Annotated in this window: 204 protein-coding genes, 7 tRNA genes, 1 rRNA gene and 1 riboswitch (1 of these 213 cut by a window edge); of the genes, 151 read left to right on the top strand and 61 right to left on the bottom strand. The window is 72.3% G+C overall.

All coding sequences use genetic code 11. The features are described from left to right. From AFM16_RS08210 to AFM16_RS08200, 3 genes are all read left to right on the top strand, one after another. Positions 1–686, top strand: the 3' portion of a protein-coding gene (locus AFM16_RS08210) for a PP2C family protein-serine/threonine phosphatase (protein ID WP_370628027.1). 373 nt of this gene lie to the left of the window's left edge; 686 of the gene's 1,059 nt are visible here — the last part of the coding sequence; the start codon falls outside the window, past its left edge; the stop codon is at positions 684–686. 225 nt (positions 687–911) lie between these two features. Then, entirely contained in the window at positions 912–2,252 is a 1,341-nt protein-coding gene (locus AFM16_RS08205; protein ID WP_030786144.1) for an NsdA family TPR-like regulatory protein, read from the top strand. A 61-nt stretch (positions 2,253–2,313) separates the two neighbouring features. Next, a complete protein-coding gene (locus tag AFM16_RS08200; RefSeq protein WP_078632909.1) occupies positions 2,314–2,850 on the top strand; it encodes an NUDIX hydrolase in 537 nt (178 codons plus the stop codon). Between the two features lie 87 nt (positions 2,851–2,937). Here AFM16_RS08200 and AFM16_RS08195 read toward each other — a convergent pair whose 3' ends face one another. Next, on the bottom strand, positions 2,938–3,810 hold the full coding sequence (locus AFM16_RS08195; RefSeq protein WP_030786140.1) for a 3-hydroxybutyryl-CoA dehydrogenase: 873 nt from the start codon (positions 3,808–3,810) through the stop codon (positions 2,938–2,940). A gap of 183 nt (positions 3,811–3,993) precedes the next feature. Between AFM16_RS08195 and AFM16_RS08190 the strand changes: the two genes are divergently transcribed. Continuing rightward, positions 3,994–5,217, top strand: coding sequence for a glycoside hydrolase family 10-like protein (locus tag AFM16_RS08190; RefSeq protein ID WP_078632908.1), 1,224 nt, complete (start codon positions 3,994–3,996; stop codon positions 5,215–5,217). Between the two features lie 22 nt (positions 5,218–5,239). On the opposite strand, the gene AFM16_RS08185 is transcribed toward AFM16_RS08190, so the two are convergent. Beyond that, positions 5,240–5,443 (bottom strand): DUF1918 domain-containing protein, encoded by a 204-nt coding sequence (locus AFM16_RS08185; RefSeq protein WP_030786134.1) that lies wholly within the window; start codon positions 5,441–5,443, stop codon positions 5,240–5,242. A gap of 43 nt (positions 5,444–5,486) precedes the next feature. Next, complete coding sequence (locus tag AFM16_RS08180; protein WP_030786131.1) at positions 5,487–6,401, bottom strand: DMT family transporter; 915 nt, start codon at positions 6,399–6,401, stop codon at positions 5,487–5,489. On the opposite strand from AFM16_RS08180, the gene AFM16_RS08175 reads away from it, so the two are divergent. Both AFM16_RS08175 and AFM16_RS08170 read left to right on the top strand, forming a co-directional pair. Further along, positions 6,400–7,890, top strand: a complete 1,491-nt coding sequence (locus AFM16_RS08175) for an aminotransferase-like domain-containing protein (protein WP_078632907.1) — start codon at positions 6,400–6,402, stop codon at positions 7,888–7,890. The genes AFM16_RS08180 and AFM16_RS08175 overlap by 2 nt on opposite strands. Before the next feature lie 126 nt (positions 7,891–8,016). Beyond that, the gene (locus AFM16_RS08170; RefSeq protein WP_030786126.1) at positions 8,017–8,610 is read left to right on the top strand and encodes a histidine phosphatase family protein; all 594 of its coding nucleotides are present in this window, start codon (positions 8,017–8,019) and stop codon (positions 8,608–8,610) included. On the opposite strand, the gene AFM16_RS08165 is transcribed toward AFM16_RS08170, so the two are convergent. After that, positions 8,592–9,050: a DUF6314 family protein gene (locus AFM16_RS08165; RefSeq protein ID WP_078632906.1), complete on the bottom strand. Its 459-nt coding sequence runs from the start codon at positions 9,048–9,050 to the stop codon at positions 8,592–8,594. The genes AFM16_RS08170 and AFM16_RS08165 overlap by 19 nt on opposite strands. A 168-nt stretch (positions 9,051–9,218) precedes the next feature. Between AFM16_RS08165 and argC the strand changes: the two genes are divergently transcribed. Genes argC through AFM16_RS08140 form a run of 5 tightly spaced genes read left to right on the top strand, consistent with a single transcriptional unit; the run spans position 9,219 to position 14,049 of the window. After that, positions 9,219–10,247: an N-acetyl-gamma-glutamyl-phosphate reductase gene (gene argC / locus AFM16_RS08160; protein WP_030786120.1), complete on the top strand. Its 1,029-nt coding sequence runs from the start codon at positions 9,219–9,221 to the stop codon at positions 10,245–10,247. Further along, complete coding sequence (gene argJ / locus AFM16_RS08155) at positions 10,244–11,395, top strand: bifunctional glutamate N-acetyltransferase/amino-acid acetyltransferase ArgJ (RefSeq protein WP_030786117.1); 1,152 nt, start codon at positions 10,244–10,246, stop codon at positions 11,393–11,395. The genes argC and argJ overlap by 4 nt, the downstream gene beginning before the upstream one ends. Then, a complete protein-coding gene (argB, locus tag AFM16_RS08150; RefSeq protein ID WP_030786114.1) occupies positions 11,392–12,306 on the top strand; it encodes an acetylglutamate kinase in 915 nt (304 codons plus the stop codon). The genes argJ and argB overlap by 4 nt, the downstream gene beginning before the upstream one ends. Further along, positions 12,303–13,502 carry an acetylornithine transaminase gene (locus AFM16_RS08145; protein WP_078632905.1) on the top strand — a complete coding sequence of 400 codons (1,200 nt, stop codon included), beginning with the start codon at positions 12,303–12,305 and terminating at the stop codon, positions 13,500–13,502. Before argB ends, AFM16_RS08145 begins: the two co-directional genes overlap by 4 nt. 7 nt (positions 13,503–13,509) lie before the next feature. Continuing rightward, on the top strand, positions 13,510–14,049 hold the full coding sequence (locus AFM16_RS08140) for an arginine repressor (protein WP_030786109.1): 540 nt from the start codon (positions 13,510–13,512) through the stop codon (positions 14,047–14,049). An 80-nt stretch (positions 14,050–14,129) separates the two neighbouring features. Here the strand turns inward: AFM16_RS08140 and AFM16_RS08135 are convergent, their stop codons facing one another. The 4 genes from AFM16_RS08135 to AFM16_RS08120 form a co-directional block, all read right to left on the bottom strand. Next, positions 14,130–14,933 (bottom strand): FAD:protein FMN transferase, encoded by an 804-nt coding sequence (locus AFM16_RS08135; RefSeq protein ID WP_245177662.1) that lies wholly within the window; start codon positions 14,931–14,933, stop codon positions 14,130–14,132. Next, complete coding sequence (locus AFM16_RS08130) at positions 14,926–16,059, bottom strand: FMN-binding protein (RefSeq protein WP_078632904.1); 1,134 nt, start codon at positions 16,057–16,059, stop codon at positions 14,926–14,928. Before AFM16_RS08130 ends, AFM16_RS08135 begins: the two co-directional genes overlap by 8 nt. A gap of 66 nt (positions 16,060–16,125) precedes the next feature. Then, the gene (locus tag AFM16_RS08125) at positions 16,126–17,508 is read right to left on the bottom strand and encodes a ferredoxin reductase family protein (protein ID WP_030786103.1); all 1,383 of its coding nucleotides are present in this window, start codon (positions 17,506–17,508) and stop codon (positions 16,126–16,128) included. A gap of 222 nt (positions 17,509–17,730) precedes the next feature. Continuing rightward, positions 17,731–18,576: a hypothetical protein gene (locus AFM16_RS08120; RefSeq protein ID WP_078632903.1), complete on the bottom strand. Its 846-nt coding sequence runs from the start codon at positions 18,574–18,576 to the stop codon at positions 17,731–17,733. Between the two features lie 190 nt (positions 18,577–18,766). Between AFM16_RS08120 and argH the strand changes: the two genes are divergently transcribed. The 4 genes from argH (at position 18,767) to AFM16_RS08100 (ending at position 23,419) form a co-directional block, all read left to right on the top strand. Next, the gene (gene argH, locus AFM16_RS08115) at positions 18,767–20,191 is read left to right on the top strand and encodes an argininosuccinate lyase (RefSeq protein WP_078632902.1); all 1,425 of its coding nucleotides are present in this window, start codon (positions 18,767–18,769) and stop codon (positions 20,189–20,191) included. Positions 20,192–20,297: 106 nt separating this feature from the next. Then, positions 20,298–21,269, top strand: coding sequence for an aldo/keto reductase (locus AFM16_RS08110; protein WP_030786096.1), 972 nt, complete (start codon positions 20,298–20,300; stop codon positions 21,267–21,269). A gap of 81 nt (positions 21,270–21,350) precedes the next feature. Beyond that, entirely contained in the window at positions 21,351–21,902 is a 552-nt protein-coding gene (locus AFM16_RS08105; RefSeq protein WP_030786094.1) for a TetR/AcrR family transcriptional regulator, read from the top strand. Beyond that, entirely contained in the window at positions 21,899–23,419 is a 1,521-nt protein-coding gene (locus AFM16_RS08100; RefSeq protein ID WP_030786091.1) for an MFS transporter, read from the top strand. Before AFM16_RS08105 ends, AFM16_RS08100 begins: the two co-directional genes overlap by 4 nt. 67 nt (positions 23,420–23,486) lie before the next feature. Here AFM16_RS08100 and AFM16_RS08095 read toward each other — a convergent pair whose 3' ends face one another. Then, the gene (locus AFM16_RS08095; RefSeq protein ID WP_078632901.1) at positions 23,487–24,149 is read right to left on the bottom strand and encodes a response regulator transcription factor; all 663 of its coding nucleotides are present in this window, start codon (positions 24,147–24,149) and stop codon (positions 23,487–23,489) included. Continuing rightward, positions 24,146–25,324, bottom strand: coding sequence for a sensor histidine kinase (locus AFM16_RS08090; protein ID WP_078636871.1), 1,179 nt, complete (start codon positions 25,322–25,324; stop codon positions 24,146–24,148). Before AFM16_RS08090 ends, AFM16_RS08095 begins: the two co-directional genes overlap by 4 nt. 129 nt (positions 25,325–25,453) lie before the next feature. Here AFM16_RS08090 and AFM16_RS08085 point away from each other — a divergent pair, with 129 nt between their 5' ends. After that, the gene (locus AFM16_RS08085) at positions 25,454–26,029 is read left to right on the top strand and encodes a DUF308 domain-containing protein (protein WP_030786085.1); all 576 of its coding nucleotides are present in this window, start codon (positions 25,454–25,456) and stop codon (positions 26,027–26,029) included. A gap of 127 nt (positions 26,030–26,156) precedes the next feature. Here the strand turns inward: AFM16_RS08085 and AFM16_RS08080 are convergent, their stop codons facing one another. Further along, positions 26,157–26,909, bottom strand: coding sequence for a lysophospholipid acyltransferase family protein (locus AFM16_RS08080; protein WP_078632900.1), 753 nt, complete (start codon positions 26,907–26,909; stop codon positions 26,157–26,159). Positions 26,910–27,118: 209 nt separating this feature from the next. Here AFM16_RS08080 and AFM16_RS08075 point away from each other — a divergent pair, with 209 nt between their 5' ends. The 3 genes from AFM16_RS08075 to AFM16_RS08065 all read left to right on the top strand — a co-directional run bounded on the left by AFM16_RS08075 (position 27,119) and on the right by AFM16_RS08065 (position 29,408). Then, the gene (locus tag AFM16_RS08075) at positions 27,119–28,291 is read left to right on the top strand and encodes a glycerophosphodiester phosphodiesterase (RefSeq protein WP_078632899.1); all 1,173 of its coding nucleotides are present in this window, start codon (positions 27,119–27,121) and stop codon (positions 28,289–28,291) included. A gap of 67 nt (positions 28,292–28,358) precedes the next feature. Continuing rightward, the gene (locus AFM16_RS08070; RefSeq protein WP_030786077.1) at positions 28,359–28,865 is read left to right on the top strand and encodes a sigma-70 RNA polymerase sigma factor region 4 domain-containing protein; all 507 of its coding nucleotides are present in this window, start codon (positions 28,359–28,361) and stop codon (positions 28,863–28,865) included. Between the two features lie 45 nt (positions 28,866–28,910). Then, positions 28,911–29,408, top strand: a complete 498-nt coding sequence (locus tag AFM16_RS08065) for a GNAT family N-acetyltransferase (protein WP_030786074.1) — start codon at positions 28,911–28,913, stop codon at positions 29,406–29,408. On the opposite strand, the gene AFM16_RS08060 is transcribed toward AFM16_RS08065, so the two are convergent. After that, complete coding sequence (locus tag AFM16_RS08060) at positions 29,398–29,814, bottom strand: hypothetical protein (RefSeq protein WP_030786071.1); 417 nt, start codon at positions 29,812–29,814, stop codon at positions 29,398–29,400. The genes AFM16_RS08065 and AFM16_RS08060 overlap by 11 nt on opposite strands. Before the next feature lies 1 nt (position 29,815). Next, complete coding sequence (locus AFM16_RS08055) at positions 29,816–30,175, bottom strand: hypothetical protein (RefSeq protein ID WP_030786068.1); 360 nt, start codon at positions 30,173–30,175, stop codon at positions 29,816–29,818. Positions 30,176–30,244: 69 nt separating this feature from the next. Between AFM16_RS08055 and AFM16_RS08050 the strand changes: the two genes are divergently transcribed. The 9 genes from AFM16_RS08050 to AFM16_RS08010 all read left to right on the top strand — a co-directional run bounded on the left by AFM16_RS08050 (position 30,245) and on the right by AFM16_RS08010 (position 42,938). Further along, on the top strand, positions 30,245–30,901 hold the full coding sequence (locus tag AFM16_RS08050) for an HAD-IA family hydrolase (protein ID WP_030786065.1): 657 nt from the start codon (positions 30,245–30,247) through the stop codon (positions 30,899–30,901). Between the two features lie 411 nt (positions 30,902–31,312). After that, positions 31,313–32,353, top strand: coding sequence for a methionine ABC transporter ATP-binding protein (locus AFM16_RS08045; protein ID WP_030786062.1), 1,041 nt, complete (start codon positions 31,313–31,315; stop codon positions 32,351–32,353). After that, entirely contained in the window at positions 32,350–33,075 is a 726-nt protein-coding gene (locus tag AFM16_RS08040; protein WP_078632898.1) for a methionine ABC transporter permease, read from the top strand. The genes AFM16_RS08045 and AFM16_RS08040 overlap by 4 nt, the downstream gene beginning before the upstream one ends. A gap of 107 nt (positions 33,076–33,182) precedes the next feature. Continuing rightward, the gene (locus AFM16_RS08035; RefSeq protein WP_030786056.1) at positions 33,183–34,028 is read left to right on the top strand and encodes a MetQ/NlpA family ABC transporter substrate-binding protein; all 846 of its coding nucleotides are present in this window, start codon (positions 33,183–33,185) and stop codon (positions 34,026–34,028) included. 161 nt (positions 34,029–34,189) lie between these two features. Further along, complete coding sequence (locus tag AFM16_RS08030; RefSeq protein ID WP_030786054.1) at positions 34,190–34,828, top strand: GNAT family N-acetyltransferase; 639 nt, start codon at positions 34,190–34,192, stop codon at positions 34,826–34,828. A gap of 94 nt (positions 34,829–34,922) precedes the next feature. Continuing rightward, the gene (gene cbiE, locus AFM16_RS08025) at positions 34,923–36,134 is read left to right on the top strand and encodes a precorrin-6y C5,15-methyltransferase (decarboxylating) subunit CbiE (protein ID WP_030786051.1); all 1,212 of its coding nucleotides are present in this window, start codon (positions 34,923–34,925) and stop codon (positions 36,132–36,134) included. A 365-nt stretch (positions 36,135–36,499) separates the two neighbouring features. Further along, positions 36,500–40,498: a nicotinate-nucleotide--dimethylbenzimidazole phosphoribosyltransferase gene (gene cobT, locus AFM16_RS08020; protein ID WP_078632897.1), complete on the top strand. Its 3,999-nt coding sequence runs from the start codon at positions 36,500–36,502 to the stop codon at positions 40,496–40,498. Between the two features lie 325 nt (positions 40,499–40,823). Further along, complete coding sequence (cobA, locus tag AFM16_RS08015) at positions 40,824–42,056, top strand: uroporphyrinogen-III C-methyltransferase (RefSeq protein ID WP_078632896.1); 1,233 nt, start codon at positions 40,824–40,826, stop codon at positions 42,054–42,056. Between the two features lie 63 nt (positions 42,057–42,119). After that, entirely contained in the window at positions 42,120–42,938 is an 819-nt protein-coding gene (locus tag AFM16_RS08010) for a TrmH family RNA methyltransferase (RefSeq protein ID WP_030786041.1), read from the top strand. Positions 42,939–43,070: 132 nt separating this feature from the next. Here the strand turns inward: AFM16_RS08010 and AFM16_RS08005 are convergent, their stop codons facing one another. Then, the gene (locus AFM16_RS08005) at positions 43,071–44,501 is read right to left on the bottom strand and encodes a serine/threonine-protein kinase (RefSeq protein ID WP_078632895.1); all 1,431 of its coding nucleotides are present in this window, start codon (positions 44,499–44,501) and stop codon (positions 43,071–43,073) included. Between the two features lie 588 nt (positions 44,502–45,089). Between AFM16_RS08005 and AFM16_RS08000 the strand changes: the two genes are divergently transcribed. The 3 genes from AFM16_RS08000 (at position 45,090) to AFM16_RS07990 (ending at position 46,938) form a co-directional block, all read left to right on the top strand. Beyond that, complete coding sequence (locus AFM16_RS08000; RefSeq protein WP_078632894.1) at positions 45,090–45,284, top strand: hypothetical protein; 195 nt, start codon at positions 45,090–45,092, stop codon at positions 45,282–45,284. Positions 45,285–45,597: 313 nt separating this feature from the next. Beyond that, positions 45,598–46,557 (top strand): phosphotransferase family protein, encoded by a 960-nt coding sequence (locus tag AFM16_RS07995; RefSeq protein WP_078632893.1) that lies wholly within the window; start codon positions 45,598–45,600, stop codon positions 46,555–46,557. An 81-nt stretch (positions 46,558–46,638) separates the two neighbouring features. After that, positions 46,639–46,938: a TFIIB-type zinc ribbon-containing protein gene (locus tag AFM16_RS07990; RefSeq protein WP_030786033.1), complete on the top strand. Its 300-nt coding sequence runs from the start codon at positions 46,639–46,641 to the stop codon at positions 46,936–46,938. Positions 46,939–47,006: 68 nt separating this feature from the next. Here AFM16_RS07990 and AFM16_RS07985 read toward each other — a convergent pair. The 5 genes from AFM16_RS07985 to AFM16_RS07965 all read right to left on the bottom strand — a co-directional run bounded on the left by AFM16_RS07985 (position 47,007) and on the right by AFM16_RS07965 (position 47,465). Beyond that, positions 47,007–47,078: transfer RNA gene (locus AFM16_RS07985), tRNA-Val, on the bottom strand. A 34-nt stretch (positions 47,079–47,112) separates the two neighbouring features. Continuing rightward, positions 47,113–47,184 (bottom strand) — tRNA-Val (locus AFM16_RS07980). Between the two features lie 23 nt (positions 47,185–47,207). Further along, positions 47,208–47,279: transfer RNA gene (locus AFM16_RS07975), tRNA-Val, on the bottom strand. Position 47,280: 1 nt separating this feature from the next. Further along, positions 47,281–47,354: transfer RNA gene (locus AFM16_RS07970), tRNA-Cys, on the bottom strand. A 38-nt stretch (positions 47,355–47,392) separates the two neighbouring features. Then, positions 47,393–47,465 (bottom strand) — tRNA-Gly (locus tag AFM16_RS07965). Positions 47,466–47,698: 233 nt separating this feature from the next. Between AFM16_RS07965 and AFM16_RS07960 the strand changes: the two genes are divergently transcribed. From AFM16_RS07960 to AFM16_RS07950, 3 genes are all read left to right on the top strand, one after another. Beyond that, entirely contained in the window at positions 47,699–48,748 is a 1,050-nt protein-coding gene (locus AFM16_RS07960; RefSeq protein WP_078632892.1) for a chorismate-binding protein, read from the top strand. An 11-nt stretch (positions 48,749–48,759) separates the two neighbouring features. Continuing rightward, positions 48,760–49,581 (top strand): aminotransferase class IV, encoded by an 822-nt coding sequence (locus AFM16_RS07955; protein WP_078632891.1) that lies wholly within the window; start codon positions 48,760–48,762, stop codon positions 49,579–49,581. 75 nt (positions 49,582–49,656) lie between these two features. Beyond that, positions 49,657–50,478 carry a GNAT family N-acetyltransferase gene (locus AFM16_RS07950; RefSeq protein ID WP_179123257.1) on the top strand — a complete coding sequence of 274 codons (822 nt, stop codon included), beginning with the start codon at positions 49,657–49,659 and terminating at the stop codon, positions 50,476–50,478. An 18-nt stretch (positions 50,479–50,496) separates the two neighbouring features. Here the strand turns inward: AFM16_RS07950 and AFM16_RS07945 are convergent, their stop codons facing one another. Beyond that, positions 50,497–51,063, bottom strand: coding sequence for a DsbA family protein (locus tag AFM16_RS07945; RefSeq protein ID WP_078632889.1), 567 nt, complete (start codon positions 51,061–51,063; stop codon positions 50,497–50,499). A 166-nt stretch (positions 51,064–51,229) separates the two neighbouring features. Between AFM16_RS07945 and AFM16_RS07940 the strand changes: the two genes are divergently transcribed. Together AFM16_RS07940 and AFM16_RS39300 are read left to right on the top strand one after the other, a co-directional pair. Further along, positions 51,230–51,664: a hypothetical protein gene (locus AFM16_RS07940; RefSeq protein ID WP_030786017.1), complete on the top strand. Its 435-nt coding sequence runs from the start codon at positions 51,230–51,232 to the stop codon at positions 51,662–51,664. 203 nt (positions 51,665–51,867) lie between these two features. Next, on the top strand, positions 51,868–52,020 hold the full coding sequence (locus AFM16_RS39300; protein ID WP_020138043.1) for a hypothetical protein: 153 nt from the start codon (positions 51,868–51,870) through the stop codon (positions 52,018–52,020). 48 nt (positions 52,021–52,068) lie between these two features. On the opposite strand, the gene AFM16_RS07935 is transcribed toward AFM16_RS39300, so the two are convergent. Both AFM16_RS07935 and AFM16_RS07930 read right to left on the bottom strand, forming a co-directional pair. Then, positions 52,069–52,629, bottom strand: coding sequence for a CGNR zinc finger domain-containing protein (locus AFM16_RS07935; RefSeq protein WP_030786014.1), 561 nt, complete (start codon positions 52,627–52,629; stop codon positions 52,069–52,071). Positions 52,630–53,225: 596 nt separating this feature from the next. Then, complete coding sequence (locus tag AFM16_RS07930; protein ID WP_004002642.1) at positions 53,226–53,639, bottom strand: SsgA family sporulation/cell division regulator; 414 nt, start codon at positions 53,637–53,639, stop codon at positions 53,226–53,228. Between the two features lie 191 nt (positions 53,640–53,830). Here AFM16_RS07930 and AFM16_RS07925 point away from each other — a divergent pair, with 191 nt between their 5' ends. From AFM16_RS07925 to AFM16_RS07895, 7 genes are all read left to right on the top strand, one after another. Further along, positions 53,831–54,292 carry a TIGR02611 family protein gene (locus tag AFM16_RS07925; RefSeq protein WP_078632888.1) on the top strand — a complete coding sequence of 154 codons (462 nt, stop codon included), beginning with the start codon at positions 53,831–53,833 and terminating at the stop codon, positions 54,290–54,292. 78 nt (positions 54,293–54,370) lie between these two features. Next, a tRNA-Val gene (locus AFM16_RS07920) sits at positions 54,371–54,442 on the top strand. Positions 54,443–54,703: 261 nt separating this feature from the next. Further along, positions 54,704–55,990: an ABC transporter substrate-binding protein gene (locus AFM16_RS07915; RefSeq protein ID WP_078632887.1), complete on the top strand. Its 1,287-nt coding sequence runs from the start codon at positions 54,704–54,706 to the stop codon at positions 55,988–55,990. Positions 55,991–56,004: 14 nt separating this feature from the next. Further along, the gene (locus AFM16_RS07910; protein ID WP_030786000.1) at positions 56,005–56,964 is read left to right on the top strand and encodes a carbohydrate ABC transporter permease; all 960 of its coding nucleotides are present in this window, start codon (positions 56,005–56,007) and stop codon (positions 56,962–56,964) included. Continuing rightward, on the top strand, positions 56,961–57,839 hold the full coding sequence (locus AFM16_RS07905) for a carbohydrate ABC transporter permease (protein ID WP_078632886.1): 879 nt from the start codon (positions 56,961–56,963) through the stop codon (positions 57,837–57,839). The genes AFM16_RS07910 and AFM16_RS07905 overlap by 4 nt, the downstream gene beginning before the upstream one ends. 49 nt (positions 57,840–57,888) lie before the next feature. After that, on the top strand, positions 57,889–58,467 hold the full coding sequence (locus AFM16_RS07900; RefSeq protein WP_078632885.1) for a hypothetical protein: 579 nt from the start codon (positions 57,889–57,891) through the stop codon (positions 58,465–58,467). An 83-nt stretch (positions 58,468–58,550) separates the two neighbouring features. After that, entirely contained in the window at positions 58,551–61,289 is a 2,739-nt protein-coding gene (locus tag AFM16_RS07895) for an exo-rhamnogalacturonan lyase family protein (RefSeq protein ID WP_078632884.1), read from the top strand. A 36-nt stretch (positions 61,290–61,325) separates the two neighbouring features. On the opposite strand, the gene AFM16_RS07890 is transcribed toward AFM16_RS07895, so the two are convergent. Further along, positions 61,326–63,659, bottom strand: coding sequence for an SCO7613 C-terminal domain-containing membrane protein (locus tag AFM16_RS07890; protein ID WP_078632883.1), 2,334 nt, complete (start codon positions 63,657–63,659; stop codon positions 61,326–61,328). A gap of 101 nt (positions 63,660–63,760) precedes the next feature. Here AFM16_RS07890 and AFM16_RS07885 point away from each other — a divergent pair, with 101 nt between their 5' ends. Continuing rightward, complete coding sequence (locus tag AFM16_RS07885) at positions 63,761–64,207, top strand: SRPBCC family protein (RefSeq protein WP_078632882.1); 447 nt, start codon at positions 63,761–63,763, stop codon at positions 64,205–64,207. A gap of 39 nt (positions 64,208–64,246) precedes the next feature. Next, positions 64,247–64,318 (top strand) — tRNA-Val (locus AFM16_RS07880). A gap of 63 nt (positions 64,319–64,381) precedes the next feature. Here the strand turns inward: AFM16_RS07880 and AFM16_RS07875 are convergent. Then, positions 64,382–65,107, bottom strand: a complete 726-nt coding sequence (locus tag AFM16_RS07875; RefSeq protein WP_030785983.1) for an exonuclease domain-containing protein — start codon at positions 65,105–65,107, stop codon at positions 64,382–64,384. A 202-nt stretch (positions 65,108–65,309) separates the two neighbouring features. On the opposite strand from AFM16_RS07875, the gene AFM16_RS07870 reads away from it, so the two are divergent. The 3 genes from AFM16_RS07870 (at position 65,310) to thrS (ending at position 69,202) form a co-directional block, all read left to right on the top strand. After that, positions 65,310–65,876 (top strand): DUF4365 domain-containing protein, encoded by a 567-nt coding sequence (locus AFM16_RS07870; RefSeq protein ID WP_030785981.1) that lies wholly within the window; start codon positions 65,310–65,312, stop codon positions 65,874–65,876. Continuing rightward, a complete protein-coding gene (locus AFM16_RS07865) occupies positions 65,873–67,108 on the top strand; it encodes a serine/threonine-protein kinase (protein ID WP_078632881.1) in 1,236 nt (411 codons plus the stop codon). The genes AFM16_RS07870 and AFM16_RS07865 overlap by 4 nt, the downstream gene beginning before the upstream one ends. A gap of 117 nt (positions 67,109–67,225) precedes the next feature. Then, complete coding sequence (gene thrS, locus AFM16_RS07860; protein WP_078632880.1) at positions 67,226–69,202, top strand: threonine--tRNA ligase; 1,977 nt, start codon at positions 67,226–67,228, stop codon at positions 69,200–69,202. Between the two features lie 24 nt (positions 69,203–69,226). Here thrS and AFM16_RS07855 read toward each other — a convergent pair whose 3' ends face one another. After that, positions 69,227–69,901, bottom strand: coding sequence for a potassium channel family protein (locus AFM16_RS07855; protein WP_030785975.1), 675 nt, complete (start codon positions 69,899–69,901; stop codon positions 69,227–69,229). Positions 69,902–69,968: 67 nt separating this feature from the next. On the opposite strand from AFM16_RS07855, the gene AFM16_RS07850 reads away from it, so the two are divergent. Next, positions 69,969–70,532, top strand: coding sequence for an HIT family protein (locus AFM16_RS07850; RefSeq protein WP_078632879.1), 564 nt, complete (start codon positions 69,969–69,971; stop codon positions 70,530–70,532). Positions 70,533–70,549: 17 nt separating this feature from the next. Here AFM16_RS07850 and AFM16_RS07845 read toward each other — a convergent pair whose 3' ends face one another. Together AFM16_RS07845 and AFM16_RS07840 are read right to left on the bottom strand one after the other, a co-directional pair. Then, entirely contained in the window at positions 70,550–72,202 is a 1,653-nt protein-coding gene (locus AFM16_RS07845) for an AbeC-like domain-containing protein (RefSeq protein ID WP_078632878.1), read from the bottom strand. 186 nt (positions 72,203–72,388) lie between these two features. Then, positions 72,389–74,584 (bottom strand): elongation factor G-like protein EF-G2, encoded by a 2,196-nt coding sequence (locus tag AFM16_RS07840; protein ID WP_078632877.1) that lies wholly within the window; start codon positions 74,582–74,584, stop codon positions 72,389–72,391. Between the two features lie 298 nt (positions 74,585–74,882). Between AFM16_RS07840 and pgsA the strand changes: the two genes are divergently transcribed. From pgsA to AFM16_RS07765, 15 genes are all read left to right on the top strand, one after another. Next, positions 74,883–75,680 (top strand): phosphatidylinositol phosphate synthase, encoded by a 798-nt coding sequence (pgsA, locus tag AFM16_RS07835; protein WP_078632876.1) that lies wholly within the window; start codon positions 74,883–74,885, stop codon positions 75,678–75,680. Then, positions 75,677–76,585: a phosphatidylinositol mannoside acyltransferase gene (locus tag AFM16_RS07830; RefSeq protein ID WP_078632875.1), complete on the top strand. Its 909-nt coding sequence runs from the start codon at positions 75,677–75,679 to the stop codon at positions 76,583–76,585. Before pgsA ends, AFM16_RS07830 begins: the two co-directional genes overlap by 4 nt. Continuing rightward, on the top strand, positions 76,582–77,748 hold the full coding sequence (locus AFM16_RS07825; RefSeq protein WP_078632874.1) for a glycosyltransferase family 4 protein: 1,167 nt from the start codon (positions 76,582–76,584) through the stop codon (positions 77,746–77,748). Before AFM16_RS07830 ends, AFM16_RS07825 begins: the two co-directional genes overlap by 4 nt. A gap of 129 nt (positions 77,749–77,877) precedes the next feature. After that, entirely contained in the window at positions 77,878–78,420 is a 543-nt protein-coding gene (locus tag AFM16_RS07820) for a LemA family protein (protein ID WP_030785959.1), read from the top strand. Positions 78,421–78,540: 120 nt separating this feature from the next. Next, the gene (pdxS, locus tag AFM16_RS07815; RefSeq protein ID WP_030785956.1) at positions 78,541–79,446 is read left to right on the top strand and encodes a pyridoxal 5'-phosphate synthase lyase subunit PdxS; all 906 of its coding nucleotides are present in this window, start codon (positions 78,541–78,543) and stop codon (positions 79,444–79,446) included. 6 nt (positions 79,447–79,452) lie between these two features. Beyond that, complete coding sequence (gene pdxT, locus AFM16_RS07810; RefSeq protein ID WP_078632873.1) at positions 79,453–80,058, top strand: pyridoxal 5'-phosphate synthase glutaminase subunit PdxT; 606 nt, start codon at positions 79,453–79,455, stop codon at positions 80,056–80,058. Positions 80,059–80,106: 48 nt separating this feature from the next. Continuing rightward, the gene (locus AFM16_RS07805) at positions 80,107–80,859 is read left to right on the top strand and encodes a YebC/PmpR family DNA-binding transcriptional regulator (protein WP_078632872.1); all 753 of its coding nucleotides are present in this window, start codon (positions 80,107–80,109) and stop codon (positions 80,857–80,859) included. Between the two features lie 139 nt (positions 80,860–80,998). Then, on the top strand, positions 80,999–81,547 hold the full coding sequence (ruvC, locus tag AFM16_RS07800; protein WP_078632871.1) for a crossover junction endodeoxyribonuclease RuvC: 549 nt from the start codon (positions 80,999–81,001) through the stop codon (positions 81,545–81,547). Next, on the top strand, positions 81,544–82,149 hold the full coding sequence (ruvA, locus tag AFM16_RS07795; RefSeq protein WP_078632870.1) for a Holliday junction branch migration protein RuvA: 606 nt from the start codon (positions 81,544–81,546) through the stop codon (positions 82,147–82,149). Before ruvC ends, ruvA begins: the two co-directional genes overlap by 4 nt. Before the next feature lie 29 nt (positions 82,150–82,178). Beyond that, positions 82,179–83,249 carry a Holliday junction branch migration DNA helicase RuvB gene (ruvB, locus tag AFM16_RS07790; protein WP_030785941.1) on the top strand — a complete coding sequence of 357 codons (1,071 nt, stop codon included), beginning with the start codon at positions 82,179–82,181 and terminating at the stop codon, positions 83,247–83,249. A 288-nt stretch (positions 83,250–83,537) separates the two neighbouring features. Then, positions 83,538–84,047: a preprotein translocase subunit YajC gene (gene yajC / locus AFM16_RS07785; protein WP_030785939.1), complete on the top strand. Its 510-nt coding sequence runs from the start codon at positions 83,538–83,540 to the stop codon at positions 84,045–84,047. Positions 84,048–84,180: 133 nt separating this feature from the next. Beyond that, entirely contained in the window at positions 84,181–85,965 is a 1,785-nt protein-coding gene (secD, locus tag AFM16_RS07780; protein ID WP_078632869.1) for a protein translocase subunit SecD, read from the top strand. Between the two features lie 3 nt (positions 85,966–85,968). Beyond that, positions 85,969–87,060: a protein translocase subunit SecF gene (gene secF, locus AFM16_RS07775; protein WP_030785935.1), complete on the top strand. Its 1,092-nt coding sequence runs from the start codon at positions 85,969–85,971 to the stop codon at positions 87,058–87,060. Next, the gene (locus AFM16_RS07770) at positions 87,057–87,596 is read left to right on the top strand and encodes an adenine phosphoribosyltransferase (RefSeq protein ID WP_078632868.1); all 540 of its coding nucleotides are present in this window, start codon (positions 87,057–87,059) and stop codon (positions 87,594–87,596) included. The genes secF and AFM16_RS07770 overlap by 4 nt, the downstream gene beginning before the upstream one ends. 184 nt (positions 87,597–87,780) lie before the next feature. After that, positions 87,781–90,306: a RelA/SpoT family protein gene (locus AFM16_RS07765; protein WP_030785930.1), complete on the top strand. Its 2,526-nt coding sequence runs from the start codon at positions 87,781–87,783 to the stop codon at positions 90,304–90,306. A gap of 114 nt (positions 90,307–90,420) precedes the next feature. On the opposite strand, the gene AFM16_RS07760 is transcribed toward AFM16_RS07765, so the two are convergent. After that, positions 90,421–91,650: a DUF349 domain-containing protein gene (locus AFM16_RS07760; protein ID WP_030785927.1), complete on the bottom strand. Its 1,230-nt coding sequence runs from the start codon at positions 91,648–91,650 to the stop codon at positions 90,421–90,423. 143 nt (positions 91,651–91,793) lie between these two features. Further along, entirely contained in the window at positions 91,794–92,612 is an 819-nt protein-coding gene (locus AFM16_RS07755; RefSeq protein ID WP_030785924.1) for a peptidylprolyl isomerase, read from the bottom strand. A 209-nt stretch (positions 92,613–92,821) separates the two neighbouring features. On the opposite strand from AFM16_RS07755, the gene AFM16_RS07750 reads away from it, so the two are divergent. The 18 genes from AFM16_RS07750 to nusB all read left to right on the top strand — a co-directional run bounded on the left by AFM16_RS07750 (position 92,822) and on the right by nusB (position 111,330). Then, positions 92,822–93,538, top strand: coding sequence for an MBL fold metallo-hydrolase (locus tag AFM16_RS07750; RefSeq protein ID WP_078632867.1), 717 nt, complete (start codon positions 92,822–92,824; stop codon positions 93,536–93,538). 13 nt (positions 93,539–93,551) lie between these two features. Beyond that, positions 93,552–94,814, top strand: a complete 1,263-nt coding sequence (gene hisS, locus AFM16_RS07745) for a histidine--tRNA ligase (protein WP_078632866.1) — start codon at positions 93,552–93,554, stop codon at positions 94,812–94,814. A gap of 215 nt (positions 94,815–95,029) precedes the next feature. After that, positions 95,030–95,689, top strand: coding sequence for a vitamin K epoxide reductase family protein (locus AFM16_RS07740; RefSeq protein WP_030785915.1), 660 nt, complete (start codon positions 95,030–95,032; stop codon positions 95,687–95,689). A gap of 43 nt (positions 95,690–95,732) precedes the next feature. Further along, entirely contained in the window at positions 95,733–97,088 is a 1,356-nt protein-coding gene (locus AFM16_RS07735) for a replication-associated recombination protein A (protein ID WP_078632865.1), read from the top strand. A 303-nt stretch (positions 97,089–97,391) separates the two neighbouring features. Then, a complete protein-coding gene (gene rpsD, locus AFM16_RS07730) occupies positions 97,392–98,006 on the top strand; it encodes a 30S ribosomal protein S4 (RefSeq protein ID WP_015661793.1) in 615 nt (204 codons plus the stop codon). Between the two features lie 198 nt (positions 98,007–98,204). Further along, a complete protein-coding gene (locus tag AFM16_RS07725; protein WP_030785906.1) occupies positions 98,205–98,645 on the top strand; it encodes a DUF948 domain-containing protein in 441 nt (146 codons plus the stop codon). A gap of 9 nt (positions 98,646–98,654) precedes the next feature. Next, on the top strand, positions 98,655–98,999 hold the full coding sequence (locus AFM16_RS07720) for a hypothetical protein (protein ID WP_030785903.1): 345 nt from the start codon (positions 98,655–98,657) through the stop codon (positions 98,997–98,999). Beyond that, positions 98,999–101,671 carry an alanine--tRNA ligase gene (gene alaS, locus AFM16_RS07715; RefSeq protein ID WP_078632864.1) on the top strand — a complete coding sequence of 891 codons (2,673 nt, stop codon included), beginning with the start codon at positions 98,999–99,001 and terminating at the stop codon, positions 101,669–101,671. Before AFM16_RS07720 ends, alaS begins: the two co-directional genes overlap by 1 nt. An 8-nt stretch (positions 101,672–101,679) precedes the next feature. Then, entirely contained in the window at positions 101,680–102,144 is a 465-nt protein-coding gene (gene ruvX / locus AFM16_RS07710; protein ID WP_030785898.1) for a Holliday junction resolvase RuvX, read from the top strand. A 124-nt stretch (positions 102,145–102,268) separates the two neighbouring features. Next, a complete protein-coding gene (mltG, locus tag AFM16_RS07705; RefSeq protein ID WP_078632863.1) occupies positions 102,269–104,089 on the top strand; it encodes an endolytic transglycosylase MltG in 1,821 nt (606 codons plus the stop codon). Beyond that, complete coding sequence (locus tag AFM16_RS07700; protein ID WP_030785891.1) at positions 104,070–104,924, top strand: shikimate dehydrogenase; 855 nt, start codon at positions 104,070–104,072, stop codon at positions 104,922–104,924. The genes mltG and AFM16_RS07700 overlap by 20 nt, the downstream gene beginning before the upstream one ends. Positions 104,925–105,121: 197 nt before the next feature. Continuing rightward, positions 105,122–106,306, top strand: coding sequence for a chorismate synthase (aroC, locus tag AFM16_RS07695; RefSeq protein WP_030785888.1), 1,185 nt, complete (start codon positions 105,122–105,124; stop codon positions 106,304–106,306). After that, positions 106,303–106,818 (top strand): shikimate kinase, encoded by a 516-nt coding sequence (locus tag AFM16_RS07690; protein ID WP_030785885.1) that lies wholly within the window; start codon positions 106,303–106,305, stop codon positions 106,816–106,818. The genes aroC and AFM16_RS07690 overlap by 4 nt, the downstream gene beginning before the upstream one ends. After that, entirely contained in the window at positions 106,815–107,909 is a 1,095-nt protein-coding gene (gene aroB, locus AFM16_RS07685) for a 3-dehydroquinate synthase (RefSeq protein WP_030785882.1), read from the top strand. The genes AFM16_RS07690 and aroB overlap by 4 nt, the downstream gene beginning before the upstream one ends. Positions 107,910–108,098: 189 nt before the next feature. Then, a complete protein-coding gene (locus AFM16_RS07680) occupies positions 108,099–109,028 on the top strand; it encodes a Pro-rich N-terminal domain-containing protein (protein ID WP_078632862.1) in 930 nt (309 codons plus the stop codon). Between the two features lie 136 nt (positions 109,029–109,164). After that, complete coding sequence (locus AFM16_RS07675) at positions 109,165–110,274, top strand: aminopeptidase P family protein (RefSeq protein ID WP_030785878.1); 1,110 nt, start codon at positions 109,165–109,167, stop codon at positions 110,272–110,274. A gap of 52 nt (positions 110,275–110,326) precedes the next feature. Further along, positions 110,327–110,893, top strand: coding sequence for an elongation factor P (gene efp / locus AFM16_RS07670; RefSeq protein ID WP_030785876.1), 567 nt, complete (start codon positions 110,327–110,329; stop codon positions 110,891–110,893). Positions 110,894–110,895: 2 nt separating this feature from the next. Continuing rightward, positions 110,896–111,330 (top strand): transcription antitermination factor NusB, encoded by a 435-nt coding sequence (gene nusB / locus AFM16_RS07665; RefSeq protein ID WP_030785874.1) that lies wholly within the window; start codon positions 110,896–110,898, stop codon positions 111,328–111,330. 198 nt (positions 111,331–111,528) lie between these two features. Here the strand turns inward: nusB and bldD are convergent, their stop codons facing one another. Beyond that, on the bottom strand, positions 111,529–112,029 hold the full coding sequence (gene bldD / locus AFM16_RS07660; RefSeq protein WP_030785871.1) for a transcriptional regulator BldD: 501 nt from the start codon (positions 112,027–112,029) through the stop codon (positions 111,529–111,531). Between the two features lie 253 nt (positions 112,030–112,282). Between bldD and pyrR the strand changes: the two genes are divergently transcribed. The 14 genes from pyrR to AFM16_RS07590 all read left to right on the top strand — a co-directional run bounded on the left by pyrR (position 112,283) and on the right by AFM16_RS07590 (position 128,983). Beyond that, positions 112,283–112,846 carry a bifunctional pyr operon transcriptional regulator/uracil phosphoribosyltransferase PyrR gene (gene pyrR / locus AFM16_RS07655; RefSeq protein WP_030785868.1) on the top strand — a complete coding sequence of 188 codons (564 nt, stop codon included), beginning with the start codon at positions 112,283–112,285 and terminating at the stop codon, positions 112,844–112,846. Positions 112,847–112,947: 101 nt separating this feature from the next. Next, on the top strand, positions 112,948–113,928 hold the full coding sequence (locus AFM16_RS07650; RefSeq protein ID WP_030785865.1) for an aspartate carbamoyltransferase catalytic subunit: 981 nt from the start codon (positions 112,948–112,950) through the stop codon (positions 113,926–113,928). 5 nt (positions 113,929–113,933) lie between these two features. Continuing rightward, positions 113,934–115,220 (top strand): dihydroorotase, encoded by a 1,287-nt coding sequence (locus tag AFM16_RS07645; RefSeq protein WP_078632861.1) that lies wholly within the window; start codon positions 113,934–113,936, stop codon positions 115,218–115,220. Next, positions 115,217–115,789, top strand: coding sequence for a PH-like domain-containing protein (locus tag AFM16_RS07640; RefSeq protein ID WP_030785860.1), 573 nt, complete (start codon positions 115,217–115,219; stop codon positions 115,787–115,789). Before AFM16_RS07645 ends, AFM16_RS07640 begins: the two co-directional genes overlap by 4 nt. Next, on the top strand, positions 115,786–116,943 hold the full coding sequence (carA, locus tag AFM16_RS07635) for a glutamine-hydrolyzing carbamoyl-phosphate synthase small subunit (RefSeq protein WP_030785858.1): 1,158 nt from the start codon (positions 115,786–115,788) through the stop codon (positions 116,941–116,943). Before AFM16_RS07640 ends, carA begins: the two co-directional genes overlap by 4 nt. Beyond that, complete coding sequence (gene carB / locus AFM16_RS07630) at positions 116,936–120,244, top strand: carbamoyl-phosphate synthase large subunit (protein WP_030785856.1); 3,309 nt, start codon at positions 116,936–116,938, stop codon at positions 120,242–120,244. The genes carA and carB overlap by 8 nt, the downstream gene beginning before the upstream one ends. A gap of 53 nt (positions 120,245–120,297) precedes the next feature. Further along, entirely contained in the window at positions 120,298–121,404 is a 1,107-nt protein-coding gene (locus AFM16_RS07625; protein WP_078632860.1) for a quinone-dependent dihydroorotate dehydrogenase, read from the top strand. Beyond that, positions 121,401–122,243: an orotidine-5'-phosphate decarboxylase gene (pyrF, locus tag AFM16_RS07620; protein ID WP_030785852.1), complete on the top strand. Its 843-nt coding sequence runs from the start codon at positions 121,401–121,403 to the stop codon at positions 122,241–122,243. The genes AFM16_RS07625 and pyrF overlap by 4 nt, the downstream gene beginning before the upstream one ends. Before the next feature lie 279 nt (positions 122,244–122,522). Continuing rightward, positions 122,523–122,846 (top strand): integration host factor, encoded by a 324-nt coding sequence (locus tag AFM16_RS07615; protein ID WP_026246651.1) that lies wholly within the window; start codon positions 122,523–122,525, stop codon positions 122,844–122,846. Positions 122,847–122,906: 60 nt separating this feature from the next. Further along, on the top strand, positions 122,907–123,500 hold the full coding sequence (gmk, locus tag AFM16_RS07610) for a guanylate kinase (protein WP_030785849.1): 594 nt from the start codon (positions 122,907–122,909) through the stop codon (positions 123,498–123,500). A gap of 65 nt (positions 123,501–123,565) precedes the next feature. Further along, complete coding sequence (gene rpoZ / locus AFM16_RS07605) at positions 123,566–123,835, top strand: DNA-directed RNA polymerase subunit omega (RefSeq protein WP_030785847.1); 270 nt, start codon at positions 123,566–123,568, stop codon at positions 123,833–123,835. Between the two features lie 87 nt (positions 123,836–123,922). Next, positions 123,923–125,125, top strand: coding sequence for a bifunctional phosphopantothenoylcysteine decarboxylase/phosphopantothenate--cysteine ligase CoaBC (coaBC, locus tag AFM16_RS07600; RefSeq protein ID WP_030785845.1), 1,203 nt, complete (start codon positions 123,923–123,925; stop codon positions 125,123–125,125). 241 nt (positions 125,126–125,366) lie between these two features. Continuing rightward, entirely contained in the window at positions 125,367–126,575 is a 1,209-nt protein-coding gene (gene metK, locus AFM16_RS07595) for a methionine adenosyltransferase (RefSeq protein WP_030785842.1), read from the top strand. Between the two features lie 254 nt (positions 126,576–126,829). Further along, entirely contained in the window at positions 126,830–128,983 is a 2,154-nt protein-coding gene (locus AFM16_RS07590) for a primosomal protein N' (RefSeq protein ID WP_078632859.1), read from the top strand. A gap of 113 nt (positions 128,984–129,096) precedes the next feature. On the opposite strand, the gene AFM16_RS07585 is transcribed toward AFM16_RS07590, so the two are convergent. Further along, positions 129,097–129,633, bottom strand: coding sequence for a hypothetical protein (locus AFM16_RS07585; protein WP_030785836.1), 537 nt, complete (start codon positions 129,631–129,633; stop codon positions 129,097–129,099). Between the two features lie 219 nt (positions 129,634–129,852). On the opposite strand from AFM16_RS07585, the gene fmt reads away from it, so the two are divergent. Beyond that, the gene (gene fmt / locus AFM16_RS07580) at positions 129,853–130,785 is read left to right on the top strand and encodes a methionyl-tRNA formyltransferase (protein WP_030785834.1); all 933 of its coding nucleotides are present in this window, start codon (positions 129,853–129,855) and stop codon (positions 130,783–130,785) included. A 127-nt stretch (positions 130,786–130,912) separates the two neighbouring features. Next, the gene (locus AFM16_RS07575; RefSeq protein WP_078632858.1) at positions 130,913–132,340 is read left to right on the top strand and encodes an RsmB/NOP family class I SAM-dependent RNA methyltransferase; all 1,428 of its coding nucleotides are present in this window, start codon (positions 130,913–130,915) and stop codon (positions 132,338–132,340) included. Here AFM16_RS07575 and AFM16_RS07570 read toward each other — a convergent pair. Next, positions 132,321–134,489, bottom strand: a complete 2,169-nt coding sequence (locus tag AFM16_RS07570) for an MMPL family transporter (protein ID WP_078632857.1) — start codon at positions 134,487–134,489, stop codon at positions 132,321–132,323. The two genes, AFM16_RS07575 and AFM16_RS07570, sit on opposite strands and share 20 nt — an antisense overlap. Before the next feature lie 152 nt (positions 134,490–134,641). Between AFM16_RS07570 and rpe the strand changes: the two genes are divergently transcribed. From rpe to AFM16_RS07545, 5 genes are all read left to right on the top strand, one after another. Then, complete coding sequence (rpe, locus tag AFM16_RS07565; protein WP_030785819.1) at positions 134,642–135,328, top strand: ribulose-phosphate 3-epimerase; 687 nt, start codon at positions 134,642–134,644, stop codon at positions 135,326–135,328. Between the two features lie 161 nt (positions 135,329–135,489). Beyond that, the gene (locus tag AFM16_RS07560) at positions 135,490–136,533 is read left to right on the top strand and encodes a sugar-binding transcriptional regulator (RefSeq protein WP_030785816.1); all 1,044 of its coding nucleotides are present in this window, start codon (positions 135,490–135,492) and stop codon (positions 136,531–136,533) included. Positions 136,534–136,766: 233 nt separating this feature from the next. Further along, positions 136,767–138,206, top strand: a complete 1,440-nt coding sequence (locus tag AFM16_RS07555; protein WP_078632856.1) for a GuaB1 family IMP dehydrogenase-related protein — start codon at positions 136,767–136,769, stop codon at positions 138,204–138,206. A 240-nt stretch (positions 138,207–138,446) separates the two neighbouring features. After that, positions 138,447–139,940 carry an amino acid permease gene (locus AFM16_RS07550; protein WP_030785809.1) on the top strand — a complete coding sequence of 498 codons (1,494 nt, stop codon included), beginning with the start codon at positions 138,447–138,449 and terminating at the stop codon, positions 139,938–139,940. Positions 139,941–139,950: 10 nt separating this feature from the next. Beyond that, positions 139,951–140,403, top strand: coding sequence for an Lrp/AsnC family transcriptional regulator (locus AFM16_RS07545; RefSeq protein ID WP_030785806.1), 453 nt, complete (start codon positions 139,951–139,953; stop codon positions 140,401–140,403). 7 nt (positions 140,404–140,410) lie between these two features. On the opposite strand, the gene AFM16_RS07540 is transcribed toward AFM16_RS07545, so the two are convergent. Continuing rightward, positions 140,411–141,151 carry a GntR family transcriptional regulator gene (locus AFM16_RS07540; protein ID WP_030785804.1) on the bottom strand — a complete coding sequence of 247 codons (741 nt, stop codon included), beginning with the start codon at positions 141,149–141,151 and terminating at the stop codon, positions 140,411–140,413. A 211-nt stretch (positions 141,152–141,362) separates the two neighbouring features. Between AFM16_RS07540 and AFM16_RS07535 the strand changes: the two genes are divergently transcribed. The 11 genes from AFM16_RS07535 to AFM16_RS07485 all read left to right on the top strand — a co-directional run bounded on the left by AFM16_RS07535 (position 141,363) and on the right by AFM16_RS07485 (position 154,257). Continuing rightward, positions 141,363–142,505 carry an ABC transporter substrate-binding protein gene (locus AFM16_RS07535; protein WP_078632855.1) on the top strand — a complete coding sequence of 381 codons (1,143 nt, stop codon included), beginning with the start codon at positions 141,363–141,365 and terminating at the stop codon, positions 142,503–142,505. Further along, positions 142,502–143,398: an ABC transporter permease gene (locus AFM16_RS07530; protein ID WP_030785798.1), complete on the top strand. Its 897-nt coding sequence runs from the start codon at positions 142,502–142,504 to the stop codon at positions 143,396–143,398. The genes AFM16_RS07535 and AFM16_RS07530 overlap by 4 nt, the downstream gene beginning before the upstream one ends. Next, entirely contained in the window at positions 143,386–144,198 is an 813-nt protein-coding gene (locus AFM16_RS07525) for an ABC transporter permease (protein WP_030785795.1), read from the top strand. The genes AFM16_RS07530 and AFM16_RS07525 overlap by 13 nt, the downstream gene beginning before the upstream one ends. Positions 144,199–144,204: 6 nt before the next feature. Further along, complete coding sequence (locus AFM16_RS07520; RefSeq protein ID WP_078632854.1) at positions 144,205–145,266, top strand: ABC transporter ATP-binding protein; 1,062 nt, start codon at positions 144,205–144,207, stop codon at positions 145,264–145,266. 42 nt (positions 145,267–145,308) lie between these two features. Next, on the top strand, positions 145,309–146,763 hold the full coding sequence (locus tag AFM16_RS07515) for an HAD-IA family hydrolase (RefSeq protein ID WP_078632853.1): 1,455 nt from the start codon (positions 145,309–145,311) through the stop codon (positions 146,761–146,763). A 102-nt stretch (positions 146,764–146,865) separates the two neighbouring features. Then, positions 146,866–149,460 (top strand): sensor histidine kinase, encoded by a 2,595-nt coding sequence (locus tag AFM16_RS07510; RefSeq protein WP_078632852.1) that lies wholly within the window; start codon positions 146,866–146,868, stop codon positions 149,458–149,460. Then, complete coding sequence (locus AFM16_RS07505; RefSeq protein WP_078632851.1) at positions 149,450–149,896, top strand: roadblock/LC7 domain-containing protein; 447 nt, start codon at positions 149,450–149,452, stop codon at positions 149,894–149,896. The genes AFM16_RS07510 and AFM16_RS07505 overlap by 11 nt, the downstream gene beginning before the upstream one ends. Before the next feature lie 7 nt (positions 149,897–149,903). After that, complete coding sequence (locus AFM16_RS07500; RefSeq protein WP_030785785.1) at positions 149,904–150,281, top strand: DUF742 domain-containing protein; 378 nt, start codon at positions 149,904–149,906, stop codon at positions 150,279–150,281. A gap of 148 nt (positions 150,282–150,429) precedes the next feature. Beyond that, a complete protein-coding gene (locus tag AFM16_RS07495; RefSeq protein WP_078632850.1) occupies positions 150,430–151,539 on the top strand; it encodes an MFS transporter in 1,110 nt (369 codons plus the stop codon). Positions 151,540–151,707: 168 nt separating this feature from the next. After that, a complete protein-coding gene (locus AFM16_RS07490) occupies positions 151,708–152,496 on the top strand; it encodes a carbon-nitrogen hydrolase family protein (protein WP_078632849.1) in 789 nt (262 codons plus the stop codon). A 63-nt stretch (positions 152,497–152,559) separates the two neighbouring features. After that, positions 152,560–154,257: a flavin monoamine oxidase family protein gene (locus AFM16_RS07485; protein ID WP_030785775.1), complete on the top strand. Its 1,698-nt coding sequence runs from the start codon at positions 152,560–152,562 to the stop codon at positions 154,255–154,257. Positions 154,258–154,278: 21 nt separating this feature from the next. Here the strand turns inward: AFM16_RS07485 and AFM16_RS07480 are convergent, their stop codons facing one another. After that, a complete protein-coding gene (locus AFM16_RS07480) occupies positions 154,279–154,983 on the bottom strand; it encodes a DUF5995 family protein (RefSeq protein ID WP_078632848.1) in 705 nt (234 codons plus the stop codon). Positions 154,984–155,125: 142 nt separating this feature from the next. Here AFM16_RS07480 and AFM16_RS07475 point away from each other — a divergent pair, with 142 nt between their 5' ends. Next, positions 155,126–156,238, top strand: coding sequence for a glycoside hydrolase family 6 protein (locus AFM16_RS07475; protein WP_078632847.1), 1,113 nt, complete (start codon positions 155,126–155,128; stop codon positions 156,236–156,238). Here AFM16_RS07475 and AFM16_RS07470 read toward each other — a convergent pair. Beyond that, positions 156,214–157,596 carry a uracil-xanthine permease family protein gene (locus AFM16_RS07470; RefSeq protein WP_078632846.1) on the bottom strand — a complete coding sequence of 461 codons (1,383 nt, stop codon included), beginning with the start codon at positions 157,594–157,596 and terminating at the stop codon, positions 156,214–156,216. The two genes, AFM16_RS07475 and AFM16_RS07470, sit on opposite strands and share 25 nt — an antisense overlap. A 126-nt stretch (positions 157,597–157,722) precedes the next feature. On the opposite strand from AFM16_RS07470, the gene AFM16_RS07465 reads away from it, so the two are divergent. After that, positions 157,723–158,199: an acyl-CoA thioesterase gene (locus AFM16_RS07465; RefSeq protein ID WP_078632845.1), complete on the top strand. Its 477-nt coding sequence runs from the start codon at positions 157,723–157,725 to the stop codon at positions 158,197–158,199. Here AFM16_RS07465 and AFM16_RS07460 read toward each other — a convergent pair. Continuing rightward, complete coding sequence (locus AFM16_RS07460; protein WP_030785761.1) at positions 158,159–159,379, bottom strand: MFS transporter; 1,221 nt, start codon at positions 159,377–159,379, stop codon at positions 158,159–158,161. The genes AFM16_RS07465 and AFM16_RS07460 overlap by 41 nt on opposite strands. A 126-nt stretch (positions 159,380–159,505) precedes the next feature. Between AFM16_RS07460 and AFM16_RS07455 the strand changes: the two genes are divergently transcribed. Then, a complete protein-coding gene (locus AFM16_RS07455; RefSeq protein WP_078632844.1) occupies positions 159,506–160,723 on the top strand; it encodes an ROK family transcriptional regulator in 1,218 nt (405 codons plus the stop codon). 37 nt (positions 160,724–160,760) lie between these two features. On the opposite strand, the gene AFM16_RS07450 is transcribed toward AFM16_RS07455, so the two are convergent. Both AFM16_RS07450 and AFM16_RS07445 read right to left on the bottom strand, forming a co-directional pair. After that, on the bottom strand, positions 160,761–161,507 hold the full coding sequence (locus AFM16_RS07450; RefSeq protein ID WP_078632843.1) for an SDR family oxidoreductase: 747 nt from the start codon (positions 161,505–161,507) through the stop codon (positions 160,761–160,763). Between the two features lie 117 nt (positions 161,508–161,624). After that, on the bottom strand, positions 161,625–162,515 hold the full coding sequence (locus tag AFM16_RS07445) for an RNA polymerase sigma-70 factor (protein WP_078632842.1): 891 nt from the start codon (positions 162,513–162,515) through the stop codon (positions 161,625–161,627). Between the two features lie 302 nt (positions 162,516–162,817). Then, a riboswitch (FMN riboswitch) is annotated at positions 162,818–162,948 on the top strand. Positions 162,949–163,094: 146 nt separating this feature from the next. Between AFM16_RS07445 and AFM16_RS07440 the strand changes: the two genes are divergently transcribed. The 9 genes from AFM16_RS07440 (at position 163,095) to AFM16_RS07400 (ending at position 170,470) form a co-directional block, all read left to right on the top strand. Beyond that, positions 163,095–163,700, top strand: a complete 606-nt coding sequence (locus tag AFM16_RS07440) for a riboflavin synthase (RefSeq protein ID WP_030785749.1) — start codon at positions 163,095–163,097, stop codon at positions 163,698–163,700. After that, entirely contained in the window at positions 163,697–164,338 is a 642-nt protein-coding gene (locus tag AFM16_RS07435) for a nicotinamide mononucleotide transporter family protein (RefSeq protein WP_030785746.1), read from the top strand. The genes AFM16_RS07440 and AFM16_RS07435 overlap by 4 nt, the downstream gene beginning before the upstream one ends. Further along, on the top strand, positions 164,335–165,624 hold the full coding sequence (locus tag AFM16_RS07430) for a bifunctional 3,4-dihydroxy-2-butanone-4-phosphate synthase/GTP cyclohydrolase II (RefSeq protein ID WP_030785743.1): 1,290 nt from the start codon (positions 164,335–164,337) through the stop codon (positions 165,622–165,624). The genes AFM16_RS07435 and AFM16_RS07430 overlap by 4 nt, the downstream gene beginning before the upstream one ends. Positions 165,625–165,651: 27 nt before the next feature. After that, on the top strand, positions 165,652–166,137 hold the full coding sequence (gene ribH / locus AFM16_RS07425; RefSeq protein WP_030785739.1) for a 6,7-dimethyl-8-ribityllumazine synthase: 486 nt from the start codon (positions 165,652–165,654) through the stop codon (positions 166,135–166,137). Positions 166,138–166,171: 34 nt separating this feature from the next. After that, the gene (locus AFM16_RS07420; RefSeq protein WP_030785737.1) at positions 166,172–166,444 is read left to right on the top strand and encodes a phosphoribosyl-ATP diphosphatase; all 273 of its coding nucleotides are present in this window, start codon (positions 166,172–166,174) and stop codon (positions 166,442–166,444) included. Between the two features lie 57 nt (positions 166,445–166,501). Further along, positions 166,502–167,359 (top strand): ATP phosphoribosyltransferase, encoded by an 858-nt coding sequence (hisG, locus tag AFM16_RS07415; RefSeq protein WP_078632841.1) that lies wholly within the window; start codon positions 166,502–166,504, stop codon positions 167,357–167,359. A gap of 13 nt (positions 167,360–167,372) precedes the next feature. Further along, complete coding sequence (locus AFM16_RS07410) at positions 167,373–167,861, top strand: PH domain-containing protein (RefSeq protein WP_030785730.1); 489 nt, start codon at positions 167,373–167,375, stop codon at positions 167,859–167,861. A gap of 201 nt (positions 167,862–168,062) precedes the next feature. Then, positions 168,063–169,388 carry a hemolysin family protein gene (locus AFM16_RS07405; RefSeq protein WP_030785728.1) on the top strand — a complete coding sequence of 442 codons (1,326 nt, stop codon included), beginning with the start codon at positions 168,063–168,065 and terminating at the stop codon, positions 169,386–169,388. Then, positions 169,385–170,470 carry a hemolysin family protein gene (locus tag AFM16_RS07400; protein WP_078632840.1) on the top strand — a complete coding sequence of 362 codons (1,086 nt, stop codon included), beginning with the start codon at positions 169,385–169,387 and terminating at the stop codon, positions 170,468–170,470. Before AFM16_RS07405 ends, AFM16_RS07400 begins: the two co-directional genes overlap by 4 nt. A 93-nt stretch (positions 170,471–170,563) precedes the next feature. Here the strand turns inward: AFM16_RS07400 and AFM16_RS07395 are convergent, their stop codons facing one another. Both AFM16_RS07395 and AFM16_RS07390 read right to left on the bottom strand, forming a co-directional pair. Next, positions 170,564–172,429, bottom strand: coding sequence for an AAA family ATPase (locus tag AFM16_RS07395; RefSeq protein ID WP_030785724.1), 1,866 nt, complete (start codon positions 172,427–172,429; stop codon positions 170,564–170,566). Positions 172,430–172,860: 431 nt separating this feature from the next. After that, positions 172,861–173,481, bottom strand: a complete 621-nt coding sequence (locus AFM16_RS07390) for a uridine kinase family protein (RefSeq protein WP_078636870.1) — start codon at positions 173,479–173,481, stop codon at positions 172,861–172,863. A 203-nt stretch (positions 173,482–173,684) separates the two neighbouring features. On the opposite strand from AFM16_RS07390, the gene AFM16_RS07385 reads away from it, so the two are divergent. From AFM16_RS07385 to AFM16_RS07380, 3 genes are all read left to right on the top strand, one after another. Continuing rightward, on the top strand, positions 173,685–175,043 hold the full coding sequence (locus tag AFM16_RS07385; protein WP_078632839.1) for a C39 family peptidase: 1,359 nt from the start codon (positions 173,685–173,687) through the stop codon (positions 175,041–175,043). Between the two features lie 107 nt (positions 175,044–175,150). Then, positions 175,151–175,291, top strand: a complete 141-nt coding sequence (locus tag AFM16_RS38455; protein WP_107419043.1) for an SCO1431 family membrane protein — start codon at positions 175,151–175,153, stop codon at positions 175,289–175,291. A 107-nt stretch (positions 175,292–175,398) separates the two neighbouring features. Continuing rightward, positions 175,399–176,058 carry a TetR/AcrR family transcriptional regulator gene (locus AFM16_RS07380; RefSeq protein WP_030785717.1) on the top strand — a complete coding sequence of 220 codons (660 nt, stop codon included), beginning with the start codon at positions 175,399–175,401 and terminating at the stop codon, positions 176,056–176,058. 133 nt (positions 176,059–176,191) lie between these two features. Here the strand turns inward: AFM16_RS07380 and AFM16_RS07375 are convergent, their stop codons facing one another. Both AFM16_RS07375 and AFM16_RS07365 read right to left on the bottom strand, forming a co-directional pair. Beyond that, the gene (locus AFM16_RS07375) at positions 176,192–177,433 is read right to left on the bottom strand and encodes a glycoside hydrolase family 18 protein (protein ID WP_078632838.1); all 1,242 of its coding nucleotides are present in this window, start codon (positions 177,431–177,433) and stop codon (positions 176,192–176,194) included. 643 nt (positions 177,434–178,076) lie between these two features. Next, a complete protein-coding gene (locus AFM16_RS07365; RefSeq protein WP_078632836.1) occupies positions 178,077–178,511 on the bottom strand; it encodes a hypothetical protein in 435 nt (144 codons plus the stop codon). Between the two features lie 242 nt (positions 178,512–178,753). On the opposite strand from AFM16_RS07365, the gene AFM16_RS07360 reads away from it, so the two are divergent. The 4 genes from AFM16_RS07360 (at position 178,754) to fxsA (ending at position 182,861) form a co-directional block, all read left to right on the top strand. Then, a complete protein-coding gene (locus tag AFM16_RS07360) occupies positions 178,754–179,194 on the top strand; it encodes an Lrp/AsnC family transcriptional regulator (protein ID WP_030785712.1) in 441 nt (146 codons plus the stop codon). 48 nt (positions 179,195–179,242) lie between these two features. Further along, complete coding sequence (locus AFM16_RS07355) at positions 179,243–180,853, top strand: amidohydrolase (protein WP_078632835.1); 1,611 nt, start codon at positions 179,243–179,245, stop codon at positions 180,851–180,853. Between the two features lie 569 nt (positions 180,854–181,422). Next, on the top strand, positions 181,423–182,238 hold the full coding sequence (locus AFM16_RS07350; RefSeq protein WP_030785708.1) for a polyprenol monophosphomannose synthase: 816 nt from the start codon (positions 181,423–181,425) through the stop codon (positions 182,236–182,238). Positions 182,239–182,312: 74 nt separating this feature from the next. Next, on the top strand, positions 182,313–182,861 hold the full coding sequence (gene fxsA / locus AFM16_RS07345; protein WP_030785707.1) for an FxsA family membrane protein: 549 nt from the start codon (positions 182,313–182,315) through the stop codon (positions 182,859–182,861). Between the two features lie 121 nt (positions 182,862–182,982). Here fxsA and AFM16_RS07340 read toward each other — a convergent pair whose 3' ends face one another. The 4 genes from AFM16_RS07340 to yczE form a co-directional block, all read right to left on the bottom strand. Then, positions 182,983–183,357 (bottom strand): RNA polymerase-binding protein RbpA, encoded by a 375-nt coding sequence (locus tag AFM16_RS07340; protein ID WP_020128921.1) that lies wholly within the window; start codon positions 183,355–183,357, stop codon positions 182,983–182,985. A 278-nt stretch (positions 183,358–183,635) separates the two neighbouring features. After that, on the bottom strand, positions 183,636–185,024 hold the full coding sequence (locus tag AFM16_RS07335; RefSeq protein ID WP_030785698.1) for an MFS transporter: 1,389 nt from the start codon (positions 185,022–185,024) through the stop codon (positions 183,636–183,638). Between the two features lie 53 nt (positions 185,025–185,077). Beyond that, positions 185,078–185,845 carry a glycerophosphodiester phosphodiesterase family protein gene (locus tag AFM16_RS07330; RefSeq protein ID WP_030785695.1) on the bottom strand — a complete coding sequence of 256 codons (768 nt, stop codon included), beginning with the start codon at positions 185,843–185,845 and terminating at the stop codon, positions 185,078–185,080. Next, positions 185,842–186,561, bottom strand: coding sequence for a membrane protein YczE (gene yczE, locus AFM16_RS07325; RefSeq protein WP_370628026.1), 720 nt, complete (start codon positions 186,559–186,561; stop codon positions 185,842–185,844). Before yczE ends, AFM16_RS07330 begins: the two co-directional genes overlap by 4 nt. A 34-nt stretch (positions 186,562–186,595) precedes the next feature. Here yczE and AFM16_RS07320 point away from each other — a divergent pair, with 34 nt between their 5' ends. Next, positions 186,596–188,095: an SCO1417 family PLP biosynthesis transcription factor gene (locus tag AFM16_RS07320; protein WP_030785690.1), complete on the top strand. Its 1,500-nt coding sequence runs from the start codon at positions 186,596–186,598 to the stop codon at positions 188,093–188,095. A 69-nt stretch (positions 188,096–188,164) separates the two neighbouring features. On the opposite strand, the gene AFM16_RS07315 is transcribed toward AFM16_RS07320, so the two are convergent. Then, positions 188,165–189,811, bottom strand: a complete 1,647-nt coding sequence (locus tag AFM16_RS07315) for a hypothetical protein (RefSeq protein ID WP_051780394.1) — start codon at positions 189,809–189,811, stop codon at positions 188,165–188,167. A 64-nt stretch (positions 189,812–189,875) separates the two neighbouring features. Next, positions 189,876–190,070, bottom strand: coding sequence for a hypothetical protein (locus AFM16_RS07310; RefSeq protein WP_030785683.1), 195 nt, complete (start codon positions 190,068–190,070; stop codon positions 189,876–189,878). A gap of 263 nt (positions 190,071–190,333) precedes the next feature. On the opposite strand from AFM16_RS07310, the gene AFM16_RS07305 reads away from it, so the two are divergent. The 5 genes from AFM16_RS07305 (at position 190,334) to AFM16_RS07285 (ending at position 195,977) form a co-directional block, all read left to right on the top strand. Continuing rightward, positions 190,334–190,726 (top strand): ankyrin repeat domain-containing protein, encoded by a 393-nt coding sequence (locus tag AFM16_RS07305; protein WP_030785680.1) that lies wholly within the window; start codon positions 190,334–190,336, stop codon positions 190,724–190,726. A gap of 334 nt (positions 190,727–191,060) precedes the next feature. Then, positions 191,061–192,482, top strand: a complete 1,422-nt coding sequence (locus tag AFM16_RS07300; protein WP_078632833.1) for a hypothetical protein — start codon at positions 191,061–191,063, stop codon at positions 192,480–192,482. A gap of 194 nt (positions 192,483–192,676) precedes the next feature. Continuing rightward, positions 192,677–193,804 carry a glycosyltransferase family 4 protein gene (locus tag AFM16_RS07295; protein ID WP_078632832.1) on the top strand — a complete coding sequence of 376 codons (1,128 nt, stop codon included), beginning with the start codon at positions 192,677–192,679 and terminating at the stop codon, positions 193,802–193,804. Between the two features lie 125 nt (positions 193,805–193,929). Beyond that, complete coding sequence (locus AFM16_RS07290; RefSeq protein WP_107419042.1) at positions 193,930–195,114, top strand: glycosyltransferase; 1,185 nt, start codon at positions 193,930–193,932, stop codon at positions 195,112–195,114. Then, positions 195,111–195,977 carry an SGNH/GDSL hydrolase family protein gene (locus tag AFM16_RS07285; RefSeq protein ID WP_078632831.1) on the top strand — a complete coding sequence of 289 codons (867 nt, stop codon included), beginning with the start codon at positions 195,111–195,113 and terminating at the stop codon, positions 195,975–195,977. The genes AFM16_RS07290 and AFM16_RS07285 overlap by 4 nt, the downstream gene beginning before the upstream one ends. A 70-nt stretch (positions 195,978–196,047) precedes the next feature. Here the strand turns inward: AFM16_RS07285 and AFM16_RS07280 are convergent, their stop codons facing one another. From AFM16_RS07280 to AFM16_RS07260, 5 genes are read right to left on the bottom strand one after another with little or no spacing between them, the layout of a single operon-like run. Further along, positions 196,048–196,917 carry a 5-oxoprolinase subunit C family protein gene (locus AFM16_RS07280; RefSeq protein ID WP_078632830.1) on the bottom strand — a complete coding sequence of 290 codons (870 nt, stop codon included), beginning with the start codon at positions 196,915–196,917 and terminating at the stop codon, positions 196,048–196,050. Further along, positions 196,914–197,567, bottom strand: coding sequence for a 5-oxoprolinase subunit B family protein (locus AFM16_RS07275; protein WP_030785662.1), 654 nt, complete (start codon positions 197,565–197,567; stop codon positions 196,914–196,916). Before AFM16_RS07275 ends, AFM16_RS07280 begins: the two co-directional genes overlap by 4 nt. After that, positions 197,564–198,322 (bottom strand): LamB/YcsF family protein, encoded by a 759-nt coding sequence (locus tag AFM16_RS07270; RefSeq protein WP_030785660.1) that lies wholly within the window; start codon positions 198,320–198,322, stop codon positions 197,564–197,566. The genes AFM16_RS07275 and AFM16_RS07270 overlap by 4 nt, the downstream gene beginning before the upstream one ends. A gap of 20 nt (positions 198,323–198,342) precedes the next feature. After that, a complete protein-coding gene (locus tag AFM16_RS07265; protein ID WP_078632829.1) occupies positions 198,343–199,227 on the bottom strand; it encodes a putative hydro-lyase in 885 nt (294 codons plus the stop codon). Continuing rightward, entirely contained in the window at positions 199,224–200,525 is a 1,302-nt protein-coding gene (locus tag AFM16_RS07260; RefSeq protein WP_078632828.1) for an MFS transporter, read from the bottom strand. The genes AFM16_RS07265 and AFM16_RS07260 overlap by 4 nt, the downstream gene beginning before the upstream one ends. Before the next feature lie 131 nt (positions 200,526–200,656). Here AFM16_RS07260 and AFM16_RS07255 point away from each other — a divergent pair, with 131 nt between their 5' ends. The 4 genes from AFM16_RS07255 (at position 200,657) to AFM16_RS07240 (ending at position 208,751) form a co-directional block, all read left to right on the top strand. Further along, a complete protein-coding gene (locus AFM16_RS07255; protein ID WP_078632827.1) occupies positions 200,657–201,361 on the top strand; it encodes a GntR family transcriptional regulator in 705 nt (234 codons plus the stop codon). Between the two features lie 74 nt (positions 201,362–201,435). Then, positions 201,436–202,965 carry a hypothetical protein gene (locus tag AFM16_RS07250; protein ID WP_030785648.1) on the top strand — a complete coding sequence of 510 codons (1,530 nt, stop codon included), beginning with the start codon at positions 201,436–201,438 and terminating at the stop codon, positions 202,963–202,965. A gap of 199 nt (positions 202,966–203,164) precedes the next feature. Beyond that, the gene (locus tag AFM16_RS07245; RefSeq protein ID WP_078632826.1) at positions 203,165–204,043 is read left to right on the top strand and encodes a hypothetical protein; all 879 of its coding nucleotides are present in this window, start codon (positions 203,165–203,167) and stop codon (positions 204,041–204,043) included. Between the two features lie 82 nt (positions 204,044–204,125). Beyond that, positions 204,126–208,751, top strand: a complete 4,626-nt coding sequence (locus tag AFM16_RS07240) for a hypothetical protein (RefSeq protein ID WP_078632825.1) — start codon at positions 204,126–204,128, stop codon at positions 208,749–208,751. A gap of 22 nt (positions 208,752–208,773) precedes the next feature. Here AFM16_RS07240 and AFM16_RS07235 read toward each other — a convergent pair whose 3' ends face one another. After that, positions 208,774–209,313: a hypothetical protein gene (locus tag AFM16_RS07235; protein ID WP_078632824.1), complete on the bottom strand. Its 540-nt coding sequence runs from the start codon at positions 209,311–209,313 to the stop codon at positions 208,774–208,776. 424 nt (positions 209,314–209,737) lie between these two features. Here AFM16_RS07235 and AFM16_RS07230 point away from each other — a divergent pair, with 424 nt between their 5' ends. From AFM16_RS07230 to AFM16_RS07215, 4 genes are all read left to right on the top strand, one after another. After that, on the top strand, positions 209,738–212,686 hold the full coding sequence (locus AFM16_RS07230; protein WP_078632823.1) for a sensor histidine kinase: 2,949 nt from the start codon (positions 209,738–209,740) through the stop codon (positions 212,684–212,686). Further along, positions 212,683–213,117 carry a roadblock/LC7 domain-containing protein gene (locus AFM16_RS07225; protein ID WP_030785634.1) on the top strand — a complete coding sequence of 145 codons (435 nt, stop codon included), beginning with the start codon at positions 212,683–212,685 and terminating at the stop codon, positions 213,115–213,117. The genes AFM16_RS07230 and AFM16_RS07225 overlap by 4 nt, the downstream gene beginning before the upstream one ends. Positions 213,118–213,126: 9 nt before the next feature. Beyond that, positions 213,127–213,525: a DUF742 domain-containing protein gene (locus AFM16_RS07220; RefSeq protein ID WP_078632822.1), complete on the top strand. Its 399-nt coding sequence runs from the start codon at positions 213,127–213,129 to the stop codon at positions 213,523–213,525. A gap of 130 nt (positions 213,526–213,655) precedes the next feature. After that, entirely contained in the window at positions 213,656–214,261 is a 606-nt protein-coding gene (locus AFM16_RS07215; protein ID WP_078632821.1) for a GTP-binding protein, read from the top strand. Positions 214,262–214,335: 74 nt separating this feature from the next. Here the strand turns inward: AFM16_RS07215 and glpK are convergent, their stop codons facing one another. The 4 genes from glpK to AFM16_RS07195 all read right to left on the bottom strand — a co-directional run bounded on the left by glpK (position 214,336) and on the right by AFM16_RS07195 (position 218,679). Then, complete coding sequence (gene glpK, locus AFM16_RS07210) at positions 214,336–215,865, bottom strand: glycerol kinase GlpK (RefSeq protein WP_078632820.1); 1,530 nt, start codon at positions 215,863–215,865, stop codon at positions 214,336–214,338. Between the two features lie 79 nt (positions 215,866–215,944). Then, positions 215,945–216,694 (bottom strand): MIP/aquaporin family protein, encoded by a 750-nt coding sequence (locus tag AFM16_RS07205; protein ID WP_078632819.1) that lies wholly within the window; start codon positions 216,692–216,694, stop codon positions 215,945–215,947. Between the two features lie 357 nt (positions 216,695–217,051). Further along, the gene (locus tag AFM16_RS07200; protein ID WP_078636868.1) at positions 217,052–218,251 is read right to left on the bottom strand and encodes a lipid-transfer protein; all 1,200 of its coding nucleotides are present in this window, start codon (positions 218,249–218,251) and stop codon (positions 217,052–217,054) included. Beyond that, positions 218,248–218,679 carry a Zn-ribbon domain-containing OB-fold protein gene (locus tag AFM16_RS07195; RefSeq protein ID WP_078632818.1) on the bottom strand — a complete coding sequence of 144 codons (432 nt, stop codon included), beginning with the start codon at positions 218,677–218,679 and terminating at the stop codon, positions 218,248–218,250. The genes AFM16_RS07200 and AFM16_RS07195 overlap by 4 nt, the downstream gene beginning before the upstream one ends. Positions 218,680–218,836: 157 nt before the next feature. Between AFM16_RS07195 and AFM16_RS07190 the strand changes: the two genes are divergently transcribed. Further along, positions 218,837–219,373, top strand: coding sequence for an NUDIX domain-containing protein (locus AFM16_RS07190; protein ID WP_030785620.1), 537 nt, complete (start codon positions 218,837–218,839; stop codon positions 219,371–219,373). Positions 219,374–219,380: 7 nt separating this feature from the next. Here the strand turns inward: AFM16_RS07190 and AFM16_RS07185 are convergent, their stop codons facing one another. Continuing rightward, on the bottom strand, positions 219,381–221,750 hold the full coding sequence (locus AFM16_RS07185; RefSeq protein WP_078632817.1) for a glycoside hydrolase family 31 protein: 2,370 nt from the start codon (positions 221,748–221,750) through the stop codon (positions 219,381–219,383). Between the two features lie 213 nt (positions 221,751–221,963). Between AFM16_RS07185 and AFM16_RS07180 the strand changes: the two genes are divergently transcribed. Both AFM16_RS07180 and AFM16_RS07175 read left to right on the top strand, forming a co-directional pair. Next, positions 221,964–223,931, top strand: coding sequence for an acetoacetate--CoA ligase (locus AFM16_RS07180; protein ID WP_078632816.1), 1,968 nt, complete (start codon positions 221,964–221,966; stop codon positions 223,929–223,931). Positions 223,932–224,077: 146 nt separating this feature from the next. Beyond that, on the top strand, positions 224,078–224,986 hold the full coding sequence (locus AFM16_RS07175; RefSeq protein WP_078632815.1) for a DUF8829 domain-containing protein: 909 nt from the start codon (positions 224,078–224,080) through the stop codon (positions 224,984–224,986). A 90-nt stretch (positions 224,987–225,076) separates the two neighbouring features. Here the strand turns inward: AFM16_RS07175 and ptsP are convergent, their stop codons facing one another. Continuing rightward, positions 225,077–226,747, bottom strand: a complete 1,671-nt coding sequence (gene ptsP / locus AFM16_RS07170) for a phosphoenolpyruvate--protein phosphotransferase (RefSeq protein ID WP_078632814.1) — start codon at positions 226,745–226,747, stop codon at positions 225,077–225,079. 96 nt (positions 226,748–226,843) lie between these two features. Then, on the bottom strand, positions 226,844–227,293 hold the full coding sequence (locus AFM16_RS07165; RefSeq protein WP_030785610.1) for a PTS sugar transporter subunit IIA: 450 nt from the start codon (positions 227,291–227,293) through the stop codon (positions 226,844–226,846). A 572-nt stretch (positions 227,294–227,865) separates the two neighbouring features. Between AFM16_RS07165 and AFM16_RS07155 the strand changes: the two genes are divergently transcribed. After that, positions 227,866–229,391, top strand: a 16S ribosomal RNA gene (locus AFM16_RS07155). The last annotated feature ends 74 nt before the right edge of the window (positions 229,392–229,465 follow it).

Below are 229,465 nucleotides of genomic sequence, written 5' to 3'. Positions count from 1 at the left end.
AGTACGGCGTGCGGGTCGTGATGGGGGACGTGCGCGGGCACGGGCTGTCCGCCCTGAGCACCGTCGCCGCCGTGCTGGGCAGTTTCCGCGAGGCCGCGCACGACGAGGCCGACCTCGGACGCGTCCTGCGCCGCCTGGACCGGGCCCTCGCCCGCCATCTGCGCGAACGCGCCCGCGACACCTCGGAGTCCTCGGGCGTCCCCGACACCCCGGTCGCCGAGGAGTTCGTCACCGTCCTGCTGCTGGAGATCGCCCGGGACGGCGCGGTGCGCGCCCTGAACTGCGGGCACCCCTGGCCCTATCTGCTGCGCGGCCCCCGCGTGGAGCCCCTGGCCAGGGCCGATCCGCTGCCGCCGCTCGGCCCCTTCCCGCTGCCGCCCGACCTGACCGCCACACCCTGCGGTGCGCTGCGGCGCGGCGAGTCCCTGTTCCTCTTCACGGACGGCGCGGCCGAGGCCCGGGACGCGCGCGGCCGCTTCTTCCCGCTGCCGACGGCCCTCTCGGACGCCGTACGCCACCACCCGGTGTCGGCCCGGCATCTGCTGCGCGCGGTCCTGGCCGCCCTGCTGCGCCACACCGCGGGCAGACCGGCGGACGACGTCGCCCTGCTGGTCCTCCAGAACGGCCGGGAACGCGCCGCCCTGGGCGCCCGGGACGGCGACATGACCGGAACCGCCGCGTCATGAACCCCCCGGCGCCCCCCGGCGGGCACCGGGCGCGGTACAACGCCGGGCCGTCGCTTTATGAGGGGGAGCCGACGGCCCGGCGAACCTCTTTCGAGGCATTTCAGTCAACCGGCCGGAAACGCTCAGCGACAGCGCGCGCACCCCGCGGATACGCGCACTCCGTTCACACCCCGTGTGAATCGGCACCCACTAGTCTGGCCGCACCGAGGTACCGGGGGGCACCCAATGCAGCCCAACACTCTGCTCGACGCGATCCTGGACGAGGCGGGCGTCTCGCACGCGGGCCTCGCCGCCCATGTCAACCAGGCCGGAAGGGCCCGGGGCCTCGCCCTGCGCTACGAGCACACCGCGGTCGCCCGGTGGCTGAAGGGCCAGCGGCCGCGCGGCCAGGTGCCCGACCTGATCTGCGAGGTCCTCGCCGGGCGGCTGCACCGGCCGGTCACCCTGGACGACATCGGCCTCGGTGTGCCGGGCGAGCCGTCCGCCCCGCACGGCACCTCCCTGTCCGGCTTCGTGGAGCGGGCCACCGCGCTGTGGCGCTCGGACGAGCAGCAGCGCCCGCACCTCCTGGGCGCGCCCGCCGTGACCGGGACACCGGCGGTGATGCCCGTCTGGGAGTGGGAGAACCCGCCGGAGGACGTGGACGTCTCGCGCGGCGGCCCGCACCGGGTGACCTCCGCCGACATAGAGATGCTGCGCGCCGCCCGCACCCACTACGAGCAGCTCTACCGCAAGGCCGGCGGCATCGCGACCCGCGGCCGGATCGTCGGTTTCCTCAACGCCGAGGCGGCGCCGCTGCTGCGCGGCAGCTACACCGACGAGACGGGGCGTCAACTGCACCGCGCCACCGGCGGGTTGGTGGCGGTCGCGGGCATCTGCGCCTACGACTCGGACGCGCACGGGCTCGCCCAGCGCTACTTCCACCAGGCGCTGCGGCTGGCGAAGGCCAGCGGCGACCGGGGACTTGGCGCGTATGTGATCGCGCTGCTGGTCAACCAGTCGCTGTTCATGCGGGAGTACCGGCAGGCCGTCGCCTTCGCGGAGGCCGCGCTGCGGGCCGCGGGCCGGCACATCACCCCGGCGCTCGCCTCCGATCTGTACGCGATGCAGGCCAAGGCGTACGCCCACCTCGGCGACGGCACCAGCGCGCTGTCCTGCATCCGGCGGGCGGAGACGGCCGCCGAGCGCATCCGGCGCGGGACGGAGCCCGACGAGACCGGCTATGTGCAGCCGGGGCTGGTCAATGTGCAGGTGGCGGAGGCGCTGCTGAGCCTCGGTGAGATCGACGCGGCCGCGGAGCACGCGCTGGCCGCCGTCGACACCCCGGCGCACGACCGGGGCCGGGTGCACCGGCTCGCGATGCTCAGCACCATCGAGCTGCGGCAGGGCGACGCGGACCGGGCGGTGGTCACGGCGGTGCGGATGGCGGAGCAGGCCAGGGGGATGGAGTCCCAGCGGCTGCGCGACCGGCTGCGGGCGGTGCGTGAACACCTCGTCCGCAGCGGCGGCGCGGGCACGGCCGAGGCCGCCGACCTCATCGACGGGGCGCTGCGGGTACCGCTGTAGCACCGCGCGTCCCAGTCCCTGCTGCGATATTGCCCCTGACTCGACGGAAGGTGGCAGAACCGTGCAGTGGACGAAACAGAACGAACAAACTGTGTATGAGAACCGCTGGTTCAGCGTCAACCTGGCCGATGTGGAGCTGCCCGACGGCCGGCATCTCGACCACTTCCTCATACGGCTGCGGCCGGTCGCCGTCGCCACGGTCGTCAACGAGGCGAACGAGGTCCTGCTGCTGTGGCGCCACCGCTTCATCACCGACAGCTGGGGCTGGGAGCTGGCGGCGGGGGTCGTCGAGGACGGCGAGGACGTCGCCCGCGCGGCCGCCCGGGAACTGGAGGAGGAGACCGGCTGGCGGCCGGGGCCCCTGCACCACCTGATGAGCGTGGAACCGTCCAACGGCCTCACCGACGCCGTCCACCACATCTACTGGGCGGAGCACGGCGAGTACGTCGGACACCCCGTGGACGACTTCGAGTCGGACCGCCGCGAATGGGTCCCCCTCAAGCTCGTCCCGGACCTGGTCGCCCGCGGGGAGGTCCCGGCCGCCAACATGGCGGCCGCGTTAATGCTCCTGCACCACCTCAGGCACACCGAGACCTGAGACACACACGGGCCCGGCGCTCCGGGGAGCGCCGGGCCCGTGACCGGTAGGTGTGCCGGGGAATAGCGATCGGTACGTGTACCGGGATCAGTACGTGTAGAAGCCCGAGCCCGTCTTGCGGCCCAGCCGCCCCGCGTCGACCATCCGCTGGAGCAGCGGGGGAGCGGCGTACAGGGGCTCCTTGTACTCGTCGTACATCGACTGGGCGACGGAGGCGACGGTGTCCAGGCCGATCAGGTCGGACAGCTTCAGCGGGCCCATCGGGTGGGCGCAGCCCATCTCCATGCCGTTGTCGATGTCCTCGCGGCTGGCGATGCCCGTCTCGAACATCCGGATCGCGGAGAGCAGGTAGGGGATCAGCAGCGCGTTCACCACGAAGCCGGAGCGGTCCTGGGCGCGGATCGCGTGCTTGCCGAGCACCTTCTCGGCGAAGAGCTGGGCCCGGGAGAGCGTGCCCTCGGAGGTGGTCAGCGCCGGGATCAGCTCGACGAGCTTCTGCACGGGGGCCGGGTTGAAGAAGTGGACGCCGACGACCTGGTCCGGCCGTGAGGTGGCGACCGCCAGCTTCACCAGCGGGATGGAGGAGGTGTTGGAGGCCAGGATCGCGTCGGGGCGGGTCACCACCTGGTCGAGGACCTGGAAGATCTCCGTCTTGACCTGCTCGTTCTCCACGACGGCCTCGATCACCAGATCGCGGTCGGCGAACTCGCCGAGGTCCGTGGTGAAGCTGAGGTTCGCCAGCGTCGCGTCGCGCTCCTCGGCGCTGATCTTGCCGCGCTCGGCGGCCTTGGCCAGGGAGTTGAACAGCCGGGTACGGCCGATCTCCAGGGCCTCGCCGGTGGTCTCGGCGACCTTGACGTCGAGTCCGGCGCGCGCGCAGACCTCGGCGATGCCCGCCCCCATCTGGCCGCAGCCCACCACTCCGACGCGTGCAATGTCTCCGGCCGGGATGTCCGTCACAGTCGTCCCCTTCACTGGCGCTGACGCTCTGATGCCCGGGACAGGCTCTGCCGGGTCCCGGACGGCCTGCTCCGATCGTGCACGTTACTAGCAAGTATCGATGATCGATCACCGGGGTGGGTGCATGCTGTGCGCGGAGACGATCCGTGACCGAGCGGATCCACGCTGTGATGGGGGTGTGTGATGGGGCGACTGACCCGGCGGGCCTTCGCGCTGGCCGCGCTGTCGGCGTTCACCACGACGGGCGCGACGGCCGCTCCCCGGCAGGGCGGGCACAGAGCGTCCGGCGAGATGCGCGGCATGTGGCTGGCGACCGTCGCCAACCGTGACTGGCCCTCGCGCACCGGGCTGTCCGCCGCCGCGCAGCGCGCCGAGCTGATCGCCTGGCTGGACCTGGCGGTGCGCAACAAGCTCAACGCGGTCTTCTTCCAGGTGCGGCCCACGGCCGACGCGCTGTGGCCCTCCTCCTACGAGCCCTGGTCGCAGGTGCTCACCGGCACCCAGGGAAAGGCGCCGGGCTGGGACCCGCTGGGCACCGCCGTCACCGAGGCGCACGCCCGGGGCCTGGAACTGCACGCCTGGTTCAACCCGTACCGGGTCGCCACCCACACCGACCGCACCCGCCTGGTCGCCTCCCACCCGGCGCGCAAGAACCCCGGCTGGGTGGTGGCGTACGGGGGGAAGCTCTACTACAACCCCGGGCTGCCGGCCGTCCGCGCGTTCGTCCAGGACGCGATGATGGACGCGGTGAAGAAGTACCCGGTCGACGCCGTCCACTTCGACGACTACTTCTACCCGTATCCGGTGGCCGGCCAGACCTTCGACGACGAGGCGGCGTACGACACCTACGGCGGCGCCTTCTCGACCCGGGCCGCGTGGCGGCGGGACAACATCGACAAGCTGGTGCTGGAGACGGCCGCCCGGATCAAGTCGGTGCGGCCCGGCACCCAGTTCGGGATCAGCCCCTTCGGGGTGTGGCGCAACGCCTCCAGCGACTCCCGGGGTTCGGACACCCGGGCGCTCCAGTCGTACGACGACATCCACGCCGACACCCGGAAGTGGGTGAAGGAGGGCTGGATCGACTATGTGGTCCCGCAGTTGTACTGGCACATCGGCAACTCCGCCGCCGACTACGCGAAGTTGGTGCCCTGGTGGGCGGAGGTCGCCCAGGGCAGCCGGACCCGTCTCTACCTCGGGGAGGCGCTCTACCGGGCGGGCGACCCGGCGCAGGCCGCGGCCTGGCAGGACGCGGCCGAGCTGAGCCGTCATCTCACCCTCGCCAAGAAGTACCCGCAGGCGCGCGGGCATGTCCTCTTCGCCGCCAAGGACGTCAAGGCGAACCGGATCGGGGCGATGGCACGGGTCGTAGCCGACCACTACAAGCAGCCGGCGAAACCCCCTGCCTGACCCCTGGAGGGCCGGTCCCGTGCTAGCGCGATTCCTCGGTCGTGGTGCGGTGGCGGATCTCGGTGTCGGGGCCGGGGGCGCACAGCCCCTCGTGCCCGTCCTCGAAGCGGACGCGGTACGGCGGGGTGCCGTCCCGGCCCAGTACCTCGACGATCTCGCCGACCTTGTCGTGTTGGCCGACCACCCTGCCGTGCTGGACAAACTGGTCGCCCCTGGTGGCACGCATCTGTGGGGCCTCCTCGCCTGGTGCGGTGATCCGGGATGTCGGCTCAGCCGCGCGCACGCTGTGTGACGGCGATGCAGACCAGCACGGCCGCGGCGGTCAGCGGAGCGGCGGGCGTCAGATGCTCGCCCAGCAGCAGCACCGACCACACCAGTGTGAGCAGCGGCTGGGCCAACTGCAACTGGCTGGCCTTCGGGATGCCGATGGCCGCCATGCCCCGGTACCAGACGACCAGGCCGAGGAACTGCGAGCCCGCCGCCACCCACAGCAGCCCCGCCACCCCGTGCGCGGTCAGCCGTACCGGCTCGTGCGCGAGGGCGAGCGCGGCGGCGGGCACGGTCAGCGGCAGGCACAGCACCAGCGCCCAGCCGATCACCTGCCAGCCCGGCATCACCCGGGCCAGCCGGCCGCCCTCGGTGTAGCCGGCCGCGCACACCAGCAGCGCCCCGAACAGATACAGGTCGGCGGTGGTCAGGGCGCCGCCGCTCTGGAGCACGGTGAACGTCACCACCGCGCCGGCACCGGCCAGGGCCGCCGCCCAGAAGGTGCGCGAGGGCCGGATCCCGGTGCGCAGGGCGGACAGCAGGGCGGTGGTCAGCGGGAGCAGTCCGACCACGACGGCGGCGTGCGCGGTCGTGGACGTCCGCAGTGCCAGCGTGGTGAGCAGCGGGAAACCGACGACGACCCCCGCCGCCACGACAGCGAGCCCCGCCCAGTGCCGCCGGGCGGGCGGCGCGACCCGGAGCGCCAGCAGGGCGCCGCCCGCGAGCAGCGCGGCCAGCACACTGCGCACGGCCACCAGCGACCACGGTCCGAAGCCCTGGAGACCCCAGGCGGTGGCGGGGAACGTGAGGGAGAAGGCGAGCACCCCGAGGACGGCGAGGAGGGTGCCGGTGCGCGCCGGGTGCGAGGCGGTGACCGCTATCGTCGGCCTGGCGGTAGCGCTACTCTGTGTCTTCATGCATGAGCGTAGCAGTGTGGGTGAGCTGGCGGATCACCTGAGACGAGAGCTGGACCGCTACTCGCCCGGTGGAAAGCTGCCGTCCAGCCGGGCCCTGGTCGAACGCTTCCGGGTGAGCCCCGTGACCGTCTCCCGGGCGCTGGCGCAGCTCGCCGCCGAGGGACTGGTCGTGACCCGCCCCGGCGCCGGCGCCTTCCGGGCCCGGCCGCCGCGTCCCAACACCGCCGCGCCCGGGGACACCTCCTGGCAGGAGGTCGCGCTCAGCGCCGACGGCGCCGCCGACCTCGTCCCGCGCTCGGTCGACGCCTCCGGCGTCACGGTCTCGCTGGCCGCGCCGCCGCCCGGCGTCATCGAGTTCAACGGCGGCTATCTGCACCCCTCGCTCCAGCCCGAGCGCGCGATGTCCGCCGCCCTCGCCCGCGCCGGACGGCGGCCGGGTGCCTGGGGCCGGCCGCCGGTGGAGGGCCTGCCGGAACTGCGCGAATGGTTCGCGCGCACCATCGGCGGCGCGGTCACGGCCGCCGAGGTGCTGGTCGCCGCGGGCGGCCAGGCCGCGCTGACCACCGCCCTGCGCGCCCTCGCCCCGCCCGGCGCGCCGGTGCTCGTCGAGTCGCCCACCTACCCCGGCATGCTCGCCATCGCCCGCTCCGCCGGACTGCGGCCGGTCCCGGTGCCCGTCGACCGCGACGGGGTACGGCCCGAACTGCTCGCCGACGCCTTCCGGGCCACCGGCGCCCGGGTCTTCGTCTGCCAGCCGCTGTTCCAGAACCCCACCGGCGCCGTCCTGGCCCCCGACCGCCGGGGCGAGGTGCTGCGCATCGCGCGGGAGGCCGGCGCGTTCGTCGTCGAGGACGACTTCGTACGGCGGCTCGCCCACGAGGACGCCGGACCGCTGCCGCGCCCGCTGGCCGCCGACGACACCGACGGCGTCGTGGTGCACGTCGGCTCGCTCACCAAGGCCACCTCGCCCAGCTTCCGGGTCTGCGCCCTGGCCGCCCGCGGACCCGCGCTGGAGCGGCTGCGCGCCATCCAGGTCGTCGACACGTTCTTCGTGCCCCGCCCGCTCCAGGAGGCCGCCCTCGAACTCGTCGGCTCGCCCGCCTGGCCCCGCCATCTGCGGGCCGTCGCCGCCGCCCTGCGGGCCCGCCGGGACGCGATGACCGCCGCGCTCGCGCTGCGGCTGCCCGGACTCGCCCTCCCGCACATCCCGTCCGGCGGCTACCACCTCTGGCTGCGGCTGCCCGACGGCACCGGCGGCACCGGCCCGGCCTTCGGCGCCGACGGGGAGGCCGCGTTCACCGCCGCCGCCCTGCGGGCCGGTGTCGCCCTCACCCCCGGCCGCCCCTACTTCAGCGCCGAGCCCCCCGCCGCGCACGTCCGGCTGAGCTTCGCGGCGGTCGCCGGCACGGAGGAGATCGCGGAGGGCGTCCGCCGGCTGCGGGCCGCCTGCGACGAGGTGCTTCCCGCGGATCTCCCCGGCCCGGTGTAGGTCCGGTGCGGGCGGGGTTCGTTTTCGCGGGACTTGTCCGGCAGGTCCCGCCGTAAGGGAAAGAATTGGCCTGCCCGCCGGCGGCCAACCCTTGACCTGCGTACTTGCTCGGCACACCATCACCGCATGTCTTTTCGGGTCACATTCGTCGCCGCCGCGCGCAGCTCCCCGCTGCTCGCGGAACGCTTCGAGGACGACCGCCCGCTGGACCAGGCGGGCTGGGAAGAGGTGCAGCGCGCCGCGCCCGAGCTGCTGCCGCTGGCCGCCGCCGAGCTGCGCTACTGCTCACCGACCCCGCGCAGCCGGGCCACCGGCGACGCGCTGGGCTTCGCCCCGCTCGTCCAGCCGGCCCTGCGCGACTGCGACATGGGCCGCTGGCGCGGCTTCACCCTGGGCGAGGCGATGGCCCGCGAGCCGGAGTCCGTGGACGCCTGGCTGGCCGACCCGCACGCCACACCGCACGGCGGGGAGTCGCTGCTGGACTTCATCACGCGCGTCGGCGGCTGGCTGGACACCCGCCCGGTGGAGGACGGCGGCCGGATCGTCGCCGTGGCCGAGCCGAGCGTGATCCGCGCGGCCCTGGTCTACGCGCTCAAGGCGCCGCCGTCGTCGTACTGGAACATCGACGTGCGCCCGCTGTCGACGACCACCGTCACCGGACTGCGCGGCCGCTGGAACCTGCGCTTCGACGGGGTGGCCGGTCAGACCACGCGCGCGTAGTCCGTCGTCAGCAGCAGGTCCTTGGCCGGGCCGCCCACCCGCCACACCGTCCGCCAGTGGTCCGCGTCCCGGACGGTGAACTCGCCGCGGTAGAGATCGGCGGCGCACGGATGGTCGGTCACATGCCGGCCGCCGCTCAGGTCCAGGTCGTGGAAGGGCCGCCCGTCGGCGAAGCGCACGTCGGCGGTACCGGGCGTCGGCCCCGGCAGGAACCGCAGGGTCCGCTCGGCGGGCCGCGTGACGCCCTGCCAGGTGAAGGCGCCGGACTCCTCGTGCAGCAGCCCGCCCCCGTCCAGCGGCCCGAACACGGTGGTCCCCCGGAAGTGCCCCTCGTCCCCACCTGCCAGATCCCGTACGGTCCGCTCCACCCGCCAGGTCCCGGCGAGATACGCCAGCACGTCCGGCACGGGCCACACGCCGTCCTTCGTCCCCTCCGCCATGCCCCGACGATACGCGCCCGGCCACGGTGGCCGGGGTTTGCCCCCGAGCCCGAGGTTAGGTAGACCTAACTTTCCGGGTACGGATCGCTCCGGGGCGGCCCGGTGCCGGAATGGATTGCATAAACGTGCATGGATACGTATAGTCATGCCGTCCAGAAGGAGGAGACCATGGCGGTACGTGCGGCAGTGGCCGGAGCGAGCGGATACGCGGGCGGCGAGGTGCTGCGCCTGCTCCTCGCCCACCCCGAGGTCGAGATCGGCGCCCTCACCGCCAACTCCAACGCCGGCCGCCCGCTCGGCGCGCTCCAGCCGCACCTGTTCCCGCTGGCCGGCCGCGTCCTGGAGGAGACCACCGCCGAGGCCCTCGCCGGGCACGACGTCGTCTTCCTCGCCCTCCCGCACGGCCAGTCCGCCGCCGTCGCCGAACAACTCGGCCCGGACGTCCTCGTCGTCGACATGGGCGCCGACTTCCGGCTGAAGGACCCGGCCGACTGGGAACGGTTCTACGGCTCGCCGCACGCCGGGACCTGGCCCTACGGACTGCCCGAACTGCCGGGCGGCCGCGCCGCGCTGGAGGGGTCCAGGCGCATCGCGGTCCCCGGCTGCTACCCCACCGCCGTCTCCCTCGCCCTCTGGCCGGCCTACGCCGCAGGACTCGCCGGGCCCGAGGCCGTGATCGTCGCCGCCTCCGGCACCTCCGGCGCCGGCAAGAACCCCAAGACCCACCTGCTCGGCAGCGAGGTCATGGGCTCCATGTCGCCGTACGGCGTCGGCGGCGGGCACCGGCACACCCCCGAGATGATCCAGAACCTCAGCGCCGCCGCGGGCGAACCGGTCGCCGTCTCCTTCACCCCGACCCTGGCGCCCATGTCCCGCGGCATCCTCGCCACGTGCAGCGCCGCCGCCACCCCCGGCGTCACGGCCGACGCCCTGCGCGCCGCCTACGAGAAGGCGTACGCCGACGAGCCGTTCGTCCACCTCCTGCCCGAGGGACAGTGGCCCGCCACCGCCGCCGTGCACGGTTCCAACTCCGTTCAGGTGCAGGTCGCGTACGACGCCGCGGTCGGCCGGATCATCGTCATCAGCGCCATCGACAATCTGACCAAGGGCACCGCCGGCGGTGCCGTCCAGAGCATGAACATCGCCCTCGGACTCCCCGAGGAGCTGGGTCTTCCCACGATCGGAGTCGCACCGTGAGCGTCACGGCAGCCAAGGGATTCACGGCGGCGGGCATCGCCGCCGGGATCAAGGAGAACGGCAACCCGGACCTGGCCCTCGTGGTCAACACCGGTCCGCGCCGCGCCGCCGCGGGCGTCTTCACCTCCAACCGCGTCAAGGCCGCGCCCGTCCTGTGGTCCGAACAGGTCCTCAAGGGCGGCCAGGTCTCCGCCGTCGTCCTCAACTCCGGCGGCGCCAACGCCTGTACGGGACCCAAGGGCTTCCAGGACACCCACGCCACCGCCGAGAAGGCGGCCGAGGTCCTCGGCCGGGGCGCCGTCGAGATCGCCGTCTGCTCCACCGGCCTCATCGGCGTCCTGCTCCCGATGGACAAGCTGCTCCCGGGCGTCGAGACCGCCGCGGCCGCCCTCAGCGAGCACGGCGGCGAGAAGGCCGCCATCGCCATCAAGACCACCGACACCGTCCACAAGACCTCCGTCGTCCAGGGCGACGGCTGGACCGTCGGCGGCATGGCCAAGGGCGCCGGCATGCTCGCCCCCGGCCTCGCCACCATGCTCGTCGTCCTCACCACCGACGCCGACCTCGACGACGCGACCCTCGACAAGGCGCTGCGCGCCGCCACCCGGGTCACCTTCGACCGCGTCGACTCCGACGGCTGCATGTCCACCAACGACACCGTGCTGCTGCTCGCCTCCGGCGCCGCCGAAGTCACCCCCGGCTACGAGGAGTTCGCCGCCGCCGTACGCCAGGTCTGCGACGACCTCGGCCAGCAGCTCATCCGCGACGCCGAGGGCGCCAGCAAGGACATCAGGATCGAGGTGGTCAACGCCGCCAGCGAGGACGACGCCGTCGAGGTGGGCCGCACCATCGCCCGCAACAACCTCCTCAAGTGCGCCCTCCACGGCGAGGACCCCAACTGGGGCCGCGTCCTGTCCGCCATCGGCACCACCCGGGCCGCCTTCGAACCCGACCGCCTCAACGTCGCCATCAACGGCGTCTGGGTCTGCAAGAACGGCGGCGTCGGCGAGGACCGCGAGAAGGTCGACATGCGCTACCGCGAGATCCACATCGTCGCCGACCTGGCCGCCGGCACCGAGACGGCCACCATCTGGACCAACGACCTCACCGCCGACTACGTCCACGAGAACAGCGCGTACTCGTCATGAGCAGCACACCCGCGCGGAAGCACACCGCCCTCCCCAAGGCCCAGATCCTCATCGAGGCCCTGCCCTGGCTGGTCCGGCACAACGGCAAGACCGTCGTCATCAAGTTCGGCGGCAACGCCATGATCGACGACGAGCTGAAGGACGCCTTCGCCCAGGACGTCGTCTTCCTGCACCACGCCGGCCTCAAGCCCGTCGTCGTGCACGGCGGCGGACCGCAGATCAGCGCCGCCCTCGACCGGCACGGCATCGTCAGCGAGTTCAAGGCCGGCCTGCGCGTCACCACCGAGGACGCCATGGACGTCGTCCGGATGGTGCTCGCCGGGCAGGTCCAGCGCGAACTGGTCGGACTCCTCAACCAGCACGGACCGCTCGCCGTCGGCCTCACCGGCGAGGACGCGCACACCATCACCGCCACCAGGCACCGGCCCGAGGTCGACGGCGAACGCGTCGACATCGGCCGGGTGGGCGAGATCACCGCGATCGACACCGGCGCCATCGAGGCCCTGCTGGCCGACGGCCGCATCCCGGTCGTCTCCTCGATCGCCCGCTCCGAGGACGACGGACATGTCTACAACGTCAATGCTGATACGGCGGCTGCGGCACTCGCTGCGGCACTGGGCGCCGAGACCCTCATGGTCCTCACCGACGTCGAGGGCCTCTACGAGGACTGGCCGAACTCCGACGAGGTGATCAGCCGTCTCACCGCTTCCCAACTGGAGAAGCTGCTGCCGGAGCTGAGCTCGGGCATGGTGCCGAAGATGGAGGGCTGTCTGCACGCCGTACGCAACGGCGTCACCACCGCCCGGGTCATCGACGGCCGGGTCCAGCACTCGATCCTGCTGGAGATCTTCACGGACGAGGGCATCGGCACGATGGTCGTGCCCGACGAGCAGGAGGGGGACGCCGGATGACCGCCAACGAGGAGCTGACCCAGCGCTGGCAGGGCGCGCTCATGAACAACTACGGCACCCCGAGGATCCCGCTCGTCCGCGGCGAGGGCGCCCGGGTCTGGGACGCCGACGGCACCGAGTACGTCGACTTCGTCGGCGGCATCGCGGTCAACGCGCTCGGCCACGCCCACCCGGCCGTCGTCGAGGCCGTCACCCGGCAGATCGCCTCCCTCGGCCATGTCTCCAACCTGTTCATCGCCGAACCGCCCGTCGCCCTCGCCGAACGGCTCCTGCGCCACTTCGGCCGCGACGGCAAGGTGTTCTTCTGCAACTCCGGCGCCGAGGCCAACGAGAGCGCCTTCAAGATCGGCCGGCTCACCGGGCGCACCCACATGGTGGCCACCGACGGCGGCTTCCACGGCCGCACCATGGGCGCCCTCGCCCTCACCGGGCAGCCCGGCAAGCAGGGACCCTTCCTGCCGCTGCCCGGCGACGTCACCCACGTCCCCTACGGCGACGCCCAGGCGCTGGCGGCCGCGGTCACCGAGGACACCGCCCTCGTGATCATCGAGCCGGTCCAGGGCGAGAACGGCGTCGTCGTGCCCCCGGCCGGCTACCTCAAGGCCGCCCGGGCGATCACCGCCGCCACCGGCTCCCTGCTCGTCCTCGACGAGGTGCAGACCGGCGTCGGGCGGACCGGGCAGTGGTTCGAGTACCAGGCCCACGAGGGCGTCCTGCCCGACGTCGTGACCCTCGCCAAGGGCCTCGGCGGCGGACTGCCGCTCGGCGCCACCGTCGCCTTCGGCCGCGCCGCCGACCTGCTGCGGCCCGGCCAGCACGGCACCACCTTCGGCGGCAACCCGGTCGCCTGCGCCGCCGGGCTCGCCGTACTCGACACCATCGAGAACGAAGGACTCCTCGACAACGTCAAGCGGCAGGGCGAGAAGCTGCGCGACGGAATCGAGGGTCTGGGCCACCCGTTGATCGATTATGTCCGGGGCGCGGGGCTCCTCCTGGGTATCGTGCTCACCGAGCCGCTCGCGTCCCAGGTGCAGCAGGCGGCTCAGGAAGCCGGCTTCCTGGTGAACGCGCCCGCCCCCGACGTCGTACGGCTGATGCCGCCGCTGAACCTCGGCGACGACGAGACGGACGCCCTCCTCCAGGCGCTGCCCGGCATCCTCGACGCAGCGAACGGGGACGGACGGACCGGGGAATGAGACGACGATGAGCCACGCGCAGGAGCACGACCAGACCACGGGACCTGCCGTGCCGCAGACCCGCACCGCCCGGCACCGGCGGATCGTGGACATCCTCAACCGGCAACCGGTGCGCTCACAGAGCCAGTTGGCGAAACTCCTCGCCGACGACGGGCTGAGCGTCACCCAGGCGACGCTCTCCCGGGACCTGGACGAGCTGAACGCGGTCAAGATCCGCAACAACGACGGCGACCTGATCTATGCGGTGCCGAGCGAGGGGGGTTTCCGCACCCCCCGGGCCCCGCTGGGCGAGTCGGCGAAGGAGGAGCGGATGCGGCGGCTCTCCCAGGAGCTGCTGATCTCCGCGGAGGCGTCGGCGAACCTGGTCGTGCTGCGGACGCCGCCGGGGGCCGCGCAGTTCCTCGCCTCGGCGATCGACCAGGCCGAACTGCACGACATCCTCGGGACGATCGCCGGTGACGACACGCTGCTGTTGATCAGTCGGGAGCCTGCGGGTGGGCAGGCTCTCGCGGATCATCTGCTGCGGCTGGCTCAGAACGGTCACTGAGCGCTGCGCGGCTTGGGCGGTTCTGCGGGTGCGGGTGCGCTGTGGCTGGTCGCGCAGTTCCCCGCGCCCCTTCGGGTCGCTCAGCCCAGTCGTCTGGCCAGGCCCCCCGTGCAGCGCACCTCGTCGCCCGCCGTGATCAGCAGGGCCTCCACGTCCGGGAGGGACTCCAGCCAGGCCAGGCCCTCGCGTGAGCCCATCGCGAACGCGGCCGTGGCCCAGCAGTCCGCCCAGGTCAGCCGGGGTGTCACCACGGTCACGGCGACCAGGTCGGTGACCGCGGAGCGGCCGGTGCGCGGGTCGACGATGTGCGCGCCGCGCTCCGCCGTACCCGAGGTCGCGACCGCGAGTTCGTCCGCGCCCGCCGCCGACACCACCGCCGCCAGCCCGCCCGGCCGCAGAGGGTCGGCCACGCCGACCCGCCACGGCCGCTCCGGACCCGGCACCCCCAGCAACTGGACGTCGCCGCCGCCGTTGACGCTGACGCCGCTCACCCCGGCCACGGCGCCGATCAGCCGGGCCGCGCGCTCCGCCGCCCAGCCCTTGACGATGCCGGTCGGATCGACCTGGCCGCCGTAGCGCATGCTGAACCAGCCGTCGCTGGTCCGCTCCGCCTCGGCGCCCAGGTCGAGGACCTCGGCCACCTCGGGATCGCACTGCTCGACGGTCAGCTCGCCGCGCTGCAGGCGCGAGACCTGGCTGTCCTCGCGGTAGGTGCTGAACACCTCGTTGACCCGGTGCAGGGAGGCCACCGCCTCGTCCAGCGCGGCGCGCACCGCCACCGGGTCCCCGCCGCGGACGTCGAAGGAGAACACGGTCCCCATGACCTCCTCCGCGTGCCGCACCGCGGCGGGGGCTGCTGCCGACTCGGCCACGGTCTCAGACACCGGCCTGGTCCAGCGCCGACTGGAGGGATTCCTTGTACCCGCCGCTGGTGTAGGTCGCCCCGGACACCGCGTCGATGTCCGCGCTGCTCGCCGCCACGGCCGCCTGGTTCAGCTTCGGGATCGCGTTGCCGTTGACCTGGTCGCTCTGGCCGCCCTTGGGCTGCTGGACCGCCTCCGCCTTGGTGATCTTGCCGCCCGCGACGGTGATCCGGACCTGCACGGGGCCGTAGTCCGTCTGGACCGTGTCGCCGGTGAAGGTGCCGGACGCCTGCGCGGCGCCGCCGGAGCCCCCGTTGCCGCCCTGCTCGGCCCCCGGGTCCTGTGCCCCGGCCTCCGGGGACTGCGACGCCTGGCCGCCCGCCTCCTGCGCGGCACCGGCGCTGGCGTTCGCCTTGTCGATGGCGGACTGGAGGGACTTCTTGTAGCCCTCGGTGGTGTAGGTGGCGCCGGACACCGTGTCGATCTGCACGCTCTGCTTGGCGACGACGTCCTTGTTCAGCTTCGGGACGGCGTTGCCGGTGATCTGGTCGCTCTGGCCGCCCTTGGGCTGCTGGACCGTCTCCGACTTGGTGATCCGGTTGTCCTTGACGGTGATCCGGACCTGGATCGCGCCGTACTCGGTGTCCGCCGCGTCCCCGGTGAAGACACCGGTGACCGGGGCCGCGTTGCCGCCGCCCTGGGAGGCGCCCGCACCGGCGTTCGCCTTGTCGATGGCGGACTGGAGGGACTTCTTGTAGCCCTCGGTGGTGAAGGTCGCGCCGGACACCGTGTCGATGTTCGCGCTGCCGGCCGCCACGGCCGCCTGGTTCAGTTTGGGGACGGCGTTCGCGGTGATCTGGTCGCTCTGGCCGCCCTTGGGCGCCTGGACCGCGTCCGCCTGGGTGATCTTGCCGGCGGCCAGGGTGACGCGCACCTGGACGGGCCCGTACTGGGTGTCCACCGCGTCACCGGTGTAGGTGCCCGTCGCCGCTGCCGCGGCCCCGGCCTGGGCGGCGCCCTGCTGGGCCGCGCCGGCCGCCTGGGAGTCCGGGTCCGAACCCGGCTTCAGGGTCAGCAGCAGCACGATCCCGGACACCGTCGCGGCCGTGGCGAGCACGACGCGCCGAAGGGGATGACTCTTCCTCATGTTTCCAGAACTCCTGATTCCCGCCGAGGGCTGAGGGCTTGGGGGTTGCCGTGGTGTTCCCGTCGCTCACATCTCGAACGACTCGTGATGGATACGGCGGGCCGGAACCCCGGCGCCGCGCAGTGCCTCGTACACGCCCTGGGCGAAGCCGTTCGGCCCGCACATGAACACGTCGTGGCTGTCGATGTCGGGGATCTTCCGCTGGAGGGACTCCGCCGAGATGTCGGGGCGCTCCCCGTCGGGGCTGTTCACGGCGTACATCAGCCGCGCCCCGCGCTCGTCGGCGATCTTCGCCAGCTCGTCCCAGAGGGCCAGGTCCTGGGTGCTGTTGGCCCGGTACAGCAGGGTGATGTCACCGGCCGAGCCCGGCAGCGTCTCGAACAGCGCGCGCATCGGGGTGATGCCCACACCGCCGGCCACCAGCAGCACCTTGCCGCGGCTGCGCCGGGACGCCGTCATCGCGCCGTACGGGCCCTCGGCCCACACCTTGGTGCCGGGCGTCAGTTCGCGCAGGGCCTCGCTGTGGTCGCCGATCGCCTTGACGGTGATCCGCAGCAGCTCCGGACGGGGCGCCGCCGACAGCGAGTACGGGTGCGAGCTGAACCGCATCCCCGGCGCCAGGAACCGCCACCGGAAGAACTGCCCGGCCTCCGCGCCCATCCGGTGCAGCTTGCGGCCGCCGATCAGCACGGACACGATGCCCGGCGTCTCCTCGATGACCGCCTCGACGTACAGCCGGTGACGCAGGTTCAGCCGGATCGGGGTCAGGACCCGGTACCAGAGCACCAGCGCGGTGACCGCGCCGTACAGCGCGTACCAGAAGGTCTTGGCGGACGGTTCGACCGCGAACTCGTTGCCGGTGGTGATCTGGTGCCAGAACGTCAGGTACACCGCCGCGTACGTCAGCAGATGCACGTGGTACCAGGTGTCGTACGGCATCAGGCGCCGGACCGGGCCGATCGAGACCAGGCCGATGACGACCAGCAGACCGGTGCCGATGGCCGCCTTGCCCATGTCGGGGAGCTGGTTCACCGAGTCGACCGTCTGCTGGACGATGTCCCCGAGCGACTTGCCCGCCTGGAGCGCGTATCCCCACATGATGAGGAAGACGTGCGCGAAGGTCAGACAGAGCGTGTACCGTCCCGACATCGCGTGCCAGCGGGCCACCCGGTCGGAGCCGACCCGGCGTTCCAGGGCGGGCACCCGCGCCATCTGGAGGACCACGAGCGCCATCAGATAACCGGCGAGCAGCCCGGTGATCCGCCCCGCCTGGAGGATCCTGCCGTTGTTGTCCGAGATGGACGGCGTGTTCGCCCACCACAGCCACAGCACGCCCGCCGCGCCCGCCCATACGGCGAGCAACAACGGGACGGCCGGGGATCGGCGCGGGCGGATGCGGCGCATCGTCTGGCGGCGGGCGGCACGTCCGCCTGCGATCGTGGTGGTCACGGTTCCTCCGGGGACTTGACCCTTGGCCCACAGATACGTGGCGCGACCGCAGAGTGTTCAGCCGGTCGCTCAGTCTGCCGGGAAGTCGTGGGAAAGCCCGGCACGCGGGCTGAGCTGGGACGCCGCTCCCGTCGGAACGGGCTGAACGGCGGCGGCGGTTCGGGCGGTTCGCTCCCGCTCGTGGTGATGTGCGCCCGGTCCGCCGCCATCGCTCCTGTCAGGTCACCGGTTCACGGTGCACGCGGCCAGCGATTCCAGACCCTGCGGCTTGGCGGCGGTGCGGCCGATGGAGATCGCGATGCGGTCGATCGTGGAGACGCGCTTGTCCTTCAGCGGGCCGAGGATCGCGTTCTGCACGAAGTTCGGGCCGCCCTGCCCGACCGTGTTCTGCAAGCGCGTGTCGGCCTCGCCGATCTGCGTCTGGAGCAGGGCGAGGTTGCGGTCCACCTCGGCCCGCGCGGAGGCGGGGATCGCGGGGAGACGCGAGGCGACGTCGGGGCAGGAGATGGTGCCCGCGGCGCCACCGCCGGCCTGGTTCGCGGGCGTCTCGGCGGCCCCGGCGCCCGCGCCCGCGCCCGCTCCTGCCCCGGCGCCGGCGCCGGTGTCCTGGCCCGCGTTCCCGCCCGCGTTCAGCGCGCAGGGGGCGAACGCCTCCAGGCCCTCGGGCTTCGCCGCCGCGCGGCCGATGGCGGTCTCGATGCGGTTCAGCGTGGCGACCCGCTTGTCCTTGAGGGGGCCGAGGATCGCGTTCTGCACGAAGTTCGGTCCGCCCTGCCCGACGGTGTCGACCAGCCGCTTGTTCGCCTCGTCGATCTGCGTCTGGAGGAGCGCGAGATTGCGGTCGACCTCGGCCTTCGCGGAGGCGGGGACCGCCGGGAGCTGTCCGGTGACGTCCGGGCAGGCGATCGTGCCGGGACCGGCCAGGGTCTTGGCGTTCGTGGCCCCGCTCTTGGGGGACTCCCCGGCGAGGGCCGTGTTCACGACGACCGCACCGGTCAGGGCCACGGCGGCGACGCCACCGACGAGCGCCACGCGACGCTTGTTGTACTTCGGAAGACCTCTGGACATCGGGATGCCTCACTCGGGTCGGGGGACGGGGGTGTGTGGTGTGCAGCCGTGAGTACGGGAAAGCGGTTGCTGTTGTTCAAGGTCTTTTCGAAAACCCGGGACGACGGCAGTCGGATTGACGAATCATGCATAACTCTGCATACTCATGCATGAACGTGCGATGTGAGTGCAGCGGTGAGGAGCAACGCAAGTGAGCAGCAACAGCGGTGACGTCCGGCTCTGGGGCGGTCGTTTCGCCGACGGTCCCGCCGAGGCCCTGGCCAAGCTGTCCGCGTCCGTCCACTTCGACTGGCGGCTCGCGCCCTACGACATCGCCGGCTCCCGCGCCCACGCGCGCGTGCTGCACAAGGCGGGCCTGCTCACCGAGGACGAGCTGACCCGGATGATCGCCGGGCTCGACCGGCTGGAGGCGGACGTCGCCGACGGCTCCTTCGTGGGCACGATCGCCGACGAGGACGTCCACACCGCCCTGGAGCGGGGCCTGCTGGAGCGTCTCGGCCCCGACCTCGGCGGCAAGCTGCGCGCCGGCCGCTCCCGCAACGACCAGGTCGCGACCCTCTTCCGGATGTATCTGCGCGACCACGCCCGGATCGTCGGCGGCCTGATCGCCGAACTCCAGGACGCCCTGATCGGCCTCGCGGAGGCCCACCCGGACGTGGCGATGCCCGGCCGCACCCACCTCCAGCACGCCCAGCCGGTGCTCTTCGCCCACCATGTCCTCGCGCACGTCCAGTCCCTCTCCCGGGACGCGGAGCGGCTGCGCCAGTGGGACGAGCGGACGGCCGTGTCGCCGTACGGCTCCGGCGCCCTGGCGGGAAGCAGCCTCGGTCTGGACCCGGAGGCGGTCGCGAAGGACCTCGGCTTCGAGCACGGGTCGGTCGGCAACTCCATCGACGGCACGGCCTCGCGCGACTTCGTCGCCGAGTTCGGCTTCGTCACCGCGATGATCGGTGTGAACCTCTCCCGGATCGCCGAGGAGATCATCATCTGGAACACGAAGGAGTTCTCCTTCGTGACCCTGCACGACGCGTTCTCCACCGGCTCGTCGATCATGCCGCAGAAGAAGAACCCGGACATCGCCGAGCTGGCGCGGGGCAAGAGCGGCCGTCTCATCGGCAACCTCACCGGGCTCATGGCCACGCTCAAGGCCCTGCCGCTCGCCTACAACCGCGACCTCCAGGAGGACAAGGAGCCGGTCTTCGACTCCTGCGACCAGTTGGAGGTCCTCCTGCCCGCCTTCACCGGCATGATCGCCACCCTCACCGTGCACCGCGAGCGCATGGAGGAACTGGCCCCGGCCGGCTTCTCCCTCGCCACCGACATCGCCGAGTGGCTGGTCAAGCAGGGCGTGCCGTTCCGTGTCGCGCACGAGGTGGCCGGCGAGTGCGTGAAGGCCGCCGAGGCCGAGGGCAAGGAACTGGACGAGCTGACGGACGAGCAGTTCGCGAAGATCTCCGCCCATCTGACGCCCGAGGTGCGCTCCGTGCTGAACGTGCCCGGCGCCCTGGCCTCCCGCGACGGGCGCGGCGGTACGGCGCCCAGCGCGGTGGCCGTCCAGCTCACCGAGGTGAAGGCGGACGTGGCGGCCCAGCACGCCTGGGCGAAGCGCCTCTAGGGGCGCGCGGGGAACCGCTCGACCGGCCGCGACGCGCCCGCACTCGCCGAACCACCCCACCACCCGTCCCCCTGAGGCGAAGGGCGTCCCGCGCTACGTTGAAGGCATGCCCTTCGCCAGACTCGCCACCGCCACAACCCCCACCTGCCACATCGGCCTTGGCCTCGCCGCGGTCGGCCGCCCCGGCTACATCACCCTCGGTCGTGACCGTGACCTCGGCGCGGACCGCAGTGTCGAGGCCCTGCGCACCCGCACCCACGAACTCCTCGACGCGGCCTACGCCCAGGGCGTCCGCTACTTCGACGCGGCCCGCTCCTACGGCCGCAGCGAGGAGTTCCTGGCGGACTGGCTCGACAGGACCCCCGGCCGGGACGACGTGGTCATCGGCAGCAAGTGGGGCTACACCTACACCGCCGACTGGACCACCGACGCCGAACGGCACGAGGTCAAGGACCACGGCGTCGAGACCTACGAGCGGCAGCGCGCCGAGACGGCCGCGCTGCTCGGCGACCGGCTCGACCTCTACCAGATCCACTCGGTGACCCCGGACAGCCCGGCCCTGACGGACAAGGACCTCCACGGCCGGCTCGCGGAGGCCGCCGCCGGGGGAGTGACCGTCGGCTTCTCCACCAGCGGCCCCGCCCAGGCGGACGCGATCCGGGCCGCCCTCGCCGTCACGGTCGACGGCGCGCCCCTCTTCCGTACCGTCCAGTCGACGTACAACGCCCTGGAGACCTCGGCCGGACCCGCCCTCGCCGAGGCCCACGACGCCGGACTCACGGTGATCGTCAAGGAGGGCATGGCCAACGGCCGCCTCGCCGGCCCGCACGCGCCGGACGCCCTGAACGCGGTGGCCGAGGAGACCGGCCTCGGCGCCGACGCCGTCGCGCTCGCGCTGATCCTGCGGCAGCCCTGGGCCGGCGTGGTCCTCTCCGGGGCGGCGACCACCGCCCAGCTCGCCTCCAATCTGCACGCGGCGGTCGTCGACCTGGACGACGACCGGATGTCCCGCCTGGCCGCGCTGGCGGAGGAGCCGCGGACGTACTGGGAGCGGCGCGGGGCGCTGCCCTGGCACTGAGGGCCACCGGGTCGTAGGCCCTCCTGAGTCACGCATGCCTTGTGTGAGACATCTGTGTCTCACATGGTTTATTCTCGTCTCATGGCTGTCGACCGTGATCACGTCCTGCGCAGTGCCGCCGCGCTGCTGACCCGTAAATCCACCGCGACCATGGACGAGGTCGCCAGGACCGCCGGGATCAGCCGCGCCACGCTGCACCGCCACTTCGCGGGCCGTGACGCGCTGGTCCGGGCGCTCGAATCGCTCGGCATCGAGGAGTGCGAGGCCGCCCTCGACGCCGCCCGGCTGGACGACGGCCCGGCGCGGGACGCCGTACGACGGCTCGTCCGGGCGATCGAACCGGCCGCCGGACTGCTCGCCTTCCTCTACACCGAGAACCAGCTCTTCGAGGGCGAGGAGCAGAACGCGGGCTGGACCCGCATCGACGAACGCGTCGAGAGCCTGTTCCGCCGCGGCCAGTCGGACGGCGAGTTCCGTATCGACCTCGCCCCGGCCTGGCTCACCGAGGCGTTCTACGGCCTGCTGGCCTCCGGCGCCTGGGCCGTCGCCGAGGGCCGGGTGGCCCGCAAGGACTTCACGCACATGATCGCCGAGCTGTTGCTCGGCGGCGCACTCAGAAGAGAGGAATCATGACCAGCACCCTGCCGGCGACCACGTCCGAGGCGGTGAGGCGCCCCGGCCGCTGGCTGGCGCTCGCCGTGCTCGTGCTCGCCGTGCTGCTGGTGGCCGTCGACGCGACCGTCCTCGGCCTGGCGACCCCGTACATCAGCGAGGACCTCGAACCCTCCGGGACCCAGCTCCTGTGGATCGGTGACGTCTACTCGTTCGTGATCGCGGGTCTGCTCGTGTCGATGGGCAGCCTCGGCGACCGCATCGGCCGCAAGCGCATCCTGCTGATCGGCGCCACGGCCTTCGGCCTGGTGTCCGTGCTCAACGCCTACGCCACCACGCCGGAGATGATGATCGCGGCCCGCGCCCTGCTCGGCGTCGCCGGGGCGACCCTCATGCCGGCCACCCTCGCCCTGATCCGCAACATCTTCCACGACCCGCGCGAGCGCAGTCTCGCGGTCGGCATCTGGGGCGCCACGGCCTCCGCGGGCACCGCCGTGGGTCCGATCGTGGGCGGCTTCCTGCTGGAGCACTTCTGGTGGGGCGCGGTCTTCCTCATCAACCTGCCGGTGATGATCGTGCTCGTGGTCGTCGGCCTCAGGACGCTGCCCGAGTCGAAGAACCCGGACCCGGGCCCCTGGGACCTGACGAGCGTGGCGCTGTCACTGGTCGGCATGATCGCCGTCGTGTACGCGGTCAAGGAGACCGCGAGCCACGGCCTGACCTGGGACGCGGCGACGGCCGGGCTGCTCGGCGCCGCCGCGCTGTACGGCTTCGTACGCCGTCAACTCACGCTTCCGAAGCCGCTGTTGGACATGCGCCTGTTCCGCAGGCGCGGGTTCAGCGGCGCGGTGCTGGCGGACATGCTGACCGTCCTCGGCATGTCGGGGCTGGTCTTCTTCCTCTCCCAGTACCTGCAACTCGTGCAGGGCAGGCGGCCGTTGGAGGCGGGTCTCGCCGAACTCCCGGCGGCCGTCGGCGCGGTGGTGGCCGGTCTGCTGGCCGGCCGGGTGGCCCGCCGCTACTCGGTACGGGCCGTGGTCTCCGGCGGCCTCGCCGCGATCGGCCTGGCCCTGGCCGCGCTGACGACGGTCGGCCAGTCCACCGGCTATCCGGTGCTGGGCGCCGCGCTGCTGGCGGTCGGGGTGGGTGCGGGCTTCTCCTTCACCGTGACCTCGGACGTCATCCTGTCCTCCGTCCCCAAGGAGCAGGCGGGAGCGGCGTCCGCGGTCTCCGAGACGGCGTACGAACTCGGCGCGGCCCTCGGCATCGCCGTACTCGGCTCGATCGTGACGGGCGTCTACCGCGGCTTCCCGTCCCCCACGGGCACCCCGGACGGGGCGCACGAGTCACTGGGCGGCGCGGTCGAGGCGGCGGCCCATATGCCGCCCGCCGCGGCCGAGGACATGCTCGCCTCGGCCCGGACGGCCTTCGTGGACGGCCTGACCCTGGCCTCCGGCGTCGGCGCGGCGGTCCTGCTGGCCACGGCGGCGGCGGCCTGGTTCATGCTCCGGGGCCAACGCCTGGAGAACTCCCCGTAGTTCAGGGGTCCCACAGTTCAGGGGTCTCCCACAGTTCAGGGGTTCCACAGTCCAGGGGTCCCAGGGTTCACGGGTAGAGACCGGCGCGGAAGGTGAACGAGACCAGTTGCGCCCGGTCCCGCGCCCCGACCTTGGTCATGGCCCGCACCGCGTGCGTCTTCACGGTGTACGGCGACACGGACATCTGGGACGCGATCTCGTCGTTGCCCAGACCGCTCGCGACGAGGACGACGACGTCCCGCTCCCTCGGGGTCAGCGCGTCGAAGCGCCGTAGCAGCTCCCGGTCGATCACCGGGGGCGGGCTGTCGGTCATATGGCCGATGAGCGCGGCCGTCGCGGCGGCGGACAGCGCACCGCCGCCGCCGACGACCTCGGTGATCCCGGCGACCAGCTCGGCGGGGCTCACGATCTTGCTCAGGAAGCCGTTGGCTCCCGCGCGCAGGGCGGCGAGGACGATGTCGTCCTGGTCGAAGGTGGTCAGCACGATCACCCGCAGCCTCTCGGGCGGGTGCTCCGCGCGGATCCGGCGGGTGGCCTCCACCCCGTCGATACCGGGCATCCGGATGTCCATCAGGACCAGGTCGACGGGGTGTTCGCGGAGGAAGGGCACGACCTGGAGCCCGTCGGAGAGATCGCCCGCGACGACGAGATCCGGGTCGAGCCGCAGCATCGCCTTGATGCCGGCCCTGATCTCGGCCTGGTCGTCGACGATCAGCACGCGCGTGGTCATACGGCGGCTCCCAGCGGGCTGAACTCGGCGTGGACCCGGAAGAGCCCGTCGTCGCTGTCGATGGTCAGCCGCCCGCTGGAGGACTCGACGCGCTCGCGCATGCCCACAAGTCCCAGTCCGCTGCCGGGGCCGCGTGATGACGAGCGGCCGACGCGGTTCTCCACGGTGAGACAGATCCGGCCGTCGCGCTCGCGCACCTCCACCGTCGCCGCCCCGTCCCCGTGCCGGTAGGCGTTCGTCAGCGCTTCCTGGACGACCCGGTAGACGGTCACGCCGACGCTGGGCTCCACGAAACCGGCGGGCAGGTCGAGGGAAGGCCGGACGTCGAGTCCGATGCTCTCGAACGAGGCGATCAGGCTCTCCAGCCCGCTGAGCGCCGGGGTCGGCCGGAGCGCCTCCTCGTCGGGGACATCGCCTTCGAGCCGGAGGAGCGTGAGGATCCGCTGTGTCTCGACGACGACGGTACGGGCGCTGGACCGGGCGGAGACCAGGGCCTGCCGGGAGGACTCGGCGTCCTCGGGCAGCCCGATCTCCGCGGCGCCCAGGTGCAGGCTGAGCATCGCGACCTGGTGGCCGATGACGTCGTGCAGATCACGGGCGATGCGGAGCCGTTCCTCGGTCACGCGCCGGGTGGCCTCGATCTCGCGGGTGGCGATGGCGCTCTCGGCGCGCTCCTCCAGCGTGAGCCAGTGCTCGCGGTGGATGCGCAGCGCGGCCCCCGTCGCACCGCCCGCCACGGCGGAGAAGAGGGCGGCCACCCCCACGAACGCGCCGCCGCGGAACCCTCCCAGCGTCATGAACGCGCCCAGGAAGGACGCCGCCACGATGCCGGTCCCGACCAGCGGCTGCTTTCCCCTGAGGGTGACCGAGAACAGCACGAGCACGGCCATCATCCACACCGACAGGGGGTCCTGGCCCACCGCCGTGACGGCGAAGGACGCCGCGCTCGCCACGACCAGCCCGGCCCACGGCAGCCGCCAGGAGAGGGCGACACCGGCACCGGCGAGCAGCACGGCGAGAACCGTCGGCCCGTCCGAGCCGCGCAGGACGACGGCCACGATCTGTCCGGTGAACACCAGCGCGGCCACCGCGTAGGCGGCGCCGTGCAGCGCCTCGGGGCGACGGACCCACAGGGGTGCCGCGGGCCCGTCCTGACTGTTCCGCGCCGTGACCATGTCCCGATTCTCGTCCACCTGTGCCGCGGACATGTACTTCGTTCGAAGTACGCGGCGGGTCCCGGGGCCGCCCAGACTCCTCACCGAGGCGCCCGCCTCACACCGACACGATCACTCACGGGACACCCGATGACTCAGACGACCACGACGCTCGACACGACGACGACTCTCTCCGGGCTCCGATCACTCCATCTGATCCGGGTCGCGTTCTCCCTGATCTGGGTGGCACTGGTCGGGACGACCTCCGCCTCGCTGGTGTCGACGCAGAAGCCCACGGCGATCGCGGCCGTGCTGCTGGTCGTCTACCCGCTGTGGGACGTCGCCGCCACGCTCCTGGAACGCCGCCTGACCGGCACCACCGACCAGGTCGGCACCGCCAACGTGGCCCTCGGCCTCGCCGCCACCGCGGGGATGACCGCCGCCGTCTTCTCCACCGTCGGCACGGCCCTGCTCGTCTTCGGCGTCTGGGCCCTGCTGTCCGGAGCGCTCCAGCTCGCCGTGGCGATCCGCCGCCGCCGTACGGTCGGCGCCCAGTGGCCCATGATCATCAGCGGCGGCCTGTCCGTCCTGGCGGGCGGATCCTTCGCGGCGATGTCCACGTCACCGTCGAGCGACCTGTCCGGCATAGCGGGCTACTCGGCCTTCGGCGCCTTCTGGTTCCTGATCTCGGCCGTAACTTTGACACTCCGCCGGCGCAGGGGCTAGGGGCGCGGGGAACTGCGCACTACGGTACGCCGAACGCCTTTGACGCATCGCGGACAGTTGAACAACCCACCCAGGGGCGCGGGGAACTGCGCGCCCAGCCCCCACCCACCCGCACCGAAAAGAACCGCTACGCGGCCTTCGCCTTCGTCGCGTACATGTCCACATACTCCTGCCCGGACAGCCGCATCACCTCAGCCATCACAGAATCCGTGACCGCCCGCAGCACATACCGGTCCCGGTCCATCCCCTCGTACCGGGAGAACTCCATCGCCTCACCGAACCGCACCGTCACCCGCCCGGGCCGCGGCATCCCCGCCCCACCCGGCTGCAACTTGTCCGTGCCGATCATCGCGAACGGCACCACCGGCGCCCCCGTCATCAGGGTCAGCCGGGCGATCCCGGTCCGCCCCCGGTACAGCCGGCCGTCGGGCGACCGGGTCCCCTCGGGGTAGATGCCGAAGACCCGGCCGTCCTCCAGGACCCGCCGCCCGGTCATCAGCGCGGCCACACCGCCGCGGCCGCCGTCGCGGTCCACGGGGATCATGCCGACGCCGGTGAAGAACCAGGCCATGAGCCGGCCCTTGAGGGTCTTGCCGGTGACGTACTCGTCCTTGCCGATGAAGAAGACCTGCCGGTCGCACACGAGCGGCAGGATCATCGAGTCGATGAAGGTGAGGTGGTTTCCGGCCAGGATGACGGGTCCGTCGCCGGGGATGTGCTCCGCGCCCTCGACCCGGGGGCGGAACATCAGGCGCATGACCGGTCCGAGCACTGCCTTGATGAGCGCGAAGCGGGACAACGGGCCCTCCGATGCCAAGGGATAACGGTGTGAGTCTGTGCAGGTGAGGACGATACTCGCGGGCCCGCCGCCGACGCACATCGGGTTCACCGATGCCTTACGCACTGTTGACGTACGTTTACCTGTACGGCCGAACCGGACCCGCCCGTCACCTGCGCGGAACGCCCGGGAGCCCACCACGAAACAGCCTCTTCCTCCTTCCCGCGTGTTGGCGTCGCAGTCTCCCGACGGTCATGTCCACGCCCCTACGATCGGCGCGCACGGACGAGCCGACGGCAGGAGACCCCGCGATGGGAACGCAGGACGAGACCACAAAGGCGAGCGCGACGCCGACCGGCACCGCACGCCGGGCCCTGCTGGGCGCGGCCGTTCTCGGCGCCACCACGGGCGCCCTCGCCCTGTCGGGCACGGCGAGCGCCACGCCGGACCGGCACGGCGGTCTGAGGAGCCTCCCCGTCCCGACGGTCATCGGCCACCGCGGCGCCAGCGGTTACCGCCCCGAGCACACCCTCGGTTCGTACCAGCTCGCCCTCGACCTGGGCGCCGACATCGTGGAGGCGGGCGACCTGGTCCCCACCCGGGACGGTCATCTCGTCTGCCGGCACGAGCCGGAGATCGGCGGCACGACGGACGTCGCCGACCACCCCCGGTTCGCCGGGCGCAGGACCACCAAGGTGCTCGACGGCGTCCCCACCACAGGCTGGTTCACCGAGGACTTCACGCTCGCCGAGCTGAAGACCCTGCGCGCCACCGAGCGCATCCCCGCCAACCGCCCGCACAACACGCTCTACGACGGCCGCTGGGAGATCCCCACCTTCGAGGAGGTCCTCAAGTGGCAGGACGAGCAGACCCGTAGGCGCGGCAAGCAGGTCTGGATCTACCCGGAGATCAAGCACCCCACCTACTTCCGCACGCTCGGTCTCGGCCTGGAGGAGCGGGTGGCCAAGCTGCTGCACAAGTACGGCAAGGACCGGAAGACCTCGCCGGTCGTCCTCCAGTCCTTCGAGCCGACCAGCGTCCAGCGGCTGAACAAGCTCGTGGACAACCCGCTCGTGGTGCTGCTGTCCGGCGCCGCGACCCGGCCCTGGGACTTCGTCGAGACGGGCGACCCGCGCACGGTCGCCGACCTGGTCACCCGGGCCGGCCTGCGGGAGATCGCCGGGTACGCGCAGGGCATCGGCCCCACCCTCGACCTCGTCATCCCCAAGGACGCGAACGGCAACCTCACCACCCCGACCACGCTGGTGCGCGACGCCCACGCGGTCGGTCTCCTCCTGCACCCCTACACCCTGCGCAACGAGAACCCCTTCCTGCCCGCGAACTTCCGCAAGGGCACGGACCCGGACGCCTACGGTGACGCCTTCGGCGCCTACCGGGCCTACTTCGCCACCGGCATCGACGGGATCTTCACCGACAACCCGGACACCGGCCTGCTCGCCCGCGCGGAGTTCGTCAACGGCTGACCACCCGTAGGAGTGACAGTCGGCCGGCCGGGCAACCAATGGCCCGGCCGGCCGCATCGTGTGGCACATGACGTACGACCTGCTCACCACGCTGCGCCCGCTGCTCACGGCCGAGGTCTCCGCCGAGGCGCACGCCACCGGCACCGAACCCGGCGATCTCGAACAGGCGGTCTGGCTGCGCCTGCTGGAGCACCTCGCCGCCGACGGCCCGCCGCACGACCCGCCGGTCTGGCTGCGCCGGGCCGTCCGCGCCGAGGTCCGCCGCACCCGCCGTACCAGCCGCCGCGAGGGACCGTACGAGAGCGAGCCCGTCGACGAGCGCGACCACGGCCCGGAACAGACGGCGCTCACCGGCGCCCGGCACCGCGCGCTGCGTGAGGCCGTGCACCGGCTGCCCGGCCGCTGCTCCCGGCTCCTCCAGGCACTTCTGTCGCCGGAGGACCCCACCTACCGGGAAATCGCCGGTGAGTTGGGTATCTCACAGGGCAGTCTCGGACCGGAACGCTCCAGATGTCTGGGTTGTCTCCGTCGTTTGCTGGCACCGGAGGTTGCGGCCCGCCAAGTGCGGGGATAGGAGTGAGGGACCACAGGCGATCAGGTGAGCGGGAGGCGTGCGCACATGGGCATGAGCGTGACCATCTCGGTGGCGACCGAGCAGGATGCCGAGCAGATCTTCAGGCTGCAGTACCTGTGCTTCCAGAGCGAAGCCGCGCTGTACGGCAACTACCGCATCGCCCCGCTGGTCCAGACCCTCGACTCGGTCAAGCAGGAACTCGCCGCCGACTGCGTCTTCGTGGCCCGCCTCGGCGAGGAGGTCGTCGGCTCGGTGCGCGGCACCCTCACCGAGGACGGCGCGGCCGCCATCGGCAAGCTCTGCGTCCACCCCCGCCTCCAGGGCCACGGCATCGGCGCCCGCCTCCTGCGCGCCGCCGAGACGGCCCTGGCCGACGAGCGCGGCGCCACCAAGTTCCGCCTCTTCACCGGCCACCGCAGCGAGGGCAACCTCCGCCTCTACCGCCGAGTCGGCTACCAGACCGTCGGCACCTCCCAGGGCACCGACGGCGTCCCCATGATCGTCCTGGAGAAGCCGGCGGGCGAGTACGCGGCTACGGCTTAGCCGTGCGGGACTTCCGCAGCCAGTACAGCGCCGACAGGGGCAGCAGGACCGGGATGAAGACGTAGCCCATGCCGTAGTCGGACCAGACCGTCGAGTCGTGGAAGGCCGACGGTTCGATCAGGGTCCAGGTGCCGACGATCAGGACGCCCGCGAGTTCGGCGGCGCAGCAGAACTGTGCCGCCCTGCGGGCCGTGTCGCCGCCGCGGACCAGGGAGTACGTGATGAAGCCGTACACGAGCCCGGCCACCGCCGACAGGGTGTACGACAGGGGCGCCCGGTCGAAGTCCGTCGCGATCTGGTACGCCGAGCGCGACACCGCGCCGACCACCATCACGCCGTAGAACCACACCAGCACGATGCCGGGCCCGCCGATCAGCCGGGCCGGCTTGTCCTGAACGGCCGTCAACTCAGCCTCCCCAGATGTCGTAGAGCCGGACCTCGAGGACGGCGAGGACGACCGCGCCGGCCGCGACCGTCACCGAGCCCCACCGCGTCCGCTCGGCCAGCGACATGAACCCCGCCGCCGGGACGCACGCGAACGCGCCCAGCAGATACGCCACGAAGATCGTCGTGCCCTGCTCCGGCTTCTCGCCCCGCGCGAGCTGCACGATCCCGACCACGAGCTGGACCGCGGCCAACAGCGAGACCACGGCCATCCCGATGAAGTGCCAGTCCTTCGTCGGCTGGTCACGGTAGGCCGCCCAGCCGCACCAGGCGGCCAGCAGCAACGCGGCGACGCCGGTCACCAGCGTCAGGGCATCAAGCATGCAGCGACCTTATTACGCCGTAATCGGCGCCCGGCCGCCGGGCCCGGGGCGCCGCGTAGGGTCTAGACCATGACGACGACGATCCACGCGCAGGCCCTTCTCTTCGACAACGACGGCACCCTGGTCTCCACCCTGGCCTCCGTGGAACGCTGCTGGACCCGCTGGGCCCACGAGTACGGCATCACCGCCGAGCAGTTCGCCCGCGTCCCGCTGCACGGCCGTACCGCCGTCGAGATAGTCGGCGATCTGCTGCCCGCCGCCCGGGTCGCCGCGGCCGTCGCCCGCGTCGAGCAGCTTGAGGTGGAGGACGTGCCGAACGGCGGCGTCGCCCTGCTGCCCGGCACCCGGGAGTTCCTCGACGCGCTGCCCGCCGACCGCTGGGCCGTCGTGACCTCCGCCACCCACCGGCTCGCCGAGGCCCGCCTCGCCGCCGTCGGGATCCGGCCGAAGACCCTGGTCACCGCCGACGACGTCAGCCGCGGCAAGCCCGACCCCGAGCCCTACCTCCTCGCCGCCCGCACCCTCGGCGTCGACCCCGCCGCCTGCGTCGTCTTCGAGGACGCCCCCGCCGGACTCGCCGCCGGCCGTGCCGCCGGGATGACCACCGTGGCCTTGGCCACAACCCACCGTGCCGAGGAGCTGGACGCCGACCTGGTGGTCGAGAACCTGTCCGCCTTGTCCGCACTGGTCACCGACGGGGGCGTGACGGTCTCCGCGCGCGGCTGACCGGCACCCGCGAGCACCCCGCGACCGTCCACACCTGTCCACGGCTGTCCACTATCCGGACAGCCGTGTTCTGTCAGCACCATGGGTCTGCTTTACTGATGCCCATGACCACGACGAGCTGCCGCACCCTTGCGACCGAGGCGACCATGACGCCCGGTGCTCGTTGTCTGTGTCGAATGTGCGCCTTCTAGAGGGCCCCCGCACCACCTCCCGAGCCTCGCGCCCCGAAGCGAGACGCCGTGGCACGTCCGTACGCAGGCCCCCGGCCGTGACGGACCGCAGCCGCCCCGCGCACACATGATCTCCCCGCGCCCCACCGCCACCGCGAGAGATGTGTCGCGCCCCTGACAGCCTGCACCCGTGCGCCCGGGCACACCCACGCCCGCGCACTCGACAGTGACGGAAACCCACGTGATCACCACCACGGGCCTGACCAAGGTCTACCGCTCGCGCGGCCGTGAGGTCACCGCCTTGGACGGCGTCGACCTGCACGTCCGCGAAGGAGAGGTGTACGGCGTCATCGGCCAGTCCGGCGCCGGCAAGTCCTCGCTGATCCGCTGCGTCAACCTGCTGGAGCGCCCCACCGCCGGCACGGTCACCGTCGCCGGACAGGACCTCACCGCGCTCGCCGGGAACGGACCGCGCGCCGGCCGCGCCCTGCGCCAGGCCCGCAGCCGGATCGGCATGGTCTTCCAGCACTTCAACCTGCTCTCTTCGCGGACCGTGCAGGACAACGTCGAACTCCCGCTGGAGATCCTCGGCAGCGCCGGAAAGGAACGTTCCCGCAAGGCGCTGGAGCTGCTCGACCTGGTCGGACTCGCCGACAAGGCGAAGGTGTACCCGGCCCAGCTCTCCGGCGGCCAGAAGCAGCGCGTCGGCATCGCCCGCGCCCTCGCCGGCGACCCCAAGGTGCTCCTCTCCGACGAGGCCACCAGCGCCCTCGACCCCGAGACCACCCGCTCCATCCTCCAGTTGCTGCGCGACCTGAACCGGCAGCTCGGCCTCACCGTCCTGCTCATCACCCACGAGATGGACGTCGTGAAGTCGATCTGCGACTCCGCCGCCCTCATGGAACGCGGCCGCATCGTCGAGTCCGGCACCGTCAGCGAACTGCTCGCCACCCCGGGCTCCGAACTCGCCGCCGCGCTCTTCCCGGTCGGCGGCGAGGCCACCGGCCCCGAGCGCACCGTCCTCGACGTCACCTTCCACGGCGAGGCCGCCACCCAGCCCGTGATCTCCCAGCTCTCGCGCACCTACAACATCGACATCTCGATCCTGGGCGCCGCCATCGACACCGTCGGCGGCCTCCAGATCGGCCGGATGCGCATCGAACTCCCCGGCCGCTACGAGGACAACGTCGTGCCGGTCGGCTTCCTGCGCGAACAGGGCCTCCAGATCGACGTCGTGGGCCGGGAGCCCGTCTCCGCGCTGGTGAAGGAAGGTGCCAAGTGACCTGGTCCGAGATGCAGCCCCTGCTGTCCGAGGCGTGTTGGGACACCCTCTACATGGTCGGCTGGTCCACCCTCATAGCCGTCGCCGGCGGCCTTCCGCTCGGCATCCTGCTGGTCCTCACCGACCGCGGCGGACTCCTCCAGAACGTCGTCGCCAACAAGGTCATCGGGCAGGTCGTGAACGTCGCCCGCTCGATGCCGTTCATCATCCTGATCGTCGCGCTCCTGGAGTTCACCCGCGCGATCACCGGCACGACCATCGGCCGGGAGGCCGCCATCGTGCCGCTCGCCGTCGGCGCCATCCCGTTCTTCGCCCGGCTGGTCGAGACGGCCGTCCGCGAGGTGGACCACGGACTCGTCGAGGCCGTCCAGGCGATGGGCGGCAACACCTGGACCGTCGTGCGCAAGGTGCTCGTCCCCGAGTCGCTGCCCTCGCTCATCGCCAGCACCACCACCACGATCGTCGCCCTCATCGGCTACTCCGCGATGGCCGGCACGGTCGGCGCCGGCGGCCTCGGCGACATCGCGATCCGCTACGGCTACCAGCGCTTCGAGACCGAGCTGATGTGGATCACCGTCGCGATCCTCGCCGTCGTCATCTCGCTCATCCAGTTCGCCGGCGACTACGCGGCCCGCTCGCTGCACCGCCGCGGCGGACAGGGCGGCGCCGCGCCCAAGCTGCGGCTGCTCAAGGCGGCCACCGCCACGAGCAAGACCGTCTGAGCCATCCCCCCCCGGGACCTCCCGTCCCCCCGGGACCTCCCGTCCCACCCCAAGAACTCCCCGCACACCCACCGCGGGGCCGCACCACCCAAGGAAAGGCACTTTTCGTGCGTAACACCGCCAAGATCACCACCGCCGTCCTCGCCGCCGGAGCCCTCACCCTCGGACTCAGCGCCTGCGGTTCGGACAAGGACTCCGACAGCGGCAGCGGCGCCGACGCGAACGCCACGCTGACCGTCGCCGCCACCCCCACCCCGCAGGGCGAGATCCTCACCTACATCAAGGACAACCTCGCGGAGAAGGCCGGCCTCAAGCTGGAGGTCAAGGAGTTCACCGACTACGTGACCCCCAACACGGCCGTCCAGCAGGGCGAGGTCGACGCCAACTACTTCCAGCACCAGCCGTACCTCACCGACTTCAACAAGAAGAACGGCACCGACATCGTCGCCGTGCCCGGTGGCACGGTTCACCTGGAGCCGCTCGGCCTGTACTCCCAGGGCGTCAAGAAGCTCGACGACCTGAAGAAGGGCGCCACCATCGCCCTGCCGAACGACACCACCAACGAGGCGCGCGCGCTGAAGCTGCTGGCCGCCAACGGCCTGATCGAGCTGAAGGAAGGCGTCGGCTACGACGCCACGCCCAAGGACGTCACCGGCAACCCGAAGAACCTCAAGTTCAAGGAGCTGGAGGCGGCCCAGCTCCCGCGCTCCCTCGCCGACGTCGACGCCGCGGTGATCAACGGCAACTACGCCCTGGAGGCCGACCTCAGCCCCGCCAAGGACGCCCTGGTCGCCGAGTCCGCCCAGGACAACCCGTACGCCAACTTCCTCGCCGTGAAGAAGGGCAACGAGGACGACCCGCGGGTCGAGAAGCTCGCGAAGCTGCTCACCTCGCCCGAGGTCAAGAAGTTCATCGAGGACAAGTACGACGGCGCGGTCATCGCCGCGTTCTGATCGAGACGCGTCGCACACCCGCACCCACACGGGGTCCACTCCTTCCGGGGTGGACCCCGTGGTGCGTTCCGGTGCTTTCATACTGCATGCTGGGCAGTTCAACGGGCCTGACGGTCCAGCAGATCGGGCCCGGACGGTTTCGAAGGCTACGGAGCGGCTTCATGACGAGCACCTTCCCCACCATCTCCATCAGCACGGAGCGGTTGGTGCTGCGTCCCCTCGACGAGGACGACGTGCCCGCCCTGGCCGCGATGATGAACGACGAGCAGATCACGGCCTGGACGTCCGTCCCGCAGCCCTTCGGCGAGGAGGACGCCCGCCGCTGGATCACCGAGTACGCGCCCGCCGAACGCGCCGCGGGCCACGGACTCGACCTCGCCGTCACCGAGTTCCTCACCCAGCGGCTCGTCGGCGTCATCCAGCTCGGCAGGACCGACTGGCACGTACGGTCCACCGAGTTGTCGTACATCGTCGCCCCCTGGGCGCGCGGCGAGGGCTATGCCTCCGAGGCGGCCCTCGCCACCGCCCAATGGCTGTTCACCGACCAGAAGTTCGAGCGCATCGAGCTGCGCACGGCCGCCGACAACACCGCCTCCCAGCAGGTCGCCCAGAAGATCGGCTGTATCAGCGAGGGCGTGCTGCGCGGCGCCTGCATAGCGCGCGTGCGCACCGACGACGGCGGCTGGAGCGAGGCGCGCACCGACTTCATCGTCTGGAGCCTGCTCCCGGAGGACCTGGAGGGCGCCGGCGAGCAGCTCGCCGAGAGCGGCGGCTACACGTCGTACACCGACTGGAACTGACCCCGCCCGGGCGGCCGCTCCCCGCCCCGTCCCGGCCGACCAGGTACCCTCACGGAGCCTGCTGCCTGCGTGAACCCCGGGGGGACTGACGACGATGGCCGACCGCGTCACGGTGATCGGCTGGGACGGCTCGCCGCTGACCGCCGCGGCCCGCGCCGCGCTGGGCGCCGCCACCCTCGTGGCCGGCGCCGCCCACCATCTGGCGCTGCCCGAGGTGCCGCCCGGGGCCGAGCGCATCCGCCTCGGCAGTGTCGCCCTCGCCGCCCGCCGGATCGCCGGCCACCGCGGCACCGCCGTCGTCCTCGCCGACGGCGACCCCGGCTTCTTCGGCGTCGTACGGACCCTGCGCGCACCGGAGTTCGGCCTGGAGGTCGAGGTCGTCCCGGCCGTCTCCGCCGTCGCCACCGCCTTCGCCCGGGCCGGGATGCCCTGGGACGACGCCGAGGTGGTCGTCGCCCACCGGCGCACCCTGCGCCGCGCCGTCAACGTCTGCCGTGCCCACGCCAAGGTGGCGGTGCTGACCTCGCCCGGCGCCGGCCCCGCCGAACTGGGCCTGCTCCTCGAAGGCGTGCACCGCACCTTCGTGGTCTGCGAGGAACTCGGCACCGAACGCGAGCGGGTCAGCGTCCTCAGCTCCGACAAGGCCGTCGACCACGCCTGGCGCGACCCCAACGTCGTCATCGTCATCGGCGGCCCGGCGGGCGCCGTGGGCGAGGGCGACTGGATCGCCGGGCGCGACCCGGCCGCCGGCCCGCGCGGCTGGGCCCTGCCCGCCGAGGCGTACGGCGACAGACTCGGCGAAGGGGAGACCGAACTGCTGCGGGCCGCGCAGCTCGCCCGGCTCGGACCGCGCGTCGGCGACCTCGTCTGGGACATCGGCTGCGGCAGCGGCGCGTTCGCGGTCGACGCCGCGCGCGCCGGGGCCGCCGTCCTCGCCGTCGACCACGCGCTGGAGGCGTGCGCCCGCACCGACGCCGCCGCGCGCCGCCACGGCGTTCAGCTCCAGATCGTCCGCGGCACCGCCCCGCACGTCCTGGAGAACCTGCCCGAACCGGACGTCGTCCGGATCGGCGGCGGGGGAGCGGCCGTGGTCTCCGCGGTCGCCGACCGCCGCCCGCAGGGCATCGTCACCCACGCGGCGACCCGCGACGACGCCGAACGCATCGGCCGCGACCTGACCGAGCACGGCTACCGCGTCGAGTGCGCCCTCCTGCAGTCCGTCGCCCTCGACACGAAGGCTTGGACGGAGACCGAACGGAGTGTCGCGTTCCTGCTCAGCGGGGTTCTGCCCGACCGCCGCCCGTAGTCGCGAGATCCCTCCCCGTGATCCGGTTGTCGTACCGCGCGCGGTAGGCTGGCCGATTGTTGTACCGCTTCCGTTCGCCCGGCACTTCGTCGTTCAATGTCCGGAAAACGCATCCGTTTTGGGATGGGTGTGGTACGGCAGAACCGGTGGACGCGCAACGTGGCGCAGTCCACAGCGGAGCGTCGCGGATCAAGCTGTCGCGACGCGGCGACGGCCGCGACAATGCCACTGAATGGCTTTGTCGCTATTTCGGGCGGGTCGCACGTGCCGCTGGGCACGGACGCTCGTTCTCACTACGGGGCGGTCGGTGCGCCGTTCCGCGCGAGCTGGTCGTAGGAGCACTAACCGATGGGCGAGGGGTACGCATGACCGACACCGGCCAGATCCCGGGCGAGGGGTCGCCGGAGAACGCAGGCATGGTGGAGCAGCCGGGCGCCTCCGGGCACGGTGCGTACACCTACCTCTCCGAGACCACCGCCGAGGACGAAGACCTGTTGCTGCTGCCGGGCGCCCAGAGCGCCTGGGGCAACGAGGTGGCGCCGCCCGCGCCCGAACCGGTCGTCGAGACGGTGCACGCGCCCGGTCCCCTCGACGCGGGCGCCCCCGATGCGGGAGTCGTCCCGGACGCGGGAGCCCCCGACGCGGCTGCGGCCGCGGCCGCCTCGCACGAGCCCGGTCCGCACGAGACGGCGGGCCGGGACAGCGGCTCCGTCGACCTCAGCGGGGTGCGCCTGCCGGGCCCCGCCACGCCCCCGCCGGCCCCGCGCCGCCCGCTCCACCTCGGCCCGCCGATCCCGGACGCCTCGGCCAGCCCGGTCCGCTCCCTGGCCGACCGCGGCCCCGCGGGCGCGCCCGTACGCCACCCCGGCGCGGCGGCGCCCGGCCCCGAGTACCTCGACATCCCCCAGTTGCGCGAGACGCCGGCCCAGGGCGCCGCGCCCTGGGGTGCGCCGGGGGCGGCCCAGGCGGCCGCCCACACCACTGCCCATCCCGCAGCCCACCCCGCCGCGCCCGCGGCCGCCGCCCAGGTCGTCGCTCCGGCCCAGGAGACGGCGGAGACGGCGACGGAAACGACGCAGACGGCGACGGAAACGGCTGCTCCGGCAGAGACGTCCGCCGCGGCGGCTGCGGCTGCGGTTCCGGCGGCGGCCCCGGTGGCCGAGCCGGTGAGCGCGGCGGAGGCCGTCGTGGCACGTGTCGCCACGGAGGCGCAGGCCGCCGTTCCGGCTCAGGCCGCGCCGGTGACCCTCGACGTCGGTGAGGTGCTCGGCGCCGCCATGCTCGCCGAGCAGGCCGTCGTGGCCGAGGCGGCGGAGGGCGCCGTGGCCCAGGCCGCCGTGGCCCAGCAGGCCGTGGAGGTGCCCCAGGCGGAGGCGCAGCCGGAGCCCGAGCCCGAGCCGGAGCCGGTCGTGGTGTCCGCGCCGGCCCCGGTCGAGAGCGTTCAGGTGCCCGACGCGGCCGTGCCCGCGTCCGAGGAGGCGCCGGTCGCCGAGGTGCCCGAAGCGGTGGTGCCGGTGCAGGAGACGCCCGCTCCGGTGGTCCCGGCCCCGGCCGAGGAGGCGCCCGCCCCGGCGGCGGCACCGGAGGCCCCTGTCGCGGAGACGGCCGCCGAGCCCGCTCCGACCCTCGCCGCCGAGGTCTTCCCGACGGCCCCCGCCGAGCCGGTCGTGGTCGTCCCCGCCGAGCCCGTCCTGACGGTCCCCGCCGCGCCGGAGCCCCAGGAGCAGCAGGCACCGGAGCCGGTCGCCGTCCCCCTCGTGGACCCGGCGCCCCAGGCTCCGGAGGCAGCCGTCGCGCCCGAGCAGGCCGAAACCGAGTCCCAGCAGGCGGCCGTGATCCCGGAGCAGGCCGCCGCCGAACCCGTCGCGGAGCCGCAGGCCGCCGAGGCGCAGGTCGCCGAGCCGGAGATCGCGGAGCCGCGGGCCGCCGAGGCGCCGACCGCCGAGGCACCGGTCGCCGAGCCCGTCGTGGCTCGGCAGCAGGAGGCCCAGCCCCAGGAGGCCACCGCCACCGCCTCCGAGGAGGCCCCGGCACCCGCGTCCGCACCCGCACCCGCCGCTTCCGAACCGGCTCCCGAGCCCGCCCCCGCCCCCGCCCCGCAGGCCGCCGTCGTAGAGCCGACCCCGCAGCCCGCGGCGGCCGCCGAGGCCACCGAAGCCCCCGCGCCCGCCTCCGCCCCCGTCCCCGAACAGCTCGCGGCCCCGCAGGGCCCGCCGCCCGAGCAGTTCCTCGGACAGTTCGTGCCGGTCGAGGGCACGGTGCCCACCACCCCGCACCTGGCCCCCACCCCGCCGCACCCGCTGGTGCTGCCCCCGGACGCCCTCCAGCCCCCGGCCCCCGCCGACGAGGCCCCGAAGGAGCAGCCCCCGGCCGAGGCGGAGACACCCGCACCGGACACCGTCGTCCCGTCCCCGCAGGGCGCCCCGGCGACTCCGGTCCCCGCGGTCACCGTCCCCGGCCCCCGCGCCGCGGACCCCGCTCCCGTCCCGGTGACCCCGGTCGCGGAGCCCGGGAGCGACGCCGACCCGGAGGTCGCCCAGAACCCGGAGGACCTGGAGACCAGGGCGGCCGACCAGGAAGAGAGCCAGGAAGAGAGCAGGGCCGCCATGGAGGAAGTACGCGAGCCCGCCGGCCCCGCCGCGCCCGCCTACGACGACGCCGAGCGCGAGGCCGTCCTGAAGGTCATGCGCGAGCGCCGCGACATCCGCAACGGCTTCCGCGGCGACCCCATCCCGCACGAGGTGCTGCTCCGCGTCCTGGAGGCCGCCCACACCGCGCCCTCCGTCGGCCACTCGCAGCCCTGGGACTTCGTCGTCATCCGCTCCGCCGAGACCCGCAACGCGATGCACGAACTGGCCATGCGCCAGCGCGACGCGTACGCGAAGTCGCTGCCCAAGGGCCGGGCGAAACAGTTCAAGGAACTGAAGATCGAGGCCATCCTCGAAACCCCGGTGAACATCGTGGTCACCGCCGACCCGACCCGCGGCGGCCGCCACACGCTGGGCCGTCACACCCAGCCCCAGATGGCGCCGTACTCCGCCGCGCTCGCCGTGGAGAACCTGTGGCTCGCCGCCCGCGCTGAGGGCCTCGGCGTCGGCTGGGTCAGCTTCTTCGACGAGCGCGAGATGGTCCGCGCCCTCGGCCTGCCCGAGCACCTGGAGGTCATCGCCTACCTGTGCGTCGGCTACGTCGACGAGTTCCCGGCCGAGCCCGAGCTGATGCAGGCCGGCTGGGCCAAGCGGCGCCCCCTGTCGTGGGTCGTCCACGAGGAGACGTACGGCCGTCGCGCGCTGCCCGGCGAGGACCCGCACGACCTGCTCGCCGAGACCGTCGCCGGGATCCGCCCGCTGGACGCGAAGGCGCTCGGCGAGGCGTGGGAGCGGCAGAAGCGCATGACCAAGCCGGCCGGCGCGCTCGGCATGCTGGAGATCATCTCCGCGCAGCTCTCCGGGCTGTCCCGGCAGTGCCCGCCGCCGATCCCGGAGCCCGCGGCCGTCGCGATCTTCGCCGGCGACCACGGGGTGCACGCGCAGGGCGTCACGCCCTGGCCGCAGGAGGTGACGGCCCAGATGGTCGCCAACTTCCTCGGCGGGGGAGCGGTCTGCAACGCCTTCGCCACCCAGGTCGGCGCCGAGGTCTGCATCGTGGACGTCGGTGTCGCCGCCGACCTCCCGGCCACCCCGGGCCTGCTGCCCCGCAAGGTCCGCGCGGGCACCTCCGACATGACGACCGGTCCCGCGATGACCCGCGAGGAGGCCAAGCAGGCCATCGAGGTCGGCATCGAGACGGCCCGCGACCTGGTGGCGGCCGGCAACAAGGCGCTGCTCACCGGTGAGATGGGCATCGCCAACACGACCGCGTCCGCCGCGCTGATCTCCGTCTTCACCGGCGCCGACCCGGCCGAGGTCACCGGCCGCGGCACCGGCATCAACGACGAGACCCTCGCCCGCAAGACCGAGGTCGTCCGCCGTGCCCTGGAACTCCACCAGCCGGACCCGGCCGACCCGCTCGGCGTCCTGGCCGCCATCGGTGGCTTCGAGCACGCGGCGATGGTCGGCCTGCTGCTCGGCGGGGCGTCCCTGCGGACACCGGTGATCCTGGACGGCGTCAGCGCTGGCGCCGCCGCCCTGGTGGCCCGCGCGATCGCTCCCGAGGTCCTCGCGGCCTGCATCGCGGGCCACCGCAGCGCCGAGCCCGGCCATGTCGCCGCCCTGAACAAGCTCGGCCTGCGCCCCCTGGTCGACCTCGACCTGCGCCTCGGCGAGGGCACGGGCGCGCTGCTGGCCCTGCCGCTGGTCCAGAGCACGGCGCGGGCCATGCACGAGGTGGCGACGTTCGACTCGGCGGGCGTGACCGAGAAGTAGGCCCCGACGGCCCTGACAGCCCCGGCCCGGAAGGCACCGAGGCCCACGAGGCGGCATACGGCCGCCCGACGCGCACCCCGCGCGCCGGGCGGCCGTGGCGCACAGCCCTGCGCCGGTGCCGACGGCCGCCCCGCCGCGGTGTCGACACCGTCCCTGCGCCAGTGTCGTCGGCCGCCCTCGCGCCGCCGTCGGCACCGCCCTCGCGCCCGTGTCGCCGGGCCACCGCCGCCCAGCCACCGGACACCCTCTCCGCCGATGTCCGCCGCAGCATAAAATCCGCACGTCACGGCATCGCACCGCCGCCGCACAAGGGAGTCGCACCCTCATGGCCGAACACCCCGCCTACCCCGTAGGTCTCCGCCTCACCGGCCGCCGGGTCGTCGTCCTCGGCGGGGGCCAGGTCGCCCAGCGCCGCCTGCCCGCCCTGATCGCGGCGGGCGCGGACGTCCACCTGGTGTCCCCCGAGGCGACGCCGTCCGTGGAGGCCATGGCGGACGCGGGCGAGATCACCTGGTCGCGGCGCCGCTACACCGAGGGCGACCTGGAGGGCGCCTGGTACGCGCTGATCTCCACCAGCGACCTGGAGGCGAACAACCTGGCGTCGGCCGAGGGGGAGCGCCGCCGCGTCTGGTGCGTCCGCTCCGACGACGCCGACCGGGCCACCGCCTGGACCCCGGCCACCGGTCACAGCGAAGGCGTCACCGTCGCCGTGCTGACCACGGACGCCAAGGGCCGCGACCCCCGCCACACCGCCGCCGTCCGGGACGCGGTGATCGAGGGCCTGCGCGACGGCACCCTGGTCGCCCCGCAGTTCCGCACCCGGGCCCCCGGGGTCGCCCTGGTCGGCGGCGGTCCCGGCGACCCCGACCTGATCACGGTCCGCGGCCGCCGCCTGCTCGCCGGCGCGGACGTCGTCATCGCCGACCGGCTCGGCCCGCGCGACCTGCTGGCCGAACTCCCGCCGCACGTCGAGGTGATCGACGCGGCGAAGATCCCGTACGGCCGGTACATGGCCCAGGAGGCCATCAACAACGCGCTGATCGAGCACGCCAAGCAGGGCAGGTCGGTGGTCCGTCTCAAGGGCGGCGACCCGTACGTCTTCGGCCGCGGCATGGAGGAACTCCAGGCGCTCGCCGAGGCCGGGATCCCCTGCACGGTCGTCCCCGGCATCTCCAGCTCCATCTCGGTCCCGGGCGCGGCCGGCATCCCGGTCACCCACCGCGGGGTCGCCCATGAGTTCACCGTGGTCAGCGGTCATGTGGCGCCCGACGACGAGCGTTCGCTGGTCGACTGGGCCTCCCTCGCGAAGCTCACCGGCACGCTCGTGATCCTGATGGGCGTGGACAAGATCGGGAAGATCGCCGAGGCGCTGATCGCGCACGGCAAGCCGGCCGACACCCCGGTGGCCCTGGTCCAGGAGGGCACGACGGCCACACAGCGCCGAGTGGACGCGACGCTCGCGACCGTCGGCGAGCGGGTCCGTGCCGAGGACGTCCGGCCGCCCGCGGTCATCATCGTCGGCCCGGTCGTGGGCGTGGGCCCGCGCCCCACCGAGTAACCGAGGGTAACCCACCCGTACCGAGCCGTTGGCACCACACCCAGGACAAGGCAGTATCACCCTGTGGCCGATCTCATCAGTGTCGAGAACCCCGACGACCCCCGCCTGAGCGACTACACGGGCCTGACCGACGTCGAACTACGCCGCAGGCGCGAACCGGCCGAGGGCCTGTTCATCGCGGAGGGCGAGAAGGTCATCCGGCGGGCCAAGGACGCCGGATACGAGATGCGTTCCATGCTGCTGTCCGCCAAGTGGGTCGACGTCATGCGGGACGTCATCGACGAACTCCCCGCCCCGGTGTACGCGGTCGGCCCCGAACTGGCCGAACAGGTCACCGGCTACCACGTCCACCGCGGCGCGCTCGCGTCGATGCAGCGCAAGCCGCTGCCGACGGCCGCGGAACTCCTCCAGACCGCGCGCCGCGTCGTCGTCATGGAGTCGGTCAACGACCACACCAACATCGGCGCGATCTTCCGCTCCGCGGCGGCCCTCGGCATGGACGCGGTCCTGCTCTCCCCGGACTGCGCCGACCCCCTGTACCGCCGCAGCGTGAAGGTCTCGATGGGCGCGGTGTTCTCGGTGCCGTACGCCCGCCTCGACTCCTGGCCCAAGGGCCTGGACTCGGTCCGCGAGGCCGGCTTCACCCTGCTCGCCCTCACCCCCGACGAGAAGGCCCGCTCCCTCGACGAGGCCGCCCCGCACACCATGGACCGCCTCGCCCTGATGCTCGGCGCGGAGGGCGACGGCCTCTCCACCCAGGCCCTGATGGCAGCCGACGAATGGGTCCGCATCCCCATGTCCCACGGAGTCGACTCCCTCAACGTGGGCGCGGCAGCGGCGGTGGCGTTCTACGCGGTCACGACGGGCGGCCGGGGCCGGTAGACGGCCCTGGGGTTCCACATGCGGCAGGCGCCGCCACACCTTCGGCCGCGTCCATACCTGAGCTGATCCGTTCCCCCGGTTCACTGTGGGCCGTCATGCCGTCGAGGGGCCCCGACCGGCCTCCGGGTCACGTCACCGCCCGACCGGGCCCCGCCCGCCGACCAGCCACCCCGTATCGACCCGCCCGTACGCCTGTGCCGAGCCCTGCCGTCCGTGGTCGTCGCCGAGGCCGCGAGCCGGGCCCTGGCAGCCCTGGACGACGGCGATGCCGAGGGCCACCAGCAGGGTCACGACCACGAAGACGAACAGACGTTGGCGCAGCAGCCGCGGATTGGCGGGGCGCCGCCCCGTCCCCGTGGAGCGCGGCCCCGGCCGCCCCGTGCCGCTGCGCGGGCCGGGGCGGTTGCCCGGTCGGCTGACGCGGCCGCCGGTCGACGGGCGGCCGCCGGACCGGGACACGGGACCGCCGCCCCCGCGCGAGGCGGGGTTGCCGCGTGCCGCACCGCCGCCCCGAGACGTACTGCCGCCCCGTGAGGCGCCCCCGCGGGAGGGGACCCCGCCCCGGGAGGCGGGAGCCGTGCCGCGTGAGGACGGGACGCCGCCGCGCGGCGGGGGAGTGCCGGGTCCGCCCGGCTGGCGCAGGGTGCGTTCGGGATAGCCGGTGTCGCTGAGCCGCCCGGTGGGCCGGTCCGCCTCGCTCGCGCGGGGCGCGGGCGGGCGCGGATCGGCCATGCCCTGGGCCTCGCGGGCCGCGATCTCCTTGAGCCGCAGCGACAGGTCGAGCGTGCTCGGCCGCTCCTCGGGGTCCTTCGCCAGGCACGCGCGGATCAGCGGCGCGAGCGCGTCGGGCACGCCGTGCAGATGGGGCTCCTCGTGCACCACGCGGTACAGCATCACCTCCGAACTGCCGTGCCCGAAGGGCGAGTCGGCCGTCGAGGCGTACGCCAACGTGGCGCCGAGCGAGAAGACGTCCGTGGCCGGCGTGACCAGCGCCCCGCGCACCTGCTCGGGCGCGAGGAACCCGGGGGAGCCCACCGCCGTACCGACATGCGTCAGCGTCGACGCCCCCGTCGCCCAGGCGATGCCGAAGTCGATGATCCGCGGCCCCTTGGGGGACAGCAGGATGTTGGACGGCTTGAGGTCCCGGTGCACGACCCCGGCCTCGTGGACCGCGACGAGCCCCTCCGACAGCGCGGCCCCGATCGCCGCCAGCTCGGCGGCCCCGAGCGGACCCTCGTCGTTGACCTTGTCGTGCAGGGAGGGACCGGGCACGTACTGCGTGGCGAACCACGGCCGGTCGGCGTCCAGATCCGCCGCCACCAGCCGCGCCGTACAGCCGCCCCGGATCCGCCGGGCGGCCGACACCTCGCGCGCGAACCGCGACCGGAACTCCTGGTCCTCGGCCAGATCGGGCCGGATCACCTTCAGCGCGACCCGCTGGCCCTTCTTGTCGGAGCCCAGGTAGACGACGCCCATCCCGCCCGCGCCGAGCCGTCGGTGAAGCCTGAACGAGCCGACGACGCGCGGGTCCTCGCGCCTCAGGCGCATCATCGCCATGTTCATCCCCGCTGCCCGGTCCGTGTGACGTGGCACAGCTTACGTTTCCACGGCCGTCCGCGCGCAGAGGCCGCGCCCTCTCGACCTGATCGATTGTCGGCTCGGGGCGCCGGATGTGAAGGGTGGTCAGAGCCCTTGGGAACAGACGCCCCTTGGCGAAGAGCCAACCTCAACCCGCCCTCGCAGAAGGGAGATTGAAACACCGTAGGACGACCGGACCGAACCGGCCACGGCCGCGCCCCGAGGCACACGGACCGCCCCGCCGGCACCCGCCCGAGCCGTCCCCGGGGCGGGCCCGACGGCCCCACCGAGGGCACGGGAAGTGAGCGAAGTCACGCCGCGCCCCCTGCTGGACACCCCCTCGCCCACACCCCCTCCGGGAAGACCCTGAGACCGCGCACCCGGTCTCCACCCAGGGGAGTACACCGCAGGTCATGGCTCATCCTCCGGGAGGCCCGTCATTCGGTACGACGGCATGACGCCCGCCGCCCGCCGCGCCCCTAGATTTGAGGTCAAGCGGCGGGTGCAGCACTCGTCCCCCGAGGTCAGGCACTCGCCGCTGCCAACGACAACTGAACGGTCAGGAGAGGGACCATGGCCTACCCGGCACCGCGGACGTACCTCCGCACCCAGGAGCGCACCACGCCCCGCCGCCGCACGGGCCGCCGCCACCCCTTGGTGGCGACGCTGATGGCCCTTCCCCTGGCGGTCCTGCTCCTCGTCGTCTTCGACGGCTGGGAGACAGTGACCACACAGGCGTCGTCCGTGGGCGAGATGCTGGGGCGCTGAGCGGCGACCCCAGGCCCGGAAGAGCGGTCCGGGCGGGGACATCCACCCATGAAACCCCGTGGGGACGGGGGTGCGGCGGACGGCAAAAATGCCGGCGTGGCTGGGGAGCCACGCCGGCATTGCCGTGTCCGGACACAGATCCGGAAGGAGCCCCGGTGCCAGTCCCGAAACCGGTCCCGAATCAGTCGCGGAACCAGCCCTGAAACCAGCCCCGAAACCATCCCCGGAACCAGTTCCGCAGCCACTTCCAGGACCCCGGCCGCCACCCAGTGCGTACCCTCACCGGAGACGATCCGCCGCCCCAGGGAGCCCCGTGACCGCCGTCCCCCTGCTCACCGAGCTGGCCGCCCGGGCCCGCGCCCGTGCGCACCCCGGCGAGGCTCCCGGCACCCGGCCCCGGTCCTGCCCTTGCGGCGCGGCCACGCTCGCCGACCGCCCCGACGCCACCGTCGTACGCCACGCGGACACCGTCGCGAAGGCCCACGCCCCGGACACGGCCCCCGCCGACCTCGCCCGCCGTCTCGCCGTCGCCGTCCGGCTGCCCGACGTCCTCCTGGCGCCGCTGAGCCCGACGCCGGTGGCGTTGCACGGCCGCCCGGTCACGTTCTGGCCGTACGGCACCCCGGTGGACCCGGACGACCCGGACGCCGCCCCCTGGGAGGAGGCGGCCGCTCTGCTCGCCCGTCTGCATCTGACCGCACCGGCCGGACCGCCCCTGCCGCCGATGCGCGGCCCCGCCAAGGCGGCCCGGGCCGTGGCCCGCCTGCGGGCGGCCGCCCCGCACCACGCCGCGACCGCGCCCGTCGTCCGTGCCTGGCACTCCCTGCCCGCCTGGGCCCGCGCCGAGGCCCCCATGCCCGACACCAGCACGCTCTGCCACGGCGACCTCCACCTCGGCCAGCTCGTCCGCCACCCCGCCCCCGAAGGCCCCTGGCGGCTGATCGACGTCGACGACCTGGGGGTGGGCGTCCCGGCCTGGGACCTCGCCCGCCCGGCCGCCTGGTACGCCTGCGGGCTGCTCCCGCCCGAGGAGTGGACCCGCTTCCTGGACGCCTACCGCGCCGCCGGCGGCCCGGCCGTCCCCGCCGACGGCGACCCCTGGCCCGCCCTGGACGTCCCGGCCCGCGCCCTGACCGTGCAGACCGCCGCCCGCTGGACGGCGAAGGCCGTCGCCGAGGACCGCCCCCTGGACGAGGTCGAACGGGCACTGGTGGACGCCTGCGCCCGAATCGGTTCGGTCCCGCCGCAGTTGGCACGAACCTCCACGACGTAGGGTGCAACCGACCGCGGCCGGGCAGAGTCTGTCCTGGCGGTACGCGAAACAGGACCGACCTGCGAGGAGTTGACCCGAACCATGCAGTGCCCGAAGTGTCACGCCCCGATGCACACCTACAACCGCAACGGCGTCCAGATAGAGCAGTGCAGCAACTGCCGGGGGATCTTCCTCGACTACGGCGAGCTGGAGGCGCTGACCCGCCTGGAGTCCCAGTGGTCGCAGCCCGCGCCCCCGGCGCCGCCCGCCCCGCAGGCGTACCCGGCCGCGCCCGCCGCGCCGGCGGCCCCCGCCTGGGGCGCCCCGCACGGCGGCCACCACGGTGGGCACTACGGCCACCACCGTCAGAAGGGCTTCGGCCGCATGCTGTTCTCGAGCTGACGGCGGCCGGGCCGACGGCGCCCACGAGGAAGCCCCCGACCGCGAAGGCGGCCGGGGGCTCCGGTGTGTGGACGATACTGGGATTGAACCAGTGACCTCTTCCGTGTCAGGGAAGCGCTCTCCCGCTGAGCTAATCGTCCTCGGGACCACGACCCGGGGGCCGTGGATGCTGCGTGCGCGATACTGGGATTGAACCAGTGACCTCTTCCGTGTCAGGGAAGCGCTCTCCCGCTGAGCTAATCGCGCGGGTCGAAGCCCTGGGGCTTCAGTGGACGATACTGGGATTGAACCAGTGACCTCTTCCGTGTCAGGGAAGCGCTCTCCCGCTGAGCTAATCGTCCTTGGAGGTGGAGACGGGATTTGAACCCGTGTAGACGGCTTTGCAGGCCGTTGCCTCGCCTCTCGGCCACTCCACCAGGAGTGCGGGGTTCGAGAAGATCCCCAGATTCCTTCGAGCGGACGACGAGGCTCGAACTCGCGACCTCAACCTTGGCAAGGTTGCGCTCTACCAACTGAGCTACGTCCGCTTGTCGTTTCGGTCCGCTCTCGCGTCCCGGCGACGAACTGAACTCTAGCGGATTCCTGGGCCAGCACAAAAACGCGTTTGCGCAGCGTGCTGCCCTGCGCCCCCGCCCGCGGCCGCCCATGAGCCGTCCCCGAGCCGTCCCGGTGCCGTCCCGCGGTCACTGCGGACCTGCTCAGGGCCCCGCGGCGACCGGCCCGGACCGGCGGCGCGGGCACCCGCCCTAGACTCGGCACTGTGCTCCACCTCCCTCCTCTCGCCCGTTTCGGCAGCCGCGCCGCCACCGGTCTCCTCGACGTCACCAGCGATCCCGCGGCCCTCGACTCCACCGGTTTCTGGGCCGTCGCCGCGGACTTCGAGGGCCGTCTGGTCTGCGCCCGCTTCGCCGACGTCCGCGAGGAGCCCGTCCCCACGCCCGCGCCCGGCCGCTGGCGGGGCCCGGCCGCCGGTGACTGGACGTCGTCCCTCGACCGGGCCGCGTACACGGCCGGCGTGCGCCGGATCCGTGAGCACATCGCCGCCGGCGAGGTCTACCAGGCCAACCTCTGCCGCGTCCTGACCGCGCCCGTCGACCCCGGCGCCGACGTGGACGCCCTGACCGCCCTGCTCGCGCGCGGCAACCCGGCACCGTACGCCGGAACGATTCGCCTGCCCGGGCACGGCGTCGAGATCGCCACCGCCTCGCCCGAGCTGTTCCTGCGCCGGGCCGGCCGGATCGTCGAGTCCGGCCCGATCAAGGGCACCGGGCGCACCGAGGCGGACCTCCTCGACAAGGACTACGCCGAGAACGTCATGATCGTGGACCTCGTCCGCAACGACATCGGGCGCGTCTGCGCGACGGGCAGTGTGACCGTCCCCGACCTGTGCGCCGTCGAGAAGCACCCCGGGCTGGTCCACCTCGTGTCGACCGTGCGCGGCGAACTGCGCGACGGCGCCGGCTGGCCCGAGCTGCTCGACGCCGCCTTCCCGCCCGGCTCGGTCACCGGCGCCCCCAAGTCCAGCGCCCTGCGGATCATCGACGCCCTGGAGACCGCGCCGCGCGGCCCCTACTGCGGCGGCATCGGCTGGGTCGACGCCGACCGGGGCACCGGCGAGCTGGCCGTCGGCATCCGCACCTTCTGGATCGACCGCGCCGAGGGCGTCCTGCGCTTCGGCACCGGCGCCGGCATCACCTGGGGCTCCGACCCCGAGGCCGAGTGGGCGGAGACCGAACTGAAGGCCGCCCGGCTGCTCGCGATAGCGTCGGGTACGTACGAGGCGAATGAACAGCCCCCGGGCACGGGGTGAGGGAGTAACCAGTGAAGCTCTGGCTCGACGGCCGGCTCCAGGACGCGGAGTCCGCCCGTGTCTCGGTCTTCGACCACGGACTGACCGTGGGCGACGGCATCTTCGAGACGGTGAAGGCGGTGGGCGGCCGCACGTTCGCGCTCACCCGCCACCTCGACCGCATGGCCCGCTCCGCGCGCGGCCTCGGCCTGCCCGAGCCCGACCTCGACGAGGTCCGCCACGCCTGCGCCGCCGTCGTCGAGGCCAACCCGGTGCCGCTCGGCCGGCTGCGCATCACCTACACCGGCGGCCACGGCCCGCTCGGCTCGGACCGCGGCGACCGCGGCGCCACCCTTGTCGTCGCCCTCGGCGAGTCCACCCGCCGCGCCGACTCCACGGCCGTCGTCACGGTCCCCTGGACCCGCAACGAGCGCGGCGCCCTCACCGGCCTGAAGACCACCTCGTACGCCGAGAACGTCGTCGCCCTGGCCCGCGCCCATGAACACGGCGCCACCGAGGCGCTGTTCCCGAACACGGCCGGACTGCTCTGCGAGGGCACCGGGTCGAACGTCTTCGTCGTCCTGGACGGCGAGATCCACACCCCGCCGCTCGCCTCCGGCTGCCTCGCGGGCATCACCCGGGAACTGACCGTCGAGTGGACCGGCGCCAAGGAGACCGACCTCCCGATCGACGTGCTGGAACACGCCGACGAGATCTTCCTCACCTCCACCCTGCGGGACGTCCAGGCCGTCCATCGCGTCGACACCCGCGAACTGCCCGGCGCCCCCGGCCCGGTGACCGCCAAGGCGATGCGGATCTTCGAGGAGCGCGCGGGCGACGACCTCGACCCGTAGCCCGCGGGACGGGGGAGGCGGCGGTCCGCCGAAAACGGGCTGACTCGGGGGCCCATCGCGGGTAGAAACCCCCTGATGACCACGACTCTGCGGCCCACCGAGCCGCTTCAGCGCGCCACCGGCGGGGCGCTGTCGCGCCCCTACCAGGTGTGCGTGAACAGCCGACCCGTCGGGGCGATACGCCTCTCCACCCACCCCGGCTTCGGACCCGCCGTCGCCCGGATCGACGACCTGCGCATCGACGAACCGGACCGCGGCCGGGGCCGGGGCGCGGTGGCCGCGCTCGCCGCCGAGGAGGTCGCGCGGGGCTGGGGCTGCCGCAGCATCGAGATCCGGGTCCCGGCCGACGCGGCGCACGCCCTGCGCCTGGCCACCGCCCTCGGCTACGTCCACCGCAACCGCGGCCTGGAGAAGGCGCTGGAGACGGCCCCCGAACTGCCCCCGGGCAGCCTGGCCCGGCCCCTCACCGAGGCCGAGTACGGGCCGTGGCGGCGGCACGGACTGGAGGAGTACACGCGGGACTGGAGCAGCCGCGGGGTCCCCGAGGCCGAGGCCCGCACCAAGGCCGAACAGGACACCGACGCGCTCCTGCCGGACGGCCTCGCCACCAAGGACATGCTGATCAGCGTCCTGGAACACGAGGGCGAGCGGGTCGGCATGCTCTGGCTGGGCGTCGCGGGGGAGCGGGCGTACGTCTACGACGTCGAGACCGAGGAACCCCACCGGGGCCGGGGCCACGGCCGGTCCCTGATGCTGCTGGCCGAGGCCCAGGCCGTCGCCGCCGGCAAGCGCGTGATCGGCCTCAACGTCTTCGCCGGCAACACCGCGGCCGAACGGCTCTACGCGTCGCTGGGGTACGTGCCGGTGAGCCACACGATGTACAAACCCCTGCTCTAGATCGCACAGGCCCCTGCTCTAGATCTTGTCGCCCTGTTCGGCCAGCAGCCGGTCGGCGATCTCCTCGACGCGCTCGCGCAGCCCCTCCTGGCTCTTGCCGCCGTCGAGGCGCTCGCCCCCGATGACGTACGTCGGCGTACCGGTGACTCCGATCGCCTTGCCCTCGGCCTGATCGGCGTCCACGATCAGGATGTGCCGGCCGTCGATCAGGGCGGTGTCGAACTCCTCGGCGTCGAGGCCGAGTTCACCGGCGACCTCGACCAGGAAGGGTTCGCCCCTACGGTCCAGCTCCTCGACCCGGCCCAGCACCGCCTCGACGTACGGCCAGCCGTCGCCCTGCTCAAGGGCCTCCTCGGCGGCCTGTGCGGCGGCGAAGGAGTGCTTGTGCTTCTCCAGCGGGAAGTGCCGCAGCCGCAGCTCCAGCCGGTCGCCGTAGCGCTCGCGCAGCGCGCGCAGGTCGTCCAGGGCGTGACGGCAGTCCGGGCACTGGAGCTCGCACCACACCTCAAGAACGACGGGGGGACGGGCGGGGGAGCCGGCCGGGGACGCGGAGGCGGCGGGGGAGGACGGGGAGGACTCACTCATGCCCCCAGTCTCCCAGCCCGCGGGCGCACGCCGTGACCGGCACCTGTGGAGGAGGCGACCCGGAGATGTCCCTGATCTGGGGCCGGAACATGGCCCGAGGGCGGGCCGGGGGTGCAGGATGGAAGGGACGAAGCGCTCGCCCGCATGTGCCTGCCTGGAGGACCGGATGATTGCCGAGACCGTCTGTTCCGCCGTCGCCGTGGCCGGCCTGGGCATCGCGGGGGTCACCGCGTACCGCAAGCGTTTCCTGTCGGCCGCCCGGATCGCGGCCTACTCCCTGCTGCCGCTCGGCCTGGTGATGACCGGGATCGTGGAGTGGCTCGCCGACACGGCCTTCAGCCCCACCGCGTGGGCCGGGTTCGGTGTGCTCGGCGCGGCCTGGGCCCTCTTCGCGACCACGCGCGCGGTGGAGCGCCGCCGTGGCGGCACCCGCAAGGAGCGCAGAGCGGCGGCACGCGCCGAGCGGTCCGACGCCGTGGCCGCGGGCGCCTCGGCGCCCTCGCTGGGCCAGGGCACCCGCCCCGCCGCCGCACCGCGCGCCCAGGGCGGCGCCGACGACTTCAGCGACATCGAGGCCATCCTCAAGAAGCACGGCATATGAAGCGCTGTGTGTGACACGTGTGCGGTGTGTGAAGCGTGTGCGGCGTGTGACACGGTTCGTCGGCTGAAACGACACAGTCGGCCGCGGTCCGCGCGGAAGTGATCACGGCCTGAAACCGACATCAAGGAATTCGGCGAACTCCCGCTCATTCCGGGCGCGCTGATCGCGCCGGGTGCCTGGCCTGCGTCATCATCGCCCGCGAGATGCTGGACACGACACAGAGCGACGCCGCGCCGCCTCAGGACGAGCCGCGCGGGTGCCTCTTCGCCCTTTCCCAGCCACCGCTGATGATCTTCCTTGCGGTGATCGGGTGTCTGCTGCTCATGGCTGCGCTGCACGACCTGCTGCTGCTCTGAGCCGTACCCGCGGTCCCCGGCGTCACCCGCCGGGGCCGCGTCGGCATCTCAGCCCGCGGCCTCCTTGCGACGCGCCCGGTAGGCGGCCACATGGAGACGGTTCCCGCAGGTCCGGCTGTCGCAGTACCGGCGCGAACGGTTGCGGGAGAGATCGACGAAGGCGCGCCGGCAGTCCGGGGCCTCGCAGCGCCGCAGCCGCTCCTGCTCCCCGGCCACCACGAAGAAGGCCAGCGCCATGCCGCAGTCGGCCGCCAGGTGGTCCGCGATGGAGGCACCGGGCGCGAAGTAGTGCACATGCCAGTCGTAGCCGTCATGGTCGGTGAGCCGGGGGGTGGTGCCGGCGGCGGCGACCAGATCGTTGATCATCCCGGCGGCGACCCGGGCGTCCGACGCCGCGAAGATCCCGGCGAACCGGCCGCGGATCTTGCGGACGGCGGACAGGTCGAACTCGGAGAGTACGCCTACGTCACTGATGTCGTGCGCTCGTACGAACTCCGCGAGGGCGGCGACGTCCGGCAGCGCGTCCGGGGTCGTCTCGTCCTCCGGTGCGGTGTTCACCAGATCCACCACGGCGTCGAGCGCACACCGGGTGTCGTGGGTGATCAGCACGTTTCGCTCCCTGGCCTGTGGGTCGGGCGGGCGCCCGCCGATGCTGGCCGATGGTAGCCGCCCCGGCCCCACAAGCCACGGCCCAGCCACCAGGGGGCCCGTTCGGCACCCCGCACCCCCAGCATGCCAACCCACTCACCCCGGCACACCCCCCGACAACCGACAAGTAACCCCTTGATCCAACAAACCCGGACGCCGGCCTCTGCGGGGGGCGCGGAGACCGGCGTCCGGCGCGAGGTCCCGATCGACGCGGTGGACGAGTACGACTGCCCAGCGTGCGGCGACCGCGCCAGGGACGATCCCGCGGCGGCCGCGCCGGCGCTGTGGAAGGCAATGGAGGCCCCGTCACGCCGGGCACCCCGCCTCGCCCGCTGCCCCCCGGGGAGGAGGCGACGCTCCCGGGCTCGCCAGGCCGGGCGGGGGCCCGACACGCACCCCGCCCGCATCGCGGACGCACCCGCACCCGCACAAAAGACATGCCTACGCCGCACCACGACGATCCGTGGCGCGGCGTAGGCGCATACCGTATGCGGTTGTCTTAGCCCGAGCCGTCTCCCCGAGTGGACGGCGCCGGGCGGCTCATGGTGAGCCTCGCCCTAGCTTTCCGCCAGGATGTGCGAGAGCTCTTGGTCGAGATCGAAGTGCCGGTGTTCCGTGCCGGGAGGCACGGCCGCGTCCGTCCGCTTCAGGAAGGACTCCAGGGCCCGCGCCGGGGCCTCGAGCAGTGCCTCGCCCTCCGGAGAGCTCAGGGCGATGCAGACGACGCCCTGACCGTGGCTGCGCGACGGCCAGACACGGACGTCGCCGGTACCCGTGGGCCGATGCAGCCCCTCCGCGAGGAGATCACGGGCGAACACCCATTCGACGGTTTCCTCGGCTCCGGTGTGGAAGGTGGCGTGCACGGCGTAGGGGTCGGCCGTGTCGTACCGCAGTCCTGCGGGGACAGGCAGGGAGGACTCGCTCGACACAACGAGGCGCAGGTGCAGCTCGCAGCTGACCGTGGTGTTCATAAGCGCCAGGGCCTTTCGCTCAGTGTGCGCTCGGGGATTCGCACGTCGGCGAAATCGACATGCCACCTACGGTGCCGTTGTAAACCCCTCTGAGTGTTTTGCGTGCCTTTACGTAACTCTTCCGGCCGAGGGTGCGTTCGCGAAGTACCACCATTCCGGTGATCGGAATCTCTCGGGTAAGGTCTGGCTGTATGAATACGGGGAGTGACAAGCCTGGCGAGGTGGCCATGGCGGTGGACGGGACCGACGGGGGCGAGGCGGAGCGGGAGCAGGCCGCGCAGGGGCTCGGCTCCAGGGCGCCCGAGTTCGTCAAGGCCCGCCGCATGCTGCACCTGAGCTGGCAGGTCGGTGTCTTCATCCTGGGCCTGGCGGTGGTCGTCGCCGGCGTGATCATGCTGCCGCTGCCGGGACCCGGCTGGGTCGTGATCTTCGGCGGCATGGCGATCTGGGCGACCGAGTTCGTCTGGGCCCAGCTCGTGCTGCGCTGGACCAAGCGCAAGGTCACCGAGGCCGCCCAGCGCGCCCTCGACCCGAAGGTCCGGCGCCGCAACATCATCCTGACCTCCATCGGCCTGGTGATCATCGGCGCGCTGACGGCCGTCTACCTGTGGAAGTTCGGCTTCGAGATGCCCTGGAAGATCAAGGACCAGTGAGCGGCGGCAGCGGCGCGGGGGCCGTCCGGCGATGGTCACAGGCATCCCCTGACATGGGGTAATGTTCTTCCTGCGCCCGGACGATTAGCTCAGTGGGAGAGCGCTTCGTTCACACCGAAGAGGTCACTGGTTCGAACCCAGTATCGCCCACCCCGGGACCACGGCCCGTCTGCGACAGAGCAGGCGGGCCGTAGTCATATCCGCAGCGGGTCGGTGCCGTGTCTCCGCCCTGCCCGCGCCGCGCCCGGGTCCTCGCCATGAGGGTCGCCGCACCCGGCCCGGCCAGAAATTCCTGTCCGAATCATTGACGCTCCCCCCACCCCCTCGTACCTTGTGCCAGCAAGCGCTTTCTTGAAACGATTCATGCACGGATCACGCAAGTGGCAACGACGCTGCGGGGAGGGCCCCACCATGGGAACCAGCAGGCATGTGGAGAGGCGAACGGTCCTGAAGGCGGCCGGGGCGGCGGCCGCCACGCTCGGGCTGGCCGCGACGACCGGATGCGGTGGTGACGGCGGCTCGGGCGACGGGACGGTGACCCTCCGTTACGCCTGGTGGGGCGGCGAGCCGCGGGCCATCGCCATCAAGAAGACCATCGCGCTCTTCGAGAAGAAGCACCCGAAGATCAGGATCAAGCCCGAATTCACGGACTACGAAGCGTTCTGGGAGAAGTTCCAGACCCAGGCGTCCGGCGGGAATCCGCCGGATGTTTTCCAGAATGCCGTGGGTTTCCTGCGCAAGTACGACAAGCGCGGCGTCCTGATGGATCTCAAGGGGCAGGCGGACGCCGGGAATCTGAGCCTGGAGAACTTCCGCAACGGCGTTCTGGCGAACGGTCAGGTCGACGGCAAGCAGATCGGCATACCCGTCGGCGCCAACACCATGGCGCTCGTCATCGACCTCAAAGCCTTTCAGAAGGCGGGCGTGACACCGGAGTTCGGCTGGACCTGGGACGAGTACTTCACCGCCCTCCAGACGATCCAGGACAAGCTGAGGATCGCCGGTGACACCGGTTACTTCAGCATCATGTACCTCTACGACCTGTATCTGCGTCAGAACGGCAAGGCGTTCTTCACCGACTCCGGACTCGGCTTCACCGAGGACGATCTGACGCAGTGGTGGGAGGACGGCCACAAGCGCGTGAAGTCCGGGCTCGTCGCCGACCCGAAGAAGGTCGAGCAGGTCAAGCCCAAGTCCGCCCTCTCCGCCGGACTCGCCGCGTCCGAGTTCACCTGGGACAACTTCTCCATCCGCTACGAGGGCGAGGGCGAGTCGGACTACGGCCTCGCACCGATCCCCACCGGGGACGGCAAGGACACCGGCCAGTACCTCGGCTCGCTCATGCTCAGCGCCTTCTCCGGGACCAAGCACCCCGAGGAGGCCGCCCGGTTCATCGACTTCATGGTCCACGACCCCGAGGTGGGCACGATCATGGGCTACGACCGCGGCATCCTCGCCACGACCGAGCAGTACGACGCCTTCACCCCCACCGACGACAACAACAAGGGCGTCAAGGCGTACGAGGAGGAGGTCGCCGCCGCCGGAGCGCTCGGGAAGATCACCCCGCACCCCTCCGGCGCCGATGTCGTCGAGGCCGCCTTCCTGCGCATCGGCGGTGAGGTCGCCCAGGGCAAGAGCAAGCCGGCCGACGCCGCCAAGGCGCTGTTCAGCGAGGCCAAGGCCGCGTTCGCGGGCTGAGGGGACGTACCGCCATGACGCTCGTCAAGGAAGCGCCCGCCCGCCCGGCCGGGAAGCGGCGCCCCGCCGCACCCGCCGCCGGGCGGCGCGGACGGCGCCGCGAGAACCTCGCCGGATACCTCTTCATGTCGCCGTGGATCGCGGGCTTCCTGCTGCTCACGGCCGGGCCGATGATCGCCTCGCTGTACTACGCGTTCACCAGCTACAACCTGTTCACCCCGCCGAAGTGGGTGGGGCTGGACAACTTCACCACGATGTTCCAGGACCCCCGCTGGCAGAAGTCGGTGGAGGTCACGCTCAAGTACGTCGTCGTGGCCACCCCGCTCAAGCTGCTGCTCGCGCTCGGCGTCGCGCTGCTGCTCGCCCAGCGGCGGCGCGGACAGGGCCTCTACCGGGCCGCGTTCTACATGCCCTCGCTGATCGGCGCGAGTGTCTCCGTCGGCTTCGTGTGGCGGGCGCTGTTCTCGGACGACGCGATCGTGGACCGCGGCCAGAAGATCCTCGGCGTCGACGTGGGCGGCTGGATCGGCAACCCGGACTACGTCCTCTACGCCCTGGTGGCCCTGAGCATCTGGCAGTTCGGCGCGCCCATGGTCATCTTCCTGGCCGGCCTCAAACAGGTGCCGCGGGAGCTGTACGAGGCCGCCGAGGTCGACGGCGCCGGGCCCGTGCGGCGGTTCTGGAACATCACGCTGCCGATGATTTCCCCGGTGCTGTTCTTCAACGTGCTGCTGGAGTCCATCCACGCGTTCCAGGTGTTCGGCTCCGCGTACGTCGTCTCCGACACCCGGTGCGGGCCCGCCGACGCCACGCTCGTCTACACCTGCTACCTCTACCAGAAGGGCTTCAAGGAGGCCCAGATGGGCTTCGCCTCCGCGATGGCCTGGACGCTGGTGCTCGCGGTGGGACTCGTCACGGCCGTGCTGTTCCGGTCGCAGAAGAAGTGGGTGCACTACGAGGAGGCCGGCAAGTGACCACCGCCACCAGCCCCGCACCGCGGAGCACGCTCACCCGTCGGCGACGGCGCGGCGGCTCCCTCGTCTGGCACCTCGGCGCCCTGCTCGTCCTCGCCGTCGTCCTGTATCCCGTGGTCTGGGTCGTCGGCGCCTCGTTCAAACCGAGCAAGGACATCATCGCCAGCCTGGACCTGCTGCCCACCGAACCGGTCTGGGCGAACTTCTCCGGGCTCGCCGACGGCATCTCCGGCATCCCCGTCAGCAGTTTCTTCGTGAACTCCCTGATGTACGCCGTGCTCGCCGTGGTCGGTGTCGTCGTGTCCAGCTCGCTGACCGCCTACGCCTTCGCCAAGATCCGGTTCGCCGGGCGGAACCTGCTCTTCACCCTGATGATCGGCACCCTGCTGCTGCCGTACCACGTGCTGCTCATCCCGCAGTACGTGCTCTTCCGCAACCTGGAGCTGATCGACACGCTGGTGCCGCTGGTCGCGGGCAAGTTCCTCGCCACCGAGGCGTTCTTCGTCTTCCTGATGGTGCAGTTCATGCGCGGGCTGCCGCGGGAACTGGACGAGGCCGCCCGGCTCGACGGCTGCGGGCATCTGCGGACCTACTGGTCCGTCGTCCTGCCGCTGACCCGCCCCGCCCTCATCACCAGCGCCATCTTCACCTTCATCAACGCCTGGAACGACTTCATGGGGCCGTTGATCTACCTCAACACCCCCTCCAAGTACACCGTGTCGCTCGGTCTGATGATGTTCCGCGATCAGGAGGGGATCTCGAACTACGGCAGCATGATCGCGATGTCGCTGGTGGCGCTGGTGCCGGTCGTGGCCTTCTTCATGGCCTTCCAGCGGTACCTCATCGACGGCATGGCGACCTCCGGACTGAAGTGACTGAAGTGACTGAAGTGAGGCGGTTCCCGTGGACCGAGCCACAGCGCCGGTGAAGGCCCGCCGGGCGTCCTTCCTCGGGGGCGAGCGGTTCGCCGTGTTCGCCGAGTCCCTGCTCACCGGTGTGTGGATCGCCGTCGCCTCGCTCGGGGTCGTCACCTGGCCCGCGGCCTTCGCGGCCGGGGCCCGGCACCTTCGCCGGCGCGTCGGCCACGAGGGCGGCGGCCTGCGGGAGTTCGTCCGCGACTTCCGTACGGCCGTGCGCGGCGGGTGGGCCGTCGGGCTCGCCGGGTGGGCGGCGGCCGCCGCGGTCCGGGTGGACGTCCTGGCCGTACGGGCCGGGATCCCCGGCGGGCCGTTCGTCGGGGCCGTGGGCGTCCTGGCGCTGATCGGGCTGGTCGTGGCCGTGCTGCGGGCGGCGGCCGGCTGGACGCCCGGCGCGTCCTGGCGGGCGCTGCTCGCGGACGCCGGGCGGCGCACCGTGCTCGATCCCGCCGGTTCGTTCCTGATCGTGGGCGGCCTCGGCGTCGTGGCCCTGTCCGCGCTGTTCGTCGCGCCGCTGGCGGTTCCCGTGCTGGGGGCCGTCGCGGCGGCGGCCGTCGCCGTGGAGGAACGCCACCGGCACCGCTGACCCGCGGCGGCCCGGCACGTGGGCGCTCTCTGTCTGTCATGCCCCTGACCACTTTGTTCGCCTCCCGCACGGAAGGAAAGAGCATGTCTCCCATCCCCCGCAGGTCCCTCCTCAAGGCGGCCGCCGTCGCCGGTGTCGCCGCGCAGTTCAGTTGGGCGCCGGGGGCCGAGGCCGCGCAGGCCGCGCCGAGAGCCGCGGACGCCGACGACTCACCCGTGACCCTGGACTGGCTGGAGGACGGCGGCCTCGGCGCCGCACCCGGCTCCACGCTCGGCGTGCCCTGGCCGCAGGGCCTCCACCCGGAAGGCCGGACCTTCGCCGTCACCGACGTGGACGGCAAGGCCGTGCCCGTGCAGTCCTGGCCGCTCGCCTTCTGGCCGGACGGCTCCCTCAAGTGGACCGCCCACGCGGTCGGTTCGGGCAAGGGCAAGCTCACCCTCACCGCGGGCGAGGCGGCCGTACCGGCCCGGAAGGTCACCGTCCGCAGGAGCGGCGGCACCGTCGTCGTCTCCACCGGGGTGATCACCGCGCGGATCGGCACGTCCGGCGCCACACTCGTCAAGTCCGTCACCCGCGGCACCACCGAGATCGCCAGGAACGGCCGACTGGTCCTGGTCCGGCAGCCCGAGATCGAGGACGAGGACCAGGGCACCGTCAGGACCGAACGCTTCGAGGGCGTCATCGGCGAAGTGACCGTCGAACAGGACGGCCCGGTCCGGGCGGTGGTCCGCATCGACGGCAAACACCGCAAGGGAAACCGCAGTTGGCTGCCGTTCTCGATCCGCCTCTACTTCTACGCGGGCGCCGACTCCTTCCGCATGGTCCACACCGTCACCTACGACGGCAGGCAGGAACCCGGCAGGGCGAGCGGGGACTTCGTCCGCGGCCTCGGCGTCCGCTTCACCGTCCCGATGCGCGACGCGTCCTACGACCGCCACATCCGCATCGGCGGCGAGGGCACCGGCCTGCTGCGCGAGGCCGTCAAAGGCGTCACCGGACTGCGCCGCGACCCCGGCGCCGCCGTCCAGGCCGCCCAGTACGCGGGCGAGAAACTCCCCGACCCGGCCACCTGGGACCAGCGGGTCACCACCCGCCTCCCGTACATCCCCGAATGGGGCGACTACACCCTCTCCCAGCTCTCCGCCGACGGCTTCACCGTGCGCAAGCGCACCAAGAAGGGCCACGGCTGGATCGCCGCCGGCGGCGGCCGACGGGCCTCCGGCCTCGGCTACGTCGGCGGCCCGAGCGGCGGATTCTCCTTCGGACTGCGGGACTTCTGGGAGAGCCACCCCTCCCAGCTCGACATCCGCGACGCCCACACCGACGCCGCCGAGATCACCCTCTGGCTCTGGTCGCCCGAGGCACAGCCCATGGACCTGCGCTTCTACCACGACGGCATGGGCCAGGACACCTTCCCCGAACAGCTCGAAGGGCTCAACATCACCTACGAGGACTACGAACCCGGCTTCGGCACCCCCTACGGCATCGCCCGCACCTCCGAACTCCTCTTCTGGGCCAACGAGTCGACGCCCACGCCCGAGCAACTCGCCGCGCAGATCGAGGCCGTCCGCGTCCTGCCCCAACTCGCCGCCCCGCCCGCCCAGCTCATCAAGGCCAAGGTCTTCGGCCCCGGCCTCTACTCCGAACCGGACCGCTCCACCCCCGCCAAGGCGAAGATCGAGGACCATCTCGACTTCCTCTTCACCTACTACAAGGACCAGGTGGAGCAACGCCGTTGGTACGGCTTCTGGGACCACGGCGACATCATGCACACCTACGACACCGTCCGGCACCAGTGGCGCTACGACGTCGGCGGCTACGCCTGGGACAACTCCGAACTCTCCCCGGACCTCTGGCTCTGGTTCGCCTATCTGCGCTCAGGACGCGCCGACATCTTCCGCTTCGCCGAGTCCATGACCCGGCACACCGGCGAGGTCGACGTCTACCACATCGGACAGTGGGCGGGCCTGGGCACCCGGCACGGCGTCCAGCACTACGCCGACAGCGCCAAACAGCAGCGCATCGCCAACACCACCTACCGCCGCTACTACTACTTCCTCACCGCCGACGAACGCGTCGGCGACCTCATGCACGCCACCGTCGACTCCGACGAGACCTTCCTCGCCCTCGACCCGCTGCGCAAGATCCGCACCGAGCCCTACACACCCGACCGGCACGCCCTGTCGATCGGCTTCGGCACCGACTGGAGCGGCCTGGTCTCCGCCTGGCTCACCGAGTGGGAGCGCAAGGGCCCCCAGTGGGAGAAGGCCAGGGCCCGCGTGCTGTCCACCATGGAGACCATCGCCGCCCAGCCCAACGGCTTCGTGCAGGGAAGCGGCCTGTACGACCTGGACACCGGCCGGTTCGCCGTCGCCACCGCGCCCGTCGTCGGCGTCTCCCACCTGTCCGCCGTCTTCGGCCTCAACGAACTGTGCGCCGAACTCATCCACCTGGTCGACATGCCGGCCTTCGCCGACGCCTACTACGACTACTGCCGCTACTTCAACGCCACCAAGGCCGAACAGGCGGCACGCTACGGCAGCAACTTCGGCACCCTGCTGCTCTTCCAGGGCCACTCCCGCCTCGACGCCTACGCCGCCGTACAGACCGGCGACGACGCGCTCGCACGACGGGCGTGGCAGAAGTTCTACGACTCCGACGGCTACACCGAGTCCGCGCCCTGGAAGACGGAACCCGTGAGCGGCCCCGCCGCCCTGGTCGCGGGCAGCGAGGCCGCCTGGGTCTCCACCAACGACACCGCCCTCTACGGCCTCGCCGCCATCGAGAACCTGGCCCTCCTCGGCGACCGGATGCCGTCGTAGCGGGGGCCGTTGCGGCCGGGCCGTCGTGGCCGCCGGCTAGCTCATCCGCCCCAGGACCTCCCGCACCCGCCGTACGTCACGCAGCCGCTGTTCGTAGGTCGCACCGACGCCGAGCAGCAGCAGTCCGGCGAGGGCGGGAGGCACCCAGCGCGGCAGCGCGTCGGCGAACTGGACCAGATACGGGGCCAGTTCGTGCAGCGCGACCAGGACCAGCACCGCGCCGCCGAGCACCAGCGGCGCCTGGAGCCGGCGCCGGGCGCCCAGCAGGGTGACCAGCAGCGCCGCCGCGCCGAGCAGCAGCGGACGCAGCCACTCCGGGTCGTGCTGGACGGCGGCCAGGCTCGGCAGCAGCGTGGCGGCGAGCCCCGGACCGTACGCCGTCCAGGACGAGGTCACCGGGGCGCGGTGCCGGCGCAGGAAGCCGACGACCAGCGCCGGGACCGTGACCGGCAGGGTGTACGCCTCGACGAGGTCCACCTGCCAGGCCGCCAGCCGTACCCAGGTGGCCAGCACGAACAGGACGGCGGCCGCGTACCCGGCACCGCGCCGGTCGGGCCGTATCGCCGTGCCCGCCGCGATCACCCCGCACAGGGCCAGCACCAGCGCGAGCAGCGGCGCGTCGAAGACCGCGAGACCGATCGCGACGACACCCGCGACGGCGCCGGTGATCTCCACCGCGAGCACGGTGGCGGGATCGATGATCCGGGGCGCGAGCAGGGCCGCGGCCACCGGGACCGCCAGCACCAGCAGCGCGACGTGCTCCGGACGCCAGCCCGCCGCGGCGCCCACCGCACCGGCCAGCGCCGTGGCGTACCCGAGCGACACGGCCGCCGTCACCGGCGCGTGCCGGCCCTGCCGGGCCGCCGCCGCGAACAGCGCCGTCAGCACCGCGAGGACCGTGAGCGTCGCCGCCTCGGTGGCCAGGGACACGAAGGCGACACCGGCCGACGTCACCACGGCGAGCCACAGCGCCACCGGAGCCGTCGCGGTCGCCGCCGCCAGTAGCCCGGCCACCACCAGACCCTGCACCGACAGGCCCACCACGTACGGCAGTTGCAGCGCGGCCGGCAGCACCACGACCGCCGCCCAGGCCGGCGGCAGCGCCCACTGCCGCCACACACCCCCACGCACCACCAGGACGGCCGCGACCAGGGCGAGCACCAGGGGAGCGGTGTCCGCGCCGGACGGCCAGACCCCACCGAGCGTCGCCGCGTCGCGGGCGTCCACCGGAGTCCCGGACCACACGTCACCGATCCGCCCCAGCGGACCCAGCACCGTCGCGGCCACGGCCGGCAGCGCCGACAGCAGCGCCAGGCCCTGGACGACGGCCGATGCCACGGCCAGACCCTGGCGCACCGCGTCCGGCACCCGCACCACGGCCAGCAGCGCGATCCCGCACACCAGCAGCGCCGGCACCAACCAGGTGTCGGACACCGTCACCCGCAGCACACCACCCGCACCGGCCACCAGAAGAAGACCGCCGACCGCCGCCGTGACCTGCGCGACGTCGGACCGGGGGCTGTACCAGGCCGTGGCCACCGCGATCGCCGCCGCCAGCGCGAACAGCACCGCCGCACGGCCCGCACCGGCCGGCCCCGACGCCTCCAGCGCGAGCACCCCGGCCGCCAGCACACCCCAGGCGCCCGAGCCGATCGCGCACACCACGGCCACCACCCGGACCGGCCGCGCGGACCCGCGCAGCGCCACCGCCACGTCGAACGCGGCCGTCAGCAGCACCCCGGCCGCCGCCGTCCACAACCCGCCACCCGCCGCCGCCACCCACAGCGGCACCGGGAGCTGAGCCACCACCAGCGCCGCCGGACGCGGCAGCCGCAGCGCACCGAGCGCCGTACCGTACGCCGTCCACAGCAGAGCCAGCGTCGTCGTGCACACCGCCAGGTACGTCGTGCCGTCCGACCCCTGGAACGCCGCCTCGTGCAGCGCGTACGCGTCCAGCACGGTCAGCGCCAGGCCGAGACCCGCGACCGCCTCGGCGGTCGACCGCAGCGAACGCCGCAGCAGCGCCACCGGCGCGGCGAGCACCGCGAGCGTGACCGCGCCCAGCACCGCGGAACGGCCCACGATCCCCAGATGACCCCAGCTCACCAGGGTGAACACCATCGCCGCCACGGTCAGCAGAATGCCGCCGAGCAGCAGCAGGACGTTCTGCACACCGGGCGCGGTGGCCTCGCGCCGGGGCGCCACCGGTGCCACCGGCTGCGGCGCGGTCGCGGCGAGCGGCCGTACCTGCTGGAGCGCCGTGATCAGCCAGGCGCGACGGGCCAGCAACTGGGCCCGCCGGGCGTCCAGTCGGCGCAGCTCGTTGTCGAGGAGCCGCAGTTCCTCGGCAGGAGGCGGAATATGCGTCATACCTGGAGTGTGGCCGCCGTCACGACCCCTGCCATGGGTACGGGTACTCAGACCGTACTCAAATGCCGCCCGCCCCACCCCCGTACGGGCACACTCGGCCCATGGACCGGAACCACTACCGCTTCCTCGCCCGCTGGTGGCTGCCCGCCCCGCCCGCCGCCGTCTACCGCGCCCTGGAACGGGCCGAGGACTACCCGCGCTGGTGGCGCCAGGTCCGCGAGGTCACCCCGATCGACGACACGGCAGGCGTCGTCCGCATCCGCTCGCTCCTGCCCTACGACATGACCTTCACCGCCCGCGAGGTACGCCGCGATCCACACGCCGGAGTGCTGGAGATCCGGATGTCCGGCGACCTCGACGGCTGGGCCCGCTGGACCCTCACCCCCGACGGCACCGGCACCCTCGCCCGCTACGAACAGGTCGTCGACGTCAACAAGCCGTTGCTCAGGCGGTTCGCCGTCCCCGGACGGCCGGTGTTCCGCGCCAACCACCGGCTGATGATGCGCGCCGGACGCCGCGGACTCACCGCCTACCTGCGAACGGTTTGAACCAAGCGCGCGAAGCCCTGTATGGTTCAGTGCGTTCCCGGGCGATTAGCTCAGTGGGAGAGCGCTTCGTTCACACCGAAGAGGTCACTGGTTCGAACCCAGTATCGCCCACCGGGACAGAACCGGTCCGCACACCGCGGGCCGGTTCTTCCGCGTCCGGGACCGAACGCGCCCTCAGGCCGCCGCCGGCAGCTCCGGGCGCAGCGGCCACGACGTGTCCACCGTCTCCGGAGTGCCACTGCGCGCGAACCACGCCTGGAGACCCCGCGCCTGGGCCGCGTGCCACGCCGTCTGGAGCGCGTGCAGATCCGCCGGGGACAGCCGCTCCAGCCGGGCCGCGAACCGCCGGCCCACCGCACGCACCACCTCCAGCGCCGCCAGCGCGTCCGCCGCCGCGTCATGCGCGTCCGACAACGTCACCTCGTAGTGCGCGCACAGATCGGTGAGCGTACGACGGCCCTTGCGATACCGGTCCAGATGCCGGTCCAGCACCCGCGGATCCAGCACCCGCAAAGGCGCCGGCTCCAGCCAGTGATCCAGCGACGACGCACGATGCCGACGCAACTCGCGGTCCAGCAGCGTCAGATCGAACGGCGCGTTCATCACGACCAACGGCCGCCCCGCCGCCGCCTGTTCGGCGAGCAGCTCGGCTATCTCGAACATCACCGGCGCCGGCCAGCGGCCGTTGCGCTGAAGATGCTCCTCGCTCAGCCCGTGCACCGCCGTCGCCGCGGCCGGCACCGGCACCCCGGGATTCACCAGCCAACGGGTCACCCTCGGCCGGACACCCGGAGCGTCCTGCACGACCAGCGCGGCCGACACGATCCGGTCGGACTCCACATCGACACCCGTCGTCTCCGTGTCGAAGGCGGCCAACGGGCCCTCGTACCAGTACGACATACCAACACAACCCCTCGTTCACCCACGGCGGCTGACGCACCGTCTTCCGCCCGTTTGGTGATACCCGGGCTGTTTGCGCCGTACGCCGGAAGGACACAACAGGAGTACGGGTCTTTGCAGTTCAGCGGCCCGCGGCGGGATCCACCCGCACATCACTCGGCCCGGTTCCGGGCAACTCACTTGGCTGGGAAGGCTGTTCGTCATGGCGATAGCGCAGCCCGAGCGGGGCGGGCTGCTGCCCCGGACCACGGGCCCCCATCGCGGCACACTCGCCACCACCGCCTGCATGGAAACCCTGCAGGTCGGCTACCTCCACGCCGTCGCGGCCGCCGCCGGCTGCTCGTTGTCCCAGCCCTTCCCGGACAACGGCATCGACTGGCACGTCAGCCACAGCGCCCCCGGCCACACCGTGGACGACGAGGTCACCATCAAGGTCCAGCTCAAGGCGACGTACCAGATCCCGCCCGACCCCCCGGGCAGGTTCTTCTCCTTCACGCTCGACAACGACCACCTGCGCAAACTCGCCCGCACCCCGGTCTCCGTCCACAAGATCCTCGTCGTGATGATCGTCCCCCGCTCCCAGGACCAGTGGCTGCGCGCCGGACACGACCGCCTCGACCTGCGGCACTGCTGCTACTGGGTCAACCTGGCCGGTCACCCCGTCACCGGACGCACCCGCACCACCGTGCGGATCCCCACCTCACGCGTCTTCGACGACCGGGCCCTGTGCGAGATCATGACGCGGGTCGGGACGGGAGGCAGACCATGACCCACCGCCCCCTCGACGGCACCGTACGCCCCGTACGACCCCACCCCGAGACCCACTGGAACCGTCCCCCCGAGCCCGGCACCGTCGACCCCGCCGTCCTCGCCGCCCTCCTGCGCCGCCACGGCTGGCAGCGCCGCGGCGGCGCCACCGGACGCTACGGCCGCTGGACCCCACCCGGCCCCGCCGCCACCGGCACCAGCCTCCTCGTCCCCGAGAGCCGCGCCTTCCCCGACAGCGACGACCTCCTCGGCGAGGCCCTCCAAGCCCTCGCCCGCAGCGCCGCACCCTCCGCACGCGAGGTCCTCGTCGGACTCGCCGTACCCAGCGACGAGATCCGCTGGTGGCGCGACGTCCCCGACGGCCCCGCCGGAACCGCCCCCTGGACCGCCGACGAACAACTCCGCACCGCCGCCCGCCAGATGCTCCTCGCCGGCGCCCTCGCCACCCGCGCACGAGCCGGCTACCACGGCGCCCGCCACCGCCGCGCCGCCACCGCCCTCCTCGGCCACGTCCTCGTCGGACCCGCCACCGACGGCCGCGCCCTCACCGCCTTCGTCCCCGCCGACCCCGGCCGCGCCCTCGCCGTACGCCTCCACCAGGCCCTGCACGCCGTCCGCGAGGCCATCGACTACCAGCGCGCCACCGGCCGCACCGACGCCTTCGACGGCGCCGTCGCGGCCGGCGCCAGCCGCGAACTGACCGAGGCGCTCGTCGCCCTCGTCCGCGGCACCGAAGGCGCCCGCATCGCCGTCGCCTGGGCCCCCGCGGCCGGCGTCCCCGCGGACTGCGCGGCGAACGCCGGACCCCTGGAGTTCTCACCCGGCGACCTGACCGCGCTGCGCGAGGCCGGCGCCCGCTACCTGCGCGCCGAACCCTCCGTACCGGTCCGGATCACCGGCGCCGTGGTCCGCCTGCGCCGCACCGGACCGCGCGGCGAGGGCAGCGTCCGGCTGAGGGTCCTCACCGGCGCCGACATCCCGTACGTCCGCGTCGCCCTCGCCGAGGACGACTACCGCATCGCCGGACAGGCCCACCTCGTCGGACTGCCCGTGACCGTCCGCGGACGCCTGGAGAGCCGGGGCGGCTTCCGCAGACTCGGCGAGGCCGGAGAAGTCACCCCCGTGCAGGTCGACGAGGCCGAGCGGGACCGGCTGATGAAGTCGCTGCAGGAGACCGCCGAGATCACGGCCTTCTTCGAGGAGACCTGCGGCGGCGACGACCGCCCCGACTGAGCGGAGCACCCCGGTCGCCGCTATTGGTTTCGCGGTCCACGGGTGCGGGTCGGTACGATCCCCTAATGCGCGCGCTCACAGTACGGCGCCGCACCCACCAGCAGTCAGGAGAGACCGGTGTCAGACGTCCGTGTGATCATCCAACGCGATTCCGAGCGGGAAGAGCGCACGGTGACGACGGGCACTACGGCCGCCGACCTCTTCGCCGGCGAGCGCTCCATCGTCGCCGCGCGCGTGGGCGGCGAGCTGCGCGACCTGTCGTACGTGCTCTCCGACGGCGAGGAGGTCGAGGGCGTCGAGATCACCTCCGACGACGGCCTCAACATCCTGCGCCACTCCACCGCGCACGTCCTCGCCCAGGCCGTGCAGGAGCTGTTCCCCGAGGCCAAGCTGGGCATCGGCCCGCCGGTCAAGGACGGCTTCTACTACGACTTCGACGTCGAGAAGCCCTTCCACCCCGATGACCTCAAGGCCATCGAGAAGAAGATGCAGGAGATCCAGAAGCGCGGGCAGAAGTTCGCCCGCCGCGTCGTCACGGACGAGGAGGCCCGCGCCGAGCTGGCCGACGAGCCGTACAAGCTGGAACTGATCGGCCTCAAGGGTTCCGCCTCCCACGACGACGGCGCGGACGTCGAGGTCGGCGCCGGCGAGCTGACGATCTACGACAACCTCGACGCCAAGACCGGCGAGCTGTGCTGGAAGGACCTCTGCCGCGGTCCCCACCTGCCGTCCACCCGGCTGATCCCGGCGTTCAAGCTGATGCGCAACGCCTCCGCGTACTGGCGTGGAAGCGAGAAGAACAAGCAGCTCCAGCGCATCTACGGGACCGCCTGGCCGTCCAAGGACGAGCTGAAGGCGTACCTCGACTTCCTCGCCGAGGCCGAGAAGCGCGACCACCGCAAGCTGGGCGCCGAGCTGGACCTGTTCTCCATCCCCGAGCAGATCGGCTCCGGCCTCGCCGTCTTCCACCCCAAGGGCGGCATCATCCGCCGGGTCATGGAGGACTACTCGCGTAACAGGCACGCCGAGGAAGGCTACGAGTTCGTCTACACCCCGCACGCGACGAAGGGAAAGCTTTTCGAGACGTCCGGGCACCTGGACTGGTACGCCGACGGCATGTACCCGCCCATGCAGCTCGACGAGGGCGTGGACTACTACCTCAAGCCCATGAACTGCCCGATGCACAACCTGATCTTCGACGCGCGCGGCCGCTCCTACCGTGAACTGCCGCTGCGCCTCTTCGAGTTCGGGACCGTGTACCGGTACGAGAAGTCGGGCGTCGTGCACGGTCTGACCCGTGCGCGCGGCTTCACCCAGGACGACGCGCACATCTACTGCACCCGTGAGCAGATGTCCGAGGAACTGGACAAGACGCTCACCTTCGTCCTCGGTCTGCTGCGGGACTACGGCCTGGAGGACTTCTACCTGGAGCTGTCCACCAAGGACGAGACCAAGTTCGTCGGCTCCGACGAGGCGTGGGAAGAGGCCACCGAGACGCTCCGCCAGGTCGCCGAGAAGCAGGGTCTGCCGCTCGTGCCCGACCCGGGTGGCGCCGCGTTCTACGGCCCGAAGATCTCCGTGCAGGCCAAGGACGCCATCGGCCGCACCTGGCAGATGTCGACCATCCAGCTCGACTTCAACCTGCCCGAGCGCTTCGACCTGGAGTACACCGGCCCGGACGGCTCCAAGCAGCGTCCGGTCATGATCCACCGCGCGCTGTTCGGCTCCATCGAGCGGTTCTTCGCGGTGCTGCTTGAGCACTACGCGGGCGCGTTCCCGGCGTGGCTGGCGCCGGTGCAGGCGGTGGGCATCCCGGTGGGCGACGCGCACGTGGAGTACCTGGAGGAGTTCGCCGCGGAGGCCCGGCGGAAGGGCCTGCGCGTCGAGGTGGACTCGTCGTCGGACCGTATGCAGAAGAAGATCCGCACGCAGCAGAAGCTCAAGGTCCCGTTCATGATCATCGTCGGTGACGACGACATGCACGGCGGCACGGTGTCCTTCCGCTACCGCGACGGTTCGCAGGAGAACGGGATCCCCCGTGACCTGGCCATCGCCAAGCTCGTCGACGTGGTGGAGCGTCGCGTGCAGGTGTGACGTGGTCCCCGCTGACGCGAGGTCTCAGGCCCCCGGGGCGTTTCCGCTCCCCGGGGGCCTTTCGTCGCCCTGGCGGGAGAACACCTGGAGCAGCCAGGAGGAGAAGGAGCCGGTGACCGCGCCAAGGAGGGCCAGGCCGCACGCCATCATGCCGACGGCGATCACCCGGCCCTTCGTCGTCACCGGTACGACATCGCCGTAGCCGACGGTCGCGAGTGTGGCGCAGGTCCACCACAGGGAGTCGCCGAAGGTGCGGATGCTGGCCCCGGGGGCGTAGCGCTCCTGCTGGTAGACGGCGAGGGCGCCGGAGAAGCCGAGCAGCGCGGTCGCCATCCCGGCGTAGGTGACCACGCGCGCGTACAGGGGGAGCAGGGGCCGTCCGTGGCGGCGTTCCATGGTCTCGTACGCCTTGACGATCCTGAGGGGGCGCAGCAGGGGCAGGACGAGCACGAGGGTGTCGAGCCAGTGCGACCGTACGAAGCCGGGGCCGCGCCCGCTGAAGCGCCAGCGCACGGCGTAGTCGACGGCGAAGGCCGCCCAGGCCGCGTAGAGCGTGCCGAGGCAGATGTCGTGCCAGATCTCGGGCAGGCCGGGGGCGAGGACGTGGACGGCGTACGCGGCGAGGTAGAGCGTCGAGGCGGCGGCGAGCGGTAGCTCGACGTGGTCCTCCCAGCGGGCGGTGCGTGCGTTGACGTCCATCGGGCCAGCTTCGCCCGGGGGGTGTCGGGCGTGGCCCCGGCGACACGCCGCGAACGGGCGAAGCAATATGCTGCCTTGCATGACGAGTGAGCCGGAACAGCAGATCGGAGTGGGGACGCAGGACGCGTTCCAGCGCCTGTGGACGCCCCACCGGATGGCGTACATCCAGGGCGAGAACAAGCCGACCGGTCCGGGGGCCGGCGACGGCTGTCCGTTCTGCTCGATCCCGGCGAAATCGGACGAGGACGGTCTGATCGTCCGGCGCGGTGAGCATGTGTACGCGGTGCTGAATCTGTATCCGTACAACGGCGGTCATCTGATGACCGTCCCTTATCGGCATGTGGCGGACTACACCGATCTGACCGGTCCTGAGACGGCCGAGCTGGCGGAGCTGACGAAGCAGGCGATGACGGCGTTGCGTGCCGCGTCGGGGGCGCAGGGCTTCAACATCGGTATGAATCAGGGCGGGGTGGCGGGTGCGGGGATCGCCGCGCATCTGCACCAGCACATCGTGCCCCGCTGGGGCGGGGACACGAACTTCATGCCGGTGGTGGGGCACACGCGTGTGCTGCCGCAGCTTCTGGCGGACACGCGCAAGATGCTGGCGGACGCCTGGGACGCGGGTTCCTGAGCACGGTGGCCGGCGGTCTAGGCGTCGTAGGTGTCCGCCTTCTTGGGTGAGACGTCCTGGACCGCCCCGCTGAGCGCGGACGCGCGGGTGCTGAACTTGTCGGTGTCGACGTCGTGCTCCTTGAGCACGCGGAGCGCGGCGCGGTGGACGGCGCGCAGGACCGGGGTGGCGGCGCGCAGGGCGTCGTCGGCCATGAAGCGGTGGCGCCAGGGCTGGTCGGCCCAGGCGTGCCGCAGGCCGAAGGGTTCGGGCAGGCCGATGGAGCCGCCGAGCCACTTGAGCAGCGGCGGGTACCAGCTGATGGTGGCGCGGGCGGCGAGGCGTACGACCTCGTCGGGGGTGACGAGGGGGAGCTTGATCGTCCGGGTCTCCCAGAAGCGGACGGTCTTGGCGACCTCCTTGGTGGGGGCCTCGGGCTTGCCGCTGAACAGGCCGTTGACGGGGCCGAGGGCGTGGCCGGTGACCTCGATGCGCAGGGTCTCCTTGAGGACCGTCACGGTGATCATGAGGGTGAGGATGAGGTCGCCGTTCCACAGGTGGGGCCACTGCACGCCCAGGTAGTGCCGGTCGCCGCCGTCGAACTGCTGGTTGTTGCAGATGTCCTCCACGGCGCGGGGCTTGACCTGGTATGCCTCGACGTCGGTGCCCTCGGGGCGGGCGACGGCCTTGGCGTTCTCGCCGACATGGGTGACGATCCAGTGCCGTACGGTCGGGGCGGGGAAGCCGCCGGTCTTGAGGCGCTGGCGGTGCAGGACGCTGAGTTCGTCGTGGATGGCGCGGATGACCGTCCAGCTCCGGAACTCGTGGATGCCCTTGACCTCGTCGACCGGGATGAGTTCCTCCGCCAGATGCCAGGCGCCCCAGCGGGTGCCCATGCCGAGGATGCCCTTGGGGCCGGCGTAGAAGACCGAGTTGGACTGCTGTTCGGCGCTGAGCCGGGCCAGGGACTGGCGGAGTTGTTCGGCGGCGGCCTGGTCGGGGCTGGTGGGCACGGCCTCGGGGACCTTGGCGCCGATGCTGCCGCCGGACAGCAGGCCGCCCCAGCGCTCCCGCAGGTCCTGTGCGGTGCGTTCGCAGACGCGTTTGGCGAGGAACCAGCCGGCGACGGGGGCGACGACGCAGCCACGCGCGTACCACCCGACGGGGCCGGTGAAGGGCATCTTGACGAGGAAGAGCACGGCGAGCGCGCCCACGGCGACGAGGAGGCCGGTGCCGAGGCCGGAGATCCGCTTGTTGTCCGTCTTCCCCATGGTGGCCCGCAGTTGGAAGACGAGCAGCCACACCAGCAGGCCCGGCAGGAAGAGCACGCCGCACAGCAGCATGAGGCCGGTGAGCTTCTTGTCGCGTTCGCGGCGGATGCGGTTGGCGGCGAGGCAGTGCTCGACGACGACCTGCGGTTCGCTGCCGAAGGACTGGATGAGGGGGCTGCGGCCGACGCCCAGCATGCGGTCGATGACCGCCTGGGAGTACGCCTCGCCGAAGTTGGGCCGGAAGATCTTCGCCCAGGGGCGGCCGTTGTTGACCGTCGACTGGTGCCATTCGTTGTCGGCCTTCTTGATCTCCTCCATCGGGGTGTCCCGGTAGGCCGCCGAGGCCAGGGCGTACGTCGGGGCCTGCCCCTCGCCGCCCGTCCGGGGCACCTGTGGCCCGAAGAAGTCCCCTACGGTCATTCCCGCCCCCACTCGCCGCCGTCCCGCTTCTGCGGCCTTCCCGACTTCCGTACCGCGCACACCTGTTGATCAGGTCATCAGCGTATCTTCCGCCGAGCGCGGCCGTCGGCGGACGGCCGGAGCCGTCCGCCGATTCGGAGGATCACCTTCCCCACGGGTCACTTGAGTGTGCTTTCACCCCAACCGTCAGCCGGCCTGGGCCTGTTGGCGGACTTTCTCCGCGACCTGCGGGGGCATCGGTTCGTGGCGTGCGTAGGCCCGCTGGAAGCGGGCGGTGCCGTGGGAGAGCGACCGCAGGTCGACCGCGTAGCGGCCGATCTCGATCTCGGGCACCTCGGCGCGCACCAGGGTGCGCCCGCCGGGCGCCTGTTCGGTGCCCAGGACGCGGCCGCGCCGGCCCGACAGGTCGCTCATGACGGCGCCCACGTAGTCGTCGCCGACCAGCACGCTCACCTCGGCCACGGGTTCCAGGAGGTGGATGCGGGCGTCGCCGGCCGCCTCGCGCAGGGCGAGCGCTCCGGCCGTCTGGAAGGCGGCGTCGGAGGAGTCCACCGAGTGGGCCTTGCCGTCGAGCAGGGTGACCCGTACGTCGACCAGTGGATGGCCGCCCACCAGTCCCTTCGCCGCCTGCGCGCGTACGCCCTTCTCGACGGAGGGGATGAACTGGCGCGGTACGGCGCCGCCGACGACCTTGTCCACGAACTCGATGCCCGAACCGCCCGGCAGCGGTTCGACCTCGATCTCGCAGATCGCGAACTGGCCGTGTCCGCCGGACTGTTTGACGTGCCGGCCGCGTCCGGCCGACTTGTCCGCGAAGGTCTCGCGCAGGGACACCTTGTGGGGGACGACGTCGACCTGGACGCCGTAGCGGGAGCGCAGCCGTTCCAGGGCGACGTCCGCGTGGGCCTCGCCGAGGCACCACAGGACGACCTGGTGGGTGTGCTGGTTCTGCTCCAGGCGCATGGTGGGGTCCTCGGCGACCAGCCGGGACAGGCCCTGCGAGAGCTTGTCCTCGTCGGCCTTGCTGTGCGCCTCGATGGCGAGCGGCAGCAGCGGGTCGGGCATCTGCCAGGGTTCCATCAGGAGGGGGTCGTCCTTGGCGGAGAGGGTGTCGCCGGTCTCGGCGCGGCCGAGTTTCGCCACGCACGCGAGGTCGCCCGCGATGCAGTGGGTGAGGGCCCGCTGCTGTTTGCCGAAGGGCGCGGACAGGGCGCCGACGCGTTCGTCCACGTCGTGGTCCTCGTGGCCCCGGTCGGCCAGGCCGTGGCCGGAGACGTGGACGGTGTCGTCGGCGCGCAGGGTCCCGGAGAAGACCCGGACGAGGGAGACGCGGCCCACGTAGGGGTCGGAGGAGGTCTTCACGACCTCGGCGACCAGCGGCCCGTCGGGATCGCACCGTTTCAGCTCGCGCGGCTCGCCGTCGATCGTGGTGACCTGGGGTGCCTCGCGTGCCAGGGGGGTGGGGAAGCCCCGGGTGACGAGTTCCAGCAGCTCGACCGTGCCGATGCCCTGCCGGGCGCCGTCGGCGGCGGGCGCGGCGGCGAGGACGGGGAAGAACGCGCCGCGTTCGACGGCCCGCTCCAGGTCGTCGATGAGTGTCTTGACGTCGACCTGCTCGCCGCCGAGATAGCGGTCCATGAGGGTCTCGTCCTCGCTCTCGGCGATGATCCCCTCGATCAGGCGGTTGCGGGCCTCCTCCAGGGCCGGCGCCTGGTCCTCGCCCGGCTCGGACTCCTCGCGGGTGCCGGAGGAGTAGTCGAACAGCTTGCGCGAGAGCAGCCCGGTCAGACCGGTCACGGGCGCGTGCCCGTCGGGGGCCTGCGGGCCGTGCAGGGGCAGATACAGCGGGAGGACGGCGTCCGGGTCGTCGCCGCCGAACTCCTCGGCGCAGATCCGGGTCATCTCCTCGAAGTCCGCGCGCGCGGACTCCAGATGCGTGATCACGATCGCGCGCGGCATGCCGACCGCCGCGCACTCCTCCCACACCATGCGGGTGGAGCCGTCCACGCCGTCCGAGGCCGAGACGACGAAGAGGGCCGCGTCCGCCGCTCGCAGACCGGCCCTGAGTTCCCCGACGAAGTCGGCGTATCCGGGGGTGTCCAGAAGGTTGACCTTGATGCCGTCCCATTCGACCGGCACCAGGGAGAGCTGTACCGAGCGCTGCTGCCGGTGCTCGATGTCGTCGTAGTCCGAGACCGTGCCGCCGTCCTCCACGCGGCCCGCCCGGTTCACGGCCCCCGCGGTCAGCGCGAGAGCCTCCACCAATGTCGTCTTGCCCGATCCGGAGTGGCCGACCAGCACCACATTCCGTACGGACGTGGGATGGTCGGCCGCTGTAGCCCTGCCGGCGGCTCCGGGGTGTGTGTGCGCCTTGTCGCCCATTTCCTTGCCTCCCGTGCACGGTGAGGTCCCTGGGGGCGCGGGCACGGCGGCCCCGCGTGCGATGGCGGCTCCGGCGACGCCCGCGGTCCTTCGAGCTTTCCACTCCCGTCACCGCCCGTCCATACGGCGGACGGCGCGGTGCGCGGCGGCCCTGGTGGGAGGGGTGCGGGGTGGCGGCGGGGACGGTGCGCGCGGCCGCGGCGGGTGCGGGGCGCGACCGTGCCGTGACCCGGATGCCGCGTGGCCGTGACACCTGGTGCGGGTGCCCGCCCGTCGCACACACGCGCGCGTGGCTACGATGGGCCAGCCGGTGGCCAGTGGGGCCGCGCGGCCACCGACCCTCGGGAAGGCCATGCTGAACAAGTACGCGCGTGCGTTCTTCACGCGTGTTCTCACGCCGTTCGCCTCGTTTCTGATCAGGCGGGGGGTCAGCCCCGACACGGTCACCCTGATCGGCACCGCCGGTGTGGTCGCGGGAGCGCTGGTCTTCTTCCCCCAGGGAGAGTTCTTCTGGGGCACGATCGTGATCACGCTGTTCGTGTTCTCCGACCTGGTCGACGGCAACATGGCCCGCCAGCTCGGCCGCTCCAGCAGGTGGGGCGCGTTCCTGGACTCCACGCTCGACCGGGTCGCCGACGGGGCGATCTTCGCCGGGTTCGCGCTCTGGTACGCGGGCGGCGGTGACGACATCGCGCTGTGCGCCGTCTCGATCTTCTGTCTGGCCAGCGGTCAGGTGGTGTCGTACACCAAGGCGCGCGGCGAGTCGATCGGGCTGCCGGTTGCCGTCAACGGTCTGGTGGAGCGCGCGGAGCGCCTGGTGATCTCGCTGGTCGCGGCGGGCCTCGCGGGGCTGCACGCGTTCGGTGTGCCGGGCATCCAGTACCTGCTGCCGGTCGCGCTGTGGATCGTGGCCGTGGGCAGCCTGGTCACGCTGATCCAGCGGGTCGTCACGGTCCGGCGCGAGTCGGCCGAGGCGGAGGCGGAAGCCGCGGAAGCGGCGGAGGAGACCGCGGGGGAGGCGCAGCCGGGTGCCGGGAGCAACGGGGCCGCCAGGACCTCCGAGAACGCGTCCCGGGGGAGCGAGGCGGCCAAGTGAGCGCCCAGGAGCGGCTGACCGACGCGCTGTACGGACTCGGCTGGGGTGCCGTCAAGAAGCTCCCCGAGCCGGTCGCCGTCCGCCTCGGCCGGTCGATCGCGGACCTCGCGTGGAAGAAGCGCGGCAAGGGCGTGCGGCGGCTGGAGAGCAACTACGCGCGCGTGGTGCCCGGCGCGGGCGCCGAGCGGCTGGCCGAGCTGTCCCGCGCGGGCATGCGCTCGTACCTGCGCTACTGGATGGAGTCGTTCCGGCTGCCCGCGTGGAGCGAGGAGCGGATCAGGACCGGCTTCGAGCCGTTGGACGTCCACCATCTGACCGACGGCATCGCCTCCGACCGGGGTGTCATCCTCGCGCTGCCCCACATGGCGAACTGGGACCTGGCGGGCGCCTGGGTCACCACCGAGCTGAAGACGCCGTTCACCACGGTCGCCGAACGCCTCAAGCCGGAGACGCTGTACGACCGTTTCGTCGCCTACCGCGAGGGCCTCGGCATGGAGGTCCTGCCGCACAACGGCGGCTCCGCCTTCGGCACCCTGGCGCGGCGGCTGCGCGACGGCGGGCTGGTCTGTCTGGTCGCCGAGCGCGATCTGTCCGCCTCGGGCGTCGAGGTGACGTTCTTCGGCGACACGGCGACCATGCCGGCGGGGCCCGCCCTGCTGGCCCAGCAGACTGGCGCGCTGCTGCTGCCGGTCACCCTCTGGTACGACGACTCGCCCGTCATGCGGGGCCGCGTCCATCCCCCGATCGAGGTACCCGGCTCAGGTACCCGGGCCGAGAAGACGTCTGTGATGACACAGGCGCTCGCGGACGCCTTCGCCTCGGGCATCGCCGACCATCCGGAGGACTGGCACATGCTTCAGCGGTTGTGGCTCTCGGACCTCGATCCCACCAAGGGGCCCGCGTGAGGATCGGCATCGTCTGCCCGTACTCCTGGGACGTGCCGGGCGGCGTCCAGTTCCACATCCGCGACCTCGCCGAGTACTTCATCCGGCTCGGCCACGAGGTGTCCGTGCTCGCCCCGGCGGACGACGACACCCCGCTGCCACCGTACGTCGTCTCGGCCGGGCGCGCGGTCCCGGTGCCGTACAACGGCTCGGTGGCCCGGCTGAACTTCGGCTTCCTCAGCGCCGCGCGCGTGCGGCGCTGGCTGCACGACGGCTCCTTCGACGTCGTCCACATCCACGAGCCGACCTCGCCCTCGCTCGGGCTGCTGACCTGCTGGGCGGCGCAGGGGCCGATCGTGGCCACCTTCCACACCTCCAACCCGCGCTCGCGCGCGATGATCGCCGCGTACTCGATCCTCCAGGCCGCCCTGGAGAAGATCAGCGCGCGGATCGCCGTGAGCGAGTACGCCCGCCGCACCCTGGTCGAGCACCTCGGCGGGGACGCGGTCGTCATCCCCAACGGCGTCGACGTCGACTTCTTCGCGAAGGCCGAGCCCAAGGCCGAGTGGCAGGGCGAAACGCTCGGGTTCGTCGGCCGTATCGACGAGCCCCGCAAGGGCCTGCCGGTGCTGATGAAGGCCCTGCCGAGGATCTTCGCCGAGCGGCCGGAGGCCCGGCTGCTGGTCGCCGGGCGCGGTGACGCCGAGGAGGCGGTGGCCGGTCTGCCGAAGGAACTGCGCTCGCGCGTGGAGTTCCTCGGCATGGTCAGCGACGAGGACAAGGCCCGCTTCCTGCGCAGCGTCGACCTGTACGTCGCCCCCAACACCGGCGGCGAGAGCTTCGGCATCATCCTCGTCGAGGCCATGTCCGCCGGGGCACCGGTGCTCGCCTCCGACCTCGACGCCTTCGCCCAGGTCCTCGACCAGGGAGCCGCGGGCGAACTCTTCACCAACGAGGACGCGGACGCGCTGGCCGACGCGGCGATCCGCCTCCTCGGCGACCCCGGACGCCGCGAGGAACTCCGCGCGCGGGGCAGCGCCCACGTCCGCCGCTTCGACTGGTCGACGGTCGGCGCGGACATCCTGTCGGTCTACGAAACGGTCACAGCGGGAGCGGCGGCGGTCGCGGCGACGGACGACGACCGGGGGTCGCTGCGGTCGCGGCTGGGGTTGGCGCGGGACTGAGGCGCCAGGGGGCGGGGCGGCTGCCGCGTGCCGGCAGGGCGCGCTCTGCCCGGCCCGACGCGTGTGCGCGCATGACCCGACCTGATCCGGCCCCGGGCGGAGCGGCCGGGCACCGGTAGCCTGCCGTGCGTGACCGGAACACTCATCTGGGCCCTCGTCGTGCTTGTCGCGATCGGTCTGTATCTGAGCTGGACGGCGGGGCGGCTGGATCGGCTGCACGCCCGGATCGACGCCACGCGTGCCGCGCTGGACGCGCAACTGCTGCGCCGGGCGTCCGTGGCGCAGGAACTGGCCACCTCCGGGGTGCTCGACCCGGCCGCCTCGATCGTGCTGTACGAGGCCGCGCACGCCGCACGGCAGAGCGAGGAGGAACAGCGCGAGGTCGCCGAGAGCGATCTGAGCCAGGCCCTGCGGGCGGTCTTCGCGGACGCGGCGCAGGTGGAAGCCGTGCGTGCGGTACCGGGCGGAGAGGCGGCGACCGGTGAACTCACCGAAGCGGTACGCCGCGTGCCGATGGCCCGGCGGTTCCACAACGACGCCGTCGGCGCGGCCCGGCGGCTGCGCGCGCACCGCAAGGTCCGCTGGTTCCGCCTCGCCGGCCACGCGCCCTTCCCGATGGCCTTCGAGATGGACGACGAGCCGCCGCCGGCCCTCGTCGAGCGCGCGGCCTGAAACCGGGGCACCGGAGCCAAAAGGATCCACCGGCTTTGCATTGGCCCTTGCAGTGGACTGCTCCGCTCGCGTTTCCTCGGTTTTTGCAGAAACTCACCTTCACTTCAGCGAGGTCAACCCGTGTCCAGCATCGAGAACCAGGCCCCCGAGATCGGCACCGCCCGTGTGAAGCGCGGCATGGCCGAGCAGCTCAAGGGCGGCGTGATCATGGACGTCGTGACGCCTGAGCAGGCGAAGATCGCCGAGGACGCGGGCGCCGTCGCCGTCATGGCCCTGGAGCGGGTCCCGGCCGACATCCGCAAGGACGGCGGCGTGGCCCGGATGTCCGACCCGGACATGATCGAGGGCATCATCGAGGCCGTCTCGATCCCGGTCATGGCGAAGTCCCGCATCGGCCACTTCGTCGAGGCGCAGGTGCTCCAGTCCCTCGGTGTCGACTACATCGACGAGTCCGAGGTCCTCACCCCGGCCGACGAGGTCAACCACAGCGACAAGTTCGCCTTCACGACGCCGTTCGTCTGCGGCGCCACCAACCTCGGTGAGGCCCTGCGCCGGATCGCCGAGGGTGCCGCGATGATCCGCTCCAAGGGCGAGGCCGGCACCGGCAACGTCGTGGAGGCCGTCCGTCACCTGCGTCAGATCAAGAACGAGATCGCCCGTCTGCGCGGCTACGACAACAACGAGCTGTACGCCGCCGCCAAGGAGCTGCGCGCCCCCTACGAGCTGGTCAAGGAGGTCGCCGAGCTGGGCAAGCTCCCGGTCGTGCTGTTCTCCGCCGGCGGTGTGGCCACCCCGGCCGACGCCGCGCTGATGCGCCAGCTCGGCGCCGAGGGCGTCTTCGTCGGCTCCGGCATCTTCAAGTCCGGCGACCCGGCCAAGCGCGCCGCCGCCATCGTGAAGGCCACCACCTTCTACGACGACCCGAAGATCATCGCGGACGCGTCCCGCAACCTCGGCGAGGCCATGGTCGGCATCAACTGCGACACCCTCCCCGAGGCCGAGCGCTACGCCAACCGCGGCTGGTAGTCCCCGATGAGCACACCTGTCATCGGCGTCCTGGCCCTCCAGGGCGACGTACGGGAGCACCTCGTCGCCCTGGCCGCGGCCGACGCCGTGGCCAGGCCGGTGCGGCGCCCCGAGGAACTCGCCGAGGTGGACGGCCTGGTCATCCCCGGCGGCGAGTCCACCACCATCTCCAAGCTGGCCGTCCTGTTCGGCGTGATGGAACCTCTCCGCGCGCGGGTGCGGGCCGGGATGCCGGTCTACGGCACCTGCGCCGGCCTGATCATGCTCGCCGACAAGATCCTCGACCCGCGCTCGGGCCAGGAGACCGTCGGCGGGATCGACATGATCGTGCGCCGCAACGCCTTCGGACGCCAGAACGAGTCCTTCGAGGCGGCGGTCGACGTCAAGGGCGTCGAGGGCGATCCTGTAGAGGGCGTCTTCATCCGCGCCCCCTGGGTGGAGTCCGTGAGCGCCGCGGCCGAGGTGCTCGCCGAGCACGACGGCCATATCGTCGCGGTCCGTCAGGGCAACGCGCTGGCCACCTCGTTCCACCCGGAACTGACCGGCGACCACCGGATGCACGCCCTGTTCGTCGACATGGTGCGCGCGAACGGCACGGCGGAGTCCTTGTAGGATCTCTGGCGTTCGTTAGTTGGATGGTTACGCGAAGGAGACAGGCAGATGTCCGGCCACTCTAAATGGGCTACGACGAAGCACAAGAAGGCCGTGATCGACGCCAAGCGCGGCAAGCTCTTCGCGAAGCTGATCAAGAACATCGAGGTCGCCGCGCGGATGGGCGGCGTCGACCTCGAGGGCAACCCCACGCTGTACGACGCCGTCCAGAAGGCCAAGAAGCAGTCGGTCCCGAACAAGAACATCGACTCCGCCATCAAGCGCGGCGGCGGTCTCGAGGCCGGCGGCGCCGACTACGAGACGATCATGTACGAGGGCTACGGTCCGAACGGCGTCGCGGTGCTCATCGAGTGCCTCACCGACAACCGCAACCGCGCCGCCTCCGACGTGCGCGTGGCCATGACCCGCAACGGCGGCTCCATGGCCGACCCGGGCTCGGTGTCGTACCTGTTCAACCGCAAGGGCGTCGTCATCGTCCCCAAGGGCGAGCTGTCCGAGGACGACGTCCTCGGTGCCGTCCTGGACGCCGGTGCCGAGGAGGTCAACGACCTCGGCGAGTCCTTCGAGGTGCTCAGCGAGGCCACCGACCTGGTCGCCGTCCGCAGCGCCCTCCAGGACGCCGGGATCGACTACGACTCAGCCGAGGCCAACTTCGTCCCGACCATGCAGGTCGAGCTGGACGAGGAGGGCGCCAAGAAGATCTTCAAGCTGATCGACGCGCTGGAGGACAGCGACGACGTGCAGAACGTCTTCGCCAACTTCGACGTCAGCGACGAGATCATGGAGAAGGTCGACGCGTAACGCCGTCGCGGACCGAGCGGATTCCGGCGGGCCGGTGGGACACACCCCACCGGCCCGCCGCCGTTGTCAGTGGCACCGGATAGCCTGCACGAACTGGGGGTACCGGCCGGCGAAGCCGGAGAGATGCAGGGGAGGGCGTGTGCGGGTACTCGGGGTCGACCCCGGACTGACGCGATGCGGTGTCGGAGTCGTCGAGGGCGTCGCGGGGCGGCCGTTGACGATGCTCGGCGTCGGTGTCGTCCGCACGCCCGCGGACGCCGAGTTGGGGCAGCGCCTGGTCGCCGTCGAGCAGGGCATCGAGCAGTGGCTCGACGAGCACCGGCCCGAATTCGTCGCCGTGGAGCGGGTGTTCAGCCAGCACAACGTCCGGACCGTGATGGGCACCGCCCAGGCCAGCGCCGTCGCCATGCTGTGCGCCGCCCGGCGCGGCATCCCCGTCGCCCTGCACACGCCCAGCGAGGTCAAGGCCGCCGTCACCGGCAGCGGCCGCGCCGACAAGGCCCAGGTCGGCGCCATGGTCACCCGGCTGCTCCGGCTCGCCGCGCCCCCCAAGCCCGCCGACGCCGCCGACGCCCTCGCCCTCGCCATCTGCCACATCTGGCGCGCTCCCGCGCAGAACCGGTTGCAGCAGGCCGTCGCCCTGCACGCGGCCGGCGCACCCTCGACATCGAAAGGCCGCAGAGGATGATCGCCTTCGTGAGCGGACCGGTCGCCGCCCTCGCCCCCGACTCCGCGGTGGTCGAGGTGGGCGGCATCGGCATCGCCGTCCAGTGCACACCCGACACCCTGTCCGGACTGCGCCTGGGCCGCCCGGCGAAACTGGCCACCTCCCTCGTCGTGCGCGAGGACTCCCTGACCCTGTACGGCTTCGCGGACGACGACGAGCGACAGGTGTTCGAGCTGCTCCAGACCGCGAGCGGGGTCGGCCCGCGGCTCGCCCAGGCCATGCTCGCCGTGCACCGCCCCGACGCCCTGCGCCGCGCGGTGGCCACCGGTGACGAGAAGGCGCTGATCGCCGTCCCCGGCATCGGCAAGAAGGGCGCCCAGAAACTGCTCCTTGAGCTGAAGGACAGACTCGGCGAGCCGCTCGGCGCCCCCGCGCTCGGCGCCCCGGTCACCCAGGGCTGGCGCGACCAGTTGCACGCCGCCCTGATCGGCCTCGGCTACGCCACCCGCGAGGCCGACGAGGCCGTCACCGCCGTCACCCCGCAGGCCGAGGCCGCCGAGGGCGCCCCGCAGGTGGGCCACCTCCTCAAGGCCGCCCTCCAGACCCTGAACCGCGCCCGCTGACCCCCACCACGCACCCCTGAGGCACATCCATGAACTGGGACGACACGACCGACACCGACGCCGCCGCGGACCGGCTGGTGGACTCGGTCGCCGACCGCGAGGACCAGGCCGTCGAGGCCGCCCTGCGCCCCAAGGACCTGGGCGAGTTCATCGGCCAGGAGAAGGTCCGCGAACAGCTCGACCTCGTGCTGCGCGCCGCACGCGCGCGCGGCGCCACCGCCGACCACGTGCTGCTCTCCGGCGCCCCCGGCCTCGGCAAGACCACCCTCTCCATGATCATCGCCGCCGAGATGGGCGCCCCCATCCGGATCACCTCCGGCCCCGCCATCCAGCACGCCGGCGACCTCGCCGCGATCCTCTCCTCCCTCCAGGAGGGCGAGGTCCTCTTCCTCGACGAGATCCACCGCATGTCCCGGCCCGCCGAGGAGATGCTCTACATGGCCATGGAGGACTTCCGGGTCGACGTGATCGTCGGCAAGGGCCCCGGCGCCACCGCCATCCCGCTCGAACTGCCGCCCTTCACCCTGGTCGGCGCCACCACCCGCGCGGGCCTGCTGCCGCCCCCGCTGCGCGACCGCTTCGGCTTCACCGCGCACATGGAGTTCTACGAGCCCGCGGAGCTCCAGCGGGTCGTCCACCGCTCCGCGCACCTCCTCGACGTCGAGATCGACACCGCGGGCGCCGCCGAGATCGCCGGCCGCTCCCGCGGCACGCCCCGTATCGCCAACCGGCTGCTGCGCCGCGTCCGCGACTACGCGCAGGTCAAGGCGGACGGCGTGATCGACCGCCCGATCGCCTCGGCGGCCCTCGCGGTGTACGAGGTCGACGCCCGCGGTCTCGACCGGCTGGACCGGGCCGTCCTGGAGGCCCTGCTCAAGCTGTTCGGCGGCGGCCCGGTCGGCCTGTCCACGCTCGCCGTCGCCGTGGGGGAGGAGCGCGAGACCGTCGAGGAGGTCGCCGAGCCGTTCCTCGTCCGGGAGGGGCTGCTCGCCCGCACCCCGCGCGGCCGCGTCGCGACCCCGGCCGCCTGGGCGCATCTCGGCCTCACGCCGCCGCGCGCGGCGGGGGCCGGCGGGCAGCAAGATCTGTTCGGGACATGACGTCCGGATCTGTTCGGAGCATGACCACCGGACGGCCCGCGGGAACTTTCACGGGGAGGTCCGCGGGGACAACCGGGACGTCGGCGTGACATCGGGGACATCGGCGGGCCTGCGGGCGGGCCGTCGGCGGGGACATTCGCAAGGTCAGGAACCCAGGTGCCATGCTGAGCGTTGTTCCATGCACGCGGACTCGCTTAGACTCCGCCGATGCCGCCCTTGTCGGCGACACACATACCCCCATCCATCAGGCCGCTCACCATCGCGGTCGTCTGAAGGAAGTACCGACCCGTGAGTCTCGTGACCCTCCTCCCGTTCATCGTGCTCATCGGGGCCATGTTCCTGATGACCCGGTCGGCCAAGAAGAAGCAGCAGCAGGCGGCCGACATGCGGAACCAAATGCAGCCCGGCAGCGGTGTCCGCACCATCGGGGGCATGTACGCGACGGTGAAGGAGGTCAGTGACGACACGGTCCTCCTCGACGCCGGCCCCGGCGTGGAGCTGCTCTTCGCCAAGAACTCCATCGGCGCCGTCCTGACCGACGACGAGTACAACCGCATCGTCCACGGCATCGAGCACGACCTGAAGTCCGACTCCGACGTCGTCCCCGACGACGCCTCCTCCCTCACCAAGTCCGCCGACGCCGACGACTCCGCCGACGAAGCTGCCGCCGCCTCCGACGACGCGTCCGTCGACCTCGGCAAGAAGGACGCGACCGACGAGGTCGAGGAGCAGGCCGCCGAGGCCGAGGCCGACGAGGAGCCGAAGAAGACCGACGGCGACTCCGACGCGAAGAAGTAGTCACGCTCCCGGGGCGCACGGAACACACCCGTGCGCCCCGGGGTGTGCGCATCTCGCCGGAGATCCCGACTACATGTCATGGCCGCCGCAGCGCTGACCCGGCGCAGGGCGGCCCGAGAGGGAGTACGAGAAGGTGGCAGCACCCAAGAAGGGCCGGAGCGCGGGCGCCCAGAGCAAGCCAGGGCGCTCGCTGGCCTTGATCCTGATCGCCATCGTGGGGCTCACCGGAGGCATGTTCGCCTCCGGTCACACCACCCCGCGACTGGGCATCGACCTCGCCGGCGGTACCAGCATCACGCTGGAGGCGAAGGCCGACCAGGGGTCCGCGATCAACAAGGCCAACATGGACACCGCGGTCGAGATCATGAACCGTCGTGTCAACGGCCTGGGCGTCTCCGAGGCGGAGGTGCAGACCCAGGGCGACCGCAACATCATCGTGAACATCCCCAAGGGCACCAACTCCGAGGAAGCCCGGGCCCAGGTCGGCACCACCGCCAAGCTGTACTTCCGTCCGGTCCTCCAGCGCGAGGCGCAGGGCGGCTCGGCGGACGCCACCCCGAGCACCGACCCCAGCGCCTCCGCCTCTCCCAGCGGCTCCGCCTCCCCGAGCGCGTCGCCCACGGACAAGGCCGCCGACAAGGCCGGCGACAAGGTCTCCGAGAGCTCCTCCAGCCCGTCGGCCAGTGCCACCTCGCAGGGCCGCGCCGTCACCGACGCCCTGAAGAAGGCGCCCACGCCGTCCGGCAGCAGCACCCCGAAGGCGAGCGACAGCCCCTCAGCGTCCGCCTCCGGTGACGACGCCTCGGCCGCCGCGAAGAACTACGCCACGCTCGACTGCACGAACCCCAAGCAGCGTGCCGCCGCCGGCAAGGACGCCGAGCGGGGCCAGGACACCGTCGCCTGCGGCCAGGACGGCGAGGTGTGGAACAAGTTCCTGCTCGGCCCGGTCGACGTCGACGGCACGGAGGTCAAGAAGGCCCAGGCGACCTTCGACACCCAGACCGCCGCGGGCTGGCGGGTCGACATGACCTTCACCTCCGGCGGTGCGAAGAAGTTCGCCGACGTCACCTCCAAGCTGGCCCAGCAGACCAGCCCGCAGAACGAGTTCGCGATCGTTCTGGACGACGACGTCGTGTCCCACCCGTACGTCCAGACCGCCATCACCGGCGGCAACGCCTACATCTCCGGCAGCTTCACCCAGGACGAAGCCCAGAGCCTCGCCAACATGCTGTCCTACGGCGCGCTCCCGCTCTCCTTCAAGGAGCAGAGCGTGACCACCGTGACCGCCGCGCTCGGCGGTGACCAGCTCCACGCCGGTCTGCTCGCCGGTGCCATCGGCCTCGGACTGGTCATCATCTACCTGGTGGCCTACTACCGCGGTCTGTCGCTCATCGCGATCGCCTCGCTGCTGGTCTCCGCGGCCCTGACCTACGTGCTCATGTCGCTGCTCGGCCCGGCCATCGGCTTCGCGCTGAACCTCCCGGCCGTCTGCGGGGCCATCGTCGCCATCGGCATCACGGCGGACTCGTTCATCGTGTACTTCGAACGCGTCCGCGACGAGATTCGCGAGGGCCGCACCCTGCGCCCCGCCGTCGAGCGGGCCTGGCCGCGCGCCCGGCGCACCATCCTGGTCTCCGACTTCGTGTCGTTCCTCGCCGCCGCGGTGCTCTTCGTCGTCACCGTCGGCAAGGTCCAGGGCTTCGCGTTCACGCTCGGTCTGACCACCGTCCTCGACGTGGTCGTGGTGTTCTTCTTCACCAAGCCGCTGATGACGCTCATCGCCCGCCGCAAGTTCTTCGCCGACGGCCACAAGTGGTCCGGCCTCGATCCGAAGAGCCTGGGCGCCCAGCCGCCCCTGCGTCGCACCCGCCGCCCGTCCGGTCTTGGCGCCGGCCCTGTCGACACGAAGGAGGCGTGAGCGATGTCGAAGTTCGGCAACCTCGGCGCCCGACTGCACCGTGGCGAGATCAGCTACGACTTCATCGGCCACCGCAAGCTCTGGTACGGCATCTCGATCCTGATCACCATCACGGCCATCGTCGGCCTGGCGGTGCGCGGCCTGAACATGGGCATCGACTTCCAGGGCGGTGCCGTCTTCACCACCGAGAAGACCAGCGTCTCCGTCTCCCAGGCCGAGGAGTTCGCGACGGACGCCTCCGGCCATGACGCGGTCGTGCAGAAGCTGGGCAACGGCACGCTGCGCATCCAGATCGCCGGCATGGACACCGAGCAGTCCGACCAGATCAAGAACGAACTGGCCAAGGACTTCAAGGTCGACCCGGAGTCGATCGCCGCCGACCTGGTCGGCCCGAGCTGGGGCGACCAGATCGCCAACAAGGCATGGCAGGGCCTGGCGATCTTCATGGTCCTGGTCGTGATCTATCTGGCGATCGCCTTCGAGTGGCGCATGGCCATCGCGGCGCTGATCGCACTGATCCACGACATCACCATCACGGTCGGCATCTACGCCCTCGTCGGCTTCGAGGTCACGCCCGGCACGGTGATCGGTCTGCTGACCATCCTCGGTTACTCGCTGTACGACACGGTCGTCGTCTTCGACTCCCTCAAGGAACAGACCAAGGACCTCACCAAGCAGACCCGCTACACCTACAGCGAGGTCGCCAACCGGTCGATCAACGGCACCCTGGTCCGCTCGATCAACACCACGGTCGTCGCGCTGCTGCCGGTGGCGGGCCTGCTGTTCATCGGCGGCGGCTTCCTCGGCGCGGGCACGCTCAACGACATCTCGCTGTCGCTGTTCGTCGGCCTCGCCGCCGGTGCCTACTCGTCGATCTTCATCGCCACGCCGCTCGTCGCCGACCTCAAGGAGCGCGAGCCGCAGATGCGGGCCCTGAAGAAGCGGGTCCTGGCCAAGCGCGCCCAGGCCGCCTCCGACGACGGCATCTCGGACGGCCGGGGCTACGACGCCGAGGACGCCACTCCGGCCGTCGTCGGACCGCGCGACCAGTCCGCGCCGCGCAGCCGTCGCCGGCCCTCCGGGAAGCGGCGATGACCGACGTCGAGGAGCTGCTGCTCAGCCGGATCCGCGATGTGGCGGACTACCCGGAGCCGGGCGTGATGTTCAAGGACATCACCCCGCTCCTGGCGGACCCCGCCGCGTTCACGGCGCTGACCGACGCCTTCGCCGAGATCGCCGAGCGCACCGGCGCCACCAAGATCGTCGGCCTGGAGGCCCGGGGCTTCATCCTCGGCGCCCCCGTCGCGGTCCGGGCCGGGCTCGGCTTCATCCCCGTACGCAAGGCGGGCAAGCTCCCCGGAGCCACCCTCAGCCAGGCGTACGACCTGGAGTACGGCTCGGCCGAGATCGAGGTCCACGCCGAGGACCTCACGGCCGACGACCGCGTCCTCGTCGTCGACGACGTGCTCGCCACCGGCGGCACCGCCGAGGCGTCGATCCGGCTCGTCCACCGCGCGGGTGCCGCGGTCGCGGGCGTCGCCGTCCTGATGGAACTGAGCTTCCTCGACGGCCGCCCCCGCCTCCAGGCAGCCCTGGACGGAGCCCCGCTGGAGGCACTGCTCACCGTCTGACCACGGCCGTACGCGACGGTCGTACGTCACAGGGGCGGGCCCGGAGGAATCCGGTGCCCGCCTCTCGTGTTCCCCAGGTGGACGGCCGTCACAGCGGCCTGAAGGCGATCCCGGAGCCCGGGATCGCTACGATGGGTCCTCCGGGGCCTGACCGGGGGAACCGGATCGCGCACGAGGAGTCCTCTTGCCAGACGAGGCCCAGCACCTGACCGCAGCCAAGCCCGACTCCGCCGCGGGCGCCGCGGCCGAGCCCGCGGCGCACGCGCAGGACGGCGGCGGGCCGGTCGAGCACGACCGTTCCGCGCCCGCCGACAAGCCGGCCGAGCGGACCCGTCCCAAGCCGGCCCCGCCCGAGCGGTCCCCGGCCACCCCCGCCGCGCGCCCGGCGGCCGGACAGCCCGCCGCCCGCTCCGGCGGCTCCTCCAACCGCGTCCGCGCCCGCCTCGCCCGGCTCGGCGTCCAGCGCGCCAACCCCTACAACCCGGTCCTGGAACCGCTGCTGCGCATAGTCCGCAGCAACGACCCCAAGATCGAGACGTCGACCCTGCGCCAGATCGAGAAGGCGTACCAGGTCGCCGAGCGCTGGCACCGCGGCCAGAAGCGCAAGAGCGGCGACCCGTACATCACCCACCCCCTCGCGGTGACCACGATCCTCGCCGAACTGGGGATGGATCCGGCCACCCTCATGGCGGGCCTGCTGCACGACACCGTCGAGGACACCGAGTACGGCCTGGACGACCTGCGCCGTGACTTCGGCGACGTCGTCGCGCTGCTCGTCGACGGCGTCACCAAGCTGGACAAGGTCAAGTTCGGCGAGGCCGCGCAGGCCGAGACCGTGCGCAAGATGGTCGTCGCCATGGCCAAGGATCCCCGCGTCCTGGTCATCAAGCTCGCCGACCGCCTGCACAACATGCGCACCATGCGCTACCTCAAGCGCGAGAAGCAGGAGAAGAAGGCGCGCGAGACCCTGGAGATCTACGCGCCGCTCGCCCATCGCCTCGGCATGAACACCATCAAGTGGGAACTGGAGGACCTCGCCTTCGCGATCCTCTACCCCAAGATGTACGACGAGATCGTACGGCTGGTGGCCGAGAGGGCGCCGAAGCGTGACGAGTACCTGGCCATAGTGACCGACGAGGTCCAGTCCGACCTGCGCGCCGCCCGCATCAAGGCGACCGTCACCGGCCGCCCGAAGCACTACTACAGCGTCTACCAGAAGATGATCGTCCGCGGCCGGGACTTCGCGGAGATCTACGACCTGGTCGGCATCCGCGTCCTGGTGGACACCGTCCGCGACTGCTACGCGGCCCTGGGCACCGTCCACGCCCGCTGGAACCCGGTTCCGGGGCGGTTCAAGGACTACATCGCGATGCCCAAGTTCAACATGTACCAGTCGCTGCACACGACGGTCATCGGGCCCAACGGCAAGCCCGTCGAACTCCAGATCCGCACGTTCGACATGCACCGCCGCGCCGAGTACGGCATCGCCGCGCACTGGAAGTACAAGCAGGAGGCCGTGGCCGGCGCCTCCAAGGTCCGCACCGACGTGCCGAAGGCCGGCAAGGGCAAGGACGACCACCTCAACGACATGGCGTGGCTGCGCCAGCTCCTCGACTGGCAGAAGGAGACCGAGGACCCCGGCGAGTTCCTGGAGTCCCTGCGCTTCGACCTCTCCCGCAACGAGGTCTTCGTCTTCACCCCGAAGGGTGACGTCATCGCGCTCCCGGCCGGTGCCACCCCGGTGGACTTCGCCTACGCCGTCCACACCGAGGTCGGCCACCGCACGATAGGAGCACGGGTCAACGGCCGGCTCGTCCCCCTGGAGTCGACGCTGGACAACGGCGACCTGGTGGAGGTCTTCACCTCCAAGGCGGCCGGGGCGGGTCCCTCCCGGGACTGGCTCGGGTTCGTCAAGTCGCCGCGCGCCCGCAACAAGATCCGCGCGTGGTTCTCCAAGGAGCGCCGCGACGAGGCGATCGAACAGGGCAAGGACGCCATCGCCCGCGCGATGCGCAAGCAGAACCTGCCGATCCAGCGCATCCTCACCGGCGACTCCCTGGTCACCCTGGCGCACGAGATGCGCTACCCCGACATCTCCTCGCTGTACGCGGCGATCGGCGAGGGCCATGTGGCCGCGCAGAACGTCGTACAGAAGCTGGTGCAGGCGCTCGGCGGGGAGGAGGCGGCCAGCGAGGAGATCGACGAGGCCGTCCCGTCCCGCAGCCGCAGCCGCAAGCGGCGCAGCAACCAGGACCCCGGTGTCGTGGTCAAGGGCGTCGACGACGTCTGGGTCAAGCTGGCCCGCTGCTGCACGCCCGTCCCCGGCGACCCGATCATCGGGTTCGTCACCCGCGGCAGTGGCGTATCGGTTCACCGCAGCGACTGCGTCAACGTGGAGTCACTGTCCCGGGAGCCCGAGCGGATCCTGGAGGTCGAGTGGGCGCCCACCCAGTCCTCGGTCTTCCTGGTCGCCATCCAGGTCGAGGCGCTGGACCGCTCCCGGCTGCTCTCGGACGTCACCCGCGTCCTGTCCGACCAGCACGTCAACATCCTCTCCGCGGCCGTCCAGACCTCCCGCGACCGGGTGGCCACCTCCCGCTTCACCTTCGAGATGGGCGACCCCAAGCACCTGGGCCACGTCCTGAAGGCCGTACGGGGCGTGGAGGGCGTCTACGACGTCTACCGGGTGACCTCGGCCCGCAGGCCCTGAGAACGGCCCCGCAGCCCCGGGAACGCGGCGAGAACGCCGAGAGGCCCCCGTACATCGCGTACGGGGGCCTCTCGGCGTTCTCACCAGCCAGCCAGCCAGCCAGCCGGGCGGGCCTCAGCCGCCGAACTCCTGGAGACCCTTCAGCGCCTGGTCCAGCAGGGCCTGGCGGCCCTCCAGCTCACGCTCCAGCTTGTCGGCACGCGCGGAGTTGCCCTGCGCGCGGGCCTGCTCGATCTGCGCCTTCAGCTTGTCCACGGCGGCCTGGAGCTGACCGGTGAGACCCTCGGCACGCGCGCGTGCCTCCGGGTTCGTCCGGCGCCACTCGGCCTCCTCGGCCTCCTGGAGCGCCCGCTCCACGGTGTGCATCCGGCCCTCGACCTTCGGCCGGGCGTCCCGCGGGACATGGCCGATGGCCTCCCAGCGCTCGTTGATCGTGCGGAACGCGGCCCGCGCCGACTTCAGATCGCCGATCGGCAGGAGCTTCTCGGCCTCCTCGGCCAGCTCCTCCTTGAGCTTGAGGTTCTCCGTCTGCTCCGCGTCCCGCTCGGCGAAGACCGAGCTGCGCGCCGCGAAGAACACGTCCTGGGCGCCGCGGAAGCGGTTCCACAGGTCGTCCTCGTGCTCGCGCTGGGCGCGGCCCGCGGCCTTCCAGTCCGCCATCAGCTCGCGGTACCGGGCCGCCGTCGGACCCCAGTCCGTCGAACCGGACAGCGCCTCGGCCTCCGCGACCAGCCGCTCCTTCGTCCGGCGGGCCTCCTCGCGCTGCGCGTCGAGCTGCGCGAAGTGGGCCTTGCGGCGCTTGGAGAACGCCGAGCGCGCGTGCGAGAACCGGTGCCACAGCTCGTCGTCCGACTTGCGGTCGAGCCGCGGCAGACCCTTCCACGTGTCCACCAGCGCGCGCAGCCGCTCACCGGCGGCCCGCCACTGGTCGGACTGCGCGAGCTGCTCGGCCTCGGCGACCAGGTCCTCCTTGGCCTTGCGGGCCTCGTCGGACTGCTTGGCCCGCTGCTGCTTGCGCTCCTCCCGGCGGGACTCCACGGTCGCCACCAGCTTGTCCAGCCGGCCCCGCAGCGCGTCCAGGTCGCCGACCGCGTGGTGCGCGTCGACCTGTTCGCGGATGTGGTCGATGGCGACCTGGGCGTCCTTCGCCGACAGGTCGGTGGTCTGCACTCGCTTCTCGAGGAGGCCGATCTCGACAACCAGGCCCTCGTACTTGCGCTCGAAGTAGGCCAGCGCCTCCTCGGGGGAGCCGGCCTGCCAGGAACCGACGACCTGCTCGCCCTCGGCCGTACGCACGTACACGGTCCCCGTCTCGTCGACGCGGCCCCACGGGTCGCTGCTCACAGCGCCTCCTCCACATGATGCCTCCGAGGGGCTTCGGCGCCCCCGGGCATCGTCCACAGTTTCGTCACGGCCAACATAGGCGACCGGCGGGTTGCCTGTCCGCATCCAGCGCGACCGAAATTCCGCTGCTGGCCGCCTGGATGTCAGGACTTCGAGACCGTCGCCTTGTCGATGACGACCGTCGCGTTCGGGGCACCGTCACCGGCGCCGGTGTTCTCGCCCGCGGCCGCGATCTTCTCGAGCACCTTCATGCCCTCGGCCGAGACGGTGCCGAACGGTGTGTAGTTGGGCGGGAGCTGGCTGTCCTGGTAGACGAGGAAGAACTGGCTGCCGCCGGTGTTCGGCTGGCTGGTGTTCGCCATCGCGACCGTGCCCGCCGGATAGACGTTGTTCTTGAGGCTCTTGTCCTTGAGGTTCTCGTCCGGAATGGTGTAGCCGGGGCCACCGCTGCCGGTGCCCGTCGGGTCGCCGCACTGGAGCACGTAGATCCCGTTGGTGGTCAGCCGGTGGCACTTGGTGTGGTCGAAGTAGCCCTTGCCCGCGAGGTAGTTGAAGGAGTTGACGGTGTGCGGGGCCGCGGCCGTCTTCAGCGGGATGTCTATGTCACCGCATGTCGTCGCCAGCTTCAGCGTGTAGTCGGCCGACTTGTCGATGGTCATCGCCGGCTCCTTCTTGGAGCTGACCTCCTTGACCTTCCCCGGAGCGGCCTTCTCGCACGGGTCCTCGACGGGAGTGGGGGAGGCGGCCGGAGTGGTGTCCGCGCTCGCGTTCGTCTTGTCGTCGTCGCCCTTGATGACGCCCGACGTGTAGAGCGCCACGCTGCCCACCACGATCACGCCGAGCACGGACGCGATCACCGAGTTGCGCACGCGTGCCTTGCGGCGCGCTGCCGTGCGGCGCTGCTGCTGCCGCAAGAACTTCTCCCGGGCGAGCTGACGCTTGCGCTGTTCCTGGGTGACCACCGGGTTCTCTCCTCGTGCGTCTCGTGCGTCTGGTCCGTCGACAAGGACGCGTGCGTCTCATGAGCCGATCGCCCGCGTGTGCCCCGTACCGTATATGGGTTCGCTGAGGAATCGGCAGCGCCGGTAGTCTCTGACCACAGGGGGAGCCCGTCGAGGACCCCCGCGGGGGGTCGACAAGCCCTCCCGTACCGCCACAACGAAGGACGATCGTGCTCATTGCCGGGTTCCCCGCCGGGGCCTGGGGGACGAACTGCTATCTCGTCGCCCCCGCCGCCGGTGAGGAGTGCGTGATCATCGACCCGGGCCATCAGGCGGCCCCCGGAGTCGAGGAAGCGATCAGGAAGCACCGGCTCAAGCCGGTCGCCGTCGTCCTCACCCACGGACACATCGACCATGTGGCCTCGGTCGTTCCGGTGTGCGGCGCCCATGACGTGCCGGCCTGGATCCACCCCGAGGACCGGTTCATGATGAGCGACCCCGAGAAGGCGCTCGGCCGCTCCATCGGGATGCCGCTGCTGGGCGAACTGACCGTGGGCGAGCCGGACGACGTCCGTGAACTGACCGACGGCGCACGGCTGGACCTCGCCGGGCTGGAGTTCTCCGTCGCGCACGCACCGGGCCATACCAAGGGGTCGGTGACGTTCCGGATGCCCGAGACGACCGAGATCCCGTCGGTCTTCTTCTCCGGGGATCTGCTCTTCGCCGGCTCCATCGGACGCACCGACCTGCCGGGCGGTGACATGGCCGAGATGCTCGACTCGCTGGCCCGCGTGTGCCTGCCGCTCGACGACTCGACCGTGGTGCTGTCCGGCCACGGCCCCCAGACGACCATCGGCCAGGAGCGCGCCGCCAACCCGTATCTGCGACAGGTGGCGGCCGCCGGCCAGGGAGCGGGCCCCACGGCCCCTCCCCGACGAGGAATGTGACGAGAGACCTTCCGTGAGCACCTTTCAGGCCCCCAAGGGCACGTACGACCTGCTGCCGCCCGACTCCGCCAAGTACCTCGCCGTCCGCGAGGCGATCTCCGCCCCGCTGCGCAACTCCGGTTACGGCTACGTCGAGACGCCCGGCTTCGAGAACGTCGAGCTGTTCGCGCGCGGTGTCGGTGAGTCGACCGACATCGTGACCAAGGAGATGTACGCCTTCGAGACGAAGGGCGGCGACAAGCTGGCCCTGCGCCCCGAGGGCACCGCCTCCGTCCTGCGCGCCGCGCTGGAGGCCAACCTGCACAAGCAGGGCAACCTCCCGGTCAAGCTCTGGTACTCCGGCTCGTACTACCGCTACGAGCGCCCGCAGAAGGGCCGTTACCGCCACTTCTCCCAGGTCGGCGCCGAGGCGATCGGTGCCGAGGACCCGGCGCTGGACGCCGAGCTGATCATCCTGGCCGACCAGGCGTACCGCTCGCTGGGGCTGAGGAACTTCCGCATCCTGCTCAACAGCCTGGGCGACAAGGAGTGCCGACCGGTCTACCGCGCCGCCCTCCAGGACTTCCTGCGCGGTCTGGACCTGGACGAGGACACCCTGCGCCGCGCGGACATCAACCCGCTGCGCGTCCTGGACGACAAGCGCGAGTCGGTGCAGAAGCAGCTCGGGGACGCCCCGCTGCTGCGGGACTACCTGTGCGACGCGTGCAAGGCGTACCACGAGGAGGTCCGCGAGCTGATCACGGCGGCGGGCGTCTCCTTCGAGGACGACCCGAAGCTGGTCCGCGGCCTCGACTACTACACCCGCACGACCTTCGAGTTCGTCCACGACGGCCTGGGCTCCCAGTCGGCGGTGGGCGGCGGCGGCCGCTACGACGGCCTGTCCGAGATGATCGGCGGCCCCGCCCTGCCGTCCGTGGGCTGGGCCCTCGGCGTCGACCGCACGGTGCTCGCGCTGGAGGCGGAGGGCGTCGAACTGGACCTGCCGTCCGCGACCTCCGTCTTCGCGGTGCCGCTCAGCGAGGACGCGCGCCGGCTGCTGTTCGCGAAGATCACCGAGCTGCGCAGGCTCGGCGTCGCGGCGGACTTCTCCTTCGGGGCGAAGGGCCTCAAGGGCGCGATGAAGAACGCCAACCGCAGCGGCGCCCGCTACGCGCTGATCGCCGGTGAGCGTGATCTCGCCGAGGGTGTCGTCCAGCTCAAGGACCTGGAGTCCGGCGAGCAGACGGCGATCGGCGTGAACGAGATCGTCGCGGAGCTGGAGTCGCGGCTCGCGTAGGGCCGCCGAGGCGGACGGGACGGGCGTCACACGGCCGTCCGTCCCGTCCGCCTTCGCTCGGGTGTGCCCACGGGGGGCACAGGTCGGCCGAAACCGAACGCTCAGGGGTGATCGACGGGGTCTCCTTATGTCCGCCGAACGGTGGAGAACCGCCCTCGTGCGGCACAATGGCCCTGCCCGAAGATGGTCCAACTCTCAAGCGACGGATCGGCGTGATGAGCAAGACGACAGTCAATGCGGTCTCCACGGAGTCCGGGTCCGGGCACGCCCCCGCGCCCGCGGCCGGTACGGCGGGCGGCAGCCGCGCGTTCGCGATCCTGCTGCTGATCACCGGCGCGGCCGGGCTGCTCGCCGCGTGGGTCATCACGATCGACAAGTTCAAGCTCCTGGAGGCCAAGGTCGCGGGCACGACCTTCACCCCCGGGTGCAGCCTGAACCCCGTCGTCTCCTGCGGCAGCGTGATGGAGTCCAAGCAGGCCGCCGTCTTCGGCTTCCCCAACCCGATGCTCGGCCTGGTCGCCTACGGCATCGTGATCTGCGTCGGCATGAGCCTGCTCGCCGGGGCCCGCTTCCCGCGCTGGTACTGGCTCACCTTCAACGCGGGCACCCTCTTCGGCGTCGTCTTCTGCGCCTGGCTGATGTTCCAGTCCCTGTACCGGATCAACGCCCTGTGCCTGTGGTGCTCGCTCGCCTGGGTCGCCACGATCTTCATGTTCTGGTACGTGACCTCCTTCAACGTCCGCAACGGCTTCCTGCCCGCGCCCCGCGCGCTGAAGAGCTTCTTCGGCGAGTTCACCTGGGTCCTGCCCGTGCTGCACATCGGCATCATCGGCATGCTGATCCTGACCCGCTGGTGGGACTTCTGGACGAGCTGACAGCGCGGGCCGCGTTGTCAGTGGGGTGATTTAGGGTTTCCGTGTGGAGCCCGACCTGTTCACCGCCGCAGCAGAAGAACGCCAGGAGAAGGACCCCGCGGGGAGCCCCCTGGCGGTCCGGATGCGTCCGCGCACCCTCGACGAGGTGGTGGGCCAGCAGCACCTGCTGAAGCCGGGCTCCCCCCTGCGCCGCCTGGTCGGCGAGGGCGCCAAGGGCCCGGCAGGACCCTCCTCCGTGATCCTTTGGGGACCGCCCGGCACCGGCAAGACGACCCTGGCGTACGTCGTCTCCAAGGCGACCAACAAGCGGTTCGTGGAGCTGTCCGCGATCACCGCAGGCGTCAAGGAGGTCCGCGCGGTCATCGAGGGCGCCCGCCGCGCCACCGGGGGGTACGGCAAGGAGACCGTCCTCTTCCTCGACGAGATCCACCGCTTCAGCAAGGCCCAGCAGGACTCCCTCCTGCCGGCCGTCGAGAATCGCTGGGTCACCCTGATCGCCGCCACCACCGAGAACCCCTACTTCTCGGTCATCTCCCCGCTGCTCTCCCGCTCCCTGCTGCTGACCCTGGAGCCCCTCACCGACGACGACCTGCGCGGACTGCTCCGCCGGGCCCTCACCGACGACCGCGGCCTCAAGGGCTCCGTCACCCTCCCCGAGGACACCGAGGCCCATCTGCTGCGCATCGCCGGAGGGGACGCCCGGCGTGCGCTCACCGCCCTGGAGGCCGCCGCCGGCGCCGCCCTCGACCAGGACGAGAGCGAGATCACCCTCGCCACCCTGGAGCAGACGGTCGACCGCGCCGCCGTGAAGTACGACCGTGACGGCGACCAGCACTACGACGTGGCCAGCGCCCTCATCAAGTCCATCCGCGGCTCGGACGTGGACGCCGCGCTGCACTACCTGGCCCGCATGATCGAGGCAGGCGAGGACCCCCGCTTCATCGCCCGCCGGCTGATGATCTCCGCCAGCGAGGACATCGGCCTGGCCGATCCGAACGCGCTGCCCATAGCCGTCGCCGCCGCCCAGGCCGTCGCCATGATCGGCTTCCCCGAGGCCGCCCTCACCCTCAGCCACGCCACCATCGCCCTCGCCCTGGCCCCCAAGTCCAACGCCGCGACGACCGCGATCGGCGCCGCCCTGGACGACGTACGCAAGGGGCTGGCCGGGCCCGTGCCGGCGCATCTGCGGGACGGGCACTACAAGGGCGCCGCAAAGCTCGGGCACGCGCAGGGGTACGTCTACCCGCACGACGTGCCGGAGGGCATCGCCGAGCAGCAGTACGCGCCGGACGCCCTCAAGGACCGCGCCTACTACACCCCCACCCGGCACGGCGCGGAGGCCCGGTACGCGGACGCCGTGGAGTGGACCAGGAAGCACCTCGGTCGGAAGCGGCCCTGAGCACCCTGTAGAATCGCTCGAAGTGCTGAGTCCCGTGCCGTCAGAGCGGGACAGTCAGCCGGAGCACCGGTCCCCGGACCGGCTCCAGGAGCGTCGCGCACCGTCGATCGGTGTCGCGGGCAGCCCACCACCACCCGCAGCGCCGGGACCGGTCGGTGGGCCACTCGCGTGCTGCACGTATGTGCCCAGACCAGGGAAGCGGCTGCCCACCAGGCCCGGCAACGGAACCCGGCGGGTCTTCCCGGCTGCGGATGCGACCTCCCACCACCCTGGCAAGCCGAATCAAGGAAATGAGACAGGACAGTGGCGAACCAGTCCCGCCCCAAGGTCAAGAAGTCGCGTGCCCTCGGCATCGCGCTGACCCCGAAGGCCGTCAAGTACTTCGAGGCCCGTCCCTACCCGCCGGGTGAGCACGGCCGCGGCCGCAAGCAGAACTCGGACTACAAGGTCCGTCTGCTGGAGAAGCAGCGTCTGCGCGCGCAGTACGACGTGTCCGAGCGCCAGCTCGTCCGCGCCTACGAGCGTGCCTCGAAGGTCCAGGGCAAGACCGGTGAGGCCCTGATCATCGAGCTCGAGCGCCGTCTCGACGCCCTGGTCCTGCGTTCGGGCATCGCCCGCACCATCTACCAGGCCCGTCAGATGGTCGTGCACGGCCACATCGAGGTCAACGGCCAGAAGGTCGACAAGCCCTCGTTCCGCGTCCGTCCCGACGACGTCGTGATGGTCCGCGAGCGCAGCCGCGAGAAGACCCTCTTCTCCATCGCCCGTGAGGGCGGCTTCGCCCCCGAGGGCGAGACCCCGCGCTACCTCCAGGTGAACCTCAAGGCCCTGGCGTTCCGCCTGGACCGTGAGCCGAACCGCAAGGAGATCCCGGTGATCTGCGACGAGCAGCTCGTCGTCGAGTACTACGCCCGCTGATCCCTCGGCAGCCGTAGCACCAGCGCTCAAGGCCCGCCGTCCGTCCGCCCCTCGGGGCGGGGGCGGCGGGCCTTCGCACACCCGGACACCCCGCCCCGGACAGCCCCTAATCCGGTACGGAACGGCAGCGTCGGCGCGATAGGCTCGCCTCCAGAGACAGGTGTTCACACAACAGGGACAACAGGGAGCGGGTGCGCAGTGTCCGGTGGAGAGGTGGCCGGCATCCTGGTGGCCGTCTTCTGGGCGATTCTGGTCTCCTTCCTCGCCGTCGCGCTGGCGAGACTGGCCCAGACGCTCAAGGCGACCACCAGACTCGTCGCGGACGTGACCGACCAGGCCGTCCCGCTGCTCGCCGACGCCTCCGCGACGGTGCGGTCCGCGCAGACCCAGCTCGACCGGGTCGACGCGATCGCCTCCGACGTCCAGGAAGTCACGTCGAACGCCTCCGCGCTCTCGTCGACCGTCGCCTCCACCTTCGGCGGCCCCCTGGTGAAGGTCGCCGCCTTCGGCTACGGCGTCCGCCGGGCCCTCGGCGGCCGCCGGGAGGACGCGCCCGCCCGGGAGTCCCGGCGTACCGTGATCGTGGGCCGCGCGGTCTCCCGGCGGGAGAAGCGGAACGCCCGTGGAAAGAGGGACTGAGACCTAGCGATGTTCCGCCGTACCTTCTGGTTCACCACCGGCGTCGCCGCCGGGGTCTGGGCCACCACCAAGGTCAACCGCAAGCTGAAGCAGCTCACTCCCGAGAGCCTCGCCGCGACCGCGGCGAACAAGGCGCTGGAGACCGGAGCGCGCATCAAGGACCGAGCGGTGGGCTTCGCGCTCGACGTCCGCGACAACATGGCCCGACGGGAGGCCGAACTCGAGGACGCCCTCGGTATCGGCGACGACCCCGAACTGCCCGCGCCCCGGCGGTACACCGCCATCGAGAACCGCACCCACCCGAAGTACCTCGACAGCTCGACGTACTCGCACAACCGGAATGAGGACCACTGATGGAGTCGGCCGAGATTCGCCGCCGCTGGCTGAGCTTCTTCGAGGAGCGCGGGCACACCGTCGTCCCTTCGGCGTCGCTCATCGCGGACGACCCGACTCTGCTGCTCGTCCCCGCCGGCATGGTGCCCTTCAAGCCCTACTTCCTGGGTGAGGTCAAGCCGCCCTTCGCGCGCGCCACCAGCGTCCAGAAGTGCGTGCGCACGCCCGACATCGAAGAGGTCGGCAAGACCACCCGCCACGGCACGTTCTTCCAGATGTGCGGCAACTTCTCCTTCGGCGACTACTTCAAGGAAGGCGCCATCGGTTACGCCTGGGAGCTGCTCACCAGCCCCCAGGACAAGGGTGGTTACGGCCTGGAGCCGGAGAAGCTCTGGATCACCGTCTACCAGGACGACGACGAGGCCGAGCGCATCTGGCACGAGGTCGTCGGCGTGCCGAAGGAGCGCATCCAGCGCCTCGGCATGAAGGACAACTACTGGTCCATGGGCGTCCCCGGCCCCTGCGGCCCCTGTTCCGAGATCAACTACGACCGCGGCCCCGAGTTCGGCGCCGAGGGCGGCCCCGCCGTCAACGACGAGCGGTACGTGGAGATCTGGAACCTCGTCTTCATGCAGTTCGAGCGCGGCGAGGGCATCGGCAAGGACAACTTCGAGATCCTCGGCGAGCTGCCCAGCAAGAACATCGACACGGGCCTCGGCCTGGAGCGGCTCGCCATGATTCTGCAGGGCGTGCAGAACATGTACGAGATCGACACCTCCATGGCCGTCATCAACAAGGCCACCGAGCTGACCGGTGTCGCCTACGGCGACGCCCACGCCTCGGACGTCTCGCTGCGCGTGGTCACCGACCACATGCGCACCTCGGTGATGCTCATCGGCGACGGCGTCACCCCCGGCAACGAGGGCCGCGGCTATGTGCTGCGCCGCATCATGCGCCGCGCCATCCGCAACATGCGCCTCCTCGGCGCCACCGGCCCGGTCGTCAAGGACCTGGTCGACACCGTCATCGCGATGATGGGCCAGCAGTACCCCGAGCTGGTCACCGACCGCGAGCGCATCGAGAACGTCGCCCTGGCCGAGGAGAACGCCTTCCTCAAGACGCTGCGGGCCGGCACCAACATCCTCGACACCGCCATCACCGAGACCAAGGCCGCCGGCGGCGCCGTCCTCGCCGGCGACAAGGCGTTCCTGCTCCACGACACCTGGGGCTTCCCGATCGACCTCACCCTGGAGATGGCCGCCGAGCAGGGGCTGTCCGTGGACGAGGACGGCTTCCGCCGTCTGATGAAGGAGCAGCGGGACAAGGCCAAGGCCGACGCCCAGGCCAAGAAGACCGGGCACGCCGGCGCCGGTGCCTACCGCGAGATCGCCGACCAGGCCGGCGAGACCGACTTCATCGGCTACGCCGACACCGAGGGCGAGACCACCGTCGTCGGCATCCTGGTCGACGGCGTCTCCTCCCCGGCCGCCTCCGAGGGCGACGAGGTCGAGATCGTCCTGGACCGCACCCCGTTCTACGCCGAGGGCGGAGGCCAGATCGGCGACACCGGCCGGATCAAGGTGGACACCGGTGCCGTCATCGAGATCCGCGACACCCAGAAGCCGGTCCCGGGCGTCTATGTCCACAAGGGCGTCGTCCAGGTCGGCGAGGTGACCGTCGGCGCCAAGGCCCACGCCTCCATCGACCGGCGGCGCCGTACGGCCATCGCCCGCGCCCACTCGGCCACCCACCTCACCCACCAGGCCCTGCGTGACGCGCTCGGCCCGACGGCCGCCCAGGCCGGTTCCGAGAACCAGCCCGGCCGCTTCCGCTTCGACTTCGGCTCGCCGTCCGCCGTTCCGACGGCCGTGATGACCGACGTCGAGCAGAAGATCAACGAGGTGCTCGCCCGCGATCTCGACGTGCACGCCGAGGTCATGGGCATCGACGAGGCCAAGAAGCAGGGCGCCATCGCCGAGTTCGGCGAGAAGTACGGCGAGCGGGTCCGTGTGGTGACCATCGGCGACTTCTCCAAGGAGCTGTGCGGCGGCACGCACGTCCACAACACCGCCCAGCTCGGTCTGGTGAAGCTGCTCGGCGAGTCGTCCATCGGCTCCGGTGTGCGCCGGATCGAGGCCCTCGTGGGCGTCGACGCCTACAACTTCCTCGCCCGGGAGCACACGGTCGTCGCCCAGCTCCAGGAGCTGATCAAGGGCCGTCCCGAGGAGCTTCCGGAGAAGGTCTCCGCCATGCTCGGCAAGCTGAAGGACGCCGAGAAGGAGATCGAGAAGTTCCGCGCCGAGAAGGTCCTCCAGGCCGCCGCCGGTCTGGTGGAGTCCGCCAAGGACGTCCGCGGCATCGCCGTGGTGACCGGCCAGGTCCCGGACGGCACCACCCCCGACGACCTGCGCAAGCTGGTCCTCGACGTGCGTGGCCGCATCCAGGGCGGCCGGGCCGCCGTCGTCGCCCTGTTCACGGTGAACAACGGCAAGCCGCTGACGGTCATCGCCACCAACGAGGCCGCCCGTGAGCGCGGCCTCAAGGCCGGCGACCTGGTCCGTACGGCCGCCAAGACCCTCGGCGGCGGCGGTGGCGGCAAGCCGGACGTCGCCCAGGGCGGCGGCCAGAACCCGGCCGCCGTCGGTGACGCCGTCGACGCGGTCGAGCGGCTCGTGGCCGAGACGGCCAAGTGAGCCAGGCCATGCGCAAGGGCCGTCGGCTCGCGATCGACGTCGGGGACGCCCGGATCGGGGTCGCCTCGTGCGACCCCGACGGGATCCTCGCCACCCCGGTGGAGACGGTCCCCGGCCGGGACGTCCCGGCGGCCCACCGCAGGCTGCGGCAGTTGGTCGAGGAGTACGAACCGATCGAGGTCGTCGTCGGTCTCCCTCGCTCCCTCAAGGGGGGCGAGGGCCCGGCCGCGGTCAAGGTCCGCGCCTTCGCGGGGGAGCTGGCCAAGGGCATCGCTCCGGTGCCGGTCCGGCTGGTGGACGAGCGGATGACGACCGTGACGGCCAGTCAGGGACTGCGTGCCTCGGGGGTGAAATCCAAGAAGGGCCGTTCGGTCATCGACCAGGCAGCCGCTGTGATCATCCTTCAGCAGGCGCTGGAATCCGAACGGGTGTCAGGTAAAGCACCGGGCGAGGGCGTCGAAGTGGTCATCTGATCGCGATACGGTAACGTTCCGCGCGATGCGGTGGTGTTCGAACAGCCACCGCACAAAGAGAGGCGGACACGATGACCGGCCCGTGCAAGCCGCGTGATCGCCGCCTCGCGGCTCTAGGGGATCGATGACTGAGTATGGCCGGGGTCCAGGCTCCGAACCGTGGCATCCGGAGGACCCGTTGTACGGGGACGGCGGATGGGAAGGGCAGCAGGCCCCCATGGCCGGACAGCAGCCTGCCTACGGCGGCCAGCAGCAGCACCCCTACCCGCAGCAGCAGGCGCAGTACGGCGACTGGGGTCAGGGCCAGCCGCAGCAGTACGGCCAGCAGCAGTACCCGCAGCAGTCGTACGACCAGCAGGGCTACGGCCAGCAGCAGTCCTACGATCATCAGCAGTACGCCCATCAGGCCCAGCAGCAGGGCTACCAGGAGGGGTATCACGAGGGCGGCTGGGACGGCACGGGCACGCACGCGCACGTCCCCTACGCCCCCGACCCGGGTGACCCGTACGGCCAGCAGGCCGCCGCGTACGGCGCCGAGCAGCCCGACTTCTACGGCACCCAGGACGCCTATCCGCCGCCGGAGCCGCCCGCCCGCCGGCACCCCGAGCCGGGTGCCGAGCCGAGGACGCAGACGGAGCCCGAGCGGAAACCGGACTGGGACCCGGACCCCGAGGAGCAGGACGAGCACCCGTTCTTCACGGGCGGCGGGGCCGACGATGACGACGAGGACGACCGGTACGCCCGGGCCGGCCGGGGCGGCGGGGGCGACGACGAGGACGAGCCCGAACGGCGCGGCGGCGGACGCGGTGACCGCCGGGGCCGTGGCGGCAAGGGCGCGAAGGACGGCAAGGGCCCCCAGGGCAAGAAGAGCCGCAACGGCTGCGCCTGCCTGGTCGTCGCACTGGTGTTCGCCGGTGGTCTGGGTGGGATCACCTACTTCGGCTACAGCTTCTACCAGAATCGTTACGGCGCGGCCCCGGACTACTCGGGCGACGGCTCCGGCCAGTCGGTGAGCGTGCAGGTCCCCGAGGGCTCGGGCGGGGCCAGGATCGGCCAGCTCCTGAAGGAGGCCGGGGTGGTGAGGAGCGTCGACGCGTTCGTGTCCGCCTTCACGAGCAATCCCGACGGCGACAAGATCCAGGCGGGCGCGTACATCCTGAAGAAGGAGATGTCCGCGGAGAGCGCCGTCGAGATGATGCTCGACCCGGCCAGCCAGGCCAATGTGATGGTCAATCCCGGGCACCGCAACATCCAGGTCTACAAGATCATCGACGAGAAGCTCGACCTCGCCGCCGGCACCACCCGGAAGGTCGCGGAGTCGAAGTTCGACGAACTCGGCCTGCCCGACTGGGCGAACGACGACGAGGACATCAAGGACCCGCTGGAGGGCTTCCTCTACCCGGGCACCTATCCCGCGGCCAAGGGCATGAAGCCCGAGGCGGTCCTGAAGCCGATGGTCGCCCGGGCCAACGAGGTCTACGAGAAGTACGACCTGGAGGCGAAGGCGAAGGAGCTCAAGCTGGACGGGCCGCTCCAGGTCGTCACCGTCGCCAGCCTGGTCCAGGCCGAGGGCAAGACGCTGGACGACTACCGCAAGATGGCGGAGGTCGTCTACAACCGGCTCAAGCCGACGAACACCGAGACCTACCAGTTGCTCCAGTTCGACTCGACCTTCAACTACCTGAGGAACGAGAGCAAGATCCAGATCAGCGAGTCCGAGATCAACAGCAACAAGGACCCGTACAACACCTACACCAACAAGGGTCTGCCGCCGGGGCCGATCGGCAACCCCGGTGCGGACGCGATGAAGGCCACGCTGAACCCGACCAGTTCCGGCTGGATCTACTTCGTGGCCACCGACGGTGTGAGCAAGACCGAATTCGCCAGGACCGCCGCGGAATTCCAGAAGCTCAAGGACAAGTTCAATGCAAGCAGGGGCAACTGACGCCCGCCGGGCCGCAGTTCTCGGCAGTCCCATCGCCCACTCGCTCTCCCCGGCGCTGCACCGCGCCGCGTACGAGGCGCTGGAGCTGACCGGCTGGACGTACGACCGCTTCGAGATCGACGAGGCGGCCCTGCCCGGCTTCGTCGACGGGCTCGGCCCCGAATGGGCCGGTCTCTCGCTGACCATGCCGCTCAAGCGCGCGGTCATCCCCCTGCTCGACGAGATCAGCGAGACGGCGGCCTCCGTGGGCGCGGTCAACACCCTCGTCTTCGGCGAGGACGGCCGCCGGACCGGCGACAACACCGACATCCCCGGGATGGTCGCCGCGCTGCGCGAGCACGGCGTCGAGCAGGTCGACTCCGCCGCGATCCTGGGCGCCGGCGCCACCGCCTCCTCGGCCCTGGCCGCGCTGTCCCGGATCTGCACCGGCGAGATCGTCGCGTACGTGCGCAGCGCGGCGCGGGCCGTCGAGATGCGGGAGTGGGGCGAGCGGCTCGACGTCGAGGTGCGGATCGCCGACTGGGCGGACGCGGCGCAGGCCCTGCGCTTCCCGCTGGTCGTCGCGACCACCCCGGCCGGGACCACCGACGCCCTCGCCGTCGCCGTACCGGAGCGGCCCACCACCCTCTTCGACGTGCTCTACGACCCCTGGCCCACCGAACTGGCCGCCCGCTGGTCGATGTTCGGCGGCGCGGTCGTCAGCGGCCTCGACCTGCTCGTCCACCAGGCGGTACTCCAGGTGGAGCAGATGACCGGCCGGACCCCCGTCCCGGTCGAGGTCATGCGCAAGGCGGGCGAACAGGCCCTGGCCGCGCGGCAGGACCCCGAGGTCTGACCGCTGCCCGCCTCCCGCCCGGCGGCACCGTAGCTGACATCCTCGCGTCCGCTTCGTGGACCGGGGCCGGTCCACGGGCCGGGACGTGGGAGGATCGGAGGTGGCGGGCCGGGGCCGCGCACCCGGTCGGCGTCGACGTCGTACGCGAGGACACGCGTGCGCAGGGCAGTACCAGGGCGCGAGACTGAGGAGCATCGTTGAGCAGGCTGCGTTGGCTGACCGCGGGGGAGTCCCACGGTCCCGCACTTGTCGCGACGCTGGAGGGCCTTCCCGCCGGCGTGCCGATCACCACGGAGATGGTGGCCGACCATCTGGCGCGGCGGCGGCTCGGCTATGGACGCGGCGCCCGGATGAAGTTCGAGCGCGACGAGGTCACCTTCCTCGGCGGCGTCCGGCACGGACTCACCCTCGGCTCCCCGGTCGCGATCATGGTCGGCAACACCGAATGGCCCAAGTGGGACCAGGTCATGGCGGCGGACCCGGTCGACCCGGAGATCCTCGCGGGCCTCGCGCGCAACGCGCCCCTGACCCGCCCCCGCCCCGGCCACGCCGACCTGGCCGGTATGCAGAAGTACGGCTTCGACGAGGCCCGCCCGATCCTGGAGCGCGCCTCCGCCCGCGAGACGGCGGCCCGGGTCGCCCTCGGCGCGGTCGCCCGGTCGTACCTCAAGGAGACGGCCGGCATCGAGATCGTCTCGCATGTCGTCGAACTGGCCGCCGCCAAGGCCCCCTACGGCGTCTACCCGACCCCCGCCGACGTCGAGAAGCTCGACGCCGACCCGGTGCGCTGCCTGGACGCGGACGCGTCGAAGGCGATGGTCGCGGAGATCGACCAGGCCCACAAGGACGGCGACACCCTCGGCGGCGTCGTCGAGGTGCTCGCCCACGACGTGCCGGTGGGCCTCGGCTCGCACGTGCACTGGGACCGCCGGCTGGACGCCCGGCTGGCCGCCGCCCTCATGGGCATCCAGGCCATCAAGGGCGTCGAGGTCGGCGACGGCTTCGACCTCGCGCGCGTGCCCGGCTCCAAGGCCCACGACGAGATCCTCACCACGCCCGAGGGCATCCGGCGCTCCTCCGGCCGTTCCGGCGGCACCGAGGGCGGTCTGACCACCGGCGAGCTGCTGCGCGTGCGCGCCGCGATGAAGCCGATCGCGACCGTCCCGCGCGCCCTGCGGACCGTCGACGTGGTCACCGGCGAGGCCGCCCAGGCCCACCACCAGCGCTCCGACGTCTGCGCGGTGCCCGCGGCCGGCATCGTCGCCGAGGCCATGGTGGCGCTCGTCCTCGCGGACGCGGTCGCCGAGAAGTTCGGCGGGGACAGCGTGCCCGAGACCCGCCGCAACGTCCGCTCGTACCTCGACAACCTGCACATCCGATGAGCGGGCCGCTGGTCGTCCTGGTCGGGCCGATGGGCGTCGGCAAGTCCACCGTGGGGCTGCTGCTGGCCGAGCGGCTGGGCACCGGCTACCGGGACACCGACGACGACATCGTCGCCGAGCAGGGCCGCAGCATCGCGGAGATCTTCGTCGACGAGGGCGAGGACGCCTTCCGCGCGATCGAGAAGCAGGCCGTGGCCCGGGCGCTCACCGAGCACACCGGCGTCCTCTCCCTCGGCGGCGGCGCGGTCCTGGACGCGGACACCCGCGCCCTGCTGGCCGGACAGCGGGTGCTCTATCTGTCGATGGACGTCGAGGAGGCCGTCCGGCGCACCGGCCTGGGCGTCGCCCGCCCGCTGCTCGCGGTCAACCCGCGCAAGCAGTGGCGCGAGCTGATGGACGCCCGCCGCCACCTGTACGAGGGCGTCGCCACGGCCGTGGTGGCCACCGACGGCCGTACGGCCGAAGAGGTCGCCCGAGTCGCCCTGGACGCACTGGAGTTGAAGGACGCATGAGCAGCGAGTCGGTAACACGGATCAGGGTCGGCGGCAGTGCGGGCTCGGATCCGTACGAGGTCCTGGTCGGCCGTCAGCTCCTCGGTGAACTCGGCGGGCTGATCGGCGACCGCGTCAAGCGCGTCGCCGTGATCCACCCCGAGGCGCTCGCCGAGACCGGTGACGCGCTCCGCGCCGACCTGGCCGAACAGGGCTACGAGGCCGTCGCCATCCAGGTGCCCAACGCGGAGGAGGCCAAGACCGCCGAGGTCGCCGCCTACTGCTGGAAGGCGCTCGGCCAGTCCGGGTTCACCCGCACCGACGTCGTGGTGGGCGTCGGCGGCGGCGCCACCACCGACCTCGCCGGGTTCGTGGCCGCCACCTGGCTGCGCGGGGTGCGCTGGATCGCCGTCCCGACCACCGTCCTGGCCATGGTCGACGCGGCCGTCGGCGGCAAGACCGGCATCAACACCGCCGAGGGCAAGAACCTCGTCGGCGCCTTCCACCCGCCGGCCGGTGTCCTGTGCGACCTGGCCGCGCTGGACTCCCTCCCGGTCAACGACTACGTCTCCGGGCTCGCCGAGATCATCAAGGCCGGTTTCATCGCCGACCCGGTGATCCTCGACCTCATCGAGGCCGACCCGGAGGCCGCGCGCACCCCGGCCGGACCGCACACCGCCGAGCTGATCGAGCGCTCCATCCAGGTCAAGGCGGACGTCGTCTCCTCCGACCTCAAGGAGTCCGGGCTGCGGGAGATCCTCAACTACGGCCACACCCTCGCGCACGCCATCGAGAAGAACGAGCGCTACAAGTGGCGGCACGGCGCCGCCGTCTCCGTCGGCATGCACTTCGCCGCCGAACTGGGCCGCCTCGCAGGGCGGTTGGACGACGCCACGGCCGACCGGCACCGCACGGTCCTGGAGTCCGTCGGGCTGCCGCTGTTCTACCGCTACGACCAGTGGCCCAAGCTGCTGGAGACCATGAAGGTCGACAAGAAGTCCCGCGGCGATCTGCTGCGGTTCATCGTCCTCGACGGGCTGGCCAAGCCGACCGTCCTGGAGGGCCCCGACCCGGCGGTGCTGCTCGCCGCCTACGGGGAAGTCGGACAGTAGGTCCGAGCAGGAGGACACTACGTCCCCCACGTTCCCTTCCGCCCGATTCGCCGGGCACACCGGGCACTTCGGGCCGCCCCCGGCCGTTCACCAAACGACGGTCGGGGGCGGTACCGTTCAGAATCGAAAACGGGGGCATACGTTCCCGTCGTCAGCGCCCATCGCCTGTACGAGACGGAGTGGCACCGGATGCAGCACGCAGTGGGTTCTCCGCTGCCGCCGCCCCACCAGCCGGGGCACGGTCCGGCCGCCGGCTGGTCGTCGGCCGCACATCTGCCGGGGCCGCACCAGCCGGGCGGCGCCCCGCCGCCGCCCCCGCCGGGCTTCGTCGGCGCACCCTCGGGCCCGGTGCCGCCCGCTCCGCAGCCACCGGTCCCCCCGGTCCCGCCACCCCCGGCTCCGCAGCACGCGCCCGTTCCGCCGGCCCCGCCCGGACCGTCGCACGCGTCCCACCCGCCCGGCTCCTCCGGCACCGAGGTCACCGGGCATCTTCCGCTGCCCCCGGGCGGTCCGGTCCCCATGCCCAGCGTGCCGCCCGCCGCGACCGCCCCCGACCCGGGCGCCACCACCCTCGCGGTGCTGCTCATCGGGCCCGCGGGCGCCGGGAAGACCAGCGTCGCCAAGTTCTGGGCCGACCACCGCCGGGTGCCCACCGCCCACATCAGCCTGGACGACGTCCGCGAATGGGTCCGCTCCGGCTTCGCCGACCCGCAGAGCGGGTGGAACGACCACTCGGAGGCCCAGTACCGCCTGGCCCGCCGCACCTGCGGCTTCGCCGCCCGCAACTTCCTGGCCAACGGCATCTCGTGCATCCTCGACGACGCGATCTTCCCGGACCGCCCGGCCGTCGGCCTCGGCGGCTGGAAGCGCCACGTCGGCCCGGGGCTCCTGCCGGTCGTCCTGCTGCCCGGCCTGGAAGTCGTCCTGGAGCGCAACGCGAAACGCTCGGGCAACCGCCGCCTCACCGACGAGGAGGTCGCCCGCATCCACGGCCGGATGGCCGGGTGGTACGGCTCGGGCCTGCCGATCATCGACAACACCGCGCTGGACGTCCCGTCGACGGCACGGGTCCTGGACGAGGTGCTGGCCCGCGCGATCGCGAGCCCGCCCAAGTGGTGAGCCCGCCCAAGCGGTGAGTCCGCTCAAGTGGTGAGCCAGCCCAAGTGGTGAGTCCGGCCACCCGGGGGCCGGGGAGGGCACCCCACTCGGCCCCTCCCAACCGGCACAATCCGGGCATGGCTCCTACGCTCGACTCATGTCAGACCTGTACGCGTCTCGCCGAACCCGCCTGAGGGAACGCTGCACCGCGGCCGGCAACGCGGCAGCGCTCGTCTCCAGTCCGGCCAATGTGAGGTACCTCGCCGGAGCCGCCCCGCGCGGCGCCGTGCTGCTCCTGGGCAAGGGGGAGGACGTCCTCGTCTGCCCGGGACCGTCCGACGACCGCCCCGGCGAGGAGCGGCCGGACGACAGTCTGCGCGTCCACCTCCTGTCCCGACCCGGCGGCGACCCGGCCGTCGCGGCGGCCGACCTCCTGACGGCCCGGCCCGGCGGGGACTCCCTCGCCATCGAGGAACACCACCTCACCGTCGCCCGCCACCGCGAACTGCGCTCGGTCGTCCCCCGGCTGCGCGTCGCCGACCTGGGCACCGCCGTCGAACAGCTCAGGGTCGTCAAGGACGAGGAGGAGATCTCCTGTCTGCGGATCGGCGCCGAGATCGCCGACCAGGCCCTCGGCGAGCTGCTGGAATCCATCCTGGTGGGCCGCACCGAACGCCATCTCGCCCTGGAGCTGGAACGGCGGCTGGTCGACCACGGCGCCGACGGGCCCGCCTTCCCCACCTCCGTCGCCACCGGCCCGAACTCCGGCCGCCGCGGCCACCGGCCCACGGACCGCCGGGTGGAGGAGGGCGACTTCCTCTCCGTCTGCCTGGGCGCGGCCTACCGCGGCTACCGCTGCGAGATCGGCCGAACGTTCGTCATCGGGACCTCTCCCGCCGACTGGCAGATCGAGCTGTACGACCTGGTCTTCGCCGCCCAGCGCGCCGGACGGGAGAGCCTGGTACCGGGCGCCGCCTACCGTGACGTGGACCGCGCGGCCCGCCAGGTACTGGGCTCCGCCGGGCACCACGAGGGCCTTCCGGCGCTCACCGGGCACGGCGTCGGACTCGAAATCGACGAGGACCCGCAGTTGGCCCCCGCGGCCATGGGTAAACTGGACGCTTGCGTGCCGGTCACCGTCGAACCGGGGGTCCACCTCCCGGGCCGGGGCGGCGTCCGGATCGATGACACGCTCGTCGTACGCCCCGAGGCGGACGGCGGACCCGAGCTACTCACCATCACGACCAAGGAGCTGCTCGCCCTCTAGGCAGGTGCGTGCCCCCGGGGTCGTCCACGTCAGTCCAGGAGATTCCGCAACCGTGGCTTCCACGAACGACCTCAAGAACGGCCTGGTGCTCAAGCTCGAAGGCGGCCAGCTCTGGTCCGTCGTCGAGTTCCAGCACGTCAAGCCCGGCAAGGGCCCGGCCTTCGTGCGCACCAAGCTCAAGAACGTGCTGTCCGGCAAGGTGGTCGACAAGACCTTCAACGCCGGCGTCAAGGTCGAGACGGCCACTGTCGACAAGCGCGACATGCAGTTCTCGTACATGGACGGCGAGTACTTCGTCTTCATGGACATGGACACGTACGACCAGCTCATGATCGACCGCAAGACGGTCGGCGACGCCGCGAACTTCCTGGTCGAGGGCTTCACCGCCACCGTCGCCCAGCACGAGGGCGAGGTGCTCTTCGTCGAGCTGCCGGCCGCCGTCGAGCTGGTCATCCAGGAGACCGAGCCGGGCCTCCAGGGCGACCGCTCCACCGGTGGCACCAAGCCCGCCACCCTGGAGACCGGTCACCAGATCCAGGTCCCGCTCTTCATCACCACCGGTGAGAAGATCAAGGTCGACACCCGCACCAGCGACTACCTCGGCCGGGTGAACAGCTAACCGTGGCTGCCCGCAACACGGCCCGCAAGCGTGCCTTCCAGATCCTCTTCGAGGGCGACCAGCGCGAAGCCGATGTCCTGACGGTCCTCGCGGACTGGGTGCGGCTCTCCCGGGCCGACACCCGGCAGCCGCCGGTCAGCGAGTACACGATGCAGCTCGTCGAGGGCTACGCCGGGCACGCGCGGCGGATCGACGACCTGATCTCCCAGTACGCCGTCGGCTGGACGCTCGACCGGATGCCGGTCGTCGACCGCAACCTCCTGCGGCTGGGCGCCTACGAGCTGATCTGGGTCGACGAGACCCCGGACGCCGTCGTCCTCGACGAGATGGTGCAGCTCGCGAAGGAGTTCTCCACGGACGAGTCGCCCTCGTTCGTCAACGGCCTGCTCGGCCGGCTGAAGGAACTCAAGCCGTCGCTGCGCCGCGACGAGGCGTAAGCGCCGGTACGACAACGCCGGAGGGCCCGCAGCAGCACGCTGTGGGCCCTCCGGCGTGTCCGGGGCTCCCGCGGTGCCCGCGCCTGCTCCCAGGAGCCCCACGGGCCCCTGAAACACCGCCGGGGTGGCCGGAACCATCAGGTTCCGGCCACCCCGGCGGCACGTTTCTGCTGAGTCGCCACGGCGCTCGGTTCCCGCTCAGTTCTCCTCGTGGGACACCGCGCGACGCGCGTCCGCGTCCAGCACGCCCCAGCTGATGAGCTGCTCGGTGAGGACCGAGGGCGACTGGTCGTAGATGACGGCGAGGGTGCGCAGGTCGTCCTGGCGGATCGAGAGCACCTTGCCGTTGTAGTCGCCGCGCTGGGACTGGATCGTCGCCGCGTAGCGCTGGAGGGGGCCCGCCTTCTCGACCGGCACATGGGCCAGCCGCTCCAGGTCCAGGACCAGCTTCGGCGGGGGCTCGGCGGCGCCGCCCGGGGTGGTGCCCGGCAGCAGTTCCTGCACGGGTACGCCGTAGAAATCAGCCAGTTCGGCAAGACGCTGCACGGTCACGGCACGGTCGCCGCGCTCGTACGAACCGACCACGACCGCCTTCCAGCGTCCCTGGGACTTCTCCTCGACACCGTGGAGGGAAAGGCCCTGCTGGGTGCGGATCGCCCGGAGCTTGGCCCCGAGCTGTTTGGCGTATTCGCTGGACATATAGCTCCCCGGCATTGGGTCGACGCTACTGGCTTTGGTTCCGTGCCGCGCGGCTGGTAACTCACTGTGAGGTTACGCAGCGTGATTCTGCTGCGTCAAGCCGAATGGTCCACACCGACTCTTCCGTGCCCGCGATGGCTGATTACGCCAAGGGGGTGATCAGGGGTGTCGTCCCGGCCTGCTACCGTGGATGGCGCAAACCCGACGTCCTTTAAGGTCCGTCCCGTGAGGCGGAGAAGGAGGTCCTCTTCGTATGGACACTCAAGCGTCCGATGCGCGGCCCGTTCTCGAAGGCCCCGACATCGCGCGGGTACTGACCCGCATCGCCCACGAGATCGTCGAGCGCGCCAAGGGCGCCGACGACGTGGTGCTCCTCGGCATCCCGACCCGCGGCGTCTTCCTCGCCCAGCGGCTCGCCGCCAAGCTGGAGCAGATCACCGACCGCAAGATCCCGGTGGGCTCCCTCGACATCACCATGTACCGCGACGACCTGCGCATGCACCCGCCGCGTGCGCTGGCCCGCACCGAGATCCCCGGTGACGGCATCGACGGCCGGCTGGTCGTCCTCGTGGACGACGTGCTCTTCTCGGGCCGCACCATCCGCGCCGCCCTCGACGCGCTGAACGACATCGGGCGCCCGCGCGCGGTCCAGCTCGCCGTCCTCGTCGACCGCGGCCACCGCGAACTGCCCATCCGCGCCGACTACGTCGGCAAGAACCTCCCCACGTCGTTGCGGGAGACGGTCAAGGTCCAGCTCGCCGAGGAGGACGGTCGCGACACCGTGCTGCTCGGTGCGAAGCCGACCGCCCGGCAGTAGCACGCGCGCGTGCGGCCCCCTCGGGCCGTACGTCCCCTCGCCGTGCCCCTGCCTGCCCGGAATCTCCTGAATCTCTCGATCTGCCTTACGGAGCCTGACAGATGCAGCGTCATCTCATCTCGGCCGCCGATCTCACCCGCGACGACGCCGTCCTGATCCTCGACACCGCCGAGGAGATGGCCCGGGTCGCCGACCGGCCCATCAAGAAGCTGCCGACCCTGCGCGGCCGCACGGTCGTCAACCTGTTCTTCGAGGACTCCACGCGTACGCGCATCTCCTTCGAGGCCGCCGAGAAGCGCCTCTCCGCGGACGTCATCAACTTCACCGCCAAGGGGTCCAGCGTCTCCAAGGGCGAGTCCCTGAAGGACACCGCGCAGACGCTGGAGGCCATGGGCGTCGACGCCGTCGTCATCCGGCACGGCGCCTCCGGGGCCCCCTACCGCCTCGCCACCTCCGGGTGGATCGACGCGGCCGTCATCAACGCCGGTGACGGCACCCACCAGCACCCCACCCAGGCCCTCCTGGACGCCTTCACCATGCGCCGCCGGCTGATCGGCCGGGACGCCGGGATCGGCCAGGACCTCGCCGGCAAGCGCGTCACCCTCGTCGGGGACGTCCTGCACAGCCGGGTCGCCCGCTCCAACGTCGACCTGCTGCACACCCTCGGCGCCGAGGTCACCCTGGTCGCCCCGCCCACCCTGGTGCCGGTCGGCGTCGAGACCTGGCCCTGCGAGGTCTCCTACGACCTCGACTCCACCCTGCCGAAGTCCGACGCCGTGATGATGCTGCGCGTCCAGCGCGAGCGGATGAACGCCGCGTTCTTCCCCACCGAGCGCGAGTACTCCCGGCGCTACGGCCTCGACGGCGAGCGGATGGCGCGGATGCCCGAGCACGCCATCGTGATGCACCCCGGCCCGATGGTGCGGGGCATGGAGATCACCGCCGAGGTCGCCGACTCCGACCGCTGCACCGTCGTCGAGCAGGTCGCCAACGGCGTGTCCATCCGGATGGCCGTGCTCTATCTGCTGCTCGGCGGCAACGAACCCGCCGTCAGCCACGCCCGCACCACCGAGGAGAAGTGACAACGATGAGCAAGATCCTGATCCGCGGTGCGAAGGTGCTCGGCGGCGAACCGCAGGACGTCCTGATCGACGGCGAGACCGTCGCCGCGGTGGGCCAGGACCTGGACGCCGAGGACGCCGAGGTCGTCGAGGCGGCGGGCCGGGTGTTGCTGCCCGGTCTGGTCGACCTGCACACGCATCTGCGCGAGCCCGGCCGAGAGGACTCCGAGACCGTCCTCACCGGCACCCGCGCGGCCGCCTCCGGCGGCTACACGGCCGTCTTCGCCATGGCCAACACCTTCCCCGTCGCCGACACCGCCGGCGTGGTCGAGCAGGTCTGGCGCCTGGGCCGTGAGCACGGCTACTGCGACGTACAGCCGATCGGCGCCGTCACCGTCGGCCTGGAGGGCCGCAAGCTCGCCGAACTGGGCGCCATGCACGAATCGGCCGCCGGCGTCACCGTCTTCTCCGACGACGGCAAGTGCGTCGACGACGCCGTGATCATGCGGCGCGCCCTGGAGTACGTGAAGGCGTTCGGCGGGGTCGTCGCCCAGCACGCCCAGGAGCCCCGGCTGACCGAGGGCGCCCAGATGAACGAGGGCGTCGTCTCCGCCGAACTGGGCCTCGGGGGCTGGCCCGCGGTGGCCGAGGAGTCGATCATCGCCCGGGACGTCCTGCTCGCCGAGCACGTCGGCTCCCGCGTCCACATCTGCCACCTCTCCACCGCCGGCTCGGTCGAGATCGTCCGCTGGGCCAAGTCCCGCGGCATCGACGTCACCGCCGAGGTCACCCCGCACCACCTCCTCCTCACCGACGAGCTGGTGCGCACCTACAACCCGGTCTACAAGGTCAACCCGCCGCTGCGCACCGAGCGGGACGTGCTCGCCCTGCGCGAGGCGCTCGCCGACGGCACCATCGACATCGTCGCCACCGACCACGCCCCCCACCCGCACGAGGACAAGGACTGCGAGTGGGCCGCGGCCGCCATGGGCATGGTCGGCCTGGAGACCGCGCTGTCGGTGGTCCAGGACACCATGGTGGACACGGGCCTGCTGACCTGGGCCGAGGTCGCCGACCGGATGTCCTTCGCGCCCGCGCGGATCGGCCGGGCGAGCGGCCACGGACGCCCCGTCTCGGCAGGTGAGCCCGCCAACCTCACGCTCGTGGACACGGCATACCGTGGATCCGTTGACCCCGCGGGCTTCGCCTCGCGCAGCCGGAACACCCCGTACGAGGGGCGTGAGCTGCCGGGCCGTGTGACGCACACCTGGCTCCGGGGCAAGGCCACGCTAGTCGACGGGAAGCTCACGTGACATCTGCTGCACTCCTGCTCGCGGCCGACCGGAAGTCGGCCGAAGTGACCGACTGGGCGGCACGCGCCGGCTGGGTCGTCGGTCTGCTGCTGTTCATCGCGCTCGTCTACTGGCTGATGCGCGAGGGCTGGAAGTGGCGCGGCACCCTCCAGGGCGACCTGCCCGAGCTGCCCACCGCGCCGTCCGAGCCCGGTGCGGCGAAACTGACGATGAGCGGCCGCTACCACGGCTCCACCACGGCGGGACAGTGGCTCGACCGCATCGTGGCGCACGGCCTGGGCACCCGCAGCCGCGTCGAGCTGACGCTCACCGACGCGGGCCTGGACGTCGTACGCCCCGGCGCGACCGACTTCTTCATCCCCGCCGCCGCGCTGCGCGAGGCCCTGCTGGGCAAGGGCATCGCGGGCAAGGTCCTCACCGAGGGCGGCCTGCTGGTGGTGACCTGGGCGCACGGCGACCGGCTGCTCGACTCGGGCTTCCGCTCCGACCGCGCGGCGGAGCACACCGAGTGGGTCACCGCCATCAACTCCATGATCGAAAAGACGGAAACGACGGAAGGCGCACGATGACCACCTCCACCAGGGGGGCCACCAAGGTTCCCGCCGTACTCGTCCTGGAGGACGGCCGGATCTTCCGCGGCCGCGCCTACGGGGCCGTGGGGGAGACCTTCGGGGAAGCGGTGTTCTCCACCGGCATGACCGGCTACCAGGAGACCCTGACCGACCCGTCGTACGACCGCCAGATCGTCGTCGCGACCGCCCCACAGATCGGCAACACCGGCTGGAACGACGAGGACGACGAGTCCGGCCGCATCTGGGTCTCCGGCTATGTCGTGCGCGACCCCGCGCGTGTGCCGTCCAACTGGCGCGCCAAGCGGTCGCTGGACGACGAGCTGGAGCGGCAGGACGTGGTCGGCATCTCCGGCATCGACACCCGCGCCCTCACCCGCCACCTCCGCGAGCGCGGCTCGATGCGCGCGGGCATCTTCTCCGGCGAGGCCGTCGCCCCCGAGGCCGACCTCGTCGCGCGCGTGCTGGCCCAGCCGCAGATGAAGGGCGCCAGCCTCTACGAGGAGGTCGCCACCAAGGAGGCGTACGTCGTCCCCGCGATCGGCGAGAAGCGCTTCACGGTCGCCGCGATCGACCTCGGCATCAAGGGCATGACCCCGCACCGCATGGCCGAGCGCGGCATCGAGGTGCACGTCCTGCCCGCGACCGCCACCGTCGACGACGTCTACGCCGTGAACCCCGACGGCGTGTTCTTCTCCAACGGCCCCGGCGACCCCGCCACCGCCGACGGACCGGTCGCCCTGATGACCGCCGTCCTGGAGCGGAAGACCCCGCTGTTCGGCATCTGCTTCGGCAACCAGATCCTCGGCCGCGCCCTCGGCTTCGGCACCTACAAGCTGAAGTACGGCCACCGGGGCATCAACCAGCCGGTCCAGGACCGGACGACCGGCAAGGTCGAGGTCACCGCGCACAACCACGGCTTCGCCGTGGACGCGCCGCTCGACCGGGTCAGCGAGACGCCGTTCGGCCGCGCCGAGGTCTCCCACGTCTGCCTCAACGACGACGTCGTGGAGGGGCTGCGGCTGCTCGACCAGCCCGGCTTCTCCGTCCAGTACCACCCCGAAGCGGCAGCCGGCCCGCACGACGCCGCCTACCTGTTCGACCGCTTCACGTCTTTGATGAGCACAGTCCCGATGGAGGGCCAGCGTGCCTAAGCGCACCGATATCCAGTCCGTCCTGGTCATCGGCTCCGGCCCGATCGTCATCGGCCAGGCCGCCGAGTTCGACTACTCCGGCACCCAGGCGTGCCGCATCCTGCGCGCCGAGGGCCTGCGGGTGATCCTGGTCAACTCCAACCCGGCGACGATCATGACCGACCCGGAGATCGCCGACGCCACCTACGTCGAGCCGATCACCCCCGAGTTCGTCGAGAAGATCATCGCCAAGGAGCGCCCCGACGCGCTGCTGCCCACCCTGGGCGGCCAGACGGCCCTCAACACGGCGATCTCGCTCGCCGAGAACGGCGTCCTGGAGAAGTACGGCGTCGAACTGATCGGCGCCAACGTCGAGGCGATCAACAAGGGCGAGGACCGCGACCTGTTCAAGGAGGTCGTGGAGGAGGTCCGCCGCAAGATCGGGCACGGCGAGTCCGCCCGCTCGGTCATCTGCCACACCATGGACGAGGTCCTCGCCGGTGTGGACGAGCTGGGCGGCTACCCGGTCGTCGTCCGCCCCTCCTTCACCATGGGCGGCGCCGGCTCCGGCTTCGCGCACGACGAGGAGGAGCTGCGCCGCATCGCGGGCCAGGGCCTCACGCTCTCCCCGACCACCGAGGTGCTCCTGGAGGAGTCCATCCTCGGCTGGAAGGAGTACGAGCTGGAGCTGATGCGCGACAAGCACGACAACGTCGTGGTCGTCTGCTCCATCGAGAACTTCGACCCCATGGGCGTGCACACCGGCGACTCGATCACCGTCGCCCCGGCGATGACGCTGACCGACCGCGAGTACCAGATCCTGCGGGACATCGGCATCGCCGTGATCCGCGAGGTCGGCGTGGACACCGGCGGCTGCAACATCCAGTTCGCGGTGAACCCCGAGGACGGCCGCGTCATCGTCATCGAGATGAACCCGCGCGTGTCGCGGTCCTCGGCGCTCGCCTCCAAGGCGACCGGCTTCCCGATCGCCAAGATCGCGGCCAAGCTCGCCGTCGGCTACACCCTGGACGAGATCCCGAACGACATCACGCGCGAGACCCCGGCCTCCTTCGAGCCGACCCTCGACTACGTCGTCGTCAAGGCCCCGCGCTTCGCCTTCGAGAAGTTCCCCTCCGCCGACTCCACCCTCACCACCACCATGAAGTCGGTGGGCGAGGCCATGGCCATCGGCCGCAACTTCACCGAGGCGTTCCAGAAGGCGCTGCGCTCCCTGGAGAAGAAGGGCAGCCAGTTCACCTTCGTCGGCGAGACCGGCGACAAGGCCGAGCTGCTGGCCGCGTCCGTGCGCCCCACCGACGGCCGGATCAACACCGTCATGCAGGCGATCCGCGCGGGCGCCACCCCGGAGGAGGTCTTCGACCACACGAAGATCGACCCCTGGTTCGTCGACCAGCTCTTCCTGATCAAGGAGATCGCCGACGAGCTGGCGGACGCCCCCGAGCTGACCGGGGAGCTGCTCGCCGAGGCCAAGCGGCACGGCTTCTCCGACCAGCAGATCGCCGAGATCCGCGGGCTGCGCGAGGACGTGGTGCGCGAGGTCCGGCACGCGCTGGGCGTGCGCCCGGTCTACAAGACGGTCGACACCTGCGCCGCCGAGTTCGCCGCGAAGACCCCGTACTTCTACTCCTCCTACGACGAGGAGAGCGAGGTCGCGCCGCGCGAGAAGCCCGCGGTGATCATCCTGGGCTCGGGCCCCAACCGCATCGGCCAGGGCATCGAGTTCGACTACTCCTGCGTCCACGCCTCCTTCGCGCTCTCCGACGCCGGGTTCGAGACCGTCATGGTCAACTGCAACCCGGAGACCGTCTCCACCGACTACGACACCTCCGACCGGCTCTACTTCGAGCCGCTCACCCTGGAGGACGTGCTGGAGATCGTCCACGCGGAGGCGCAGGCCGGACCGATCGCCGGTGTCGTCGTCCAGCTCGGCGGCCAGACCCCGCTGGGCCTGGCGCAGGCGCTCAAGGACAACGGCGTGCCGATCGTCGGCACCCCGCCCGAGGCCATCCACGCCGCCGAGGACCGCGGCGCGTTCGGCCGGGTGCTCGCCGAGGCCGGACTGCCGGCCCCCAAGCACGGCACCGCCACCACCTTCGCCGAGGCCAAGGCCATCGCCGACGAGATCGGCTACCCGGTCCTGGTCCGGCCGTCGTACGTCCTCGGCGGCCGCGGCATGGAGATCGTCTACGACGAGACCCGGCTGTCCGCCTACATCGCCGAGTCGACCGAGATCAGCCCCACCCGGCCGGTCCTGGTCGACCGCTTCCTCGACGACGCCATCGAGATCGACGTCGACGCCCTCTACGACGGCCACGAGCTGTACCTCGGCGGCGTCATGGAGCACATCGAGGAGGCCGGCATCCACTCCGGCGACTCGGCGTGCGCCCTGCCCCCGATCACCCTGGGCGGCTTCGACATCAAGCGGCTGCGCGCCTCCACCGAGGCGATCGCCAAGGGCGTCGGCGTGCGCGGCCTGATCAACATCCAGTTCGCGATGGCCGGCGACATCCTCTACGTCCTGGAGGCCAACCCGCGCGCGTCCCGCACGGTCCCCTTCACCTCGAAGGCGACCGCGGTGCCGCTGGCGAAGGCCGCCGCCCGCATCTCGCTGGGCGCGACCGTCGCCGAACTGCGCGCCGAGGGCCTGCTCCCGGCCAACGGCGACGGCGGCGAACTGCCGCTGGACGCGCCGATCTCCGTCAAGGAGGCCGTGATGCCGTGGAGCCGCTTCCGGGACACCTCCGGACGCGGCGTCGACACCATCCTCGGCCCGGAGATGCGCTCCACCGGCGAGGTCATGGGCATCGACTCCGTCTTCGGCACGGCGTACGCCAAGTCGCAGGCGGGCGCGTACGGACCGCTGCCCACCAAGGGACGCGCGTTCATCTCGGTCGCCAACCGCGACAAGCGCTCGATGATCTTCCCGGCGCGCGAGCTGGTCGCCCACGGCTTCGAACTCCTCGCCACCTCCGGCACCGCCGAGGTCCTCAAGCGCAACGGCATCAACGCCACCGTGGTGCGCAAGCAGTCCGAGGGCACCGGACCCAACGGCGAGAAGACCATCGTCCAGCTCATCCACGACGGCGAGGTCGACCTCATCGTCAACACCCCGTACGGCACCGGCGGCCGCCTCGACGGCTACGACATCCGTACGGCGGCCGTGGCCCGGTCCGTGCCGTGCCTGACGACGGTCCAGGCGCTCGCCGCCGCCGTCCAGGGCATCGACGCCCTCAACCACGGAGGTGTGGGCGTCCGCTCGCTCCAGGAACACGCGCAACATCTGACCGCGGCCCGCGACTAGCAGCCCGAGGGGGACACCGGAAACGGTGTCCCCCTCCGTATGAGGACACAGTGATGTACAAGCTTTTCTTCCGTCTGGTGTTCACCCGGATGGACCCGGAGCAGGCGCACCACCTGGCCTTCCGCTGGATCCGCCTCGCCGCCCGCGTCCCGGTCCTGCGCACTTTCGTCGCCGCCGCCCTCGCCCCGCGCTTCGAGGAGCTGCGCACCGAGGCGTTCGGGCTGCGCATGCACGGCCCCTTCGGACTCGCCGCCGGCTTCGACAAGAACGCCGTCGCGATCGACGGGATGTCGATGCTGGGCTTCGACCACGTCGAGATCGGCACGGTCACCGGCGAGCCGCAGCCCGGCAACCCGAAGAAGCGGCTGTTCCGGCTAGTGAAGGACCGGGCGCTCATCAACCGCATGGGCTTCAACAACGAGGGCTCGCTCGCCGTCGCCGCCCGCCTGGCCTCCCGTACGCCGGTGTTCCGCACCGTCGTGGGCGTCAACATCGGCAAGACCAAGGCCGTACCGGAGGAGGAGGCCGTCGGCGACTACGTGAAGTCGACCGAGCGGCTCGCCCCGTACGCCGACTACCTGGTCGTGAACGTGTCGTCGCCCAACACCCCCGGGCTGCGCAACCTCCAGGCCACCGAGGCCCTGCGGCCGCTGCTGAGCGCCGTCCGCGAGGCCGCCGACCGCACCGTGCCCGCGCGGCACGTCCCGCTGCTGGTGAAGATCGCCCCGGACCTCGCCGACGAGGACGTGGACGCGGTCGCCGACCTCGCCGTCGAACTGGGCCTGGACGGCATCATCGCCACCAACACCACCATCGCGCGCGAGGGCCTCGGCCTGCGCTCCGACCCCGCGGCGGTCGGCGAGACCGGCGGACTGTCCGGAGCCCCCCTCAAGGCCCGCTCCCTGGAGGTCCTGCGCCGCCTGTACGCGCGCGTGGGCGACCGGATCACCCTGGTCGGCGTCGGCGGCATCGAGAACGCCGAGGACGCCTGGCAGCGCATCCTGGCCGGCGCCACGCTGATCCAGGGCTACAGCGCCTTCGTCTACGAGGGGCCCTTCTGGTCCCGCGCCCTGCACAAGGGGCTCGCCGCCCGGCTGCGCACGAGCCCGTACGCCACTCTTGCCGACGCGGTCGGCGCCGACGTGAGGACAACGGCATGACCATGGAACCCTTCGGCGCGCGACTGCGGCGGGCGATGGACGAGCGCGGCCCGCTCTGCGTGGGCATCGACCCGCACGCCTCCCTGCTCCTCGAATGGGGCCTGAACGACGACGTGGCGGGCCTGGAGCGGTTCAGTCGTACGGTCGTCGAGGCGATGGCCGACCGGATCGCCGTCCTGAAGCCGCAGAGCGCGTTCTTCGAGCGGTTCGGCTCGCGCGGGATCGCCGTGCTGGAGAAGTCGGTCCAGGAGGCCAGGGCCGCCGGCGCCCTGGTCGTGATGGACGCCAAGCGCGGCGACATCGGCTCGACCATGGCCGCCTACGCCGAATCCTTCCTGCACAAGGACGCCCCGGCGTTCTCCGACGCCCTCACCGTCTCCCCGTACCTCGGCTACGGCTCGCTGAGCCCGGCCGTGGCGCTGGCCCGGGAGAGCGGCGCGGGTCTGTTCGTCCTGGCGCTGACCTCCAACCCGGAGGGCGGCGAGGTCCAGCACGCGGTGCGCGCGGACGGCCGGGACGTGGGCGCGACCATGCTGGCGCACCTGGCCGTCGAGAACGCGGGGGAGGAGCCCCTGGGGTCCTTCGGCGCCGTCGTCGGCGCCACCCTGGGCGATCTGTCGTCCTACGACCTCGGCATCAACGGTCCGCTCCTCGCGCCGGGAGTGGGCGCCCAGGGGGCCACGCCGAAGGATCTGCCGCGGGTCTTCGGCAGCGCGCTGCGCAACGTCGTGCCGAGCGTCAGCCGGGGCGTGCTCCGCCACGGTCCCGACGTGAGCGCCCTGCGTGACGCGGCGGAACGCTTCGCGGAGGAGATCCGCGTCACGTTGACGTCCGCCTGAGACCCCGTCCGCGCGCTTTTCAAACCTCCGATGAGTGGGTCTTGGACCGTTTGAGGCTGGATACATCCTCAAATCCGGGGCAGTATGTCTGGAATGTCCTGTCCTGACAGAGGCTGACCAGGACTTTTCCGCTGTTCTCGCTGACTCGGGCGGACTTGGCCGCTAGTCTCCGAGCAGAGTGAACGGGCAGAGCGTCTTGCTCGTAGCTCCATAGGTGAGGCGCCTTCCGGTTCCTCACCGGTCCGTATCCGACAGTTCGACATCCGAGGTGACGTAGGCGTGGCTCTTCCGCCCCTTACCCCCGAACAGCGCGCAGCCGCGCTCGAAAAGGCCGCCGCGGCTCGCCGGGAGCGGGCCGAGGTCAAGAATCGACTCAAGCACTCCGGCGCCTCCCTGCACGAGGTCATCAAGCAGGGTCAGGAGAACGACGTCATCGGCAAGATGAAGGTCTCCGCCCTGCTCGAGTCCCTGCCGGGCGTGGGCAAGGTCCGCGCCAAGCAGATCATGGAGCGACTCGGCATCTCCGAGAGCCGCCGTGTGCGCGGTCTCGGGTCCAACCAGATCGCTTCCCTGGAGCGTGAGTTCGGCAGCACCGGCGCCTGACACCGGCCACTGCCGGGAAGGGAGTCCCGGGCACTCCGGGATTGCTGGAATAATCGCTGCATGGCTGCAACATTCCGGGGGACGACCCCCGAGCCCCCGGACGTACGTCCGCGGCTGACCGTGCTCTCCGGCCCCTCAGGGGTCGGCAAGAGCACGGTCGTCGCCCATATGCGCAAGGAGCACCCCGAGCTCTGGCTCTCGGTGTCGGCGACGACCCGCAGGCCACGGCCCGGCGAGAAGCACGGCGTCCACTACTTCTTCGTCTCCGACGACGAGATGGACAAGCTGATCGCCAACGGCGAGCTGCTGGAGTGGGCCGAGTTCGCCGGCAACCGCTACGGCACCCCGCGTGCCGCGGTGCTGGAGCGCCTGGAGGCGGGCGAGCCCGTCCTCCTGGAGATCGACCTCCAGGGTGCCCGGCAGGTCCGTGAGTCGATGCCCGAGGCCCGGCTCGTCTTCCTCGCCCCGCCCTCCTGGGAGGAGCTGGTGCGCCGGCTCACCGGCCGCGGCACCGAGCCGCCCGAGGTGATCGAGCGGCGTCTGGAGGCCGCGAAGGTCGAACTGGCGGCCGAGCCGGAGTTCGACGAGACGCTGGTCAACACCTCCGTCGAGGATGTGGCGCGCGAGCTGCTAGCCTTGACGGATGTCGTGTGATCACAGCCTGTTCCGTGATCACGGTGCATGATTTCGGTCTTTTCCCATCCATCGGAAGGTAGAGCGTGTCCTCTTCCATCTCCGCGCCCGAGGGCATCATCAACCCGCCGATCGACGAGCTCCTCGAGGCCACCGACTCGAAGTACAGCCTCGTGATCTACGCGGCCAAGCGGGCCCGTCAGATCAACGCGTACTACTCGCAGCTCGGCGAGGGCCTCCTCGAGTACGTCGGTCCGCTCGTGGACACGCACGTCCACGAGAAGCCGCTCTCGATCTCCCTGCGCGAGATCAACGCGGGTCTGCTGACCTCCGAGGCCATCGAGGGCCCCGCGTAACAGCACCCCACCACAGGCCCGGCAGCGCGACTGCCGGGCCTGTGGTGTGTCATGGAGGGCGTACGTTTCCGAGCGTGGGGAGAGACGGTGGACAAGCCGAAGGTCGTACTGGGCGTCAGCGGTGGCATCGCCGCGTACAAGGCGTGCGAGCTGCTGCGCAGACTGACGGAGTCCGGCCATGACGTGCGGGTGGTCCCCACCGCCTCCGCCCTGCGCTTCGTGGGCGCCCCCACCTGGTCCGCGCTCTCCGGCCACCCGGTCTCCACCGAGGTCTGGGACGACGTGCACGAGGTGCCGCACGTCCGGATCGGCCAGCACGCCGACCTGGTCGTCGTCGCCCCGGCCACCGCCGACCTGCTGGCCAAGGCCGCCCACGGCCTCGCCGACGACCTCCTCACCAACACCCTGCTCACGGCCCGCTGTCCGGTCGTCTTCGCCCCCGCCATGCACACCGAGATGTGGGAGCACCCGGCCACTCAGGAGAACGTCGCCACGCTCCGCCGCCGCGGCGCCGTCGTGATCGAACCGGCCGTCGGCCGGCTGACCGGCGTGGACACCGGCAAGGGCCGGCTGCCCGACCCCGCCGAGATCTTCGAGGTCTGCCGCCGTGTCCTGGCCCGGGGCGTCCGCGAACCCGACCTCGCCGGCCGCCATGTCGTGATCAGCGCCGGCGGCACCCGCGAGCCCCTCGACCCGGTCCGCTTCCTCGGCAACCGCTCCTCCGGCAAGCAGGGCTACGCGCTCGCCCGCACCGCCGCCGCCCGGGGCGCCCGAGTCACGCTGATCGCCGCCAACACCGGGCTGCCCGACCCGGCCGGGGTCGACGTCGTCCCCGTCGGCACGGCCGTGCACCTGCGCGAAGAGGTCCTCAAGGCCGCTACCGACGCCGACGCGGTGGTGATGGCGGCCGCCGTGGCCGACTTCCGGCCCGCCGCGTACGCCTCCGGGAAGATCAAGAAGAAGGACGGCAAGGAGCCCGACCCGATCGTCCTCGTACGGAATCCGGACATCCTCGCGGAGCTCTCCGCCGACCGCGCCCGCCCCGGGCAGGTGGTCGTCGGCTTCGCGGCCGAGACCGACGACGTGCTGGCCAACGGCCGCGCGAAGCTCCGCCGCAAGGGCTGCGATCTGCTGGTGGTGAACGAAGTGGGGGAGCGTCGCACGTTCGGCTCCGAGGAGAACGAGGCAATCGTGCTGGCTGCCGACGGGGGCGAGACACCGGTGCCCCACGGACCCAAAGAGGCATTGGCCGAAATCGTATGGGACCTGGTGACGGCACGCTTGACCTGAGGGTTTGATGCGTTTCGCCGTTCCCCGTCCCGCGCTCGATTCGGGCGTGGCGACCCTGGCCAAGGGTGCCCAGCATTGGGCAGAATGCCCGTGCCGCAGGTCACAGCGCTCCCGAGAGGCGAGACAGGTGGGCCGGTGGTCGAGCGCGACCGATAAACTGTTTCTCGGACGGCGCCGGGCGCAGCCCCCGAGCCCGTCCGCCCATGATCAGCCAGCAGCCGCTGCAACCCCAGGGAGCGTTGTGTCCCGTCGCCTGTTCACTTCGGAGTCCGTGACCGAGGGTCACCCCGACAAGATCGCTGACCAGATCAGCGACACCATTCTCGACGCGCTTCTGCGCGAGGACCCGACCTCTCGGGTCGCCGTCGAGACGCTGATCACGACCGGCCTGGTCCACGTGGCCGGAGAGGTCACCACCAAGGCCTACGCGCCGATCCCGCAGCTCGTGCGCGACAAGATCCTCGAGATCGGCTACGACTCCTCCAAGAAGGGCTTCGACGGCGCCTCCTGCGGTGTCTCGGTGTCCATCGGCGCCCAGTCCCCCGACATCGCCCAGGGCGTCGACACGGCGTACGAGTCCCGCGTCGAGGGCGACGAGGACGAGCTGGACCGTCAGGGCGCCGGCGACCAGGGCCTGATGTTCGGGTACGCCTCCGACGAGACGCCGACCCTGATGCCGCTGCCGATCTTCCTGGCGCACCGGCTGTCCAAGCGCCTCTCGGACGTCCGCAAGAACGGCACCATCCCCTACCTGCGCCCCGACGGCAAGACCCAGGTCACCATCGAGTACGACGGCGACAAGGCCGTCCGCCTCGACACCGTCGTCGTCTCCTCGCAGCACGCCTCCGACATCGACCTGGAGTCGCTGCTCGCCCCCGACATCCGCGAGTTCGTCGTGGAGCCGGAGCTGAAGGCGCTCCTGGACGAGGGCATCAAGCTGGACACCGAGGGCTACCGCCTGCTGGTCAACCCGACCGGGCGCTTCGAGATCGGCGGCCCGATGGGCGACGCCGGCCTCACCGGCCGCAAGATCATCATCGACACCTACGGCGGCTTCGCCCGCCACGGCGGCGGCGCCTTCTCCGGCAAGGACCCGTCCAAGGTGGACCGCTCGGCCGCCTACGCCATGCGCTGGGTCGCCAAGAACGTGGTCGCCGCGGGCCTCGCCTCCCGCTGCGAGGTCCAGGTCGCGTACGCGATCGGCAAGGCCGAGCCGGTCGGTCTGTTCGTCGAGACCTTCGGCACCCACAAGGTCGACGTCGACAAGATCGAGAAGGCCATCGACGAGGTCTTCGACCTGCGTCCGGCCGCGATCATCCGCGACCTCGACCTGCTGCGCCCGATCTACGCCCAGACCGCCGCGTACGGCCACTTCGGCCGTGAGCTGCCCGACTTCACGTGGGAGCGCACGGACCGCGTGGAGGCGCTGCGCAAGGCCGCGGGTCAGTAGGACCGTGGGTCAGTAAGACCGCGGGTCCGTAGGAGCGAGGGTTCGCTCACGTACGTCACGTCCGATGCCCGGCTTCCCGAGGGGAGGCCGGGCATCGGCGTTTCCGGGGCAACGGTTTCGGAGGGTCGCGGACTCATAGGAGTAGTCGCGCGACGTGGGCGGCGGTGCGGGGCCGGTGGGCGGTGGCGGCGGGGTGCCGGGTGCGGGGCGTCGGGGAGGGGGCGTTGTCGGTGGCGTTTGGTAAGAATGCTGGAGTGAGCGGCGAGAGCGGGCAGGGGGGCGGTGGTGCGGCCGGGGAGGGCGCGCCGCCCGAGCAGCTCGCGCTGATCCGGGAGAGCGTACGGCGGGCCAAGGCGCCCCGGGCCAAGCCGCGGACCTGGCGGGGGGCCGAGCTGGCCCCGGAGCTGCCGGTGGCGCGGGTCCTCGTCGACAAGGGCGTGCTCCATCTCGACCGCTACTTCGACTACGCGGTGCCCGCCGAGCTGGACGCCGAGGCACAGCCCGGGGTGCGGGTGCGGGTGCGGTTCGGCGCCGGGCGCGGCCGGGTGCGGGAGGGCCGGCGCGAGGGCGGCGGGCTCATCGACGGCTTCCTGATCGAGCGGCTCGCCGCGTCCGACTACTCCGGCCCGCTCGCGGCGCTCGCCCAGGTCGTCTCGCCCGAACCCGTGCTGGGTGAGGAGCTGCTCGGGCTGGCGAGGGCCGTCGCCGACCGGTACGCGGGCAGCCTGGCGGACGTCCTCCAGCTCGCGGTGCCCCCGCGCAACGCGCGCGCCGAGCAGCGGCCCTCACCCGCCCCGCTGCCGCCGCCCCCGGCACCCGAGCCCGGGTCCTGGGCGCGGTACGAGCGGGGGAGCGCCTTCCTGGAGTCCCTGGCCGCGGGCGGAGCACCGCGCGCCGTGTGGAACGCGCTGCCGGGACCCGAGTGGAGCCAGGAGCTGGCCCGGGCCGTCGCCGCGACGCTCGCCTCGGGGCGCGGGGCCCTGGTCGTCGTGCCGGACGGACGGGCCGCCGCCCGGGTCGACGGCGCGCTGACGGCACTGCTGGGGGAGGGGCGGCACGCCCTGCTCACCGCGGACGCCGGGCCGGAGAAGCGGTACCGCGAGTGGCTGGCCGTACGGCGCGGGAGCGTGCGGGCGGTGGTCGGCACCCGGGCCGCCATGTTCGCCCCGGTCCGCGACCTCGGCCTGGTCGCGCTCTGGGACGACGGGGACGACAGCCACAGCGAGCTGCACGCCCCGCAGCCGCACGCCCGGGAGGTGCTGCTGCTGCGGGCCGCCCAGGACCGGTGCGCCTTCCTGATGGGCGGCTGGAGCTGCACCGTGGAGGGCGCGCAGCTCGTGGAGAGCGGCTGGGCGCAGGGGCTGGTCGCCGCCCGGGAGCAGGTGCGGCGGGCCGCTCCCCTGGTGCGCACCGTGGGGGACCAGGATCTCGCGCGGGACGAGGCGGCGCGGGCCGCCCGGCTGCCCACCCTCGCCTGGCAGACGGTCCGGGAGGGGCTGCGGCACGGGCCGGTGCTGGTCCAGGTGCCCCGGCGCGGATATGTGCCGCGGATGGCGTGCGCGCAGTGCCGGGCCGCCGCCCGGTGCCGGCACTGCGCCGGGCCGCTGGAGGCGCGGGACGGCGGGGCGCTGGGGTGCGGCTGGTGCGGGCGCGAGGAGAGCGCCTGGCACTGCCCGGAGTGCGGGTCGTTCCGGCTGCGGGCGCAGGTCGTCGGGGCCAGACGGACCGCCGAGGAGCTGGGGCGGGCGTTCCCTGCCGTACCGGTGCGGACCTCCGGGCGCGAGCAGGTGCTGGACACGGTGCCGGGGGCTCCCGCGCTGGTGGTGAGCACCCCGGGCGCCGAGCCGGTCGCCGAGGGCGGCTACGCGGCGGCGCTGCTGCTGGACGGCTGGGCGATGCTCGGCAGACCCGACCTGCGGGCCGGGGAGGACGCGCTGCGGCGGTGGCTCGCGGCGGCCGCGCTGGTGCGCCCGCAGGGGGACGGGGGGACGGTCGTCGTGGTCGCCGAGCCGACCCTGCGGCCGGTGCAGGCGCTGGTGCGGTGGGACCCGGTCGGGCACGCGGTGCGGGAGCTGTCCGAGCGGGCCGAGCTGGGGTTCCCGCCGGTCTCGCGGATGGCGGCGGTGTCCGGGAAGGGGGAGGCGGTGGCCGCGTTCCTGACGGCGGTCGAGCTGCCGGGGGAGGCGCAGGTGCTGGGGCCGGTGCCGCTGCCGCCGAGCCCCGCCGGGCGGCCCGCGCGGCCGGGGGCGCCGCCGCCCGGGGAGCACTGGGAGCGGGCGCTGATCCGGGTGCCGCCGGGGAGAGGGGCCGCGCTGGCCGCCGCCCTGAAGGCGGCGCAGGCCGCGCGGATGGCACGGGGTGGGCAGGACGCGGTGCGGGTGCGGATCGACCCGCCGGACATCGGCTGAGCCGGCCCCTCGGAGAGAGCATCCCGGGGGATGTGCGGCTGCCCTCCCGGGCGGGGGCCGAGAGGGCAGGGGGAGGAGTGGTGGAGGGCGGGAGGAAGGGTGCGGGGGGTGGATCAGCCGTTGCGGGGGCCGGGGAAGGCGGTGGGTCTCGCCTCGTCGCGCAGGGCCGGGCTGCCCGCGGTCGGCTGGGTCGGCATGGAGCGGGCGGCGGGGACCGTGGGCAGAGCGGTGGTCACGCCGACCGTGCGGGTGGTGGTGGCCGGCTCCGGGGCGCGCTCGGGCTCGGGGGTCTGCTGGGCGGCGGCGCGGCGGGCGCCGTAGCGGCGGTGCACCGCCTGCTTGGTGACGCCGAGCGCGGAGCCCACCGCGTCCCATGAGAAGCCGAGCGAGCGGTCGAAGTCCACCGCCGCGGTGACCAGGGTCTCGACGCTGTCCCGCAGTTCCTGGGCGAGGCGGACCGTCGGGGCGGGGGCGCGTCCGTAGACGACGAAGCCCGTGGCGGGGCCGGAGCGGCGGGGACGGTAGACGTTGCCCAACTGGGCGGTCAGGGTGCGCAGCGCGTCCACCTGCCGGCGGACCCGCTCGATGTCCCGCACCAGCAAGTGCAGGCTGGCCCGGGCCTGGGCGTCGTGGGTTGCATGGTCGGCCATGAACAAGCCTCTCGAACCGGCGTAGAAGAGATGGGAAGTCAACTCGTTCTTGACCAACGCGGGTTCGCTCCGCTGGTCACGGTGTGGGGGCGTATGGGCATATGCGTACGCCCCCCGCGGGGTCTTCGTCGGCGGCGGTCGTCCGGTGTGGCGTCATAAAATCGTGTGCTGCGTGTGCAGCCCGTCTTCCCGTTCCGTCCGAGAGGCCCGTGTCCCTTCATGAAGCTCGTCTTCGCCGGTACCCCCGAGGTCGCCGTTCCCGCCCTGGACGCCCTGATCGCCTCCGGGCGGCACGAGGTGGCCGCCGTCGTCACGCGGCCCGACGCGCCGGCCGGGCGGGGGCGCCGGCTGGTCGCGTCGCCCGTGGCCCAGCGGGCCGAGGAGGCCGGGATCGAGGTGCTCAGGCCGGAGCGGCCCCGGGACCCCGACTTCCTGGAGCGGCTGCGGGAGATCGCGCCGGACTGCTGTCCCGTCGTCGCCTACGGGGCGCTGCTGCCCCGGGTCGCGCTGGACATCCCCGCGCACGGCTGGGTGAACCTGCACTTCTCGCTGCTGCCCGCCTGGCGCGGCGCCGCCCCCGTGCAGCACTCGATCATGGCGGGCGACGAGATCACCGGCGCCTCCACCTTCCTGATCGAGGAGGGGCTCGACTCGGGCCCGGTCTACGGCACCGTCACCGAGGTGATCCGGCCCACCGACACCAGCGGGGACCTGCTGACCCGGCTCGCCTTCGCGGGCGCCGGGCTGCTCTCCGCGACGATGGACGGCGTCGAGGACGGCAGTCTGAAGGCCGTACCGCAGCCGCACGACGGCATCACCCTCGCGCCGAAGATCACCGTCGAGGACGCGCACATCGACTGGGCCGCCCCGGCGCTGCGCGTCGACCGGGTCGTGCGCGGCTGCACCCCCGCGCCCGGCGCCTGGACGGTCTTCCGGGGCGAGCGCCTCAAGCTCATCCAGGTGCAGCCCGTCCCGGGCCGTGACGACCTCGCCCCGGGCGCCCTGGCCGTCGGCAAGAACAGCGTCCACGTCGGCACCGGCTCCTACGCCGTCGAGCTGCTGTGGGTCCAGGCCCAGGGCAAGAAGCCGATGCGGGCGGCCGACTGGGCCCGCGGGGTCCGGATCGCCGACGGGGAGCGCCTCGGGGACTAGAGACTCCGGCCGGCCAGGGCGAGGCGCCGCGCGTTCCGGGTCCCGGGAGGCGCCGCGCGTCCGGGTCCCGGCACCGTCGTACGCTGGGACGCGGACCCCGAATTCCAGAAAGCGGAGCACCTTTTTCGTGAGCGAGTCGTCCTCCCGTCCCCGTAAGCCCGCCAAGCCGTACCGGCGGCCGCAGAAGGACCCCGTCCGTTTCCTCGCCTTCGAGGCCCTGCGGGCCGTGGACGAGCGGGACGCGTACGCGAACCTCGTGCTGCCGCCGCTGCTGCGCAAGGCCCGGGAGAAGGAGGGACCGGAGAAGTTCGACGCGCGGGACGCGGCCCTCGCCACCGAGCTGGTCTACGGCACCCTGCGCCGGCAGGGCACCTACGACGCCGTGATCGCGGCCTGTGTGGACCGGCCGCTGCGCGAGGTCGACCCGCCGGTGCTGGACGTGCTCAGCCTCGGGGTGCACCAGTTGCTCGGCACGCGCATCCCGACGCACGCGGCCGTCTCCGCCTCCGTGGAGCTGGCGCGGGTCGTGCTCGGCGACGGCCGGGCCAAGTTCGTCAACGCCGTGCTGCGCAAGGTCGCCGCCCAGGACCTGGACGCCTGGCTCGTCCAGGTCGCGCCGCCCTACGACGACGACCCCGAGGACCATCTCGCCGTCGTGCACTCGCATCCGCGCTGGGTGGTCTCCGCGCTGTGGGACTCCCTCGGCGGCGGGCGCGCCGGGATCGAGGACCTGCTGGAGGCCGACAACGAACGCCCCGAGGTGACCCTGGTGGCCCGGCCCGGCCGTGCCACCACCGACGAGCTGCTCGACAGGGAGTCGGCCGTCCCGGGCCGCTGGTCGCCGTACGCGGTGCGGCTGGCCGAGGGCGGTGAGCCCGGCGCCGTCGACGCCGTGCGCGAGGGGCGTGCCGGGGTGCAGGACGAGGGCAGTCAGCTCGTGGCGCTGGCCCTGGCGAACGCCCCGCTGGAGGGCCCCGACCGGCTCTGGCTCGACGGCTGCGCGGGCCCCGGCGGCAAGGCCGCGCTGCTCGCCGCGCTCGCGGCCGAGCGCGGGGCGACGCTCGTCGCCGCCGAGAAGCAGCCGCACCGGGCGGGTCTGGTGGCGAAGGCGCTGAACGGCAACCCCGGCCCCTACCAGGTGATCACCGCCGACGGGACCCGTCCGCCGTGGCGGCCCGGCTCCTTCGACCGGGTGCTGATGGACGTGCCGTGCACCGGCCTGGGCGCCCTGCGCCGCCGTCCCGAGGCGCGCTGGCGCCGCCGTCCGGAGGACCTGGACACCTTCGCGCCCCTTCAGCGCGGCCTGCTGCGCACCGCGCTGGAGTCGGTCCGGGTCGGCGGTGTCGTCGGCTACGCCACCTGCTCGCCGCATCTCGCCGAGACCCGCGCGGTGGTCGCCGACGTCCTCAAGCAGTTCCCGGACGCCGACCTGATCGACGCCCGTCCCCTGCTGCCGGGCGTGCCGGCCCTGGGCGAGGGGCCCGACGTCCAGCTCTGGCCGCATCTGCACGGCACCGACGCCATGTATCTGGCGCTCATCCGCCGGACCGGCTGACCTCCTCGGGTTCCGCCCCGGTGGCCGTGCCGTCCTCGCGCGCCAGGCGGTGCGGCCACCACACCTTCGGGCCGATGTCCAGGAACAGGGACGTCACCAGGACCGAGCGGACGACGAAGGTGTCGAGCAGGACGCCCAGGGCGACCGCGAAGCCGATCTCGGCGAAGGCGACCATCGGCAGGGTGCCGAGGGCGGCGAAGGTGCCGGCCAGCACCAGACCGGCGGAGGTGATGACCGCGCCGGTGGCCGCCAGGCCCGTCACCACGCCCCGGCGGGTGCCCTGGCGGCCGGCCTCCTCGCGGATCCGGGTCGTCAGGAAGATGTTGTAGTCGATGCCCAGGGCGACCAGGAAGACGAAGACGAAGAGCGGGAAGTCCGTCGCCTCGCCCGCGTAGTCGAAGACATGCCGGAAGGCGAGCGCGCTGAGGCCGAGCGCCGCCGCGAACGACAGGATCACCGTCCCGACCAGCAGCAGCGGCGCGATCACGGCGCGCAGCAGGGCCGCCAGGATCAGCAGGACCACGATCAGCACCAGCGGGATGATCAGCAGGTTGTCGTGGGTGGTCGCCCGGTCCATGTCGAGCAGGGCCGCCGTGCCGCCGCCCACCTGGGCGTCGGCGTCGGGCACCGCGTGCACGGCGTCCCGGACCCGCTCGACGGTCTGTTTCGCGGCCTCGCTGTCCGACGGGTCGGTCATCGTCGCCTCGAACAGCACCTGGCCGTCGTGGACCGGTTTCGTGCCCGGTGGCCGGCCCAGGGAGTCCGGCACCACGCCCTCGGTGCCCGCGACCGCCCGGCTCACCTGCCCGGCCTGGGCCTCGTCGGAGACGATCACCAGGGGGTCGCCGCTGCCCGCCGGGAAGTACTCCTCGGAGACCCGCTGGCCGGTGATGGAGTCGGGGGTGCCGGTGAAGGCGTCGGCGTTGCCGATGCCCTCCGCGCGCAACTGGATCAGCCCGAGCGAACAGACGGCCAGGACCAGGGCCGTGACGATCCAGACCGTGCGCGGACGCCGGGCGATGCCGCGCCCGGTGCGGGCCCAGACGCCCCCCTCGGTCGGGTCGGGCGCCCCGAAGTGCGGGATCACCGGCCAGAAGATCCAGCGGCCGAAGATCACCAGCAGGGCCGGGAACAGGGTCATCATCGCCAGCAGCGCGACCGCCACCCCGATCGCGGCGACCGGGCCGAGCCCGCGCGTGGAGTTCATCTCGGCGGCCAGCAGCACCAGCATGCTCAGCACCACCGTGGCGCCGGAGGCCAGCACGGCCGGGCCCGCCCGGTGCAGGGCGAGCGCCATCGCCTCGTGCCGGTCCTCGTGCCGGCGCAGCTCCTCCCGATAGCGGGCCACCAGCAGCAGGGCATAGTCCGTCCCCGCGCCGAACACCAGCACCGTCAGAATCCCCGCGCTCTGTCCGTTCACGGTCAGGCCCGCGTGCTCGGCCAGGAAGTAGATCACGGACTGCGCGGTGAACAGCGCGGCGATCACCGCGAGCAGCGGCACCACGAGCAGGGTCGGACTGCGGTAGGTGATCAGGAGCATGACGATGACGACGCCCATCGCCGCGAACAGCAGGGTGGAGTCGATGCCCTCGAACGCCTCGGAGAAGTCCGCCGAGGTGCCGCCGGGTCCGGTGATGTGCACGGCGAGACCGTCGCCGCCCTCGCCGACGACGTCACGGATCGAGTCGACGGCCGGCGCGATGCGCTCCCAGCCCTGCTCGTCCATGGTGATGGGGACGTAGATCTGGGCGGCGCGCGGGTCCACCGGCCGGTCGTAGACCGGGCCGCGCGTCTCGGCGCCCCGGATGCCGTGGTCGGTGAGCTGCCTGAGCTGGACCGCGTCCTCGGCGATCGCGGCGCGGTCCTGTGCCGTCAGACCGCCGTCGCGGGCGTACACCACGACCGCGGGGATCTGCTCGGGACGGAAGTCCTTGGAGATCTCCAGCACCTGGGTGGACTCCGCCGAGCCCGGCAGCCAGGAGGCCGCGTCGTTGTCCTGGGCGTCGGTGAGCTTCTGGGCGAACGGCGCCGTCAGGAACAGCAGCACCAGCCAGAGCACCAGCACCAGCCACTTGGCGCGCCGCCCGCAGACGAGATGCGCGATCCCGCGCTTGCCGGGCGCTGTGGTCCCACCGTTCCCGCTCGTCATGCCGACCCCCGTCGGTCAGGGGCGCGGGGAACTGCGCGACAAGCCCCCCACGGCCCGCGGTGTGCCCACGACGGTACCCGCACCCGCGCCCGCGCACCCAGCCCGAGCGGACCGGTGCGGCCGGCCCCCGGAGGGCATGGCAGGCTTGGGGCATGGCCGCGCAGATCAACCCCAGCATCCTGTCCGCCGACTTCGCCCGCCTCGCGGACGAGGCCAGGGCGGTGGAGGGAGCCGACTGGCTCCACGTCGACGTGATGGACAACCATTTCGTCCCGAACCTCACGCTCGGTGTGCCGGTCGTAGAGTCGCTGGCCCGTGCGACGGACACCCCGCTGGACTGCCATCTGATGATCGAGGCCCCCGATCGCTGGGCCCCGCAGTACGTCGAGGCGGGTGCCTCGTCCGTCACCTTCCACGTCGAGGCCGCCGCCGCCCCGGTGCGGCTCGCCCGCGAGATCCGGGCCAAGGGCGCCCGTGCCTCCATGGCGCTCAAGCCCGCGACGCCGATCGAGCCGTACGAGGACCTGCTGCCCGAGCTCGACATGCTGCTGATCATGACGGTCGAACCGGGCTTCGGGGGCCAGGCGTTCCTCGACATCATGCTCCCCAAGATCCGCCGCACCCGCGAGTTGATCAGCAAGCACGGCCTCGAACTGTGGCTTCAGGTGGACGGCGGTGTCTCGGCCTCGACGATCGAGCGGTGCGCCGACGCGGGAGCCGACGTCTTCGTGGCCGGTTCCGCGGTCTACGGCGCCGAGGACCCGGCCGAGGCGGTCCGCGCCCTGCGCGCCCGGGCGGAGGCGGCGACGGCCGGGGCGAGCTGGGCCTGCGCCCACTGAGGCCCGGTCCGCGGCAGGGAGCGTTCACCGGACGGATCGCCGTACGGACAGCCCGCTGAACACGCACTCCGTGCGGCCACCGGGCCACAGGAACGTGAACGACTCCCATCAGGGCTGATCAAGACCGCCGAATCTGCGAGGATGAACGGCGTATCCAGAGTGTGAACAGCAGTGAGGAGATCGCCGTGTCGGGTATGTCGGCAGGCCGGTCAGCCATGCGGATGGGACCCGCAGAGCTGGTGCAGGCGGCGGCCATGGCCCGCCGCTTCTACCTCGAGGGCAAATCCAAGATCCAGATCGCGGAGGAGTTCGGCGTCAGCCGCTTCAAGGTGGCCCGGGTCCTGGAGACCGCCCTCGAACGGGATCTCGTACGCATCGAGATCCGGGTGCCGGCCGAACTGGACGCGGAGCGCTCCGACGCGCTGCGCGCCCGCTACGGCCTCCGGCACGCCGTGGTGGTGGAGTCGCCGGCCGACGCCGAGGACTCGCCCGATCCGGAGAATCTGGGGGAAGTGGCCGCCGATCTGCTCGGCGAGCTGGTGAACGAGGGGGACGTCCTGGGCCTGGCCTGGGGCCGCTCCACCATCAACATGGCGGCGGCCCTCGACCGGCTGCCGCCGTGCACGGTCGTGCAGCTCACGGGCGTGTACGACGCCGGGACCGCCGAGCGCGGCTCGGTGGAGGCCGTCCGCCGCGCCGCCCAGGTGTCCGGCGGCGACGCGCACCCCATCTACGCGCCGATGCTGCTGCCGGACGCGGCCACCGCGGCCGCGCTGCGCAACCAGACCGGGATCGCCCGGGCCTTCGAGTACTTCGACAAGGTCACGGTCGCCTGTGTCTCCATCGGCTCCTGGGAGCCGGGCATCTCGACGGTGCACGACATGCTCAGCGACGAGGAGCGGGCGCACTACGCCTCGCTCGGCGTCGCCGCCGAGATGTCCGCGCACCTCTTCGACGCCGACGGCCGCCGGGTCGGGCGCGACCTGGGCGAGCGGTGCATCACGGTCAAGGCCGACCAGCTCCGCCGGATCCCGGAGGTCGTCGCGATCGCGGGCGGGCAGCGCAAGGCCGCCGCGATCGACGCGGTGCTGCGGTCCGGGCTGGTCACCAGCCTGGTCACGGACACGTCCGCGGCCGACTATCTGATGACGGCGGGGCCGACGCCCAAGCCGGCCCTCAACCGGTCGGACCCGGACGGGATCTGACGGCGCCCGACGGGGCATCGAGAGAGGGGGCGGCCGTATCGGCCGCCCCCTCTTCCTCGTCGACCGGCACTCGATCAACGGGCCCTCGGAGGATCCTCCAAGGGCCCCCGTGAGCTGCTTGGACGTTCTGCCCGGGCGTTGCGGCCCGGTCGTCATGGGACAATGAAGTACGTGCTTTTCCCTCTGGCCGGCCGGTCGGGGGGTCACCTCTGATCGACCGGGATGTGCAGCACGTGCGTTTCCTCAACGACATCCAGCCCGCCTACGACCTCACCTACGACGACGTCTTCATGGTGCCGAGCCGCAGCGCGGTCGGATCTCGTCAGGGCGTGGACCTCTCCTCACCGGACGGCACGGGCACCACGATCCCGCTGGTCGTCGCCAACATGACCGCCGTCGCCGGCCGCCGGATGGCCGAGACCATGGCCCGCCGCGGCGGACTCGTCGTGATCCCCCAGGACATCCCGATCGACGTCGTCACCGACGTGGTCTCCTGGGTCAAGAGCCGGCACCTGGTGCTGGACACCCCGATCCGGCTCGCCCCGCACCAGACCGTCGCCGACGCCCTCGCCCTGCTGCCCAAGCGGGCGCACAACGCCGGGGTCGTCGTCGACGAGCAGGGCCGTCCCGTCGGTGTCGTCACCGACCAGGACCTCAACGGCGTCGACCGCTTCACCCAGCTCGAGGTCGTCATGTCCCGCGACCTGCTCCTGCTGGACGCCGGCATCGACCCCCGCGAGGCGTTCAACGTCCTCGACGCGGCCAACCGGCGCTACGCCCCGGCCGTCGACGAGGACGGCAAGCTGGCCGGCATCCTCACCCGCAAGGGCGCCCTGCGCGCCACGCTCTACACCCCGGCCACCGACGCGCAGGGGCGGCTGCGGATCGCCGCCGCCGTCGGCATCAACGGCGATGTGGCCGGCAAGGCCAAGCAACTGCTCGACGCGGGCGTGGACACGCTCGTCATCGACACCGCGCACGGCCACCAGGAGTCGATGATCAGCGCGATCCGCACGGTGCGCGCCCTCGACCCGCAGGTGCCGATCGCGGCCGGCAACATCGTCGCCGCCGAGGGCGTCCGGGACCTGATCGAGGCGGGCGCCGACATCATCAAGGTCGGCGTCGGACCGGGCGCCATGTGCACCACCCGCATGATGACCGGCGTGGGCCGGCCGCAGTTCTCGGCGGTCCTGGAGTGCGCGGCCGAGGCGAAGAAGTACGGCAAGCACGTCTGGGCCGACGGCGGTGTCCGCCACCCCCGTGACGTCGCGATGGCCCTGGCGGCCGGCGCGTCCAACGTGATGGTCGGCTCCTGGTTCGCCGGCACCTACGAGTCGCCCGGCGACCTCCAGCAGGACGCCGACGGCCGCCTCTACAAGGAGTCGTTCGGCATGGCGTCGGCGCGCGCCGTGCGCAACCGCACCTCCGAGGAGTCCTCCTACGACCGTGCCCGCAAGGCGCTGTTCGAGGAGGGCATCTCCACCTCCCGGATGTTCCTCGACCCGGCCCGCCCGGGCGTCGAGGACCTGGTGGACTCGATCATCGCGGGCGTCCGCTCCTCCTGCACCTACGCCGGCGCGGGCTCGCTGGAGGAGTTCGCCGAGAAGGCGGTCGTCGGCATCCAGAGCGCGGCCGGCTACGCGGAGGGCAAGCCGCTGCACGCGAGCTGGTAGCGCCCGGTGGCTCCGCGGGGGTGTTTTCCGCGGGGCCGCAACGAAAGCGCAGCCTTGTGCGAGGAACGCAACGATCTTGCGTGGATGCGCAAGGTTGCTGCATTACACCCGCTATGCCCCTGCTCATAGGGTCGTGCGCTGTACGTAGCGTGGCGGGGACCCCGCTCGGTGGGTCCCTGCTCGCGCAGGTGTGCCTCCGGTCCCCGTCGCGCCGAGAGCCAGCGACGAAGGAGTCCCCGCGTGCTCGACCAAGGCGCACCCCCGCAGGACCGCACCCAGGCCGCCCCACCGTCCCCGGGGCCGGCCGCCCGTCTGATGCGGCGCAAGCCGGTCGAACGCCTGGTTGCCGAGGGCGGCCACGGCGAGGGAGGCTCGCTGCGGCGCACCCTCGGGCTCTGGCAGCTCACCATGATCAGCATCGGTGCGACGCTCGGCACGGGCATCTTCGTGGTCCTCGGCGAGGCCGTCCCCAAGGCCGGTCCCGCCGTCACCCTGTCGTTCGTGATCGCCGGTCTCACGGCGCTCTTCTCCGCCCTGTCCTACGCCGAGCTGGCCGGCACCATCCCGGTCGCCGGCTCCTCGTACTCGTACGCGTACGCGACGATGGGCGAACTCGTCGCCTGGGTCTGCGGCTGGTGTCTGGTCCTGGAGTACGGCGTCTCGGTCGCCGCCGTGGCCGTCGGCTGGGGCGAGTACCTCAACGAACTGCTCGACGGCACGATCGGCGTCACCATCCCGGACGCGCTGTCGGCGCCGCCCGGGGACGGCGGTGTCTTCAACCTCCCCGCGCTGATCGTCGTGCTGCTCGCCATGGCCTTCCTGCTCGGCGGCGCCCGGGAGTCGGCGCGCGCCAACACCGTCATGGTGGTCGTGAAGATCGCCGCGCTGGTGATGTTCTGCGCGATCGGCGTCCAGGGCCTGCGCTCGGGCAACTACGAGAACTTCATGCCGCTGGGCATGGCGGGCGTCAGCGCCGCCGGGGCCACGCTCTTCTTCTCGTACATCGGCTTCGACGCCGCCTCCACCGCCGGTGAGGAGGCCAAGAACGCCCAGCGCGACCTGCCGCGGGCGATCATGCTGTCCCTGGTCATCGTCACCGCGCTGTACGTCCTGGTCGCCGCCGTCGCCGTCGGCGCCAAGCCCTGGCAGCGGTTCGGGGACTCCGAGGCCGCGCTCGCCCAGATCATGCGCGAGGTGACCGGCCAGTCCTTCTGGGGCACCCTGCTCGCCTTCTGCGCGGTCATCGCCATCGCCAGCGTCGTCCTGACTGTCCTCTACGGCCAGACCCGCATCCTGTTCGCGATGTCCCGGGACGGTCTGGTGCCCAAGGTGTTCTCGAAGGTCCACCCGAAGACCGGCACGCCCCGCGCCAACACGCTGATCGTGTCCCTGTTCTGCGGGGTGCTGGCCGCCGCGATCCCGCTGGGCCAGCTCGCCGACGCCACCAGCATCGGCACGCTGTTCGCCTTCGCGCTCGTGAACGTGGCCGTCGTGGTGCTGCGCCGCAGCCGTCCCGAGATGCCCCGCACCTTCCGGGTGCCGCTCTCGCCGGTGCTGCCCGCGCTGGGCTTCGCGTTCTGCGTCTGGATGATGGGCAGCCTGTCGGCCGTCACCTGGGTGGTCTTCGGAGTCTGGATGGCGGTCGGGCTCGTGTTCTACTTCGGATACGGCTACCGCCGCTCCCGGCTCGCCGTGACCGCACCGTCCGTAGCATCCGCACCATCCGAGAAGTGATCATCCCACTGTGCTGAACGATCTCGACGAACGCATCGTGCACGCCCTCGCCGAGGACGCCCGCCGCTCCTACGCGGACATCGGCGCCCTGGTGGGCCTGTCCGCCCCCGCCGTGAAACGGCGCGTGGACCGGCTGCGGGCGACCGGCGCCATCACCGGCTTCACCGTACGGGTGGACCCGGCGGCGCTCGGCTGGGAGACCGAGGGGTTCGTCGAGATCTACTGCCGGCGCAACACCTCCCCGGAGACCATCCAGCGGGGCCTGGAGCGCTACCAGGAGGTCGTGGCCGCCTCCACCGTCACCGGGGAGGCGGACGCGGTCGCCCAGGTCTTCGCCTCCGACATGCGCCACTTCGAACGCGTCCTGGAGCGGATCGCGGGGGAGCCCTTCGTGGAGCGCACCAAGTCGGTCCTGGTGCTCTCCCCGCTGCTCCGGCGCTTCTCCTCGGGCTCACCCACCTGACACGGACTCATCCGGCCGTCTTGCGCGCCAGCGCGTTGTTGCCGATCGAGTTGTGGACGCTGAAGCTCACCGCGTCCGAGCGGTACCGGTCGTCCGACCACTCCACCGGACGCCCCTCGTAGGTGGTCGTCACCCGCCGGACCCGCAGCAGCGGGCTGGTGCGGCGCACGCCGAGCAGCTCGGCGTCCCGCGCCCCCGCCGCGACCGCGTCGATGACGTGCTCGCCGTAGGCGAAGACCAGCCCGGTGTCGTCCAGCAGACGCTGTGTCACGGACGGGCAGTCGGGCTCGATCGGCTCGACGGCGGGGGCGATCCAGTCGGCGTACACGGTCCGCTCCAGCAGCACCGGTTCGCCGTCGAGACCGCGCACCCGCAGCACGTGCAGCACCGGGCTTCCGGTGTCCACCTGGAGGCGTACGGCGTCCTCGGCGCCGGCCGGCCGGTACTCCTGCGCGACCACCCGGCCGGTCGCGGCGCGGCCCATCGCGCGTGCCCACTGGGCGAAGCTGCGCAGTTCGGCGAAGCTCTGGCTGCGGCGGCTGGCCAGCACCACCCGGCGGGCGCCCTGCCGGGAGCCGATGAGCCCCTCGGCGGTCAGGGCGGCGACGGCCTGGCGGACCGTGCCGCGCGAGACGCCGTAGCGGGTGGCGAGGTCGGTCTCGGCGGGCAGCAGCGCACCGACCGCGTACTCCTCGCGGCCGATCGCGCGGCGCAGTTCGTCGGCGATCTCCTCGTGTCGCGCCGGCATGCTTCCCCTTCGTGTCGACCGCTGTGCACAGTCTGACCAGCGTAGTCGACCCGCGGCGCGACCCGCCCCCGGTCGCAACTGTCCGTGAAATCGGGGCTCAGGGTTTCGCCGGTGTTCATGAAGGGGACACCAGCGGCGTGCGTACTGAGGGCAACTTGTTCAGACAAGTTGCCCTCGTCTCCTGCATTCTCACGCGTCCCCTGGAGAAGCCGTGACCGTGTCCCTGCCGAGAACCGCCGCCCTCGGCGTCGTCGCCGCGCTCGCCCTGAGCGCCTGCGGCGCCGCCCCCGACGACTCCACCACCGCCGACGGCAAGAACGCCGCCACCGCCACCTCCGCCGCCGACTTCGGCGGTCTCGACGCCCTGGTGAAGGCGGCGAAGAAGGAAGGCACGCTCAACGCCATCGCGCTGCCCCGCGACTGGGCCAACTACGGCGCCCTCATCGACGGCTTCCAGAAGAAGTACGGCATCAAGATCGAGGTCGAGAACCCGGACGGCTCCAGCCAGGACGAGATCAACGCCGTCACCACCCGCAAGGGCCAGGACCGCGCCCCGGACGTCCTCGACCTCGGCAGCTCCTTCGCGCTGAGCGCCGCCGAGCAGGGCCTGCTCGCGCCGTACAAGGTGGCCGCGTTCGACGACATCCCGGAGGGCCAGAAGGACGCCCAGGGCCGCTGGTACAACGACTACGGCGGCTACATCTCCATAGGCTGCGACGCCAAGCGCGTCAGCTCCTGCCCCACCACCTTCGCCGACCTGCTCAAGCCCCGCTACAAGGGCCAGGTCGCCCTCAACGGCAACCCCACCAAGTCCGGCGCGGCCTTCGGCGGCGTCTACGCGGCCGCGCTCGCCAGCGGCGGCTCCTTCGACGACATCCAGCCCGGCCTCGACTTCTTCGCGAAGCTGAAGAAGAACGGCAACTACACGCCCGTCGAGTCCACCCCGGCCACCGTCGAGAAGGGCGAGACCCCGATCAGCATCGACTGGGACTACCTCAACGCCGGTTACGCGGACGAGTTCAGGACCAAGGGCGTGGACTGGAAGGTCGCGGTCCCCTCCGACGGACAGTTCGCCCAGTTCTACTCCCAGGCCATCAACAAGGACGCCCCGCACCCGGCCGCCGCCCGGCTGTGGCAGGAGTACCTCTACAGCGCCGAGGGCCAGAACCTCTGGCTCGCCGGCTACGCCCGGCCGGTGCTGATGAACGCCCTCGACCAGGCCGGCACCCTCGACAAGGCGGCCGCCGCCAAGCTGCCCCAGGTCTCCGGGACGCCCGCCTTCCCGAGCGAGGAGCAGCAGAGCAAGGCCAAGACCGTGCTCGCCCAGGGCTGGGCGAAGGCCGTCTCCGGATGACGGCCACCGCCGTACGGGTCGACACGGCGTCCGCCGCTTCACCGAAGCGGCGGCGCCGGTCCCTCGGCTGGGTCGCCGTCGTCCCGCTGCTCGCCTTCACCGCCCTGGCCTTCGGCCTGCCCGCCCTCGCCATGCTGAACGGCGCGTTCACCGTGGACGACCCGGCCACCGGCGCCACCGCCTACACCGCCGACAACCTCACGGCCTCGCTCCAGGGCGCCTACCTCACCGCCCTGCTCGGCAGCGTCAAGCTGTCCGCCGTCTCGGCGGGCCTGGGCGCGCTCCTCGGGCTGCCGCTCGCCCAGGCCGTGGTGACCTCCCGGTTCCGCGCGCTGCGCGAGGCCGTCCTCACCGCCTCCGGCGTCCTCGCCAACTTCGGCGGGGTCCCGCTGGCCTTCGCGTTCGTCGCCACCCTCGGCAACGCGGGCGTCCTGACCCGGCATCTGGGCCTGACCGACAAGGGCTGGGACCTCTACAGCTTCTGGGGACTGGTCATCGTCTACCTGTACTTCCTGATCCCGCTGATGGTCCTCACCATCACCCCCGCCCTGGAGGGCCTGCGCCCCCAGTGGCGCGAGGCCGCCCAGAACAACGGCGCCACCCCCGCCCAGTACTGGCGGCACGTGGCCCTGCCGGTGCTGCTGCCCTCGCTCCTGGGCGGTCTGGTGCTCCTGTTCGGCAGCGCCTTCGCCGCCTACGCCACCGCCGCCGCCATGGTCGGCAGCTCCATCCCGCTGGTGACCCTCCAGATCGCCGACGCGATCTCGGGCAACGTGCTGGTCGGGCAGGAGAACGTGGCGCTCGCCCTCAGCCTCGACATGGTGCTGGTCGCGGGCCTGGTGATGGCCGTCTACCTGCCCCTCCAGCGAAGGAGCGCGCGATGGCTCGCCTGAACCTGTGGCGGTGGGGCGTGCTCGGCCTCGCCGGCCTGTACTTCCTGGTGCCGCTGGCCGCCTCCGTCGTCTTCACGGTCGACGTCCCCGGACAGGGCGTCACCTTCGACGCCTACACCCGGATCTTCGCCACCGAGGGCTTCACCTCCAGCCTGCTGCTCTCCCTGGAGCTGGCCGCCGCGACCATCGCCGTCGTCCTGCTGCTGACGGTGCCCGCCGTGGTCGCGCTGCGCCTCGGCTCACCCCGGCTGCGGCCGGTCGTGGAGGTGGTCTGCTCGCTGCCGCTGGTCGTGCCGCCGATCGCCTTCGTGGCCGGCATCGGCACGGTCCTGCGCTGGGGGCCCGAACACTTCTCCCGCACCCCGCTGTTCCAGACCTTCGTGGCCGTCCAGAACCCGGACTTCCCCTTCGTCCTCGTCCTGGCCTACGTCGTGATGGCGCTGCCGTTCGTCTACCGGGCGCTGGACGCGGGCCTGCGCGCCGTCGACGTCCGCACCCTCGTCGAGGCCGCCCGCAGTTGCGGTGCCAACTGGCCGCAGGCGCTGCTGCGGGCGGTCCTGCCCAATCTGCGCGGCGCCCTGCTCAACGCGTCCTTCCTCACGCTGGCCCTGGTGCTCGGCGAGTTCACCGTCGCCCAGTTGCTCGGCTTCCGGCCCTTCGCCGTGTGGATCGTGAACGTCAGCGGCTCGCAGGCCCAGCTCTCCGTCGCGGTGTCCGTGCTCAGCCTGCTCGTGACCTGGCTCCTGCTCCTCGCGCTCGCCGGTGTCGGCGGCCGCACCCGTCCAACCTCCCGGGGATGAACCACCATGACCGTGACGACCGTTCAGAAGGCCGCGACCGTCGAATTCCGCGCCCTGCGCCGTGAGTTCGGGCCGACCGTCGCCCTCGACGGACTCGACCTGACCGTCCGGCCCGGCGAACTCCTCGCCCTGCTGGGCCCGTCCGGCTGCGGCAAGACCACCGCCCTGCGGCTGCTCGCCGGCTTCGAACACCCCGACTCCGGCGCGGTGCTGGTCGACGGCGAGGACGTGACCCGGATCCCGGCCCACCGCCGCGACGCCGGGATGGTCTTCCAGTCGTACAGCCTCTTCCCGCATCTCGACGCGCTCGACAACGTGGCCTTCGGGCTGCGGATGCGGAAGGTGCGCACGGCCGAACGGCGGGCCCGGGCCGCCGAGTTGCTGGAGCTGGTCGGCCTCGCCGACAAGGGCGGGCGGTTCCCGCACCAGCTCTCCGGCGGCCAGCAGCAGCGCGTCGCCCTGGCCCGCGCCCTCGCCCTGCGGCCCCGCGTCCTGCTCCTGGACGAACCGCTGTCGGCGCTCGACGCCAAGGTGCGGCTCAGCCTGCGCGAGGAGATCCGCCGGCTCCAGCGGGAGCTGGGCATCACCACCCTGTTCGTCACCCACGACCAGGAGGAGGCCCTGTCCATGGCGGACCGGGTCGCCGTGATGCACGCCGGACGCCTCGAACAGTGCGCGGAACCCGCCGAGTTGTACGGGCGGCCCGCCACCGCGTTCGTCGCCGAGTTCGTCGGCACCATGAGCCGGATCCCGGGCCGCACGGCCGGCGGCGAGGTCGAGGTGCTCGGACAGCGGCTGCCCGTCGACGGCCCCCTGCCGACGGCCGCCGAGGTCGACGTCCTGGTCCGGCCCGAAGCCGTCCGGGTGAGCGCCGACGCCGACGGCGACGCCCTCGTGTCCGCAACGTCCTTCCTGGGCGCGGCCGTTCGCGTGACCGTCCGGCTCGCCGACGGCACCGAGGTGAAGGCCGACCTGCCCGCCCACGAGGCCGCCGGACTCGCCGCCGGCTCCCCGGTGACCGTGTCGCTGCCGCCGCGCCCGGTGCTGGTCGCGGACCGTACGTCCTGAACGCCTTCGACATCCCCCCACGCCCGTACGAAAGAGAGAACCGTGACTCGACTCCCGCTCCAGGCCGTCCTGTTCGACATGGACGGCACGCTCGTCGACACCGAGCGCCTGTGGTGGGAGGCGGTGGAGCAGGTGGCCGGCCGGACGCTGACCGAGGCGGACCGGCCGGACGTGCTCGGCCGCGCGGTCGAGCACACCGCCGACTGGCTGGCCGCCGCCACCGGCGCCCCGGCCGCCGGACTCGCGCGGGCCCTGCACCGCGAGTTCGCCGACCGCGTCCGCACCGGCATCGCCCCCCGCCCCGGCGCCCTCGCCCTGCTCGACGCCCTCGCCCGCGAGGGCATCCCCACCGCCCTGGTGACCGCCTCCCCGCGTGCGGTCGCCGACACCGTGCTGGCCGCGCTCGGCACGCACCGCTTCGCCGTCTCCGTCACCGCCGACGACACCGGCCGCACCAAGCCCGCCCCCGACCCCTACCTGGCCGCCTGCCGGGCCCTGGGCGTCGACCCGGCGGCCTGCGTCGCCGTCGAGGACACCGAGACCGGGGTCGCCTCCGCCGAGGCGGCCGGCTGCGCGGTCCTCGCCGTACCCTCCCTGGCGCCCGTCCCGGCGGCGCCCGGCCGGACCCTGCGGACCAGCCTGGAGGGCGTCACCGTCGCCGACCTGCGCGCCCTGTTGCCGCACCGGCTGCGGGTGATGACCTGGAACCTCTGGTACGGCGGCACCAAGGTCCGCGACCACCGCGCCAAGCAGCTCAAGGCCATCACGGAGACCGACGTCGACGTGGTCGGCCTCCAGGAGACGAACGGCACCGCCGCCCGGGAACTCGCCGACGCCCTCGGCTGGTACGTCCACGAGGCCGGCGAGAACCTGGGCGTGATCAGCCGCTTCCCCGTCACGGCGCGGCTCGGCGACCCCGACGTCGGCTTCTACGGCGCGGCCGGCGCCCGCGTCCGGATCGCCGAGGGCGTGGAGGCCGACATCTGGACGGCCCACCTCCACTACACGCCGTACGGGCCCTACGAGGCCGCCTTCGACGCGCTGCCGGCCGCCGGCCTGGTCGCCCACGAGGAGGTGCGGCTCGCGCAGCTCAGGGACGCCCTGGAGCGCATCGGCGACAGCGGCCCGGCCGGCCCGGTCGTTCTCGTGGGCGACTTCAACTGCCCCTCCCACCTGGACCGGACCGACGCCCCCTGGCCGGTGACGAAGGCGGCCGAGGCGGCGGGCTTCGCCGACTCCTACCGCGAGGCGCACCCCGACCCCGTCCGGGACCCCGGCCACACCTGGTCCCCGGTGCACGCCGAGCACGAGGACGGCAGCGGCCGCCCCGAGCCCCAGGACCGGATCGACTACGTCCTGCACCGGGGTGGCCTGCGGGTTCTCGACTCCCGGACCTACGTCCGCGGCACGCCCCGGCCCTGGCCGGACGTCGAGGACAACGCCTGGCCGTCCGACCACGCGGCGGTGATCACCACGTTCGTCGTGACCGAGAAGTGATCTGAAGTAACCCGTGGCAACCATTGCGGCGCCGACTGATCATCCCGTAGCTTGTGCCGCACTTTGTACTGAGTACTGACTGGTAACCACGGCAGGTAATCCATGCGCTGGCCCGTCGGCCGTCCCACCACCGTCCGCACCAGGATCGTGGCGCTCGCACTCGCCCCGGTGGTGGCCCTGATGGCACTGTGGACCTTCGCCATGGTGTCGGTCACCGCCGAACTGCGCGCCCTGATCCGCCTCCAGGGGGTCTACGAGGACTTCGGCACCCCCGTCGACACCGCCGTCGGTCAGATCCAGATCGAGCGGCGGCTGTCGGCCGCCTACCTCGGCGCGTCCCACGACACGGACGCCGCCGGGGAACTCCTCGCCCAGCAGCGCCGCACCGACCGCGCCGTGAGCGCCATGCGCGACGCGATCCAGGACGGCGACCGCAGCCGGCTCACCGGCACCCAGCGCGAGTCGCTGGAGACGATGCTCCGGGCCTCCGACGGCCTCGACCCGCTGCGCGACCGGGTCCTCTCCCGCAAGCTCACCTGGGACCGGGCCGTCACCGAGTACGGCGCGATCGTGGAACCCGGCTTCGACGCCGAGTCCGCGCTCACCGCCCTCCAGGCCGGACAGCTCGCCCGCGAGGCCCAGGTCGTCATCGAACTCGTCCGGGTACGGGAGTTCGTCTCCCGCGAGGACGCCCTGGTCGCCGGGGCGCGTGCCGCCGGCACCCTGACCGACCGGCAGTACGACACCCTGACGGCCACCATCGAGGACCGGCGCGTCTTCGAGCACACCTACGTGCCGGACCTGCCGGCCGACTCGCGCGCCCTCTTCGAGAGCTTCCAGCGCGGGGAGCTGCACCGCTCGCTGGTCGAGGGCGAGGACGCCCTGCTGCGGGCCGGTCCGGCGCGCGCCGGGAAGGCCGTCGCGGCCGACACCTGGCGCACCACCACCGACCGCGCCGTCAAGCGCTACATGGAGCTGTGCACCCAGTCCGCCGAGAACTCCGCCGCCCGCGGCCGGGACTTCGCCTACGGGGAACTCACCAAGGCGGCCGTGGCCGGCTTCGTCGGACTGGCCGCCGTCGGCCTGTCGCTGTGGTTCTCGGTGCGCGGCGCCCGGCGCATCTCCCGGCGCCTGGAGACCCTGCGGGACGACGCCGACCTGCTCGCCACCCGCCAACTCCCCGACGTGATGCGGCGGCTGAGCGCCGGCGACGACGTGGACGCCGTCGCCGAGGCGCCGCCGCTGGCCGCCGAGGAGGGCGATGCCGACGAGATCGACCAGGTCGGCCGCTCCTTCAACAGCGCCCGCCTGGCCGCCGTCGAGGCCGCCGTCACCCAGGCGACCCTGCGCCGCGGCCTGTTCGCGGTGCTCCTCAACATCGCCCGCCGCAACCAGGCGCTGGTCCACCGCCAGCTCAAGCTCGTCGACACCCTGGAACGGCGCACCGACGACCCGGAGATCCTCGGCCAGCTCTTCGGGATCGACCATCTCACCACCCGGATGCGCCGCCACGCGGAGAGCCTGATCATCCTGTCCGGCGCGGTCCCCGGGCGCCGGTGGCGACGCCCTGTGCCGGTCGCGGACGTGGTGTCCTCCGCGGTGGGCGAGATCGAGGACTACACCCGGGTCGTCGTCCCGCCGATGCCCGAGATCGGTGTCGCCGCCGACGCCGTGGCCGACGTGGTCCACCTGATCGCCGAACTGCTGGAGAACGCCACGGTGTTCTCCCCGCCGCACACCCAGGTCACCGTGCGGACCGGACGGGTGTCGGGCGGCTTCGTCGTGGAGATCGACGACCGGGGCCTCGGCCTCGACCCCGACCAGCTCGCCGACGCCCAGCGCACGCTCACCGACCCGGACGCCTTCGACCCGACCCGGCACGACCGGCTCGGCCTCTACGTCGTCGGACGCCTCGCCGCACGCCACGACATCCAGGTCACCCTGCGCGACTCGCCCTACGGCGGCACGACCGCGGTGGTACTCCTCCCGTCGACGGTCCTGGCCCCGGCCACTCCCACGGACGACGCGACGCCCGAGGACGCCCGCACGCCCGGCCATGCCGTCCCGGAGGCCCGGACCCCGGACATCGCCCGCCCGGCACACCACACCGGCGAGGCCCACGACACCGCGCGGCCGCTCACCGACCGAGTCCCGGCACCCGAGGACGCCCGGACGTCCGGCCGTGCCGTGCCGGAGGCCCGGACCCCGGACACCGCCCGCCCGGCGCATCGCACCGGTGAGGCCCACGACACCGCGCGGCCGCTCAGCGACCGCGTCCCGGAGCACCACGTCGCCGGGGCCCCCGGTCCCGCCGAGCCGCCGGCCGGGCACGACCGTGCCCCGGGACCGCTCACGCACGGAGTCCGGGAAGGGGCCCCGTCCACCGGGCACGAAGGGGGCCGGGGGCCCGTGGGCTCGGCGGGCACCGCGCCGGCCGGGACCGAGGGATCCGGTGGCGCCCCGGCACCGGCCGGGCCCCCGGCGTCCGCGCTGCCCCGGCGTGTGCGGCAGGCGTCGCTGGCCGCGCCGTTGCGCGACGAGCCGCCCGCCCGGGACGCGACCCCCGAGCGCGAGGTCGACGCCGAGGAGATGCGGGCCGTCTTCGGCTCCTTCCAACGAGGTCTGGAACGCGGCCGCCAGGGCCTGCCCACGCGGAGAGACGGCGACGAAGGCACGGAGGCCGACCATGCACAGTGACGACCAGACCCCCGAGCCCGTGGCACCCGAGGCCGACGCCCCCGGCGCACCCGGCACGGGCCTCGGCTGGCTGCTCGACGACCTCGTCGCCAGGACCGACCATGTGCGCCACGCCGTCCTCCTCACCGCCGACGGCCTGCCCCTGAGCCACTCGGAGGGCATGCCGGGACGGGACATCGAGCACCTGGCCGCCGTCTGCTCCGGCTTCCACAGCCTGGCCCGCTCGGCGGGCGAGCGCTTCGAGGCGGGCGAGGTCCGGCAGACGATGGTGATGCTGGAGGAGGCGTACCTCTTCATCACCCCGGCCGGCGACGGCAGCCGGCTGGCCGTGCTCAGCGACGTGCGCACCGACGTCGGACAGCTCGCCCACGAGACGGCCCTGCTGGTCCGCCGGCTGGGCAGCCATCTGGACGCCGCCGCGCGCACGGCCACCTGATCCGGCTGTGACGGACCACTGGTACGAGGACGAGACCGGGCCGATGGTGCGCCCCTACACCGTCACCCGCGGCCGCACCCAGCCCTCGGGGCGGCACACCATCGACCTGATGTCCTGGGTCACCGCCCTGGACGCGGAGCCGTCAGGCCCGGAGGTCGATCACGCCCGCAGCGCCCTGCTGGACCTGGTGCGCCGCGGAGCGCGCCCCGTGGTCGAGCTGGCCGCGGACGCCGACCTGCCCCTGACCGTCGTCCGCGTGCTGCTCGGCGACCTGGCCGAGGCCGGCCTCCTGCGCATCGACCCGCCGCGCCGCGTCCTGCCCCCGGGCCTGAAGGCGGACCCGGGCCTGCTCCAGGAGATCGTCGACCGGCTCCGCGAACTCTGAAATCCGCTGGGCAGCGGCGCCCCGGCTGTCTACCATCGAAGACATGACCTGGCGACATTGATCCTCACCCGCACCCCGACACCCCGCCGCGACCGGAGTCCGGCGGCTCACCGGCACGCTCTACGGCTACGCGTTCCTCGACGAGTTCGTGCTGTTGTACCCGGTGTACGCGCTGCTGTTCGCCGACACCGGCCTGTCCGTCTGGCAGATCTCCTCGCTGTTCGTCCTGTGGTCGGCGACCGGAGTCCTGCTGGAGGTCCCCTCCGGCGCCTGGGCGGACGCCTTCTCCCGCCGCGCCCTGCTGTGGCTCGGCCCGCTGCTGGGCGCCGCCGGCTTCGCCCTGTGGGTGCTCGTCCCCTCGTACTGGGCGTTCGCGGCCGGATTCGTCCTGTGGGGCGTGCGCGGCGCGCTCGGCTCGGGCGCGCTGGAGGCCCTCGTCTACGAGGAACTGGAGCGGCTCGGCGCCGCCCACCGGTACGCCCGGGTGATGGGCCGCGCCCACGCCGTCGGACAGGCCGCCGCGATGGCCGCCATGGGCCTGGCCGGCCCGCTCTTCGCCGCCCACGGCTACCCGGCGGTCGGCGCCGCCAGCGTGCTGGCCTGTCTGCTGTGCGCCGCGACCGCGACCCGCTTCCCCGAACACCGCGCCCCGGCCGACGGCACCGACGGCACCGAGGGCCCCGGCTGGGCGGCCACCCTGCGCGCCGGGCTCGGCGAGGCCCACCGGGACCGCTCGGTGCGGGGCGCGCTGCTGCTGGTGCCGGCCGTCTCCGCGGTCTGGGGAGCCCTGGACGAGTACACACCGCTGCTGGTCCGTGACACCGGCGTCGCCGACGCGACCGTCCCTTATCTGCTCATGCTGCTCTGGGCCGGGGTCACCGCGGGCAGCCTGCTCGCCGGGCCCGCCGAGCGGCTGGGCCGTACCGGGTTCGCCGTCCTGCTCACCGTCTCGGCGCTCGCCCTCGCCGCCGGCGCGGTCACCGGCACACCGGCCGGCATCGCGCTCGTCGCCCTCGCCTTCGGCGGGTTCCAGCTCGCCACCGTCCTGGCCGACGTCCGGCTCCAGCACCGCATCGAGGACGGCGCCCGGGCCACCCTCACCTCGGTGGCGAGCCTGGGCACCGAGGCCGTCACCATCGGCGTGTACGCCGGTTACGCGGCCCTCGCCGGCCTCGGCGGCCATGCCGCGGCCTTCGCGCTGTGCGCGGTTCCGTACCTGGTCACAGCGGTGGTGACGGCCTCGGCGAGGAGAAGGTGAGGGCCGCCCCGGACCCCCGCGATCACGGCGCGCAACGAATCGCCGCCGGGCGCCCCGGGCACGCAACGTTCCGCTCACCGGCGCGCAACGGCTCCTTCTTGTCCGGCTCACGCCGCCGCCGTACCTTCGAATCAACCCCCCGAATCCCCGTCCCGGTGAGGATCCCGCATGCGCACCGCCCTGCTCCAGAGCTCCGGCCGCCCCGGCTCCGTCGTCGAGAACCTCAAGGTCCTCGACGAGGCCGCGGGCCGGGCCGCCGCCGCGGGCGCCGCGCTGCTCGTCACCCCGGAGATGTTCCTCACCGGCTACGCGATCGGCGACGGCATCGGCCGCCTCGCCGAGCCCGCCGACGGCGACTCCGCCGACGCGGTCGCCGAGCTGGCCGCCCGGCACGGCCTGGCGATCGCCTACGGCTACCCGGAGCGCGCCGGTGACGTCGTGCACAACTCCGTCCAGCTCGTCTCCGCCGACGGCGACCGGCTCGCGAACTACCGCAAGACCCATCTCTTCGGCTGCTTCGAGCGCGACCACTTCACGCCGGGCACCGAGCCGGTCGTCCAGGCCACCCTCGGCGGACTCACCGTCGGCCTGCTGATCTGCTACGACGTCGAGTTCCCGGAGAACGTCCGCGGCCACGCCCTGGCCGGCACCGACCTCCTGCTCGTCCCGACCGCGCAGATGCACCCGTACCAGTTCGTCGCCGAGTCCATGATCCCGGTGCGCGCCTTCGAGAACCAGATGTACGTGGCGTACGTCAACCGGGTCGGTCCGGAGGGCGAGTTCGAGTTCGTCGGGCTCTCCACGCTGGCCGGTCCCGACGGGGTCGCCCGGACCCGCGCCGGACGCGGCGAGGACCTGGTGTTCGCCGACGCCGACCCCGAGGCCCTGGCCGCCTCCCGCGCGGCCAACCCGTATCTGCTCGACCGCCGCCCCGGCCTCTACGGGTCCCTGGTCTGACCTCCGCAGCCCGCCCCGCCCCCACCCCCCCCGCTCATCTTTGCCGCAAGGAGTCCGTACCCCATGACGTCCATGGTGCCCAACGCCGTCGAGCACACCGACGAGCAGCAGCCGCCGATCACCATGTTCGGCCCGGACTTCCCGTACGCCTACGACGACTTCCTCGCCCATCCGGCGGGGCTCGGCCAGATCCCGGCGACCGAGCACGGCGCCGAGGTCGCCGTCATCGGCGGCGGACTCTCCGGTGTCATCGCCGCCTACGAGCTGATGAAGATGGGCCTCAAGCCCGTCGTCTACGAGGCCGACAAGATCGGCGGCCGGCTGCGCACGGTGGGCTTCGAGGGCTGCGACCCCTCGCTCACCGCCGAGATGGGCGCGATGCGCTTCCCGCCGTCCTCCACGGCCCTCCAGCACTACATCGACCTGGTGGGTCTTCAGACCCGTCCGTTCCCCAACCCGCTCGCCGAGACCACCCCTTCGACGGTCGTCGACCTCAAGGGCGAGTCGCACTACGCCGAGACGGTGGAGGACCTCCCGCAGGTCTACCGTGACGTCGCCGCGGCCTGGAACAAGTGCCTCGAAGAGGGCGCCGACTTCTCCGACATGAACCAGGCCATGCGCGAGCGGGACGTGCCCCGGATCCGCGAGATCTGGGCGAAGCTGGTCGAGAAGCTCGACAACCAGACCTTCTACGGCTTCCTCTGCGACTCCGAGGCGTTCCGGTCCTTCCGGCACCGCGAGATCTTCGGCCAGGTGGGCTTCGGCACCGGCGGCTGGGACACCGACTTCCCCAACTCCATCCTGGAGATCCTGCGGGTCGTCTACACCGAGGCCGACGACCACCACCGCGGGATCGTCGGCGGCTCCCAGCAGTTGCCGCTGCGGCTGTGGGAGCGGGCGCCGCAGAAGATCGTCCACTGGGCGCAGGGCACCTCGCTGGCGAGCCTGCACGAGGACGGCGCGCCCCGCCCGGCCGTGACCCGGCTGCACCGCACCGCCGGCAACGCGATCACCGTGACGGACGCCAACGGCGACATCCGCACCTACAAGGCGGCGATCTTCACCGCCCAGTCCTGGATGCTGCTGTCGAAGATCGCCTGCGACGACTCGCTCTTCCCGATCGACCACTGGACGGCGATCGAGCGCACCCACTACATGGAGTCCAGCAAGTTGTTCGTCCCGGTCGACCGGCCGTTCTGGCTGGACAAGGACGAGGAGACGGGCCGGGACGTCATGTCGATGACGCTCACCGACCGGATGACCCGCGGCACTTACCTGCTGGACGACGGCCCCGACAAGCCCGCCGTGATCTGCCTGTCGTACACCTGGTGCGACGACAGCCTCAAGTGGCTGCCGCTGTCCGCGAACGAGCGGATGGAGGTCATGCTGAAGTCGCTCGGCGAGATCTATCCCAAGGTCGACATCCGCAAGCACATCATCGGCAACCCGGTGACGGTGTCCTGGGAGAACGAGCCCTACTTCATGGGCGCGTTCAAGGCCAACCTGCCCGGCCACTACCGCTACCAGCGGCGCCTGTTCACGCACTTCATGCAGGACCGGCTGCCCGAGGACAAGCGGGGCATCTTCCTGGCCGGCGACGACATCTCCTGGACGGCCGGCTGGGCCGAGGGCGCCGTGCAGACCGCGCTGAACGCCGTCTGGGGCGTCATGCACCACTTCGGCGGCACGACCGACGCCACCAACCCCGGCCCCGGTGACGTGTACGACGAGATCGCACCGGTCGAACTCCCCGAGGACTGACCGGGACACCGAGGCAGAGCCTCACAGGGGCGTGAGCAGCATGCGCCCCGCGAAGCCGACCGCCGTGTCGAGGCGGTCGGTGAACTCCCGGGCCACGTCCGGGAGTCCGCGCAGCGCCCACAGGGCCCGGGCCGCCGTCCAGGTGGCGTCCCGGGCCCGCTCCAGGCTCCAGGCGCCGAGCAGATGGGTCAGCGGGTCGGCGATCTGGAGGAGATCGGGGCCCGGCATCAACTCCTCGCGGATGCGCTCCTCCAGCGCGACGAGGACATCGCCCACCCGTTCGTAGTCGTCCTCCAGATCACCCGGTTCGCAGCCGAGGCTACGACAGGCGTCCACGACGGCCAGCGCCAGATCGTGCCCGATGTGCGCGTTGATGCCCGCCAGCGCGAACTGAAGCGGCCGTACCCCGGGATGGCGGCGCATCTGGACCAGCGGACGCCAGCAGGCGGGCGGACGCCCGTCCCCCAGGGCCGCGTCGACGGCCGCGAGGTACCGCTCCGCGAACCGCACGTCCAGGGTGGCCGTGGCCCGCGCGTTGCCGAACCGGCCGGAGTCGATCCGCCGGTCCACCTCCGAAGTCACGGCGAGATAGACGCGGTTGAAGACGGCGATGCCGTCGTGCGGCGGCAGTTCCGCGTCCAGGACGCGCATCCGGGCGAGGACGTCGTCGACCGCCGTGTCCACAGGCGTCTCGACGGAAGTGGTGAACTGTTCCGATCGCGGCATGGGGGAAGGGTGACAGCCTTAGGCTGGCCCGCGCGTCGGCGGGCCGGAGGCTTCCCCGGAACGGGGGAACGAGTCCGTCGCGCGGGAGGGGAACGGCACGGTGCGAGGCTCAGGTGTGCGACGGGCGGGCCGCCGCGGGGCGATGGTGGTGGCCGCCTCGGCGGTGGTGGCGGTGGCCACCGCGGCGGGGACGATGACCGCGCTCGGCGAGGACGGGGCGGACGACCGGCGGGCGGCGCGCCACGACGCCCCGCGGACCGATCCGTCGGCGGCGGGGTCGGCCGGGTCGCCGCTCCCGTCCCCGTCCGCCACCTCGGCGACGCCGAGCGGGTCGCCGTCACCGAGCGCCTCGCCCACCCCCTCGGCGACCCGGAAGCCGCGGGCCGCCGCCGCCCCCGCCCGGCTCTACCACCATCCCGAGTCGCAGGTCCTGGACTGGGTCCACGACCACCCGGACGACCCGCGCCGCGCGGTCGTCGAGTCCCGCATCGCGAGCCGTCCGGCCGCGGTGTGGTTCGCCGACTACGCGCCCGGCACCCTGACGTCACGGGTGCGCGCGGTCACCTCGGGCGCCGCCGCCCAGGGCCGGGTGCCGGTCCTGGTGGCGTACGCGATCCCCGACCGGGACTGCGGCGGCGCCTCCGAGGGCGGGGCGCCCGACCTCGACGCCTACGCCGGCTGGATCGACCGGTTCGCGGCCGGCCTCGGTTCGCGCGAGACCGTCGTGATCCTGGAGCCCGACTCGATCGCCCAGACCGACTGCCTCTCCGCCGACCGCAGGGACGCCCGGCTCGCCGCGCTGGCCCGCGCGGGACGGGTCCTCAGGGCGGCCAACCCGAAGGCCCGCGTCTACTACGACGCCGGGCACTCCCACTGGAACAGCCCCGCCCACCAGGCGGCGCTGCTCCGGCAGGCCGGCGCCGCCTCCTCGGCCGGCATCTTCAGCAACGTCTCCAACTTCCGCCGCACCGCCGACGAGATCGTCTACGACCGCCAGGTCCTCGACCTGCTCGGCGGACCGCCCGGACTCGGGGCGGTCATCGACACCAGCCGCAACGGCAACGGCGCGCCCGCCGACGGCGAGTGGTGCGACCCGGACGGCCGCACGATCGGCCGCGCCCCCACCCTCGACACCGGCGAGCCGCGCATCGACGGCTATCTGTGGGTGAAGCTGCCGGGGGAGTCCGACGGCTGCAAGGGCGCGGCGGGCGAGTTCAGCCCGTCGTACGCCTACGAGCTGGCGTCGTCGTCGTAGGAACTGGTGCCCTCGTCCAGCAGCGGCCGCTGGGTCTTGAGGTGGGCGGGGGCGAAGGCGCGCAGGGCGTGGTAGCCGATGATCACGACCAGGGTGCCCAGGGCGATGCCGCTGAGCGAGAAGGTGTCCGTGAACTCCATGGTCACGTTGCCGACGCCGATGATGATGCCCGCGGCGGCCGGCACCAGGTTCAGCGGGTTGCGCAGGTCGACGCCGGCGTTCAGCCAGATCTGGGCGCCGAGCAGGCCGATCATGCCGTAGAGGATGACGGTGATGCCGCCGAGGACCCCGCCGGGGATCGCGGCGACGACCGCGCCGAACTTGGGGCACAGGCCGAAGAGCAGCGCGAAGCCGGCGGCGGCCCAGTAGGCGGCCGTGGAGTAGACGCGGGTCGCGGCCATCACGCCGATGTTCTCGGAGTAGGTGGTGTTGGGCGGGCCGCCCACCGCGGTGGAGAGCATCGAGCCGACGCCGTCGGCCGAGATCGCGGTGCCGAGCTTGTCGTCCAGCGGGTCGCCGGTCATCTCGCCGACCGCCTTGACGTGGCCCGCGTTCTCGGCGACCAGCGCGATCACCACGGGCAGCGCGACCAGGATCGCCGACCACTCGAAGGACGGGCCGTGGAAGTGCGGCAGCCCGATCCAGTCGGCCTGTCCCACGGCGGACAGGTCCAGCCGCCAGTGGTCGGTGACCTTGCCGCTCGCGTCGGCCGAGTGGATCCGGCCGAAGATCCGGTCGAACGCCCAGGAGACCGCGTATCCGAAGACCAGGCCCAGGAAGATCGCGATCCGGGACCAGAAACCGCGCAGACAGACGACGGCCAGCGCGGTGAACGCCATGACCAGCAGCGCCGTCCACTGGTCCTGCGGCCAGTAGGTGGAGGCGGTGACCGGGGCGAGGTTGAAGCCGATCAGCATGACGACCGCGCCGGTCACGATCGGCGGCATCGCCGCGTGGATGATCCGCGCCCCGAAGCGCTGCACGGCCAGCCCGACCGCGAACAGCGCCACCCCGACCACGAACACCGCGCCGGTGACGGTGGCGCTGCTGCCGCCCTGGGCCCGGATGACCGCGGCCACGCCCACGAAGGACAGCGAGCAGCCCAGGTAGCTGGGCACCCGGCCGCGGGTGGCCAGCAGGAAGATCGCGGTCGCGACGCCCGACATCATGATCGCGAGGTTCGGGTCCAGACCCATCAGGACCGGCGCGACGAAGGACGCTCCGAACATCGCCACCACGTGCTGGGCGCCGAGCCCGACCGTGCGGGGCCAGGAGAGCCGCTCGTCGGGGCGGACCACCGCCCCGGGCGCCGGGGTGCGTCCGTCGCCGTGCAGTGTCCAGCGGACGCCAAGATCCATGGTGCGGTTCGCTTTCGCTCGTGCGGATGTGCCGGACCATTCTCGGGGCAATCCGGAGGGTGAGCGACCGCTTAGGCGCCGGTTAGGATGAGAATCGTTGACTCGTACACGCACAGGAGCCCCGCCGTGACCGCCGAAGCCCCGACCGCCCCCGCCCCCGTCCCCGCTCCCGCCCTCTCCCACGGCCGGCTGATCCCCGTCACCGTCCACTTCGACGACCTGGACGCGCTCGGGCTGCTGCACAACGCCCGCTACCCGGTGATGGTCGAGCGCGCCTGGACCGAGCTGTGGCAGGAGCACGGGGTGCGCTTCGAGGGCGACTGGGCGACCGCGGGCGACGCCTGCAACGCGGTCAAGGAACTGCGGGTCAGCTACGAGGCTCCGGTCACCCGCCCGGGCCCCTACGCCGTCCACCTCTGGCTGGAGCGGCTCGGCACCACCGGCCTCACCTACGGCTTCCGGTTCTGCTCGCCTGACGGCACGGTCACCTACGCGCGGGGCACCCGGGTCCTGGTCCGGCTGGACCCGGCCACCATGCGCCCCGCGCCGTGGAGCGAGACCCTCAGGACCGCGGGCCGGGCACTGCTGCGGCCGGCGGACTGACCTCCGCGCCCCGCGCGCCCTTGCGCTCGCCGCCGCGCAGCACCCCGGCGAACACCACCAGACCGCAGGACAGCGCCGTGACCACCATGAACGACACCATCAGGCTGGTGAGCTGAGCCACCCCGCCGATCAGGCTCGGCGCGATCAGCCCCGAGGTGTAGGTGATCGTCGCCACGCCCGCGATCGCCTGACTGGGGTTCGGCCCGCTGTGCCCGGCCGCGGCGAAGCACAGCGGTACGACGACGGCGATCCCCAGCCCCATCAGCCCGAACCCGGCCATCGCCAGCGCCGGCTGCCCGGCCACCACGACCAGCACTCCGCCGGCCGCGGCGAGCACGCCGCCCGCCCGGACCGTGCGCACCGCGCCGAACCGGTTCACCACCGCGTCCCCGACCAGCCGGGCCACCGCCATGGTGAGCATGAACCCGGTCGTGCAGGCCGCCGCGAGACCGGCCGAGGACCCGATGTGGTCCTCCAGGTACACCGCCGACCAGTCCAGGCTGGCGCCCTCCGCGAAGACCGCGCAGAACCCGACCGCGCCGATCAGCAGCGCCGAGCGCGGCGGCAGCGCGAACCGCGGCGGCGGCTCCTCGTCCTCCGTGGGCCGCAGATCCAGCACCCAGCCGCAGGCCAGCAGGCCCAGCGCGGTGAGCACGGCCGCCGCCAGCGCGTGGTGCACGCGCGCGTCCGAGCCCAGATGGGCGGCGAGCGTGCCGCCCGCCGAACCGATCAGGGCGCCCGCGCTCCACATGCCGTGCAGCCCGGACATGATCGACTTGCCGAGCCGCTGTTCGACCTCGACGCCGAGGGCGTTCATCGCCACGTCCGCCATTCCGGCGGAGGCGCCGTACACGAACATCGCCAGGCACAGGGTGAGCATGTTCGGCGCCAGGGCCGGCAGGACCAGCGACACGGTCCACAGGGTCATCAGGGCCCGCAGCGCGGTCCGGCTGCCGAGCTGATGGGTGATCCGCCCGGCCAGCGGCATCGAGCAGGAGGCGCCGAACGCGGTGAAGGCGAGGGCGAGTCCGAGCTGCCCGGCGCCCACCCCGGCGTGGTCCTGGATCCACGGCACCCGGGTGGCGAACGAACCGGTCACCGCGCCGTGCACGGCGAAGACGGCCGCCACGGCGTACCGGGCGCGCCGTACCTCCGTCGGTGCCTGGACCACTGTGCTCATTCTCCCGCCCCTTCCGGACATCCGTGCCCCCGCCGGGCTCCGCCGCCGTAAACTATCAGGAACCTTGCCTGATAAATAGAGGCCGGTCCGGAGGGTGCCCCCGGCCGCCCGTGGGAGGATCCCGGCATGCGCGCATCACCGAGCACCGCACGGGCCATCAACGACCGGCTCGCCCTGCGCCTGCTCCAGGACGAAGGCCCGCTGACGGCCGCGCAGTTGAAACTGCTCACCGGACTCTCCCGGCCGACAGTCTCCGACCTCGTCGAACGCCTCGCCGCCTCCGGCCTGATCGAGGTCGTCGGCGAGACCGGCGCCCGGCGGCGCGGCCCGAACGCCCGGCTCTACGGCATCGCCGCCGGCCGCGCCCAGCTCGCGGCGCTGGACGTACGCACCGAGAGCGTCGCCGTCCTCGTCTCCGACCTGGTCGGCCGGGTCCTCGCCGAGGCGTCCGTGCCGATCGGCGGCGACACCGGCACCGGGCCCGCCGTGGAGCAGGCGGTCACGCTGGTCGAGCGCGCGGCGAAGGAGGCGGGGGCCGGCCGGCTGCACACCGTCGGCATCGGCGTGCCCGGCCTGATCGACCCGGCCAGCGGCGAGCTGCGCACCTCCTCCGGGCTGCCCGCATGGCACCGGCGCCTGGTCGCCGAGCTGCAGGAACGCCTCCCGAAGGCGCGGGTGAGCGTCGAGAACGAGACCAACCTCGCCGCGCTGGCCGAGCGGGGCGAGGGCGCCGCCCGGGACCACGACACCTTCGTGCTGCTCTGGCTGGGCCACGGCACCGGCGCCGCCGTCGTCCTCGACGGCCGGCTGCGCCGCGGCGCCTCCGGAGGCACCGGCGAGATCGGCTTCCTGCCGGTGCCGGGCACCTCGGGACTGCCCTCGGCGACGGACTGCGAGGGCGGCTTCCACTCCCTGGCCGGGGCGGCGGCGATCACCGCGCTGGCGGGGGAGTACGGGATCGACGCGGGGGCGGGAGCGGAGACGGACGGTGCCTCTGCCGGGGCGGCGGTCGTCAGGGAGGCGGTGCGGTCGGTTTCGGACGCCGGCGCCTCGACGGCTTCCTCCGCCGCGGCCGAGGGTTTTCTCGACGCGCTGGCCGAGCGGCTCGCCCTGGGCGCCGCCTCCGTCGTCGCCGTCCTCGACCCCGGGTGCGTGGTCCTGGGCGGTGAGGTCGGGCAGGCGGGCGGCCCCGAGCTGGCGGGCCGGGTGGCCCGCAGGCTGCGGACCATGACCCCGCTGCCCACCGAGGTGCGGCCCAGCGTCCTGGGCGGCGGCGCGGTGCTGCGCGGCGCGCTGCTCACCGCGCGCGAGGCCGCCCAGGAGACGCTGTTCACGACACCGTGACCACCCGTCAGCGAGCCCGGCGCGAGCCGGTCGGCCCTCAACGGCGGCTGCGCGCCGCCAGGTACTCCTCGAAGGTCCCCTTGCCCACCGCGTGCTCCGGCGCCAGGTGGCCGCCCGCGCGGAACTGGCGGTAGGCCGCGCCCCACAGCGGCACGTTGACCACCGGACGGCTCCGCTTGCCGCTCGCCCTGAGATAGTCACGGGCCAGCGACTCCAGCGTGCGCACCTCGGGTCCGCCCAGGTCCGCCACCCGCCCCGCCGGATCGCCCACCGCCAGCTCCGCGAGCCGCCGGGCCACCTCGGCGACCTCCACCGGCTGGTCGCTCACCCCCGCCGGAAGCAGCAGCACTGGCACCTTCGCCAGCGCCTCGAACAACTGGAGCAGCAGATCGTGGAACTGGGTCGCGCGCAGCACCGTCCAGCCCAGCCCCGAGGACTCCACCAGCTTCTCCACGGCGAGCTTGCTGCGGTAGTAGCCGAACGGCACCTGGTCCACGCCGACGATCGAGATGTAGACCAGATGGCCGACGCCCGCCGTCCGGGCCGCCTCGATCAGCAGCTCGGCCGCGCGCTCGTCGTCGCCGCGCGGGCTGGACGCGCAGTGCACGATCGTGTCCACGCCCGCCACGGCCGCGTCCAGCCCCGGCCCGCCCTTCGTCAGATCCACCGCGTACGGCTCGGAGTGCCGGCTCAGCACCCGCACCTCGTGCCCGTCCGCGCGCAGCAGCTCGGTCACGAGCCTGCCGAGGGTTCCGGTACCGCCGGTCACCAGGATCGTGCTCATGCTCTTCAGCCCCTCGTCAACGCGAGGCGCTCCCCGCTGGAGCACCTCTTCACCAGCTCGGACCGGACAGCCCCGCGCGATGTGACAGCCCTGGGGCCGCCGCCATGGTGAGCGGCCTCACACCTGTCCGAGCTGACGCCGTACGAAGTCCAGCTTGTCGGGGTTGGCCACGGCCCGCACGCCCGTGATGCCGTCCGCGCCGCACACGAAGGAGAAGGTGGTGACCAGCGTGCCGTCGCCGTCCAGGGCCAGCAGCGCGGGGGCGCCGTTCAGCTCGGCGGACTCCAGGGTCGTACCGGGCGTGGCGCCCTTGAGCACCCCGGCCAGGAAGCGCAGCACCTTCGCGCGTCCCAGGATGGGCCGCAGCGCCGCCTTGGCCTTGCCGCCGCCGTCGCTCCACCAGGTGACGTCCTCGGCGAGGATCCGTTCGAGGCCGGCCAGATCGCCGTTCCTCGCGGCCGACAGGAACGAGTCGACCAGCTCCTCCTGGCGCGCGGGCGCCGCCTCGAACCGCCCCTCCCGTGCCGAAAGCCGCTGCTCCGCCCGCCGGTAGAGCTGACGGCAGTTGGCCTCGCTCAGGCCGAGCGTGTCGGCGATCTCCCGGTGCCCGTAGGCGAACGCCTCGCGCAGGACGTACACCGCGCGCTCCGTCGGAGTGAGCCGCTCCAGCAGCACGAGCATCGCCAGGGAGACGGCGTCGCGCTGTTCGGCCGACTCCAGCGGGCCGAGCGTGCCGTCGGAGGTGACGACCGGCTCGGGCAGCCAGTCCCCGACATAGCTCTCGCGCCGCGCGCGGGCCGAGGTCAGCCGGGTCAGACACAGACGGGTGACGGTGGTGGCGAGCCAGGCGGCCGGGTACTCGATCACGTCCCGGTCGGCGCCGCTGAACCGCAGATAGGCGTCCTGGACCGTGTCCTCGGCCTCATGGGCCGAGCCCAGCATCCGATAGGCCAGACCGAACAGCCTGGGCCGGTGCGTCTCGAACTCGTCGGCGATCGCGGTCGTCATGGCCACACCCTGCCAGAGCAGGGGGCCGGGATCGTGGCCGGGACCGGGGCCTGTGCGGAGTTGAAGGGCCCGGCGGCGGGCAAGGGCCGTCGTCACCGCCGCCGGGACCGCACGCGATGACCCTAAGAGGACTAGACCACTGAGTCAATAGGTATGGACCAATCCCAAGCGGGCCGAAAGGGCGGGGAGTTGGGCCCCTCGGGCCCGCGTGAGAAGTCCAGCGACACGGCTTGTGAGCCACCCCACACCGTTCACCCGGATAGACCTCTATCGGCCGTGGCACACTGGCCCTGTACCTAAAGCAGCGCACTCCGGGGTCGGTGAAAGTCCGAACCGGCGGTTACAGTCCGCGACCCGGTCACGTCCAGTGACCGGTTGACCAGGTGAAATTCCTGGACCGACGGTTAAAGTCCGGATGGGAGGCAGTGCGCGGCGGGCGGGCATGCGTGCGCGCCGCCGTCTGTGTACTCGTCCATGGACGAGTCCGTCCGGCGACGCCCCGGTAGCCCTCGTCCGTCTTTCTGTCGTCCTCGACAGTGCCCCGGAGTCCGTGCCCAATGAGGCAGGAGGACCCGGGAAGTGTTCACCGGAATCGTCGAAGAGCTGGGTGAGGTCACCGCCGTCGAGAATCTCGGCGACGCCTCCCGCTTCCGGCTGCGCGGCCCCGTCGTGACCGACGGCGCGAAGCACGGCGACTCCATCGCCGTGAACGGCGTGTGTCTCACCGTCGTCGAGCACGAGGGTGACGAGTTCACCGCCGACGTCATGGCCGAGACCCTCGACCGCTCCAGCCTCGGCGCCCTCGGCGTCGGCTCCCGCGTCAACCTCGAACGCCCCACCGCCGTCGGCGACCGCCTCGGCGGACACATCGTCCAGGGCCATGTCGACGGCACCGGCGAGATCCTGGCCCGCACCCCCTCCGAGAACTGGGAGATCGTCAAGATCTCCCTCCCCGCCGGCCTCGCCCGGTACGTCGTGGAGAAGGGCTCCATCACCGTCGACGGCATCAGCCTCACCGTCGTCGAGGCCGGCGCCGAGCACTTCACCGTCAGCCTCATCCCCACCACCCTCGCCCTGACCACGCTCGGCCTCAAGCAGCCCGGCGACCCGGTCAACCTCGAGGTGGACATCGTCGCCAAGTACGTCGAGCGGCTGCTCGCCACCACCGGGGGAGCGCAGCGGTGAACTCCCTCAACTCCGAGGCGTTCACCGTTCTCGACCAGCACATCCTCTGGTCGGACATGATCGGCAACATCCTCGGTCTGACCGCCCTCGCCCTCGGCTGGCGGCGCTCCCTGTGGAGCTGGCCCGTCCAGTTCCTCTCCGGCCTGATCCTCTTCGGCGCCTTCTACGGCCACCTCACCGGCAGCGCCGGCAAGCAGGCCGTCGTCATGGCCGTCGCCCTGTACGGCTGGTGGCGGTGGAACCGCGACAAGGACGGCGCCGCCGACGGCCACATCACCCCGCGCTTCGCCACCTGGCGCGAACGCGCGGCGATGCTCGGCGCCGCCGCCCTCGGCACCGTCGCCGTGGCCCTGCTCTTCACGGCCTACCCCAGCCTGTCCTGGGACCCCTGGCCGGACGCCTACATCTTCGTCGGCACCGTCGTCGCCATGTACGCCCAGGCGCGCGGCATGGTCGAGTTCTGGTTCGCCTGGCTCCTCGTCGACCTGGTCGGCGTCCCCCTCAACTTCGCCAACGGCTACGCCTTCTCCGGCTTCGTCTACGTCATCTACGGCGCGCTCGTCCTGTGGGGCATGCGCGACTGGTGGCTGCGCTCCCGCCGGGGCGCGCGGCCCGCTCTGGAAGGAGCGCCGGCATGAGCACGGCACCGATCCTGTACAGCACCGACGGCCCCGAGGACCTCGCGCTCGACCCCGTCGAGCAGGCCATCGCCGACATCGCCGCCGGCCGCCCGGTCGTCGTGGTCGACGACGAGGACCGCGAGAACGAGGGCGACCTCGTCATCGCCGCCGAGAAGGCCACCCCCGAGATCGTCGCCTTCATGATGAGCGAGTGCCGCGGCCTGATCTGCGCCCCCATGGAGGCCGACGAACTGGAGCGGCTGAAGCTCCCGCAGATGGTCGACGACAACACCGAGTCGATGAAGACCGCCTTCACCGTCTCCGTCGACGCCTCCGCCGCCCACGGCGTCACCACCGGCATCTCCGCCGCCGACCGCGCCACCACGCTCCGGCTGCTGGCCGCCGGCACCACGGACGCCGACGACTTCGTCCGCCCCGGCCACATCTTCCCGCTGCGGGCCAAGCCCGGCGGCGTCCTCACCCGCAACGGCCACACCGAGGCGGCCGTCGACCTCGCCCGGCTCGCCGGACTGCGCCCGGCCGGCGCGATCGTCGAGATCGCCGGCGAGGACGGCCGGATGCTCCGGCTGCCCGAACTGATCCCGTTCGCCCGCAAGCACGGTCTGACGATCATCTCCATCGAGGACCTGATCGCCTACCGCCGCGACGCCGAGCCGACCGTCCGCCGCGAGGCCGAGACCCGGCTGCCCACCGTCCACGGCACCTTCACCGCCTACGGCTACCGCTCCACCGTCGACGGCGTCGAGCACGTCGCCCTGGTCCACGGCGAGATCGGGGACGGCGAGGACGTCCTCGTCCGGCTCCACTCCGAATGCCTCACCGGCGACATCTTCGCCTCCCAGCGCTGCGACTGCGGCCCCCAGCTCGACGCGTCCCTGGAGCGCATCCAGAGCGAGGGCCGGGGCGTCGTCGTCTATCTGCGCGGACACGAGGGCCGCGGCATCGGACTGCTGTCCAAGCTGCGCGCCTACGAACTCCAGGAACAGGGCCACGACACCCTGGACGCCAACCTGGAGCTGGGCCTGCCCGCCGACGCCCGCGACTACGGCGCCGGCGCGCGGATCCTCGCCGACCTGGGCGTGCGCAGCGTCCGCCTGCTGACCAACAACCCCGAGAAGAGCGACGCGCTCGTCCGGCACGGCATCGAGGTCGCCGCCCGCGAACCCATGCCCGTCCAGGCGGGCGAGCACAACATCCGCTACCTGCGCACCAAGCGGGACCGGATGGGCCACGACCTGCCCTGGCTGGACGCGGCCCCCGTGTCCCCCTGCGGCAACCAGTAAGACCGAAGAACAGCACCGAGGAGAGACGTGAGCGGCAAGGGCGCACCGGAACTGTCCGTACGCAATGTGGGTGACCTGCGGGTCGCCGTCATCGCGGCCCAGTGGCACGAGAAGGTGATGGACGGACTGGTCGACGGCGCCCTGCGCGCCCTGCACGACCTGGGCATCGACGAGCCGACCCTGCTCCGGGTCCCCGGAAGCTGGGAACTGCCGGTCGTCGCCAAGGCGCTGGCCGGCCGCGGCTACGACGCGATCGTCGCCCTCGGGGTCGTCATCCGCGGCGGCACCCCCCACTTCGAGTACGTGTGCCAGGGCGTCACCCAGGGCCTCACCCAGGTCTCCGTCGACACCGGCGTCCCCGTCGGCAACGGCGTCCTCACCTGTGACACCGAGGAGCAGGCCCTCGACCGGGCCGGTCTGGAGGGCTCCAACGAGGACAAGGGACACGAGGCGGTGACGGCGGCGGTGGCGACCGCGGCCACCCTGCGTTCAGTATCCGAACCCTGGCACTGACGGGTCGGCCCGAGCGCGTAGGGTGGGCAGCACCATGTCCAAGAAGACGTTCGAGGAGCTCTTCGCCGAGCTCCAGCAGAAGGCCGCCAGTGGCGATCCCGCCACCTCCCGCACCGCAGAACTGGTCGAGAAGGGCGTCCATGCCATCGGCAAGAAGGTCGTCGAAGAGGCCGCCGAGGTCTGGATGGCCGCCGAGTACGAGGGCAAGGAAGCCGCCGCCGAGGAGATCTCGCAACTGCTCTACCACGTCCAGGTGATGATGGTGGCCCGCGGAATCTCCCTGGACGACGTGTACGCCCACCTGTAGAACACCCTTCTCACCGACCGCCCCTTTTTCACGTTTCACGCGAAGGAAGCCGACCTCATGCTGCGCATCGCCGTCCCCAACAAGGGTTCCCTGTCCGGCCCTGCGGCGGAGATGCTGCATGAGGCCGGCTACCAGCAGCGCCGCGAGTCCAAGGAACTGCGCATCGTCGACCCGGAGAACGAGGTCGAGTTCTTCTACCTCCGCCCCCGCGACATCGCGATCTACGTCTCCTCCGGCCGCCTCGACATCGGCGTCACCGGCCGCGACCTGCTCATCGACTCCGGAGCCGACGCCGAGGAGATCCTCCCGCTCGGCTTCGCCCGCTCCACCTTCCGCTTCGCCGCCAAGCCCGGCACGGCGGCCTCCGTCGAGGACCTCAAGGGCCGCACCGTCGCGACCTCCTACGAGGGCATCGTCGCCAAGCACCTCGCCGAGCAGGGCGTCGACGCCTCCGTCGTCCACCTGGACGGCGCAGTCGAGACCGCCATCGAACTGGGCGTCGCCGAGGTCATCGCCGACGTCGTCGAGACCGGCACCTCACTGCGCAACGCCGGCCTCGAGGTCTTCGGCGACCCCATCATGAAGTCCGAGGCCATCGTGATCCGCCGCACCGGCGCCGAGCCCGACGACGTCACCGAACCGAAGGTCCAGCAGTTCCTGCGCCGCCTCCAGGGCGTCCTGGTCGCCCGGACCTACGTGATGATGGACTACGACTGCCGGGTCGAACAGCTCGAGAAGGCCGTCGCCCTCACCCCCGGCCTGGAGTCCCCGACCGTCTCCCCGCTGCACAACGAGGGATGGGTCGCCGTCCGCGCCATGGTCCCCTCCAAGGAGGCCCAGCGCATCATGGACGACCTCTACGACATCGGCGCCCGGGCCATCCTGACCACGGCCATCCACGCCTGCCGCCTCTGAGAACCCCGGGACCATGTCCGACCTGCCCACCCTCCCCGTCACCTTCCGGCCGGGCCGCACCCGCGCGGTGCTGCTCTCGGCCGGAGTGGTGATCTTCCTCGTCATCTCCGCCGTCGCCCTGCTCCTGGAGCAGCTCGGCCCGGGCGAGAAGCTCAGCTTCGTGCTGACCGGCGCCCTGATCTTCTGGGTGCTGGCCCGGTTCGCCCGGGTGAGCGTCCTCGCCGACGACTCCGGCGTCACCGTCGTGAACATCGCGGGACGGCGGCGCCTGGACTGGGCGGAGATCCTCCGGGTGAACCTCCGTACGGGCGACGCCTGGGTCTTCCTCGACCTCAGCGACGGCACCAGCCTGCCCGCGCTCGGCATCCAGCCCGGCATCGACAGGAAGCAGGCCATCGCCGACGCCCGCGCCCTGCGGGCCCTCGTCGAGGCCCGCTCGATCCGCGACCCCGAGAGCGCCCCCGGCCCGGATCAGGGCCGGCCGGACCAAGATCAGGGCTGACTCGGGGACGTCCGCCCTGCCGCTCATGCCCCTGTCTTGATTAATCTGGTGACGGAGGCGTTCCCCTTCCCGCCTCCACCCCTGTCGCGCCCAGCCGGGCGCACGGGGGTTCCTGCTACCCGAGGAGTGACCCTCTCCGGCGATGGACGGTTCGTCCTGTAGTACCTGCGCCGCCCCCTTCCCTGCGGAGGCGGCGGCATCATGACCATCCCCCTGCTGCTCCTGGCAGCCGCGTTCCTGCTCATCCTGGCCAACGGCTTCTTCGTGGCCGCCGAGTTCGGCCTCGTCACGGTCGACCGCCCGGACGCCGAGAAGGCCGCCGCCGAAGGCGACCGCCGTGCCCGTACGGTCGTGGAGTCGCTGAAGGAGCTGTCCTTCCAGCTCTCGGGCACCCAGCTCGGCATCACCATCACCTCCCTGGTCGTCGGCATGCTCGCCGAACCCGCCCTCGCCGCACTGCTGCGCGGCCCGTTCACGGCCGTCGGCATCCCCGAGGGGGCCGTCGGCGGTGTCGCCGTGGTCGTCGGCATGCTGCTGGCCTCCGCCGTCCAGATGGTGGTCGGCGAACTCGTGCCGAAGAACTGGGCGGTGTCCAGGCCCCTCCAGGTGGCCCGGTTCGTGGCCGGCCCGCAGCACGCCTTCTCCCGTCTGTTCCGGCCGGTCATCGCCGCCCTGAACACGGTCGCCAACCGGCTGGTGCGCGCCCTGGGCGTGGAGCCCACAGAGGAGCTGGCGTCCGCCCGCACCCCCGGTGAACTGGTCTCCCTGGCCCGCCATTCGGCCCAGGCCGGCGCCCTCGAACAGGACACGGCCGATCTCTTCGTCCGCACCCTGTCCCTGGCCGAGCTGACCGCGCAGCACGTCATGACCCCGCGCGTGAAGGTCAGCGCCCTCCAGGCGTCGGCCACCGCCGAGGACGTGGTCAACCTGACCCGCGCCACCGGCCTGTCCCGCTTCCCCGTCTACCGCGACAAGATCGACGAGATCGTCGGCATGGCCCATCTGAAGGACGCCCTCGCGGTCCCGGTCCACGACCGGCTGCGCACCCCCGTCTCCCGGATCGCCCGCCCCGCCCTCCAGGTCCCCGAGACCCTGCCGGTCCAGCCCCTGCTGTCCCGGCTGCGCAGCGAGCAGCCCATCGCCGTCGTCGTCGACGAGTACGGCGGCACGGCCGGAGTGGTCACCCTGGAGGACATCGTCGAGGAGATCGTCGGCGAGGTCCGCGACGAGCACGACGGCCAGGACATCCCCGAACTGGCCGCCGCCCCGCCCGAGGAGGGCAGACCCGCCTGGGACGTCGACGGCAGTTGCCGTGTCGACACCCTCCAGCGGATAGGACTGCACGTCCCCGAGGGCCCCTACGAGACGGTCGCCGGGCTCGTCGCCGACCTGCTCGGCCGGATCCCGGCCGTCGGCGACCGCGCCGAGCTGCCCGGCTGGCGGCTCTCGGTGCGCCGGGTCGGCCACTACCGGGCCGAGCGGATCCGCCTGGTGCGGACCGGCGCGGTCGTGGAGGTCGCCCGATGAGCGTCCTCCAACTGGTCTTCGCCGGCCTGCTCGTCCTCGCCAACGGCTTCTTCGTCGGCGCCGAGTTCGCGCTCGTCTCCGTCCGCCGCAGCCAGATCGAACCCCTGGGCACCGTGCGGGCCCGCCAGGTCCTGCACGGTCTGGAGCGGCTGCCGCAGATGATGGCCGCCGCCCAGTTCGGCATCACCGTCTGTTCCCTCACCCTGGGCGCGGTCGCCGAACCGACGGTGGCGCATCTGCTGGAGCCGGTCTTCGAGTCGATGCACCTCCCGCACGGCATGGTCCACCCGCTGGGCTATGTCATCGCGCTGGCCGCCGTGGTCTTCTTCCATCTTGTGATCGGCGAGATGGTCCCGAAGAACCTCGCCATGGCGGCCCCCGAGAAGGCCGCGCTATGGCTCGGCCCCGGTCTGGTCGCCTTCGCCCGGCTCTGCCGGCCGATCACCGTCGCGCTCGGAGCCTGCGCCGGGGCCATCCTGCGGCTCTTCCACGTCGAGCCGAAGGACGAGGTGGAGGCCGTCGTCACCAGCGAGCAGCTCAACCGCCTGCTGGAGGACTCCGGACAGGCCGGCCTCCTCGGCCCCGAGGAGCAGGAGCGCCTGGAGGACGCGCTGGAACTGGGCTCGCGCCCGGTGACGGACGTCCTGCTCGGGCGGGAGTCGCTGGTGACCGTCGGCCCGTCGGTCACGCCGGGCGAGATCGTGGAGCTGACCGCCCGCACCGGCTACTCCCGGTTCCCGATCGCCGCGGAGACCGGCGCCTTCATGGGCTATCTCCATGTGAAGGACGTCCTCGACCTGGAGGACTCCGAGCGGGCGGTGCCGCAGCAGGTGTGGCGTCCGATGACCACCCTGCGCCCGGAACTCCCGCTGGACGACGCGCTCACGGTGATGCGCCGCGCGGCGACCCATCTGGCACAGGTCGCGGACGCCTCCGGCCGGGTGCTGGGACTGGTCGCCCTGGAGGACGTTTTGGAGCTGCTGGTCGGCGAGGTCACGGACCCGGCGCACCGGGCGGTCCCGGAGGTCCGGCTGAGGGAACCGAGAGCCACGGGCACCCCGGAACAGGCCCTGGCCACCTGAGCCGCCGCGGGCGGGCGGACGACCTCCGCCCGCCCGCGGCCGCCGGGTGTCTCGCCTCGCCAGTCTCGCCTCGCCAGTCTCACCTCGCCTGTCTCACATGGGCGACGGGTCCTGGGGCCCCCGCCCCGACAGCACCTCGCCGTACGCCTGCATCAGGTCCGGCAGCCGCAGCGTGGCCAGATCGTCCCTGGTGAGCGTGCCCGGATAGGTCGACAGCCGCAGATCGCGGTAGGCGCAGCTCTTCTCGTACAGGGTGCGCAGGAACCGTCCGTTGCCCAGCTCGTCGATCCACCCCTGGTCCACCACATGTCCGGCGATGGAGCGCAGCTCGTCGAGCGCCTCCTCGTCCCACACGTCCCCGTTCTCCGCGGCCAGCACCTCGCCGATGGAGGTGAGTTCCAGCGGACGGTACGAGGGGAAGTCGACGCGCGTCGTGAAGCGCGAGGAGAGCCCGGGGTTCGCGGCCAGCAGCCGGTCCATGCCCTCCGGATAGCCGGCCAGGATCACCACCAGGTGGTCCCGGTTGTCCTCGGCCCGCTTCAGCAGCACCTGCAACGCCTCGTCGCCGTACGCGTCGCCCTTGCCGTAGCCGGAGTTGGACAGCGAGTACGCCTCGTCGACGAAGAGCACACCGCCGAGGGCCGAGTCGATGAGTTCATTGGCCTTGACCGCCGTCTGGCCGAGGTACTCGCCGACCAGGTCGGCCCGCTGGGCCTCCACCAGATGGTCGCCACCGAGCAGACCGAGGGCGTAGAAGACCCGGCCCAGGATGCGGGCCACCGTGGTCTTGCCGGTGCCGGAGGGGCCGGAGAAGACGAAGTGCCGTTTGGGCGGCTGGACCGGAAGGCCCTGCCCGGCCCGCAGCCGGGCCATGTTCAACTGTGCCGACAGGGCCTTGACCTGGCGTTTCACCGGTTCCAGACCCACCATGCGCTCCAGCTCGGCGAGCGCCTCCTCGAGTAAGACCGGGTCCGTGGGACCGGCCGGCAGCGACGAGGGCACGAGAGGCTTCTCGCGCACCACCGGGTCGGACACCGACGGCAGCGGGCCGACCGGCGGCAGATCGGCCGGCTCGGTCAGCTTCAGATCCCGGCCCTCGGTGCCGAACAGCGGATCGAAGCCGTCCGGCCCGTCCACGCTGTCCTGCCCGATCCCGGTGAGGGTGATCGCCGCGAGGTCGGCGTGATCGTCGTACCCGTCGCCCTCGGAGATCGCGGCCAGCCGGGCCGAGGTGTCCATGAAGGCGGGGTCCACGCGGTGCACCGCCCGGTACAGCGGGAGCGCGGCCGCCGAGCGGCCGGTGCCCTCATGGGCGCGGGCCAGCCAGTAGCGCAGTTCCTTGCGCTGCGGCTGCTCGCTGCGGCAGCGCATCAGGGCCGTCGACAGCATCGGCTCGGCCTGCCCGTACATCTCCAGCCGGACCCGGGCCATCCCGCCGAACAGACCGGCCTCGATGCCCAGCAGCGCGTCGCCGAGCAGCGGGTCGGTGTGCCGGACCAACTGCTCCCAGTCCTTGACCAGATAGGCCCGGCAGGCGTGCAGGAAGCGGACCTGGTGATCGGTGTCGACAGGCGGTAGCCCGGCCAACGCCCGGTCCAGCTCGGGCACATGGCGGCCGTCCAGCCAGTGCGAGGCGTGCGCCAGCAGCAGATCGCGCGGGCTCTCCAGCACCGGCTGCACCCACCAGCCCAGCCAGTACCAGGAGTTGAGCGGCCGCCGATGCCGGGCGCGCTGTTCGCCGAAGCGTTCGCGGTGGCGGTACATCCGCAGCAGCGCGGTCGTCGTGTCCACCCGCAGGGCGTGCAGCCCGAGCCAGCCGTCGGCCATCCCGGGATCGATCCGCACCGCGGTGCGGAACTCCTCCTCGGCCTGTGGATACGCGCCCATGGTGTAGGCGTCCACGCCTCGGAGCCAGGCGAGGTCGGCCGGTGCCTCGGGGCCTCGCGTGCCGAAGTCCATCACGTCCCCCACGAACCGTGCCCCCGTCGGTCGCCCGGCGGGCCACTGGCCGCCGGCTGTCCTAGGTCGAACCGCTGTGCCGCTGACCGGAGTTGCAAGGTGCGCGCAGCAGTTGTCACAGGTCGCACCGAGGGCATCGTACCTGCGGGAAGGTGCCCGCCGAAGGGTGCCGGACAGGTCGTTCGGCGAGGTGGGAGCACACGGGGCGCACACGGGAACGGTGACCCAGGGTGAGCGGATCGGCGCGCCTGACGGCCGGGAGACGGGTCCCGGGCAGAACGAAGCCCCCGATCACGGGGGAACAACCGGGGGCTTCGCGACTGAGGGCGGCTGCGATGTGCCGCACATTGGAAACGTAAGTCCTGTACGGGCCCTCGGTCAAGCACAGTTGAGGCAGTTGGCGAAGTTCGAGCGCAGGCGCCTTCACAGGTTCACCACATTGCGGGTGGTCCTTCACGGTGGGTGACGATCCACCGGGTGCCGGGGTCTCCCGAACGCCCCGCCAGCACCTCGTACCCCGTCCCCAACTGCCGTACCAGGAAGTCGGCGTACGGTTTTGACGGGTCCTCGTCGAAGTGGTTCTCCTCGGCCCGGACCCACCCGTCCCAGAACGCCCGCTGCTCCTCGCCGTCCCGTGCCCGACCGCGCGCCCAGGCCGTCTCGCGCGGCACATCGAGCCACAGCAGACCCGCGAGGAAGGGCCGCAGCGCCCGGCGTCCGGCGCCGACGCCCTCGATCAGCACGACGGGGGCCGGGGGCAGCGTGCGGGGCGTGCCGAAGCGGCGCTCGCGCCAGTCGTAGGGCGCGGGGTGCGCGGTGGCGCCCAGGCCGAAGGGCTCGATCACCTCGGCGAACAGCCGATCGGTCCAGTCGAACAGCTCGTCGTGGCTGGCGACGTCGTCGAGATGCAGCACGGGCGCCCCACCGAGGGCCTCGGCGAGCCGCCCGGCGAACGTCGACTTCCCCGACCCGGCATGCCCGTCGACCCCGACCAGCCGCACCGGCCCACAGGACGGGGGGAGCTGGCGGATCCAGGAGACGAGCGGGTCGATGACGGCTCCAAGGGTCGGCGGTCGGCGGGGGGTGTGATGGGCCAGCCTAAGGGGCGCGGGGAACTGCGCGACCGGCCACGACGGCGCGGCAGACACGACACGACAGCCCACCCCACCCCCCGGATGCTGGCGATGCCCCACCCGCACGTCCATAGTGGCCCGTGGCCGAACAGCCGCACTCCGAACCCCCAGGGGGCACCGCCATGCACATGCCGGAACAGCCGTCCCGCCGATCCCTCCTCGGCGCCGCGCTCGCCGGCACGGTCACCGCCACGGTGACCGGCGGCACGGCCGCAACCGCCACCGCCGTCACGGCCGCCGCCCCCACCCGCCCCATCGACACCCGCTCCTGGCTCACGCACGGCGACTGGAGCACCGGAACCGCCCGCGGCACCCGCGCCGTCGCGGGCGTCCGGCCGGGGCTGGTCCTCGACGCCCCGCTCGGCACCCTCGACCACACCGACCCGCACATGTCGAAGACCGCGACCTGGGAGTACGCGACCTGGACGTCCCCCGTCCACCGGTTCGCCGTCCCCGCCACCGAGGCCATCGCCTTCTGGAACGCGAGCACCCCGGCCGGCACCTGGCTCCAGATCGAGCTGAAGGCCGGCTACTCCGACGGCACGGACACCCCCTGGTACGTGATGGGCCGCTGGGCGGCCGGCGACCAGGACATCAAGCGGACCTCCGTCGACGGCCAGCGCGACGGCCGCAGCACGGTCTGGACGGACACCCTCGCGCTCGACGACGCCTCGAAGGGCCTGCGCCTGGTGTCGTACCGACTGCGGCTCACCCTGCACCGCCGCCCCGGCACCGCGCTCACCCCGACCGTGTGGCGGGCCGGCGTGACCGGCTCGGACATCCCGGACCGCTTCACCGTCCCGGCCTCGGTGCCCGGCCTCGCGCGGGAGCTGGCGGTGCCGCGCTACTCGCAGGAGATCCACAAGGGCCGCTATCCGGAGTACGACAACGGCGGCGAGGCGTGGTGCAGCCCCACCTCCTCGCAGATGATCATCGAGTACTGGGGCGGCCGGCTCACCCCCGCGCAACTGAAGTGGGTCGACCCGTCCTACTCCGACCCGCAGGTGTGCCACGCGGCCCGCCACACCTACGACCACCAGTACGGGGGCTGCGGCAACTGGCCGTTCAACGCGGCCTACGCGGCCACCTTCAAGGACCTCCAGGGCGTGGTGACCCGGCTCGCCTCCCTCACCGAACTGGAGACGCTGATCGCGGCCGGGATCCCCGCCATGACCTCGCAGTCCTTCCTCAAGGAGGAGCTGACCGGCGCGGGGTACGGCACGGCCGGGCACCTGATGACCGTGATCGGCTTCACCGCCGCAGGCGATGTGATCGCCAACGACCCCAACGCGGCGGACGACGCGGCGGTGCGGCGCGTGTACCGGCGGCGGGAGTTCGAGAACGTCTGGCTGCGGACCAAGCGGTATAACGCGAGCGGCGCGGTCGCCTCCGGGACCGGGGGAGTCTGCTACCTCTACTTCCCGGCCCGCCCGACGGCCCGGCAGCGCGCGGCGCTGGCCGCGGTGGGCGTGAGCGCCTGAACCACGTGCGGGGGCGCGGCGTGTGAGCAAGCTCTCGGCCGCAAAGCCCGTGAACGGTGGCAAGGTGGACAGACCGGAATCAGCCCGTCCTACCTCGGTGAGCCACCATGACCGCACACGCAGCCACCCCTGTCCGCACCCGCACCGGCGGCCCCGGTGACGACGGTCCGAAGGTCGTCGAGCATGTGATGGGCTGGGTCCTCGTCGTGGTCGTCGCGATGCTGGTGACCCAGCTCGGGCTGCTCTGACGGGCGATCGCACCCCTGCCGTCCGCGGTATGACCGATGTGACCTGATGCCCGGTTCGACCTGACATACTGACGTCGTCCCACCGACCGTTGGAGACCGGGTCGACAGTGAAAATCAGCCAACAGCGCGACGCCGCGCGGCCCCGGGCGCGCGGAACCGAGCGTTCGCTCGCGCGCCGTGCCGAACTCATCGCCATCGGGCGCAGGTTGTTCGCCGACACGTCCTACGACGCGCTCTCGATGGACGACATCGCGCGTCAGGCGCATGTCGCCAAGGGGCTGATCTACTACTACTTCCAGTCCAAGCGCGGCTATTACCTGGCGATCGTGCAGGACTCGGTCGCGGACCTGGTCTCCTTCGCCGCGAGCGGTGTCGAGCTGTCCCCGGTGGACCGGGTGCAGCGCACGATCGACGGCTATCTGCGTTATGCCGAGCACAACCAGGCCGCCTTCCGCACGATCGTGAGCGGTGGCGTCGGCTTCGACACCGAGGTGCACGCCGTCCGGGACGGGGTGCGCGCGGCGATCGTGGCGACCATCGCCGAGGGCGCCTACGGCCGCGGTGACATCCCGGCGCTGCCCCGGATGGGCCTGCTGGCCTGGGTGTGCAGTGTGGAGGGGGCCACGCTGGAGTGGATCGACCGCCCCGAACTCTCCCGCTCCGCCATGTGCGATCTGCTGGTGAGGACGCTGGGCGGCACCCTGCGCGCCATCGAGGAGATGGAGCCGGCCTTCACCGCGCCGGAACCGGCCCGCCGGGACGCCTGAGTACGCGACGCCTGAGTACGCGACGCCTGAGTACGGGACGCCTGAGTACGGGGCGCTTGGGTACGGGGCGTCCGGGTACGGCGCTTGGGGCGGAAGCTCGTGGTCTCCCGCCCCAAGTGCCCCATGAGCCGGGCTACTTGATCGCTCGGATCAGCTCACCGTTGGCGGTGTCCCCGCTCAGCTCCCAGAAGAAGGTCCCGCCAAGACCCTGGCGGTCCTTGTAGCGCATCTTGTCCTTGATGGTCCTCGGGGTGTCGTAACTCCACCATTCCTGGCCGCACTTGGCGTAGGCGGTGCCGCCGACCGTCCCGGTGGCGGGGCACTTCGCCTTGAGGACCTTGTAGTCCTCGCTGCCCGCCTCGTACGTGCCCGGCGCCGGTCCGGTGGCCGTCCCGCCCGGCTTCGCCTGGGTGACGCCGGTCCAGCCGCGGCCGTAGAAGCCGATGCCGAGCAGCAGCTTGTGGGCGGGGATGCCGAGGCTCCTGAGCTTGGCGATCGTGGTGGCGCTGTCGTTGCCCTGCTGCGGGATGCCGCGGTAGGAGGTCAGCGGGGAGTGCGGTGCCGTGGGTCCGGTGGCCGCCCAGGTGCCGAAGTAGTCGTACGTCATCGGGTTGTACCAGTCGACGTACCGGGCGGCGCCCGCGTAGTCCGCCGCGTCGATCCGGCCGCCGGGGGAGGCGTCCGCGGTGATCGCGGCCGTGACCAGGTCCCGCTTCCCGAAGGCGGCGCGCACCGCCTTCATGAGGTCCCGGTAGGACTCCCGCCCGCTGGTGTCGCAGGTGAGGCCGCAGGCGTTGGGGTACTCCCAGTCGAGGTCGATGCCGTCGAAGACGTCCGCCCAGCGGGGGTCCTCGACCAGGTCGTGGCAGGACTTGGCGAAGGCCGCCGGGTCCTTGGCCGCCTCGCCGAAGCCGCCGGACCAACTCCAGCCGCCGAACGACCAGATGACCTTGAGACGCGGATGCAGCTTCTTCAGCTTGCGCAGTTGGTTGAAGTTGCCGGCGAGCGGCTGGTCCGCGGTGTCGGCGACGCCGTCCACGGACTCGGCGGCGCTGAACGGCTTGTCGGTGTCGGCCCAGGGGTCGCCGAGGGCGCACTTGCCGTCCGTGACGTTGCCGAAGGCGTAGTTGATGTGCGTGAGCCGGGCGGCGGAGCCGGAGGTCTCGATGTTCTTGACGAAGTACTGGCGGTCGTAGATGCCCCAGTCGGTGAAGTAGCCGACGACCTTGGACCGGTTGGCGTGGGGCTTGCCGTGCGCGGGCTCGTTCGCGGTGGCGGTGCCCGCACCGGCGAGCAGGGCCGCGCCGAGGGCGGCGCAGCAGGCGGCCGAGAGTAAGGCGCGCAGCCGGGTGCGGGGGCGGATCGGGGTGTGCATCGGTTGTCTCCTCGCAGGGGACAGGGAGGCGATCGCACGCCGATTGGCATGAACGCGGGGAGGCGTCGGTCCGAAACGGTAGGAGGACTAGACCACCCTGGTCAATGGTTCGGACCAATCCGGAACGCCGGCGGACGCCGGGCGAACGCCACGGGCACGAGAGCCGGGCTCAGTGCGCGTCGCCCGCCAGCGGGTCCGCCGTTCCGCCGAACTGCCCCGGCCGCACCTGGGGCGCCACGAGCCGTACCCACTCCGGGTCGGGACGCCCGGGCAGTGTGCGGCCCCGTTCGGCCCAAGTGCGTTGGAGGGCGCGGTAGATGGGTGGGTCCTGGGGGACCGGCGGAGCCAGCGGAACCGATTCTGCGCGCGGTGTCTCCGGACGTGCTGCCTCCGGGCGGAGCGCCGCCTCCGGGCGCACGGGGACGAAGAGTTGCCGGTGCCGTGCCGCCGTCGCGGTGTACGTCGGGGTCATACCGGGGCAAACGCCGGTGCCCGACCGCAGGTCACGGCTCGGACCGTCGGAGGTGCGTTCGGGGTGTGGTGCCGCGCCCGCCCGGGCGGATCCGGACGCGCGTGTCCCGCACCACGGCGGCCTGCGGGCGGCCGGGGCGCGGGACGGCGGCGAAGACGGGGTGGGCCGGCCTCAGGCGGCGTGGCGGCGCATCGCCGGTACGCGCATCGGGCGCGAGCCCGGGCCGCCGACGTGCGAGAAGGGCTGGGTGCGCCAGTCGAGTCCCTGAGGCAGCGTCAGCAGCAGTGCGGTGCCCTGCTCCTGGGGCGCGAGGGGCTCGTCGGCGGGCCGGGCCTCGGCCGCGGTGCGCCCGGTGCCGGCGCAGACCGTGAGACCGAACGGGTTCCACGGCGAGGCGCACAGCGCGTGCTCCGGCAGGATCTCCTCGTCCGCCAGGAGCGCGATGGGCTGCGCGCAGTCCGGGCAGATCACCCGGTACATCTCGAAGGTGTCGTACGCGTCGAGTTCGTCGGCGTCGTACTCGGGTTCGACGCCCTCCGGCTCGGGCTCGACCACGGACATGTGCCGCTTGGGCGCGGTGCGACCAGGGCGCTTAAGACTCTGCATGGGTTTCTCCCCCTCGGGCTGGGCCGTTCGGGCACTGCGGCCTCGACCACAGCAAGCACTTCCCAGCCCGTCTCGGCGGTAATCGCGAGGACATCACGTACCTTCAACTAAGTCTGTGGCGTTCGTCACATGCCAACCGCAGGTGCCCGGCGCCCGTCCCGCGCCCGTCACATCACAAACCGGCTATGACCTGCGCTGCATAGGTATACGCGGAGATCGGCCGCACTGTAGGTTCATCCGTCATGGAGGAGCTGGACCGACAAATCGTGCAGCTGCTCGTCAAGGACGGGCGGATGAGTTACACCGATCTGGGCAAGGCCACGGGCCTGTCCACGTCGGCCGTGCACCAGCGGGTGCGCCGGCTGGAACAGCGCGGCGTCATCCGGGGCTACGCGGCCGTCGTCGACCCGGAGGCCGTCGGGCTGCCCCTGACCGCCTTCATCTCGGTGAAACCGTTCGACCCCAGCGCCCCCGACGACATCGCCGACCGTCTCGCCGGGGTGCCCGAGATCGAGGCGTGCCACAGCGTCGCCGGCGACGAGAACTACATCCTCAAGGTCCGCGTGGCCACCCCGCACGAGCTGGAGGAGCTGCTCGGCCGGCTGAGGGCCCTGGCGGGCGTGTCGACGCGCACGACGGTCGCCCTGTCCACGCCGTACGAGGCACGGCCGCCGCGCATCTGAGGGGGTCCGTGTGCCGGGCGGGCCCGGCGAGGCGCGAGACTGTCACCCATGAGTGAGCGCACGCCCGAGCCGAAGACCGTCCTGCTCCGCCGAGGAGAGGTCCACAGCCCCGCCGATCCCTTCGCGACCGCGATGGTCGTGGAGCGCGGCCAGGTCGCCTGGGTGGGCTCGGAGGGCGCCGCCGACGCCTTCGCGGACGGGGTCGACGAGGTGGTCGACCTCGACGGCGCGCTCGTCACCCCCGCCTTCACCGACGCCCATGTGCACACCACGTCGACCGGTCTCGCGCTGACCGGGCTCGACCTCTCCACCGCCCCCACCCTGGAAGCGGCCCTCGCCCTGGTGCGGGACTTCGCCGCCGCCCGGCCGCAGGACACGGTGCTGCTCGGGCACGGCTGGGACGCCTCCCGCTGGCCCGGCGGCCGCCCGCCGACCCGCGCCGAACTCGACGCCGCCACCGGCGGCCGTCCCCTGTACCTGTCCCGGATCGACGTGCACTCGGCGGTCGTCACCTCGGCCCTGCTGGAGCTGACCCCCGGCCTCGGCGCGCCCGACGGGCCGCTCACCGCCGACGCCCACCACGCCGTCCGCGCCGCCGCGTTCGCGGCCGTGACGCCGGCCCGCCGCGCCGAGGCCCAGCGCGCCGCCCTCGCGCACGCCGCGTCCCTCGGCATCGGCACCGTCCACGAGTGCGGGGGCCCCGAGATCTCCTCCGAGGACGACCTCGCGGACCTGCTGCGGATCGCCGCCGAGGAGCCGGGGCCGCGGGTCGTCGGCTACTGGGCCGAGCAGGGCGAGACCGGGGTGGCCAAGGCGCGTGAGCTGGGCGCGCTCGGCGCCGCCGGTGACCTGTTCGTCGACGGCGCCCTCGGCTCCCACACCGCCTGCCTGCACGCCCCCTACAGCGACGCGGCCCACACCGGCACCGCCTACCTGACCGCCGACGACGTGGCCGCCCATGTGGTGGCCTGCACCGAGGCCGGGCTCCAGGCCGGGTTCCACGCCATCGGCGACGCCGCCGTGACCGCCGTGGTCGAGGGGGTGCGGGCCGCCGCCGAGAAGATCGGCCTCGCGCGCGTGCGCGCCGCCCGGCACCGCGTCGAGCACGCCGAGATGCTCACCCCCGAGTCCATCGCGGCCTTCGCCGAACTCGGCCTGACCGCCTCCGTGCAGCCCGCCTTCGACGCCCTGTGGGGCGGCGAGGACGGCATGTACGCCCGGCGCCTGGGCGTCGAGCGGGCCCGCACCCTGAACCCCTTCGCGGCCCTGCTGCGGGCCGGTGTGCCGCTCGCCTTCGGCTCCGACAGCCCCGTCACCCCGCTCGACCCCTGGGGCACGGTCCGCGCCGCCGCCTTCCACCGCACCCCCGGCCACGGCGTCTCCGTCCGGGCCGCCTTCACCGCCCACACCCGCGGCGGCTGGCGGGCGGTCGGCCGCGACGACGCCGGTGTGCTGGTCCCGGGCGCCCCCGCCGACTACGCGGTCTGGCGCACCGACGAACTGGTGGTCCAGGCCCCCGACGACCGGGTCGCCCGCTGGTCCACCGACCCCCGCTCCGGCACGCCGGGGCTGCCCGACCTCACCCCGGGCCGTGACCTGCCGCTCTGTCTGCGCACGGTGGTCGGCGGACGGACCGTGTACGTACGGCCGGGCGAGTGACGGCTGGGCGCCCGGCACCGAAGATCACCCGTCCGCACGCCGTCGTACGGCCCCTGCCGTGCCCCCCTGACCTGCGCGTTGTCGGAAGATCCGCAGGTCGCACGGCTGTTGACAGCCGATGGCGGGGGGCCGGTAGGTTCGGCCGGGTCCACCACCGGACGCCCCGCCGCGAAACGTCCGCGCACTCGTGGCGGCGCCGCTGGGTCAGGGACGGTGTGCCGCACCGGGGCACCGCCACTGGCAGCCAGGCTCAGCGTCAGCGCCGCAGCGAGGGAACGTTCCGTCCGGCCGGGGAGGTGTGACCCGGGTGGGGCCCGGGCGCTCAGTAGACAACGGCTTTCGGTCGACCCGCAGCCAGCGGGCCCCAGGTCGGCCCGAAGAGCGCCGGGCCCCCCGCCGCGGCGGGCTTGCCCCGCGTCCGCACCGGGCAGGTGCGTAGATATGAGCCCAAACCGACAGTCTTACCCCGCGCGCAGCGATTCGACACCACCGTACGAACGTCCCGCCACGTCTTCGCAGACGGCGGCCACTATGGTGGTTCCCTGCGTAAGGACACGAAGGGGCAGGCAGTGAACGACGGCGACGGGACCCTCGCGGCACAGGACCGGGGGAGGCGGTTCGGTCCGCTCGGCACCGCCTTGGTGATCATTCCGACCTACAACGAGGCGGAGAACATCAAGGGGATCGTCGGACGGGTCCGCAAGGCCGTTCCCGAGGCCCATGTCCTGGTGGCCGACGACAACAGCCCCGACGGCACCGGCAAGCTCGCCGACGAACTGGCCGCCGGGGACGACCGGGTCCAGGTCCTGCACCGCAAGGGCAAGGAGGGCCTCGGCGCCGCCTACCTCGCCGGTTTCCGCTGGGGCATGGAGCACGGCTACGGCGTGCTGATCGAGATGGACGCCGACGGCTCCCACCAGCCCGAGGAACTGCCCCGGCTGCTCACCGCCCTCAAGGGCGCCGACCTGGTCCTGGGCTCCCGCTGGGTGCCGGGCGGCCGGGTCGTGAACTGGCCCCGGTCCCGCGAGGTCATCTCCCGCGGCGGCAGCCTCTACTCCCGGCTCGCCCTCGACCTGCCGCTGCGCGACATCACCGGCGGCTACCGGGCGTTCCGCCGCGAGACCCTGGAGGGCCTCGGACTCGACGAGGTCGCCTCCCAGGGCTACTGCTTCCAGGTCGACCTGGCCCGCCGCGCCGTCAAGGCCGGCTACCACGTCGTGGAGGTCCCGATCACCTTCGTCGAGCGCGAGCACGGCGACTCCAAGATGAGCCGCGACATCCTCGTCGAGGCCCTCTGGAGGGTCACCGCGTGGGGCGTGGGGGAGCGGGTCGGCAAGATCACCGGCCGCGGCGGGCAGCCACAGGCCCCGCACAAGAAGGACTGACCCCTTCCGCTGCCGCTTCCGGTGCTGATGCTCCCCTTACGCCGCTCTGAGCCGCGTCCAGGCACACTGGACGTATGACGACTGGCGCTCCGATCCCGACGTACCCGAACCCCGGTGCCTCCGGCGGCGCCACCGGCCCGGGCGCGCCCCGGCGCCGCCGCTCCAAGCTGCGCAGGTACCTGCCGCTGGGGCTCGCCGTGTGGCTGGTGCTGGAGATCTGGCTGCTGACACTGGTCGCCGGCCAGGCCGGCGGCCTCGCGGTCTTCCTGCTGCTGGTCGCCGGGGTCGTGCTCGGCTCGGTGGTCATCAAGCGCGCCGGCCGCCGCGCCTTCCGCAATCTCAACGAGGCGCTCCAGCGCGGCTCGGCCCCCACCCGGGGCGGGGGCAACGGCCTGATGATGCTCGGCGGCCTGCTGCTGATCATCCCCGGCCTGATCTCCGACGCGGCGGGCCTGCTCCTGCTCCTGCCGCCGGTCCAGAAGGCCATCGGCTCCTACACCGAGCGCAAGCTGCTGGCCGCCGCGCGCGCCCCCGGCTCGCTGGGCGACGCCTATCAGCAGGTCCGCATCCACCGCCCCGACGGCAAGGTGGTCCAGGGCGAGGTCGTCCGCGACGAGCCGTAGGCCCCGCGCCCGGCCGAACGGCCGGGCGAGCCGGGCACACCAACGACCGCGGGCGCCGAACGTGAAACACGTTCGGCGCCCGCGGTCGTTGGTGTGTGTCGCTAGGTTCGCCGGCTTCCCGCTACGCGGACTTGCGGCTGTCGCGGGGATGCACCGCAAGGTTCATCGCCCCGGACCGCAGAACGGCCAGGCGCTCCTCGAGGACCTCTTCGAGTTCCTCTCGGGTGCGCCGCTCCATCAGCATGTCCCAATGCGTACGCGCGGGCTTGGCCTTCTTCTCCTCAGGGCCGTCGCCGTCCACGAGGAGCGCAGGGGCTCCGCAGACCTTGCACTCCCACTCCGGCGGGATCTCCGCCTCCACCGAGAAGGGCATCTCGAAGCGGTGCCCCTTCTCGCATGCGTACTCCACGGCCTGGCGCGGGGCCAGGTCGATGCCGCGGTCCGTCTCGTAGCTGGTCACCACGAGGCGCGTGCCGCGAAGAGCTCGCTCACTCATGAATCGTGCCTCCCGGGCTTGTCGCCCACAGGACAGGTGTCGCTGTCGTCGTCATCCGGTCAACGTCCGGTCGGCGGTAAAGATTCCCGTTCCGAGTCCCGTTCCGGGTCATGCGTCGCCGTCGTAGCCGCAGCCTTGTCAACCAGTGCAGTACCCACCGGCGCCCGGTTTGTCACATCTGAAAGGAGATGTCACCCAGCGTTTCGGCATCTTTGACGCGCAGTAACGGTACGCCTGGCAGGCCAAACGCGTACACTACCGCCCTTTCGCCTTGAGCGCTAAATCTTCTCGGGCACGGGGTTTCCGGCCGCGTCGATCGCCCGCCGCACCGGCACCCGCGCCAGCAGCACGAAGCCGAGCACGAAGAAGGCCACCAGCGACAGGATCGCGTCCCGGTAGCTCCCGGTGAGCTGGTAGGTGATCCCGAAGAGCAGCGGGCCCAGCCAGCTCATCCCGCGGTCGCTCAGCTCGTACGCGGAGAAGTACTCCGCCTCCTTGCCCGGCGGGACCAGATGGGAGAAGAGCGAGCGGGACAGGGCCTGGCTGCCGCCGAGGACCAGCCCGATCGCCGCCGCCAGCAGGAAGAAGCCGACCGGCGCGCCTTCGGGCAGGAAGTATCCGGCGCCCAGGGTGAGCGTCCAGGCGACCAGCGAGCCGAGGATCGTGCGCTTCGCGCCGTAGGTCCGGGCGAGCCGGCCCATGCCGAGGGCGCCGGCCACGGCCAGCACCTGGACCAGCAGGACGGCGCCGATCAGCGTGGACTGGCTCAGTCCGAGTTCCTCCGAGCCGTACACCGACGCCTGGGAGATCACGGTCTGGATGCCGTCGTTGTAGACGAGATAGGCCAGCAGGAAGGCGAGGGTGAGCGGGTGGCGGCGCATGTCCCGCAGCGTCGCCATGAGCTGGCGCAGCCCGGGAGCCGTCGGCGTCGCCCCGGTCGCCCCCGTCGTCTCGCGCACGGCGGGCGGCCGGTCCCGCAGCCGCAGCAGCGGGATCAGCGTGAAGCCGCCCCACCACAGGCCCGCCGAGGCCAGACAGATCCGTACCGCCATCGACTCCGAGACACCGAACGAGTCGTGCGCGAGATACAGGACCAGGTTCACCACCAGGACCAGGGAGCCCGCCGCGTAGCCGAACGCCCAGCCGCGCGAGGAGACCGCGTCGCGCTCCTCGGGCGGCGCGATCTGCGGCAGATAGGAGTTGTAGAGCATCATCGCGACCGACTGCGCCGCGTTCGCCACGATCAGCAGCAGCCCGCCGAGCAGATAGCGGTCCCCGCCGAGGAAGAACATGGCCGTGGTCGCCGCGGCACCGGTGTACGCGGCCGCCGCCAGCAGCGGCTTCTTGCGGCCTGAGCGGTCGGCGGCGGCGCCCACCAGCGGCATCAGCAGCACGGCCACGACCACCGACAGGGACACCGCGTACGGGAAGAAGGACCCCGCCCGCACGGGTATGCCCAGCGGGTGCACATACCCCTCGGGGTCGGCCGCCGCCTTGGCCACCGAGGTCAGATAGGGGCCGAGGAACACGGTGAGCACGCTCGTCGAGTAGACGGAGCACGCCCAGTCGTAGAAGTACCAGCCGCGCTGTTCGCGCTGCCGGGCGGCTCTCGCGCCGCTGTCGTCGGACTCGTCGGCTCTCGCCGTCCGCACGGTGTCGGTGCCCACCCGTGCCCCCCTCGCTCCCGCTCAAAAGTGCCGCGCGGGGGCGGCACGGGCCGTCAGACCCAGACGCCCCGGTCCTCCATGACCTCGCGCAACGTGTCGATGTGATCGGTCATGATGCCATCGACTCCCAGATCCAGGAGCCGGTGCATCCGCTCCGGTTCGTTGACCGTCCACACATGCACCTGGAGCCCGCGCGCGTGGGCGGCGCGGACGAAGCGGGAGTCCACCACCTGGATGCCCGACTGGGTCTCGGGCACCTGGGCGGCGACGGCCGACCGGCGCAGCGCCGCGGGCACCCCCCAGGACCGCAGCCGCAGATTGAGCACCCCGCGCGTGCCGTACGACGTGGCCAGGCGCGGGCCGGCCAGCCGCTGGGCGCGCACCACGCGGGCCTCGGAGAAGGAACCGACGCACACCCGGTCCCAGGCGTCCGCGCGCGCGATCAGGTTCAGCAGCGGGTGCAGGGCCGGCTCCGCCTTCACGTCGACGTTCCAGCGCACCTCGGGGAAGGTCTCCAGCAGCTCCTCGAAGAGCGGCACCGGCTCCTCGCCCCGCACACGCGCGTGCCGCACGTCCGCCCAGGGCAGCTCGGCGATCCGGCCCGCGCCGTCGGTCACCCGGTCCAGTGTCGCGTCGTGGAAGGCGACGAGCTTGCCGTCCCGGGTGGTGTGCACGTCGGTCTCGATGTAGCGGTAGCCCGCCTCGACCGCGCGCCGGAACTGCGCCGTCGTGTTCTCCAGACCGTCGGCGGCACCGCCGCGGTGCGCGAACGCGAGGGGGCCCGGATGGTCGAGGTACGGGTGGCGTATGAGGGTCGTCACGGACGCAGTATCGCCCCATGGGGTGACCCGGTGGCAACGACCGCGCTACCGCGGGATGCCGTCGGAACGGCGAACATCCGCAGGAAGAACTGCGCGAGCGGGCCGATCGACACCGCGTACAGCAGCGTCCCGACCCCGATCGTGCCGCCGAGCAGGAAGCCCGTGACGACGACCGTCACCTCCACCGCGGTGCGCATCAGCCGGATCGAGCGGCCGGTGCGCCGGTGCAGCCCGGTCATCAGCCCGTCGCGCGGGCCCGGCCCGAAGGCGGCGGCGATGTAGAGGCCGGTGGCCGCCCCGTTGAGCACGACCCCGGCCACCAGCAGCGGGACCCGGACGGCCAGGGAGTGCGCCTCGGGAAGCAGGGCGAGCGCGCCGTCCATCGCCAGGCCGACCACGAAGACGTTGGAGACGGTGCCCAGGCCCGGGCGCTGGCGCAGCGGGATCCACAGCAGCAGCACCGCCGCGCCCACCACGATCGAGACGGCCCCGATCGTCAGACCGGTCAGTTCGGCCAGGCCCTGGTGGAGCACGTTCCAGGGTTCGAGACCCAGGCCCGCCTCGACGAGCAGGGCCGAGCTGGCGCCGTAGAGCGCGAGTCCGGCGTAGAGCTGGACCAGCCGTCGAGTGAGACGTCCCCTGGCCGGCACGTGGTACCCCCCTGTGGTGGAAGTGGACTGACCCGTGACACTCTGTGGCGTGGACTGAATCCTCATCCATGGCCAATTCGGGGAAGGTGGACTGATATCCATGGCGCAGTGGACCTCCGCGGTGGGGGCCGCACAGCTCGCCCGGCTGCTCACCTCCCAGCAGGACCGCCCGGCGGGACCGGGCACGCGCCGCCCGCCCGCCTACCGCGCCCTCGCCGACGGCGTCCGGCTGCTCGTCCTGGAGGGCCGTGTCCCGGTGGCCGCCCGGCTGCCCGCCGAACGCGAACTCGCCCTCGCCCTCTCCGTCAGCCGCACCACCGTCGCCGCCGCCTACGAGGCACTGCGCGCCGAGGGGTTCCTGGAGTCCCGGCGCGGCGCCGGGAGCTGGACGGCCGTCCCGGCGGGCAATCCGCTCCCCGCGCGCGGTCTGGAACCCCTGCCGCCCGAGGCCCTCGGCTCGATGATCGACCTCGGCTGCGCGGCCCTGCCCGCCCCCGAACCCTGGCTCACCCGCGCCGTCCAGGGAGCCCTGGAGGAACTGCCGCCGTACGCCCACACGCACGGCGACTACCCGGCGGGGCTGCCCGCGCTGCGCGCGATGATCGCCGACCGGTACACCGCGCGCGGCATCCCGACCATGCCCGAGCAGATCATGGTGACGACCGGCGCGATGGGCGCGATCGACGCCATCTGCCATCTCTTCGGCGGACGCGGCGAACGCATCGCCGTCGAGTCGCCGTCGTACGCCAACATCCTCCAGTTGATGCGGGAGGCGGGCGCCCGGCTGGTGCCCGTCGCGATGGCCGAGGGGCTCTCCGGCTGGGACATGGACCGCTGGCGCCAGGTGCTGCGGGAGGCCGCGCCCCGGATCGCCTACGTCGTCGCCGACTTCCACAATCCGACCGGCGCGCTCGCCGACGAGGACCAGCGGCGCCGACTCGTCGAGGCGGCCCGTTCCGCCGGGACCGTACTGGTCGCGGACGAGACCATGAGCGAGCTGTGGCTCGACGACGACGTGGAACTGCCCCGTCCGGTCTGCGGGTTCGACCCCGCCGGATCGACGGTGATCACGGTCGGGTCGGCCAGCAAGGCGTTCTGGGCCGGCATGCGCATCGGCTGGGTCCGGGCCGCCCCGGACGTCATCCGCAGCCTGGTCGCGGCCCGCGCCTACGCCGACCTCGGCACCCCCGTGCTGGAGCAGCTCGCGGTGAACTGGCTCTTCGGCACCGGCGGCTGGGAGCACGCCGTCGAACTGCGCCGCGGCCAGGCCCGGGACAACCGGGACGCGCTGGTCGCGGCGGTACGGCGGGCGCTGCCGGACTGGGAGTTCGTGGTGCCCCGAGGCGGCCTCACGCTGTGGGTGCGGGCCGGGGGCCTGTCCGGGTCGCGGCTCGCCGAGGCGGGGGAGCGGGTCGGGGTCAGGGTGCCGTCCGGGCCGCGGTTCGGGGTGGACGGCGCGTTCGAGGGGTTCGTACGGCTGCCGTTCACCGTGGGGGGCGCGGTGGCCGAGGAGGCGGCGGCCCGGCTGGCCGCGGCGGCCCGGATCGTGGAGAGCGGCGGGACGGCGGGCGGCGAGGGGCCGCGGACGTTCGTGGCGTGAGGGTGTGTGAATGAGGGTGGGCCGGTCCTTTGCGGACCGGCCCACCCTCATTCACGCCTCAGGTCCCGTCTATTCGGCGACCGCCGCCTCGACCGGCGCCGGGAGGGTCTTCGTCAGGGCGGGCGTCTTCGCGGGCTCCGGCGCCTCAGAGGTCTCCGGCGGTTCCGGGGCCTCCTGGGTCTCCGGGGCCGGCTCCGCCTGCGGTGCTGTGGTGCGCGGCGGCAGCAGCTCCAGCACCGCCTGCCGGTGCGCGTCGCTGGTGGCGTCGTCGTAGGGGTCCGGGGTCGCCGGGACCTGGAGCCGGTGCACCGCTCCCGTGCCCAGCCGGGCGTAGCCGCGCCCCGGGGGGACCTGGTCGACGGGGGTGGTGTGCGGGGGCGCCCCGAGGACGGCCGTCAGCCGGGCCACGGAGGCGGGCCCGAGGACGACACGCGCGCGTGTGTGCTGCCGTACGGCGTCGGCCAGGAGGTCCAGGCAGTCGAACTGCTCGGCGACGACCACCGTCACCGCGACCGCGCGGCCGTGCCGCAGCGGGACCTGGAGGAGGGCCTGCGGGTCCCGGCGGCCGTTCGCCTCGGCGAGGTGGGTGAAGACGGAGGGGCGGTCGAGGAGGATCCACAGCGGGCGCCTGGTGTCCACCGGCGGTGGGTCGCCGTCCTGGCGGGCCCGGTTCGCGGCGATCAGCCGGCGCTCCGTCTCGTGCGCCGCCCACTCCAGACCGGCCGTCGCCCCGGCCGGGCCGGTCTCGATGCCCAGGACGCCCTCCCGGCCGGCGAAGCAGCCGTACTCGCCGGTGCCGCCGCCGTCGACGATCAGGACGTCGCCGTGCCGGAGGGCCTGGAGCGCGATGGAGCGCAGCAGGGAGGAGGTGCCGCTGCCGGGCTGGCCGACGGCCAGCAGATGCGGCTCGGTGGAGCGGACGCCGGTGCGCCAGACCACCGGAGGGACGTCGCGCCGCTCGTCGCCGTGGGTGAGGGGGAGCGTGCGCTGGACCCGCGAGGGGTCGGTGAAGCCCAGGACGGTCTCGCCGGGGGCGGTGACGAAGCGCTGGGCGGCGATGTCGGTGGGGAGCGGGGCGAGGACGTCGACGGTGAGTTCGTTGCCCTCCTCCTCCCAGGCGAACAGGTACTCGCGGCCGCGGCCCGCCTTGGCGGTCAGCAACTGCTCGATCCGCGCGCGGGGTTCGGCCTCGCCGTCCGGGAAGTAGGCCGGGTAGCGGATCACCAGATGGGAGAAGCGGCCCGAACCGTCGAACTCGTGGGCCGGGAAGACCTTCTCCCACTCGCCGCCGTGCGCGTACAGGGGAGAAGGGTCCTCGGCCGTCGAGAAGTACGGGACCAGGGCCTCGTACAGCGACTGGAGCCGCTGGATCTGCGACTCGTCGGGGCCTTCGGGAGCCGGTGGGGTGCGGTCCCGGCCCTGCCAGGCCGCCGCCGCCATCAGGGTGATGACGGCGAGCAGCGGTCCGTACGGCATCAGTGCCACGACCAGGATCACGGAGGCCACCAGGAACAGCAGCGGCCCGCGCTTGTCCTTGGGGGTCTCGGCCCACTTGCGCCGGCCGGCCGAGGCCAGCCGGCGCATACCGCGGGTGAGCGTGATCAGTGGATGGAGAACGTCGGTGGCGCTGTCGGCCGCCGTCCGGGCCAGCTCCCGGCTCCGGGCGATCTGCGCGCTGCCTGTGCTCAGAATGCGGGGGAGGGGGCGCCGGGCCACTGCTGTCTCCTGGAAGTGCGTACGGAAGGGACGAACGGCTGGTCGGCCGAGCGGCCGGCCTGGCTCAGAACTTGATGCCGCCCAGGAGGCTCGCGAGGCTCTCGCCGCCCGCCTTGATGCTCGGGGCGATGGCTGTGCTCGCCAGATAGAAGCCGAACAGCGCCGAGACGCAGGCGTGCGACGCCTTGAGCCCGTCCTTGCGGAAGAACAGGAAGACGATGATGCCGAGCAGGACCACGCCTGAGATGGAGAGGATCATTGGGGATCTCCTGGTTCGGGGGGACAGTCACCATGAGTACTTCCAGGATCACAGGATGTATCTATACGATAAAAGGTGCAACTGGGTGAAATGTCGCCGATTTCCTCCAGGTGGCGTAAGGTCCGCTGGTCCGCCTGAGCTGGACAATTGCGTCGAACGGGTCTCTTCGTGATCTTTGCCTCGGAGGCCACCGGCCATGTGCGCGACGAGCCAGTACGCTGGCGATTCACCTGAACGGTTGTAGCGAGAGGCGGTCCAGGCCGATGACAGAAGCCCCCGACCCCGAGGTCGTGGAGCTGGCGACCAAGATCTTCGATCTGGCCCGGCAGGGCCGGACCGAGGACCTCGTGAGCTACGTCGACGCGGGCGTTCCGGCCAATCTCACCAACGACCGCGGCGACTCGCTCCTGATGCTCGCCGCCTACCACGGTCACGCCGACGCGGTCCGGGCCCTGCTGGCCCGCGGTGCCGAGGCCGACCGGATCAACGACCGCGGCCAGACCCCGCTCGCCGGGGCCGCCTTCAAGGGCGAGACCGAGGTGACCGAGGTCCTGCTGGCGGCCGGAGCCGATCCGGAAGCCGGTACTCCGTCGGCCGTCGACACGGCCCGGATGTTCGCCAGGACCGATCTGCTCGAACTGTTCGACACTCGATGAGCCGACGGCCCCGAGTGGCTGCCAGGCCCGTCCTGACCAGCTAAAACGCAGAGAACACGACATATACGGGGGAGGCGGTACCAGGCCGCCGGAAATTTCGGTCGCGGCAGGTGGAAGAGCCGGGCCATCATGACGACGTGATTCACGGACGCGATGGCTGGGCAGGTGTTGCCGCACCGCGCGGGCCGTGACGCGGTCCGCATGGGCCACCGACGAGAGGCAGAGGAAGATGGTCTACAGCAAGCAGGAAACGGCGGGCGCCCCGACGTGTTGTCACGCGGCCAGGTAGTGCACGTCCCCGGTTGCGTCGACGCTTGATGTGAGGCTGTTTCCCATGTTCGATCCGGTCATAGCGCCCAGCGGTACGCTGCTCGGCCTCCTCCAGAGGGGTCGCGGCGACGGCACGCTGCACGCGCTCACCGCCCCGCGAGCCGAAGCGCTCGCGGCTCTGCACCACTGCGTGCTGCGCGATCCCCGCCACGACTGGCAGGTGGAGAACCGCTCCCTCTACTACGCCCGGCTCTGCCTCGACCTCGACGGCGGACTCGACGAGATCGAGGCACACCTCTTCGACGTCGAGGACGTCTTCGACACCGACGAGTCACGCACCGGCCTCGCCCTGGCCGTCCTCGGCCACCTCGCCTCCTACGGCAGGCAGGACGCCCTGAACCTGCTGCGCAGGTACGCCGCCTCCGGCTCCAACTGGGCCTGGGCGCTGGACGAACTCGCGCTGCGCGACGACGACGCGGGCCTGCGCGCCCTCGCCGAGCCGGTGCTCGCCCGCTTCGCCACCGACCCCGAGGGCGAGGCCGAGCTGGCCACCGTCGTCCGGGACGCCTTCGAGCCACGGCCCTGGCGGCTGTGGGCCGACGACCCCCGCCCGCACGTCTCCACACGCGTGCGTGCCGCCCACGAGGCCGGCTGCTTCGACCGCTGGCAACGCCAGATGAGTCCCGGCGGGCCCCGGCCCGGCTGGAGCGTGAGCGCGGTCCTCGAATGGGCCCAGCAGGGCGTCGAGCGCGGCGCCGCGCTCCATGTGCCGGCCGCCCGCTGCCTGAGCGCCGTGGCCGGCCCCGAGGACCGCCCCGAGATCGTGCGGGCCGCCCTGGACGGCACCGACGGCGCCCGCTGCACCGCCCTGCGCTACCTCGCCGACCGCAACGACCCCGAGGCCCTCGCCCTCATCGAGCGGGCCGCGGCCACCGGCGGCGCCACCGTCGTCGAGGCCGCCGTCGACGCCTTCGAGCGCATGAGCGGCCCCGCCACCGTCGAGCGGGCCCGCGGCTGGGCCCGCAGGCCCGACGCCCTCGGCGCCGCCGCGGGACGCGTGCTCGCCTGCCGCGGCGGCACCCAGGACAGCGACCTCGTCCTCGGCGCCCTGCGCGACGCCGTACGCGGCGAGGGCCCCGACGCCCCCACCCTGTGGACCCTCGTCGACGGCGCCGGACGCCTCGGCATCGTCTGCGCCGCACCCGTCCTGCGCCACATCTACCGCGAGACGGCCTCCTCCCACCTACGTGGCCGCTGCGCCCGCGCCCTCGCCGCCACCGACCCCTCCTTCGCCACCGGCTTCGCCGTCGAATGCCTGTGGGACTGCGAGGAGGCCACCCGCGAGATCGCCGCCCGGCACGCCGAGACCGGTGACGCGCGCGTCGTGGAGCGACTGCGCCGGCTCGCCGCCGACCCCGCCGAGGAGGCGGAGGTCCAGACGGCCGTACGCAGCAGGATCGGACCGGATCCGGCGTCCGCCGTGTGACCGGCGCGCGCATAAGACTGGCGTGATCCCGTGTTCACCCGGGCGCCCCGGGTGAACACGGGATGGCCGGCCGGTCGGGCGCGCATGGACACCGTCCGACCTGCCCGGGTGCGCAGCGCAACGCTCATGGGACGTTCGGCGTCCGGAAAGATCCACGTTGACGCGGGCACGTCCAGCCCGGCGAGAACACCCGTATGCGTGTCGTCATCGTGACCGAATCCTTTCCCCCCGACGTGAACGGCGTGGCCCACTGCGCGCTCCAGACCGCCCGGCACCTCGTGGACCGCGGTCACTCCCCGCTCGTCGTCGCGCCGGCCACCGCCGCCGGCACCGGGCCGGACGCCCTCGCGCCCTGCCCCGTCGTCCGTGTCCCCTCCCTCCCGCTCCCGGGCTACCCCCAGGTGCGAGTCGCCCTGCCCAGCAGACGCGTCGCCGCCGCGATCGCCGACCACCGGGCCGACATCGTGCACCTGGCGAGCCCCTTCATCCTCGGCGTCCGCGGCATGGCCGCCGCCGCCCGGCTCGGCATCCCCGCCGTCGCCGTCTACCAGACCGACCTGGCCGGCTACGCCCGCACCTATGTGCACGCCGGCGAGGCGGCCGCCTGGCGGCGCATACGGTCCGTCCACGCCGCCGCCGACCTCACCCTCGCCCCCTCCAGCGCCGCCCTGCACGACCTGGAGACCCATGGCGTGCCCCGCGTGAAGCTCTGGCGGCGCGGCGTGGACACCGAGCGCTTCCGCCCCGACCGCCGCGACGAGGCCCTGCGCCGCGCACTCGCCCCGAACGGCGAACTCATCGTCGGCTACGTCGGCCGCCTCGCCCCCGAGAAGCAGGTCGAACTGCTCTCCGGGGTCTGCGGACTGCCCGGCGTCCGGGTCGTGGTGGTGGGCGACGGGCCCAGCGGGCCGCAGCTCCCGGAGGCGCTGCCCGGCGCGGTCTTCCTCGGCCGCCGCACCGGCGACGACCTCGCCCGGATCTTCGCCTCGCTGGACGTCTTCGCGCACACCGGACCCTTCGAGACGTTCTGCCAGACCGTGCAGGAGGCGATGGCCAGCGGGGTGCCCGTCGTCGCGCCCGCCGCCGGCGGCCCCCTGGACCTGGTCGCGCACGGCCGCACCGGCCTGCTCGTCCCGCCGCGCGACGCCGACGCCGTACGGGACGCCGTCGCCGCCCTGGCCGCCGCCCCCGCGCTGCGCACGGCGTACGGGGCCGCCGGGCGGGCGACCGTCGAGGGCCGCACCTGGGCCGCCGTCGGCGACCAACTGCTCGGCCACTACGCGGACGTGCTCACCGCCCGCCGACCGGCGGTGGCCGCGTGAGCGCGGGACGCGCGGCGGCGGGTGCCGGGACGCCCGCGATACGGGGCGAAGAGGTGCCCGCGATAGGGGGCGAGGGGGCGCCCGCGATACGGGGCGAGGAGGCGCTCGGGACGCGGGGTGAGGGGTTGCCAGGAACGCGAGGTGAGGGGCTGCGGATCGTGCGGCTCGCCAACTTCGTGGCGCCCGCCTCGGGCGGGCTGCGCACCGCGCTGCGCGAGCTGGGCAAGGGGTACCGGGCGGCGGGCCACGAGCCCGTCCTCATCGTGCCGGGTGAGCGCCCGAGCGACCGGGAGACCGAGCAGGGCAGGGTGATCACCCTGCCAGGGCCGCTGCTGCCGGGCACCGGCGGATACCGCGTCCTCACCGACAAGCGGCGCGTGGCGCGCCTCCTGGAGGACCTCGCGCCGGACCGCCTGGAGGTCTCCGACCGTACGACGCTGCGGTGGACCGGCCGATGGGCGCGGCGCGCGCGGGTGCCCGCGGTGATGGTCTCCCACGAGACCGCCGACGGCGTGCTGCGCACCTGGGGCCTGCCGGAGGCGGCCGCCCGCAGGACCGCCGACGCGCTCAACATCCGTACGGCGCACACGTACGCGCGCGTGGTGTGCACGACCGAGTTTGCCGAACGGGAGTTCGTGCGCATCGGTGCCCGCAACGTGGTCCGGGCACCGCTCGGCGTCGACCTCGTCGAACGGCACCCCGCGCTGTACGACGCCGGGCTGCGCGCCCGCCACGCGCGCGAGGACGAGGTGCTGCTGGTGACCTGCACCCGGCTGTCCGTGGAGAAGCGGCCCGTGACGGCCCTGGACGCCCTGGCGGCGCTGGTACGGCGCGGGGCGCGGGCCCGGCTGGTCGTCGCCGGGGACGGGCCGTTGCGCGCCCGGCTCGAACAGCGCGCGCGGGAGCGGGGCCTGCCGGTGGCGTTCCTCGGGCACGTCTCCGACCGGGGCGCGCTGGGCGCGCTCCAGGCGTCCGCCGACGTCTGCCTGGCGCCCGGGCCCGCGGAGACGTTCGGTCTGGCCGCCCTGGAGGCGATGGCCTGCGGGACCCCGGTGGTCGTCAGTGCCTCCTCCGCCCTGCCCGAGGTCATCGGGACGGCGGGAGCCGTCGCCGTCGACCGCGGCGAGGCGTTCGCCGACGCGGTGGAGAGCCTCCTGACCCGCCCGGAGCCGGCCCGCCGCGAGGCCGCACGCGCGCGTGCGGAACGCTTCGGGTGGGGGACGGCGGTGGAGGCGTTCCTGACGGCACACGAGGCGGCGGTGACGACGGCGACGACGGTGGGCGAGCCGGTCTTCGGAGGGCGCGGATGAGACCCGTGCGGTTCGTCGCGCTCGGGGACTCGCTCACCGAAGGGGTGGGCGATCCCTTGGCGGAGGGCGGGTGGCGGGGCTGGGCCGCGCTGCTCGCCGGCGGGCTCGCCGACACGTCCGCCGGGGAGTCCGTGGCGTTCACCAACCTCGCGGTGAGCGGCGCGCAGACGCGGGACGTGCTGGAACGGCAGCTCCCGGCCGGGCTGGCGCTGCGGCCCGACCTCGTCTCCGTCGTCGTCGGCGTCAACGACACCCTGCGCTGCACCTTCGACATCCACGCCGTGGCCGCCCGGCTCGATGCCGTGTACGGCGCGTTCACCCGGCAGGGCGCGGTGCTGCTCACCGCGTGTCTGCCCGACCCCGGCGCCATGCTCGGGCTGCCGGGGGCGCTCGCCCGCCCGCTGGCCCGGCGGCAGCGCGCGGTCAACGCGGTCGTCCACGCCCTGTCCGACCGCCACGGCGCCGTCCATCTGCACGCCGCGGAGGGCGCCTGGCTGACCGACCGGGCGATGTGGAGCGCCGACCGGCTCCATCCCGGCGAACGGGGCCACCGGCAACTGGCCCTGCGCTTCCACGCGCGGCTGGCGGAGGCGGGCCTCGCCACCGGCACCGCACCCGCGCCGGAGCCGGAGTTCCCCGTGCCCACCAGGTCGGCGAGCCTGTGGTGGCTGGCGACCGCCGGCACCGGCTGGGTGGCCCGGCGCTGCACCGACCTGCTGCCGCAGTTGCTCACCCTGGCCGCCGACGAACTGCGCCACCGCGCCCGCGGCACCAGCGCCCGGCTCGACCTGCGGGCCACCGCCGCCGTGTCCGCCGCATTGGCCGCGCTCTCGGTGGCCGAGCGGCAGCCGGACGCCGCCTAGGCGGTACCACGTCGCCTTGGCGGTAGCACGCGGCCTTGGCGGTAGCACGCCGCCTTGGCGGTACCGGGCGTCAGCGGCGCCGTACCGCCAGGAAGCGGACCGGGGTGCCCGGGACGGCCTGGGCGGCGGCCGGGAGGTCGGCCGGGCGGACGACCCCGATCACCGGGTAGCCCCCGGTGGTCGGGTGGTCGGCCAGGAAGACCACCGGCCTGCCGTCCGGCGGCACCTGGACGGCGCCCAGGACCATGCCCTCGCTGGCCAGCTCCCCGGTCAGGGCCCGCTCCAGGGCGGGTCCCTCCGTGCGCAGCCCGATGCGGTTGCTCGCCGGGGACACACGGTACGCGCGCGAGGTGAACGCGCGCACCGCCGCCGCGGTGAACCAGTCCTCGCGCGGACCGAGGGTGACCCGCAGGACGAGTTCGGCCGGGGGAGCGGGCTGCGGGGCGACGTCCACGCGCGTGTGCCCGGCGGGCTCGGCACCCAGGGGCAGGACCGTGCCGTCCGTCAGGGGCACCGGACCGAGGCCCGAGAGCAGGTCGGTCGAGCGGCTGCCCAGCACCGGTTCGACCACGACACCGCCGCCCACGGCGACGTACGTACGCAGCCCGAGGACGGCGGCCCCGACGTCCAGCACCGCCCCCGCGGGCACCCGTAGGGGCGCGCCCCAGGGCGCCGGGCGGCCGTTCACCCGGACCGGGCAGGGCGCCCCGCCGACCGCCACCGTCACGGCGCAGCGCGGCCTGAGGGCACAGCCGGTCAGGGTGGTCTCCAGGACGGCCGCGTCGGGCGGATTGCCGACCAGCCGGTTCACCAGGGCCGCCGCCGGGGCGTCCAGCGCACCGGAGCGGGACACCCCGAGATGGGCGTGGCCCGGCCGCCCCCGGTCCTGCACGGTGGTCAGGGCCCCGGCGCGGACGACGGACAGCGCGCGGTCGCTCATCCGGCGGCCCCTCCGCCGCCCGCCGCCCCGGGGCGCGCCGTAGGGACGAACCGCACGCGTGTGCCCGGCGACAGCAGGGCGGCCGGCACGCGCGTGTGGTCCCACAGCACCGCGTCCGTCGTACCGATCAACTGCCAGCCGCCCGGCGACGACCGCGGGTACACGCCCGTGTACGGCCCCGCCAGCGCCACCGCGCCCGCCGGCACCGAGGTGCGCGGCGTGGCCCGGCGCGGGACGTCGTAGCCCTCGGGCAGGCCGGTGAGATAGCCGAAGCCGGGCGCGAACCCGCAGAACGCGACCCGGAACTCGACGCCCGCGTGGATCCGGACCACCTCCTCCTCGCCGACCCCCCAGTGCGCGGCGACGTCGGCCAGGTCGGGGCCGTCGTAGCGCACCGGCAGTTCGACCACCTCGCCCGCCCGCGCCGGGGCGGGCGGGATCTCGGCCGTGGTCAGCTCGGCGATCCAGCGGACCGGGTCGGCCAGGCCGTCCAGCAGGACCGTACGGGCGGCCGGGACGATCTCGCGCACCGTGAGCAGGCCCGCCGCGCGGCGCCGCAGCAGCTCCGCGTGCAGCGCCTCGGCCTCCGCGCCCGACGTCAGCTCGACGACCAGGGCGTCGTCGCCGACGGGCAGGACGCGTCTGCTCATGCGAACGCCTCCAGCCGTACCCCGGACTCCTCCAGCCGGCGCCGGACCCGGCGGGCCAGGTCCACCGCGCCGGGCGTGTCGCCGTGCAGGCACAGGGAACGCGCGCGTACCTCGATGGACGCGCCCGCGCGGGAGTCGACCGTCCCGGAGTGGGCCAGCCGCACCGACCGCTCCACCACCATGTCCGGGTCGGTGACCACCGCGTCCTCCTCCGAGCGCGGCACCAGCGTGCCGTGCTCGGTGTAGGCGCGGTCCGCGAACGCCTCCGGGACGGCCGCGAGCCCCGCCTGCACGGCCAGCGCCAGCAGCCGCGAGCCGGGCGGCCCCAGCACCGGCAGTCCGGCACCGGCGAGCAGCACCCCCTCGATCACCGCGGCGGCCTGCTCCTCGTCGTGCACGACCCGGTTGTAGAGCGCGCCGTGCGGCTTGACGTACGCCACGCGCGCGCCCGCCGCCCGCGCGAAGACCTCCAGGGCGCCGATCTGGTAGGCCACCTCGGCGGCCAGTTCGGCGGACGGCACGTCCATCGCGCGCCGCCCGAAACCGGCCAGGTCCTGGTAGGAGACCTGCGCGCCGATCGTCACACCGCGCTCGGCCGCCAGCACGCACACCCGCCGCATGGTGGCCGCGTCCCCGGCGTGGAAACCGCAGGCCACATTGGCGCTGGTCACGACCGACAACAGCTCCTCGTCGTCGGTGAGCCGCCAGCGGCCGAAGCCCTCGCCGAGGTCGGCGTTCAGATCGATGGTGCTCATGGAATCCAAGTGTCTCCTGCTCAGGCCACGCGGTACTGCTCGTCGCGGGCGTCGGTGAGGAACATCTGCCCCGGTGCGTGCGTGAGGGCGAACGGCGGGCGCGAGGCCGCCACCGCGGCCTGCGGGGTCACTCCGCACGCCCAGAACACCGGGATGTCGTCCGGCTCGGTGTCCACCGGGTCGCCGAAGTCGGGCCGGCCGAGATCGTCGATGCCGAGGCCCGACGGATCGCCGCAGTGTACGGGGCTGCCGTGCACCGCGGGCAGCAGCCCGCTCTCCCGGATGGCGGCCGCGAGGTGGCGCGGCGGCACCGGGCGCATCGAGACCACCATCGGCCCGCGCAGCCGTCCCGCCGGGCGGCACTGACGGTTCGTCACGTACATCGGGACGTTGCGGCCCTGCTCGATGTGGCGCAGCGGGACGCCCGCCCCGGACAGCGCCCACTCGAAGGTGAAGCTGCATCCGATCAGGAACGCCACCAGGTCCTCGCGCCAGTACGCGCGCGCGTCGGTCGGCTCGTCGACCAGCTCGCCGTCCTCCCACACCCGGTAGCGCGGCAGATCGGTGCGCAGGTCGGCGCCCTCGGCCAGCGCGGTCGTCCAGGACCCGGCGTCGGTGACGTCGAGCACCGGGCACGGCTTCGGATTGCGCTGGCAGAACAGCAGCGTCTCGTACGCCCAGTCGGCGGGCACCGCGATCAGGTTGACCTGGGTGTGGCCCGCGGCGACCCCGGCGGTGGGACCCGCGAGGCCCGCCCGGAACAGGGCCCGGGCGGTCGCGGGGCTCCACGCGTGCGCGTGCGGGTCGGCCGAGGCCAGGGGGCGGTCCCCCTGGTTCACCCGGATTTCCTCCTGGTTCACTCGAGCTCCTTCCCGCGCGTCCCCGGTCGAGTCCGGGCGGTTCATTCCAGTTCCTTCCCGCGCGTCTCCGGCAGCCCCAGCAGCGCCAGGGCGGCGATTCCGTAGCCGATCGCGCCGAAGACCAGCGCGCCGCCCACGCCCCAGCCGTCGGCCAGGAAGCCGACCGTGGTGGGGAAGACGGCGCCCACGGCGCGCCCGGTGTTGTACGTGAAGCCCTGCCCGGTGCCGCGCACGGCCGTCGGATACAGCTCGCTCAGATAGGAGCCGAAGCCGCTGAAGATGGCCGACATGCAGAACCCGAGCGGGAAGCCCAGCACCAGCAGCAGGGTGTTCGCGCCGTCCGGGATGTTGGCGTACGCCAGGATGCACACGGCCGACAGCAGGGCGAAGAGCCAGATGTTGCGGCGCCGGCCGAGCCGGTCGGTGAGATGGCCGCCGGTCAGATAGCCGAGGAACGCGCCCGAGATCAGCAGCGTCAGATAGCCGCCGGTGCCGACCACGGACAGACCGCGCTCCGACTTCAGATAGGTCGGCACCCAGGTCGCCAGCGTGTAGTAGCCGCCCTGGACGCCCGTCGACAGCAGTGCGGCGAAGAACGTCGTCCGCAGCAGCCCGCCCCGGAAGATCGCCGTGAACGAGCCCTTGTCGGCGTGCCGCTCCCGTACGGCGGCGGCCTGCGGGGCGTCCGCGACCCGGCGCCGCATCCACACCACGAGCAGCGCGGGCAGGGCGCCCGTCCAGAACATCACGCGCCAGGCCAGGTCGTCGCCGAAGACCGAGAAGACCAGCGTGTACACGATCACCGCGAGACCCCAGCCGACCGCCCAGGAACTCTGCACCGCGCCCAGGGTGCGGCCCCGGTGCCTCGGGCTCGCGTACTCGGCGACCAGGATCGCGCCGACCGCCCACTCGCCGCCGAAACCGAGTCCCTGGAGGGCGCGGAAGACCAGCAGCGTCTCGTAGTTCGGGGCGAAGCCGCAGGCCACGGTGAACACGGCGTAGGTGATCACCGTGATCATCAGGGCCCTGACCCGGCCGATCCGGTCGGCCAGCACGCCCGCGCCGGCCCCGCCGACCGCCGAGACGACCAGGGTGACCGTGGTGAACAGTCCGGTCTGGCCGCTGTCGAGGCCGAAGTACGCGGCCAGCGCGACCATGCTCAGCGGCAGCGTGAAGTAGTCGTAGGAGTCGAGGGCGTAGCCGCCGAACGCGCCGGCGAAGGCGCGGCGGCCGCGCGGGCCGAGGGCGCGCAGCCAGCCGAACGCCCGGTCGTCGTCGGGGCCGTGGTCGGCCGTCGGCGGGGAGGCGGTGGTGGGGGCTTGCGGGGGAGGGGTCGTGCTCATGGGCACCTCGCAGAAGGGTGACGGAGAGTGCGGTGCTGAGCCGTGCCTGTTTCCAGCAAGGTAGAGGATCGTTGAACGATCCTTCAATACCCGTGTTGTTTCGTTCTCGCGGCTGCGCTTGAATTCCGGGCATGGCAGAGCAGCTCGCGGGACTGGCCGACGACCGCGCCCTCCTGGGCCGCACCAGCACGGCCGAACGGGTGGCGGACATCCTCAGGAGCCGGATCGCCGAGGGCTACTTCCCGCCCGGCACCCGGCTGTCGGAGGACAGCATCGGCGGGGCGCTCGGCGTCTCCCGCAACACGCTCCGCGAGGCGTTCCGGCTGCTCACGCACGAACGCCTGCTCGTCCACGAGCTGAACCGGGGCGTTTTCGTCCGGGTCCTGACCATCGAGGACGTCGAGGACATCTACCGCACGCGCGCGCTCGTCGAGTGCGCCGTGGTGCGCGGCCTGGGGGAGCCGCCGTACGGTCTCGACGGGCTGGCGGAGGCCGTCGAGGAGGGGGTGCGGGCGACGCGCGAAGGTGACTGGAAGACGCTGGGCACCGCCAACATCCACTTTCATCGCGCCCTGGTCGCCCTGGCCGGGAGCGAGCGCACCGACGAACTGATGCGCAGTGTCTTCGCCGAGCTGCGGCTCGCCTTCCACGTCGTCGACGACCCGCGCCGGCTGCACGAGCCCTACCTCGTCCGCAACCGGCAGATCCTCCAGGCGCTCGCCGCGGGCGACAAGGCGGAGGCCGAGCGGCTGCTGAGCGGGTACCTGGGCGACTCCCTGGAGCGGGTGGTGGAGGTCTACCGGCGCCGGGTCGGCGACGACCTCGACGCAGGCTGAGCCCGGCCTTGTGACGGCCGTCGCATCTTTGGTCGTTTGGGTCGATGTCAGACCGAGGACCTAGTCTGTGCACCGTGACTTCGCCAGCATCGACGGACCGTGTTCCGCCCCAGCTCAGCGCGGGGCCGCGCCCCGCTCCGGGCCCGGCCGCCGACGAGGGGCTGGCGCGGCGGCTGCGCGCGCTCGCCTGCACGGCGCCGATCCACGACCTGGACGCCCGCAAGGTCAACCTCGCCGGCGAGTACTCGGTGTACGGCATGGCGGAGATCGCCCTCGCCGCCATCGACCTGGTCACGCTCAACATGGACTTCGACACCGGCGCCGACCACGACCAGATCGTCGCCCGCCTCGTCCCCCGCATCGGCGCCCAGGCCCCCGGACGCCCCGCCGCCGAGCACGAGCGCGTGGCCCGCTGGGTCCTGGAGAACCTGATCAACGTCGGCAGCGTCGACCGCGGCTTCCGCGCGATGTACGGCACCTTCGCGGCGGACGGTACGTATGTCCGCCGCGACTACGACTTCAAGCTGATCGAGGAGGTCCCCGGCTACGGCGGCGCGGTCTGTCTCCGCACCACCGACGAGGCGGTCAACGTCCTGGTCGGCGCCCTCGACACCGACGTCACCAGCGCCCAGATCGCCGCCGAGGTCAAGCTGGAGGTCCTCATCCGGCGCGGCCGCCTCGCCGACGCCCAGCTCGCCGCCGAACAGGCCCGCTACCGGACCGTGCAGTACTCCGAGACGCTCCGCCGGGCCCTGGAGGCCACCCGCCGCAACGTCCGCGCGGTGGACTGGCTCAACGCCGTCCCCGACATGATCGCCGAGGCCCTCGACCACGTCGCCGACCGCTACCGCCACGAGAACGCGATCCTCACCAACATCCGCAAGGCGCGCGACGAGATCGAGGACGCCGAGAACAAGCGCCGCGCGGCCGAACTCGTCGACATCGTCAAGGACTGCATCCGCCGCCACACCCAGCTCCAGTCCCGCCTTCTGGAGGCCGGTCCGCTGTTCCGCGCCGAACAGGACCGCCAGGCGTTCGCCACCCCGATGACCTCCTCGGGCATCGACCTCTACGGCCATCTCGTCGCCCCCGTCCTGCCGCTGCCGCTGGAGCAGGCGGCCCGGGTCACCGGCGCGTTCTTCGCGCGCGGGACCGGTCTGCGCACCCCGGCCGCCGTCCGGATGAGCGACCTGGTGGACCTGCTGCTGACCCCGCCGGTGGAGCGCGAGCACCTCGGCGCGGAGATGCCCGAGCCCGACCTCATCGCCACCCCCGACGACAGCCGGTTCAGCGAGCGGCAGTTGGCCACGGCCAAGCGGCTGCTCGACCTCCCGGCCGACGCCCCGCGCCGCCTCTCGGGCCTCCTGGAGGAGGCCAGGGCCACCGGCGACGGCGACCTGCCGTACCTGGTCGCGCTGCTGGCCGTGCACGCCGCCAGCCCGGCCGTCGGCACCGCCTACCGCCAGGGCGAGGAGAAGCTGCTCTTCGCCGTGGACGACGGCACCGAGCTGGACGACCCCGAGTTCGGCGGCGCCGACCTCATCGTCGGCACCGCCCTGCTCGACTCCGCCGGGATGGCGGCCGACCGGGCGGAGGCGGCGTGAGACACCGTCCGACGCACCCCGAAGGCGGAGCCGAGCGCCTTCCCGCCTCCACGGTGGGGCACACCCTTCCCGCCTCCACGGTGGGGCACGCCCTTCCCGCCCCCACGGTGGGGCATGTCCGTCCCGCTCCCACCGCGGGGCACGCCCGTCCCGCCCCGCAGCCCGAGAAACACCCCGCGCGACACAAGGAGTCCACGCCGTGAGCGAGCAGGCCGAGTGGAGTGAGCCGGACGGCGCCGCGCCGCCCGCGCCCGCCGCCGTCACCCCCGCCGACGCAGCCGACGCGGCACGGCTCGTCGCCTTCGGGCTCCAGCCCAAGCTCCAGCCCGCCCGCGACCAGGAGTACGCCGACCTGCTGCGCCGCCACCGCGAGGACCCGGCGTTCGCCCGGCTCGCCGACGCGATCGCCGCCGGACTGGGGCTCGTCGTGCTGGAGGTGTCCCCCCGCGCGGGCATGGCCGTCACCGCCGCCGAGGACTCCGTGTTCGCCGTCCGCATGGGCGACTACGCGCGCCGTGCCTCCGCCGACGGCGGCGACCGCTTCCTGCACGGCCTCGCCCATCTCGCCGTCGCCGCCCTGGCGTTCCCCCGCCCCGAGGACCTCGCCGACGACGGCTACATCGGCCGCGTCAGCGTCAACGGCGTCGACTCCTTCGTCCGGCAGGCCTGCCGCCGGCTGGAGGAGCGCGCCGAGGAACAGGGCGAGAACACCGACCCGGCCACCGACGCGCCCGGCCTGGAGGCCGCCTGGCGGATCTGGGCCAGACGCAGCGCCACCGGAGCCACCAAGGACGCCCGCAGACTCGCCGGCTCGACCACCGGCATCGTCGGCAAGGCCGTCGCCTTCCTCACCGACTCCGGCTTCCTCCAGCGCACCGGCGACGACAACGGCGGCACGTACCGCACCACGGCCCGCTACCAGCTCCAGGTGCGGGACATGGCGGGCAGCGCCGCCCTGGCCGAACTGCTGGACCTGGGCGTCGTCCCGGTCACCGACGGCACCCCGACCCTGCTGCCCCCCGAGGACGGCGACGACCTCGACCTGGTCGCCGGGGCCGGACTGCCGTTCCACTCCTGAACCGCCCGCGTCGATCGCCCGACACCGCCCGCCACCGCGGCCCCCCACCTCCCGATCTGCCGAAGACCTACGAGAGTCCGCCATGTACGAGCTGTCCCGCGTCCGCCTCTACTCCATCGGGCCCGCCGGCGCGCGCTACGCCGACACCGTGCTCGACCTGCGGGGCGTCGGCGACGTCGTGCCCGACCCCGCCCCCACCCAGGCGGAGTTCTTCGAGGAGGAGCCGGTCGGCCCGCCGCGCCGCCCCGCGCCCGCCGGCGTGCTCTTCCTGGAGAACGGCGGCGGCAAGTCCGTCCTCCTGAAGCTGATCTTCTCCGTGATGCTGCCCGGCCACCGCAACACCCTCGGCGGCGCCAGCTCGGGCGTACTGCGCAAGTTCCTGCTCGCCGACGACTGCGGACACGTGGCGCTGGAGTGGCAGCACGTGCTGACCGGCGAGTGCGTCGTCGTCGGCAAGGTCAGCGAGTGGCGCGGCCGGCAGGTGTCCAACGACCCCCGGAAGTTCGCCGAGGCCTGGTACTCCTTCCGGCCCGGACCCGGACTGAGCCTGGACAGCCTGCCCGTCGCCGAGTCCACCGCCGTACGCCCGCCCGTCGAGGGCGCCTCCGGGGCGCAGGGGCGGCGCCGCACCATGAAGGGCTTCCGGGACGCCCTCACCGAGTCCGGCAAGGCGTACCCGCATCTGGAGGTGCACTGGGAGGAGATCCACGACCGGTGGATCGAGCACCTCGGCGAACTGGGCCTCGACCCCGAACTCTTCCGCTACCAGCGCGAGATGAACGCGGACGAGGGCGAGGCCGCCGGCCTCTTCGCCGTCAAGAAGGACTCCGACTTCACCGACCTGCTGCTGCGGGCCGTCACCGACACCCGGGACACCGACGGACTCGCCGACCTCGTCAGCGGCTTCGGCAACAAACTGGGCCGGCGCGCCGAACTCATCGCCGAACGCGACTTCACCGCCGGGTCGGTGGACCTGCTCGGCCGGATCGTCGAGGCCGCCGAGACCCGCGCACGCGCGCGTGACGTCCACGCGGGCGCCGAGCGCCGAACCCGCAGCCTGGCCCGCCGTCTCACCGCCCGCGCCGGACAGGAACGCGTCCGGGCCACCGACCTCGCCCAGCGGGTCACGGCCGCCGCCTACGCCGCCACCCACACCGAGGGCGCCCGCGAGCGCAGCGCGCTGATCGCCGCCGAACTCGCCTTCCGGCACGCCTCGCTGGCCCTCGCCGCCGCCGAGAAGTCCGCCGCCGCCCAGAAACGCGAACTCGCCGACGCGCGCACCCTGCACGCCGCCTGGCAGGCCGCCGAGGCCGTGCTGCGCCACCGCGCCGCCGCCGACCGCGCCGCCCGCGTCTCCGCCGCCATCCAGGAGGCCGAACGCGACGCCGCCCCGGCCCTCGCCGCCCGCGCCAAGGCCGCCGTCGACCTCGTCCGCGCCCTGCACACCGCCGCCGAGAACGCCGAGAACCTCGCCAACGAGGAGGAGGAGCGCTCCGCCGCCCTCCAGGAGGCCGGCGAGAGCGCCCACCGGGACGCCACCTCCGCCGCGACCGAGGCGCAGCGCGCCCGCAGCGAGATCGGGCACCTGCGCCAGCGCCTCACCGAGGTCGAGCAGGAGACCGCCGAGGCCGTCCGCGCCGGCTGGCTCGACGACAGCGCCCCCGACGCCGACCCCGCGCGCGCCGCCCTCGCCGCCAGCGACGCCGAGAAGACCGCCGTCGCCGCCTGGGACACCACCCGCGAGGCGGCACGCCGCGCCGCCGAGCACGCCCGGGAGGCCGCCGCCGCCGAGACCCGCGCCGAACTGACCGCCGCCCGCGCCGCCGACGCGGCCACCGCCGCACACCGCTCGTACGACGCCGAACGCCGGCTCGCCGAGACCCTGGCCGGCGAGGAGCGCCTCGCCGAACTCCTCGGGCTCACCGACGGCACCCCGCGCGGCCCGATCCCGCAGCCCCGCCAGGACGACTCCGGCGAACCGCCCCTCGGCCCCGAGGACCTCGACCGCTGCGCCGACGACCTGCGCACCCTCCTCGACGACGCCGTCTCCTCCGCCGAACGCCAGCTCTTCGACCTGCGCACGGCCGCCGCCGACGACTCCCGCATCCTCGGCGCCCTCGGCGACGGCGGTCTGCTCCCGCCCGGCCCCGACGTCCTGGCCACCGTCGAGTACCTCGGCGAGCACGGCATCCCCGCCCTGCCCGGCTGGCGTTACCTCGCCCAGGCCGTCGACCCCGCCGACCACGCGCGCGTACTCGCCGCCCGCCCCGAACTGGTCGACGGCGTGATCATCACCGACCCCGACTCGCACTCCCGCGCGCGGGAGGCGCTCGGCGAGGCCGCGCTGCTGCCCCGCTCGGCCGTGGCCGTCGGCACCGCCGCCGCCCTGCTCGCCCCCACCCCGGCCACCGACGCCGACGGCGGCCACCGGTCCGACGTGTTCCTCGTCCCGCCGAACCCGGCCATGCACGACGAACACGCCGCCGACGAGGAGCGGCAGGCCCTGCGCGCACGGGCCACCGAACGCGACGAGGACATCCGCCGGCTCGCCGCCCGCCTCGGCAAGGACCGCGAACTCGCCGCCCGCCTCGCGTCCTGGCGCACCGGCTGCCCCGCCGGACGGCTCACCGAACTGGCGGCCGCCGCCGACCGGGCACGCGCCTTCGCCGAGGAGGCCGAGGCCGAACTCGCCGAGGCCCGGACCGTGCGCGCCGAGGCCGAGGAGACCGCCGCCGAGGCCGCGCAGGTGCGCGACGAGAAGCAGGAGGCCGCCCAGAAGGCCCGGCGCGCCGCCGACGCCCTCGCCGGACTCGCCTTCCGGCTGCGCGAGCGCGCGGGCTGGCAGGTCAAGCTCCGCGAACTCGCCGACGAGGCCGCCGAGTCGGAGGCCCGCGCCCAGACCTGCCTGGAGCGCGCCCGCGCCGCCGACGAGGACCGCCGCGCCGCCCAGCGCGCCGCCGACGACACCCGCCGCACCGCCCGCGCCCTGCGCGCCGAGCGCGCCGAGATCGCCGGCGCCCCCGACGACGTACCGGAGGCGGAGGCAGGCGCGCCCAGGGCGTCGCTGCCCGCGCTCCGCGAGGCGTACCGGGCCGCCTCGCAGGTGTACGAGAAGGTCGGCGTCGGCGCCGACCTGCGCGCCGAACAGGCCCGCGCGGAGAGCGACGAGAGCGCCGCCCGCGCCGAACTCGACCGGCTGAGCAACAAGGTCCGCACCCGCGCCGAACAGCTCCTCGAATCGCCCGACGGCTCCGACGGACCGTCCCGGCAGGCCGCCGCCGCCCGCGCGGAGGAGCTGGTGCAGCTCCTGGAGACCCGGGTGTCCACCGCGAGCGAGCAGCTCGGCCGGCTGCGCGGCGAGGCCGAGCGGCTCGCCCCGCAGGACGGCGAGACCCACACCGAACTGTCCGAGGAACTCCAGCCGCGCGACGCCGAGCACGCCCAAGCCCTGCTGCGCACCGCCACCACCGAACTCGCCTCCCGCACCGAGGCGTTGGCCCAAGCCCGCGAGGCGCACGCCGAACTGCTCACCGCCCACCGCGCCGCCGAGGACGCGGCCGGCGGCTTCGACGAGATCGCCGCCATGCTCCGCGATCTACTGCGCGAACACACCCCGGACGAGGAGCAGGAGACTCCGGAGCCCTACCCCGGCACCCTGGACGAGGCCCGCGGCTCGGCAGCCGAGACCCGCCGCTCCCTGCGCGGCTGCGCCGCCGACCTGTCCGCCGCCGAGTCGGCCGTCCGCGAGGCTTCCGACGTGCTCGTCCGGCACGCCAACTCCACGCGTTACGAGCAGGTCCGCACCCCGGCGCGGCAGCAGATCCGGGAACTGCCCGCCGCCGCGCTGCCCGAGCACGCCCGGAAGTGGGCCGACGCCTTCGCCCCCCGGCTGCGCGTACTGACCGACGAACTCGCCCAGTTGGAGCGCAACCGCGACTCGATCGTGGACCGGCTGCGCGGGCTGGTCGAGTCCGCCCTCGCCACCCTGCGCTCGGCCCAGCGGCTCTCCCGGCTGCCGGAGGGCCTCGGCGAGTGGTCCGGCCAGGAGTTCCTGCGGATCCGCTTCGAGGAGCCCGACCAGGCCACCCTCACCGAACGGCTCGGCGAGGTCGTCGACGACGCCACCCGCGCCGCCGTCAAGAAGAACTCCGACCTGCGGCGCGACGGCATGTCCCTGCTGCTGCGCGGCGTGGCCGCCGCCCTCCAGCCCAAGGGCGTCGCCGTCGAGATCCTCAAGCCGGACGCCGTGCTGCGCGCCGAGCGGGTGCCCGTCGGACAGATGGGCGACGTCTTCTCCGGAGGCCAGCTCCTCACCGCCGCCATCGCCCTGTACTGCACGATGGCCGCCCTGCGCTCCAACGACCGGGGCCGGGACAAGCACCGGCACGCCGGCACGCTGTTCCTCGACAACCCCATCGGCCGCGCCAACGCCACCTATCTGCTGGAACTCCAGCGGGCCGTGTCCGACGCGCTCGGCGTGCAACTGCTGTACACCACGGGCCTCTTCGACACGACGGCGCTCGCGGAGTTCCCGCTGGTCATCCGGCTGCGCAACGACGCCGACCTCAGGGCCGGGCTGAAGTACATCAGCGTCGAGGAACACCTGCGACCCGGCCTGCCCCAGGAACCCGAGGCCGGCGAGGCGGTCCGCAGCGAGATCACGGCGACGCGCATGTACAAGCGCCCGGCGACGAGCGCGCCCGGCTAAGGGCGCGCCCGGCGGGAGCGGCTCAGGAGTGGGAGAGCTGCCCCGCCCCGCTCTGCCTGCGTATGCGCTCCTGCGCACGCTCCGTCACCCGGGCCTGGCGGCGCGCCCGGCGCCGCTCACGGCGCAGGGCACGCGCCGTGCTGCTCGGGGTGGAGACCACGCCGTTGCGCTGGTTCCACACCTGGCGGGTCACCCACACGTCCAGCACGCCCCAGGTCGCCATCACGGTGCTGAACACACTGCTGATCACCATGGGGAAGGCCAGCCAGGATCCGGCCAGCGTGGCCAGGAACGCCACCATCGCCTGAATCAGCGTCACGGCGATGATCAGCACCGCTCTGACCGCCGCCGTCCGCACCGGATCCGGCAACCGGCGATGCTTCGCCGGCTCCTCGACCCACAGCGGCCGCCGCTCCTCCCGCGCCCATCCGTTCGCCTTCGCCCCGCCCCCTACAGCCTCCCCGTTGACCGGAATGCCGCGATCGGTCTCCTCCGGGACCCGCGACGCCCTCTCGCGCGTCACGCTGTCCTCGGACGTCCCGCGCCGCTCCGCCGTGCCCATCACCGTGTCACTCCCCACCGCCAGCAGACCGCTCGCCTCCGGATCGAAAGACCCGGCTCCCCAGTGGCTCTGCCCGCCTTGCTCTGATTTACGCCGCCCGGGTGGGGCCCGCCGCCTCCGCGACCGAATCCGCCCCCAATTCCCAATGAGTAGGACGAACAAGACGACTCGAAGATTCCCGAACAGCGAAAAAATCTGGCCAACTCCGTGACGGGGCCGATCGGATCAGGACGGAGGGAACGGCCCGGATTCCGGGTGGCAATCTCCCGCAATGCCCGGACAACTCGCCACGCTTCGCCCCCGGCCCGGAAGTTCGGCTTCCGGACGGCTCTTCGAGTTCATGGCGCGTCGGTAGTAGGCTCGCGCAGGTTGTTGACGCACATGCGTACCCCCGTCCCGTGGGGGTGCCGAGCTGGGGGAGGCCATGCGCTTTCGCGGGAAGTCGATCCGCCGGAAGATCGTGGCGCTGCTTCTCGTGCCGTTGGTGTCCCTGACCGCGATCTGGGGCTTCGCCACGGTACTGACAGGGCGTGAGGCGAGCCGCCTGTTCACGGTCTCCGCGCTCATGGAGAAGGTCGGCTACCCCGTCGAGGACATCGTCCGCGTCGTCCAGCAGGAACGCCGGCAGACCCTCGTCCACCTGGCCGACCCCCGGGCCGCCGACGCGCTCTCCGCGCTGCGCCGCACCCGGACCGCCACCGACGAGGCCCTCGCCGAGATCCGCGCCAACGCCCGCAACCCCGACGTACGCGACGTCCTGGACCAGGAGGACGCCGACGGCCTGACCGCCGTGCTCGACGCCTTCGACGGGGTGGACTCCCTGCGGCGCGGCGTCGAGGACGGCACCGTCACCCGGGCCCAGGCACTCCGCCTCTACAACCAGCTCATCGACCCCTGCCACGCGCTGCTCGCCCGGCTCGACGTCGTCGACAGCGTCGAGCTGGACAAGCAGTACCGCGCCCTGGTCAGCATCGCCCGCGCGCGGGAGCTGCTCTCCCGCGAGGACGCCCTGCTCGGCTCCGCGCTGGTCGTGGGCCGGCTCAACCGCGAGGAGATCCGCGCGGTCTCCGACCTCGTCGCCCAGCGCGAGGCGGTCTACGGCATCAGCCTCGCCCAGGTGCCCGACGCCGAGCGCGAGCGCTACGAGAGCTTCTGGAAGAACGCCACCACCGCGTCCCTGCGCACCGCCGAACAGGCCGTCGTCGCCACCGCCCCGGGCGACATGCCCCGCGGGGTCACCGCCCGCACCTGGGACACGGCGGCCGGAAACGTCCTCGACGAACTCGGCACCCTGGACGAACAGGCCCACGACCGCTACCAGGACCGGGTCCGGCCGGTCGCCACCGAGGTCATCGTCAAGGCCGTCGTCGCCGTGGTCCTCGGCCTCGTCGCCCTGATCGTCTCCCTCGTCCTGTCCGTGCGCGTCGGCCGCGGCCTCATCCGCGACCTGCGTCAACTGCGCGTGGAGGCCCACGAGGCGTCCGGCGTGCGGCTGCCCAGCGTGATGCGCAGACTCTCCGCCGGCGAACAGGTCGACGTGGAGACCGAGGTGCCGCGCCTGGAGTACGACAAGAACGAGATGGGCGAGGTCGGCCAGGCCCTCAACAGCCTCCAGCGCGCCGCCGTCGAGGCCGCCGTCAAACAGGCCGAACTCCGCGCCGGCGTCTCCGAGGTCTTCGTCAACCTCGCCCGCCGCAGCCAGGTCCTCCTGCACAAGCAGCTCACCCTGCTCGACACCATGGAGCGCCGCACCCACGACACCGAGGAACTCGCCGACCTCTTCCGCCTCGACCACCTCACCACCCGCATGCGCCGGCACGCCGAGGGCCTGGTCATCCTCTCCGGCGCCGCCCCCTCCCGGCAGTGGCGCAAGCCCGTCCAGCTCATGGACATCGTGCGCGCCGCCGTCGCCGAGGTCGAGGACTACGAGCGCATCGAGGTCCGCCGGCTGCCGCGCCTCGCCGTCACCGGCCCGGCCGTCGCCGACCTCACCCACCTCGTCGCCGAACTCCTCGAGAACGCCACCGTGTTCTCCCCGCCGCACACCGGCGTGCACGTCCTCGGCGAACGCGTCGCCAACGGCTTCACCCTGGAGATCCACGACCGAGGTCTCGGCATGGCGCCCGAATCACTGCTCGAGGCCAACCTCCGGCTCGCCGAGACCCCCGAGTTCGAGCTGTCCGACACCGACCGCCTCGGCCTGTTCGTGGTCAGCCGGCTCGCCCAGCGGCAGAACGTCCGCGTCTCGCTCCAGCCCTCCCCGTACGGCGGCACCACCGCCGTCGTCTTCATCCCCGACACCCTCCTCACCGACGACGTCCCCGACACCAACGGCGTCGGCTTCCGCCTCGACCGCCCCCGCGCCCCCAAGGACACCGAGCCCGCCGAGAAGCGCAGACCGGCCCTGTCGACCGCCGTACAGCTCCCCGGCGTGCCCGCCTCCCTGCTGGACGGCCCCGTCGAACTGGAGGCCCCGGTCGACCTGGACGCCCTCGGCGACTTCCCGTCCGTCCTGGACGACGAGGACGACGACATCCGCGGCGGCATCTTCCGCCCGCGCCGCTCGCTCACCCGCGCGGACGACGACCCGGCCGCCGGCACCGCCGAACCCGCCCGCGGGCTCGACCCCCGGGGCGAGCCGGCACGCGCGTCCGACGACCCGTCCGCGCCCGTGCCGCTGCCCGGCCGCCGTACACCCAAGCTGGTCAGCTCGCACGGCCGCCCGGTCACCGACCAGCGCCCCCGGCGCGGCGAACAGACCGAGGACACCGCGGCCCGGACGGGACCCCGCCGCCCGGAGACCGACGGCCCGGCGCCGCTGCCCATGCGCCGCCGCGGCAGCACCGCCCAGATCCCGCACCGCGGCGGCCCCGTCCAGCCGCCGGTGCTCCCGGCCCGCTTCGGACGCCCGGCCACCGACGAGCCCTCCCGGCCCGCCGTGCTGCCGACCCGCGCGGGACGCGCGTCCGACGACCCGCCCCGGCCCTCCGCGCTCCCGGTCCCCGTCCTCCCGGCCCGCCCCGGACCGACGGCGGCCCCCGACGAGCCGTCCCGGCCGCCCGCGCTCCCGCAGCGCACCCGCCGGACCGACACCGACGCCGTTTCCGGTGACGGCCCGGCCGCAGGCAACGGCCTGGGCGCCCTGCCCCGCCGGGTACGGCAGGCGAACCTGGCCCCGCAACTGCGGCAGGGCCCGGCACCCCGCACCGACCACTCCTCCGACCCCGCCGACCGGGACGCCGACGAGGTGCGCAGCCGTATGGCCTCGCTCCAACGCGGCTGGCAGCGCGGCCGGGCGGAGAACGCCGCGGGCGAAGAAGACGCCCACAGCGGCACAGCACCACGAGGAACGACAAAGGGGGACGGTCGATGACCGCACCAGAGGCGACCGGCCACACCACGACCGGCAACGGCGAACTGAACTGGCTCCTCGACGAACTCGTCGACCGCGTCGCCAGCATCCGCAAGGCCGTCGTCCTCTCCGGCGACGGCCTGGCCACCGGCGTGTCCAAGGACCTGAGCAGGGAGGACGGCGAGCACCTGGCCGCCGTCGCCTCCGGGTTCCACAGCCTCGCCAAGGGCGTGGGCCGCCACTTCGAGGCGGGCAGTGTCCGGCAGACGGTCGTCGAACTGGACGACGCCTTCCTGTTCGTCACGGCCGCCGGCGACGGGAGCTGCCTCGCCGTCCTCTCGGACGCCGACTCGGACGTCGGGCTCGTCGCCTACGAGATGACGCTGCTCGTGAAGCGGGTCGGCGCCCACCTCGGCACCGCCCGGCGCTCCGATCTGTCCACGGGCGGGTAGTGGGATGGCATGAGTCCAGAGTGTGAGGGACCCGGCCACTGGTTCGACGCCGACGCGGGACCGGTCGTCCGCCCGTACGCCATGACACGCGGCCGCACCACCAGTGCGGTCCAGCACCACCGCCTCGACCTGATCGCGGTGGTGGTCGTCGAACCCCACGCGGACGATCCCGAAGCGGACCACTCACTGTCCCCGGAGCACGTGGACATCGTGGACCTCTGCCGGGACGCGCCCCAGTCGGTCGCCGAACTCGCCGCCGAACTCGACCTGCCCGTCGGGGTGGTACGGGTCCTCGTCGGCGATCTCGTGGCCGCGGAGTTCGTCCATGTGAACCGGCCGGTGCCGCCCGCCGAACTGCCGGACGAGACCATACTGCGCGATGTGATCAGCGGGCTCCGCGCGCTGTGAGCAGGGCGGAAACGGGGGAGAAGCCGTGACCGGAGACCGGTCGCCGACGTACAGGCACAGTCTGTGCAGGAACAGTCGTACAGGCGCTGACGCACCAGCGCCGACCCCCATCAAGCAGGAGAAATGATCGATGATCTTCGGGCGAACTGAGCGCGGCAAGCCCCCGGTGGAGCCCGTCACGCTGAAGATCCTGGTGGCCGGCGGCTTCGGCGTGGGCAAGACCACCCTGGTCGGCGCGGTCAGCGAGATCAGACCGCTGCGGACCGAGGAACACCTCACCGAGGCGGGCCGTCCGGTCGACGACACCACCGGCGTCGAGCGGAAGAGCACCACCACCGTCGCCATGGACTTCGGGCGGATCACCCTGCGCGAGGACCTGGTGCTCTACCTCTTCGGCACGCCCGGCCAGGAGCGGTTCTGGTTCATGTGGGACGAACTGTCCGAGGGCGCCCTGGGGGCCGTCGTGCTCGCCGACACCCGCCGCCTCGAGGACTGCTTCGCCGCCATCGACTACTTCGAGCGCCGCTCCATCCCCTTCATCGTCGGCGTCAACTGCTTCGAGGGCGCGATCCGTTACCCGGAGGACGACGTGCGCAGGGCGCTCGACCTCGACGAGGACGTACCCCTGGTGCTGTGCGACGCGCGCGACAAGCTGTCGGTCCGGGACGTCCTGATCTCCGTCGTCCAGCACGCCATGGACTTCGGCTCCGAGCGCCGGGAGCCCGTCGCCACCTGAGCGCGCGCCCCGCACGGCCTGTACCCGCCCGACGCGAGGTACAGGCACGCGTGCGTGGCCTCTGCCGCCAGAGGCTACCGCTCGTCCTCCTCCAGCCAGCCGAAGCTCTTCTCCACCGCCTTCCGCCAGTTGCGGTACTCGCGGTCGCGGACCGACGCCTCCATCACGGGCCGCCACTCGGCGTCCTGCCGCCAGTGCGCCTTCAGTTCGTCCAGGTCGTTCCACACCCCGGTGGCCAGGCCCGCCGCGTACGCGGCGCCCAGGCAGGTCGTCTCGGAGACCCGGGGCCGGATCACCGGTACGCCGAGCACATCGGCCTGATGCTGCATGAGCAGGTTGTTCCTGGTCATCCCGCCGTCCACCTTCAGGGTCGTGATCTGCACCCCGGAGTCCTGGCGCATGGCGTCCACCACCTCACGCGTCTGCCAGCTCGTCGCCTCCAGCACCGCACGCGCGAGATGCGCCTTGGTGACATAGCGGGTGAGCCCGGTGACGACACCGCGCGCGTCGGAACGCCAGTACGGCGCGAACAGCCCGGAGAACGCGGGCACGATGTACGCCCCGCCGTTGTCCTCGACGCTCGCCGCCAGCGTCTCGATCTCGTCGGCGGTACGGATGATGCCGAGCTGGTCCCGGAACCACTGCACGAGCGACCCGGTGACCGCGATGGAACCCTCCAGGCAGTAGACCGGCGCCTCGCCGCCGATCTTGTACCCCAGCGTCGTCAGCAGCCCGCTCTTGGACGGCACCGGCCGGTTGCCGGTGTTCAGCAGCAGGAAACTGCCCGTGCCGTACGTGTTCTTGGCCGTGCCCACGTCGTAGCAGGCCTGCCCGAACACCGCCGCCTGCTGGTCGCCCAGCGCCGAGGCGACCGGCACCCCGGCGAGCGGCCCCACCGCCGTGCCGTAGACCTCGGCGGAGGAACGGATCTCCGGCAGCACGGCCTCGGGCACGTTCATCGCGGACAGGATGACGGGATCCCACTGGAGGGTCTCCAGGTTCATCAGCATGGTGCGCCCGGCGTTGGTCACGTCGGTCACGTGCCGGCCGCCGTCGACGCCCCCGGTGAGGTTCCAGATCAGCCAGGAGTCGACGGTGCCGAAGGCGATCTCCCCGCGCTCCGCCCGGTCCCGCAGACCGGGCACGTTGTCGAGCAGCCAGGCCGCCTTGGGGCCGGAGAAGTAGCTGGCCAGCGGCAGGCCGGTACGGTCACGGAACCGGTCCTGCCCGTCGGAGCCGCCCAGGTCGTCGCAGAGGCCGGCCGTCCGGGTGTCCTGCCACACGATCGCGTTGTGCACCGGCTTGCCCGTGGTCCGGTCCCACAGCACGGTCGTCTCGCGCTGGTTGGTGATGCCGAGCGCGCTGATCTGTTCGGCGCGCAGCCCGGCCCTGGCGACCGCCCCGGCCACCACCGCCTGCACCTTCGACCAGATCTCGGTGGCGTCGTGCTCCACCCAGCCGGGCTTGGGGAAGATCTGGCGGTGCTCACGCTGGTCGACAGCGACGATCGCGCCGTCGTGGTCGAAGACGATGCAACGGCTGGAGGTGGTGCCCTGGTCGATGGCGGCGACGTACTTCTCGGTTTTCCCGGCGGTGTCCGTCATGGCTGCCCCTTGGGCTGGGTTCGTGTTTTGGTGTGCGTGTGTGCGTGTGTGCGTGTGTGCGTGTGCCTGTGCGTGCGTGTCAGAAGGCCACGTTGTAGATCAGCCCCGCGAGCGCTCCGCCGATCAGCGGGCCGACGACCGGGATCCAGGCGTACCCCCAGTCCGACGTGCCCTTGTGGGGGATCGGCAGCAGGGTGTGCACCACGCGCGGGCCGAGGTCACGGGCCGGATTGATGGCATAGCCGGTGGGCCCGCCGAGCGAGAGGCCGATGCCCACCACGAGCAGGGACACGATCAGCACGAGCGTGCCGGACTCGCCGAGCCCCTCGGTCAGCCCGAAGGCGAGGATCGGCAGCACGAGCGCGACCGTCGCGATGGTCTCCGTGATCAGGTTGGCGACGGGACTGCGGATCTCCGGGATCGTCGAGAAGATCCCCAGCGTCGGCGTCGGTTCCTCGTCCGCGCCGCCCTCCGCTCCCGGCTGCCGTACGTTCGCCTGGAACTGCGCGAGGTAGACGAGGTAGGCGAGCACCGCGCCGAGCATCGCTCCGACCAACTGGCCGAGCACATACACCCAGACCTTGTCCCACTTGCCGGTGTCGACGGCGATCCCCAGGGTGACGGCCGGGTTGAGCTGTCCGCCGGAGAGCGGCGCGGCGGTGTACGCCCCCGCCAGCACCCCGAACCCCCAGCCGAACGCGATCACGATCCACCCCGAGGCCCGCGCCTTGGAGTGTCTGAGGGTGACGGCGGCGCAGACGCCCGCGCCGAACAGGATGAGGATCGCGGTACCGATGACCTCGCCGACGAATATGTCTCCGTTGCTCATGGCGGCTCCTAGGCAGGCCGGGACGATCGGCCCCGGTGCTCGGTGCGGAGGGTGCGGAGGGTGCGGGGTACGCGGGTGCTCTGTGCGTGGCTGTCTTCGGCCATGGCAGGGAGATCCCGCGCCCCGCCCGGCGTCCGTGACGAGCGTGCCGTCATAGCCGAATCGCCCAGGTGGACAGGGCCCCGGTCGACGGAGCCCGCGCGGCGCGTGCCTGGTTACGTCGTGTATGTACGGCGATGTCGGCTGACACCGGGAAGTGTTCACCGGCGTCCAGGGAGCGTCAAGGAGGTCGACGGCAATGGCCGGGAGAGGTGTACCGCAGTCGTCACGGCCTCCTACCGCCCTGTCACCGCCCTCTCACCGCACGGCGATGACCGCCGAACCGTGTCCGAACAACCCCTGGTTGGCGGTGATGCCCACCCGCGCGTGGGCGATCTGGCGGTCGCCCGCCTGCTCCCGCAACTGCCAGGTCACCTCGCAGACCTGGGCGATCGCCTGTGCCGGCACCGCTTCCCCGAACGAGGCCAGCCCACCGCTGGTGTTCACCGGTATCCGTCCGCCCGGCGCCGTGGCACCCTCCCTCAGCAGCTTGGCGCCCTCGCCGTCGCCGCACAGGCCGAGATCCTCGTACCACTGCAACTCCAGGGCGGTGGACAGGTCGTAGACCTCGGCCAGCGACAGATCCTCGGGTCCGACGCCCGCCTCCTCGTAGGCCGCGCGGGCGATCGACGCCCGGAACGTCTCGCCCGCCGGTTCGACCGCGAGCGACGAGTCGGTGGCGATGTCCGGCAGGTCGAGGACGGTGGCGGGGTAACGGGGCGTCACGGTCGAGACCGCACGGATCCGCACCGGATCCACCGCCCCGTGCCGGCGCGCGAACTCCATGCTGGACAGCACCAGGGCCGCCCCGCCGTCCGAGGTCGCGCAGATGTCCAGCAGCCGCAGCGGATCGGCGACCACCGCGGAGGCGGCGACCTCCTCGGCGGTGACCCGCGCGCGGTAGCGGGCGTGCGGATTCAGCGCCCCCATGGCGGAGTTCTTCACTTTCACGTGGGCGAAGTCCTCCGGGGTGTCGCCGTGCACCGCCATCCGCCGCCGCGCGTACAGCCCGAAGTACGTGGGATTGGTGGCGCCGAGCACCCGGAACCGCAGCCAGTCCGGGTCGTCTGCCCGCTCCCCGCCGGCCGGGCGGAAGAACCCCTTGGGCGCCGAGTCGGCCCCGACCACCAGCACCACGTCCGCGAGCCCCGCCAGGATCTGCGCCCGCGCCGCCCCGATCGCCTGGGCTCCCGACGCGCACGCCGCGTACACGCTCGTGACCCGGGCGCCCTGCCAGCCCAGCGCCTTCGCGAACGTCGCCCCGGCGACATACCCCGGGTACCCGCCACGCACCGTGTCCGCGCCGACGACCGACCCCACGTCCCGCCAGTCCAGCCCGGCGTCGGCCAGCGCCGCGCGCGCCGCGACCACCCCGTACTCGACGAACCGGCGCCCCCACTTGCCCCACGGGTGCATCCCCGCGCCGAGGACCGCCACCTCCGCCGCCTCTGCCGTCATCCCGCCACCCCCGTCGGCCGCCACTGCCACGTCATCCAGGTAGTCCCGGTGTCCTCGTACAGCACACCCGGGACGACCTCCACCTCCATGCCCACCGCCAGATCGGCGACGGTGACCCCGGGAACCGCCTGCCCCAGCACCACGATCCGCTCGGCCTCCAGCTCCACAGCGATCAACGCGTACGGCTCCCACGGAAGTTCCGGATTCGTCACATAGGGTGACGGAGGGCGGTAGCGGCTGTCGGTGTACGACCAGATCCGCCCGCGCCGGGACAGCGGGACCTCCTCCAGATCACCGCCCCCGCAGCCGGGGTTGCGGCAGTACGCGTCCTCGCGCGGGAAGAACACGGCCCCGCACGCCGAGCAGCGCGTGCCGAGCAGACGGAAGCCGCTTCCGTCCCCGCCCTCGGTGAACCACCCGGCGACCACCGGTGTACGTGTGCGCGACAAGGTCCCTCCCCGGCATCGGATCTGACGGAACGTCAGAAGTGTGGCACGCGCACCGGCGAGGGGACAGGGAGCGGAGGAAGCCGACGTCTTCCGCGCGCGTACCTCGCCCCACCCAAGATCGGATACGCTCCGCCGCGTGTCCGAATCTCTGCACTCCATTTCGAACTCCGCGCGCGACTCCCACTGTTCGAGTTGCGGGGCGCCCTACGGGGAGGGCGTCACCGGCTGGCCCCGCACCTGTCCGGCCTGCGCCGCCGTCGCCTACCGCAACCCCCTCCCGGTGGCCGTGGCGCTCCAGCCCGTCTACGACGCGCAGGGCACCGCCCTGGTCGTCATCACCCGCACCATCCCTCCCGCGCGGGGCGGCATCGCCCTGCCCGGCGGCTTCATGGACCACCGTGAGGACTGGCGGCAGGCCGTCGTGCGCGAACTGCGGGAAGAGACCGGCATCGACGCGGCGAGTCGCGACGTACGGCTCGCCGACGCCATGAGCTCCCCCGACGGCCATCTGCTGCTGTTCGGCCTCCTCCCGGAGCGCCCCGCGGACCGGCTGCCCGAGTCGGCGGCCACGGACGAGACCGAGGGCTGGCACCTCCTGCGCCGCCCCGAGGAACTCGCCTTCCCGCTGCACACCCTGGCCGCACGGGCGTTCTTCGAGGGCCGTTACATCTGACCCGGCCTCAGCCCTCTTCGAGGCCGCGCACCCGCACGGGGTGGGACGGCTCGTGCACACCGTCCTCACCCTCACGCTCGACGACCACCCGCCGGCCCAGCCGACGGGTGACGTACCGCTCGATCTCGGGCTCCTCCCAGCCGTCGCCCGCGTCCACCACGACCAGGCCGCCGCCCGAGCGCCCCCGGGCCGGAGCCCACACCTCCAGTTCCAGCCCGGCGTCCCCCCGCACCGGCAGCACGGCACCCGCGCGTGCGAACACCGGGGTCCGGGACAGCGGCGCGTCCACGGTCATCCGCCCCGGCCCCCGGTACGACCGTCCCGTGGCCGTGTCGTACCAGAGCCCGCGCGGCAGCCGCACCGTACGCCGGTCCACCCCGGGGTCCAGCACCGGCGCCACCAGCAGACAGTCACCCAGCAGGAACGCGTCCTCGCAGTCCCGCAACGCCCGGTCCTCCGGCGCCCCCCACCACACCGGACGCACATAGGGCGCCCCGGTGCGCCGCGCCAGATGCGCCAGCGTCGTGAAGTACGGCAGCAGCCGCCGGCGCTCGACCAGCACGGCACGCGCGTGCTCCAGCACCTCAGGACCCCACTCCCAGGGCTCCCGACGGCCCGCCTTCGGGCCCGCCTGTGTCCGGAACAGCGGCAGGCAAGACCCCAGTTGCAGCCACCGCAGATACAGCTCGGGCGACGCACCACCGTCGAAGCCCCCCACATCGGGCCCCGAGAACGGCACCCCGCACAGCCCGAGCCCCAGCACCAGCGACAACGATGCCCGCAGCCCGGGCCAGCCCGTCGCGACCGCACCGGACCAGGTACCGCCGTAGCGCTGGAGACCCGCCCAGCCCGAGCGGGACAGCACGAACGGACGCTCCCGCGGAACCAGCTCCCGCAGCCCCTCGTGCGCCGCCCACGCCATGGACAGTCCATAGACGTTGTGCGCCTCCCGGTGATCACCCCCGCGCCCCTCCAGGGCGTGCCGGGCCGACCGGGGCAGGGTCGACTCCCCGAAGGCGGCGAACGTCGTCGGCTCGTTCATCTCGTGCCAGAACCCCGAGAACCCCTGCGCGAGCCGCTCCGCGTACAGACCGCCCCACCAGCTCCGCACGCGCGTGTGCGTGAAATCCGGGAACACCGCAGCCCCGTGCCCCACCACACCCTCGGCGAACTGCCCCGAGGCGTCCCGCACGAACACGTCCTCGGCGACCCCGCCGTCGTAGACCGCGTCACCCGGCCTCGCGCGCACCGCGGGACCCACGGCCGACACCAGCCGGATCCCGTCCCGCCGCAACTCCTCGGCCAGCACCGGCAGCTTGGGGAAACGATTCTGGTCCACGCTGAACACCCGCTGCTCGTCCAGATGCTCGGCACCCAGATGCACCGCGTCGAGCGGCAGACCGTGCTCCTGATAGCCCGCCACCACCCGGCGCACCTCCTCCTCGCCGCCGAAGTCACGCCGCGCGTGATGGTGCCCGAGCGCCCACGCGGGAGGCGGCGTCGGCGCCCCCGTCAGCGAGGCCCAGGCGAGCAGCACACGCGCGGGCGTCCCCACCATCACCCAGCAGCGCAGCGGACCGCCGTCCATCCGCACCTCGCACGCCCCGGGCCGGTCGTGCCCGGAACCCGCGCCCTCCGCACCCTCCCGCAACGTCACCGTGCCGTCCCAGGAGGTGTCGTGGAACACCAGGTGCGTCCCCGCGTCGGACACCACCACCTGCACCGGCATCGTCAGATACAGCGGATCGTCCCCCGGCCCGAACGCGTGCCCGGGATCCCTGTTCCAGAGCCGGTACGTCCCCCCGCGCAGCCGCGGCCCCGACGCCCGCCCCCCGAGGCCGAAGAACCGCGCGTCCGCCGCCACCTCCGCCCGCTGCATCCAGCGCGCCGCCCGCCCCTCCCGCTCCCACCAGCGCGGCGGCTGGTCCCGGCGCAGCACCACCCCGCCCGGCGTGCACACCTCGATCGCCCCGAGCCGCGACACCACCACCGTCGCCCGCTCGGCCACCACCCGCCAGCCGCCGTCCTTGTCCGGCTCCAGCACCGCCCGCGGATCCGGCTCGGGACACCGCCCGGCCAGCGCGTACGACGGCTCCGGCTCGGCACCGTCCCAGCCCCAGAACACCGCCCCGTTCACCGCGACCATGATCCGCAGGTCCGAGCGGCCGAACCGCAGCGTCCCGCCACCCGGCGCCGGCTCCACCTCCCGCAGCGCACCCGGCACCCGCGCCCGCTCACCCCCGCGCGCGAGCGGCCCGGCGGCCTCGTCCCGCCTCCTGCGCCACACGGCCCGCACGGCCCGCACGGTGCGCAACCCCAGGGCAGCCCGCACAGAACCGACCGCCTTCATCGAACGCACCAGGTCACGACCGTCCATGCTGCTCACCCTGCCACTCACCGCTCCACACGCGTGTGTCGTTCAGCTTCCGTTCACCTGTGCCGGAACCACTTCTTCACGACACGGACCGTGTGGGGCGCACCCTGGTGCAGAAGTCGATCACATGGCATCGTCCCTGTCAGCCGCGTCACGCGCACCACCCCAGCTCGTGCGCGGGCGACGCACACGACGCGCACAGCCGGGAGCCGCCCCATGTCCACCGAGAACCCCGAGCCGCTCTGGCGGCCCGATCCGCAGCGCATCGCCCGCGCGCAGGTCACTCGATTCCAGACCTGGGCCGCCGAGCGCCACGGAGCCCCTGGCGAAGGGGGGTATCCGGCCCTGCACCGCTGGTCCGTGGACGACCTGGAGACGTTCTGGAAGGCCGTCACGGAGTTCTACGACGTACGGTTCTCGACGCCGTACACGCGCGTGCTCGGCGACCGCGCCATGCCCGGCGCCCAGTGGTTCCCCGGAGCCACCCTCAACTACGCCGAGCACGCCCTGCGCGCAGCCGCCACCCGCCCGGACGAACCGGCCCTGCTGCATGTCGACGAGACCCACGAACCGAGCCCGGTGACCTGGAGCGAACTGCGCCGCCAGGTCGGCTCCCTCGCGGCCGAACTGCGCACCCTCGGCGTCCGCCCCGGCGACCGGATCAGCGGCTACCTCCCGAACATCCCGCAGGCCGTCGTCGCCCTCCTCGCCACCGCCGCCGTCGGCGCGGTGTGGACCTCCTGCGCCCCCGACTTCGGCGCCCGCAGCGTCCTCGACCGCTTCCAGCAGGTCGAACCCGTCGTCCTGTTCACCGTCGACGGCTACCGCTACGGCGGCAAGGAACACGACCGCCGCGACACCGTCGCCGAACTCCGCCGCGAACTGCCCACCCTGCGCGCCGTCGTCCACATCCCCCTCCTGGGCACCCCCGCCCCCGAAGGCGCCCTGGAATGGTCGGCGCTCACGGCCGCCACCGAGGAACCCGTCTTCGAACAGGTCCCCTTCGACCACCCCCTGTGGGTGCTCTACTCCTCGGGCACGACCGGCCTGCCCAAGGCCATCGTCCAGTCCCAGGGCGGCATCCTCGTCGAACACCTCAAGCAGCTCGGCCTGCACTGCGACCTCGGCCCCGAGGACCGCTTCTTCTGGTACACCTCGACCGGCTGGATGATGTGGAACTTCCTCGTCTCCGGCCTCCTCACCGGCACCACGATCGTCCTCTACGACGGCAGCCCCGGATTCCCCGACACCGGCGCCCAGTGGCGCATCGCCGAACGCACCGGAGCCACCCTCTACGGCACCTCGGCCGCCTACGTCATGGCCTGCCGCAAGGCCGACGTGCACCCCTCCCGGGACTTCGACCTCTCCCGGATCCAGTGCGTCGCCACCACCGGCTCCCCCCTGCCGCCCGACGGCTTCCGCTGGCTCCACGACGAGGTCCGCGACGACGTGTGGATCGCCTCCGTCAGCGGCGGCACCGACGTCTGCTCCTGCTTCGCCGGAGCCGTCCCCACCCTCCCCGTGTACACGGGCGAACTCCAGGCCCCCGGCCTCGGCACCGACCTCCAGTCCTGGGACCCGGCCGGCCGGCCGCTCGTCGACGAGGTCGGCGAACTCGTGGTCACCAACCCGATGCCCTCCATGCCGGTCCGCTTCTGGAACGACCCCGACGGCAGCCGCTACCACGACAGCTACTTCGACACCTACCCCGGCGTCTGGCGCCACGGCGACTGGATCACCGTCACCTCACGCGGCTCCGTCGTCATCCACGGCCGCTCCGACTCCACCCTCAACCGCCAGGGCGTCCGCATGGGCTCCGCCGACATCTACGAGGTAGTCGAACGACTCCCCGAGATCAAGGAATCCCTGGTCATCGGCATCGAACAGCCCGACGGCGGCTACTGGATGCCCCTCTTCGTCCACCTCGCCCCCGGAGCCGTCCTCGACGACGCCCTCCTCGGCCGCATCAAACAGGCCATCCGCGAACAGCTCTCACCCCGCCACGTCCCCGACGAGGTCATCGAGGTCCCCGGCGTCCCGCACACCCTCACCGGCAAGCGCATCGAGGTCCCCGTCAAACGCCTCCTCCAGGGCACCCCGCTGGAAAAGGCCGTCAACCCGGGCTCCATCGACAACCTCGGCCTCCTCGCCTTCTACGAGGACCTCGCCCGCAAGCGCGCCTGACCGCAACCCCCGCCGACCCCCGCACCGGCCCCGGACTCCGCCCCACCAGGGCGAACACCGGGGCCGTCACCGTTCCGGCCCCCGTTGTCAGTGCCGCCGGTTACTGTGAGTGAGCATCGATCGACTGTGCACACAGGGGGAACCACATGACACACACCGACAGCCGCACCATGCGCCACGTCCTGCGCCGCGAGATCGCCGGCACCATCGGCCTCCTCACCGACGAACACGACTTCCGCGCCATGCGGCACTACCGCAGCTTCACCTTCGACGACCACGCCACCTACCTCCGCCAGGTCGAGGAACTCCTCAAAACCCGCGCCCGACACGGCAGCCACACCACCGTGGCCCTCTTCGACCCCCAGGAGTACGCCGACTACTGCGCCACCGAGGGCCTCGACCCCGACGACCCCGCAAACCGCACCCGCTTCACCGCCCGCATCGCCACCACCGGCCCCACCATCCCCTACGACGGCCAGCCCCTCACCGACCTCGTGCCGGCCCTCGTCGACGAAGCCGTCCGCCAGGCCACCTGGGAGTACGCGGCCACCCTCCTGGCCCGCCTCGGCACCTGCGCGACCTGCGGCGAGGACATCGGCCGCGCGGCCTTCACCCGCGCCTCCGCCCTCGTCAGCCGCATCCTCGACACCGCGCCACCCGGCGACCGGCACCTCGTCGTCAGCGTGACGGGGACACCCGAGACCCTCGTCGCCGTTCTCCACGCGGACACCGAAACCGACGGCGGCACCCGGTTCGACGAGGCCGAAGCCCTCGAATTCACCACCGTCCTCGCCCTCGGCCTCACCACCCGGGGCCCCGGCGGCCTGGTCATGCGCACCACCGCACCCGACACCCCGGACCGCATCTACGGCTGGCGCCTGCGCGGAGACGGCCTCGACCCCCTCACCGCCGGCGAGGTCTTCGACGCCTACTGCACCGACATCGAATCCGGCGAACTGATCGCCCCCGAATCCGGCGTCGACTACTGCGTCCCACCGGACCTCGGCCACGAAGCACAGGAAGGAGAGGACGATCCCACCGGCCACCACCACTGACGACCCGCGCACCGACAGACGACAGGGGCGCCCCACCCGAAGGCGGAGCGCCCCTGCCCGAGACGCATGCGACGCGTACCCGGCTCGCCGCTACTCGCCGGACAGCACGGCCCGCGCCGCGCTGCGCGCCTCCTCGGCACTGTCCGAGGCACGCGCCGCCGCCGCGGCCCGCTCACACTGCGCCAGCGTGAACTTCGCCAGCGTCGCCCGCACATAGGGGATCGACGCCGCACCCATGGACAGGGAGGTGACGCCCAGACCGGTCAGCACGCACGCGAGCAGCGGGTCCGACGCGGCCTCGCCGCACACCCCACAGCTCTTGCCCTCGGCCCTGGCCGCCTCGGCGGACAGCGCGACGAGGTCGAGCAGCGCGGGCTGCCACGGGTCCTGGAGACGGGACACCGCACCCACCTGCCGGTCGGCGGCGAAGGTGTACTGCGCCAGGTCGTTCGTGCCCAGCGACAGGAACTCGACCTCCTGGAGGATCGAGCGCGCCCGCAGCGCGGCCGACGGGATCTCGACCATCGCACCGAACTTCGCGCGCAGCCCGGCCTCACGGCAGGCGTCCGCGAACGCCTTGGCGTCGGCACGGTCGGCCACCATCGGGGCCATCACCTCAAGGTAGACCGGCAGCCCCTCCGCGGCCTTCGCCAGCGCCGTGAGCTGGGTACGCAGGACGTCCGGGTGATCCAGCAGGCTGCGCAGCCCGCGCACACCCAGCGCCGGGTTCGGCTCGTCGGCCGGAGTCAGGAAGTCCAGCGGCTTGTCCGCACCCGCGTCCAGCACTCGCACGACGACCCGGCCCTCGGGGAACGCCTCCAGCACCTGCCGGTAGGCCTCGACCTGCTTCTCCTCGGTCGGCGCGTTCTTGCTGTCGTCGAGGAAGAGGAACTCGGTACGGAACAGACCGACGCCCTCCGCACCCGCCTCGACGGCGGCGGGCACATCGGCCGGACCGCCGACGTTGGCCAGCAGCGGCACCTTGTGACCGTCGGCCGTGGCACCCGGACCGGTCGACGCCGACAGCGCGGCCTTCCGCGCCGCGGCCGCCGCCTCCAGCTCCGCCTTCTTCTCCTCGCTGGGGTCCACGAAGATCTCGCCGGTGCTGCCGTCGACGGCGATCACCGTCCCCTCGGCCAGCTCGCCGGCACCCGGCAGGGCCACGACCGCCGGCACCCCGAGCGCACGCGCCAGGATGGCGCTGTGGCTGGTCGGCCCGCCCTCCTCGGTCACGAAACCGAGGACCAGCGTCGGGTCGAGCAGCGCGGTGTCCGCCGGCGCCAGATCCCGGGCCACCAGCACATACGGCCTGTCGCTGTCCGGCACACCGGGCATCGGAACGCCCAGCAGCCGCGCGACGATACGGTTCCGCACGTCATCGAGGTCGGCCACCCGGCCGGCCAGGTACTCGCCCGCTCCGGCCAGCAGCTCGCGATAGGCGGCGAACGCGTCGTAGACGGCCCGCTCGGCCGTGCTCCCGACGGCGATCCGCCGGTCCACGTCCGCCATCAGCTCGGGATCCTGGGCCATCAGGGCCTGCGCCTCGAGCACCGCCTGGGCTTCGCCCCCCGCCAGATTGCCGCGCGCCATCAGATCGGCCGCCACCGCGTCCATGGCCTGGCGGGAGCGCCCCTGCTCGCGCTCCGCGTCCTCCGCCGGGATCTGCTTGGCCGGCGGTTCGAGGACCGCCGTTCCCATGTGCCGAACCTCGCCGATCGCCACACCGTGACTCACGCCGACGCCTCGCAGCGTTGTCTCCATCTCACCCGTCTCCGATAGTGCGGCGGGTCCCGCCGCCGTGGTGGTTGTCCTCCTGCGTGCCGTCGAAGGACGGCCGGGCATCACTGCCAGGAAACATCACTGCCAGGAAAAGAGAACGTCGCCGTTCTTCACGTCGCCGTCCTCGCGGAGTTCACCGAGGGAGTCGGCCGTGGCCTCCAGCGCCACGACCGGGCACACGGGAGACTTGCCGGCCGCCTCCACCGCGGCGGGGTCCCAGCGCACGATGCCCTGGCCGCGGGTGACGGTGTCGCCCTTGTTGACGAGCAGCTCGAAGCCCTCGCCGTTGAGCTGCACCGTGTCGATGCCGAGGTGGGTGAGCACGCCGTGCCCCTCGGAGTCGACGACCACGAAGGCGTGGGGGTGGAGGGAGACGATGACGCCGTCCACGGGAGCGACGGCCTCGGAAGGCTCGCGCACCGGGTCGATCGCCGTGCCCGGGCCGACCATGGCCCCGGAGAAGACCGGATCCGGCACGGCGGCCAGTCCGATGGCGCGTCCTACAAGAGGGGACGTCACGGTGGTCATGGGAAGCCTCCCAGGGGTGGAGATGTACATGGGCCGTTACTGCCTGTCCAGGACGGCGCACTGTGCAGCAGGGTATGTCATACGAAGTACCGGTTCTGCACGAGAGATCCCGATCCGTGGTCTAGACCACTAGCCTAGCGGATTTGCACGCGCTCTGCGGCCGCGTGTACAGTCGTACTCCTGCTTGAGGGTGAGCGACGCGATCAAGCGCGATTACCGAGCAGCATCCAACTTGTCAGATCCTATTCTCTGGATCGCCCCCGCATGCCTGCGGAACGGTGGTCAGGGAGGCGGAAAAACCCTGATAGAGTCGGAGACGCAAGACCGAAGGGAAACTGCCCGGAGGAAAGCCTGAGAGAGTCTCTCGGGTGAGTACAAAGGAAGCGTCCGTTCCTTGAGAACTCAACAGCGTGCCAAAAATCAACGCCAGATATGTTGATACCCCGTCTACGGCAGTGATAGCCGTGGATGAGGTTCCTTTGAAACAAAACACAGCGAGGACGCTGGATGCGAGGGGATCATTCCTCCTCTCGTTCCGCTCTCGTGCGTGTTGTCCCGATCACGGGAAAACATTCACGGAGAGTTTGATCCTGGCTCAGGACGAACGCTGGCGGCGTGCTTAACACATGCAAGTCGAACGATGAAGCCCTTCGGGGTGGATTAGTGGCGAACGGGTGAGTAACACGTGGGCAATCTGCCCTGCACTCTGGGACAAGCCCTGGAAACGGGGTCTAATACCGGATATCACTCTTGCAGGCATCTGTGAGGGTCGAAAGCTCCGGCGGTGCAGGATGAGCCCGCGGCCTATCAGCTTGTTGGTGAGGTAATGGCTCACCAAGGCGACGACGGGTAGCCGGCCTGAGAGGGCGACCGGCCACACTGGGACTGAGACACGGCCCAGACTCCTACGGGAGGCAGCAGTGGGGAATATTGCACAATGGGCGAAAGCCTGATGCAGCGACGCCGCGTGAGGGATGACGGCCTTCGGGTTGTAAACCTCTTTCAGCAGGGAAGAAGCGAAAGTGACGGTACCTGCAGAAGAAGCGCCGGCTAACTACGTGCCAGCAGCCGCGGTAATACGTAGGGCGCAAGCGTTGTCCGGAATTATTGGGCGTAAAGAGCTCGTAGGCGGCTTGTCACGTCGGGTGTGAAAGCCCGGGGCTTAACCCCGGGTCTGCATTCGATACGGGCTAGCTAGAGTGTGGTAGGGGAGATCGGAATTCCTGGTGTAGCGGTGAAATGCGCAGATATCAGGAGGAACACCGGTGGCGAAGGCGGATCTCTGGGCCATTACTGACGCTGAGGAGCGAAAGCGTGGGGAGCGAACAGGATTAGATACCCTGGTAGTCCACGCCGTAAACGGTGGGAACTAGGTGTTGGCGACATTCCACGTCGTCGGTGCCGCAGCTAACGCATTAAGTTCCCCGCCTGGGGAGTACGGCCGCAAGGCTAAAACTCAAAGGAATTGACGGGGGCCCGCACAAGCAGCGGAGCATGTGGCTTAATTCGACGCAACGCGAAGAACCTTACCAAGGCTTGACATACACCGGAAACGGCCAGAGATGGTCGCCCCCTTGTGGTCGGTGTACAGGTGGTGCATGGCTGTCGTCAGCTCGTGTCGTGAGATGTTGGGTTAAGTCCCGCAACGAGCGCAACCCTTGTTCTGTGTTGCCAGCATGTCCTTCGGGATGATGGGGACTCACAGGAGACCGCCGGGGTCAACTCGGAGGAAGGTGGGGACGACGTCAAGTCATCATGCCCCTTATGTCTTGGGCTGCACACGTGCTACAATGGCCGGTACAAAGAGCAGCGATACCGTGAGGTGGAGCGAATCTCAAAAAGCCGGTCTCAGTTCGGATTGGGGTCTGCAACTCGACCCCATGAAGTCGGAGTTGCTAGTAATCGCAGATCAGCATTGCTGCGGTGAATACGTTCCCGGGCCTTGTACACACCGCCCGTCACGTCACGAAAGTCGGTAACACCCGAAGCCGGTGGCCCAACCCCTTGTGGGAGGGAGCTGTCGAAGGTGGGACTGGCGATTGGGACGAAGTCGTAACAAGGTAGCCGTACCGGAAGGTGCGGCTGGATCACCTCCTTTCTAAGGAGCACAGTACCGATTGCAGGCAAATGTTCTGCACGGTCAGCTCATGGGTGGAACGTTGATTATTCGGT

The organism is Streptomyces antibioticus, assembly GCF_002019855.1.
In the GTDB taxonomy this organism is placed as follows: domain Bacteria; phylum Actinomycetota; class Actinomycetes; order Streptomycetales; family Streptomycetaceae; genus Streptomyces; species Streptomyces antibioticus_B.
The sequence above is the reverse complement of the archived record's forward strand: the minus strand, read 5'-3'. Positions and strand labels throughout refer to the sequence as shown.

What these genes read in the sequence shown, in the direction of transcription:
- AFM16_RS08205 (WP_030786144.1), top strand. Translation starts at nt 912, where the DNA reads ATGCAGCCCAACACTCTGCTCGACGCGATCCTGGACGAGGCGGGCGTC.
- AFM16_RS08190 (WP_078632908.1), top strand. Translation starts at nt 3,994, where the DNA reads ATGGGGCGACTGACCCGGCGGGCCTTCGCGCTGGCCGCGCTGTCGGCG.
- AFM16_RS08185 (WP_030786134.1), bottom strand. Translation starts at nt 5,443, where the DNA reads ATGCGTGCCACCAGGGGCGACCAGTTTGTCCAGCACGGCAGGGTGGTC.
- AFM16_RS08175 (WP_078632907.1), top strand. Translation starts at nt 6,400, where the DNA reads ATGCATGAGCGTAGCAGTGTGGGTGAGCTGGCGGATCACCTGAGACGA.
- AFM16_RS08180 (WP_030786131.1), bottom strand. Translation starts at nt 6,401, where the DNA reads ATGAAGACACAGAGTAGCGCTACCGCCAGGCCGACGATAGCGGTCACC.
- AFM16_RS08170 (WP_030786126.1), top strand. Translation starts at nt 8,017, where the DNA reads ATGTCTTTTCGGGTCACATTCGTCGCCGCCGCGCGCAGCTCCCCGCTG.
- AFM16_RS08165 (WP_078632906.1), bottom strand. Translation starts at nt 9,050, where the DNA reads ATGGCGGAGGGGACGAAGGACGGCGTGTGGCCCGTGCCGGACGTGCTG.
- argC (WP_030786120.1), top strand. Translation starts at nt 9,219, where the DNA reads ATGGCGGTACGTGCGGCAGTGGCCGGAGCGAGCGGATACGCGGGCGGC.
- argB (WP_030786114.1), top strand. Translation starts at nt 11,392, where the DNA reads ATGAGCAGCACACCCGCGCGGAAGCACACCGCCCTCCCCAAGGCCCAG.
- AFM16_RS08145 (WP_078632905.1), top strand. Translation starts at nt 12,303, where the DNA reads ATGACCGCCAACGAGGAGCTGACCCAGCGCTGGCAGGGCGCGCTCATG.
- AFM16_RS08140 (WP_030786109.1), top strand. Translation starts at nt 13,510, where the DNA reads ATGAGCCACGCGCAGGAGCACGACCAGACCACGGGACCTGCCGTGCCG.
- AFM16_RS08130 (WP_078632904.1), bottom strand. Translation starts at nt 16,059, where the DNA reads ATGAGGAAGAGTCATCCCCTTCGGCGCGTCGTGCTCGCCACGGCCGCG.
- AFM16_RS08120 (WP_078632903.1), bottom strand. Translation starts at nt 18,576, where the DNA reads ATGTCCAGAGGTCTTCCGAAGTACAACAAGCGTCGCGTGGCGCTCGTC.
- AFM16_RS08110 (WP_030786096.1), top strand. Translation starts at nt 20,298, where the DNA reads ATGCCCTTCGCCAGACTCGCCACCGCCACAACCCCCACCTGCCACATC.
- AFM16_RS08105 (WP_030786094.1), top strand. Translation starts at nt 21,351, where the DNA reads ATGGCTGTCGACCGTGATCACGTCCTGCGCAGTGCCGCCGCGCTGCTG.
- AFM16_RS08100 (WP_030786091.1), top strand. Translation starts at nt 21,899, where the DNA reads ATGACCAGCACCCTGCCGGCGACCACGTCCGAGGCGGTGAGGCGCCCC.
- AFM16_RS08095 (WP_078632901.1), bottom strand. Translation starts at nt 24,149, where the DNA reads ATGACCACGCGCGTGCTGATCGTCGACGACCAGGCCGAGATCAGGGCC.
- AFM16_RS08090 (WP_078636871.1), bottom strand. Translation starts at nt 25,324, where the DNA reads ATGGTCACGGCGCGGAACAGTCAGGACGGGCCCGCGGCACCCCTGTGG.
- AFM16_RS08085 (WP_030786085.1), top strand. Translation starts at nt 25,454, where the DNA reads ATGACTCAGACGACCACGACGCTCGACACGACGACGACTCTCTCCGGG.
- AFM16_RS08080 (WP_078632900.1), bottom strand. Translation starts at nt 26,909, where the DNA reads ATGTGCGTCGGCGGCGGGCCCGCGAGTATCGTCCTCACCTGCACAGAC.
- AFM16_RS08075 (WP_078632899.1), top strand. Translation starts at nt 27,119, where the DNA reads ATGGGAACGCAGGACGAGACCACAAAGGCGAGCGCGACGCCGACCGGC.
- AFM16_RS08070 (WP_030786077.1), top strand. Translation starts at nt 28,359, where the DNA reads ATGACGTACGACCTGCTCACCACGCTGCGCCCGCTGCTCACGGCCGAG.
- AFM16_RS08065 (WP_030786074.1), top strand. Translation starts at nt 28,911, where the DNA reads ATGGGCATGAGCGTGACCATCTCGGTGGCGACCGAGCAGGATGCCGAG.
- AFM16_RS08055 (WP_030786068.1), bottom strand. Translation starts at nt 30,175, where the DNA reads ATGCTTGATGCCCTGACGCTGGTGACCGGCGTCGCCGCGTTGCTGCTG.
- AFM16_RS08050 (WP_030786065.1), top strand. Translation starts at nt 30,245, where the DNA reads ATGACGACGACGATCCACGCGCAGGCCCTTCTCTTCGACAACGACGGC.
- AFM16_RS08030 (WP_030786054.1), top strand. Translation starts at nt 34,190, where the DNA reads ATGACGAGCACCTTCCCCACCATCTCCATCAGCACGGAGCGGTTGGTG.
- cbiE (WP_030786051.1), top strand. Translation starts at nt 34,923, where the DNA reads ATGGCCGACCGCGTCACGGTGATCGGCTGGGACGGCTCGCCGCTGACC.
- cobT (WP_078632897.1), top strand. Translation starts at nt 36,500, where the DNA reads ATGACCGACACCGGCCAGATCCCGGGCGAGGGGTCGCCGGAGAACGCA.
- cobA (WP_078632896.1), top strand. Translation starts at nt 40,824, where the DNA reads ATGGCCGAACACCCCGCCTACCCCGTAGGTCTCCGCCTCACCGGCCGC.
- AFM16_RS08005 (WP_078632895.1), bottom strand. Translation starts at nt 44,501, where the DNA reads ATGAACATGGCGATGATGCGCCTGAGGCGCGAGGACCCGCGCGTCGTC.
- AFM16_RS08000 (WP_078632894.1), top strand. Translation starts at nt 45,090, where the DNA reads ATGGCCTACCCGGCACCGCGGACGTACCTCCGCACCCAGGAGCGCACC.
- AFM16_RS07990 (WP_030786033.1), top strand. Translation starts at nt 46,639, where the DNA reads ATGCAGTGCCCGAAGTGTCACGCCCCGATGCACACCTACAACCGCAAC.
- AFM16_RS07950 (WP_179123257.1), top strand. Translation starts at nt 49,657, where the DNA reads ATGACCACGACTCTGCGGCCCACCGAGCCGCTTCAGCGCGCCACCGGC.
- AFM16_RS07945 (WP_078632889.1), bottom strand. Translation starts at nt 51,063, where the DNA reads ATGAGTGAGTCCTCCCCGTCCTCCCCCGCCGCCTCCGCGTCCCCGGCC.
- AFM16_RS07940 (WP_030786017.1), top strand. Translation starts at nt 51,230, where the DNA reads ATGATTGCCGAGACCGTCTGTTCCGCCGTCGCCGTGGCCGGCCTGGGC.
- AFM16_RS39300 (WP_020138043.1), top strand. Translation starts at nt 51,868, where the DNA reads ATGCTGGACACGACACAGAGCGACGCCGCGCCGCCTCAGGACGAGCCG.
- AFM16_RS07930 (WP_004002642.1), bottom strand. Translation starts at nt 53,639, where the DNA reads ATGAACACCACGGTCAGCTGCGAGCTGCACCTGCGCCTCGTTGTGTCG.
- AFM16_RS07925 (WP_078632888.1), top strand. Translation starts at nt 53,831, where the DNA reads ATGAATACGGGGAGTGACAAGCCTGGCGAGGTGGCCATGGCGGTGGAC.
- AFM16_RS07915 (WP_078632887.1), top strand. Translation starts at nt 54,704, where the DNA reads ATGGGAACCAGCAGGCATGTGGAGAGGCGAACGGTCCTGAAGGCGGCC.
- AFM16_RS07910 (WP_030786000.1), top strand. Translation starts at nt 56,005, where the DNA reads ATGACGCTCGTCAAGGAAGCGCCCGCCCGCCCGGCCGGGAAGCGGCGC.
- AFM16_RS07895 (WP_078632884.1), top strand. Translation starts at nt 58,551, where the DNA reads ATGTCTCCCATCCCCCGCAGGTCCCTCCTCAAGGCGGCCGCCGTCGCC.
- AFM16_RS07890 (WP_078632883.1), bottom strand. Translation starts at nt 63,659, where the DNA reads ATGACGCATATTCCGCCTCCTGCCGAGGAACTGCGGCTCCTCGACAAC.
- AFM16_RS07885 (WP_078632882.1), top strand. Translation starts at nt 63,761, where the DNA reads ATGGACCGGAACCACTACCGCTTCCTCGCCCGCTGGTGGCTGCCCGCC.
- AFM16_RS07875 (WP_030785983.1), bottom strand. Translation starts at nt 65,107, where the DNA reads ATGTCGTACTGGTACGAGGGCCCGTTGGCCGCCTTCGACACGGAGACG.
- AFM16_RS07870 (WP_030785981.1), top strand. Translation starts at nt 65,310, where the DNA reads ATGGCGATAGCGCAGCCCGAGCGGGGCGGGCTGCTGCCCCGGACCACG.
- AFM16_RS07865 (WP_078632881.1), top strand. Translation starts at nt 65,873, where the DNA reads ATGACCCACCGCCCCCTCGACGGCACCGTACGCCCCGTACGACCCCAC.
- AFM16_RS07855 (WP_030785975.1), bottom strand. Translation starts at nt 69,901, where the DNA reads ATGGACGTCAACGCACGCACCGCCCGCTGGGAGGACCACGTCGAGCTA.
- AFM16_RS07850 (WP_078632879.1), top strand. Translation starts at nt 69,969, where the DNA reads ATGCTGCCTTGCATGACGAGTGAGCCGGAACAGCAGATCGGAGTGGGG.
- AFM16_RS07845 (WP_078632878.1), bottom strand. Translation starts at nt 72,202, where the DNA reads ATGACCGTAGGGGACTTCTTCGGGCCACAGGTGCCCCGGACGGGCGGC.
- AFM16_RS07840 (WP_078632877.1), bottom strand. Translation starts at nt 74,584, where the DNA reads ATGGGCGACAAGGCGCACACACACCCCGGAGCCGCCGGCAGGGCTACA.
- pgsA (WP_078632876.1), top strand. Translation starts at nt 74,883, where the DNA reads ATGGGCCAGCCGGTGGCCAGTGGGGCCGCGCGGCCACCGACCCTCGGG.
- pdxT (WP_078632873.1), top strand. Translation starts at nt 79,453, where the DNA reads ATGAGCACACCTGTCATCGGCGTCCTGGCCCTCCAGGGCGACGTACGG.
- AFM16_RS07805 (WP_078632872.1), top strand. Translation starts at nt 80,107, where the DNA reads ATGTCCGGCCACTCTAAATGGGCTACGACGAAGCACAAGAAGGCCGTG.
- ruvA (WP_078632870.1), top strand. Translation starts at nt 81,544, where the DNA reads ATGATCGCCTTCGTGAGCGGACCGGTCGCCGCCCTCGCCCCCGACTCC.
- ruvB (WP_030785941.1), top strand. Translation starts at nt 82,179, where the DNA reads ATGAACTGGGACGACACGACCGACACCGACGCCGCCGCGGACCGGCTG.
- secF (WP_030785935.1), top strand. Translation starts at nt 85,969, where the DNA reads ATGTCGAAGTTCGGCAACCTCGGCGCCCGACTGCACCGTGGCGAGATC.
- AFM16_RS07770 (WP_078632868.1), top strand. Translation starts at nt 87,057, where the DNA reads ATGACCGACGTCGAGGAGCTGCTGCTCAGCCGGATCCGCGATGTGGCG.
- AFM16_RS07740 (WP_030785915.1), top strand. Translation starts at nt 95,030, where the DNA reads ATGAGCAAGACGACAGTCAATGCGGTCTCCACGGAGTCCGGGTCCGGG.
- AFM16_RS07720 (WP_030785903.1), top strand. Translation starts at nt 98,655, where the DNA reads ATGTTCCGCCGTACCTTCTGGTTCACCACCGGCGTCGCCGCCGGGGTC.
- alaS (WP_078632864.1), top strand. Translation starts at nt 98,999, where the DNA reads ATGGAGTCGGCCGAGATTCGCCGCCGCTGGCTGAGCTTCTTCGAGGAG.
- ruvX (WP_030785898.1), top strand. Translation starts at nt 101,680, where the DNA reads ATGCGCAAGGGCCGTCGGCTCGCGATCGACGTCGGGGACGCCCGGATC.
- mltG (WP_078632863.1), top strand. Translation starts at nt 102,269, where the DNA reads ATGACTGAGTATGGCCGGGGTCCAGGCTCCGAACCGTGGCATCCGGAG.
- AFM16_RS07700 (WP_030785891.1), top strand. Translation starts at nt 104,070, where the DNA reads ATGCAAGCAGGGGCAACTGACGCCCGCCGGGCCGCAGTTCTCGGCAGT.
- AFM16_RS07690 (WP_030785885.1), top strand. Translation starts at nt 106,303, where the DNA reads ATGAGCGGGCCGCTGGTCGTCCTGGTCGGGCCGATGGGCGTCGGCAAG.
- aroB (WP_030785882.1), top strand. Translation starts at nt 106,815, where the DNA reads ATGAGCAGCGAGTCGGTAACACGGATCAGGGTCGGCGGCAGTGCGGGC.
- AFM16_RS07680 (WP_078632862.1), top strand. Translation starts at nt 108,099, where the DNA reads ATGCAGCACGCAGTGGGTTCTCCGCTGCCGCCGCCCCACCAGCCGGGG.
- AFM16_RS07675 (WP_030785878.1), top strand. Translation starts at nt 109,165, where the DNA reads ATGTCAGACCTGTACGCGTCTCGCCGAACCCGCCTGAGGGAACGCTGC.
- bldD (WP_030785871.1), bottom strand. Translation starts at nt 112,029, where the DNA reads ATGTCCAGCGAATACGCCAAACAGCTCGGGGCCAAGCTCCGGGCGATC.
- pyrR (WP_030785868.1), top strand. Translation starts at nt 112,283, where the DNA reads ATGGACACTCAAGCGTCCGATGCGCGGCCCGTTCTCGAAGGCCCCGAC.
- AFM16_RS07650 (WP_030785865.1), top strand. Translation starts at nt 112,948, where the DNA reads ATGCAGCGTCATCTCATCTCGGCCGCCGATCTCACCCGCGACGACGCC.
- AFM16_RS07645 (WP_078632861.1), top strand. Translation starts at nt 113,934, where the DNA reads ATGAGCAAGATCCTGATCCGCGGTGCGAAGGTGCTCGGCGGCGAACCG.
- carA (WP_030785858.1), top strand. Translation starts at nt 115,786, where the DNA reads ATGACCACCTCCACCAGGGGGGCCACCAAGGTTCCCGCCGTACTCGTC.
- AFM16_RS07625 (WP_078632860.1), top strand. Translation starts at nt 120,298, where the DNA reads ATGTACAAGCTTTTCTTCCGTCTGGTGTTCACCCGGATGGACCCGGAG.
- pyrF (WP_030785852.1), top strand. Translation starts at nt 121,401, where the DNA reads ATGACCATGGAACCCTTCGGCGCGCGACTGCGGCGGGCGATGGACGAG.
- gmk (WP_030785849.1), top strand. Translation starts at nt 122,907, where the DNA reads ATGGCTGCAACATTCCGGGGGACGACCCCCGAGCCCCCGGACGTACGT.
- AFM16_RS07585 (WP_030785836.1), bottom strand. Translation starts at nt 129,633, where the DNA reads ATGGCCGACCATGCAACCCACGACGCCCAGGCCCGGGCCAGCCTGCAC.
- fmt (WP_030785834.1), top strand. Translation starts at nt 129,853, where the DNA reads ATGAAGCTCGTCTTCGCCGGTACCCCCGAGGTCGCCGTTCCCGCCCTG.
- AFM16_RS07570 (WP_078632857.1), bottom strand. Translation starts at nt 134,489, where the DNA reads ATGACGAGCGGGAACGGTGGGACCACAGCGCCCGGCAAGCGCGGGATC.
- rpe (WP_030785819.1), top strand. Translation starts at nt 134,642, where the DNA reads ATGGCCGCGCAGATCAACCCCAGCATCCTGTCCGCCGACTTCGCCCGC.
- AFM16_RS07540 (WP_030785804.1), bottom strand. Translation starts at nt 141,151, where the DNA reads ATGCCGGCGCGACACGAGGAGATCGCCGACGAACTGCGCCGCGCGATC.
- AFM16_RS07530 (WP_030785798.1), top strand. Translation starts at nt 142,502, where the DNA reads ATGACGGCCACCGCCGTACGGGTCGACACGGCGTCCGCCGCTTCACCG.
- AFM16_RS07525 (WP_030785795.1), top strand. Translation starts at nt 143,386, where the DNA reads ATGGCTCGCCTGAACCTGTGGCGGTGGGGCGTGCTCGGCCTCGCCGGC.
- AFM16_RS07520 (WP_078632854.1), top strand. Translation starts at nt 144,205, where the DNA reads ATGACCGTGACGACCGTTCAGAAGGCCGCGACCGTCGAATTCCGCGCC.
- AFM16_RS07510 (WP_078632852.1), top strand. Translation starts at nt 146,866, where the DNA reads ATGCGCTGGCCCGTCGGCCGTCCCACCACCGTCCGCACCAGGATCGTG.
- AFM16_RS07505 (WP_078632851.1), top strand. Translation starts at nt 149,450, where the DNA reads ATGCACAGTGACGACCAGACCCCCGAGCCCGTGGCACCCGAGGCCGAC.
- AFM16_RS07490 (WP_078632849.1), top strand. Translation starts at nt 151,708, where the DNA reads ATGCGCACCGCCCTGCTCCAGAGCTCCGGCCGCCCCGGCTCCGTCGTC.
- AFM16_RS07485 (WP_030785775.1), top strand. Translation starts at nt 152,560, where the DNA reads ATGACGTCCATGGTGCCCAACGCCGTCGAGCACACCGACGAGCAGCAG.
- AFM16_RS07480 (WP_078632848.1), bottom strand. Translation starts at nt 154,983, where the DNA reads ATGCCGCGATCGGAACAGTTCACCACTTCCGTCGAGACGCCTGTGGAC.
- AFM16_RS07475 (WP_078632847.1), top strand. Translation starts at nt 155,126, where the DNA reads ATGGTGGTGGCCGCCTCGGCGGTGGTGGCGGTGGCCACCGCGGCGGGG.
- AFM16_RS07470 (WP_078632846.1), bottom strand. Translation starts at nt 157,596, where the DNA reads ATGGATCTTGGCGTCCGCTGGACACTGCACGGCGACGGACGCACCCCG.
- AFM16_RS07460 (WP_030785761.1), bottom strand. Translation starts at nt 159,379, where the DNA reads ATGAGCACAGTGGTCCAGGCACCGACGGAGGTACGGCGCGCCCGGTAC.
- AFM16_RS07455 (WP_078632844.1), top strand. Translation starts at nt 159,506, where the DNA reads ATGCGCGCATCACCGAGCACCGCACGGGCCATCAACGACCGGCTCGCC.
- AFM16_RS07450 (WP_078632843.1), bottom strand. Translation starts at nt 161,507, where the DNA reads ATGAGCACGATCCTGGTGACCGGCGGTACCGGAACCCTCGGCAGGCTC.
- AFM16_RS07445 (WP_078632842.1), bottom strand. Translation starts at nt 162,515, where the DNA reads ATGACGACCGCGATCGCCGACGAGTTCGAGACGCACCGGCCCAGGCTG.
- AFM16_RS07430 (WP_030785743.1), top strand. Translation starts at nt 164,335, where the DNA reads ATGAGCACGGCACCGATCCTGTACAGCACCGACGGCCCCGAGGACCTC.
- AFM16_RS07420 (WP_030785737.1), top strand. Translation starts at nt 166,172, where the DNA reads ATGTCCAAGAAGACGTTCGAGGAGCTCTTCGCCGAGCTCCAGCAGAAG.
- hisG (WP_078632841.1), top strand. Translation starts at nt 166,502, where the DNA reads ATGCTGCGCATCGCCGTCCCCAACAAGGGTTCCCTGTCCGGCCCTGCG.
- AFM16_RS07410 (WP_030785730.1), top strand. Translation starts at nt 167,373, where the DNA reads ATGTCCGACCTGCCCACCCTCCCCGTCACCTTCCGGCCGGGCCGCACC.
- AFM16_RS07405 (WP_030785728.1), top strand. Translation starts at nt 168,063, where the DNA reads ATGACCATCCCCCTGCTGCTCCTGGCAGCCGCGTTCCTGCTCATCCTG.
- AFM16_RS07400 (WP_078632840.1), top strand. Translation starts at nt 169,385, where the DNA reads ATGAGCGTCCTCCAACTGGTCTTCGCCGGCCTGCTCGTCCTCGCCAAC.
- AFM16_RS07395 (WP_030785724.1), bottom strand. Translation starts at nt 172,429, where the DNA reads ATGGACTTCGGCACGCGAGGCCCCGAGGCACCGGCCGACCTCGCCTGG.
- AFM16_RS07385 (WP_078632839.1), top strand. Translation starts at nt 173,685, where the DNA reads ATGCACATGCCGGAACAGCCGTCCCGCCGATCCCTCCTCGGCGCCGCG.
- AFM16_RS38455 (WP_107419043.1), top strand. Translation starts at nt 175,151, where the DNA reads ATGACCGCACACGCAGCCACCCCTGTCCGCACCCGCACCGGCGGCCCC.
- AFM16_RS07375 (WP_078632838.1), bottom strand. Translation starts at nt 177,433, where the DNA reads ATGCACACCCCGATCCGCCCCCGCACCCGGCTGCGCGCCTTACTCTCG.
- AFM16_RS07365 (WP_078632836.1), bottom strand. Translation starts at nt 178,511, where the DNA reads ATGCAGAGTCTTAAGCGCCCTGGTCGCACCGCGCCCAAGCGGCACATG.
- AFM16_RS07360 (WP_030785712.1), top strand. Translation starts at nt 178,754, where the DNA reads ATGGAGGAGCTGGACCGACAAATCGTGCAGCTGCTCGTCAAGGACGGG.
- AFM16_RS07355 (WP_078632835.1), top strand. Translation starts at nt 179,243, where the DNA reads ATGAGTGAGCGCACGCCCGAGCCGAAGACCGTCCTGCTCCGCCGAGGA.
- fxsA (WP_030785707.1), top strand. Translation starts at nt 182,313, where the DNA reads ATGACGACTGGCGCTCCGATCCCGACGTACCCGAACCCCGGTGCCTCC.
- AFM16_RS07340 (WP_020128921.1), bottom strand. Translation starts at nt 183,357, where the DNA reads ATGAGTGAGCGAGCTCTTCGCGGCACGCGCCTCGTGGTGACCAGCTAC.
- yczE (WP_370628026.1), bottom strand. Translation starts at nt 186,561, where the DNA reads ATGAGGATTCAGTCCACGCCACAGAGTGTCACGGGTCAGTCCACTTCC.
- AFM16_RS07320 (WP_030785690.1), top strand. Translation starts at nt 186,596, where the DNA reads ATGGCGCAGTGGACCTCCGCGGTGGGGGCCGCACAGCTCGCCCGGCTG.
- AFM16_RS07310 (WP_030785683.1), bottom strand. Translation starts at nt 190,070, where the DNA reads ATGATCCTCTCCATCTCAGGCGTGGTCCTGCTCGGCATCATCGTCTTC.
- AFM16_RS07305 (WP_030785680.1), top strand. Translation starts at nt 190,334, where the DNA reads ATGACAGAAGCCCCCGACCCCGAGGTCGTGGAGCTGGCGACCAAGATC.
- AFM16_RS07300 (WP_078632833.1), top strand. Translation starts at nt 191,061, where the DNA reads ATGTTCGATCCGGTCATAGCGCCCAGCGGTACGCTGCTCGGCCTCCTC.
- AFM16_RS07295 (WP_078632832.1), top strand. Translation starts at nt 192,677, where the DNA reads ATGCGTGTCGTCATCGTGACCGAATCCTTTCCCCCCGACGTGAACGGC.
- AFM16_RS07285 (WP_078632831.1), top strand. Translation starts at nt 195,111, where the DNA reads ATGAGACCCGTGCGGTTCGTCGCGCTCGGGGACTCGCTCACCGAAGGG.
- AFM16_RS07280 (WP_078632830.1), bottom strand. Translation starts at nt 196,917, where the DNA reads ATGAGCGACCGCGCGCTGTCCGTCGTCCGCGCCGGGGCCCTGACCACC.
- AFM16_RS07275 (WP_030785662.1), bottom strand. Translation starts at nt 197,567, where the DNA reads ATGAGCAGACGCGTCCTGCCCGTCGGCGACGACGCCCTGGTCGTCGAG.
- AFM16_RS07270 (WP_030785660.1), bottom strand. Translation starts at nt 198,322, where the DNA reads ATGAGCACCATCGATCTGAACGCCGACCTCGGCGAGGGCTTCGGCCGC.
- AFM16_RS07265 (WP_078632829.1), bottom strand. Translation starts at nt 199,227, where the DNA reads ATGAACCGCCCGGACTCGACCGGGGACGCGCGGGAAGGAGCTCGAGTG.
- AFM16_RS07260 (WP_078632828.1), bottom strand. Translation starts at nt 200,525, where the DNA reads ATGAGCACGACCCCTCCCCCGCAAGCCCCCACCACCGCCTCCCCGCCG.
- AFM16_RS07255 (WP_078632827.1), top strand. Translation starts at nt 200,657, where the DNA reads ATGGCAGAGCAGCTCGCGGGACTGGCCGACGACCGCGCCCTCCTGGGC.
- AFM16_RS07240 (WP_078632825.1), top strand. Translation starts at nt 204,126, where the DNA reads ATGTACGAGCTGTCCCGCGTCCGCCTCTACTCCATCGGGCCCGCCGGC.
- AFM16_RS07235 (WP_078632824.1), bottom strand. Translation starts at nt 209,313, where the DNA reads ATGGGCACGGCGGAGCGGCGCGGGACGTCCGAGGACAGCGTGACGCGC.
- AFM16_RS07230 (WP_078632823.1), top strand. Translation starts at nt 209,738, where the DNA reads ATGCGCTTTCGCGGGAAGTCGATCCGCCGGAAGATCGTGGCGCTGCTT.
- AFM16_RS07225 (WP_030785634.1), top strand. Translation starts at nt 212,683, where the DNA reads ATGACCGCACCAGAGGCGACCGGCCACACCACGACCGGCAACGGCGAA.
- AFM16_RS07220 (WP_078632822.1), top strand. Translation starts at nt 213,127, where the DNA reads ATGAGTCCAGAGTGTGAGGGACCCGGCCACTGGTTCGACGCCGACGCG.
- AFM16_RS07215 (WP_078632821.1), top strand. Translation starts at nt 213,656, where the DNA reads ATGATCTTCGGGCGAACTGAGCGCGGCAAGCCCCCGGTGGAGCCCGTC.
- glpK (WP_078632820.1), bottom strand. Translation starts at nt 215,865, where the DNA reads ATGACGGACACCGCCGGGAAAACCGAGAAGTACGTCGCCGCCATCGAC.
- AFM16_RS07205 (WP_078632819.1), bottom strand. Translation starts at nt 216,694, where the DNA reads ATGAGCAACGGAGACATATTCGTCGGCGAGGTCATCGGTACCGCGATC.
- AFM16_RS07200 (WP_078636868.1), bottom strand. Translation starts at nt 218,251, where the DNA reads ATGACGGCAGAGGCGGCGGAGGTGGCGGTCCTCGGCGCGGGGATGCAC.
- AFM16_RS07185 (WP_078632817.1), bottom strand. Translation starts at nt 221,750, where the DNA reads ATGGACGGTCGTGACCTGGTGCGTTCGATGAAGGCGGTCGGTTCTGTG.
- AFM16_RS07180 (WP_078632816.1), top strand. Translation starts at nt 221,964, where the DNA reads ATGTCCACCGAGAACCCCGAGCCGCTCTGGCGGCCCGATCCGCAGCGC.
- AFM16_RS07175 (WP_078632815.1), top strand. Translation starts at nt 224,078, where the DNA reads ATGACACACACCGACAGCCGCACCATGCGCCACGTCCTGCGCCGCGAG.
- ptsP (WP_078632814.1), bottom strand. Translation starts at nt 226,747, where the DNA reads ATGGAGACAACGCTGCGAGGCGTCGGCGTGAGTCACGGTGTGGCGATC.
- AFM16_RS07165 (WP_030785610.1), bottom strand. Translation starts at nt 227,293, where the DNA reads ATGACCACCGTGACGTCCCCTCTTGTAGGACGCGCCATCGGACTGGCC.